Source organism: Ensifer sp. Root31, assembly GCF_001424825.1.
Lineage (GTDB): Bacteria > Pseudomonadota > Alphaproteobacteria > Rhizobiales > Rhizobiaceae > Ensifer > Ensifer canadensis.
This window is the reverse complement of the sequence record NZ_LMCO01000034.1, coordinates 1-230686: the sequence shown is the minus strand read 5'-3', so window position 1 is coordinate 230686 and position 230686 is coordinate 1. Positions and strand designations below refer to the sequence as shown.

190 protein-coding genes, 8 pseudogenes and 3 riboswitches (1 of these 201 cut by a window edge) are annotated in these 230686 nt (G+C 62.4%); of the genes and pseudogenes, 109 read left to right on the top strand and 89 right to left on the bottom strand.

Annotation, left to right across the window (positions count from 1 at the left end; all coding sequences use genetic code 11):
* The 8 genes from ASD00_RS25620 to ASD00_RS25585 all read left to right on the top strand — a co-directional run.
* Window positions 1–240 carry the final stretch of a spermidine/putrescine ABC transporter substrate-binding protein gene (locus ASD00_RS25620; RefSeq protein ID WP_082523732.1) on the top strand. Its footprint begins 840 nt before the window's first position, so only the last 240 of its 1080 coding nucleotides appear in the window; the start codon falls outside the window, past its left edge; the stop codon is at window positions 238–240.
* Window positions 241–362: 122 nt separating this feature from the next.
* On the top strand, window positions 363–1217 hold the full coding sequence (locus ASD00_RS25615; RefSeq protein WP_057209938.1) for a MurR/RpiR family transcriptional regulator: 855 nt from the start codon (window positions 363–365) through the stop codon (window positions 1215–1217).
* Between the two features lie 455 nt (window positions 1218–1672).
* A complete protein-coding gene (locus ASD00_RS25610; protein ID WP_082523731.1) occupies window positions 1673–2509 on the top strand; it encodes a MurR/RpiR family transcriptional regulator in 837 nt (278 codons plus the stop codon).
* Between the two features lie 24 nt (window positions 2510–2533).
* Window positions 2534–3655 carry an ABC transporter substrate-binding protein gene (locus ASD00_RS25605; RefSeq protein WP_082523730.1) on the top strand — a complete coding sequence of 374 codons (1122 nt, stop codon included), beginning with the start codon at window positions 2534–2536 and terminating at the stop codon, window positions 3653–3655.
* A 117-nt stretch (window positions 3656–3772) separates the two neighbouring features.
* The gene (locus tag ASD00_RS25600) at window positions 3773–5458 is read left to right on the top strand and encodes an iron ABC transporter permease (RefSeq protein WP_128090415.1); all 1686 of its coding nucleotides are present in this window, start codon (window positions 3773–3775) and stop codon (window positions 5456–5458) included.
* The gene (locus tag ASD00_RS25595; RefSeq protein ID WP_057209935.1) at window positions 5455–6555 is read left to right on the top strand and encodes an ABC transporter ATP-binding protein; all 1101 of its coding nucleotides are present in this window, start codon (window positions 5455–5457) and stop codon (window positions 6553–6555) included. Before ASD00_RS25600 ends, ASD00_RS25595 begins: the two co-directional genes overlap by 4 nt.
* Window positions 6552–7157 carry a histidine phosphatase family protein gene (locus ASD00_RS25590; protein WP_025429367.1) on the top strand — a complete coding sequence of 202 codons (606 nt, stop codon included), beginning with the start codon at window positions 6552–6554 and terminating at the stop codon, window positions 7155–7157. Before ASD00_RS25595 ends, ASD00_RS25590 begins: the two co-directional genes overlap by 4 nt.
* A gap of 29 nt (window positions 7158–7186) precedes the next feature.
* Window positions 7187–8872: a Na/Pi cotransporter family protein gene (locus ASD00_RS25585; protein WP_057209933.1), complete on the top strand. Its 1686-nt coding sequence runs from the start codon at window positions 7187–7189 to the stop codon at window positions 8870–8872.
* Window positions 8873–8981: 109 nt separating this feature from the next.
* On the opposite strand, the gene ASD00_RS25580 is transcribed toward ASD00_RS25585, so the two are convergent.
* Window positions 8982–9233, bottom strand: a complete 252-nt coding sequence (locus ASD00_RS25580; protein WP_025429365.1) for a hypothetical protein — start codon at window positions 9231–9233, stop codon at window positions 8982–8984.
* A gap of 369 nt (window positions 9234–9602) precedes the next feature.
* Between ASD00_RS25580 and ASD00_RS25575 the strand changes: the two genes are divergently transcribed.
* Window positions 9603–10025, top strand: coding sequence for a RidA family protein (locus tag ASD00_RS25575; protein ID WP_025429364.1), 423 nt, complete (start codon window positions 9603–9605; stop codon window positions 10023–10025).
* Window positions 10026–10221: 196 nt separating this feature from the next.
* Complete coding sequence (locus ASD00_RS25570; RefSeq protein WP_057209932.1) at window positions 10222–11193, top strand: 3'-5' exonuclease; 972 nt, start codon at window positions 10222–10224, stop codon at window positions 11191–11193.
* A 256-nt stretch (window positions 11194–11449) separates the two neighbouring features.
* Here the strand turns inward: ASD00_RS25570 and dinB are convergent, their stop codons facing one another.
* Together dinB and ASD00_RS25560 are read right to left on the bottom strand one after the other, a co-directional pair.
* Entirely contained in the window at window positions 11450–12490 is a 1041-nt protein-coding gene (gene dinB, locus ASD00_RS25565; RefSeq protein WP_225906267.1) for a DNA polymerase IV, read from the bottom strand.
* A 100-nt stretch (window positions 12491–12590) separates the two neighbouring features.
* Window positions 12591–14657, bottom strand: a complete 2067-nt coding sequence (locus ASD00_RS25560) for an ATP-dependent helicase (protein ID WP_057209930.1) — start codon at window positions 14655–14657, stop codon at window positions 12591–12593.
* A gap of 406 nt (window positions 14658–15063) precedes the next feature.
* Here ASD00_RS25560 and recX point away from each other — a divergent pair, with 406 nt between their 5' ends.
* Both recX and ASD00_RS25550 read left to right on the top strand, forming a co-directional pair.
* A complete protein-coding gene (gene recX / locus ASD00_RS25555) occupies window positions 15064–15576 on the top strand; it encodes a recombination regulator RecX (protein WP_057210112.1) in 513 nt (170 codons plus the stop codon).
* Between the two features lie 373 nt (window positions 15577–15949).
* Window positions 15950–16630: a L,D-transpeptidase gene (locus ASD00_RS25550; RefSeq protein ID WP_244496127.1), complete on the top strand. Its 681-nt coding sequence runs from the start codon at window positions 15950–15952 to the stop codon at window positions 16628–16630.
* Window positions 16631–16685: 55 nt separating this feature from the next.
* On the opposite strand, the gene ASD00_RS25545 is transcribed toward ASD00_RS25550, so the two are convergent.
* The 10 genes from ASD00_RS25545 to ASD00_RS25495 all read right to left on the bottom strand — a co-directional run bounded on the left by ASD00_RS25545 (window position 16686) and on the right by ASD00_RS25495 (window position 28047).
* Complete coding sequence (locus ASD00_RS25545) at window positions 16686–17480, bottom strand: L,D-transpeptidase (protein WP_025429358.1); 795 nt, start codon at window positions 17478–17480, stop codon at window positions 16686–16688.
* A gap of 79 nt (window positions 17481–17559) precedes the next feature.
* Window positions 17560–18531: a murein L,D-transpeptidase family protein gene (locus ASD00_RS25540; protein WP_057210110.1), complete on the bottom strand. Its 972-nt coding sequence runs from the start codon at window positions 18529–18531 to the stop codon at window positions 17560–17562.
* Between the two features lie 312 nt (window positions 18532–18843).
* Window positions 18844–19491, bottom strand: coding sequence for a dihydroxyacetone kinase subunit DhaL (gene dhaL / locus ASD00_RS25535; RefSeq protein ID WP_057209926.1), 648 nt, complete (start codon window positions 19489–19491; stop codon window positions 18844–18846).
* A gap of 57 nt (window positions 19492–19548) precedes the next feature.
* Window positions 19549–21636: a bifunctional sugar-binding transcriptional regulator/dihydroxyacetone kinase subunit DhaK gene (locus tag ASD00_RS39240; protein ID WP_081788964.1), complete on the bottom strand. Its 2088-nt coding sequence runs from the start codon at window positions 21634–21636 to the stop codon at window positions 19549–19551.
* A 283-nt stretch (window positions 21637–21919) separates the two neighbouring features.
* The gene (dhaL, locus tag ASD00_RS25520; protein ID WP_025429355.1) at window positions 21920–22561 is read right to left on the bottom strand and encodes a dihydroxyacetone kinase subunit DhaL; all 642 of its coding nucleotides are present in this window, start codon (window positions 22559–22561) and stop codon (window positions 21920–21922) included.
* A gap of 15 nt (window positions 22562–22576) precedes the next feature.
* Window positions 22577–23569 carry a dihydroxyacetone kinase subunit DhaK gene (locus ASD00_RS25515; RefSeq protein WP_025429354.1) on the bottom strand — a complete coding sequence of 331 codons (993 nt, stop codon included), beginning with the start codon at window positions 23567–23569 and terminating at the stop codon, window positions 22577–22579.
* A 30-nt stretch (window positions 23570–23599) separates the two neighbouring features.
* Window positions 23600–24373 carry an SDR family oxidoreductase gene (locus ASD00_RS25510; protein ID WP_025429353.1) on the bottom strand — a complete coding sequence of 258 codons (774 nt, stop codon included), beginning with the start codon at window positions 24371–24373 and terminating at the stop codon, window positions 23600–23602.
* A 59-nt stretch (window positions 24374–24432) separates the two neighbouring features.
* The gene (locus tag ASD00_RS25505; RefSeq protein WP_025429352.1) at window positions 24433–25419 is read right to left on the bottom strand and encodes a substrate-binding domain-containing protein; all 987 of its coding nucleotides are present in this window, start codon (window positions 25417–25419) and stop codon (window positions 24433–24435) included.
* A gap of 86 nt (window positions 25420–25505) precedes the next feature.
* Window positions 25506–26510, bottom strand: coding sequence for a sugar ABC transporter permease (locus tag ASD00_RS25500; RefSeq protein WP_025429351.1), 1005 nt, complete (start codon window positions 26508–26510; stop codon window positions 25506–25508).
* A 58-nt stretch (window positions 26511–26568) separates the two neighbouring features.
* A complete protein-coding gene (locus tag ASD00_RS25495) occupies window positions 26569–28047 on the bottom strand; it encodes a sugar ABC transporter ATP-binding protein (protein WP_057210108.1) in 1479 nt (492 codons plus the stop codon).
* Window positions 28048–28348: 301 nt separating this feature from the next.
* Here ASD00_RS25495 and ASD00_RS25490 point away from each other — a divergent pair, with 301 nt between their 5' ends.
* The 5 genes from ASD00_RS25490 to ASD00_RS25470 all read left to right on the top strand — a co-directional run bounded on the left by ASD00_RS25490 (window position 28349) and on the right by ASD00_RS25470 (window position 34378).
* The gene (locus tag ASD00_RS25490; protein ID WP_025429349.1) at window positions 28349–29419 is read left to right on the top strand and encodes an HlyD family efflux transporter periplasmic adaptor subunit; all 1071 of its coding nucleotides are present in this window, start codon (window positions 28349–28351) and stop codon (window positions 29417–29419) included.
* Window positions 29419–32205, top strand: coding sequence for a ribosome-associated ATPase/putative transporter RbbA (gene rbbA, locus ASD00_RS25485; RefSeq protein WP_057209924.1), 2787 nt, complete (start codon window positions 29419–29421; stop codon window positions 32203–32205). Before ASD00_RS25490 ends, rbbA begins: the two co-directional genes overlap by 1 nt.
* Before the next feature lie 2 nt (window positions 32206–32207).
* On the top strand, window positions 32208–33320 hold the full coding sequence (locus ASD00_RS25480; RefSeq protein ID WP_057209922.1) for an ABC transporter permease: 1113 nt from the start codon (window positions 32208–32210) through the stop codon (window positions 33318–33320).
* A gap of 66 nt (window positions 33321–33386) precedes the next feature.
* Window positions 33387–33509, top strand: coding sequence for a hypothetical protein (locus tag ASD00_RS42360; protein WP_255569825.1), 123 nt, complete (start codon window positions 33387–33389; stop codon window positions 33507–33509).
* Between the two features lie 248 nt (window positions 33510–33757).
* The gene (locus ASD00_RS25470; protein WP_057209919.1) at window positions 33758–34378 is read left to right on the top strand and encodes a pentapeptide repeat-containing protein; all 621 of its coding nucleotides are present in this window, start codon (window positions 33758–33760) and stop codon (window positions 34376–34378) included.
* A 66-nt stretch (window positions 34379–34444) separates the two neighbouring features.
* On the opposite strand, the gene ASD00_RS41935 is transcribed toward ASD00_RS25470, so the two are convergent.
* A complete protein-coding gene (locus ASD00_RS41935; protein ID WP_025429345.1) occupies window positions 34445–34699 on the bottom strand; it encodes a hypothetical protein in 255 nt (84 codons plus the stop codon).
* Between the two features lie 116 nt (window positions 34700–34815).
* Window positions 34816–35043 (bottom strand): hypothetical protein, encoded by a 228-nt coding sequence (locus tag ASD00_RS25465; RefSeq protein WP_057209918.1) that lies wholly within the window; start codon window positions 35041–35043, stop codon window positions 34816–34818.
* Between the two features lie 475 nt (window positions 35044–35518).
* Between ASD00_RS25465 and ASD00_RS25460 the strand changes: the two genes are divergently transcribed.
* The gene (locus ASD00_RS25460) at window positions 35519–41293 is read left to right on the top strand and encodes an alkaline phosphatase D family protein (protein ID WP_057209916.1); all 5775 of its coding nucleotides are present in this window, start codon (window positions 35519–35521) and stop codon (window positions 41291–41293) included.
* A gap of 27 nt (window positions 41294–41320) precedes the next feature.
* Here ASD00_RS25460 and ASD00_RS25455 read toward each other — a convergent pair whose 3' ends face one another.
* Window positions 41321–42229, bottom strand: a complete 909-nt coding sequence (locus ASD00_RS25455) for an SDR family oxidoreductase (RefSeq protein ID WP_057209914.1) — start codon at window positions 42227–42229, stop codon at window positions 41321–41323.
* A gap of 89 nt (window positions 42230–42318) precedes the next feature.
* On the opposite strand from ASD00_RS25455, the gene ASD00_RS25450 reads away from it, so the two are divergent.
* The 3 genes from ASD00_RS25450 (at window position 42319) to ASD00_RS25440 (ending at window position 44854) form a co-directional block, all read left to right on the top strand.
* Entirely contained in the window at window positions 42319–43017 is a 699-nt protein-coding gene (locus ASD00_RS25450) for a TetR family transcriptional regulator (protein WP_156585780.1), read from the top strand.
* Window positions 43014–44036 carry a serine hydrolase gene (locus ASD00_RS25445; protein ID WP_057209912.1) on the top strand — a complete coding sequence of 341 codons (1023 nt, stop codon included), beginning with the start codon at window positions 43014–43016 and terminating at the stop codon, window positions 44034–44036. The genes ASD00_RS25450 and ASD00_RS25445 overlap by 4 nt, the downstream gene beginning before the upstream one ends.
* Window positions 44037–44452: 416 nt before the next feature.
* A complete protein-coding gene (locus ASD00_RS25440) occupies window positions 44453–44854 on the top strand; it encodes a YHS domain-containing (seleno)protein (protein ID WP_244496126.1) in 402 nt (133 codons plus the stop codon).
* Between the two features lie 12 nt (window positions 44855–44866).
* Here ASD00_RS25440 and ASD00_RS25435 read toward each other — a convergent pair whose 3' ends face one another.
* The 7 genes from ASD00_RS25435 to ASD00_RS25400 form a co-directional block, all read right to left on the bottom strand.
* Window positions 44867–45781 (bottom strand): CoA transferase, encoded by a 915-nt coding sequence (locus tag ASD00_RS25435; RefSeq protein WP_244496134.1) that lies wholly within the window; start codon window positions 45779–45781, stop codon window positions 44867–44869.
* Between the two features lie 189 nt (window positions 45782–45970).
* Window positions 45971–46987 (bottom strand): LacI family DNA-binding transcriptional regulator, encoded by a 1017-nt coding sequence (locus tag ASD00_RS25425; RefSeq protein WP_057209902.1) that lies wholly within the window; start codon window positions 46985–46987, stop codon window positions 45971–45973.
* A 123-nt stretch (window positions 46988–47110) separates the two neighbouring features.
* Window positions 47111–48391: a D-tagatose-bisphosphate aldolase, class II, non-catalytic subunit gene (locus ASD00_RS25420; protein ID WP_057209901.1), complete on the bottom strand. Its 1281-nt coding sequence runs from the start codon at window positions 48389–48391 to the stop codon at window positions 47111–47113.
* A gap of 5 nt (window positions 48392–48396) precedes the next feature.
* A complete protein-coding gene (locus tag ASD00_RS25415; protein WP_057209899.1) occupies window positions 48397–49338 on the bottom strand; it encodes a sugar kinase in 942 nt (313 codons plus the stop codon).
* A gap of 19 nt (window positions 49339–49357) precedes the next feature.
* Window positions 49358–50320, bottom strand: a complete 963-nt coding sequence (locus ASD00_RS25410) for an ABC transporter permease (protein WP_057209896.1) — start codon at window positions 50318–50320, stop codon at window positions 49358–49360.
* Complete coding sequence (locus tag ASD00_RS25405; RefSeq protein ID WP_025429327.1) at window positions 50317–51840, bottom strand: sugar ABC transporter ATP-binding protein; 1524 nt, start codon at window positions 51838–51840, stop codon at window positions 50317–50319. The genes ASD00_RS25410 and ASD00_RS25405 overlap by 4 nt, the downstream gene beginning before the upstream one ends.
* A gap of 176 nt (window positions 51841–52016) precedes the next feature.
* Window positions 52017–52907, bottom strand: a complete 891-nt coding sequence (locus ASD00_RS25400) for a substrate-binding domain-containing protein (RefSeq protein WP_025429326.1) — start codon at window positions 52905–52907, stop codon at window positions 52017–52019.
* 342 nt (window positions 52908–53249) lie between these two features.
* On the opposite strand from ASD00_RS25400, the gene ASD00_RS25395 reads away from it, so the two are divergent.
* The 4 genes from ASD00_RS25395 to ASD00_RS25380 all read left to right on the top strand — a co-directional run bounded on the left by ASD00_RS25395 (window position 53250) and on the right by ASD00_RS25380 (window position 55360).
* Window positions 53250–53945, top strand: a complete 696-nt coding sequence (locus tag ASD00_RS25395; protein WP_025429325.1) for an RNA polymerase sigma factor — start codon at window positions 53250–53252, stop codon at window positions 53943–53945.
* A 102-nt stretch (window positions 53946–54047) separates the two neighbouring features.
* Entirely contained in the window at window positions 54048–54557 is a 510-nt protein-coding gene (locus tag ASD00_RS25390; protein WP_225906270.1) for a DUF4142 domain-containing protein, read from the top strand.
* Window positions 54558–54566: 9 nt separating this feature from the next.
* Complete coding sequence (locus ASD00_RS25385) at window positions 54567–54887, top strand: cupredoxin family copper-binding protein (protein ID WP_025429323.1); 321 nt, start codon at window positions 54567–54569, stop codon at window positions 54885–54887.
* A gap of 188 nt (window positions 54888–55075) precedes the next feature.
* Window positions 55076–55360, top strand: coding sequence for an acylphosphatase (locus tag ASD00_RS25380; RefSeq protein ID WP_025429322.1), 285 nt, complete (start codon window positions 55076–55078; stop codon window positions 55358–55360).
* An 83-nt stretch (window positions 55361–55443) separates the two neighbouring features.
* On the opposite strand, the gene ASD00_RS25375 is transcribed toward ASD00_RS25380, so the two are convergent.
* A complete protein-coding gene (locus ASD00_RS25375) occupies window positions 55444–56148 on the bottom strand; it encodes a TetR/AcrR family transcriptional regulator (RefSeq protein WP_057210106.1) in 705 nt (234 codons plus the stop codon).
* A gap of 208 nt (window positions 56149–56356) precedes the next feature.
* Between ASD00_RS25375 and ASD00_RS25370 the strand changes: the two genes are divergently transcribed.
* Entirely contained in the window at window positions 56357–57553 is a 1197-nt protein-coding gene (locus tag ASD00_RS25370; protein ID WP_057209894.1) for a multidrug effflux MFS transporter, read from the top strand.
* A 103-nt stretch (window positions 57554–57656) separates the two neighbouring features.
* Here ASD00_RS25370 and nrdF read toward each other — a convergent pair whose 3' ends face one another.
* From nrdF to metE, 6 genes and pseudogenes are all read right to left on the bottom strand, one after another.
* The gene (gene nrdF / locus ASD00_RS25365; RefSeq protein WP_057209892.1) at window positions 57657–58646 is read right to left on the bottom strand and encodes a class 1b ribonucleoside-diphosphate reductase subunit beta; all 990 of its coding nucleotides are present in this window, start codon (window positions 58644–58646) and stop codon (window positions 57657–57659) included.
* A 16-nt stretch (window positions 58647–58662) separates the two neighbouring features.
* Window positions 58663–60816, bottom strand: a complete 2154-nt coding sequence (gene nrdE, locus ASD00_RS25360) for a class 1b ribonucleoside-diphosphate reductase subunit alpha (protein ID WP_057209890.1) — start codon at window positions 60814–60816, stop codon at window positions 58663–58665.
* Window positions 60786–61202 (bottom strand): class Ib ribonucleoside-diphosphate reductase assembly flavoprotein NrdI, encoded by a 417-nt coding sequence (gene nrdI / locus ASD00_RS25355; RefSeq protein WP_057209889.1) that lies wholly within the window; start codon window positions 61200–61202, stop codon window positions 60786–60788. The genes nrdE and nrdI overlap by 31 nt, the downstream gene beginning before the upstream one ends.
* 17 nt (window positions 61203–61219) lie before the next feature.
* Window positions 61220–61441, bottom strand: a complete 222-nt coding sequence (gene nrdH / locus ASD00_RS25350) for a glutaredoxin-like protein NrdH (protein WP_025429316.1) — start codon at window positions 61439–61441, stop codon at window positions 61220–61222.
* A 301-nt stretch (window positions 61442–61742) separates the two neighbouring features.
* A riboswitch (cobalamin riboswitch) is annotated at window positions 61743–61969 on the bottom strand.
* A gap of 151 nt (window positions 61970–62120) precedes the next feature.
* A complete protein-coding gene (locus ASD00_RS41930; protein ID WP_280137514.1) occupies window positions 62121–62864 on the bottom strand; it encodes a hotdog domain-containing protein in 744 nt (247 codons plus the stop codon).
* A gap of 54 nt (window positions 62865–62918) precedes the next feature.
* A pseudogene (gene metE / locus ASD00_RS25345) lies at window positions 62919–65204 on the bottom strand (5-methyltetrahydropteroyltriglutamate--homocysteine S-methyltransferase); the annotation flags it as partial.
* Between the two features lie 97 nt (window positions 65205–65301).
* Window positions 65302–65522, bottom strand: a riboswitch (cobalamin riboswitch).
* A gap of 462 nt (window positions 65523–65984) precedes the next feature.
* Here metE and ASD00_RS25335 point away from each other — a divergent pair.
* Complete coding sequence (locus ASD00_RS25335; protein WP_057209885.1) at window positions 65985–66929, top strand: LysR substrate-binding domain-containing protein; 945 nt, start codon at window positions 65985–65987, stop codon at window positions 66927–66929.
* Here ASD00_RS25335 and ASD00_RS25330 read toward each other — a convergent pair.
* The 5 genes and pseudogenes from ASD00_RS25330 to ASD00_RS25310 all read right to left on the bottom strand — a co-directional run bounded on the left by ASD00_RS25330 (window position 66887) and on the right by ASD00_RS25310 (window position 71876).
* Complete coding sequence (locus ASD00_RS25330; RefSeq protein WP_057209883.1) at window positions 66887–67624, bottom strand: aspartate/glutamate racemase family protein; 738 nt, start codon at window positions 67622–67624, stop codon at window positions 66887–66889. The genes ASD00_RS25335 and ASD00_RS25330 overlap by 43 nt on opposite strands.
* 5 nt (window positions 67625–67629) lie before the next feature.
* Window positions 67630–68451, bottom strand: a complete 822-nt coding sequence (locus tag ASD00_RS25325; RefSeq protein WP_025429311.1) for an ABC transporter permease — start codon at window positions 68449–68451, stop codon at window positions 67630–67632.
* A 1-nt stretch (window position 68452) separates the two neighbouring features.
* Window positions 68453–69283, bottom strand: a pseudogene (locus ASD00_RS25320) (ABC transporter permease); the annotation flags it as partial.
* Window positions 69284–69456: 173 nt separating this feature from the next.
* A complete protein-coding gene (locus ASD00_RS25315) occupies window positions 69457–70755 on the bottom strand; it encodes a PotD/PotF family extracellular solute-binding protein (protein ID WP_057209879.1) in 1299 nt (432 codons plus the stop codon).
* Between the two features lie 32 nt (window positions 70756–70787).
* Window positions 70788–71876, bottom strand: a complete 1089-nt coding sequence (locus ASD00_RS25310; protein WP_057209876.1) for an ABC transporter ATP-binding protein — start codon at window positions 71874–71876, stop codon at window positions 70788–70790.
* Between the two features lie 530 nt (window positions 71877–72406).
* Between ASD00_RS25310 and ASD00_RS25305 the strand changes: the two genes are divergently transcribed.
* From ASD00_RS25305 to ASD00_RS25270, 8 genes are all read left to right on the top strand, one after another.
* On the top strand, window positions 72407–73435 hold the full coding sequence (locus tag ASD00_RS25305) for a substrate-binding domain-containing protein (protein ID WP_025429301.1): 1029 nt from the start codon (window positions 72407–72409) through the stop codon (window positions 73433–73435).
* Between the two features lie 66 nt (window positions 73436–73501).
* Window positions 73502–75049: a sugar ABC transporter ATP-binding protein gene (locus ASD00_RS25300; RefSeq protein WP_057209874.1), complete on the top strand. Its 1548-nt coding sequence runs from the start codon at window positions 73502–73504 to the stop codon at window positions 75047–75049.
* Between the two features lie 28 nt (window positions 75050–75077).
* Window positions 75078–76067, top strand: a complete 990-nt coding sequence (locus tag ASD00_RS25295; protein WP_025429299.1) for an ABC transporter permease — start codon at window positions 75078–75080, stop codon at window positions 76065–76067.
* A gap of 2 nt (window positions 76068–76069) precedes the next feature.
* Window positions 76070–77080, top strand: coding sequence for a sugar-binding transcriptional regulator (locus ASD00_RS25290; protein ID WP_057209872.1), 1011 nt, complete (start codon window positions 76070–76072; stop codon window positions 77078–77080).
* A complete protein-coding gene (locus ASD00_RS25285; protein ID WP_057209871.1) occupies window positions 77077–78072 on the top strand; it encodes an aldo/keto reductase in 996 nt (331 codons plus the stop codon). The genes ASD00_RS25290 and ASD00_RS25285 overlap by 4 nt, the downstream gene beginning before the upstream one ends.
* An 11-nt stretch (window positions 78073–78083) precedes the next feature.
* Window positions 78084–79832 (top strand): glycerol-3-phosphate dehydrogenase/oxidase, encoded by a 1749-nt coding sequence (locus ASD00_RS25280; RefSeq protein WP_057209869.1) that lies wholly within the window; start codon window positions 78084–78086, stop codon window positions 79830–79832.
* On the top strand, window positions 79805–80647 hold the full coding sequence (locus tag ASD00_RS25275; RefSeq protein ID WP_057209867.1) for a class I fructose-bisphosphate aldolase: 843 nt from the start codon (window positions 79805–79807) through the stop codon (window positions 80645–80647). Before ASD00_RS25280 ends, ASD00_RS25275 begins: the two co-directional genes overlap by 28 nt.
* A 34-nt stretch (window positions 80648–80681) precedes the next feature.
* A complete protein-coding gene (locus tag ASD00_RS25270; RefSeq protein ID WP_025429294.1) occupies window positions 80682–82214 on the top strand; it encodes an FGGY-family carbohydrate kinase in 1533 nt (510 codons plus the stop codon).
* A 225-nt stretch (window positions 82215–82439) separates the two neighbouring features.
* Here ASD00_RS25270 and ASD00_RS25265 read toward each other — a convergent pair whose 3' ends face one another.
* From ASD00_RS25265 to ASD00_RS25225, 9 genes and pseudogenes are all read right to left on the bottom strand, one after another.
* Window positions 82440–83078, bottom strand: coding sequence for an outer membrane protein (locus tag ASD00_RS25265; protein WP_025429293.1), 639 nt, complete (start codon window positions 83076–83078; stop codon window positions 82440–82442).
* Window positions 83079–83299: 221 nt separating this feature from the next.
* Entirely contained in the window at window positions 83300–84637 is a 1338-nt protein-coding gene (locus tag ASD00_RS25260) for a HAMP domain-containing sensor histidine kinase (RefSeq protein ID WP_057209865.1), read from the bottom strand.
* Window positions 84634–85307 (bottom strand): annotated as a pseudogene (locus ASD00_RS25255) (response regulator transcription factor). Before ASD00_RS25255 ends, ASD00_RS25260 begins: the two are co-directional and overlap by 4 nt.
* Window positions 85308–85734: 427 nt before the next feature.
* The gene (locus ASD00_RS25250) at window positions 85735–87474 is read right to left on the bottom strand and encodes a M14 family metallopeptidase (RefSeq protein ID WP_057209863.1); all 1740 of its coding nucleotides are present in this window, start codon (window positions 87472–87474) and stop codon (window positions 85735–85737) included.
* Window positions 87471–88325, bottom strand: coding sequence for an ABC transporter permease (locus ASD00_RS25245; protein ID WP_057209862.1), 855 nt, complete (start codon window positions 88323–88325; stop codon window positions 87471–87473). The genes ASD00_RS25250 and ASD00_RS25245 overlap by 4 nt, the downstream gene beginning before the upstream one ends.
* Window positions 88326–88329: 4 nt before the next feature.
* The gene (locus ASD00_RS25240; RefSeq protein ID WP_025429288.1) at window positions 88330–89253 is read right to left on the bottom strand and encodes an ABC transporter permease; all 924 of its coding nucleotides are present in this window, start codon (window positions 89251–89253) and stop codon (window positions 88330–88332) included.
* 61 nt (window positions 89254–89314) lie between these two features.
* Entirely contained in the window at window positions 89315–90847 is a 1533-nt protein-coding gene (locus tag ASD00_RS25235) for an ABC transporter substrate-binding protein (protein ID WP_057209860.1), read from the bottom strand.
* A 51-nt stretch (window positions 90848–90898) separates the two neighbouring features.
* Window positions 90899–92731 carry an ABC transporter ATP-binding protein gene (locus ASD00_RS25230; protein WP_025429286.1) on the bottom strand — a complete coding sequence of 611 codons (1833 nt, stop codon included), beginning with the start codon at window positions 92729–92731 and terminating at the stop codon, window positions 90899–90901.
* A gap of 13 nt (window positions 92732–92744) precedes the next feature.
* Window positions 92745–93329 (bottom strand): winged helix DNA-binding protein, encoded by a 585-nt coding sequence (locus ASD00_RS25225; protein WP_025429285.1) that lies wholly within the window; start codon window positions 93327–93329, stop codon window positions 92745–92747.
* 121 nt (window positions 93330–93450) lie between these two features.
* Here ASD00_RS25225 and ASD00_RS25220 point away from each other — a divergent pair, with 121 nt between their 5' ends.
* Together ASD00_RS25220 and ASD00_RS25215 are read left to right on the top strand one after the other, a co-directional pair.
* Window positions 93451–97071, top strand: coding sequence for a hydantoinase B/oxoprolinase family protein (locus tag ASD00_RS25220; RefSeq protein WP_057209858.1), 3621 nt, complete (start codon window positions 93451–93453; stop codon window positions 97069–97071).
* A 283-nt stretch (window positions 97072–97354) separates the two neighbouring features.
* On the top strand, window positions 97355–99256 hold the full coding sequence (locus ASD00_RS25215; protein ID WP_057209855.1) for a methyl-accepting chemotaxis protein: 1902 nt from the start codon (window positions 97355–97357) through the stop codon (window positions 99254–99256).
* A gap of 71 nt (window positions 99257–99327) precedes the next feature.
* Here the strand turns inward: ASD00_RS25215 and ASD00_RS25210 are convergent, their stop codons facing one another.
* The 3 genes from ASD00_RS25210 to ASD00_RS25200 form a co-directional block, all read right to left on the bottom strand.
* A complete protein-coding gene (locus ASD00_RS25210; RefSeq protein WP_057209853.1) occupies window positions 99328–100872 on the bottom strand; it encodes an aldehyde dehydrogenase family protein in 1545 nt (514 codons plus the stop codon).
* Window positions 100873–100890: 18 nt separating this feature from the next.
* Window positions 100891–101775, bottom strand: a complete 885-nt coding sequence (locus tag ASD00_RS25205) for an NAD(P)-dependent oxidoreductase (protein WP_057209852.1) — start codon at window positions 101773–101775, stop codon at window positions 100891–100893.
* Window positions 101776–102018: 243 nt separating this feature from the next.
* On the bottom strand, window positions 102019–103008 hold the full coding sequence (locus ASD00_RS25200) for a zinc-dependent alcohol dehydrogenase family protein (RefSeq protein ID WP_025429281.1): 990 nt from the start codon (window positions 103006–103008) through the stop codon (window positions 102019–102021).
* Between the two features lie 104 nt (window positions 103009–103112).
* On the opposite strand from ASD00_RS25200, the gene ASD00_RS25195 reads away from it, so the two are divergent.
* Window positions 103113–104012 carry a LysR family transcriptional regulator gene (locus ASD00_RS25195; protein ID WP_025429280.1) on the top strand — a complete coding sequence of 300 codons (900 nt, stop codon included), beginning with the start codon at window positions 103113–103115 and terminating at the stop codon, window positions 104010–104012.
* A gap of 158 nt (window positions 104013–104170) precedes the next feature.
* Here the strand turns inward: ASD00_RS25195 and ASD00_RS25190 are convergent, their stop codons facing one another.
* From ASD00_RS25190 to ASD00_RS25170, 5 genes are all read right to left on the bottom strand, one after another.
* Complete coding sequence (locus ASD00_RS25190) at window positions 104171–104536, bottom strand: VOC family protein (RefSeq protein WP_057209850.1); 366 nt, start codon at window positions 104534–104536, stop codon at window positions 104171–104173.
* A gap of 107 nt (window positions 104537–104643) precedes the next feature.
* The gene (locus ASD00_RS25185) at window positions 104644–105561 is read right to left on the bottom strand and encodes a LysR family transcriptional regulator (protein WP_225906260.1); all 918 of its coding nucleotides are present in this window, start codon (window positions 105559–105561) and stop codon (window positions 104644–104646) included.
* 22 nt (window positions 105562–105583) lie between these two features.
* Entirely contained in the window at window positions 105584–106741 is a 1158-nt protein-coding gene (locus ASD00_RS25180; protein ID WP_057210104.1) for a M20 aminoacylase family protein, read from the bottom strand.
* A gap of 64 nt (window positions 106742–106805) precedes the next feature.
* Window positions 106806–107321: a hypothetical protein gene (locus tag ASD00_RS25175; RefSeq protein ID WP_057209847.1), complete on the bottom strand. Its 516-nt coding sequence runs from the start codon at window positions 107319–107321 to the stop codon at window positions 106806–106808.
* Window positions 107322–107338: 17 nt separating this feature from the next.
* Window positions 107339–108154 carry a DUF3100 domain-containing protein gene (locus tag ASD00_RS25170; protein ID WP_025429275.1) on the bottom strand — a complete coding sequence of 272 codons (816 nt, stop codon included), beginning with the start codon at window positions 108152–108154 and terminating at the stop codon, window positions 107339–107341.
* 463 nt (window positions 108155–108617) lie between these two features.
* Here ASD00_RS25170 and ASD00_RS25165 point away from each other — a divergent pair, with 463 nt between their 5' ends.
* The 6 genes from ASD00_RS25165 (at window position 108618) to ASD00_RS25140 (ending at window position 115502) form a co-directional block, all read left to right on the top strand.
* Window positions 108618–109643, top strand: coding sequence for an ABC transporter substrate-binding protein (locus tag ASD00_RS25165; RefSeq protein WP_025429274.1), 1026 nt, complete (start codon window positions 108618–108620; stop codon window positions 109641–109643).
* Window positions 109644–109710: 67 nt separating this feature from the next.
* Window positions 109711–111216 (top strand): sugar ABC transporter ATP-binding protein, encoded by a 1506-nt coding sequence (locus ASD00_RS25160; protein WP_025429273.1) that lies wholly within the window; start codon window positions 109711–109713, stop codon window positions 111214–111216.
* Window positions 111216–112208: an ABC transporter permease gene (locus ASD00_RS25155; RefSeq protein WP_025429272.1), complete on the top strand. Its 993-nt coding sequence runs from the start codon at window positions 111216–111218 to the stop codon at window positions 112206–112208. The genes ASD00_RS25160 and ASD00_RS25155 overlap by 1 nt, the downstream gene beginning before the upstream one ends.
* Window positions 112205–113161, top strand: a complete 957-nt coding sequence (locus ASD00_RS25150) for an ABC transporter permease (RefSeq protein WP_025429271.1) — start codon at window positions 112205–112207, stop codon at window positions 113159–113161. Before ASD00_RS25155 ends, ASD00_RS25150 begins: the two co-directional genes overlap by 4 nt.
* Window positions 113158–114183: a LacI family DNA-binding transcriptional regulator gene (locus ASD00_RS25145; RefSeq protein WP_025429270.1), complete on the top strand. Its 1026-nt coding sequence runs from the start codon at window positions 113158–113160 to the stop codon at window positions 114181–114183. The genes ASD00_RS25150 and ASD00_RS25145 overlap by 4 nt, the downstream gene beginning before the upstream one ends.
* A gap of 74 nt (window positions 114184–114257) precedes the next feature.
* Entirely contained in the window at window positions 114258–115502 is a 1245-nt protein-coding gene (locus ASD00_RS25140; RefSeq protein ID WP_057209846.1) for a Gfo/Idh/MocA family oxidoreductase, read from the top strand.
* 82 nt (window positions 115503–115584) lie between these two features.
* On the opposite strand, the gene ASD00_RS25135 is transcribed toward ASD00_RS25140, so the two are convergent.
* Complete coding sequence (locus ASD00_RS25135; RefSeq protein WP_057209844.1) at window positions 115585–116055, bottom strand: pyridoxamine 5'-phosphate oxidase family protein; 471 nt, start codon at window positions 116053–116055, stop codon at window positions 115585–115587.
* Window positions 116056–116307: 252 nt separating this feature from the next.
* On the opposite strand from ASD00_RS25135, the pseudogene ASD00_RS25130 reads away from it, so the two are divergent.
* Window positions 116308–117354 (top strand): annotated as a pseudogene (locus tag ASD00_RS25130) (SLC13 family permease).
* Window positions 117351–117563, top strand: coding sequence for a hypothetical protein (locus ASD00_RS25120; protein ID WP_057209838.1), 213 nt, complete (start codon window positions 117351–117353; stop codon window positions 117561–117563). The pseudogene ASD00_RS25130 and the gene ASD00_RS25120 overlap by 4 nt, the downstream one beginning before the upstream one ends.
* Before the next feature lie 3 nt (window positions 117564–117566).
* Here the strand turns inward: ASD00_RS25120 and ASD00_RS25115 are convergent, their stop codons facing one another.
* Window positions 117567–118061, bottom strand: a complete 495-nt coding sequence (locus tag ASD00_RS25115; protein WP_057210102.1) for an Lrp/AsnC family transcriptional regulator — start codon at window positions 118059–118061, stop codon at window positions 117567–117569.
* Between the two features lie 104 nt (window positions 118062–118165).
* Between ASD00_RS25115 and ASD00_RS25110 the strand changes: the two genes are divergently transcribed.
* From ASD00_RS25110 to ASD00_RS25100, 3 genes are read left to right on the top strand one after another with little or no spacing between them, the layout of a single operon-like run.
* Entirely contained in the window at window positions 118166–119374 is a 1209-nt protein-coding gene (locus ASD00_RS25110) for a diaminopropionate ammonia-lyase (RefSeq protein WP_057209835.1), read from the top strand.
* Between the two features lie 5 nt (window positions 119375–119379).
* On the top strand, window positions 119380–120555 hold the full coding sequence (locus tag ASD00_RS25105; RefSeq protein ID WP_057210100.1) for a M20 aminoacylase family protein: 1176 nt from the start codon (window positions 119380–119382) through the stop codon (window positions 120553–120555).
* 44 nt (window positions 120556–120599) lie between these two features.
* Entirely contained in the window at window positions 120600–121838 is a 1239-nt protein-coding gene (locus tag ASD00_RS25100; protein WP_057210099.1) for a Zn-dependent hydrolase, read from the top strand.
* Between the two features lie 266 nt (window positions 121839–122104).
* Here ASD00_RS25100 and thiC read toward each other — a convergent pair whose 3' ends face one another.
* The 3 genes from thiC to ASD00_RS25085 all read right to left on the bottom strand — a co-directional run bounded on the left by thiC (window position 122105) and on the right by ASD00_RS25085 (window position 127565).
* Window positions 122105–123928 carry a phosphomethylpyrimidine synthase ThiC gene (gene thiC, locus ASD00_RS25095; protein WP_057209833.1) on the bottom strand — a complete coding sequence of 608 codons (1824 nt, stop codon included), beginning with the start codon at window positions 123926–123928 and terminating at the stop codon, window positions 122105–122107.
* Window positions 123929–124022: 94 nt separating this feature from the next.
* A riboswitch (TPP riboswitch) is annotated at window positions 124023–124154 on the bottom strand.
* Window positions 124155–124331: 177 nt separating this feature from the next.
* Window positions 124332–125693, bottom strand: a complete 1362-nt coding sequence (locus ASD00_RS25090; protein ID WP_057209831.1) for a sigma-54 dependent transcriptional regulator — start codon at window positions 125691–125693, stop codon at window positions 124332–124334.
* A gap of 3 nt (window positions 125694–125696) precedes the next feature.
* Window positions 125697–127565 (bottom strand): sensor histidine kinase, encoded by a 1869-nt coding sequence (locus ASD00_RS25085; RefSeq protein ID WP_057209829.1) that lies wholly within the window; start codon window positions 127563–127565, stop codon window positions 125697–125699.
* A 230-nt stretch (window positions 127566–127795) separates the two neighbouring features.
* On the opposite strand from ASD00_RS25085, the gene ASD00_RS25080 reads away from it, so the two are divergent.
* From ASD00_RS25080 to ASD00_RS25030, 11 genes are all read left to right on the top strand, one after another.
* The gene (locus ASD00_RS25080) at window positions 127796–129121 is read left to right on the top strand and encodes a dicarboxylate/amino acid:cation symporter (protein ID WP_057209827.1); all 1326 of its coding nucleotides are present in this window, start codon (window positions 127796–127798) and stop codon (window positions 129119–129121) included.
* 251 nt (window positions 129122–129372) lie between these two features.
* Window positions 129373–130641 (top strand): ABC transporter substrate-binding protein, encoded by a 1269-nt coding sequence (locus ASD00_RS25075; RefSeq protein ID WP_057209825.1) that lies wholly within the window; start codon window positions 129373–129375, stop codon window positions 130639–130641.
* A gap of 37 nt (window positions 130642–130678) precedes the next feature.
* Window positions 130679–131554: a sugar phosphate isomerase/epimerase gene (locus ASD00_RS25070; protein ID WP_057209824.1), complete on the top strand. Its 876-nt coding sequence runs from the start codon at window positions 130679–130681 to the stop codon at window positions 131552–131554.
* The gene (locus tag ASD00_RS25065; RefSeq protein WP_057209822.1) at window positions 131551–132351 is read left to right on the top strand and encodes a 6-phosphogluconolactonase; all 801 of its coding nucleotides are present in this window, start codon (window positions 131551–131553) and stop codon (window positions 132349–132351) included. The genes ASD00_RS25070 and ASD00_RS25065 overlap by 4 nt, the downstream gene beginning before the upstream one ends.
* Entirely contained in the window at window positions 132348–133274 is a 927-nt protein-coding gene (locus ASD00_RS25060) for an ROK family protein (RefSeq protein ID WP_025429251.1), read from the top strand. Before ASD00_RS25065 ends, ASD00_RS25060 begins: the two co-directional genes overlap by 4 nt.
* On the top strand, window positions 133271–134344 hold the full coding sequence (gene ugpC, locus ASD00_RS25055) for a sn-glycerol-3-phosphate ABC transporter ATP-binding protein UgpC (RefSeq protein ID WP_057209820.1): 1074 nt from the start codon (window positions 133271–133273) through the stop codon (window positions 134342–134344). The genes ASD00_RS25060 and ugpC (ASD00_RS25055) overlap by 4 nt, the downstream gene beginning before the upstream one ends.
* Before the next feature lie 4 nt (window positions 134345–134348).
* Complete coding sequence (locus ASD00_RS25050) at window positions 134349–135263, top strand: sugar ABC transporter permease (protein WP_051509250.1); 915 nt, start codon at window positions 134349–134351, stop codon at window positions 135261–135263.
* Window position 135264: 1 nt separating this feature from the next.
* Window positions 135265–136104 carry a carbohydrate ABC transporter permease gene (locus ASD00_RS25045; RefSeq protein WP_057209818.1) on the top strand — a complete coding sequence of 280 codons (840 nt, stop codon included), beginning with the start codon at window positions 135265–135267 and terminating at the stop codon, window positions 136102–136104.
* A 37-nt stretch (window positions 136105–136141) separates the two neighbouring features.
* Window positions 136142–137227, top strand: a complete 1086-nt coding sequence (locus tag ASD00_RS25040) for a Gfo/Idh/MocA family oxidoreductase (protein WP_057209817.1) — start codon at window positions 136142–136144, stop codon at window positions 137225–137227.
* A gap of 35 nt (window positions 137228–137262) precedes the next feature.
* Complete coding sequence (locus ASD00_RS25035) at window positions 137263–137823, top strand: TetR/AcrR family transcriptional regulator (protein WP_063963348.1); 561 nt, start codon at window positions 137263–137265, stop codon at window positions 137821–137823.
* 41 nt (window positions 137824–137864) lie between these two features.
* Window positions 137865–138716, top strand: coding sequence for a cupin domain-containing protein (locus ASD00_RS25030; protein ID WP_057209813.1), 852 nt, complete (start codon window positions 137865–137867; stop codon window positions 138714–138716).
* Window positions 138717–138760: 44 nt separating this feature from the next.
* Here ASD00_RS25030 and ASD00_RS25025 read toward each other — a convergent pair whose 3' ends face one another.
* Entirely contained in the window at window positions 138761–139477 is a 717-nt protein-coding gene (locus ASD00_RS25025; protein ID WP_057209811.1) for a YafY family protein, read from the bottom strand.
* 76 nt (window positions 139478–139553) lie between these two features.
* On the opposite strand from ASD00_RS25025, the gene ASD00_RS25020 reads away from it, so the two are divergent.
* The gene (locus tag ASD00_RS25020; protein ID WP_057209809.1) at window positions 139554–140165 is read left to right on the top strand and encodes a glutathione S-transferase family protein; all 612 of its coding nucleotides are present in this window, start codon (window positions 139554–139556) and stop codon (window positions 140163–140165) included.
* A gap of 86 nt (window positions 140166–140251) precedes the next feature.
* On the opposite strand, the gene ASD00_RS25015 is transcribed toward ASD00_RS25020, so the two are convergent.
* The 4 genes from ASD00_RS25015 to ASD00_RS25000 form a co-directional block, all read right to left on the bottom strand.
* Window positions 140252–141145, bottom strand: coding sequence for an aldose 1-epimerase (locus tag ASD00_RS25015; RefSeq protein WP_063963347.1), 894 nt, complete (start codon window positions 141143–141145; stop codon window positions 140252–140254).
* A gap of 7 nt (window positions 141146–141152) precedes the next feature.
* The gene (gene araH / locus ASD00_RS25010) at window positions 141153–142103 is read right to left on the bottom strand and encodes an L-arabinose ABC transporter permease AraH (protein ID WP_025429241.1); all 951 of its coding nucleotides are present in this window, start codon (window positions 142101–142103) and stop codon (window positions 141153–141155) included.
* 2 nt (window positions 142104–142105) lie between these two features.
* The gene (gene araG, locus ASD00_RS25005; protein WP_057209804.1) at window positions 142106–143632 is read right to left on the bottom strand and encodes an L-arabinose ABC transporter ATP-binding protein AraG; all 1527 of its coding nucleotides are present in this window, start codon (window positions 143630–143632) and stop codon (window positions 142106–142108) included.
* A gap of 70 nt (window positions 143633–143702) precedes the next feature.
* On the bottom strand, window positions 143703–144686 hold the full coding sequence (locus ASD00_RS25000) for an arabinose ABC transporter substrate-binding protein (protein ID WP_025429239.1): 984 nt from the start codon (window positions 144684–144686) through the stop codon (window positions 143703–143705).
* A gap of 198 nt (window positions 144687–144884) precedes the next feature.
* On the opposite strand from ASD00_RS25000, the gene ASD00_RS24995 reads away from it, so the two are divergent.
* From ASD00_RS24995 to ASD00_RS24970, 6 genes are all read left to right on the top strand, one after another.
* Entirely contained in the window at window positions 144885–145646 is a 762-nt protein-coding gene (locus ASD00_RS24995) for a FadR/GntR family transcriptional regulator (protein ID WP_057209803.1), read from the top strand.
* A 72-nt stretch (window positions 145647–145718) separates the two neighbouring features.
* On the top strand, window positions 145719–146867 hold the full coding sequence (gene dgoD, locus ASD00_RS24990; RefSeq protein ID WP_025429237.1) for a galactonate dehydratase: 1149 nt from the start codon (window positions 145719–145721) through the stop codon (window positions 146865–146867).
* A 38-nt stretch (window positions 146868–146905) separates the two neighbouring features.
* Entirely contained in the window at window positions 146906–147682 is a 777-nt protein-coding gene (locus ASD00_RS24985; protein WP_025429236.1) for an SDR family oxidoreductase, read from the top strand.
* A gap of 292 nt (window positions 147683–147974) precedes the next feature.
* Window positions 147975–149690, top strand: a complete 1716-nt coding sequence (locus tag ASD00_RS24980; RefSeq protein ID WP_057209801.1) for an IlvD/Edd family dehydratase — start codon at window positions 147975–147977, stop codon at window positions 149688–149690.
* A gap of 12 nt (window positions 149691–149702) precedes the next feature.
* On the top strand, window positions 149703–150611 hold the full coding sequence (locus tag ASD00_RS24975; RefSeq protein ID WP_057209799.1) for a dihydrodipicolinate synthase family protein: 909 nt from the start codon (window positions 149703–149705) through the stop codon (window positions 150609–150611).
* 115 nt (window positions 150612–150726) lie between these two features.
* Window positions 150727–151437 carry a FadR/GntR family transcriptional regulator gene (locus tag ASD00_RS24970; RefSeq protein WP_057209797.1) on the top strand — a complete coding sequence of 237 codons (711 nt, stop codon included), beginning with the start codon at window positions 150727–150729 and terminating at the stop codon, window positions 151435–151437.
* A gap of 18 nt (window positions 151438–151455) precedes the next feature.
* Here the strand turns inward: ASD00_RS24970 and ASD00_RS24965 are convergent, their stop codons facing one another.
* The 4 genes from ASD00_RS24965 to ASD00_RS24950 all read right to left on the bottom strand — a co-directional run bounded on the left by ASD00_RS24965 (window position 151456) and on the right by ASD00_RS24950 (window position 157278).
* Entirely contained in the window at window positions 151456–151956 is a 501-nt protein-coding gene (locus ASD00_RS24965; RefSeq protein ID WP_057209795.1) for a hypothetical protein, read from the bottom strand.
* Window positions 151957–152433: 477 nt separating this feature from the next.
* A complete protein-coding gene (locus tag ASD00_RS24960; protein ID WP_025429231.1) occupies window positions 152434–153354 on the bottom strand; it encodes a response regulator in 921 nt (306 codons plus the stop codon).
* Entirely contained in the window at window positions 153347–156733 is a 3387-nt protein-coding gene (locus tag ASD00_RS24955) for an ATP-binding protein (protein ID WP_057209794.1), read from the bottom strand. Before ASD00_RS24955 ends, ASD00_RS24960 begins: the two co-directional genes overlap by 8 nt.
* A 113-nt stretch (window positions 156734–156846) precedes the next feature.
* Window positions 156847–157278: an OsmC family protein gene (locus ASD00_RS24950; RefSeq protein WP_025429229.1), complete on the bottom strand. Its 432-nt coding sequence runs from the start codon at window positions 157276–157278 to the stop codon at window positions 156847–156849.
* A gap of 299 nt (window positions 157279–157577) precedes the next feature.
* On the opposite strand from ASD00_RS24950, the gene urtA reads away from it, so the two are divergent.
* The 7 genes from urtA (at window position 157578) to ASD00_RS24915 (ending at window position 165463) form a co-directional block, all read left to right on the top strand.
* Complete coding sequence (gene urtA / locus ASD00_RS24945) at window positions 157578–158870, top strand: urea ABC transporter substrate-binding protein (protein ID WP_057209792.1); 1293 nt, start codon at window positions 157578–157580, stop codon at window positions 158868–158870.
* Window positions 158871–159057: 187 nt separating this feature from the next.
* Window positions 159058–160674: an urea ABC transporter permease subunit UrtB gene (gene urtB, locus ASD00_RS24940; protein ID WP_057209790.1), complete on the top strand. Its 1617-nt coding sequence runs from the start codon at window positions 159058–159060 to the stop codon at window positions 160672–160674.
* Complete coding sequence (gene urtC, locus ASD00_RS24935) at window positions 160671–161834, top strand: urea ABC transporter permease subunit UrtC (RefSeq protein WP_057209788.1); 1164 nt, start codon at window positions 160671–160673, stop codon at window positions 161832–161834. The genes urtB and urtC overlap by 4 nt, the downstream gene beginning before the upstream one ends.
* A 5-nt stretch (window positions 161835–161839) precedes the next feature.
* On the top strand, window positions 161840–162604 hold the full coding sequence (gene urtD, locus ASD00_RS24930; protein WP_057209786.1) for an urea ABC transporter ATP-binding protein UrtD: 765 nt from the start codon (window positions 161840–161842) through the stop codon (window positions 162602–162604).
* A 40-nt stretch (window positions 162605–162644) separates the two neighbouring features.
* On the top strand, window positions 162645–163340 hold the full coding sequence (urtE, locus tag ASD00_RS24925; protein ID WP_057209784.1) for an urea ABC transporter ATP-binding subunit UrtE: 696 nt from the start codon (window positions 162645–162647) through the stop codon (window positions 163338–163340).
* Between the two features lie 300 nt (window positions 163341–163640).
* The gene (locus ASD00_RS24920) at window positions 163641–164099 is read left to right on the top strand and encodes an Rrf2 family transcriptional regulator (protein ID WP_025429223.1); all 459 of its coding nucleotides are present in this window, start codon (window positions 163641–163643) and stop codon (window positions 164097–164099) included.
* Window positions 164100–164236: 137 nt separating this feature from the next.
* The gene (locus ASD00_RS24915; protein ID WP_057209782.1) at window positions 164237–165463 is read left to right on the top strand and encodes an acyl-CoA dehydrogenase family protein; all 1227 of its coding nucleotides are present in this window, start codon (window positions 164237–164239) and stop codon (window positions 165461–165463) included.
* A 366-nt stretch (window positions 165464–165829) separates the two neighbouring features.
* Here ASD00_RS24915 and ASD00_RS24910 read toward each other — a convergent pair whose 3' ends face one another.
* The gene (locus ASD00_RS24910; RefSeq protein WP_057209780.1) at window positions 165830–167227 is read right to left on the bottom strand and encodes an LLM class flavin-dependent oxidoreductase; all 1398 of its coding nucleotides are present in this window, start codon (window positions 167225–167227) and stop codon (window positions 165830–165832) included.
* A gap of 80 nt (window positions 167228–167307) precedes the next feature.
* Entirely contained in the window at window positions 167308–168525 is a 1218-nt protein-coding gene (locus tag ASD00_RS24905; protein ID WP_057209779.1) for an SfnB family sulfur acquisition oxidoreductase, read from the bottom strand.
* A gap of 392 nt (window positions 168526–168917) precedes the next feature.
* Between ASD00_RS24905 and ASD00_RS24900 the strand changes: the two genes are divergently transcribed.
* The 26 genes from ASD00_RS24900 (at window position 168918) to ASD00_RS24780 (ending at window position 203338) form a co-directional block, all read left to right on the top strand.
* Window positions 168918–169304: a hypothetical protein gene (locus ASD00_RS24900; protein ID WP_025429219.1), complete on the top strand. Its 387-nt coding sequence runs from the start codon at window positions 168918–168920 to the stop codon at window positions 169302–169304.
* Between the two features lie 218 nt (window positions 169305–169522).
* Complete coding sequence (locus ASD00_RS24895; protein ID WP_025429218.1) at window positions 169523–170425, top strand: LysR family transcriptional regulator; 903 nt, start codon at window positions 169523–169525, stop codon at window positions 170423–170425.
* Window positions 170426–170578: 153 nt separating this feature from the next.
* On the top strand, window positions 170579–171067 hold the full coding sequence (locus ASD00_RS24890) for a GAF domain-containing protein (RefSeq protein ID WP_025429217.1): 489 nt from the start codon (window positions 170579–170581) through the stop codon (window positions 171065–171067).
* Between the two features lie 61 nt (window positions 171068–171128).
* Complete coding sequence (locus ASD00_RS24885; RefSeq protein ID WP_107027552.1) at window positions 171129–172256, top strand: NAD(P)-binding domain-containing protein; 1128 nt, start codon at window positions 171129–171131, stop codon at window positions 172254–172256.
* A gap of 386 nt (window positions 172257–172642) precedes the next feature.
* Entirely contained in the window at window positions 172643–172780 is a 138-nt protein-coding gene (locus tag ASD00_RS40350) for a hypothetical protein (protein WP_156585776.1), read from the top strand.
* A gap of 264 nt (window positions 172781–173044) precedes the next feature.
* Window positions 173045–173989, top strand: coding sequence for an ABC transporter permease (locus ASD00_RS24880; RefSeq protein WP_057209777.1), 945 nt, complete (start codon window positions 173045–173047; stop codon window positions 173987–173989).
* Entirely contained in the window at window positions 173986–174804 is an 819-nt protein-coding gene (locus ASD00_RS24875; protein WP_025429213.1) for an ABC transporter permease, read from the top strand. Before ASD00_RS24880 ends, ASD00_RS24875 begins: the two co-directional genes overlap by 4 nt.
* Window positions 174801–176429 carry an ABC transporter ATP-binding protein gene (locus ASD00_RS24870; protein WP_057209775.1) on the top strand — a complete coding sequence of 543 codons (1629 nt, stop codon included), beginning with the start codon at window positions 174801–174803 and terminating at the stop codon, window positions 176427–176429. The genes ASD00_RS24875 and ASD00_RS24870 overlap by 4 nt, the downstream gene beginning before the upstream one ends.
* A gap of 1 nt (window position 176430) precedes the next feature.
* Complete coding sequence (locus ASD00_RS24865) at window positions 176431–177288, top strand: serine hydrolase (protein WP_025429211.1); 858 nt, start codon at window positions 176431–176433, stop codon at window positions 177286–177288.
* A 53-nt stretch (window positions 177289–177341) separates the two neighbouring features.
* Window positions 177342–178886, top strand: a complete 1545-nt coding sequence (locus ASD00_RS24860; RefSeq protein WP_057209773.1) for an ABC transporter substrate-binding protein — start codon at window positions 177342–177344, stop codon at window positions 178884–178886.
* A 114-nt stretch (window positions 178887–179000) separates the two neighbouring features.
* Window positions 179001–180440 (top strand): M20 family metallopeptidase, encoded by a 1440-nt coding sequence (locus tag ASD00_RS24855; RefSeq protein WP_057209771.1) that lies wholly within the window; start codon window positions 179001–179003, stop codon window positions 180438–180440.
* A gap of 277 nt (window positions 180441–180717) precedes the next feature.
* Entirely contained in the window at window positions 180718–181971 is a 1254-nt protein-coding gene (gene repA, locus ASD00_RS24850) for a plasmid partitioning protein RepA (protein ID WP_107027553.1), read from the top strand.
* A gap of 5 nt (window positions 181972–181976) precedes the next feature.
* Entirely contained in the window at window positions 181977–183032 is a 1056-nt protein-coding gene (repB, locus tag ASD00_RS24845) for a plasmid partitioning protein RepB (protein WP_057209769.1), read from the top strand.
* Window positions 183033–183382: 350 nt separating this feature from the next.
* Window positions 183383–186313, top strand: a complete 2931-nt coding sequence (locus ASD00_RS24840) for a DNA translocase FtsK (RefSeq protein ID WP_057209767.1) — start codon at window positions 183383–183385, stop codon at window positions 186311–186313.
* A gap of 435 nt (window positions 186314–186748) precedes the next feature.
* Complete coding sequence (locus ASD00_RS24835) at window positions 186749–187816, top strand: LacI family transcriptional regulator (RefSeq protein ID WP_038577936.1); 1068 nt, start codon at window positions 186749–186751, stop codon at window positions 187814–187816.
* Window positions 187817–187842: 26 nt separating this feature from the next.
* Window positions 187843–188589, top strand: a complete 747-nt coding sequence (locus ASD00_RS24830; protein WP_025429204.1) for a transporter substrate-binding domain-containing protein — start codon at window positions 187843–187845, stop codon at window positions 188587–188589.
* 80 nt (window positions 188590–188669) lie between these two features.
* Window positions 188670–190325: an amino acid ABC transporter permease gene (locus ASD00_RS24825; RefSeq protein ID WP_057209765.1), complete on the top strand. Its 1656-nt coding sequence runs from the start codon at window positions 188670–188672 to the stop codon at window positions 190323–190325.
* A 19-nt stretch (window positions 190326–190344) separates the two neighbouring features.
* A complete protein-coding gene (locus ASD00_RS24820; RefSeq protein WP_025429202.1) occupies window positions 190345–191007 on the top strand; it encodes an SDR family oxidoreductase in 663 nt (220 codons plus the stop codon).
* 17 nt (window positions 191008–191024) lie between these two features.
* Complete coding sequence (locus ASD00_RS24815) at window positions 191025–194057, top strand: aminotransferase class III-fold pyridoxal phosphate-dependent enzyme (protein WP_057209763.1); 3033 nt, start codon at window positions 191025–191027, stop codon at window positions 194055–194057.
* 202 nt (window positions 194058–194259) lie between these two features.
* Window positions 194260–195408: a sn-glycerol-3-phosphate ABC transporter ATP-binding protein UgpC gene (ugpC, locus tag ASD00_RS24810; protein ID WP_025429200.1), complete on the top strand. Its 1149-nt coding sequence runs from the start codon at window positions 194260–194262 to the stop codon at window positions 195406–195408.
* Window positions 195409–195428: 20 nt separating this feature from the next.
* Window positions 195429–196661, top strand: coding sequence for a sugar ABC transporter substrate-binding protein (locus ASD00_RS24805; RefSeq protein ID WP_057209761.1), 1233 nt, complete (start codon window positions 195429–195431; stop codon window positions 196659–196661).
* Window positions 196662–196679: 18 nt separating this feature from the next.
* Window positions 196680–197636, top strand: a complete 957-nt coding sequence (locus ASD00_RS24800; protein WP_057209759.1) for a sugar ABC transporter permease — start codon at window positions 196680–196682, stop codon at window positions 197634–197636.
* Window positions 197629–198441, top strand: coding sequence for a carbohydrate ABC transporter permease (locus tag ASD00_RS24795; RefSeq protein ID WP_025429197.1), 813 nt, complete (start codon window positions 197629–197631; stop codon window positions 198439–198441). Before ASD00_RS24800 ends, ASD00_RS24795 begins: the two co-directional genes overlap by 8 nt.
* Before the next feature lie 3 nt (window positions 198442–198444).
* Complete coding sequence (locus ASD00_RS24790; RefSeq protein WP_057209757.1) at window positions 198445–200148, top strand: trehalase family glycosidase; 1704 nt, start codon at window positions 198445–198447, stop codon at window positions 200146–200148.
* 14 nt (window positions 200149–200162) lie between these two features.
* Window positions 200163–201197 carry a LacI family DNA-binding transcriptional regulator gene (locus tag ASD00_RS24785; RefSeq protein ID WP_057209756.1) on the top strand — a complete coding sequence of 345 codons (1035 nt, stop codon included), beginning with the start codon at window positions 200163–200165 and terminating at the stop codon, window positions 201195–201197.
* A 128-nt stretch (window positions 201198–201325) separates the two neighbouring features.
* Window positions 201326–203338 carry a beta-galactosidase gene (locus ASD00_RS24780; protein ID WP_057210095.1) on the top strand — a complete coding sequence of 671 codons (2013 nt, stop codon included), beginning with the start codon at window positions 201326–201328 and terminating at the stop codon, window positions 203336–203338.
* A gap of 45 nt (window positions 203339–203383) precedes the next feature.
* Here the strand turns inward: ASD00_RS24780 and ASD00_RS24775 are convergent, their stop codons facing one another.
* Both ASD00_RS24775 and ASD00_RS24770 read right to left on the bottom strand, forming a co-directional pair.
* The gene (locus tag ASD00_RS24775; RefSeq protein WP_025429193.1) at window positions 203384–203878 is read right to left on the bottom strand and encodes an SRPBCC family protein; all 495 of its coding nucleotides are present in this window, start codon (window positions 203876–203878) and stop codon (window positions 203384–203386) included.
* 1 nt (window position 203879) lies between these two features.
* Window positions 203880–204263 carry a metalloregulator ArsR/SmtB family transcription factor gene (locus ASD00_RS24770; RefSeq protein ID WP_057209755.1) on the bottom strand — a complete coding sequence of 128 codons (384 nt, stop codon included), beginning with the start codon at window positions 204261–204263 and terminating at the stop codon, window positions 203880–203882.
* A gap of 254 nt (window positions 204264–204517) precedes the next feature.
* On the opposite strand from ASD00_RS24770, the gene ASD00_RS24765 reads away from it, so the two are divergent.
* Window positions 204518–205015 carry a DUF2165 domain-containing protein gene (locus tag ASD00_RS24765; protein ID WP_025429191.1) on the top strand — a complete coding sequence of 166 codons (498 nt, stop codon included), beginning with the start codon at window positions 204518–204520 and terminating at the stop codon, window positions 205013–205015.
* Window positions 205016–205105: 90 nt separating this feature from the next.
* Here ASD00_RS24765 and pcaF read toward each other — a convergent pair whose 3' ends face one another.
* Genes pcaF through ASD00_RS24750 form a run of 3 tightly spaced genes read right to left on the bottom strand, consistent with a single transcriptional unit; the run spans window position 205106 to window position 207965 of the window.
* Window positions 205106–206311: a 3-oxoadipyl-CoA thiolase gene (gene pcaF, locus ASD00_RS24760; RefSeq protein WP_057209754.1), complete on the bottom strand. Its 1206-nt coding sequence runs from the start codon at window positions 206309–206311 to the stop codon at window positions 205106–205108.
* Complete coding sequence (locus ASD00_RS24755) at window positions 206312–207094, bottom strand: CoA-transferase subunit beta (RefSeq protein ID WP_057209753.1); 783 nt, start codon at window positions 207092–207094, stop codon at window positions 206312–206314.
* Between the two features lie 10 nt (window positions 207095–207104).
* Complete coding sequence (locus ASD00_RS24750) at window positions 207105–207965, bottom strand: CoA transferase subunit A (RefSeq protein ID WP_057209752.1); 861 nt, start codon at window positions 207963–207965, stop codon at window positions 207105–207107.
* A gap of 240 nt (window positions 207966–208205) precedes the next feature.
* Between ASD00_RS24750 and ASD00_RS24745 the strand changes: the two genes are divergently transcribed.
* Window positions 208206–208961 (top strand): IclR family transcriptional regulator, encoded by a 756-nt coding sequence (locus ASD00_RS24745; RefSeq protein WP_025429187.1) that lies wholly within the window; start codon window positions 208206–208208, stop codon window positions 208959–208961.
* Window positions 208962–209036: 75 nt separating this feature from the next.
* Window positions 209037–209699, top strand: coding sequence for a sulfite oxidase-like oxidoreductase (locus tag ASD00_RS24740; RefSeq protein WP_057209750.1), 663 nt, complete (start codon window positions 209037–209039; stop codon window positions 209697–209699).
* Window positions 209700–209783: 84 nt separating this feature from the next.
* Here ASD00_RS24740 and ASD00_RS24735 read toward each other — a convergent pair whose 3' ends face one another.
* The 6 genes and pseudogenes from ASD00_RS24735 to ASD00_RS24715 all read right to left on the bottom strand — a co-directional run bounded on the left by ASD00_RS24735 (window position 209784) and on the right by ASD00_RS24715 (window position 214839).
* Window positions 209784–209987 carry a hypothetical protein gene (locus ASD00_RS24735; protein WP_025429185.1) on the bottom strand — a complete coding sequence of 68 codons (204 nt, stop codon included), beginning with the start codon at window positions 209985–209987 and terminating at the stop codon, window positions 209784–209786.
* A gap of 429 nt (window positions 209988–210416) precedes the next feature.
* Window positions 210417–210878, bottom strand: a complete 462-nt coding sequence (locus ASD00_RS24730; protein ID WP_038578389.1) for an acyl-CoA thioesterase — start codon at window positions 210876–210878, stop codon at window positions 210417–210419.
* 301 nt (window positions 210879–211179) lie between these two features.
* Window positions 211180–211805, bottom strand: a pseudogene (locus ASD00_RS42355) (GSU2403 family nucleotidyltransferase fold protein).
* Window positions 211735–212259 (bottom strand): GSU2403 family nucleotidyltransferase fold protein, encoded by a 525-nt coding sequence (locus tag ASD00_RS42350; protein ID WP_280137513.1) that lies wholly within the window; start codon window positions 212257–212259, stop codon window positions 211735–211737. Before ASD00_RS42350 ends, ASD00_RS42355 begins: the two are co-directional and overlap by 71 nt.
* A gap of 211 nt (window positions 212260–212470) precedes the next feature.
* Complete coding sequence (locus tag ASD00_RS24720; protein WP_057209748.1) at window positions 212471–213787, bottom strand: aspartate aminotransferase family protein; 1317 nt, start codon at window positions 213785–213787, stop codon at window positions 212471–212473.
* A gap of 2 nt (window positions 213788–213789) precedes the next feature.
* Window positions 213790–214839, bottom strand: coding sequence for a phosphotransferase enzyme family protein (locus ASD00_RS24715; RefSeq protein ID WP_057209746.1), 1050 nt, complete (start codon window positions 214837–214839; stop codon window positions 213790–213792).
* Between the two features lie 183 nt (window positions 214840–215022).
* Between ASD00_RS24715 and ASD00_RS24710 the strand changes: the two genes are divergently transcribed.
* From ASD00_RS24710 to ASD00_RS24685, 6 genes are all read left to right on the top strand, one after another.
* A complete protein-coding gene (locus tag ASD00_RS24710) occupies window positions 215023–215703 on the top strand; it encodes a GntR family transcriptional regulator (protein WP_025429179.1) in 681 nt (226 codons plus the stop codon).
* A gap of 76 nt (window positions 215704–215779) precedes the next feature.
* Window positions 215780–216520, top strand: a complete 741-nt coding sequence (locus tag ASD00_RS24705; RefSeq protein ID WP_025429178.1) for an SDR family oxidoreductase — start codon at window positions 215780–215782, stop codon at window positions 216518–216520.
* A gap of 212 nt (window positions 216521–216732) precedes the next feature.
* The gene (locus ASD00_RS24700) at window positions 216733–217785 is read left to right on the top strand and encodes an ABC transporter substrate-binding protein (protein ID WP_025429177.1); all 1053 of its coding nucleotides are present in this window, start codon (window positions 216733–216735) and stop codon (window positions 217783–217785) included.
* A 110-nt stretch (window positions 217786–217895) separates the two neighbouring features.
* The gene (locus ASD00_RS24695) at window positions 217896–218963 is read left to right on the top strand and encodes an ABC transporter ATP-binding protein (RefSeq protein WP_171520168.1); all 1068 of its coding nucleotides are present in this window, start codon (window positions 217896–217898) and stop codon (window positions 218961–218963) included.
* Complete coding sequence (locus ASD00_RS24690; RefSeq protein ID WP_057209741.1) at window positions 218960–220138, top strand: ABC transporter permease; 1179 nt, start codon at window positions 218960–218962, stop codon at window positions 220136–220138. Before ASD00_RS24695 ends, ASD00_RS24690 begins: the two co-directional genes overlap by 4 nt.
* Window positions 220139–220141: 3 nt before the next feature.
* Window positions 220142–220924 (top strand): ABC transporter permease, encoded by a 783-nt coding sequence (locus tag ASD00_RS24685; RefSeq protein WP_025429174.1) that lies wholly within the window; start codon window positions 220142–220144, stop codon window positions 220922–220924.
* 82 nt (window positions 220925–221006) lie between these two features.
* On the opposite strand, the pseudogene ASD00_RS41925 reads toward ASD00_RS24685, so the two are convergent.
* The 10 genes and pseudogenes from ASD00_RS41925 to ASD00_RS24645 form a co-directional block, all read right to left on the bottom strand.
* A pseudogene (locus ASD00_RS41925) lies at window positions 221007–221129 on the bottom strand (NAD(P)H-dependent oxidoreductase); the annotation flags it as partial.
* A 34-nt stretch (window positions 221130–221163) separates the two neighbouring features.
* Entirely contained in the window at window positions 221164–222456 is a 1293-nt protein-coding gene (locus ASD00_RS24680; protein WP_057209739.1) for an amidohydrolase family protein, read from the bottom strand.
* Entirely contained in the window at window positions 222453–223394 is a 942-nt protein-coding gene (locus ASD00_RS24675; RefSeq protein ID WP_057209737.1) for an ABC transporter permease, read from the bottom strand. Before ASD00_RS24675 ends, ASD00_RS24680 begins: the two co-directional genes overlap by 4 nt.
* A 1-nt stretch (window position 223395) precedes the next feature.
* Window positions 223396–224445 (bottom strand): ABC transporter permease, encoded by a 1050-nt coding sequence (locus ASD00_RS24670; protein WP_057209735.1) that lies wholly within the window; start codon window positions 224443–224445, stop codon window positions 223396–223398.
* Window positions 224435–225964 carry an ABC transporter ATP-binding protein gene (locus tag ASD00_RS24665; RefSeq protein WP_057209733.1) on the bottom strand — a complete coding sequence of 510 codons (1530 nt, stop codon included), beginning with the start codon at window positions 225962–225964 and terminating at the stop codon, window positions 224435–224437. Before ASD00_RS24665 ends, ASD00_RS24670 begins: the two co-directional genes overlap by 11 nt.
* A gap of 131 nt (window positions 225965–226095) precedes the next feature.
* A complete protein-coding gene (locus ASD00_RS24660; RefSeq protein WP_057209731.1) occupies window positions 226096–227121 on the bottom strand; it encodes a BMP family protein in 1026 nt (341 codons plus the stop codon).
* Between the two features lie 283 nt (window positions 227122–227404).
* A complete protein-coding gene (locus tag ASD00_RS24655; RefSeq protein ID WP_057209729.1) occupies window positions 227405–228841 on the bottom strand; it encodes an FAD-binding oxidoreductase in 1437 nt (478 codons plus the stop codon).
* Between the two features lie 56 nt (window positions 228842–228897).
* Window positions 228898–229479, bottom strand: coding sequence for an S-(hydroxymethyl)glutathione synthase (gene gfa, locus ASD00_RS24650; RefSeq protein ID WP_057209727.1), 582 nt, complete (start codon window positions 229477–229479; stop codon window positions 228898–228900).
* 117 nt (window positions 229480–229596) lie between these two features.
* A pseudogene (locus tag ASD00_RS39225) lies at window positions 229597–229917 on the bottom strand (S-(hydroxymethyl)glutathione dehydrogenase); the annotation flags it as partial.
* Window positions 229918–229930: 13 nt separating this feature from the next.
* Window positions 229931–230686 (bottom strand): annotated as a pseudogene (locus ASD00_RS24645) (zinc-binding dehydrogenase); the annotation flags it as partial.

Below are 230686 nucleotides of genomic sequence, written 5' to 3'. Positions count from 1 at the left end.
AGCGCCATTAAGTTCCTGCAGTTCTACACCCGTCCGGAAGTCGCCGCGCTCAACGTCTCCCAGCAGACCAACGGCACCGCCAACGTACCGGCACGGCAATTGACCCCCGACCAGATCAAGAATAGCAAGGAAATCAATCCGACGCCCGAAACGATGCAACGGCTCCAGATCTTCGAGGACCTGGGCTCCGGCGTGCGCCAGCTCGATCGTGTCTGGACGAAGGTGAAGACGGCGCAGTAGCGGCGACAAAGATCGGCAATTCCGCCCGCCTGCCGCAAGTTAAAAGGCCTTGCAGCGTCGTTTGCGCGTCATATCCGACGCGCGGCGCTGTCAGCGGGCGGAAGTATCTCCGGGGAGGGGACGTGGCACAACGAATCCTGAAGCTCGTGCAGAGCGAGGAACTCAGGCGGTCGAAATCCGACAAGCTGATTGCCCATTACATCGAGCGCAATCTGGCGGAGATCCCGTTCGAAACGGCAAAGTCGATCGCAAGCCGTCTCGAGCTGTCGCCGATGACCGTCGGGCGCTACCTCCGGCGCATGGGCTTCGACGGCCTCGACCAGCTGAAGCACGAGCTGCGGCGCGGCAGCTCCAACCCGGCCTGGCAGGTGAAGGGTCCGGTCGACAGGCTGCGCGAAGACATTCGCGAGGGCAAGCTGCTTGCAGGCTTGATTCAGGAGCAGATCAACAATCTCGGCATGGTCTACGAGTTGACGACCTCGCCGGAATGGCAGCAGGCGATCGACGCGCTGATCGGTGCCAGCGAAGTCTATGTCGCCGCCTATCAGAACGTGCGCGGTATCGCTCAGTATTTTGCCAGCCAGCTCTCCTATACCCGCTCGCGGGTGCAATTCGTCGATGGCCTGAACGGAACCTATTCGGAACTGCTCGATGGTTCGGTGGAGGGCCGCGTGCTCTTTCTGCACGACGTGCGCCGCTTTGCCGCCAAGGCGAAGCCGCTCGCGATGGAGGCGCGCCGGGCCGGCGTCAAGGTCATCCTCTACACGGACGAATATTGCCCCTGGGCAGCAGAGGTGTCGGATATCTGCCTTGTGGTCCCGGGCTCGCATGGCCCCCTGTGGGATGGTGCTGCCACGACTATTGCCGTCATGGACCTGATGCTCAGCAACATCATCGTCGTCCTGGGTGACGAGGTCAGCGAACGGGTCGGCATGCTGACGCGGCTGCAGGATGTGTTCGGCGATTTCGAGGCCTGAACGGTGCGAAGGGCGCTTCGCTTGCGCTCCTTCCCTCGTCGTCGCGGGAGCTCTGTTGCCTCGCTTCCCGGAAAGCTTCCCCACCGGTCGCCGTTGAACGTCGAGGCCGCCAGTGAATGTCATGCTGCCCGGGCCGATGCGTCGCTGCCGACAACCTTGCAGCCGCCCGCGCCTTCGACCGCCGTTCTGCAATGAGCGGCAGCACGGCGTCCATTCCTTTGCGGGTCTTTGCAAAGATTTTTGTCGGCGACGTTCCACACTGTCGCAAGCGCCAGTTTTCTGCCCACTTTGGCGTGGATTTCGTCCGATAGCCGCGGGAAACCCTAGAGATTAGACTGATTTTCGAGTGCTGGGCCAAGCCTTGCAGAGCCTTGCAAGGATTCTTGCGGGTGTCGCCTTGACTGCAAGGTCGTTTGCTTGAACGATGTGTCATGCAAAGAAACTTGTAGAGCGCCATGACACTCATCGATCGCATAAAGGCACAATCGAAAAGGCTGACCGAGGCCGACCAAAAGCTGATCGCGACGATGCTCGAGAACCGGGCGGAGGCTGCGTTTCTGTCCGGCCCGCAGCTGTCGCAGCGGGCCAGCGTTCATGAGGCGACGGTCACCCGTTTGGCGCAGAAGCTGGGTTACCGCGGCTTTCCGGATCTGCGCGCACAGCTGCAGCGCGAGGTGCTTGATGATCAGGATGCCGCGACCCGCATGCGCCGCTCGGTCGCCAAGGTCGAGCACGGCGATTATCTGACCGATCTGATTGCCGCGGAGATTTCGGCCCTGGAAACGCTCGCGCGCTCGGTGCCGCAAAGTGATGTGGATCTCGCTGCCGACATCATCTTCGAAGGGCGCCGGGTGTTCGTGTTTGGCCAGGGGCACGCACAGTCCGTCGCCGGCTTCCTGCAGCGTCGCCTCGACCGGTTCGGCATGACGACGATCGCGCTCACCGGCCGCGGCCGGGACATCGCCGAGCGCATGGTCAGCATGGACAAGAGCGACGTCGTCATTGCGCTCGCCTTTCGCAAGCAGCCGCAAAGCTATGCGCCGCTGGTGCAGCATGCCCGGCGCGTCGGCGCGCGAACGATTTTGATTTCGGACCTTGCCGGACCGCTGATGGAGCCGATTGCGGACTTGATGCTGGCCGCGCCGCGGGGGCGTTCGGGAAGCGAGTTTCAGACACCGACCATCCCCTTTGCCATCGTCAACGGCATCGTCCTGACGATTGCCGGCAGGCATGAACGCGAGGTGATCGGCAGGCTGGAGAAACTGTCGGAGCTGTTCAACGACTTTGATTGAGTGGGGAAAATGGAGGAGGAAACCATGTTGAAGCGACTGATGAAGTCCGCACTTGCGGCCTGTGTCGTGCTGCCCACGGCAGCAATGGCGGCAGATCTGGATAGCATGACGCCCGAACAACTGCTGCCGCTTGCGCAGAAGGAGGGCAGCGTCACCGTCTTTTCGTTGTCGAGCCGGATCGCCAAGATCGAGAAAGCCTTCGAGGAGGCCTATCCGGGCGTCGACCTGATCGGCCTCGACATGAGCTCGACAAAGCAGATCGCGCGTCTGGAGGCAGAGCAGCAGGCAGGCGTTCATGCCGTCGACGTGCTCTATATCGCCGACACGCCCGTCGTCTTCAGCAAGCTTCTCGAAGCCAAGCGCATCGTCAACTATGTGCCGCCGCGCGTCGCCGCCCAGATCGACGATCGCTACAAGGGGCCGCTGCTCACCCAGCGTCTTTCGACCAAGGTGCTGATGTACAACGAGAAAGCCTTTCCCGGGGGTTCACCGGTTACCAACCTGTGGCAGCTGACCCAGCCGGAGTGGCAGGGCAAGGTGCTGATGGTCGATCCGAGCCAGCGCGGCGAACTGCTCGACCTCCTGACGGAGATTGCGCTCCATCCGGATGAGATGGCCGCGGCCTACAAGGCGCAGTTCGGCAAGGACATTGCCGTTGATGCCGATCTTCAGGGCGCCGGCGAGCAGTTCATCAAGGACCTCTTTGCCAACGACCTGATCCTCGTCCCCAATAGCGACGTGCTCAACAAGTCCGTCGGCGATGCCACTGCCAAGAACCCTCCCGTCGGCTTCGGCACCTATTCGGACCGGCGTGACAATGAGAAGGAAGGCTGGGCACTGCAAGTCGCCAACAATGTCGAGCCCGCCAACGGCATCCTGTTTCCGGCCGTTCTGACGATTGCTGAAAAGGCGCCGCATCCGGCCGCCGCCCGGTTGCTGATCGACTTCATGTTCGGCGACGACACGCCGACGGGAGGTGCCGGCTTCGAGCCGTTCAACGTTCCCGGCGACTATGCCACGCGCACGACCATCGCCCACCATCCGGACTCCGTCAAACTCGGCGAGCTGAAGGCCTGGACCATCGACCCGGCAAAGACCGCCGCTGCCCGCGGGCGCGTCTCCGATCTCATCATCACGCTTCAATAACGGGCTTATTGCCGGCGCAACTTAGGCTGCGCCGGCAAATGCCGAGGTTCGCAAATGACATTCATATCGACCTTTGCGCCATCGGGCGGTCGCCGGCTGCTCCGATCAGGCTTCGTCATGCCGGCAATCCTCGTTGCCATCGTCGCCATCCTGGTGGTGGCGCCGCTTGTGCGCATCCTTCTGTCGACGCTCACCCCTGCAGGCATCGGGGCCTGGCAGGCGGTGCTCTTCAGCCCGCTGTCCTTCAATCTTTGGTGGCGCCCCCTGTTCAACACCATGGTCCTCGGCTTCGGGGTCGCCAGCGGCTGTCTTATCCTCGGCGGGTTTCTGGCCTGGCTGGTGGTCCTGACCGACGTGCCGGGACGTCGCCTGCTCGGACTGATGGGGACCTTGCCCTACATGATCCCGAGCTTCGCCGCGGCGCTTGCCTGGGGGACGCTGTTTCGAAACTCACGGCTCGGCGGCTCCGCCGGCTTCTTCGAAACCAATGGCCTTGCCATTCCCGACTGGCTCGCCTGGGGGCTGGTGCCGACCGCGATCGTGCTGATCGCCCACTATTATTCGCTGGCCTATGCGATTATCGCAGCGGCCCTGAGTTCGGTCGGCGCCGATCTCGTTGAAGCCGGTCAGATGGCTGGTGCGAAGCGTCCGCGTATCTTCTTCGGCATCATCCTGCCCGTCGTCACGCCGGCGCTGATCGCTGCCGCTTCGCTTACCTTCGCCGGCGCCGTTGCCAATTTCGCCGCACCTGCGCTCCTGGGATTGCCGGTGCGCATGCAGACGCTTTCGACCCGCCTCTTCGGCATGATCGAAACCGGCCAGAACGAGCGCGGCTTCGTGCTTGCGCTGTTGCTGATCGCCGTTTCCGCACTGTTCCTGTGGATATCGGACCGCATCGTCTCCGGCCGCAAGGCTTTCATCACGGTCACCGGCAAGGGCGGACGCACGAAACGGTTTCCCCTTGGCGCCTGGCGCTGGCCGCTCTTTGCCGTCGCCGTGCTCGTCGGTCTTCTGACCACGGTGACGCCGGTCCTGGTGCTTGCGGCCTCAAGCCTTGCGCCTCAAAGCGGGGCCCTGTTTTCGAACTGGACGCTGCATTTCTGGATCGGCGAAGGCGGCGGCGAAATTGCCCAGGGGCAGGCGGGCATCTTCCGCAATCCCGTGCTGATCGACGCGATCTGGAATACCATCCGCCTCGGCCTTGTCGTCGCGCTGACGACGATGCTGCTTGGCCTCGCGCTCGCCTATACCATCGTCCAGCGCCGCGGCAGTCTGCTCGCCACGATCCTCAGCCAGCTTGCCTTCGTTCCGCTTCTGGTGCCGAGCATTGCCTTTGCAGCCGCCTATATCGCGCTCTTCGGTGCGCCGATTGGTCCGCTGCCTTCGCTTTACGGCACCTTCGCGTTGCTGGTGATTGCAGCCTCTGCCCACAATCTCCCCTTTGCCGTGCAGTCCGGCCGCTCGGTTCTCGGTCAGATCTCCGCCGACATCGAGGAAAGCGCGCGGCTGACCGGGGCCGGCCTGCTCCGGCGGCTGTTTGCGATCATCTTCCCGCTGGCGATCCGCGGCCTTTTTGCCGGTGCGATCCTCGTCTTCGTCAAGATGGTGCGCGATCTCTCGCTGGTCGTGCTGCTGTTCACCGCGACGTCGCCCGTACTCAGCATGGTCGCCTATCGTTATGCCGCCGAGGGCTTCATGCAGTTTGCCAACGCCATAACCCTCGTCATCCTTATCGTCTGCCTTGCGGCCTCGTTTCTGGCCCACGGCCTCCAGAACCGCGTCCAGAAATGGAAAGAGTCATGAACGCCCTAGCAACCGGCGCTGCGGACGCCATAGAGATCCGCAACCTCGTCAAACGATTTGGCGCCTTCACGGCGGTCAAGGATGTCAACATTTCGGTCCCGGCCGGCTCGTTCCTGGTACTCGTCGGCCCGTCCGGCTGCGGCAAGTCGACATTGCTGCGCATGTTGGCAGGCCTGGAAAGCCCGAGCGAAGGCGAGATCGCCTTTGTCGGCCAGACGGTCTCCAGTGGTGCGGGAGGCGTCATCGCCGACGCGGGGCGGCGCAACGCCGGCCTCGTCTTCCAGAGCTACGCCCTTTGGCCGCACATGACCGTCGCCGGCAACATTGCCTGGCCGTTGAAGGTCGCGCGATGGCCGCGCGAAAGACGCGACCGCCGCGTCAAGGAGGTGCTTGCCCTACTTGGCATTGGTGCCCTTGCCGAACGTTATCCAGCGGAAATCTCCGGCGGCCAGCAGCAGCGCGTGGCAATCGCCCGCACGATCGCGCCCGAACCCAGCATCCTGCTGTTCGACGAGCCGCTGTCGAACCTCGATGCCAAGCTGCGCATCGAGATGCGCAGCGAATTGATGCGGATACACCGGGCAACGGGCGCCACGTCGGTTTATGTCACCCACGACCAGGTGGAAGCGATGACCATGGCGACGCACGTCGCAGTGCTCAACAATGGTCGTGTCGAGCAGTTCGGCAAGCCGATCGAGCTGCTGCGCAACCCGGCAACGACCTTCGTCGCCACCTTTCTTGGCACGCCGCCGGCCAACCTCCTACCGGCGCGCCGGGTTGGAGAGACTTTCGTGTTCAATGATACGCCATTGGTGTCCGGCTCGATCGCCGCTGGCCATCCAGAGGTGCAGCTTCTCTATCGGGCCGAGGACGTCTGCGTCGGCGCGGTGCCGGACAAACCGTCGGTCACCGCGCGGTTTGCCGAGGCAGCACCGATCGCCGGACGCACGATGGTCACCGCCATGCTCGGCGATCTGCGCATCACCGGCATGGCGGAGGGTTACTTCAGCGCAATGCCCGGGGACGCCGTCACACTGTCATTCATCAGGACCCCTGACGCTGTCTTTGCCGTCAGCGGAGAAAGGATAAATCAATGAGGCTGATCCTCATGCGCCATGGCGAAACCGAGTGGAACGCCGAACAACGGCTGCAGGGCCAGGACAACTCGCTGCTGTCTGAACGCGGCGTTGCCCAGGTCCGGCGTTTCCGCCCCTATGCCAAGGCGCTGCAGCCCGCCCGTATCATCGCATCGGATCTCGGCCGGACGCGGCAGACCGTTGCGCTGATCGGACATCCGGACGCGCCGTCCGACGAGCGGTTTCGCGAGCTCGACATGGGCGAATGGACGGGGCGTCGCAAGCCGGAGCTGATCGCCGAACGTCCGGAGGACTACACCGCCTGGCGCGCCGGCACCTTCACGCCCGCCAATGCCGAAACCTGGATCGCCTTTCGCAATCGCGTTGCTGACGGGGTTCGTGACTGGATGTCGCGCACGGATGGCGACCTGCTGGTGGTCGCCCATGGCGGGGTCATTCGCGCAGCCTGCCACGAGTTTCTGGACCTGCCGCCCTCGCGCGTCGTTCCCGTGACGCCGGGCACGGCAACCATCCTGAATTTTCCCGTGCCGGACCGATCTGCAGCCCAGCTCGAAGGCTACAACATCGGATCTGTCGCTCCCGACATTTCCGTCGCCGATTGATCGCTTCGAGCGGAAGGGCCTCGCTGGACATGAATTCCGGAACGTTTGTCATTGTGGAGCTGCTCGGCGGCGTCGCGCTCCTGCTCTGGGGTGTGCGGATGGTTCGAACCGGCGTCATGCGGGGATGGGGCGATCGGCTGCAGCGGTTCGTCGAGCAGCGCCTGTCCAACCGGCTGACAGCATTCGGTGGCGGCATCGCCGCCACCGCCGTTCTCGGCAGCGCCACGGCCATGGCGTTGATAATAGCGGGTCTGGCAGGCGCCGGTGCGATCGGGGCGACGACAGGCCTTGCGGTTCTGCTCGGTGCCGATATCGGCTCGGCGCTCGTCTCCGGCCTTTTCGCATCGGGCTCGTCGCTGGCAACGACGATGGCGCCGCTTTTTCTGTTTGCCGGCTATCTCACCTTCGGAGCGTCGAGCGAGTTTCGCCCGCGAAACGCCGGCCGCATCATGATGGGGCTCGGCCTCATGTTGCTGGCACTGAAGGTCATCGTTTCGGCGACCGCTCCGCTGCGCGAGGCGACGCTGTTTCACGACGTTCTCGCCGCGATCGCCAATGAGCCGGTGCTCGGTTTCCTCGTCGGCGCCGGTCTCGCCTGGTTCTGCCATTCGACGCTCGCGGTCATCTTGTTAATCGCTTCGCTGCTGACCAATGGCAGTCTGGAAGTGGCCGGCGCCGTGCCCCTGATCCTCGGCGTCAATTTCGGCGGCGGCCTGCCGGCCGTCAGCGCGACCCTCGACCAGCCATCTGTCGCCCGAAGGCTCCCAGTCGCCAATCTGCTTTGCCGCGGCCTTCTGGCAATCGCGCTGCTGCCGTTGGCGCGACAGATCGTCGATGCTGCCGCCGGTGTGCCGCTGGACCCCTTGCATGTCGCGGTCGGACTCCATGCGGCGTTCAACTTGACGGTCGCCGCCGTGTTCCTGCCGATCTCCCCTGTCGTCGTGCGCTTCGTCGACCGGTTGATCCCCAATGCTTCGGCCGCCGATGATCCCTTGGCCACACCGCGCTATCTCGACAGCGCTTCGTTGACGACGCCGGCCGTCGCGCTTTCCAATGCCACGATCGAGACGATCCGGATGAGCGAACTGCTGGAGCGCATGTTCAAGATGTCGCTCACGGCGTTGTCGTCCAGTCGGTTGGAGACATTGAAGGAGGTCAACGCCATCGATTTCAAGCTCGGCACCTACATGGGGTCGGTCCATGCCTATCTCGGCCGGCTGGCCCAGGGCGAACTGTCGGGTGGCGATACGCGCCGCGCTTTTGAGATCATGCTTTTTGCCAGCAATCTCGAACATGCGGGTGATGTGATCAAGCTCAACCTCGCCGACCGCATCCGGGCAAAGATCAAGCAGGACATCCAGTTGGCGCCGAGCCAGCGCGAGGCCCTCGATATGCTCTGCGACGAGGTCGCGGTGTCATTACGCCTTGTGCCGGTGGCTCTTTCGTCGCGCGACGTCGGCGCTGCCGCCCGCCTGGCATCCCAGAAAGATCGCTTCCGCGCGCTCGAGGAGCGCGCGATCAATGAGCATCTCGGCCGGGAAGGCATGGAAAAGGGCGTCAGTCTTAGAAGCAATGCTCTGTTCATCGATCTTATTGGTGACCTGCACCGGATCAATTCGCACATAGCGGCCGCGGCTTACCCGCTGATCCAGGCGGCCGGCCTGTTGAACACCACCCGTCTTCGCACGTCTGCCCTCAGCGAGCGGCTGGCGTGAAAGTCGCCCCGGGCGCTTTCAATGGCGGGAGGTTCGACCCGGGAGCGGCGCCGGTCACTTTATCGGTCGTGGCGCCGTTCGGCCCGGAGCCGGAAAATATGGTAGCTCGTCAGTGCAGCGCCGAAGGCATCACGAACACGGACATGCCATCCTGCTCGACGGCGCTGAGAAATTCGGCGAGCGCTGCGGCATCCGTTGCGAAGAGATCCTCCCAGCGTGTCGACATGCCCTGGGTATCGATGACTTCCAGCGCCCACTCGTTGCCGTCCTCGATCCGGGAGATTTCGACGGTCACAGTGATGCCGTCGCGGGAGAACTCCTGCGAGAGCGGGGACAGGACGATTTTCGGTTCTTCGTTCATGGGGCACCTTTCGCTGTGATGCGGAGACGGTTGGACCGATTTGTCGAACCGACTGCCTAGCTACGCCATTGCTGTTAAAGCAATCAAGGCCGTCGTCGGGTTGGGCAAGAAGCTACCCGATCTGCCCTGTTCGAACGCAAGCAGTTCAATCATCGCGTCGCGCGGGATCCGGCACCCGTGACCGCCTGTGTCTAAATGCGAACGCTCGCAGCCAAAAAGAAATCCACTCGCCCGCGTCACGGGAAGCATTGCTGGATCGTCAAAACGATATGGAGCCTGAACGCGCTGTCCGGCACGCCGACCCACAACGTCGGCGATCCTCCATACGGCGTTTCCACGGCTTCGTCGTGCAACAACGGAAAGCAAAAAATGTCGTCTACAACTACAAAATCGCCTATTCGCCTTTTCAATCCTCCTGGGCTTTATGATGCATCGGTCAATGGTTACTCCCATGTCGGCCTGGTCCCGGCGGGCGTGCGGCTGGTCTTTGTCGCCGGCCAGGGAGGCGAGGACGTGCAAGGGGCTCTCGATCCGGATTTCCGACTGCAGGTCCGCCAGGCGCTCGCCAATCTGCGCACCGCGCTTGGTGCCGCGGGCGCTGATACAAGCGACATCGTCAAGCTGACGGTGCTGATCGTCGACCACTCCGAAGAACGGTTGCATATCTTCGGTGCTGAAATGGAAGCGGCGCTGGGTGAGGGCGCAAAACCCACATGCACACTGATCCCGGTGCCGCGGTTGGCGCTTGACGGGATGCTGTTCGAGATCGAGGCTGTTGCCGCGCTCGGCTAACCGGAACCATCGCGGGCGCCGTGAGTGGCGCCCGTTCGACCCTTCCGGGCCGAGATCTTGCCGCTTGGCGGTCCGCTCACAGGTTTTCCCGGGTTAAATCCGGCCCGCTCGCCACAGGTTGTTGACAGTGGGAGAAAGTGATGGCGCGATAGGCGCTCGGTCTTCCCTTTCGCCAAAAGTTCCGGGAGAAGGGCTGATGGCATTGCAATACGACATGTTTGTTTCGTCCGATCCGGACGAGAAGGGCGCACGCTCCAAGCGCGCGTCCTCACGCGCGGCTGCCGGCATGAGCGCCGGCGCCATGGTCGATCATCTGGAGGCGACGGGTCGCTACCGCGTTCTGCAAAAGCTGGAGCCGCGCCCCGTCGTGGCCGCGCCGCGCGCCGAGTTTCCGCTCGTCGGCGTCATCCTCGACACCGAGACCACCGGCCTCAACCATCGCAAGGACGAGATCATCGAGATCGGCGTCATTGCGTTCACCTTTGACGCTCACGGGGCCATCGGCGACGTGATCGACGTCTATGGCGGTCTGCGGCAGCCGAGCGGCTCCATTCCAGCCGAGATCACGCGCATCACCGGCATTACCGACGAAATGGTCGCCGGCGAAACCATCGATGTTGCCCGGCTTCAGGCGATCATTGAGCGCGCCGATCTGATCATCGCCCACAATGCCGGGTTCGACCGGCCGTTTTGCGAAGCTTTTTCGCCGATCTTCGAGAAGAAGGCCTGGGCCTGCTCGGTCTCCGAGATCGGCTGGAGCGACCGCGGCTTCGAGGGCACGAAGCTCGGCTACCTCATCGGCCAGGCGGGATATTTCCACGACGGCCACCGCGCCGTCGACGATTGTTTTGCCCTGCTCGAGGTGATTGCGGGCCCAGCCGATGATACGCAAGAGACACCTTTTGCCGAGCTCTACGCGGCAAGCCAGCGATCACGCGTTCGCCTCTATGCGGAAAACAGCCCCTTCGAAATGAAGGACCACCTGAAGGGCCGCGGCTATCGCTGGTCCGACGGCAGCGATGGGCGCCCAAAATCCTGGTGGATCGAGATCGGCGAAGAGGGGCTGGACGAGGAGCTGCGCTACCTCAGAACCGAAATCTATCGCTGGAACGAGGCCGATCCGCCGATGGTGCGGCTGACAGCCTTCGACCGCTTCAAGGTGCGCTGAGCCGCCTGACCGGCGCTCCACGCATGGCTGGTCTGCGAAGTCAGATCTACGAAATCGGTAGGTTTCTTGTATAGTCAACTCATCGAAGCGATGCATCTCCTCCCGCAGGACTTCGAGTGTGCAAGTGCTTTCTCCTCCTCCCAACGAGCGCTTGCCGGAATGGCGACACTCCTCCTCCCGGTTGCCATTCAATTCTTTTGAAAGCCTGCCGCACCTCCTCCCGCGGCAGGCTTTTTCTTTTGGCATGGGATAATCTTCAGAAAGAAAGTTCCAGCTGCGAGCGGGCTTCTTCCTCGTTGCCATTGAGCGACGATAGCGTGACCCCCAGCAGGCGTACGCCGCGCTTGAACGGATGGACCGATACCAGCAGCGAAACCGCAACCTCAAGGATCTCGGACGCTCCTGCGACCGGTGTGCCGAGCGTCCTGCTGCGTGTCGCCTGGGTAAAGTCTGAGTACTTCACCTTGACGGTCACCGTCTTTCCGCTGATCCCCTGCGCCTCGCAGTATCGCCAGACTTTGTCGGCCAATGGCAGCAACTCGGCACATGCCGGTTCGAACTCGAAAATATCCTCGACGAATGTGTCTTCCGCACCAACCGATTTGCGCACCCGGTCGGGCTGCACCCGTCGCTCGTCAATGCCGCGGGCGATGCCGTAGAAGTACGGGCCGGATTTGCCGAAATGCTCCTGCAGGAACGCCAGGGTCTGTTGTCGCAGGTCGAAGCCGGTTTCGATGCCCAGCCGCTTCATCCGCTCGGCCGTTGCCGGCCCGACGCCATGGAACTTTTTCACTGGAAGCGCTTCGACGAAAGCCGGCCCGTTCTTGGGCGTGATGACGAACAGCCCGTCCGGCTTTCGCTGGTCGCTCGCCATCTTGGCGAGGAACTTGTTGTAGCTGACGCCGGCCGAGGCCGTCAGGTTCGTCGTTGCCTTGATCTTCGCGCGGATCTCCTCGGCGATCTCGGTCGCGATCTCCATGCCCTTCAGATTGTCGGTCACGTCGAGATAGGCCTCATCGAGCGACAGGGGTTCGATGACAGGCGTATATTCGGCAAAAATCTCGCGGATCTGCTGCGACACGGCGCGATAGACGTCGAAGCGCGGCTTGACGAAGATGAGATCGGGGCATTTTCGCTTCGCAGTGACGGATGGCATGGCGGAATGGACGCCGAACTTGCGTGCCTCGTAACTTGCGGCGGCAACGACACCTCGCGCAGCCGCGCCGCCGACAGCCACCGGCTTGCCGCGCAGCTCCGGATTGTCGCGCTGTTCGACCGAAGCATAGAAGGCGTCCATATCGATATGGATGATCTTGCGCTGCCGCTCCGTTCCCGACGCATCGGCTGTAGTCTGTCTTCCGATCACGGTGTCGCTAGGCTCGGCCACGTGCCGCTCCTTACTTCCACATGGTCCGCATGCGCGCGCCCACATCGATGCGGATCTGCCTGGCGCTGCGCTCGGACGCTGAGGCGCTGACCACCGGCCAGGATGCCGTCTCGAAGAACTGCAGGAGCGTTGCCGGAATGAACCGCGTGCGCGAGGCGTAGACGTGGCGATCGCCCTGCGCATGCTGGCCGCTCGTGAAGAACCGCTGTGGGGTGATCAGCGTCAGGCTGTCCTTTGCCCGTGTCATGCCGACGTAGAGCAGCCGGCGCTCCTCTTCGATCTCATGCGTGGTGCCGACGCCAAGATCGGAGGGGATGCAGCCGTCGACGACATTGAGCATGAAGACCGAGCGCCATTCCTGCCCCTTGGCCGAATGGATCGTCGAAAGGATCAGATAGTCCTCGTCAAGCAGCGGCACGCCGGCCTGGTCGCTGGTCGCATCAGGCGGATCGAGCGTCAGTTCGGTCAGGAAGCGTTCCCGGCTCGGATAGCCGCCGGCGATCTGCTCCAGTTGCAGGAGGTCGGCCTTTCTGGTGTCCGCGTCCTCGTGGATGCGGTCGAGATGCGGCTCGTACCATTCGCGTGCCTGGGCAATTTCACCCGGCCAGCCGCCTGCCTGTTTGCGTAGCCCCTCGATCAGGGTGACGAAATCCCGCCAGTTGTCGCCGGACCGCGGCGGGGCGGGGATCTCCCCGAGGGCTGCCAGCGGTTCCGGGTCGGCGGCGATCGCGTCAAGGATCTTGCCGGCCGTCTGCGGGCCGACACCGGGGATCATGTGCAGCAGGCGAAAGCCGGCGACCCGATCCCGCGGGTTCTGCGCAAACCTGAGCACCGCCAGCATGTCCTTGACATGGGCGCTGTCGAGAAACTTCAGCCCGCCAAATTTCACGAAAGGGATATTGCGCCGGGTCAGCTCCACCTCGAGCGGCCCGCTGTGGTTCGACGAGCGAAACAGCACCGCCTGCTGCTTCAGCGTCATGCCGATCTCTCGGTTCTCCAGAACCTTCTCGACGATATAGCGCGCCTGGTCGGCTTCATCCGCGACCGCCAGCAGCTTGGGCCTTTCCGCCGACTGCCGCTCGGTCCAGAGGTTCTTGGTGAAGCGTTCCCGGGCGAGATCGATGACGCCGTTGGCAGCGGCAAGGATCGTCTGGGTGGAACGATAGTTTCGATCAAGCGTGATGACGTCGGCCGGAGGGGTGAACTCGCCCGGAAAATCCAGGATGTTGCGCACTGTCGCTGCCCGGAACGAATAGATCGACTGGGCATCGTCGCCCACGACCGTCAGGCCCCTGCCGCCTGGCTTCAACGCCATCAGCACGGATGATTGAAGCCGGTTGGTATCCTGATATTCGTCGACCAGCACATGGTCGAAACGGTTGCCGATGTCCTCGGCCAGTTCCGGCACGCTGACGGTCTGCGCCCAGTAGAGCAGCAGGTCGTCGTAATCGAGCACGTTCTGCGTCTGCTTTGCCTCGACATAACAGGAAAACAGCTGCTTCAACTGCTCCTCCCAACCGGAAACCCAGGGATAGTGCGCGCGCAAGACCTCGCTCAGCGGCGTCTCGGAGTTGACCGCCCGCGAGTAGATCGACAGGCAGGTGCCCTTGGTCGGGAAGCGGCTCTCGGTCTTCGAGAGGCCGAGCTCATGCCGGACAAGGTTCATCAGGTCGGCACTGTCTTCCCGGTCATGGATCGTGAAATCGACATTCAAGCCGATTTGCTCGGCATAGATGCGCAGCAGGCGCGCGCCGATGCCGTGGAATGTTCCGGCCCAGGTGAGCGCATCGGTGGCAACAGTGGCGTTTGCCCCAAGCACCTGGGCGCAGATGCGCTCGACCCGTCGCGCCATTTCGGAGGCCGCACGGCGCGAAAACGTCATCAGCAGGATGCGGCGGGGGTCGGCGCCATTGACGATGAGGTGGGCAACACGATGGGCGAGCGTATTCGTTTTGCCCGACCCGGCGCCGGCGATGATCAGGAGTGGCCCTGCAAGCGTTTCGCCGGGTGCGGTTACGCCAAATTCGACGGCATCGCGCTGTCGATCATTCAATTTTTCCAGATAGGCCGCCGCCACGCCGAAGTCCCCGGTAAGTCTCTGCCGATTCTACCTCTCGCGCTGAACGCTGGCACCGATTGCTCGGCCCTGCGGGCGACGCCGAGGCATCCCCGCGCTCGATATGAGAGATTCACGACGGGGAACGAATTAGGAACATATCAGCCGCAGATCACATTGCAAAGGCCCGGTTGGCAATGGCTGAAATGCCCATCGGTTTCCGGTCGCAAAATGCCGGGCTAGCGTTACCGCAATCAATCCCGCCCGTGGCGACTACCGAAGCGCCACGTTTGCGGCTATCTCTGTGGGCGAAATATCGCCCATCAAGCGCATCCCAAAAGAGCCCGCCCACCCTGTGACATCAAACGATCTACAAGCCGACGATCCGCCTTCTGACACGCCGCCCTCCGACGCGCCGACCGCGCGCATGCTGTCCTGGGCGCGCAATTCGGCGGTCTATCGCCTCGAACGACAGATGATGACGGAGAAACAGTTGTTCGACGCCATCACCCGGAAGGCGCGACAGAAGTTCGAGGATATCAGCCAGCAGCAGCTCAAGGCCGTTGCCGAGTTCGCGGTCAAGTTCGCCTATGATCTGAATGCCCTGAACGACGCGGATTATGCGCAGCTCAGCACGCAGTCGGCGGTGCGCAGCGGGAAGTCGAAACGGGCGATTGCGCAGAGGCTTTCGGCGAAGGGCATCGACAGGGAAACCGCCGCCGTGGCGCTGGAGGAGACCGACGATCTGTTTGCTGCCGTGGTCTTTGCTCGCAAGCGCGCTTTCGGCCCCTTCCGCCGCGGCGAGCTCGACGACAAGCGCAAGGCCAAGGAGCTGTCCGCATTCGCTCGCAACGGTTTCGGGTTCGAGATAGGCAGAAAAGTGTTCGAGATGAGCTCGGAGCAGGCCGAGAGTGTGCTGCGGAAGGACGCTTTCACCTAAAGCGCGTCGCGATTTCCAGGATTCGCTTGCGCGCTTTAAGCTCTTGTTTTTGTGCATGTCGTCATCGCAAAACCGCTGCGCACTTTTGCGCGATATGCTTTAGACCAACTGCTAGGCTGAACGCGACTTGCCGCTTCCGTCTGCCGTCAAGTTGACTCCCCGCTCGCGCCCGACCGGGTGAATTTTGCAACACTCAGTTGGCGGCGAGCGACTGGCGAGGATCATCCACCAAAGAGATCGGCTTTGACCACATTTCGGTCACGAATGGGACCAACAGCCACAACTCTCTCCTCGCATACATCCAACCCGGAATAAAAAAGTGTCTTTTCAATTGTCCCGCCGATCACTGCTTGCAGTGGTCGCAAGCTCTATTTTGAGCGCCTGCACACAGGTCCCCAAGCCCGGTCTCGAGCCAAATGCCGCCGATAAGACCAGCAAGGACGTCATCACCCCGCCAGAGAAGGCCCCGATCGAGCTTGAGCGCAAGGATGAGCCGCCGCCAAAGCTCGATTACGCCCAGATCTACGGTCCGGTCAAGGACGAGGGCTATGATGTTCCGGGGGTGCAGTTCGATGCGATAAAGCCGGAATTCCTGCGGCAGGAGGTCGCCTATGCGACCAACGAGCCGGCCTATTCGATCGTCGTCGATACGCAGAAGATGTTCCTCTACTGGGTGCTGCCCGGCGGCAAGGCGATCCGCTATGGCGTCGGTCTTGGCGCACAGGGACGCGCCTGGAAGGGCAGGGCGGTCGTGCACTGGAAGCGCAAGTGGCCGCGTTGGACGGTGCCGGACGACATGGTCGCGCGCCAGCCGCACCTGAAGAAATATGGCATCGAGGCGGGCGGCATGGATCCGGGCCTCAGCAATCCGCTCGGCGCGCGGGCGATGTATATCTTCCAGGATGGCCAGGATACGCTCTACCGCATCCATGGGTCGCCGCAGTGGCGCTCGATCGGCAAGAACGCTTCGGCCGGTTGCGTGCGGATGCTGCAGCAGGACGCAATCGACCTCTATAATCGCGTCCGGGGAAAGACGCCGCTGCTCGTCATCTGAGGCCAGCTGTCGACCGTGGGAGCGTTGAATGCTCCCACGGTCGACATCGCCGGTCCTAATAAATCGGCGGGGGTGCGCCGGGGATGCCGCCTTCGCCAGGCAGGAGATTGTCCTGCGGCTGGGCCGGTGTTTGCGCCGCCATTCCGCCGCCCGAAAGGTCCGTCACCACGACCGGCGTGCCGTTCGGCACGCGGTCATAGAGATCGACGACGTCCTGGTTGATCATGCGCACGCACCCCGACGACACCGACTGGCCGATGGTCCACCATTCCGGGGAGCCATGGATGCGGTAAAGCGTATCTTCCCCGTTCTGGAAGATATACATCGCGCGGGCGCCAAGCGGGTTCTTCAACCCCGGCTCCATGCCGCCGGCCTCGATGCTGTACTGCTGCAGTTCCGGCTGGCGTGCGACCATTTCGTTCGGCGGTTTCCAGCGCGGCCAAGGCCGCTTGTACTGGATGACGCCGCGACCGGCCCAGGCGAAGCCGGCCCGGCCGAGGCCGACGCCGTAGCGCATCGCCTGGCCGTTCTCATAGACGCGATAGAGGAAATGGTTGCCGACATCGACAACCAAAGTGCCGGGCCGCTCGCCCGTCGGATCGGGCACCATCTGCCTGTAATATCGCGGGTCGATCTTTTCGTAAGGGATCGCCGGCAGAGGATAGGTTTCTCCCGGCCGTTCGCCATACATCTCGGAGAGCACGGTGTTGGCGGCGGGCACCGGTTCCGGCGCCGGGGCGTATTGCTGTGCAACCCGCTCGCGCGTCGAGCCGCACCCCGCCAAACCGAGCACCGCCATGCCGGCGGAAAGCTTGAGGAAGGATCGGCGGCAGACGTCACGTTGCGGCATGGGGAACCTCAATTACCTGTGTTCGGTGACTACCGGGGGAATGGCGCATCTAGCGCTGCTCATCTCCCGCCGCCACCGATCACAGGCCGGCATAGGGATCTGCCAGCGCCGCGTCCGGTCGGCTAATGGGGTATTTAGTTCCCGAGATCTTGGCGGCCAGCTTTTCAGCGCCGTTTTTCTCAAGCAGCGTCCGGAAGCTTGGATGCATGCCGCCATCGACATAGGAATTCACCGGAGCGGGCGTCTGATTGGCGACTATGCCCGCGACCTTGGCGTCTTCCGTTTGCAGCCTTGCCATCAGCCCGGCGTCCGATGTTGCCGTGGTCGCAGGGCAGGCGCCAAGCGGGTCGGTCGGCTCGCCGTTGGCAAAGTCGGTGTTGAAGACGTAACGACCGCCACAGACCGAAACCTTCGGCTGGCGCTTCGTCGCTTCAAAGATGTCGTAGCCTTGTTTGATGTTCTTCCAGAAATTGAAGTTCGGGTCACCGCTGTTCCGCGCCATATTCGTTGCCGTCATGCGGAACGGATAGGCCTGCACCTGGAATTGCCCCTGACCGCCCGCGAGCGCGCGCTGGACGACGGGATAGATTTCTCCGACCCCCTGGTCCGTCAGCGCGTAGCAACCGGATGACGAACAGGCACCATGCACCATCAGCGCCTCACCGGTGTAGCCGAGAGCCTGCTCGAGCCGGTTGGGGTAGCCGAGATTGAACGACAGATAGAATTGCGACTTCGGATTCAGCATGCGGGCGGACACGTGGTAAAACCCTTCCGGCGCCTGGCGGTCGCCCGCCTTGGTCTTCGGCCCAAGCTTTCCAGACCAACGGCACATCGGATAGGTTTTGAGGAGCGCATACTGCCCGGATTTGTTCTGTTTCCAGATCTCGAGTTCGCTTTCCTGCTTGAAGATGCGAACGAGCACCGGGCTTTCCGGCTTGGAGCCGTTCTTGGCCATGGCGCCGATCAGTTTCGCCGGGATCGGCGGCGGCGCACGAACTTCGTCAAAGGCTGACATGCAGCCGGAAAGGGCGATGGCGATCGTCGCGGCCATCGCGGCGCGCCGGGCGGGCTTCGTCTTGCCCAGGAATTCGCCGGCGTTTGCGGGCGAAAGGGAAAGAAGGTGTCTCGTTATGCGCCGCATGCGGGCTCCTTGAAATGGCGACCGGACCATAAAACCTCTAGCGGCTTTAGCTGCAAGCGCTTGCCGCTGGCTTTCGTCTGTCGGCAGTTCAATAAAACTTGAACGCCGGACATCCCCACTGCTCACCAGCCTTGGCATGTGATGGTAAATTTTGTCCAAACAGCGGCATCACGTGCGCGTTACTCGCGAACCTCGGTTGCGGCTGTTGGTCGGCGCCGCGCGCTAGGCCGCCCTGTTGAGCGAAGATGCCATGGCGCGCAGGATCACGACGGACGAGGCGGCTCCGGGATCGACATGACCAAGCGAGCGCTCGCGCACCCTTGCGGCGCGTCCCTTTGTAGCGATCATCGAGCGCGTCGCGTTGGCGCCGGCCTCGGCCGAAGCGACAACGTCGCGCCAGAAACCGTCAGCTCCCTTGTTGTCTGCAAGGGCTGCTGCGGCGGCATCGGCTGCCGGCAGCCAGGCGTCGAGCATCGTCTTGTCGCCGCGTTGTCCCTTGCCGCGCTCGCGCATCCCCGAACCCATGGCATCGATGATGGCGGCGCAGGTGGCGAGATCGAGATCCGTCTTGCCGGCGACGGCTTGTGCGGCGCGGCGAAAGGCCGTGGCATAGAGCGGTCCGGTCGAGGCGCCGACGGCATTGAGGAAAGCGCCCGCCGCCGTCGCCATGACGTCGGAGATCTGGGCATGGTCGAGGTCGAGCTTGGCCAGTCCGGCCTTCACCGCCAGGAAGCCGAGCGACATCGTCGTGCCGTGATCGGCATCGCCAATGGCGCCGTCAAGCTCCGACAGATGATCCTTTTCGGCTTCCACGGCCTCGGAGATCGCCTGAAACATGCTGACCAAGCGGCGCGCCGCATTTTCCGACATCACTGTCCTCCCAGAACGCCCGGTACCCATGCTTGACCATGGGTCCCTGACGGAATGCTAATTGATACGCAGAAAAGCCGTTTCGCAAGGGTGATGCAGCAGATCGGTCAGTTCCTGGTCGAGATGGAGGATCGAGATCGATGCACCGACCATATCGAGAGACGTGCAATAATGGCCGATCCAGTTGGCTTCAATCTCTATGTTCTTGGCGGCAAGGCGCTGCGCAACCCGCCGGTAAAGGATGTAGAGTTCCATCAGCGGCGTCGCGCCGAACGAATTGATGAGCACGGCGACACGATCTCCGGCCGAAGCTTTCATCTCCTTGAAGATGTTGTCCATGATCGCATCGGTGATGTCGTCGGCCGGCTTGATGTGCTCGCGGGTCACGCCGGGCTCGCCGTGGATGCCCATGCCGATTTCCATGTCGTCGGGGCCGATCTCGAAATTGTGGCGTCGGGTCTGCGGCATCGAGCAGGGCTCGAGCGCAACGCCGACCGTATACGTGCGAAGGTTCGCCTTCCTGGTCACGGCCTCGCAGGCGTCGAGCGAAAGTCCCCGATCGCAGGCCGCACCGGCGATCTTGAAGATGAAGAAATTGCCGGCAACGCCGCGCCGACCCTCGCGATCCTCGATCGGCGAGGAGGCGATATCGTCCGTGGTCAGGACGGTACGGACCTTGATGCCCTTTTCCTCGGCGATCTCGGCTGCCATCTCGAAGTTCATCACGTCACCGGCGTAGTTGCCATAGACGAAAAGCACGCCCTCGCCGCCCGATGCGGCAACCGCACATTGGACGATCGGATCAGGCGGCGGCGAGGAGAAGATGTTGCCGACCGCCACGGCGTCGGCGAGGCCCTTGCCGACATAACCGAGGAAACAGGGTTCATGGCCGGTGCCGCCGCCGATGACGAGGCCGACCTTGCCCGGCCGCGGTCCGGTCTTGGCAACGAGCGCGCGATGCGAACCGTTGATCGGCTCGATATAGTCCCGGTGTGCCCTGACGACGCCGTCGAGCATCTCCTCGACAACCTCATTGGGGTTGTTGAGGAACTTCTTGACGTGGGTGCGGTAGGAGCTGGGCGTCTGGGCAAGCTTCGGCCGCTGCGAGATCCTCGTGTCGAGGCCGGTGACGCCGTCTGCCCTGAGGATGCCGTGACCGGTCGCCGCGTCGGTAATCAGCACGTTGGCGTAACCACCGCGCAGCGCCGCAAGCAGCGCCGGAACCTTGTCGAAGCCGCCGGCAACGGCAATGCGCGTGCCGATCCGGCGTAGCATGTCGAGCGAAATCCCAACTGTCCTGTCGTCGAGTGGTCCCGCGACGGGCCGTCCGCGCTCGTCGATGAACCGTCCGGCGACGACGCCGACGGCGCCGGCTGCGAGATAGTGTTGCAGCGAGACCGATTCGAAGAAACCGCTGGTATGGATGGTCGAGTTAGGGCGCAGCGACGAGATGCCGAAGAGGATGCGGTTCGCCTGTGCCAGCGTGGCGAATTGTTCCTGCAGCAGCGGCTCGTCGAGCAGCATCTGCCGCAATTCCGGCGACTTGACGATCGCCGGCGCGGTTATGCCGACGCAGCGCGCAGAGATCGCACGGGCGATCGAAGCGGCGCAGAGCTCCGGCGTATAGGAGAACGCCGCCGTCGTGCCGCCGGTCGCCTGCACCACGGTCGCGTCCTGGAGCGCATGCACATCGGCATGCTCACCCACCGACATCACCGTGCGTCCCCAGGAGACCGCCAGCGTGTCGCCGGATTTCACCAGCTTCTGCAACGCCATTGCGCCGGCCACGCCGAGCCGGTCGATCAGCGGCCGGGCGTTGTCGTCGCTTGGAACGACGAGACAGTCGGCGAGGCCGAAATGGCGCTTGAGTTCCTGGGCGATCGTGAGCGACGCAAGACGCGCCGGCTCGAGCGAGATGTTGACGATGCCCTTTTCCCGGGCTTCGGCGAGGTAGCTGTTGACGGTCGCACGCGAGACGCCCATCGCATCGGCGATCTCGCCCTGGGTCATTCCGTCTTCGTAGTAGAGCCAGCAGGCCCAGACATAGGGATCGTCACCATAGCGCAGGGGGATGGCGTCCGACGTATCGGTCGCGCCGCTCCTGCTCGCACCGCCCTTGCGTGGTGAGGATGTCTTCGATGTCATCTGGTTGCGTTCGTTCCCTGTTTTGGTTGGTGAACATGGAAGCAACGTCGTGCTTTTGCAACCTTACTGCACCGTTCCTTAGGTCGGGTCTGATCGAAGTGCAGGTTTATACAGCAGATTTGGAATGTCGCGCATTCAGCCATCTGTGCCGGCCGGCACCAGCAGCTGGTATGACTGTCGTCGCGGTGTGCGATCCCGCTGTTTTTGAGCGGGATCGCACCGGCCTTGGGAGGCGAAGGTGTCTGGCGAAGGCACGGAACCGTGCCGTCGCCTTCGGCAGGGGTTACGTCAGGCGTGCGCGTGCGCCCAGCGAAAGTTCCTTCAGGATGATCGCGCAGGAGGTCGCACCGGCGTCGAGCACGCCGAGCGAGCGCTCGCCGAGCCGGCTGGCGCGGCCGATCTTGGCGACGAGGTCGCGGGTCGAATCGCGGCCAGCTTCGGCTGCGGAAACAAGCGCATCGAGCGCCTCGTCGAACGGTTTGCCGCTCGCGGTCGCACCGTCAAAGGCTTCCACGGCCGGAACGAGCGTGTCGATCAGCGTCTTGTCTCCGACCTTGGCCGAGCCGATCGACTGGATGCCCTCGAGGCCGGCATGCAGCATGAGGCTATAGGTTGCCGCATCGATGGCAGGCACACCGTCGAGCTTTTCGGCGAACTCGGTGAACATCACCCCGTAGAGCGGGCCCATGGATCCGCCGATCTCGGTCATCAGCACGGTTCCGAGCGTATCCAGCGCCTCGGACAAGGTTGCCTCCTTGCCCTTCAGCCGATCGGCGGCCATGCCGAAGCCCTTGGCCATGTTGACGCCGTGGTCGCCGTCGCCAATCTTGCCGTCGATCTCGCTCAGATAGGCGCGGTTCTCGATGATGCGCTCTGCGAGCGACAGCACGATCGCGCCTGAGTTGGCGTTGCTAAACGTCTGCATGATGCGCCTCTTTCGTCACAGGATGGTGGTGCAGCGAACCTCGACGTCGAGGAGCGCCTTGAGTTCGTCGTCGAGCGCCAGCACGGTCAGCGTGGCGCCGACCATTTCCAGCGAGGTGAAGTAGTTGCCGATATAGGTCCGGTAGATGCGAAGACCGCGACCGGTGATTTCCTTCTCGATCGTGTCATTCAGGATATAGAGTTCGTTGAGCGGCGTTGCGCCGAGACCAGAGACCAGCACCGCGACCTCGGTACCTGACGCCAGGTTGTGATCGTCGAGCACGATCTGGCACATGTCCTTGGCGACGTCGTCGGCGGTCTTCAGCGCTTCGACGCGTACGCCCGGTTCGCCGTGATGACCGATACCGACTTCCATCGTGCCGGGCTCGATCTGAAAGTTCGGATGGCCGACCGCCGGAAGCGTGCATGGCCCGAGACCGACGCCGATCGAACGGCAATTGTCGATGGCCTTCTGCGCGGTTGCACGCACCTCCTCGAGGCTTGCGCCTTCAGCCGCCTTGGCACCGCCGATCTTCCACATGAAGATTTCGCCGGCCACGCCGCGGCGCTTCTCGCGCTCCTCCGGCGGTGCCGAGCAGACGTCGTCATTGGCAACGACGGTCAGGACGTCGATGCCGTCCTTGGCGGCGAGCTTCATCGCCATCTTCACGTTCATGTTGTCGCCGGCGTAGTTGCCATAGAGGCAGACGACGCCCTTGCCGCCATTCGCTTCACGGATGGCATCATGGAAGCTCTTGGCGGTCGGCGACGAAAAGAGTTCGCCGACGGCGACCGCGTCCAGCATGTTGCGGCCGGTGTAGCCGATGAAGGCAGGTTCGTGGCCGGAACCGCCGCCGGTGACGACGCCGACCTTGCCGGCAACCGGTGCGCCCTTGGCGACGACCACGCGCGGGTTGTCAGCCAGGCGCACGATGTCGGAGTGCGCCTTGACGAAGCCCTTGACGGTGTCCTCGACCACCTCGTCGGGATTGTTGATGAACCTTTGCATGGTGTCTCCTGTAGATGGGGTCGTGCGTCGTCAGAGAATGGTGTAGCCGCCGTCGATCAAGAGATCGGCGCCGTTGATCATGTCGGCTCCCGCCGACGACAGGAACACGGCAGCGGCCGCGATTTCCTCGGGATAGGCGAAACGGCCGGCCGGAATGCGCTTCTTGGCGGCTTCGCCCTTTTCGCCGCTCCAGGCCTTCTTGCCGAGTTCGGTCAGGACGATGGTCGGCGAGATGGTGTTGACGGAGATGCCGTGTTTGCCCCATTCGGCCGCAAAGGTCTTCGACATGCCGATGACGCCGAACTTCGAGGCGCAATAGGCGACATGGTCTTCGATCGCGACGGTACCGGCCTGCGAGGCGAGGTTGATGATCTTGCCGCCCTTGCCGGCGGCGATCATCGCCCGGCCGACGGCCTGGGTGACGAGGAAGCTGCCCTTGAGGTTGATGGCGATGGTCTTGTCCCAGTAGTCGAGCGACAGCTCTTCGGCAGGCGCCAGAAGCGCTACGCCGGCGCTGTTGACGGCGATGTCGATGCCGCCGAAAGCGGCGACCACGCCCGACACGGCCGCATTGACCGAGGCTGGGTCCGAGACGTCGCAGACGAAGGGTCTTGCATCAGCCCCGAGAGCCTCGGCTTTTGTGCGCGCGACATCCTCGTTGATGTCGAGCACCGCCACTTTCGCGCCCTTGGCGGCAAAGGCGCTGGCAATCGCCGCGCCGATGCCGGAGGCACCGCCGGTGACGAGGGCAACCTTGCCCGTCAGCGGGAAATTGAGGTCGATCTGCGGTGTGGTCTCGGTCATGTCGTTTTCCCTCGGCGGTTGGAAAGCGGGGCGGGCAGGCCGCCCCGCTTGAGTTGGCGTTACTTGCGGGCTTCGAGCAGCTTGTCGACGTTTTCGGTCGTGACCGGCGTCCACGGAACGTTGTATTCCTTGTCCTTGCCGTCGTTGAACGGCATGTCCGGATACTGCGCCCAGATGTCCGACTGTGGCTTGTAGTCACCCTTTTTCGCCTGGAAGATCGCGAGGTCGAGCGCGCCCTGTGCCTGCGCGCGGGCATCCTGCAGGATCGAGGTCATCGTGCCTTCCTTGACGGCCGTCAGGGCATCGGTCACGCCGTCGATGCCGGCAATGGCGAAGTCGTCGACCTTGAGGCCGGCCGACTTGATCGCTTCGATCGCGCCGAGCGCCATCTCGTCGTTCTGGCCGATGACGCCGTTGATCTGGCCTGAATGGGCCGTCAGCCAGTTTTCCATCAGGGTCTGGGCTTCGGCGCGCGACCAGTTGGCCGTCTGCTGCTCGAGAACTTTGACGTCAGGGCACTCGGCAAGCGCCTTCTTGTTGCCCTCGAGGCGGGAGATCTGCGCCGACTGGCCGATCGGGCCTTCGATAATGACGACGTTGCCCTTGCAGCCGATCTTGTCGAGCACGGTCTTGGCTTCCATGTAGCCGGAGACGGTGTCGTCGGAGCCGACATAGGCGGTCAAGAGGTCGGAGTTGACGCGGGTGTTGGATCCGACGACCGGGATCCCGGCATCATGCGCCGCCTGAACGGCGGTTGCGCCGGCCTCGATGTCGATCGGCACGAAGATGATCGCGTTGAACTTCTGCGTGATCATCGTGTTGAACTGTTCCTGCTGGACCAGCGCGTCGTAGCGACCGTCAAACACGGTCAGTTCGACTTCGCCACTCTTGACGGCGGGGTGCTCTTCAAGCGCCGCCGACCAGATCTGCATGAATTCGGCATTGAGTCCGTAGGGCGCTGCACCGATCTTGAGCTTTTCCTGCGCGACGGCTGATGACGCGAAGAGGGCCGTGGCGGAAGCCAGGGCGATCACGAGTTTCTTCATGCTACTCCTCCATATTGTGGTTTCCGCGACCTTCATGGCGCACGGATTGGTTCATGGCAGCCGCTCGGCGGCCAATCTCTTAGGGGTCAAAGACCCTGATTGCGTTTCTGGTCGAGCATCACGGCGCCGACGATCAGCGCGCCCTTGAGGACCTGCTGGTAGTAGGATTGGATGCCCATCAGATCGAGGCCGTTGTTCATTACGCCGATGATCAGCGCGCCGATCAGCGTTCCCGTCACCCGGCCGACGCCGCCCGAAAGGCTGGTGCCGCCGATCACGACCGCGGCGATTGCGTCGAGTTCATAGGCGATGCCGGCCTGCGGCAGGGCCGAGCCCGTCCTGGCAGAGAGCATCATGCCTGCAAGGCCCGAAAGACCGCCGGAAATGACGTAGACGAGGAAGCGAATGCGAGTGACATTGATGCCCGAGGTTTTGGCCGCATGCGGGTTGCCGCCGACGGCGTAGATGTAGCGGCCGAAGCGCGTGCGGGTCAGGATCCACCAGGAGGCCAGGAAGACGATCGCCAGCAGGATGACCGGCATCGGGATGCCGAGGATGTTGCCCGTTCCGATCCAACGGAATTCCGGCGTCAGCGCCGGCACCGGCTTGCCGCCGCCATAGATCAGCGTCATGCCGCGCGCCGCAGACAGCATGCCGAGCGTGGCGACGAAGGCCGGAACAGAGAAGCGCGAGACGATGAAGCCGACGATGATACCGCAGGCGACGCCGACGAGAATGCCGATCGCCAATGCGATGAAGAAAGGGTAGGGCGCGCCGGCGATGCCTGCCGTCGCCGAGGTCGTCGCGAAGCTGGCGCTCACCATGCCGGCAAGGGCCACGACCGAGCCGACGGAAAGATCGATGCCGCGCGTCAGGATGACGAAGGTCATGCCGATGGCGAGCACGCCGTTGATCGACGTCTGCAGCAGCACGTTCGAAATGTTGCCCGGCGTCAGGAAATATTCGTTGGAGAGCGAAAGGATGAACGCCAACAGCAGGAAGGCGAGAAAGATGCCGTATTCCTGGATCATCGTGCCGCGGTTTTCGGCATTGAACCAGCTGCTGGACGATTTGTTTTCGATATTGGACACGGTTCTCAGGCCCCTTTGATGTCGGACAAGCGCTTCTGGCGTCGATCTCGCGGGTGGTTCAGGTCGACAGGTGGACGAGCGAACGGGCGTCGGTCGCCCGGCGGTCATAGATGCCGGCGGATTTTCCCTGGCGCATGACCAGGATGCGATCGGACATGCCGAGCACCTCGTCGATCTCCGAGGAAATCATGACAACGGTGCCACCGGCCGCGGTGAAGTCGCAGATGATGCGGTAGATTTCGCGCTTGGCACCGACGTCGACGCCGCGGGTCGGCTCATCGAGCAAGAGCAATCTCGGCTGGCGCAGGAACCATTTGCCGAGCACCACCTTCTGCTGGTTTCCGCCCGAAAGGCCCGAGACCGGCATCGTGTCGCGGGCGGCCTTGATGCCGAACCGGGCGATCATCTGGGCGCTTGCCGCGGCCTCGTCCCGGCGCTTCATGACGAAGCTCGGGCTCATCTCCGGGAGGCTTGCAAGGCAGATGTTGCCGCGAACGCTGTCTGCAAGGTTGAGGCCGCTCACTTTCCTGTCTTCGGTGACGAAGGCGATGCCGCTGGCCATCGCGTCGGCTGGCTTGGTGACGTTGACCGGTTCACCTTCGAGCCTGACGTCGCCTTGCGACGGGCGATCGAGGCCGAACAGGCAGTTGAAGATTTCCGTGCGGCCGGAGCCCATCAGCCCGTAGATGCCGAAGATTTCGCCCCTGCGCACCGAAAACGAGATGTCCTCGATTTTGCCCGGCAGCGTCAGGCCCGAAACCTCCAGGCCGATCTCGTCGGTCGGGTCGTTGGTCTTGATATATTCTTCGCCAAGTTCGCGCCCGACAATCATCTTGATCAGGCCCGGGCGGTCGATATCGGCGAGCAGGCCGCTGCCGACATAGCCGCCATCGCGAAAGACAGTGTAGCTGTCGGCAATCTGGAAGATCTCCGACAGCCGGTGCGAGACGTAGACGACGCCCTTGCCTTCGGCCTTGAGGCGGGCAACCGCAGCGAAGAGGTGCTGAGCTTCCTTCTCGCCGATCGCCGATGTCGGCTCGTCCATGAAGATGACTTCGGCTTCATGGCTGAAAGCCTTGGCGATCTCGACCAGCTGCATCTGCGCAACCGAAAGGGTCATCATCGTCTGGGTTGCACGGATGCCGAATTCGAGCCGATCCAGCAGTTGCTGGGCATCCCGGTTCATCTTCTTGAAGTCGATGCCGCCGAAGCGCCCCGAGGGCTCGCGGCCGAGATAGATGTTTTCGGCGACCGTCATATGCGGGACGGGGCTCAGTTCCTGCTCGATGATGGCGATGCCGGAGGCGAGCGCTTCGGCGGGGTTGCCGTAGTGCACTTCCTTGCCGCGGCGCCAGATTGTGCCACCGTCGCGCTGCTGGATGCCCATCAGGATCGACAGAAACGTCGACTTTCCGGCGCCATTGCCGCCGCAAAGCGCATGAACGGAGCCGGCTTGAAGCTCCAGGCGGCCGTCGCGCAATGCAGCAACGCCCCCGAATGATTTCTTCAGTCCTTCAACCTTCAAAAGCGGTTGCATGGTGTCCTCCCACGCTGCGATGGCGATTTTGCCACCATCGATTTCGACAAAAATCACACGATGATCGACATCTGTCAATATCAGCTTTTTACTTTTGATTTTTTCAATCGTCTTTTGTCAAATGGCAATGCCTGTCTTGAGCCCAATTGACATGAGTCAATGCGATGACCTGCTCCTTCGCGTCTGCTTTAGCGATCCGTTTACGCCGCGGTGACGGTTCCCCGCGCCAGGCCTATTCCCGGTTGTGTTTGGGTGACCGCGGTCTATTGTCGTGGGATGCATTTGAAGGTGGGACGCTGATATGGAAAAAGCCCGGAAGAATTGGCTCGTGATCGGTCTGGTCGTTCTTGCGCTGGCGGGCGGCTACTACGCCTGGCAGAATCTGGATCGCAATGCGCTACCCGCCGGGATCGCCAGCGGCAACGGACGCATCGAAGCGGTCGAGATCGATATCTCGACGAAAACGCCGGGCAGAATCAAAGAGATCATGGTGGACGAGGGGGACTTCGTCACTGCCGGTCAGGTGCTTGCCCAGATGGATACGGTCCAACTGGAGGCCCATAAACGGCAGGCGGAAGCACAGGAGAGGCGCGCCGTCATCGGCGTCGAAGCGGCAAAGAACCTTGTGACCCAGCGCGAGGCGGAAAAGGCGGCAGCCGACGCCGTTCTGGCACAACGCCGGGCACAACTGGACGCTGCCGAGCGGCGGCTCGCCCGTTCCGAGCAGCTCGTCAAGACGAGCACGGTTTCACAGCAGGTGCTCGACGACGACCGGGCGACGGCAGAGGGGGCAAGAGCTGCCGCCAGTGCCGCGGAAGCCTCGCTCGCCGCGTCGAATGCGGCGATCAATTCGGCGAAATCCCAGGTCGTCGATGCCGAAGCCTCGGTCGAGGCAGCCAAGGCATCGGTCGAAAGCATCGTCGCAGACATCAACGACAGCACTCTGGTCTCGCCGCGTGATGGCCGCATCCAATATCGTGTCGTCCAGCCCGGCGAAGTGTTGGCGGCGGGCGGCCGTGTGCTCAATCTCGTCGATCTCGGCGATGTCTACATGACATTCTTCCTGCCGACGGATCAGGCAGGGCTTCTGTCGATCGGCAGCGAGGTCCGTCTCGTGCTGGATGCAGCGCCGCAGTACATCATTCCCGCCAAGGTTTCCTATGTCGCCGATGTCGCGCAGTTCACGCCGAAGACGGTCGAGACGGCCGAGGAGCGGCAGAAGCTGACGTTCCGCATCAAGGCGCAGATCCCCAAGGAACTCCTGAAGAAGTATATCCGCATGGTGAAAACCGGTCTTCCGGGCGTTGCCTATGTGAAGGTCGACCCCAATGCTGAGTGGCCGGCGAGCCAGACCGGCACGCTGGTGCAGTGATGGCGGATCCCGACCGGGCCGGCCTGCCGCCGGCGGAGCCCGTGGTTCGCCTGAGCGCCGTCACGCTTTCCTATGGGAAGACGAAGGCGCTGGACGACGTGACGCTCGATATACCCTCGGGCTGCATGGCCGGCCTGATCGGGCCGGACGGGGTGGGAAAATCGAGCCTGCTCTCTCTCGTCGCCGGTGCACGCGCCGTGCAGGGCGGACGCGTCGACGTGCTCGGCGGCGACATCGCCGATGCCGGCCACCGGCGCCGCACCTGCCCGCGCATCGCCTATATGCCGCAGGGCCTCGGAAAAAACCTTTATCCGACGCTTTCTGTTTTCGAGAACGTCGATTTCTTCGGCCGTCTGTTCGGCCACGATCGCGAGGAGCGTAAAAAGCGGATCGCAAGCCTGCTCGAAAGCACGGGTCTGGCTCCCTTTGCGGAGCGTCCTGCGGGCAAGCTTTCCGGCGGCATGAAGCAGAAGCTTGGGCTCTGCTGCGCGCTGATCCACGATCCCGATCTCCTGATCCTCGACGAGCCGACCACCGGCGTCGACCCCTTGTCGCGCCGCCAGTTCTGGGAACTGATCGACGACATCCGCACTGAGCGGCCGGGTATGAGCGTCATCGTCGCAACCGCCTATATGGAAGAGGCGGCGCGCTTCGACTGGCTGGTGGCAATGGATGCCGGCCGGGTGCTGGCAACGGGCACGCCCGGTGAACTGCTTGAAAAGACTGGCGTCGACACGCTCGACGCCGCCTTCATCGCCCTGCTTCCCGAGGAGTTGCGGCGCGAGCATCATGACGTCGTCATTCCGCCGCGCCCGGAAGGTGTTGGCGAGGATATCGCCATCGAGGCGAACAACCTCACCATGCGCTTTGGCGATTTCGTCGCGGTCGACAATGTCAGCTTCCGCATCGGCCGCGGTGAGATCTTCGGCTTTCTCGGCTCCAACGGCTGCGGCAAGACGACGACGATGAAGATGCTGACGGGCTTGCTTGCCGCCAGCGAAGGCACGGCAAAGCTGTTCGGCCGCGAGGTTGACCCGCGCGACATGGAGGTCCGCCACCGTGTCGGCTACATGTCGCAGGCCTTCTCGCTCTATACCGAGCTTACGGTTCTGCAGAACCTCGAACTGCACGCCAAGCTTTTCGGCATGGCGGCCGATACCATTCCTGACCGAATCGAGGAACTTGCGGCACGCTTCGACCTCTCAGGCGTGATGGAGGCTTTGCCGGACGCGTTGCCGCTCGGCGTGCGCCAGCGGCTCTCGCTCGCGGTCGCCCTGATCCATTCGCCCGACATCCTCATCCTCGATGAACCGACATCGGGCGTCGATCCCGTGGCGCGTGACAGTTTCTGGCAGATCCTCGTCGACCTCTCCCGCAACGAGCAGGTGACGATCTTTATCTCCACCCAATTCATGAACGAGGCGATGCGCTGCGATCGCATGTCGCTGATGCATGCGGGCAAAGTGCTGGTGAGCGATACGCCCGCCGACATCATGAAGAGCCGCTTGGCAGCGACATTGGAGGAGGCCTTCATCACCTATCTGGAAGAGGCGATCGCCGGGGCGAAGCAGGCGGCTCCCGCGGTAGTTCGGGCAAAGGCCCCCTCGGAGCCGGTCGTCAAGCCTGAGGCCCCAAAGCGGCCCGCCTCGAAATCGGGGTTTTTCGATGTCGGGCGCATGTTCAGCTATACCCGCCGTGAGGCGCTGGAGCTGGTTCGCGATCCGATCCGGGCGACGCTTGCCACCATCGGCACCGTGATCCTGATGTTCGTCATCGGCTACGGCATCAACATGGATGTCGAGGACCTGACCTTCGCGGTGCTTGATCATGACCAGACGACCACCAGCCGCGAATACATTCTCGAGATCGCCGGTTCGCGTTACTTCATCGAGAAGGACCCGATCACCGACTACGCCGACCTCGACCGGCGCATGCGCAACGGCGAACTCAGCCTGGCGATCGAGATCCCGCCGGGTTTTGCCCGCGATGCGGCCCGTGGCGATAAGGTCGAAATCGCCGCCTGGATCGATGGCGCCATGGCCAGCCGGGCCGAAACGGTCAAGGGCTATGTCCAGGGGCTGCATGCCCATTGGCTGACCGGCAAGATCCGCGAACGCTACGGCAATGCGGCAACCACCGGCACCTTCAAGATCGAGACGCGCTTCCGTTACAATCCTGACGTCAAGAGCATCGTCGCCATGGTTCCCGCAGTCATTCCGCTTTTGCTGATGTTGATACCGGCCATGCTGTCGGCGCTCAGTGTCGTGCGCGAGAAGGAACTGGGGTCGATCGTCAATCTCTATGTCTCGCCGGTGACGCGGCTGGAATTCCTGGTCGGCAAACAGATCCCCTATATCGCGCTCGCAATGCTCAACTTCGTTCTGTTGACGGCGTTCGCGATCTTCGTCTTCCGGGTGCCGTTTACCGGCAGCCTCGTGACCTGGACGGTCGCGGGACTGATCTATGTCTCGGCGGCGACGGCGATGGGGCTTGTCATCTCCACCTTCATGGCGAGCCAGATCGCGGCGATCTTCGGCACGGCGATCCTGACGCTCATTCCGGCGATCCAGTATTCCGGCATGATCGATCCGGTCTCGTCGCTTGAAGGGGCAGGCGCATTCATCGGCCAGATCTACCCGACCACGCATTTCATGACGATCGCCCGCGGCACCTTCTCCAAGGCGCTCGGCTTCAGCGATCTTGCCGGCGCCTTCGTGCCGATGCTGATCGCGGTGCCGGTGCTGCTCGCCATCGGCACCCTGTCCCTCAAGAAGCAGGCGAGGTGACGATGCGCCTGTCCCACATCTATCAACTCGGCATCAAGGAACTCTGGGGCCTCTGGCGCGATCCGATCCTGTTGATCCTGATCGTCTATTCCTTCACGCTGTCGGTCTATACCGGCTCGACAGCGATGCCGGAAACGCTCAATCGGGCGGCCGTCGCCATCGTCGACGAAGATCGCTCGCCGGTTTCGACGCGGATCGCCACAGCTTTCTATCCGCCCTATTTCGTGCCCCCACAGATGATCACGCCGGCGGAAATGGACCGGCGTATGGACCAGGGCCTCGACACCTTCGCCCTCGACATTCCGCCGAATTTCCAGACGGATCTCTTGGCCGGGCGTTCGCCGACGATCCAGCTCAATGTTGATGCGACGCGCATGAGCCAGGCCTTTTCCGGCAATGGTTACATCCAGCAGATCGTCACCGGCGAGGTCTCAGGCTTCCTCGATCGCCATCGCAGCGAACAGTCACTACCGGTCGATCTTGTTCTTCGTGCGAGGTTCAATGCCGAGCTGAACAAGGGCTGGTTCGGCGCGGTGATGAACGTCATCACCAACATCACCATCCTGTCGATCGTCTTGACAGGTGCTGCCCTCATCCGCGAGCGCGAGCATGGGACGGTGGAGCACCTGCTGGTCATGCCCGTGACCCCTTTCGAAATCATGGTCAGCAAGGTGTGGTCGATGGGACTTGTGGTGCTGTTGGCCTCGGCGGTTTCGCTGGTCTTCATCGTCAAAGGGGTGCTCGCCGTTCCTGTGCAGGGCTCATTCATCCTGTTCCTGCTGGCAACCGCCCTACAACTCTTCGCGACCACGTCGATGGGCATCCTGCTTGCGACCATCGCCGGCTCCATGCCGCAGTTCGGCTTGCTGCTGATGCTGGTGCTTCTGCCGCTGCAGGCTCTCTCCGGCGGCATGACGCCTCGCGAGAGCATGCCCGAAATCATCCAGACCATCATGCTTGCGGCGCCGAACACCCATTTCGTCATTCTGGCCCAGGCAGTTCTTTTCCGCGATGCGGGGCTGGACGTGGTCTGGCCGCAGCTCCTTGCCTTGCTGGTGATCGGCGCCATTCTCTTTGCCTTCGCCATGCGACGCTTTCGGGCGTTCCTGAAATAACCCGTGCGCCGCGGCGGCGACCGCCTGTGGCGCATGGTGCGATCTGTGATTGGACGGAGATCGACCGTGACGGCACCGGGACTGCTCATCACTGTCGAGCTTCAAGGCAAGCCCGACGAGCGCCACCGCTATGTCCGCGCATACGGCGAGTGCATGCCGGAAATCCAGGGCTGGCGCTGGCCGAGCTGATCTCTTGCCAGTGCCGTTTGCGACTGCAGTTGAAGGCTGGAAGTGGCTCGGCGAGCCGCTCCCAACTCTATCGCCGCCGCCGGCTTTACCAGTGAAAAATGACCCTGGCATCGGCAGGTTTTTGGCCAGCGAACGGTGCATGACTGTGCCAGCGACGCGGCGGACGCGGCCCGTTGGCTTGCGCGCCGTGCATTTCCACGCCAGACAGGCGGTTCTGACCCGACGAAGCAAGAGGAGGATCGCCCGACATGACCGACCGTAAAGCCGAAACCGCAGCCTCCAAGTTCGATGCAACGGTGACCAGCGCCGACTGGTATGGACAGACGATCTCTGACCGCAACCACAGCCGGACGCTTTTTGCCGATCTCGATATGACCGAGGCCACGAGCGCCGGCGCCGTCTTCAAGGAATGCACGTTCCGCCGCGCCAAGTTCAATTGCTCGCGTCACGAGGCAAGCGCCTTCATCAACTGCACCTTCGTCGGGTGCAATTTCTATGATGTCGCTTTCAACGCGTGCAAGTTTGTCGGCAGCGTGTTCGAGGCCTGCAAGTTCGACGCGACGAGCATCAAGGGCGGAAACTGGTCTTTTGTCGGACTGCAGGGGGCCGATCTTCGCAGTGCTGATATCGCCGACGTCGTGATGCGCGAGGCGGATCTGACCGGTGTGCGTTGCGACGGTGGATCGATGACTGGCGTTGATCTGTCCGGTGCGGCACTCGATCGCGGCAATTTCATCGGCTGCGATCTGCGCGGCAGCGACATCAGCACGATCGAGCCCGACACGGTGGCCTTGAAGCGCGCCGTCATCACCATCGATCAGGCGGTCATGATCTGCGAGGCCATGGGGCTGGTGGTTCGGGCTTCATGATCCCTGGTTAGGCATGGGAGGCGGCGCATCGGACCTTGAGGAAGCGTGGTTCGAACCCTTTATGCCTCAAGTCCGTGGCTCGCCGCTCGGCGCATAGACCGTCTTCTGCTTGAAGGCGAAGATATGGCCGCAGCGGCACCGCATCATGTGTTTAGCAGGATCGCTCGACGGGCGCTCCGTCGAAAAGCCCGTTGGCATCTGGTCGATGAGAAAACCACGGGTCCTGCTTTTCGGATCGTCGTTCTCCGAGGCTTCTGCAAAGCCGGACGCCCCACATTTTGAGCATTCCAGTTTTCTCGAATAACGATCTCTCGACACGATTGTCCCAATCCAAAATCAACTCGGCACCCGGACTATAGGAGGCGAGATGCGTGTTCAAGGCCGCCGAGGGAAAACCGCGCCAGGCTGAGGCCGGGTTGACGGCGGCCTGTTGCCGATCAGGCAGTATCCTGTCGGCGTCGCATCTCCGCTGCGATGGTCGCCTCGTCCTGCCGGAGCGACAGGCGCCTGGCTGCGCCAAGACCCTGAGTCCACGTCGACAGCGCGCGCTCCTTGCTGTCGTCCAGCCAATGCGCCAGCCCGCACCACAGCCCGTATTGCGCCGTACCGACCGGGAAGACCCGGCAATAGCGCGAAAGCTCATGCAGCGGATCGTTTTTTCCCATGACTTCTTTCTCACGGCTGCAGAAAGACGGAGGAAGCGCCGGGGCGCCCAAGTCGCTCACACGACGGGGTGAGGAGCCTACTACTTCTGGATTAGTGGTTCCCCTCTCACGTATCTGCGGACTTTCGCATATAATTCACCCGGCGCTAAGAGGGGGGCGTCAACCTCAGTCGAAATCAGGACATGGGTCGGAAGGGCCAATGCGGCGCTTTGTGTTCATGTACAACCCAAGGTTAAGTCGATATCTTCTGGCTTCGACGCATGGAATGGATGCGAGCATATTTTGCAGGCGTGGAAAGACCGGAAGAAAGGCGGCTGCGACCGAGGGTGGCGGCACATCTGGTGGAGAACTCTGTGCAGAGAAGCGACATTGGCAAAGGCAGATCGCAGACCGACAAAAGATCGGGGGCCGTCATCGACGAGGCGTTGCGATACCGCATCGCCGGGCGTCGCGGCAGCTTGCCGGAGAGGTCGGCATGAGCGACCTCGACACAGAATCGAAAACGGCCTGGATATCGCAGGGATTCGAACGGTTGGTCGATCGTGTTCGCAAGGCGCCCGCCAATGTGCACTTCGATATCCTGATCATCGGCAGCGGGTACGGTGGCGCCGTTGCCGCATCGAGCTTCGCCGGTCGCATGCATGAGGGCAGACCGATCTCCGTTGGCGTGCTCGAGCGCGGGCGTGAATATCTGCCAGGCTCGTTTCCGACAGGGCTTGGTGAATTGCCGCGCCATATTCGCAGCGACAACAACAAGGAGGGCCTGATCGACATAAGGATCGGTGCGGAGGTCGTTACCGTCGTCGCCAATGGCGTGGGCGGCGGCTCGCTGATCAATGCCGGGGTCATGGAAACGCCGCTGCCAAGCATATTCCATAGGGGATGGCCAGCGGCCCTCAAGGACCTCTCGGTCTGGAAATCCTATTTCGATCGCGCCCGTGATCTGCTCGGCAGCACCATCATGGGCACCCCAAACACCATTGCAAACCATGTTGATGGCGTGCCGCAAAAGTTTCGCTCCGTTCGCTCCATCGCCCCGGACGGCAATTTCCGCCCCGCCTCGATCACGGTCGCGATGAGCGACACCGTCAGTTCGGGCAATGTACGCCTTAACAAATGCGTGCGCTGCGGCGATTGCGCCACCGGCTGCAATGGGGGTGCGAAGAACTCGCTCGACGTCAATTTGCTGGCGCGGGCACACGAGTACGGTGCGGAAATTTTCAGCGGTGCGACCGTGCTGACCATCGCCAGGGATGGCGAGGCGGGCTGGATCGTCAACAGCGTCTACACCGACGCAAAATTGCGAAAGCGCGACGGCGGGACGGTGCCGATCAGGGCGCGCAAGGTCGTGCTTGCCGCCGGTACTCTCGGCTCCAGCGAAATCCTGATGCGGTCACGCGGATTGGGCCTGCAACTGCCCGACAAGAACCTCGGAACACGGTGCTCGACCAATGGTGACATGCTGGTTGCCGACTATGCCACAACAGCCACTGTCAACACTGTCGCGGATGAAACGGTCAAACCCTCGGCCCGGGCGATCGGGCCGATGATTACCGGCGTGATCGACCTGCGTGCCTCCGCCGGTGTCATGATCGAGGAAATGTCGGTGCCGGCCGCCCTGCGCATCGCCTTTGCCGAGGTTTTTGCCACGCTCAATACGCTGCACGGCCTCGCCAGGCATGACGGCAGCCGTCACCGGCCGGGGTTTCCGGATGACGATATCTACGCAGTGCCGCCGGCACGCATCGGCCACTCGGCCCTCTACGCCGTCATGGCCGATGATGGCGCGGCGGGTCGGATCGAGCTCGACGGTGATCCAATCGCGACCGATCGCGACGGCATCGCGCGGATCCGCTGGGACAAACTGCAAGGCCTGCCGATCTTCGACAAGGAGATCGAGGCGCTCGCTGCACTGACCAAGAATTCAGGTGGCCGCCTCATCCCCAATCCGGTTTGGAAACTGTTGCCGGCCGATCTGACCTGGCTGCTCAAAGACCAGCGTGGACCGTTGGCAACCGTCCACCCGCTTGGCGGATGCGTGATGGCCGATACCGGCGCGGACGGTGTGGTCGACCATCTGGGGCGCGTCTTCACGTCGGCGGATTCCGATGCTGTGTATGACGATCTCGTCGTGCTCGACGGATCGATCATTCCAACGGCCCTTGCAACGAACCCTGCCTTGACGATTGCCGCGATCGCGCTGCGCGCGGCCGAAATGTTGGCGGACGAGTGGGGCTATGCGGCGGCCGAAGCCCGGCCCACGGGTCCACCACTGGTTCGTCCGGTCTTTCGCAGCACCGACGTTGCCGCACGGGCGCAGTCGAGCGAAGTGGAAATCACCGAACGGCTTGTCGGCCCCATTCGCCTGACGCCTACTGATGGGGTCGAGGAAACCCGGATCGTCGAGCTGACCATGCGGTTTACACCGACGAGACTTGGACAGTTGACGCCGAACAATGGCGGACATCCGATCCTTCGTGTAGCGACCGAAGTGCCGGATCGCGCCATCAGAAGCCAGATCCGGATCTTCCCCCGGGAGGTCTGGGAAACGCTCGAGACAACTTGGTTGCCTCTGCATGTGAAGGAGCAGCGACTCGACGCCGCCGTCGAGTTCAGCGCGCCGATTTCCGGCAGCCTCAGGATATTCGAGCGGCAGGAAAGCACGTTGCTTGGGCGGGTGTGGCGTGCCGGCAAGGCGTGGACGCTGAACCGGGGCCTTCGCGACGGCTACCAGGCTCTTGTCGATGGGGATGACGGCCCCGGTATCTGGTCGCGGCTTAAATCGGCTTTTGCGATCGCCAGCCGCTCCGGCGAGATCAGGGCGCTCAGCTATGATCTGACCATTGGGCCACGGGACGTCGGCGGCAAGATCACGCTTGCTGGCAACCGTATCGTCGGCACCAAGACCTTCACCTATGAGAGGCGCTGCAACCCCTGGCGCCAACTCATGGAGGTGAGGCTCGACAGGTTTCCAGGCCTCAGCGCTGACAGCGGCGAGCGCGTGCTGAAACTCGATGTCGGCTATCTCGCGCGGATCGGCCTGCCGTTATTCCGGATCGTCAATCAACGCGATGGCGCCAACACCATCGGCGAATTGCTGACATTCTTCGGCTTCGTCACGCGGCTTCTGCTTGGTCTGCACATCTGGAGCTGTCGTTCTCCCGACCAGGACAAGCGGTCAAGCGAGGCGATCGTCAACCGCCTGCCGCCGACCACCCTGAAGCTGCCTGGCGGCGCATCGATCACCGCCGAACTGCACCGCATCGCGCTTGCGCCCGAACGGCCGGATGGCGGAGGCAACGACATCCCCGGCGAAGTGCGGCTGACGCGCTATCGTCATCCCAACACCAAGAAGCGGCCGCTGGTGATGTTCCACGGCTATAGCGCCAGCGGCACGACGTTTGCGCATCATGCGGTCAACCCCAATTTCGCCAGCCATTTCTGGTGCACCGGCCGTGACATCTGGATCGCCGATCTGAGAACCAGCGCTGGTCAGCCGACCGCGACGCAGGCCTGGAGTTTTGACCAGATCGGCAATGTCGACGTGCCGGCAGCCCTGAAGACGGTGGCGGCGACGTCGCCGGACGGAACGGTCGACGTGATCGCCCATTGCATGGGAACCGTCGTTTTCAGCATCGCGGTTTTGAACGGCCATGCGACCGGGCTCGTCAATCGCGCGGCGTTCACGCAGGTCGGCCCGCTCGTGGTCTTCGCACCGGCCAACATCTTTCGCGCCTATGTCGTGCGCTATCTCATCGATTTCCTGCCGGACTGCTACAGCTTCAACCCGAAGGAGCCGACACTGGCCGACGATCTTCTCGATCGGCTGCTGTCGACACTGCCCTATCCCGTCGAGGAATTCGACGTCGAAAATCCGCGATGGCCGACGAAACGAACGCCCTGGACGCGGACGCGGCACCGCATGGACGCGCTTTACGGTCGCGATTTCAACGTGCGCAACATGGAGCCCGAGATGCTGCGCTATATCGACGAGCATTTCGGTCCGCTGAGCCTGTCGACGGTGTCGTCGACACTGCATTTCGTGCGCTATTCGACGATGACGGACTTTCATGGGCGCAATCGCCTGGTCTCGCGCCAGAATCTGGAAAAGCACTGGTCGTTCCCGACCTTCAGCGTGCATGGGGCGGAAAACGGCCTGTCGCACGTCTCGACCGTTGATCGCATGCGGCAGATTTTTGGCGATGCTGGTCGGGTCTATAGGCCTCCCTTCGTCAACCCGGGTGCGGGCCATCAGGATGCTCTGGTCGGAACGACGCGTCATGCGACCTTGCAGCAGATCCAGCAGTTTCTCGACGCCGACATACCGACGGGTGTAATCAAGGCCGACAGCGAAAAAGTGGTCTATCCGCCCTGGATCGGTCCGATCCTCACTGAAGAGCGCCCGAAGACGCCGGCGCTGGTGATCCGCCTTGGTTCGGCGCCCTCGCACCGGGCGACGGAAGCCGCATTGTTGCTGCGCATCCGGCTGGTCAACGAACGTATCTGTCGACCGGATGATGCGGCGAAGCCCTGGGATATCCAATATCTCATCGAACACCTTGTGGCCTATACCTCCAAGGCGCTTGAAGACGATGGCTGGGACGCATTCGAAGCCCCGCTGCCGGCCCGCATGCCGGGCAACGCTGGTGCGGGTCGCGGCAATGCGCTTCTGGTCCTGTTGGTCTACGACGAGGATGCGGCGTTGGCGGCACCGGACCTCGATCATGAGGAGCCACCGCCGCCGCTTGAACCCATTGCGGCACCACCGCCGGTGATCGTGCTGCGCGAGACCGCCGCTCCGCGTGATCCGATTGCTGGTCCTGGCGGCGGGCTGTCGTTGCCGACCTTCGATTTCGACAGGCATCTGGCACAGCCCGGCCGTGCCGGGCAGGGGCCAGCCTACGGCTATTTCGTTGCCGATATCGCGAAGAAGCAGATGCGCCGGCTGGATCCGACAGGTGCGGGCAATGCCGCGAGCAAGCAGGCGATCGCCTTTGCCTTCAGTCGATTTGAAGAAATGGCCGTCGCTGTGGAGCGTGCGCTCGCCTTTCCCACTCCGAATACAAAGCGGCAGGGTTTCATGCAGGCAGCGCCTCTTCCCGTTGTCGAACAGGATTTCGACTTGAGGGACGGCGTCATTCCCTACGATCCGCCGGTGCAGCCGCCCCTGGAACCGACGCCGAACGGCACCAGTTTTACGCTGTCGTCGTGCCAGTATCCGGCCGGATTTCTCGACGAGGCCGTCGCCTACCATTCCTATCGCCGCATCGGCGAGCGGCTCGACGCCAATGTCGGCATCAAGCCGCGCTTCGCGCTTTTCGTCGGCGACCAGGTCTATGTCGACCCGACAGCGGGCCTTTATGACCCGACCCGGCGGGACGATCGATATCGTCTGCCCTATGAAGCCTGGCTCAACCAGCAAAGCGTGCGCAACGTGCTGCGGAAGATCCCGTCCTTCATGCTGCTTGATGATCATGAGATCGACGACAATTGGGAGCCGATTTCCGATCCCGACGACGATGACAACGCCGAAAAGGTGACGCGGGGCATCGAAGCCTACAGGAAGTATCAGCGCGGCATGCATGCCAAGCTCGAGATGTTCGATTTCGACGGCTTTCATTTCTTCATGCTCGACACACGGACGCAGCGCACACACCGCAAGGTCGGCGACGGTCTTAGGACGGCGGCGATGATTGCGCCGGCGACGATGGACAGTTTGAAGCAATGGCTGTTGCTGGCGCCCGCACCGAAGTTCGTGGTGTCGCCGGTGATGTTCCTGCCGCGGCATCGGCGCGCCATCCAACGCGACCGCAGCCTGTCGTGGACGAACCTGAGTGCGCTGCATTCCGACGGCTGGGACGGTTATCCCAACACGCTTCGCGAGGTGCTTGCCTATATCGCCGAGAACCGGGTCGAGCATGTGGTGTTTCTCTCGGGCGATGAACATCGAGGCTGCATCGCCACCGTCGATCTATGCGATGAGGATGGCTCTCTCATCACTCGTCTACACTCGATCCACACGGCGGCGATGTTTGCGCCCTATCCCTTCGCCAACGGCATCGACGAGGAGATCGTCGACAGCGAGGCGATCGAGATCCGAAATGGTGCGAAGACCTACCGCTGCGTCGTCAATGCAACGCGCCCGGCGGCTGGAGACGGGGCGACATTTCTGCGTGTGCGTGCCGCTGCCGCCGGTTGGGAACTCGATTGCGAGTTCGGTGACGGTGCGATCCAGACACTGACGATCTGATCGCTGGACGCCTTCGCGTGAGATGTTTCAGCGATAGCCCGTCGCGTCGGCGGGCTTGTTCTGCTCCATCACCTCGCGCATGTAACGCCAGCAATCGGGGCGCGAGCCGTCGAGGTCGGTGAAGCCGTATTCCTGGGCAAGGCTGCCGCTCGACAGCGATTGCCCGTTCCACCGGGCCTTCTGCGGATCCGCGGCCAGCGCCGCGATGGCGCGGCCGACGAAGCGTGGACTTTCGGAAATGACGAAATGCGGCTGGATCTTCGTTGCCTCTCGCCAGGTTTCTTCCGTCACTTGGAAATGCTCCAGCATCATTTCAGAGCGCATCCAGCCCGGGGTAATCGAGATGGCCGTGGCGCCGTACGGTTCCAGATCCTTGGCATGTGCCCAGGCCATGCGGTTGGCCGCGACCTTGGCGAGGTCGTAGAAGGGCGAGAGCCGATAATGCTCGGCATTGTACTCGGCCGTTCCGTCCGTCACCTCGACAAGCAGCCCGCCGCGATTTTCGATCATCAGCGGCAGGGCATGGTGGGCGGTGATCAGATGCGTGTCGATCGCCAGGCGCAACAGCTTCAAGCCGTTGTCGAGATCATGTTCCCATACCGCCTTGTTCCATTCGAACAGGTTTTCTCCACCCCAGACGTCGTTGACGAGAATGTCGAGCCGACCGTGCTCGCGCCGGATGCGTTCGATGAGAGCCTTCACCTGCGTGGATTGCAGGTGGTCGACCTGCACCGCGACGCCTTCGCCGCCGAGTTCGCTGACGAGTTCCGCCGTCTCCTCGATGGTTTCGGGGCGCTTGTATTCCGACTGCTGGCTTCTCGTGGTGCGGCCGGTGACATAGACGGTTGCGCCCGCCGCACCGAGTTCGGCGGCAATGCCGCGTCCGCCGCCGCGAGTGGCGCCTGCGACCAATGCAATTTTTCCCTTGAGCGTCATATTTTCCTCCATCGGTGATCGAGGCCATCTGGTCGTGGCTATGAGAATAGGATATATAAACGATTATTCGGTTATTAATGAGAGTCAAGATGCCACGCCCCAAAACAATGCCTGATGAAGATGTGTTGGCAGCCGCGTTGGCGATCATGCATGCGAGCGGCCCGGAGGGCCTGACCTTCGCCGCTCTTTCCACGGGCACCGGGCTCTCCGCCTCCACCCTGGTCCAGCGGTTTGAGAACAAGCAGCACCTCGTTCGGCGCACGCTTTTGCAAGCCTGGGACGGGCTCGACCGATTGACTTCAGAGCTTTCCGCGACCTTGCCGAAGACACCGGAAGGCGCCGTCGATCTGCTCGTCGGACTGTCCGGCGACTATGGCGGCATCGAAACCTATGCCGACGGGCTTCGGATCCTGCGCGAGGATTTGCGCGATCCGGCGCTTCGCGCCCGCGGCGCGCGATGGCGCGATGCGCTCTCACAGGCGCTGGATGAACGCCTCTCCGGTCCATCGGGGCCGGTACCCGGCATTGGCCTCCTGATGGCGTCCCACTGGCAGGGGGCCCTGCTTTGGTGGAGTTTCGATCCGCAGATCCCGGTTGCGGATTTCGTCCGGCAGAGCCTGCGCCGTTTCGTGTCGGTCCTCGCCACAGGCGCATCCGCTCCACCGCTGCTTGAAGTGCTGCGCGACTGGGCCACGACAGGACCGGCCGGTCACCCGGCTTCAAATCCGCGTGACATTGCGCGCGGCCCCATGACGCGGCCGCGCATTCATCCTAGATCGAATGCATGATCAGGTTTGCTGCCGCATTTTTTTCTCTACTGCTGATGTGCTTCCTGGCGGTCGCACAGGATCGGCCACCGCTTGCGGCGCTGTTGGACGGCCTTGCTGCGCGCGACGACCTCAAGCCATTGAAAACCGTGATCGTCTCACAAGCTGGCTCTGTCCTTGCCGAGCGCGGCTACCGGGGCACCCGCCCTACGGACACCAACAACATCAAATCGGCTTCCAAATCGATCGTATCGGCTCTGGTCGGCATTGCGATCGACAAGGGCTTGCTTGAGGGCCCGGACCAGAAGATCGCTCCGATCCTCAAGCCGGACCTGCCGGCTTCGCCCGATCCGCGGCTTGAGGACATCACCATCGGCAATCTGCTTTCGATGCAGGCCGGTCTCGGAAGGATGTCCGGTCCGAATTACGGCCGCTGGGTGTCCAGCCGGAACTGGGTCCGCTCCGCACTCGCGCAGCCGTTCGACGACGAACCGGGCGGGCAGATGCTTTATTCGACCGCGTCCACCCATTTGCTCTCGGCAATCCTGACCAAGGTCAGCGGCAAGTCGACGCTTGCTCTCGCCCGCGAATGGCTTGGTCCGATCAAGGGTTTTCGCATCGATGCCTGGGACCGCGATCCCCAGGGCATCTATCTCGGCGGCAACCAGATGGCCATGAGTGCGCGATCTCTGCTTGCTTTCGGCGAGATTTACCGCAACGGCGGCAAAACGGCAGATGGAAGACAGGTGGTGCCGGCGCAATGGATCGCACTTTCCTGGCAACCGCGCACCAATTCTCGGTTCTCCGGCGACATCTACGGCTACGGCTGGTTTCAGCGTCAGATCGCTGGCGAGACCGTGCATTTCGCCTGGGGCTATGGCGGCCAGATGCTCTATATCGTTCCGGCGTTGGATCTGACCGTGGTGATGACGTCTGAGGAGAGCGGCCCGTCGGCACGCACCGGTTACCGCGATGCGCTGCATCTGCTGCTCGGCGATATCATCGACACGGTCAGGGCGTCGCCGCGTCTCGGCGAATAGCTGCGTTTTCCACTCCATCACCGGCGAAACCTGCGGTGCTGGGTGCAGCCGCCGTGTCGCGTGCGTGGCTTCGTGCGGAGCGAACCTGCTGTGGATGAACGGCGTCTCCTTTTCCTGATGGGCTCGTGGGCCGCCGGCCGGCAAACGCAGGCTTGCACGGCAATTCAACCGGCGCCGGCACCGGAGATATCGTGCGCGCCGAGCGCGGGACGGGCCGTCATTTTGTCGGACGCTGTAACGCTTCCCCCTGATCGTAGTCTAACGATCAAGAGAAATAGAGATCGCAGGAGAAACACCGGTTTCGCGCAGCCGATTCATTGGATGCGCCGTATGTCTGCAACCAGGAAGACGCAGCAATCTGTCAACGTGGAGAAGCACCATGACAATTCCCAGACCCCTCCTTGGAGCCCTTATCGTTGCTCAGCTGGCAACTGTCGCCGGCCGGAGAGATCAACGAGAAGAGCGGTGTGGCGATTTCGGGCTATGATCCGGTCGCATATTTCGTCCAGAGCAAGCCGGTTGAGGGCAAAGCGGACCTTGCCGTGACCTACCGTGATGCCCGCTTCCTGTTCGCCTCGGAGGAAAACCGCAAAGCCTTCGAAGCAAACCCGGGAAAATATGCGCCGCAGTATGGCGGCTTTTGCGCCTACGGCATGTCCCGCGGCTACAAGGCCCCGATCGATCCGGCGGCGTTCACGATCGTCGATGACAAGCTCTACCTGAACTACGATCAATCGGTGCTGGAAACCTGGCGCAAGGATATCAAGGCTTATGTGACCAAGGCCGATCAGAACTGGCCGGCGGTGAAACTGCAGTAAGCCGGTGGACGCTCAGCTATCCTGTGTCTCATCAATGAGGCGCAGGATAGCCTCGCGATCTTCATCGAGATGCGGCGGGCGCTTGCGGTACTGCACCGGTGTTGCCGACATCTTCAGCGGATTGCCCAGAACGCGGATCGGGGTCTCACCTCCTTGGTCCTCCATGCTGACCACCATTCCGCGCGCGAGCGTATGCGGATCACGCAGGGCCTGATCGACACTAGCAACCCGACCGGCGGGAACACCCTCGGCGTTCAGCCGTATCTCCCAATTGCGAGCGGTGTCCTTGACGATTTCGCCGGCGATGATGGCCTGCAGGTCTGCCAGATTGGCAAGTCGATCGCGATTGCGGCGAAAGCGAACGTCTTCGGCCAGTTCCGGTTTGCCGATGACGGCAGCAAAGCGGGCGAACTGAGCATCGTTGCCGACGGCGACAGCCAGATGTTCGTCGGCCGCCTCGAAGGTCTGGTACGGCGCGATATTGGGATGGGCGTTGCCGATGCGGCCCGGCACACGCCCGGATACCAGATGATTGGTTGCCGCATTGATCAGCCAGGCGATCTGGCTGTCGTAGAGGGCGAGATCGATCTGCTGGCCTTGCCCTGTGCGGTCGCGATGGCGCAACGCCGCCAGAATGCCTACGGTCGCGTACATGCCGCACATCACGTCTGCTATCCCGACGCCGGTCTTGACCGGAGAACCACCGGCCGTGTCCGGCTCGCCTGTAATGCTCATGATGCCGCCCATGGCCCGGATCAGGAAATCGTACCCGGTGCGGTGGCTGTAGGGGCCGGTCTGGCCAAATCCCGAGATCGAGCACCAGATCAGATCGGGCTTGATGGCTGCCAGATCCTCATAGGCAAGGCCGCGGCGCGCCAGATCGCCCGGCTTGTAATTTTCGACGACGATATCGGAAATCCGCGCCAGGCGACGCTCGAGGTCGACGCCTTCCGGCGTGGCGATGTCGATTGCGATCGACTTCGTTAGTCATGGGGACTGAGTGTTAGACCGGAGCCGAGCGTCAAGTATTGACGTTTGTCTCGATTGTTCTCGGAGAGTTCAAAGATGGCTTCCGGCGTTGTTCTATCCAGACGAACACGTCTTGAAAGGGCACCGCTAGGCCGAGCCGCGCAGCATGATCTCGGCGCTGAGCAGAATGCGCTCGTCCGCGGGGAAGGCCTGGTCGTCGTTCTCAGTTTCGCCGAGCTTGAACAGTAGCAGCTCGATCGCCAGCCGGCCGATCTCGTTGTAGTTCTGCGCCACAGTCGTCAGCGGTGGACAGGTGTAGCGCGACAGCGGATGGTCGTCGTGGCCTGCCACCCGCAGGTCACTGTCCGGTTCGCGGCCGACCTTGACGCCGGACTGGAAGGCCGCCGCAATCACGCCGAAGGCAACGCGGTCGTTGGCGCACAGCACCGTCTTCGTCGGAAAACCGCCTTCTCCCAGAATGCGCAGCGTTTCGTCGTAGCCGAACTTTTCGAAATCCCACGAGGCGTTCGGCGCCGTCGGCACGATGACGGGATCCATCTTCAGCTGCTGCATCGCCTCCTCATAGGCGTGTTGGCGGGCGAGCGCGTTGTTGTTGACCGGCGGCATGCCGAAGTAGCAGGGCGGTGCGCCGGACCGGCAGAGATAATCGACCATCAGCTTGAAGCTCTGGCGGTTGTCCGTGCCGACGAAGGAGGAACTGCCGTCGAGCGGCGAGTCGACATAAACAAGCGGGATGCTCTCGCCGAGCGAGGTGAGTTTTTGGTGATGGGACTGGACGCCGAGCGGGGCGATGATCGCGCCGGCGACATTCATCGACTTGAAGGTTGCGATGGCGCGCTCTTCCATCTCCGGCTTGCCGTCGGAGGAGAGAACGAAGGCGAGAAAGCCCGCCTGGTTGGCGATATGTTCGATCCGCCGCGTCAGCGCCATGTAGAACGGGTCGGTCGAATTGGGAACGATGACGCCAAGAATATTGGTTCGCCGCCGGTTGAGATTGACGGCGAAGATGTTGGGCCGGAAGCCGGATTGCTTGATCGCGGCCTCGATGGCGTCGCGGGTCTTCTTGCGAACCGAAGTCGGATCGTTGAAGTATTTGGAGACAGTGGGGCGTGACAAACCAACGAACTCCGAAAAATCCTCCATCGTCTTGATTTGTCTGTCCACGGTCGAAGCGCCCCCATTCTTCTTTTGGGTTTCGTTTATAGATTTATTTCCGAGGGATAGGCAGTGTCGACTACGAAATATTCACGGAATGAACGGTCGGATCTATCCTTTGCAGGCGGTGAAGTAATCCTCCAGAACCGCATCGACGGCGGCAATCGCCAGGGCCTTTGCTTGCGGCGGCACCTGACCGTCTCGCACGCGCTCGTAACTGCCCGAAAGATACTGGCTGATCAGCGTCTCGGGGATGGTGACGCCATCGAGCAGGCGAAGAAGCTCTTCCACTGCAGTCGCGACCTTCGGGTGCGGCCAGTAATAGCGGATGCGGTCGCTGTAGGAGAAATGGCGCTGAAGACGCAGCGCGTCGGGCGAGCCGTGATAATACTTGCCCCAGTTGCCCGGCTCCTCGCGCATGACCTCTTCGGTGACCTCGGCCAGCGTTTTGGATCGCGCATCGGGAAACAGGAACGCGGCGATCTGGTCGAGCCCGTAAAGCGCTTCACGCAATGCAAACGTGAGGCCGGGGCCGACCTTGAGGATGGCAAAACCATCCGTCACCAGATCACGAAGTGCTTCTTGCGTCTGGTAGTCGGTGGAATGCGCCTCGAAGACGAGGCCGTTTAGCTCGGCCAGGCTTGCGCTCAACTGAGCGGCCCTCGGCCGGTCATAGGCGATCACGTTCTCGTTGCCGAATTCGACGCCCGGCTGGACGACGGCGCCGACAACCCGGGAGAAGGCCTCGCCGGCACCTGCATCGCTGAACGCCTGCCGATGAATATCGACGGTCTCGACGGCTGCTTCGGGTGCGGTAACTTCGAGCGTATCCAGTTCCTCGAGCGCGCCGCCGGGAACAGGCACCTCGGTGCCGATGATGTAGACCGGGGCGATGCCGTTACGTCCGCGGATGGCATCTTCGGCGGCGGCGGCAAGCCGCGCGGCACGCAACGCCGTCGTCGCATCGGGAAGGGCGACGGGTTCGCCGGCGCAGCCCATGCTGGTATCGAGATGCAGCTTGGTGAAGCCGGCCGCGGCATAGGCGCGGATCATCGCTTCCGCCTTGTCCATCGCCTCATCGGCCGGCAGATGTTTCCACGGGTTGGGGCCGAGATGGTCTCCGCCGAGGATGATGTTTTCGATCGGGAAGCCGGTCTTTGCGGCGATCTCCCCGACGAAACGGGTGAAATCGGCGGGCGTCATGCCGGTATATCCGCCGTCTTGATTGACCTGGTTGCAGGTCGCCTCGATCAAGAGATGGGTGTCTTCCCTAAGGGCACGCAGCATTGCGGCCTCGATGACCAGCGGATGCGCCGAGCAGATCGAAGGAATACCGCGCAGGCCCGGACGGTCGCGCCACTGGGCAATGTCGATCAGATAATTGGGTTTCATGGTCTTCAATCCTTTCGCGCGCTGATGAAGGCTTCGAGTTCTGCTCTCGTCGATGCGCCCTCCATCGGGCCGGAGATCATCACGGCGCGAGCGCCCGACGCGTTGGCGAGTTCAAGCGCTTCGCGGGGGCTGGCGTCATTCAGCCAACAGGTGACGAAGGTGGCGCCGAAGCAGTCGCCCGCGCCGGTCGGATCGATCTCTTCGACGGCAAAGCCGGGCAGGGAGAGCGTCGTTTCCGCATCGAAGTAGCTGGCGCCTTCGGCGCCGCGCTTGACCACGATGACCCTGATGCCGGAGGCGAGAAGTTCGGCGATGGCGTCCGCCTCGGTTTTCGCTTCAGTGAACAGGAAGAGTTCGGCGCCGCTCGGCAGGAACACGTCGGTCTTGGCAAGGACTGTCCTCAGCGCTTCCCGCATCCCCGGGCTTTCGAGGATTTCTGCGCGAAGGTTCGGATCGAAGGAGACCGTGCCACCGGCTGCCTTGATGATGTCGATTGCGGCGAGAATGCTCTCGACCACGCTCGGAGCGTAGAGCGACGACCCCATCACATGCAGGTGGCTGCAGCTTTGAACCAGCGCGATTGCGTTGTCATCGAGGGAAATGGTGCCGCAGGCGCTGTCGCGGATGTTGAAGACGAAGGCACGGCTGCCGTCATGACGGTAGCGAACGAAGGCGCTGCCGGTTGTGGCGAGCGGATCGACCGCGATGCCGGAGGTATCGACGCCGTCCGCCTCAAGGCGGGCGAGGTTGACGTGACCGAAGTCGTCGCCGCCAACGCGGGAAATGATCGCGCTCGCCTGGCCGAGCTTGCCGACCTGGTCGATGAAGATGGCGGGCGCGCCGGAAGGGAAAGGCCCGACCAGTGGTGTCGCCTGCCGGAAGCCGTCGCCCTTTTCGGTGGCGATGATCTCGACGAGGATCTCGCCGATCGTCAGTATCTTGTGCATGGGTTTCACTCGTGCCGGGTCAGCGCTTTGCCTGTTTGGCGCGAACGTCGAGCCAAACGGCGACAAGGATCACGAGGCCCTTGACGATGAGCTGGTAGAAATAGGGGATGGAAAGCATGTTCATGCCGTTGTTCATCACGCCGATGATGAGCGCGCCGATGAGCGTGCCGACCATGGTGCCGACACCGCCAGCAAGCGAGGTGCCGCCGAGAACGGCCGCGGCGATGGCATCGAGCTCGTAGCTCATGCCGGCATTGGTCTGGGCGGAAAAGAGGCGCGAGGAGAGCAGCACGCCGCTGATCGCCGCCATCACGCCCGAGATCATGAAGATGATGATCTTGAGGCGATCGACCTTGATGCCGGAATAAACAGCCGCTTCGCGGTTGCCGCCGGTAAGATAGGCGCGACGACCGAAGCTCGTCTTGCTGAGCACGATCTGGTTGATGACGAAGAGCACGGCAACGACCCAGATGATGGTGGGCAGGCGGAGGAAGCTCTCGGTGCCGATGGCGGTCCATGTCGCGTTGTCGATCATCGCCGGCGCGCCGTTGGTCGGCAGGCTGACGAGGCCGCGATAGATGCCCATCGTGGCGACGGTGACGATGAACGACGGCAGTAGCAGTTTTGCCGTCAACACGCCGTTGAGCATCCCCATCAGCGCGCCCGCCACGATAGTTACCGCGAGTGCCGGGCCGAAGCCGAGCCCGAAGGCGAAACATTGCGCCCCGACCATGCCGGCGACTGCGATGATCGAGCCGACCGACAGGTCGATCTCACCGAGCAGGATCACCCAGGTCATGCCGAAGGCGGCAATAGCGATCACGGCCACCTGCTGCAGGATGTTCATGAAGTTGACGACCGACATGAACCGGGGATTGAGGAACGAGAAGATGACGCAGAGCATCACCAGCGAGAGGAAGATGCCGCCATATTGCTTCAATGCCCTGACGAGGGCGGCCTGGGCTGCAGTTTGCTGGGTCATGATTGGAAACCTGTCGCGTGCGCCATGATCGTTTCGGGGGTAAGGTCGGTGCCGGCGAGGGTCGCGCCGAGCACGCCTTCATGCATGACGACCACGCGGTCGCTCATTCCAAGCACCTCCGGCAGCTCGGAGGAGATCAGCAGGATCGCCGTTCCTTCGGCCGCCAGCTGGCGGATGATCTTGTAGATTTCGAATTTCGCGCCGACGTCGACGCCGCGGGTCGGCTCGTCGAGGATCAGCACCTTCGGCCGGGTCAGGAGCCATTTGGCGAGCACGATCTTCTGCTGGTTGCCGCCGCTGAGAGAGCCTGCCGGCGTGTCGAGCGAGCGCGTCTTGATGGCAAGCCTGCCGACCTCGGCTGCCGCTGCCTTGCGCTCGGCGCTGCCGCGGGTAAAGCCAAACGGGCCGGTGAAGTCAGGCAATGCCGCCATGGAAATGTTCCACTCGACGCTGTGCCCGAGCACGAGGCCTTCTTCCTTGCGGTTTTCGGTGACGAAGCCGATGCCGCGGGCAATCGCTTCGGCCGGCGAGCGGAAGCGAACCTCCTTGCCGTCGAGGCGAACCGTGCCGCTCGCGTTCTTCATGCCGAACAGTGCGTTCATCACTTCGGAGCGACCTGAGCCGACGAGGCCGAAGAAGCCGAGGATCTCGCCGGCGCCGACCGTGAAGGAAATATCGGCGAATTCCTCGTCGCGCGTCAGACGCTCGACCGCCAGGACCGGAGGCTGATCCGAAGTAATCTCCGTCGAGCGAACGTGGATTGGGGGCGGATAGATCTCCTCCATCCGACGGCCGACCATCAGCGCAATCAGCGCCTCGATCGTGACGTCGTTGCGATCGTGAGTGGAGACATACTCACCATCGCGGATGACGGTGATGTCGTCGCTGAGCCGCATGATCTCTTCCATGCGGTGGGAAATATAGATGACCGCGACGCCGCGGCTTTTCAGCCGGCCGATTATGTCGAACAGGATCTCGGCCTCGCTGTCGCTGAGCGACGAGGTCGGCTCGTCGAGAATGACGACCTTTGCCTCATGGCTGAGGCCCTTGGCGATCTCGACCAGCTGCCGCTGGGCGATCGAGAGATTGCCGACCTTCTCGGTGACGTCGATCGGCAGCCCGAGTTCAGCGACGATCGACCTTGCCCTGGCAACGAGCGCCTTATCGTTGATGAAGCCGAACTTGCGCGGCTCGCGCGTCGCCAGAATATTCTCCGCCACCGTCAGGTTGTTGCAGAGGCTCAATTCCTGGAACACGATCGCAAGCCCGAGCGCTGCTGCCTGCTGCGGGTTGGTGGGGCGATAGGGTTGATTGTCGAGGGTAATGTCGCCTGACGTCGCGCTGTGAACGCCGGCAAGAATCTTCATCAATGTCGATTTGCCGGCACCGTTTTCGCCGAGCAGTGTATGCACGCGGCCGCGGCGGACATCGAGCCGCATGCTCTTCAACGCGGCAACCTGCCCGAATGACTTCGTGACATTGCTGATCTTGAGAACGGTGTCCGTGGTCGAACCATGCATGGCGGCCTCCTTGGATCGCGCCGAGAAGCGCCTCCGGGCTGCAGCGCAACGTGTCTCATCAGACGCGCAAAGGTCGCTGTAGCACTTCGAATTGCTGCCCGTTTTTGTCGGCAGCAGGCGGAGGCGTTCGTCGTGTTGGTGCCGCCGCCCTCGGGCGGCGGCTGTCCTGGGAGGACTTACTTTGCGGTGTAGACGCCGGGCACGATCGGCTGTTCGGCCGGAACCTGTTCGCCGGCGGCAACCTTGACGGCAGTGTCGACGGCCTGCTTGCCCATCTGGTCGGGGAACTGCTGGATCACGCCGACCATCACCGGGTTGGTGTCGACAGCGTCGCGGGCTTCCTTCATGCCATCGAAGCCGATGACCTTGACCTGGGATTCGAGGCCCGCCGCCTTGACGGCAACCGCTGCAGCAAGCGCTGCGTCATCACCGAAGCCGAAAATGCCGGTGATGTCAGGGTTGGCCTGCAGCATGTTCTGTGCCGCTGCGAGTGCTTCGGCGCGGGTGATGCCGGTCTGGATGGCGACGATTTCCATCTCCGGATGCTTGGCGATCGCTTCCTTGAAGCCGTTGACGCGGTTCACGACCGACTGGACGGTTGGGTAGTCGATAACGGCGACCTTGCCCTTGTTCTCGAGAACCTTTGCCATCAGTTCGCCAGCCTTGACGCCGCCGGTGAAATTATCGGTGCCGATATGCGAGGTGACGGTCGCGCCGTTGGCAGGCACGTCGACGGTGATCACCTTGATGCCGGCCTTCTCGGCCTTTTCGATCGCGGCGCGCACGCCCTGGCTGTCGACCGGCGAAATGACGATCACGTCAACGCCCTTGACGATGAAATCCTCGACGTCGGCGAGTTGCTTGTTGAGATCCTGGTTGGCAATCGCAACTTCGAGCGCGACGTTCTTCTCTTTCGCCTCGGCTTTCATCGCGTCGGCAAGCTCGATGTAGAACGGATGCTGCTGGGTCAAGAGCGAGGCGCCGATGCCTTCGGCCGATGCGGCGGAAGCAATCAGGGTCAGTGCCGTGCCGGCGACAAGCGCCTTGAGAATACGGGGCATGTTCATGGGTTTCCTCCCTTGGAAACGATGTGGGCCTTTGGTCTTGGCGGCCAAGCAGGAGGGGCCTCCCATCACCGTCTTGGCGATGATGTAAAAACCATAAAACTTTGCGCGCGTCAATTTTTAAAAGTACGCGATGAAAAGATTAACAGGGTAACGCGAGAAATTTAGACGCCTCTCGCTTGAGTGGTCGGCAGGCCATTCGACGTCAGGCGGCCAAGCAGGACCACAATGGCGCAACCGCATTCTCTGAAGAGGTTCCAAAAAGAACGGCACGGTGTCTGCAATTGGAAAAATGACGGGAACCTTTGGCGGAACCGTGCATCTAATGCTGCGGGAGGCTCGGCCATGGCAGACATTCGAACAGGCGCGCTGGCGATCACGGACCCGACCGCGGATGTGGCACTGGCGCAAAGGGCGATCGCCGGTGACGGGCAAGCCTTCCTAGCGATCATGCAGGTTCACAACCAGCGCCTCTACCGCATTGCCCGAGGCGTCGTTCGAAACGACAGTGAAGCCGAAGACATCGTGCAGGAAGCCTATGTGCTGGCCTTTGCGCATCTCGCAAGCTTTCGTGGCGAATCGTCGCTTGGAACCTGGCTGTCACGCATCGTCATCAACGAGGCGCTCGGCCGGTTGCGCCGGGGACGCCGCAAAGCCGACGCCCTGGGCTCGATCGGCGATGGCCGCGATGCGACGATCATCCAGTTCCCGCTGCCGGCAAGTGCCGATGATCCCGAACGCACGATGGCGCAGCGGCAGATCCTGCAACTCGTCGAACGGGCGACCGACAATCTGCCCGATATCTACAGAACGGTTTTCGTCGCGCGGGTGATAGAGGGGCTGAGCGTGGAGGAAACGGCTGATCTGCTTGGGTTACGCCCCGAGACGGTCAAGACACGGTTGCATCGGGCGCGGCAGCTGGTGCGCAAACAGTTGCATGAGCAGATCGGCCCGGTTTTGCTCGATGCTTTCCCCTTTGCCGGGCGGCGCTGTGCGCGGCTGACCGCGGCGGTCATGAAGCGGCTTGGCCTTTCCAGCTGACCGGCGGGAACCTTTGCGGGCAGGCGGCATCCAATGGATGTCAACTGCAAACAGGGTCCGCGCCCTGCGCGGAACAAGGAGGTTTCCATGAACATTCGGCCAATGACCGCGCTCGTCACGCTTTGCCTGCTCGGGCTTGTGATCCCGGCACAGGCAGCGGATAAGCCGACCGACCCACAGATCGCTCACATCGCCTATACGGCCGGAGTGATCGATGTGGAAAATGCCAAGCTTGCGATCTCGAAGTCCGGCAACAAGGACGTCGTTTCGTTTGCCGAAGATATGATGCGCGACCATGAGGCGGTGAATACGCAGGCGCTCGATCTCGTCAAGAAACTCAAGGTGACGCCGGAGGACAACGATACCAGCAAGGCGCTCTCGAAAGCAGCTGACGACGAACGTGCCAAGCTTGCCACGCTCGACGGCGCGAGCTTCGATAAAGCCTATGTCGACAATGAAGTCGCCTACCACAAGCAGGTGAACGGAGCCCTGGAGACCCTGCTCATTCCATCGGCCAGCAATGCCGAACTTAAGGCACTGCTTGAGACCGGCTTGAAGATCTTTCAAGGCCACCAGCAGCATGCAGAACATGTTGCCGCATCGCTGAAGTAGGGCGCAGCCATGCGATCCGGGTTTTATCTCGTTGCCATTGCCGGGCTCCTGCTCGGCAATGGCGCAGTGGATGCTCAAGCAGAGACAATCCGCGTGACGATCGAAAAAATGGCGTTTGTTCCCGCAGAGATCGAGGCACGCATCGGCGACACGATCGAGTGGGTCAACAGGGACATCCTCGTCCATACAGCGACCGTGAAGGGTGGTTGGGAGGTGTTGATCCCGGCGAAGAAGACCGCAAGTCTCGTCGTGCGGGAGGCGGGGCTGATCGATTATTATTGCCGCTTTCATCCCAACATGAAGGGACGCATTTTGGCGGCGGCGCCATAGGAAATTTCCAGGAGAACTGCGAAGCGGTCTTCCGTCCGGAAATGCGTCAAAACAAGGCGACGGAGCCATTCCGCAACTTCGCCCGATGTGGAAACGGCCCGGCGTCGCAGGCGCCCGCAACGTCAGGTGGCTTGTCTTTGTTCGCCTTCGCTCCAGTTTCTCTTCTATAACAAAAAACAGGTGCGATCATGATCAGAGAGCGCAAGGCGATGCTGGTTCGTGTCAGCGGAAGGGTACAGGGTGTCAGCTTCCGTATCTGGACCCGCCGCGAGGCCGAGCGCCTCGGCGTGACCGGCTGGGTGCGCAACGAGCGCGACGGATCGGTGGCGGCGATGATCGTCGGCTCCGATGCTGCGCTCGCAAACATGGTCGAGCGGCTCTGGATGGGGCCGGCGGATGCCTCTGTCGTCAGCGTCGAAACCGAACCGGTCGCCCTGCCCGATCCGGTGCAGGGGTTCCAGATCACTGGTTAGGTGATCGGAGATGCGGAGGGGCGTTGGTCTTAGGTGCGTCGCGAAGACGTCAGGGTGACTGAATTGGTCAGAGCGACTGGCGGTCAAGCCGATTGGTCGAGGCGACCGGCTTTTTTCTGGGCTCGTTCGGTCTCGACCCTGCCATAGGCGCGCAGGAAGGTCCTGACGGCGTTGCGGGCAGAGGTCTGCAATTGCTCCTCCGTTGGAGCTTCGCCAAAAGGACCGGCTATCTGCATGTCCGCCTTGATCAAGGCCAGGAATTGCCGAGCGGCCAAGTCGAGGTCGTCGATCTCAAGCGGGGCCGCGTGGGCAAGCCGGGCAAACAGCGCCGAGAGTGCCGCGCCGATCTTGCCCGGTCCCTGTTCGCGCCAGATCCTGATCAGCTCGGGATATCGCTCTCCCTCGGTCTCGACCAGCTTCTGGATGAACTTGCCGTCCTGATTGCAGATGCAGTTCCTGTTGAGGCGCACTGCAAAGGCAGTGAGGTCGTCCTCGAGATTGTCTGCCCGTTGCGGGAAGGTCGCGAGGATCGAGAACAGCGCGGCGTTGGTTCGGTCGAGGATATCCTGCACCACCGCCATGAACAGCGTCTCTTTTTCGCGGTAGTGATTGTAGATGGTCTGCCTGGAAACACAGGCTTCCGCGGCGATTTCGTCTATGCTGGCGCCGGAAAAGCCTTCGCGGCAGAAGACCTCTGCGGCGGCGTCGAGGATCGAGATGCGTTTGGCGCATTGACCCTTCTGGGTGGGGCCACCGGCGGTCGGCAAGGCGGCTTGTCGTTTTTTCATGATCCGACGATAGGACATGTTGACGGTTTGGACAATAGTGTCTAATTTGACATGTGTGTCCAAAATTATGGACCACATAGGTCAGCGCAGGATGCGTCTCCCGGACGTTCGATCCTGGCACGACCGGCTCATTCCAGTTTCAATCCAGGCGGCAACGAATGCAGGCGCGCGTCCTCGTTCGTTTCGCGACCTCTGAAAGATCATCACCATGACGGCGTCCTTTCTACGCACTGCCATAGTCCTCGGTCTGATTTCAGCGATCGGGCCTTTCGCAATCGACATGTATCTCCCCGCGCTGCCGTCGATCGGCAAGGATCTCGCCGCAGAGACCGGTGTCGTGCAGCTTAGCCTGCTCGCCTTCTTCATTTCCTTTGCAATTTTCCAGCTCGTCTATGGCCCACTCTCGGATATGTGGGGCCGCAAGGCGCCGCTCTATCTCGGCATCGGCCTGTTCGCGCTGGCCAGCATCGGCTGCGCGCTCGCGACCGATATCGAAACGCTCATCGCCTTCCGCTTCCTGCAAGGTATTGGCGGTGCCGCCGGCATGGTCATTCCGCGCGCCATCGTTCGTGACATGCACACCGGCGTTCAGGCGGCACGCCTGATGTCGCTGCTGATGCTGGTGTTCAGCATCTCGCCGATCCTGGCGCCTCTGACTGGCAGCGCCGTCATCGAGTTCTACGGCTGGCGCGGCGTTTTCTATGCCGTCATGATCGCAGCCTTCATCGGCCTGATCCTGCTGTCGACCCAATTGGCTGAGACCCGTCCGAAGAAGGACAGGGCCGACAGCAATTTCGGCAGCGCGATTGCCGCCTACCGGCTGCTTCTGAGCGACCGGAACTTCCTGACGCTCACCTTCATCGGTGGCCTCGGCATTTCGAGCTTCCTCGTCTACCTCGCAAATTCGCCCTTCGTGCTGATCGATCATTATGGCCTGACGCCGACGCAATACAGCTTCGCCTTCTCGATCAACGCGGTATCGTTCTTCGCGGTCTCGCAGGCAACGGGTTGGCTTGGCGATCGTTTCGGTCTCGTCCGGGTCATGCAGCTTGCCGTCGCCGGCTTTGCCTTGACCATGGCCAGCATGTTCATCGTCATGAGCCTCGGCTTCAACCAGTTGCCGGTCATGGCCGTATTCCTGTTCGTCGGCTACGGTGCGCTCGGTCTGGTCATCCCGACCTCCGCGGTGCTGGCGCTTGAGGATCACGGCGAGATTGCCGGCACGGCATCGGCGCTGATGGGGACGCTGCATTTTGTCACGGCGGCTGTCGCCATGATCGTTGCTGCCGTCTTCTTCAACGGAACGGCGCTTCCGATGGCCGCGGGCATTGCGATTTGCGCGGTCAGCGCGTTCCTGCTGACACAGGCAACCATCGGCCGCAGCCGTGTCGTGCCGGCGGAGTAACACCACCTCGCTTCGCGCAGTTGAAACAGGACGGCCGGTGAAGACCTTCTCGTCTTCACCGGCCGCTTTGCTATTGGCTCAGCAACGGAGTGCGGCGCGCTTGTCAGAAATCCCAGTCTTCGTCTTCGGTCGCAACCGCCTTGCCGATGACATAGGAGGAGCCTGACCCCGAAAAGAAGTCGTGGTTCTCGTCGGCATTCGGCGACAGCGCCGACAGGATTGCCGGATTGACCTTGCAGGCGTCGGCCGGAAACAGCGCCTCATAGCCGAGGTTCATCAGTGCCTTGTTGGCGTTGTAATGCAGGAACTTCTTCACGTCCTCGGTCAGGCCGACGCTGTCGTAAAGCGACTCGGTATATTTCGCCTCGTTGTCGTAGAGTTCGAGCAGCAGGTCGAAGGCGAAATCCTTCATCTCCTGCCGACGCTCGTCGCTTAACCGCTCCAGGCCCTTCTGGAACTTGTAGCCGATGTAATAGCCGTGCACCGCCTCGTCGCGAATGATGAGGCGGATCATGTCGGCGGTGTTGGTCAGCTTGGCGCGGCTCGACCAGTACATCGGCAGATAGAAGCCGGAGTAGAACAGGAAGCTCTCGAGGAAGACGCTGGCAATCTTGCGCTTCAACGGATCCGCTGTGCGATAGTGCTCGAGAATGAGCGCCGACTTCTTCTGGAGGTGTTCGTTCTCCTCCGACCAGCGATAGGCGTCGTCGACGTCAGGCGTCGAGCAAAGCGTCGAGAAGATCGAGGAATAGGAGCGGGCATGCACCGCCTCCATGAAGGAGATGTTGGAATAAACAGCTTCCTCATGCGGCGTGATCGAGTCCGCCATCAGCGTCGGCGCGCCGATGCTCGTCTGAATCGTGTCGAGCAGGGTCAGGCCGGTGAAAACGCGGATCGTCAGCTGCTGCTCTTCCGGCCGAAGTGCTGCCCAGGAGGGAATGTCGTTGGAGAGCGGCACCTTTTCCGGCAGCCAGAAATTGCCGGTGAGCCGGTTCCAGACCTCGAGGTCCTTGTCGTCCTCGATACGGTTCCAGTTGATGGCGCGCACGGCCCGCGGGCTCTTGGGCGCCTTGGTCTTCACTTGGATGTTCATCGTGTTCCCCGGAGTATCACAGTGCGCAGGAGACGCAGCCCTGCACTTCCGTGCCGGACAGTGCCATCTGACGAAGGCGGATGTAGTAGATCGTCTTGATGCCCTTCTTCCAGGCATGGATCTGCGCGCGGTTGATGTCGCGGGTCGTCGCCGTATCCTTGAAGAACAGCGTCAATGACAGGCCCTGGTCGACATGCTGGGTCGCCGCCGCATAGGTGTCGATGATCTTCTCCGGGCCGATCTCATAGGCATCTTGATAGTAGTCGAGATTGTCGTTGGTCATGAAGGCGGCCGGATAGTAGACACGGCCGATCTTGCCTTCCTTGCGGATCTCGATCTTCGAAACGATCGGGTGGATAGAGGAGGTCGAATGGTTGATGTAGGAGATTGAGCCGGTCGGCGGCACCGCCTGCAGGTTCTGGTTGTAGAGGCCGGAGGTGATCACCGCCCTCTTGAGTTCCAGCCAGTCTTCCTGCGTCGGGATCTGCACACCAGCGGTTTCAAACAGTTCGCGCACCCTCTCGGTTGCCGGCTTCCATTCCTGCTCGGTGTATTTGTCGAAATACTCGCCGGAGGCGTATTTCGAGTTCTCGAAGCCCTTGAAGCTCGACCCGCGTTCGACCGCGATGCGGTTCGAGGCGCGGATGGCGTGGTAGGTCACCGTGTAGAAATAGATATTGGTGAAGTCGATGCCTTCTTGCGAACCGTAATAGACGCGTTCGCGGGCGAGATAGCCGTGCAGGTTCATCTGGCCGAGGCCGATCGCATGGCTGTCGTCATTGCCCTTCTCGACGGAGGGAACCGAGGCGATATGGCTCATGTCGGAGACCGCGGTCAGCGCCCGGATCGATGTCTCGATCGTCTTGCCGAAATCGGACGAATCCATCGCGGCGGCGATATTCAGCGAGCCGAGATTGCAGGAGATGTCCTTGCCCAGGTGCTTGTAGGACAGGTCGTCATTGTACTCGCTGGCTTCGCTGACCTGGAGGATTTCTGAGCAGAGGTTGCTCATGGTGATGCGGCCGGCGATCGGGTTGGCGCGGTTCACCGTGTCTTCGAACATGATGTAGGGATAGCCCGACTCGAACTGGATTTCGGCCAGCACCTGGAAGAACTCGCGCGCCTTGATCTTCTTCTTGCGGATCCGGCTGTCGGCGACCATTTCCCGATATTTTTCCGTGACCGAGATGTCGGTGAAGGCAACGCCGTAGACGCGCTCCACGTCATAGGGCGAGAACAGGTACATGTCCTCGTTGTTCTTGGCGAGTTCGAAGGTGATGTCGGGAACGACGACGCCCAGCGACAGCGTCTTGATACGGATCTTCTCGTCGGCGTTCTCCCGCTTGGTGTCGAGGAAACGCATGATGTCGGGGTGGTGGGCGTTGAGATAGACGGCGCCGGCACCCTGGCGGGCGCCAAGCTGGTTGGCGTAGGAGAACGAATCCTCCAGCAGCTTCATCACGGGAATGATGCCGGACGACTGGTTTTCGATCTGCTTGATCGGGGCGCCGGCCTCGCGGATGTTGGTGAGCGACAGCGCCACGCCGCCGCCGCGCTTCGACAATTGTAGCGCCGAATTAATGCCGCGCGCGATCGATTCCATGTTGTCCTCGACCCTCAGCAGAAAGCAGGAGACGAGCTCGCCGCGCTGCTTTTTGCCGGCGTTGAGGAAGGTCGGGGTCGCCGGCTGGAAGCGACCGGAGATGATCTCGTCGACCATGTCGCGCGCCAGCGCCTCGTCGCCGCGCGCCAGCGTCAGCGCCACCATGCAGACCCGGTCCTCGTAGCGCTCGAGGTAGCGCTTCCCGTCGAAGGTCTTCAGCGTGTAGCTGGTGTAATATTTGAAGGCGCCGAGGAAGGTCGGGAAACGGAACTTCTTGTCATAGGCGTGATCGAACAGGTCGCGCACGAAGTTGAACGAATACTGGTCGAGAACCTCCTGCTCGTAGTAGCCCTCGGTGACGAGGTAATCGAGTTTTTCGCGCAGGTTATGGAAGAACACGGTGTTCTGGTTGACGTGCTGCAGGAAGTACTGCTTTGCCGCCAACCGGTCCTTGTCGAGCTGGATCCGGCCGTCCTCGTCATAGAGGTTCAGCATGGCGTTCAGCGCGTGGTAATCGAGCGCCGATTCCGTCGCCTTCAAGGGGCGTTCGAGTGTTGAGACGTCCAAAATCGTTCCATCCCGTTTTTGACATTGGCGACGTCCTCATCGGTTCCCAACAGTTCGAACCGGTAGAGATAGGGCACCTGGCACTTGGCCGAGATCACGTCGCCGGCGATCCCGTAGGTCGCGCCGAAATTGCTGTTGCCCGCGGCAATCACGCCGCGGATGTGGGAGCGGTTGTCCGCATCGTTGAGAAAGCGGATCACCTGTTTGGGCACGGCGCCCCGGCCGTCGTCGCCGCAATAGGTCGGGACGACGAGCACATAGGGTTCGTGCACGTCGAGCGGCGCGTCGGCCGCGCTGACGGGAATGCGTCTGGCGCGCAGGCCGAGCTTGCCGACGAAGCGATGGGTGTTTTCCGAGCGGGTGGAAAAATAGACGATCAGCCCCATCGCGCCGTACCTCGGCTTCAGGACAGTGCGCTGATCTTGTCGGGGCGGAAGCCTGCCCAGTGCTCCGGGCCGGCGATGACGACGGGAACCTGCATGTAGCCAAGGCCCTTGACCGTCTCGAACGCGTCCTGGTCGACCGAAATGTCGATCACCTCGTAATTGACGCCCTGGCGGTCGAGCGCGCGATAGGTTGCGGTGCACTGGACGCAGGCGGGCTTGCTGTAGACGGTGACGTTCATTTCTTCCTCGTTTGGTCGGCTGGATCTGGGCATGAAAAGGCATGCGGATACGCACAAGCGATCCGGCGAAATGCAGGACTGGCAGGATGACCGCTTGCTCGGGTCGAGAAGACCCGGGCGCGGTTGTTCGTCAGATTCGCGGCTTCCCGCGCCTCTTCATTGGCGAATGATAGGAATTCGATGACGCGGACATGACTTCACCCCGAAGTTGAAGACGGCGCTTCCGGGGAGACGTCGAGACGATCAGGCAGGTTTCATCCTGCCCCATGCACACCTCTGACCTCTCCGGACACCCCGCCCGTGGACGTTTATCGATCGAGGCAGGTCTCCTGGCTCACGGGTCGGTGCTTCTGTCCGGACCTTCCCGAAGCATCATGCTTCAGTGGCCGAATGCTGGACAGTTGCTCGCCGTTTACAGTTGCGGGGGCAGCCACGGCTTAGCCAAGCGAAATCGCTACGACGGCACCGTATTCCCATCTTCGCTCCCAATCCTTGCGAATCGGGAGAACCTCGAACACTAGATATAGTATATGTCGGGAAAATTGCGTCAATAGGTTCCATGTCGAAGCTACCTGGGAGGCGGACAATATTTTTTCGGGTGTGGATAGCGGGGAGTAAACGACAAGTGTCGGCGAAGCCTGTGGATGGAGAGCCGTCATTGACAGCTCTGCTGAAATCCTCAAGCCGCGAAGGCGGGAACAGGACGATTGTCCCCGTCGACTGCCACCATGATGAAGGCGCCATGGGCAGTCAGGGTCTGTTTCGCTCCCGTCAAATCCTCTGACCACAATTCGACATCGACCGTCGTCGAGCTCCGTCCGGTGCGCACAATCCTGGCGACAAGCTCGATGATCGAGCCAACGGTGATCCGGTGCTTGAAATCGATGCGCTGGCAGGAGGCGAGCACTGTCGTCTTGCGGCTCGCCCGTGTCGCCGCGCCGAAGGCGGCCTTGGTCATCTGCGCCAGCGCGTCGCCGCCAAACATGGCGCCGAAGCTGCTGGCCTGATCCGGAAAGACGATATCGACCATGCGCACGGCATCGTCTTTTGGCGCTCCGATCGCATCGGTGTCGAGAGAAGGCAACGACCAGCCGGCGCCCTTGCCCTCCGGCATCGCGACCATGGTGAACTGGCCGCGGGCGCACAGATCGCGGGTGCCGGCCGTCAGATCTTCCGCGATCATATCGACTTCGACGACCATCGAACGCCGCCCGACCCGGATCGGGCGGCCGCTGCAGCTGACGATATGGCCGATGTGGGCAGGGGCGTGGAAGTCGACGCGATCGCAGGAGGCGATGACGAAGGGAACGCGGCCGTGGCGCGTGGCGACGATGAAGGCGGTCCGGTCCATGAGTGCGAGGCCCGCACCGCCGAAGAGCGTGCCGTGGTGATTGGTGTCGCCGGGAAAGACGATGTCGATCAAGGTGGCGGGCGCCGGGGTTTCCCCCGGCGCCTTCTCGATATTGCTATCGTCCGTGTTGACGAGCGCCGGGCGAACTTCCTCCCACCGCCTTGTTTTCAGCCCACAATCCGGATTGACCCAGATCTGCGCCGGCGTCAGACCGTCGGTCGCCTGTTCGATCAGATGCACCATCTCGTCGACAGTGGGTACCCGCGGCGAGTGGATGTCGTAGACGCCGGGGCCGATCTCGTTCGGATAGGCCTGATCGATAAAGGCGCCGAGCAGCTCCATCTTCGAGCGCGAGGTTTCGATGGAGATGACATCGGCATCCATTGCCGCAATCGCCGCCATGATGTCGTTGAACTCCGAGTAGCACATGTGGGTGTGGATCTGGGTTTCGTCACCGACGCCGGAGGCGCTGATGCGGAAGCACTCGACCGCCCAGTCGAGATAGGCCTTTCGATCGGCCTGTCTCAGTGGCAGTCCCTCGCGCAGCGCCGGTTCGTCGATCTGGATCACGGCGATACCGGCCGTTTCCAGGTCGGTGACTTCGTCGCGCAGCGCCAGTGCGATCTGCCGGCATACGATCGACCGGGGCAGGTCGTCGCGCACGAACGACCATTGCAGCATCGTCACCGGGCCGGTGAGCATGCCCTTCATCGGCTTGTCCGTCAGCGACTGCGCATAGGTTGCCCAATCGACCGTCATCGGGTTCGGGCGCGAGACATCGCCGAAGATGATCGGCGGGCGTACGTAGCGCGAGCCGTAGCTCTGCACCCAACCGCTCTGAGTGAACCCATAGCCGGAGAGCTGCTCGCCGAAATACTGCACCATGTCGTTGCGCTCGAATTCGCCGTGCACCAGCACCTCGATGCCGATTTCCTCCTGCCAGCGCACGGCCTTCTCCGTCTCCTGGCGCAGGTAGGCGAGGTAGTCGACATAGCTGAGCTCGCCCTTGGCATGCAGCGATCGTGCCTGGCGCACCTCTGACGTCTGCGGGAAGGAGCCGATCGTCGTCGTCGAGAAGAGCGGCAGTGCCAGCCTGTCTTCCTGCCGCCGCCGGCGCGTTGCAAAACTCGATTGACGGCGGCTGTCTGCTGCCGTCAGGTTCTTCAAGCGTCCGGCAACGAGTGGATCGTGGACCTTGAGCGAGGTCAGCCGTGCCTCGACCGCAGCAATCGATTTTGCAAAGACCTGCTCGGGATTGGCCAGGCCCGGCTCGAATGCGCGGGCAAGCAGGCTGAGTTCGTCCAGCTTCTGCAGGGCGAAGGCAAGCCAGGAGACGAGCTCCGGATCGAGCGCTCGTTCGAGATCGAGGTCGATTGGCACATGCAGCAGCGAGCACGATGGTGCAAGCTCGATACGATCGCGGCCATGCGCCTCGATCAACGGCTGCAGCCGGCGGAAGAGGCCGGCAAGATCGGTACGCCACACATTGCGGCCATCGACGACGCCGAGCGACAGCACAAGCTGTGCCGGTACCGTCTGAAGTAGCAAGTCGAGCTGTTGCGGCGCCCGCACGAGGTCGACATGCAGCCCGGCAACCGGCAGCGAAAGGGCTGTCGGCATGTTGTCACTGACCGCGCCGAAATAGGTCGCGAGCATGATTTTCAACTGCGGAAGTTCCGAGGCGAACGTCTGGTAGGTCAGCGCCAGCGCCTGGCGTTCCCGCTCAGTGAGATCGAGCACCAGGCATGGCTCGTCGATCTGCACCCATTCGACGCCGGCTTCCCCAAGCTCGGTGAGAAGCTTCGTATAAACAGGCAGCAGCCGCTCGATCAGATTGATGGTGTCGAATCCGCCGGCAAGCGCCTTGCCCAGTTTCAGGAAGGTGACGGGGCCGAGGACGACAGGGCGGGTGACATGCCCGAGCGCCTTGGCTTCGAGGAAGGCGTCAAGCGGCGCATTGCTCGTCAGCTCGAAGCGCTGATCCTCCGCGAATTCCGGAACCATGTAGTGGTAGTTCGTGTCGAACCACTTGGTCATCTCCAGCGCCTGGTTGCCCCCGTCGGGCCCGCCATGCGTGCAACCGGACGCGCAGGCGGCAGTCGTCGAACCGCGCGCCATGGCGAAATAGGCGTCGAGGTCGACCGGGCCGCCCTTCCAGCCATAGGCCGGTGGCACCGCACCAACCAGCACTGATGTGTCGAGAACCTGGTCGTAAAGCGAGAAGTCGTTCGATGGAATGATCTGGATCCCACGCGCCTTTTGCGCGGCCCAGTTTTCGGCCCGCAGCCTGGCGGCGACGTCGAGCAGGTCCTGTCTCTCGATCTTGCCGGCCCAATAACGCTCCAGCGCGAACTTCAGTTCACGGTGGCTGCCGATACGTGGAAAGCCGAGATTGGCTGTCTTGATGGTCATTTCCTTACCCCGAAGGTTGTGGGCAAGGCTTTGAATGCGACGCATCCACGACCGAGACTGGCTCGCTCGTCAAGGCGACACATCGGACACCCCGCCCGTGGACGTTATCTATCGCGGCAGGTCTCCTGGCTTGCGGGTCAACACGAACCGTCCCGTCTTCCCGAGGCGTCTCCCTCAGTGACATCATTGGACGACCGCTCGCCGCTTACAGTTGCGGGGGCAGCTCCGGCATGAGCGCCTTGCAGCGCCGCACCGAATTCCCTCTTAGCTCCGGCCTGTCGTCAGACGAGCCGCAGAACCACGATTGTTCGACAATGCCCCGCAAAGTCGACGGCGTCAATCGTATAAAGAAATGTTTATGTCTTTATTTTCTCCATTCGGCCGAGGTCGAAAGCTTGTCGCGAGGGCGGCGACGCGACTTCATCATTTGGCGTCTGCGGCGAAAGGGCACCGCCCGGATCAGAGCCCGCTACGTGCTGCCACGGATCAGCAACATCGCCCGCGCGCGCCCGGATGCTGTCATTGTCTCGCGTCAGGCCGATGTCCCTCAGTTGGAACTCGCTGAATGTATCGATGGTCGTCGTGGCGTCGGCAGCTCTCTTGGCCGAAGTCCAGACGTGGAGGATGATCGATCGCAGTGCGCTAAGCATTGCTAACCCCTTCAGTTCTGTGGTGATGTGTTCGCGAGAAAATTGAGGATTTTGGTGGTTTCGCGCAAAGCGATTTCTCGCATGCTGCCATAAAGAATGCTTATCTCACTTCATGAGCAAGATTCCCCCCATGAGTGCGGTGCGCGCGTTCGAGGCCGCAGCCAGGCACTTGAGTTTCACCCGCGCGGCGCAGGAGCTCGGCATGACGCAAGCCGCTGTCAGCTATCAAATCCGACTGCTGGAGGACCGCACCGGCACGCCGCTGTTTGTCCGTCTGCCGCGGGAAGTGCGCTTGACGGCTGCCGGACGGCAGCTTGCGCCGAAGGTGACCGAGGCGCTCGATCTACTGGGTACGGCGTTCTCCGAGATTGCCGACAAGACCGAGCATCACCTGCACATCTCGGTACTGCCAACCGTCGTCTCAAGTTGGCTTGGTTCCAGGCTCGCCTCGTTTCAGACAGCCCATCCAAACATCAGCATTCGCGTGCACATGTCCACGGAGCTGATCGACTTCAAGCGCGATGCGATTGATCTCGTGGTGCGCAGCGGCAACGGCGACTGGTCGGGCAATGAAGTGTTTCCTCTTTTCCCGATCGAATACATGCCCGTCTGTACGCCGACGTTCCTGGAAAAACATCAGCTGAAGGATCCGGCCGACGTTCTCACGGTGAGGCGCTTCGGCAACGCCAGCTGGTGGCGGCGCTGGATGACCGAAGCGGGCGTGGAACCGCCGGCCAGCAATGGCACTGAGCTGATCTTCGACGTCCAGGCAATGGATGTGGCCACCACATTGCTCGATCATGGCATTGCCATGGTCGTCTCCACCTTTGTGATTGAGGAGCTTCGCAGCGGAAAACTCGTCCGGCCGTTCAACCATGTGGTCAGGGATGGCCGTGCCTATTGGCTGGTCTATCCGCAAAGCCACCGGCGGCAGAACAAGATCCAGGTGTTTCGCGAGTGGATCATTGCCGAAGCCGCCACATCGAACGCGCAGCTGGCCGCCGTGGCCGGAGAGCTTCCCTCGGTACGGTCTCAAGCCGAGATCGGTGCGAGCGCGCTCATAAGACCTGAATAGGATTTGCTGAGCGGCGGAGCATAGGAGCCGCGCTTGCTGGTCGTCAGTCCTTGCGACACCAACGCCTCGGCCTGCTTGACGGCTGCCGATACGCCATCAATGACCGGAACGCCGTATTCGGCTTGAAGTGCGCGCGCAAGATCGGCCATCCCGGCGCAGCCAAGCACGATCCCCTCGGCGCCGTCCTCAACGAGCGCCAGCTCGATTTCGCATCGCAGCTTCGCCAACGCGGGCGAAGCCTTGTCCTCAAGCTGCAGCACCGGGATGTCCGCAGCGCGAACCTTCGTCCGGGCACTCATCCCATAGCGTATGACCAGGTTCTCGATAAGCACACGCGACCGCTCGAGTGTGGTCACGACGGTGAAACGCTGAGCAAGCATGGCGGCCGTCGCCACAGCGGATTCGCAAAGCCCGACCACGGGGATGCGGGCAAGCGCGCGGGCTGCTTCCAGACCAGTATCGTCGAAGCATGCGATGACGGCGGCGTCGGCGCCTGCCGCTTCGCCGTCCCGGATTTCGGTGAGCACGCCCGGAAGCGCGATCGCGCCATCATAGTGGCCTTCGATCGAAGCCGGTCCGGACTTGGACGTCCTCGCGATGATCTCCGTGTTCGGGCCCGCGACGGCGCGGGCTGCGGCCGCCGCCTTCTCGGTCATGGATAGGGTGGTGTTCGGATTGACGATCAGAATGCGCATCGAACCTAGCTCATTTTTACCTGCCGCCGACGAAGCGTCAGAATGACGGCAAGCGCGACGAGGATGGTGGTGAAGGAGAAGAGCGTCGTGACCGTGCCCAGCGCGTAAAGCACCGGCGTCGTCACATTGGTGGTCATTCCGTAGATTTCCAATGGCAGGGTGTTGTAGCTGCCCGAGGTCATCAGTGTACGGGCGAACTCGTCGTAGGAAAGGGTGAAGCCGAAGAGGCCGACCCCGATCAGGCTCGGCGCTATCATCGGCAGCACCACATGCCGAAACGTCTGCCACGGGGTGGCGCCGAGATCGCGGGCCGCCTCTTCATAGGCCGGCGAAAAGCGGTTGAAGACGGCAAACATGATCAAGACGCCAAAGGGTAGGGTCCAGGTAAGATGTGCGCCGAAGCCGGAGGAATACCAGGCGGGCTTCAGGCCAAACTGCTGGAAGACGACACCGATCCCGAGCGAGATGATGATCGAGGGCACGACCAGGCTGGCAACGGTCAGGTAGAAGAGGGCCGTCGCCCCCTTGAAGCGGTGGCGAAAGGCAAGGCCGGCGAGGAGCGCCACGACGACGTTGACCACCATCACCATCAGTCCCAGCGTGAATGAGCGGCGGAAGGACGCGCCGAAGTCGCCGACCGCCTGTTTCTCGAAGAGATTGTAGAACCAGTGCAGCGAAAGTCCGTTCAACGGAAATGTGAGACCGCCATTCGGCCCCTGAAAGGACAGGATCAGCACCGCCGACAACGGCCCGTAGAGAAACAGCACGAACAGGGCGAAGAAGCCCGCGAGCAGGTAGAATTCAAGGGTGCGCCGCTCATGGTTCATCTCAGAGTTCCTTTCGGATATCAACGACCCGAAGGATCGCGGCGACCATCAGGAGCACGACGATCAGCAGCACTACCGCATTGGCGGCCGCAGCCGGATATTGCAGCAGTGACATCTGGTTCTTCATCATCAGCGCGACCGAAGCGCTCTGTCCGCCCGACATAACTTGAACCGTCGAGAAGTCGGCCATGACGAGGGTGACGACGAAGATCGAGCCGATGGCGATGCCGGGCTTGGCGAGTGGCAGGATGACGTTCCAGAGCACTTGCCGGCCGCTGGCGCCGCAGTCGCGCGCCGCTTCGATCAGCGAACGGTCAATGCGCATCAGCGTGTTGAAGATCGGCGTCACCATGAAGAGCGTATTGAGGTGAACCATGGCAAGCACGACAGCAAAATCGGAATAGAGCAGCCACTCGATCGGTTGCGTAATGATGCCGAGGTCGATCAGCGTCGAATTGACGAGGCCATTGCGTCCAAGCACCGGGATCCAGGAGATCATGCGGATGATGTTCGAGGTTAGAAACGGCACGGTGCAGATGAGGAAGAGCACCATCTGCATGGTCGTCGTGCGCACGTGGAATGCGAGGAAATAGGCGACCCAGAAGCCGATCAAGAGTGTGAGGCACCAGACGAGGGCGGTGAATTTCAACGTGTTGAGATAGGTCTTCCACGTCACCCACGAACCGAGCGTGTCGACATAGTTCATGGTCAGGAAGTCCGGATAAAGCCCGGCAAAGTCGTAGTCCCAGAAGCTGACGACAAGAACCGTCAGGATCGGCAGCACGAAGAAGAACCCGAGAATGAGGATGAGCGGCAGCGCCTGCAGATAGGCGCCCAGCCTTTGCAGCCAAGCACGGACACTGCTGGGTCTACCGGCCAAGGCCTCCGATGGCTGCGAAATTGCCACTACCGCCATTGTTCATCCTCTCGCGTTGCTCGTCAGGTTCCGCTCGCTGCGGGCGGCCCCATTCGAGGGCGCGCCGCAGCGAGGGCGTTTCGTCTGCCTCAAGCCGCGATGAACTCGTTCCAGCGCTTGATCATGTAGCGATCCTCATCCATGACCGAGTTCCAGCAGGCGACCTTGCCCATGCGGTCTTCGAAGGAGCCGCCATCGCGCACGGCACCGGCCTTCTCCATGACCTTGCCCTCCGGCGAGAGGATATCGCCCTTTGCCGGCTTGCCCTCGACCCAGTAACCCCACTCGTCCTCGGACATGAAGCCCTTGGCCGTGTCCATGGCGGCCGAATAGTAGCCCTGACGGTTGAGATAGGCGCCGACCCAGCCCGACAGGTACCAGTTGATGTATTCATAGGCCGCGTCGAGCTGGGCGCCCTGGAGATGAGCGGCAAGGCCGAGGCCGCCACCCCAGGCGCGATAGCCTTCCTTGAGCGGCTGGTATTTGCACGCGATCCCCTTCGAGCGGACGGCGGCGACGGCCGGTGACCACATGGACTGGATCACCACTTCACCGGAGGCCATCAGGTTGACGCTCTCGTCGAAGGATTTCCAGAAAGCGCGGAACTGACCGTCCTGCTTGGCCTTAATGAGGAAGTCGATCGTCTGGTCGATCTCATCCGTCGTCATGTTGCCCTTGTCGGCATATTTGACGTTGCCCAAGGCTTCCATGATCATGGCGGCATCCATGATGCCGATTGACGGGATGTTGAGGATCGCGGCCTTGCCCTTGAAGGCCGGATCCATGATGTCGGCCCAGCTCGTGATGTCGCGGCCGACGAGATCCGGGCGGATGCCGAGGGTATCGGCATTGTAGATCGTCGGAATGAGCGTCATCCACTGGGTCGGCGACTTCGCGAAGGTCCTGGAAGCCTGCGCCTCGACAAAGCCGACGGTGTGCGGGGCGGTGCCTTGGGCGATAATGCTTTCGGGCTTCAGCTTGCCGTCGATGAACAGCGGGACGATCTTGTCGTAGTACTTGATTTTCGAGACATCCATCGGCTGCATCACTCCGGCCGGGAAGACCTTCTTGGCGATCCAGTATTCGATGTCGGCGATGTCGTAGGAATCGGGCTGCGTCACTGCCCGCTGGGCCGCGGCGTCCGAATCCGTCGCAGTCATTTCCAGTGTGATGCCGAGATCCTGTTTGCACTTCTCGGCAATGGCATTGATGTTGGAAACGCCGGTGCCGAACTGGCGCAGCGTGATCGGGTTTTGCGCCCAGATCGTCGGAAAGCCGGTGATCGCCCCGGACCCGGCAATCGCGCCGATTGCCGCCGCACCGGTCTTGAGCAGCGTGCGTCGGGACAGGCCCTCCTTCGAGGTCTTCGGTGTAGTTTCATTCGTCATGCGCAGTTCCCCTTTTTTTGATGGTTGGTCACTCATGCTGAAAGGCGACCGAGGGGGACGACATCCTCCAGGGCCCAGCTCAGGGACACCGCGTCGCCGACCGACACGGTTTTGTTGAAATAGTCGGCATCGCTGACGATCACTGTGAAGTCGTCGCTGCCGGCGCCACTGACGGTCAACTTCACCGAAGCGCCGCGATATTCGATGTTGGAGACCACCGCCTGAAAACCGAGGGTCTTTTCCGAGGCAGGCTCGAGGCGAACGCGGTCGGTGCGGATGCCGATGTCGATTGGCGCACCGATTTCCTGTGCGATGTCGCGAACGGCAAACCTCGGGCCACCGGCCGCCTCCATCTCGACGATCCCGTCACGGATGGCGCTCACTCGGCCCGAAAGCACATTGTGGTCGCCCATGAACCGGGCGACGAAGGCGGTTGCCGGCTGCTCGAAGACGATACGTGGCGTTGCCGCCTGCTCGATGCGGCCATCGTTCATCACCACGATCAGGTCGGCCAAAGCCATGGCCTCTTCCTGGCTGTGCGTGACATGGACGAAGGTGATGCCCAGCGTTTTCTGCAGCTTCTTCAGCTCTGCCCGCATGCGGATCTTGAGGAATGGATCGAGCGCCGACAATGGCTCATCGAGCAGCAGAGCTTCCGGTTCGGTGATCAAGGCGCGTGCGAGTGCCACCCGCTGCTGCTGTCCGCCCGAAAGCTGCGCCGGCCGACGGCCGGCATAGGCCTCCATCTGCATCAGCCTCAACATGGCCAGCGCCTTGGCCCGGCGTGTTTCCTTGTCGACGCCCTTCATCTTCAAGCTGAAGGCGACATTGTCGACGAGGTCGAGATGAGGAAACAGGGCGTAGGACTGGAACATCATCGCCGTATTGCGGCGGGCCGGCGGGAAATCGGTCACGACGACATGGCCGAGACGAAGGTCGCCGGACGAAATGCTCTCGTGGCCGGCAATCATGCGCAACGTGGATGTCTTCCCGCAGCCCGACGGCCCCAGAAAACAGCAGTAGCTGCCTGCGGGGATCTTGAGGCTGATGGCGTGCACGGCGGTTGTCGCGCCGTAGATCTTGGAAACAGATACGATATCGATTTCGGCGGCTTTCGGCATGATGGCTTCTCCTGATGACAGGGAAGAAGCATCAAACGTGCCAATCTCGTGCGGCGACGATAACTCTATATTTTCGTTTAGGAATCTAGTGTCACCGCCGAATCCGCAGTATCCGGCGCAACAACCTTCTGCTCACGAAATGAGCTTTTGTCGTCAATATTCGCCAATTATTGTATACGATCATGTGAATTTTTGAGCACAGGCACCACGCGCCTTTTGGCGAGAAGCCAGTCAGGACACGTGACACGGTTGCCAACGAGCAGCCGGCCTGAAAGGCGATTTGCTGAAGGGTTGCCATTTGCCGGTTCTAGCGAACATCCGTGACAGGAAATTGAACCGATTGCGCCACCCACTGCAGAACTGGCGTGAATTATTATTCATGCCATGAATTATATTGACAGAAGCCTTGGTCGTCGTTTTAATCACCACAGTCGGAAGTCGAGGAGGAGTTCCGGCAAACTCACACATCAGCGGTCATTTCTGACTGCACGATTGGTTTTTGGGAGGGGCTTTGGCCTCGAGGAGGACGCTTGCGCACTTTTTTGAGCTCGACCGCACTGGCGGTCATTGCAACGACGTTTCTGGCTGGCCCTGCCAGCGCGGAGACGGCCAACCCGTTTCGCTGCGAACCCGGCGAAAAATACGTCATGAACGTCATGGTTTCGGGCGTCGAATACTGGTTCCCGGTCTATGAAATGTTCAAGCAGGCCGGCCAGCAGTTCGGCTGCGAGACCGAATATACCGGCACCCCGGAATATGACGTCAACAAGCAGATCGCCACTTTCGATCAGGCGCTGGCGCAGAACCCGGCCGGTATCCTTGTTCATCCGATGAACTCGGATCCGTTCATCGAGCCGATCAACCGGGCGATCGACCAGGGCACCGCGGTCGTCACCTTCGCCGCCGACTCGCCGCTCTCCAAGCGCATTTCGTTCATCACCTCGGACAATACCCGCGAAGGCGTTTATGCCGCCGATGCGATCGCCGAGAAGATGGGCGGCAAGGGCGAATATGCCGTTCTGGAAAACCCCGGCCAGGACAACCACGACAAGCGCATCGCCGCTTTCGTCGGCCGCATGGCTGAAAAGTGGCCCGACATGAAACTCGTCGGCCGCGCCGCTTCGAACCAGGATCCGAACAAGGCCTATCAGGGCCTGATGAGCCTGATCCAGGCCAACCCGAACCTTGGCGCGGTCTTCATGCCCGAAGCCAACTCGGCGATCGGTGCCGCACAGGCCAGCAAGGAAAGCGGCGGCAAGGTTCTCGTCATGTGCGCCGACGTCAACGCCAACATCCTCGACATGATCAAGGCCGGCGAAGTGTTCGGCTCGATCAACCCGAACCAGGGCATGCAGGGCTATATGGGTTTCATGTTGCTGTGGCTGGCCAAGCACCCAGACCTCATCGACCCGATGAACGACGCCAAGCGTTCCGGCTTCAACCCGATGAGCATTCCCTTCGTCGACAACGGTCTCTCCATCGTCACCGCCGCCAATGCGGATGACTTTTACTGGGACAAGTACCTGAAGCGCCGCGGCACCAAGGGCATTGACGAGTAAGGGGCTTTTGACATGGCTATCCGGATGTCCGGATAGCCGGTCAAACGATTGAGAGTGGAGAAGGCGATGATATCGCAGCCGGTCCTTCAGGTCCGCAACGTCACCAAGCACTTCGGGGCTGTGAAGGCGCTGACCAATGTGGATTTCAACCTCGAAAAGGGCGAGATCCATGCACTTTGCGGCGAGAACGGCGCCGGCAAATCCACGCTCATGAACATCATCGCCGGCGTGCTGCAGCCGAATGAGGGCGAAATCCTCGTCGACGGCACGCCGACGAAGATCTTATCGCCGGCCGCAGCTCAGTCGCTCGGTATCGGTCTTGTCCACCAGGAGATCGCGCTCTGCCCGGACGCGACGGTGGCGGAAAACATGTTCATGGCCGCGACAAACCGGCGGCGCTCGCCGCTGATGCACTACGCGTCGCTTGCCCGCGATGCGCAGACGGTGATGAACCGGCTGGCGCCGATCGACGTGCGCCGCAAGGTCGCCGACCTTACCATTTCCAGCCAGCAGCTGGTCGAGATCGCCAAGGCGCTGACGCTCGATTGCCGGGTGCTGATCCTCGACGAGCCGACGGCGGCGCTGACGGAGGCCGAAGCGCAAGCGCTTTTCGGCATCATCCGCGACCTGAAGGCTGCGGGCATTTCCATCATCTATATCAGCCATCGCATGGCCGAAATCTTCAGCCTGTGCGACCGGGTTACCGTCTTTCGCGACGGTCGCCACGTCTCGACGGAACGCGTTGTCGATGTGACGCCCGATGATGTCGTTCGCCGCATGGTCGGCCGCGAGATCACCCAGCTCTATCCGCCGAAGCAGGCGCGCGCCGAACAGTCCGGCGACGTCATCCTGTCGGTTCGCGGTCTTGGCGACGGCGAACGCATCGATGATGTCGGCTTCGACCTGCGCAAAGGAGAAATTCTGGGGATAGGCGGGCTGATCGGCTCCGGCCGCACAGAGATCGCCGAGGCGATCTGCGGGTTGCGCCGGAAGGTTCGCGGCGACGTGCTGCTGCACGGCAAGAAGCAGACGATCGGCAACTACAGAAACGCGGTCGACGCCGGCATCGTCTACCTCTCGGAGGATCGCAAGGGCTCCGGCGTGTTCGTCGACATGTCGATCGCTCAGAACATTTCGGTGCTGGATCTGAAGACGCTGACCGGGCCGCTCGGCTTGATGAACGCGAAGGCGGAAGCGGACCTCGCCCGCGATTTCACCCGGAGGCTCGGCGTGCGCATGGGCGGTATCGCCATGCCGGTATCGTCGCTCTCGGGCGGCAACCAGCAGAAGGTGGCTATCGCCAAGCAGCTCGCGGTGCGGCCGAAGGTCATTCTCATGGACGAACCGACGCGCGGCATCGACGTCGGCGCCAAATCGGAAATTCACCGCCTGTTGCGCGATCTCGCGTGCTCGGGCATCGGCATCGTCGTCATCTCGTCGGAACTGCCCGAACTTCTGGGGCTGTGCGACCGGGTGCTGGTTGTGCGCGAGGGCGGCATTGCCGGCGAACTCGGCGAGGCCGAGATGACGGAGGAGGCGGTGATCCGCCTTGCCTCCGGGGTCGGGCAGCACGGCGAACCACAGAAAATCAAGGCGGCCGAGCATGTTGCCTGAAACAAGCAGACGGAATGGGGAGGCGGAAATGGCAGTCGATACGGTGGTTGCAACGCAGGTTCAGGTTCCGGCCTGGCGACGGATCGGCACAATGCGCGAGGCTGGGCTGATCGCCATCATTCTTGCGCTCGGCATCGTCATGAGCTTTGCCTCGCCACACTTTCTCACCTTCGGCAACATGCGCGCGATGCTGATGAGCTTCTCAGTCGAAGGCATCGTCGTTGTCGGCATGACGATCCTCTTGATCGTCGGCGGCATCGACCTTGCGGTCGGCTCGGTCGTCTGCTTCGCCATGGTGCTCGCGGGGTCGCTGTTCCTCGCCGGGGTCGATCCATGGACGGCCTCGCTCTTCGGGATACTCGCTAGCAGCCTCATCGGCGCCATCATGGGCTTCTTCGTCACCGTGGTCGGGCTCAACCATTTCATCACGTCGCTTGCGGCAATGGTGATCGTGCGCGGACTTTGCCTCGTCATCACCAAGGGCACACCGCTGTCGCTGTTCACCATGCCGGCATCGTTCAAAGCCGTCGGCCAAGGCACCTTCCATGGCGTGCCTTATGTCATCCTGATCTTCGTCGCCGTCGTGATCCTGTTCGACTTCCTGCTGCGCCGTGCGACCGCATTTCGCAAGGTGTTCTACACCGGCAGCAACGAGAAGGCGGCGCTCTATTCCGGCATCAAGACCAAGCAGGTGAAGTTCTGGGTAACCGTGCTCTGCTCGACGCTCGCCGGTGTCGCCGGCGTCATCTACATGTCGCGCTTCGGCGCCGCCACGCCCACCTTCGGCGTCGGCATGGAGCTCAACATCATCGCGGCTGCTGTTATCGGCGGGGCCTCGCTCAACGGCGGATCGGGGACGATCCTCGGCGCCATCCTCGGCATCGCGCTACTGTCTGTCGTCACCAGTTCGCTGATCCTGCTCGACGTCTCGGTCTATTGGCAGGATATGATCAAGGGCTGCATTCTCCTTGCCGCCGTCTCCATCGACCATTTCCTGCATAAGCGGAAGGCCATCTGAACATGCCGATCGCCAAGCCCAATCAGAACCTCATTTCCAGTGCACGCGAGGAACTCGTCGTTGCCCGGCAGATGCATCAGGCACTGGTGCTGCACTTCCTCGAGGGCCTGACGCAGTCGCAGATTGCCGACCGGCTCGGCATCTCGCAGCCGACGGTCAACCGTCTGATCAAGCGCGGACGCCAGCTCGGCCTGGTTGAAATCAAGATCAAGTCGCCCGTCGAACCGCTGGTCGACATGGAGGAGCAATTGCTTGCGCTTGGCGGCATCAGCCGCGCCGTCGTTGTTCCCACCGTCTCCGACAACCAGCAGACGGCGCTGCAGGCGGTGGGCGAGGCTGCGGCCCGGCTGCTGATGGAAGAGATCGCCGACGGCGACACCATCTGCATCACCGGCGGCAAGGGCGTCAGCGCCGTCGTTGCCGGTCTGCACCCGTCACGGCGCCTGGATGTCGAGGTGATCCCGGCGACCGGCTGCGTGCAGGGCAAGCACTATACCGACGTCAACCACGTCTCGACCCTCCTGGCGGATCGGCTCGGCGGCAGGTCCTATCAGATCCATGCGCCGCTCTTTGCCGACAGTGCCGCGGAGCGCGCCATGCTGATCAACATGCGCTCGGTGGCCGACGTGTTCAAGCGCGCCAGGGAAGCCAAGGTCGCGATCGTCGGCATCGGCTCGATCCTTTCCGACGATTCCAGCTACTACGACCTGCACCCATCTTCGAGCACCGATCGTGACGCGATCAAACGCTCCGGCGCAAGCTGCGAACTGCTTGCGCACCTGCTCGACGACCAGGGACGGGTCTGCGACTACAGCCTCAACCGCTCGCTCGTCTCGCTGACGCTCGACGAGTTCGCGTCGATCCCGACCAAGATCGGGGTGGCGAGCGGACCGAACAAGGCCGGCCCCATTCTCAGCGTCCTGCGCGGCAGGCATCTCGATACACTCGTGACCGACGAGGCGACCGGCGAGCGCATCCTTGCCATGGCAAGCGAAAAGGGACTTTCGGCATGAGCAATGAACAGTTGACGCGCGAGATCGGCCGCACCGGTGTCAAGGCATCCGCCGTCGGGCTCGGCACCTGGGCGATCGGCGGCTGGATGTGGGGCGGAACGGACGAAGGCGAATCGATCGCCGCGATCCAGGCCTCGCTCGATGCCGGCGTGACCCTGATCGATACGGCTCCCGCCTATGGTCTCGGGCGTTCGGAGGAAATCGTCGGCAAGGCGTTGGCCGGCCGCCGCGACAAGGCGGTGATCGCAACCAAATGCGGCCTCGTCTGGCATACGACGAAGGGGCGTCATTTCTTCGACCAGGACGGAAAGCCTGTTCATCGCTACCTCGGTCGCGACGCCATCGTTCACGAGGTCGAAGAGAGCCTGAAACGGCTCGGGACGGACTATATCGACCTCTACATCACCCATTGGCAGGACCCAACCACGCCGATCGAGGAGACGGTGCGGGCGCTGGAAGACCTGAAGAATGCCGGCAAGATCCGCGCGATAGGCGCCAGCAACGTCGACCGGTCCGAGCTGGAAGCCTATATCGCCACCGGCCGCCTCGACGCGATCCAGGAGCGTTTCAGCATGATCGATCGCGAGATCGAGGCGGAACTGTTGCCGCTGACGACTGCCAACGGTGTCGCCACGCTCAGCTATTCCTCGCTGGCCCTGGGCCTCTTGTCCGGTACCGTCGGCCCGGACCGGGTGTTTGCCGGAGACGATCAGCGCCGCGACAACCCGCGCTTCTCCGTCGGTAACCGTGAGAAGGCGACGGCCTTTGCCGAGGCGATACGGCCCATCGCCGAAAAGCATGCGGCCAGCATCGCCCAGACGGTCATTGCATGGACGCTTGCCCAGCCCGGCGTGACCTTTGCGTTGTGCGGCGCGCGCAATCCGGCGCAGGCGCTCGACAACGCCCGTGCGGGAACAATCCGGCTCGACGGCCAGGACCTCGCGGCGATCGATGAAGCGATAGCGGCGAAGCTCGCTCACATGGATAGGTAACGGACGCCATCATGAACCGAGAAGAGATTTTTGACGGGCTCCGCCAGAGCCCGAAGGTGGACGTCTGCGTCCTCGGCGGCGGCATCAACGGCCTCAGCGTGTTTCGCGAGCTGGCGCTGCAGGGCGTCAATGTCGTGCTCGTCGAGAAACACGATTTCTGTTCCGGCGCCAGCGCCGCGCTGTCGCGCATGGTTCATGGCGGATTGCGCTATCTCGAAAACGGCGAATTCAGCCTGGTGCGGGAATCGCTTGTCGAGCGCGACCGGCTCCTTCGCAACGCGCCGCACTATGTCGGTCCACTACCGACGACGGTTCCCGTGTTCGACGTGTTCTCCGGCATCGCCAACGGCGCGGTCCGGTTCCTTGGCTTGAGCCGGCGGCCGAGCCGCCGTGGCGCCGTCGTCATCAAGGCAGGGCTTGCGATCTACGATTTCCTGACGCGCAAGCGCGCCATTATGCCCCGCCACGAGTTTCGCGGTCGGCGCGCGACGCTTGGCCGATGGCCGGCGCTCAATCCCGCGATCAAGAATTCCGCGACCTATTATGACGCCTGGGTCAGTCAGCCCGAACGTCTCGGCATCGAACTGCTTGAGGACGGGCTGTCGTCTGGTACCCATGCGCGCGCTGTCAACTATGCCGAGCTGAAGCTGGTAGCTCCGGGGTGCTATGCCGTCAGAGACAATATCGCCGGCACGGAGGTCTTGATCGAGCCGACCGTGATCATCAACGCCACCGGCGGCTGGATCGACATCGCCAATCAGAGCCTGTTTTCCGAACCGGCCCGGCCGGCACCGTTGATGGGCGGCACCAAAGGGTCGCATCTGATCATCGACAACGACGATCTGACCCGCGCGCTCGATGGACACATGATCTACTACGAGAATGAGGACGGGCGCATCTGCATCCTGTTTCCCTATCTCGGCAAGGTTCTGGTCGGCTCCACCGACATTCGCGTCGACGATCCGGAAACCGTGCGCTGCGAGACGGCGGAACGGGACTACATCCTGCAGTCGCTCGCTTTCGTCCTGCCGACGATCAAGGTTCGTCCCGATGAGATCGCCTTCCAGTTTTCCGGGGTCCGGCCGCTGCCGGCGAGCAAGGACAGTTTTACCGGCCGCATCCCGCGCGATCACTATTGTACCTTCGTCGAGACCGCCGATGCCGGGCCGCCGGTCTTATGCATGATCGGTGGCAAATGGACGACCTTCCGCTCCTTCGGAGAGCTGGCTGCCGATCTTGTGCTCGAACGACTGGATCAGCCTCGCCGCGTGGCCACGGCCGATCGGGCGATTGGTGGCGGCCGGGATTTTCCCGCCGACCGGGAAGCCTGGATTGCGCGGGTCGCCTCGGCAGCGGCCCTTGCGCCGACGCGCGTCGCCACGCTCTTTGAGCGCTATGGCACGGATGCCGAGCGCATCGCCGCCTTCGTCGCTGCCGCGCCCGACGCTCCGCTTCCGCATCCTGATTATTCGACCCGCGAAATCCAGTTCCTGATCCGCAGCGAGAAGGTCGAACAACTCGACGACCTCTTGCTTCGGCGCACGACCCTGGCGATCACCGGCGAGCTTTCGCTCGAAATGACGGACGCCGTGCTCGCATTGCTCGCGGCCGAAAAGCACTGGCCAGTGGCCCGCCAGGCGCTTGAACGCGCCCGTTTTCTCACCCTTCTCCTCGAACGCCACGGCGTCGATGAAGACATGCTTTCCGCACGGAACGAACAAAGGAGTGCATTATGCGAAACAACCGCAAGGTCCGGATGAACCGTCTTTTTGGCGCAGGACGCTGCCTGGACGTGGCCATCGACCATGGCGTCTGCAACGAACCGTCGTTCCTCGACGGTCTTGAGAACATGGAATCCGTGGTGAGGGCCCTGGTCGACGCTAGGCCCGATGCGATCCAGATGAACTATGGCCAGGCCGATCTGCTCCAGGATCTTCCGGGCAAGGACAAGCCGGCTCTGGTCATGCGTATCGACATGGGCAACCCGTATAATCGCATCCGCCACCGCGACATGTGGGCTGTGCTGCAGAACGAGGCCGAACCGCTGGTCGGCGCTTTGGAGATGGATGCCGCCTGCGTGGTCGTCAATCTGTTCATGCTGCCCGACGAACCGGACCTCTTTCGCCAGTGCGTAGCCAACATTTCCCGCGTCCGTGCCGATTGCGAAAAATACGGCATGCCGCTGATGATCGAGCCACTGGTCATGCAGCCGGTCACCGAGCGCGGCGGCTACATGGTCGATGGCGATGCGGAAAAAATCGTCACGTTGACGCGGCTCGCCCGTGAGATGGGCGCCGATATCGTCAAGGCCGACCCGACGACAAATGCCGAGGATTTCCACCGCGTGGTCGAGGCAGCCCGCTGCCCGGTTCTGGTGCGCGGCGGCGGCAAGGAGGACCTGCGTGCCGTGTTCGACAAGTCTGCGGCCTTGATGCGGCAGGGCGCTGTGGGCATGGTCTATGGGCGCAATATCTACCAGCATGCAAACCCGAGCGCCGTCGTTCGCGGTTTGATGGCCATCGTGCACGATGACGCCGATGGCGCAGCCGCCTTCGCCCTGTATCAGCAAGGCTGAGAAAGACGATCCGAACCTTGGGAGGGGTTCTTCAATGGCAGACTATCTTTTAGGACTCGACGCCGGAAACACCGTCATCAAGGCGGTGATTTTCGACCTTGAGGGCAACGAGATCGCGGCGGCTGCGCAGGAGGGGCACAGCCGGGTTCCGCGGCCCGGGCATGTCGAGCGGGGGCTCGAAGAGCTGTGGACCCATGCCCGGGCAGTCATCCGCCAATGCGTCGAACGTGCCGGCATCCGTGCCGAAGAGATCGTGGCGATCGGTTGCGCCGGTCACGGCAACGGCCTTTATGCTCTCGACCAGGGCGGTGAGCCGCTTCTCGGCATCCAGTCGCTCGACACGCGTGCCGCCGGGCTAGTGGAAGAATGGAAGGCGCAGGGTGTCGGCGACCGCACCTATGCCATCGGCCGGCAACGGCCCTGGCCGTCGCAGACGCCGACCTTGCTTGCCTGGCTCAAGCGTTTCCAGCCCGAGACCTATGCCAGGATCGGCACGGTGTTTCTGTGCAAGGATTTCATCGTCAACCGACTGACCGGCAAGCGGGTCAGCGACGTCTCGGATATGACCGGCTGCGGCCTCCTTAATGTCGTCAACCGCCGCTACGACCGCGATCTGATGGCGGCCTTCGATCTCGGCGAGGCAACCGGCCTCTTGCCTGACCTTGCCGAAAGTGCGGATGTGGTCGGCACGGTCACGCCGGAGGCGGCAGCACAAACCGGTCTTGCTGCGGGCACGCCGGTGGTCGGCGGTCTCTTCGATGTCGTCGCCTCGGCAATCGGCTCGGGCGTCACGCGCACCGGCGCTGCCTCGATCATCGCCGGAACCTGGAGCATCAACCAGGTGATTATCGATGGCCCTGACCTTTCGGGCCCGGTGTTCATGTCCTCCACCTTTGATCGCGGCCGCTACATGGCAATCGAATCGAGCGCGACGTCGGCGGCCAATCTCGAATGGCTGGTGCGCGAGTTCTTTGCTGACAGCGGCATCGACGACGGCCGATCGCCGTTTGACGTCTGCTGCTCGTTTGCATCCGATATCGAACCGGCCGCGAATGACCCGATCTATCATCCCTTCCTCTATGGCGCGCAGCAGGACGGTAACGCCCGCGCCGGGTTCTATGGCGTCGCCGGCTGGCACACGAAGGGTCACCTGGTTCGCGCGGTTCTCGAAGGTGTCGCCTTCGGCCACCGCCAGCACATCGCCACGATGCGGGCGGCGGGCGCGACCTTCGACGAGGCGGTGCTTTCAGGCGGCGGATCGCGCAGCCTGATCTGGCCGCAGATCTTTGCCGACGTGCTCGGGGTTCCGGTGTCGGTCGCCCGTTCGCGCGAAACCGGCGCGCTCGGCGCTGCGATTGCCGCGGGCACGGGGGCAGGGATCTTTGCCGATTTCTCGGAAGGTGCGGCAGCCATGGTGAGGACGGAACGCCACTACCGCCCGAACGCGGCGATAGCGCGCCACTACACGCGACGGTACGAGCTTTATCGGGACATCGCCGACGCAATGGCGCCGATCTGGCGGCGGCTTTCGAATGCCGAAGCCGAGGTTTCGGAGGCGGCGGCTTAGAGCATTTCCAGGAAAAGTGCGACGCGGTTTTCCGTCAGGAAATGCGTAAAAACAAGGAGATAGAGCGTTTCTGACTCCACTTAGACCGGAAACGCTCTAGACGCGGGCCAGCGAAAGAGTGAAGCCGAGGGCCGGGACCGGCCTTCGGCTTGTCGTTCCACGTCGAACCGAGCGCCGCTGACCCAGGGAGGATCGGGTGACGGCGCTGCGATCGCGTGGGAACAATCAGAACCGCATGTTCACGCCGGCCTTGATGACGTGGCTGTTGATGTCCTTCTCGCTCGACCCGAAGGCCGTGTTGGTGCGGACGTCGGGCGTGGTGATGTAGTTGTATTCGATCTTCGCCGAGAGACCGCCGGCGAAAGCCTGCTCGACGCCGGCGCCCACCAGATAACCGCCCTTGAAGCCGACATCGTTCTGGACGCCGCCGCCCTTCTTGTAGTTGGTCATGGCATAACCGGCCGTGCCGTAGACGAGTGTCTGGTCGAACGAGAGGCCGGCCTTCGCCTTGATCGCGCCGCGCCATTTTTCCTTGAGTTTGCCGCCGCTGACCTTGTGTTCGGTGTCGCCGAGATAGGAGCCTTCGATTTCGGCACCGACGATGCCGGGACCGACCTGCATGTTGTAGCCGGCCTGTGCGCCGAAGACGACGCCGTTGCGGTCGGAAAACGGATTGGGACTACCGGTAAAGCCGAGACCGCCATGGGCGCCGACATAGGCACCGCTCCAATTGAAGGCAGGCGGGTCCTGGTAGGACGAAGCCGGTTCCGGCGAATAGGGGTCGGCGGCCAGTGCCTGTTGCACACCGGCTGTGGCCAAAAAGGTGATGCCGAGCCAGAGGGGAAGTTTGTGACGTTGCCGCATGGCGTTGCTCCGTGGATTGGACTAGGCGCCGGTCGCGGCGCATTTATCTTCTCTCTTCGCTTCGCGCCGGCTGGCACGATTATCGACGCTGGAAGATGTGCGCATTTGTGCGCCGCACGGATTGCATCAACATTGCAAATATCGACTAAATCGCTGATTTTGTTATTAATAACCTGTTAGACTCTATGGCGAAGATGCGGCAGTCAATCGCCCAAAGTCTCTCACGCGACCGGCAGGGTCATGCGGAAACAGGCGCCACCGGTCGGCGCACAGACCACCGATATGTGGCCCTTGTGACGGTTGACGATCTCGCTGACGAGATGCAGCCCAAGGCCAGCACCGTGGTCACGCGGTTGCAACCGGTGAAACGGCTCGAAAATCCGCTCCCGTTCGCTTTCGGGAATGCCGGGCCCCTCGTCGCTGACCTCGATGATACCACCACGCTCGACGTGAATGGAGATCAGGCCGCCAGCATGCTCGATTGCGTTGCGGACCAGATTGGTGACGGCACGCTCCAGCGCGCCAGCGTCTCCCCGCGCGCTAACCTGAGCGGGCCCATGGGTAAAAGAGATGTCGCAATCGGCCGACAGTGCGAGAGGGGCGAGGTCGGCGGCGACGTCGCGGCAGAGCGAAACCAGGTCGAGGGGTGCGAAATGCGCGCCGTCGCGGTCGATGCGCTCGAGGTCGAGCAGCTGTTCGGCAAGGCCGGCAATACGGGCGGCATCAACAAGAAGACGGGCGCGCAACGGCCCGATGTCCATGCCCTCCAGCCGGGTCTGCAGGATCGCGACCGGGGTCCTCAACTCGTGGGCTGCATCCAATATGAAGCGCTGGCGGCGCTCGTAACCTTCGTCCAAGCGCTGCAGCGCACCGTTGACGGCTTCGACCAGCGGGCGCACCTCGCCCGGCACGCGGCCATCGGGCAGACGGGCGCCCCGGCGGTCGACGTCGATGCTTTTGGCGTGGTCGGCGACCTCGGCGAGGCTGGAAAAGGCACGGCGCACAATGATCGGAATGGCGAAGGCGGGAATGAGCACGAGGATGAGCACGATCGGCAGCAGCAGCAGGTTCGTCAGGAAAAACACCGCGAACGAGGCGCTCCACAGGCGTCCGCCGCCGGTCAGAACCGTGTAAGTGCCGTTCTCGGTCTCGATCGCGCGAACGATCGCCGAGAGCAGGTAGGGTTCCAGTCCGTCGCGGATGTCGGCGAAGGCGACGCGGTCGAGATGCTCGCCGATGCCGCGATAGGCATCGGGGACCGGCCCGCTTTGGATCGTGTCGCCGCGCTCGTTGCGCACGACGAACCAGAAGCCCGGCGTTTCGGCGAGCAGGGCCTGAAGCTGCGGCGTGTTTTTCAGCCTCAGTTTCTGGTCGGGGGTCACCTCGACGGCACTGGCGGCAATCGACGCCGAACTGGCATCAAGGATCATGCCGCCGAGATCGGCCCGGATCAAAAGCGCCATGAAGCCTGCAATGACGGCGACGAGCAGCAGCACCTGAAATGTGAGGATGTGCCAGATGAGCCGCTTCTTCAGCGAGTGGTTGGGGTTGTCGCTCATGACATCGGTCTCAGCAGGTAGCCGACCCCACGAATGCCGTGGATCTCCACGCCGGAGCCGGACTCCAGCAATTTCCTGCGCAGTCTCGAAACATGGGCGTCGAGCGAGTTGGACTGGATTTCGTCGTCGTACCCGTAGACGGATTCCTCCAGCGTCGAGCGTTGCACGGTGCGCCCCTGCCGTCGCGCCAGCGCTTCGAGCACAAGCAGTTCCCGGCGGGGAAGTTCGAGCACGCGGCCGTCGATCCGCGCTTCCCGAGCGCCGAAATCGAAGACAAGATTGCCGATGCGCGCGGTCATCGGTGCGATATCGGGTGCCCGCCGCATCAATGCGCGAAGCCGTGCCAGCAGTTCCTCGACCGCGAAGGGTTTGGCGGATAATCGTCGGCCCCCATGTCCAGCCCCTTGATCCGCTCGTCGACGGCGCCACGCGCCGTCAGCACGATCACCGGGATGCCCGACTTCAGCGCGCGAACACGGGGAATGAGCGTCAACCCGTCTCCGTCAGGCAATTGCCGGTCGAGAATGATCGCGTCATGGACCTGATTGGCCATCGCGGCGATGGCGTGATCGAGCGACGGCGCATGGTCGAGGATCATGTCGTAGCGGCCAAGGGCAACGCCGAGCGCGGCAGCCATCTCAGGCTCGTCCTCAACAAGGAGTAGGCGCATGTCTCGATTCTCCAACGTGTCTGTGCGGTAGGCGCACATTTGCTTGAGGACCATTGCCGCAAAGTTGCGGTTGGTTCGCGCTCTGACTGCATCATTTACAGGCTGGCGCGCAATGCGGCCGCAACGCTGCGGCGGCTCCAAGCGATATGAGAGGCAGGTATATGCGCGTCTTGGCGAAAGGGCGTTCGTGCAGGGATTATCACGGAGGCGATCGTCATCGGCGCATCGAGGAAGCAGAGAATGCGCGAGAGCCTGCCGTATGGCCGCACCGAACAGCACGCGCGCTGCGCAGTTCGCTACCGCACGTATGAACCGCGCAGTAGCTCATTCACCGGGCATGGCGGCGGCGATACGCATGCCGGTGAAACGGGCAGATGTGACGGCCCCGAAAGCCCATCACATCCTTGAAAGATTTGCCGGGCGAAGCCTAGGCGACTGCCATCATCGACTGGAACGCCTCGTAGGCGGCCAGAACCGTCTCCCGTTGCGCGTCATGGCCGGAAACGAAGGCGTCGCCATAGATGGTTTCGTCGGGATATTCCGTGATCAGCGTCAGCGGCGCCTTGTGGCGATCGTCGACGGAGATCATGCAGGGGAAGCCGTTGATGATGCGGAAGCCGGTCTCGCCCGCATGGGTTTCGTAAAGCGCGATCTGCTGATCATTGTAGGCGAGAAGACCGGGCACAGTGGCGAGTCGAGCCGTCACCGCTTCGATCAACTGTTCGGCACGCGCTTCCCAATCGGCGTGGTGGCGCATGATCAGGAAGAAGCCCTTCGGCAGCGTCCACATGGCAAAGCCGCGCGGCACATAGCCGGACAGCGGCCGTGTCCATTCGTGCGAGGGGTAGCCGTGCAGGTTGACATGAAGCTCGGCGCCCGACAGGGCTTCGGCCTCGTTGCGGATCGCCCGCTCGTTGAGGGCGGCGCCGGCGCGATATTCAAGATCGTCGCCAAGCGCAGTGTAGCGGGCGGCGTGATGCATGTGCAGCGGGTTATCGGCACGCAACCGCTGGTGAACGGCATAACCGTCGGGGTTTTCGAGCGGAGATATCGTGAAGTGCGTGCTGGGGAGAGTGGCCAGCGTCTGAGCCGCGCGCAATGCGCCGACGATGCCGGTGGTCTCGTTGGGGTGCTGGCCGCCGCTGATCATCACGGCAGCATCGGTGCCTTTGTGATAGCGCGCCTTGACCGGGCGACCGGCCCGCGAATGTGCTTCAAAGGGCTGGCCTTCGATCTTTTCCAGTTCGGCATGGATCTGCGCAACCGCGAGCGGTGCCTGAGCCGTGTCGAGAGGTTGGATTTCGCCGTCGGCGTCCGTCGTCGCGAGCGGTCGGGTTTCGACGCGAACCGTGGGTTTGCCATCGGCAAAGACGATTTCGGGGACGATCTGGCCGGGTTTCAGGCCACGGTCGCCCAACGGACGGCCCGACTTCTTCTGGAAGACTTCGAGCAGCGAGAAATAGAAGTCCTCATGCATCGCTTCGCGCAGGCTGACGACCTCTTCGCCGACCGGCAGCTGCAGATCGTTGATCGGCAACGTCGCACGGATGTTGAGTTCGTCGAAATAGGGTTCGCTGTCGCCCCAGCCGTGCTCGGCGATTGCACGCATGGCGCCTGCAAACAGCCGCTCATAGTCAGTTTCGAGGTGGCATTCCCTCCGCTTGCTGCTGCTGTCGTCGAGACGGACCCAGCCGGTCGGAGACAGGAGTGTTTCGCCGATGAAATCGGTGTGCTGGCGGTTGGGCGCAAACACCGTATGGGCTTCCGTGCATCCGTCGGCAAAGGTCAGCGCGACGTCGTAGGTTAGCGCCGTATCGCTGCCGCCGACAAAAACGATCTCGGCGTCGCCGACGAGCGCTGCCAGCGGATAGGCTTCGAGCAGGAAGCGGTTCGCCGGGCAGTTTTCGGGCTGCGGATAGCGGATATCGACGCGCTTCAGTGCCTTGCGGTCGACCTCCTCGAGAAAGAAGTGCAAGAGCGGCTTGTAGGCGCTCCTGAGCTTTGCCTCGATGCCGAAGGCACCAAGCTTCTGCTCGGCCGCCTTGCGGCTTTCGCGATCATCGAAGAGCCATGCCTCCAGCCGGGTGCCGCGTGCAGCCTCCTTGCCATAGGTAGCGAGCATGATGTCGAGCGTGCGCTCGAACGTCCCTTCGAAAATTGTGGTCATCGTGAAGTTCTGCCTGTTGGGTCGAGACTGTCGCGCAGCCAGTCGCCGAGAAGGTTGAGGCCAAGGACGGTAAGAAGGATTGCAAGCCCCGGGAAGACGCTGACCCACCAGGCGTTCTGCAGGTAGGTGCGGCCGTCGGCGAGCATGCCGCCCCAGCTCGGGATCAGCGGGTCGACGCCGAGGCCGAGGAAGGTCAGGCTGCTTTCGAGCAGGATGTTGTTGGCAACGTTGAGCGTCATCAACACGATGACCGGCCCGGTCAGGTTCGGCAGCAGATGCTGGAACAGGATCTTCACATCGCGAACGCCGATGGCGCGGGCCGACTGGATGAACTCCCGTTCGCGCAGCGACAGCACCGAGCCGCGCACGAGACGGGCATATTGCACCCATTGCGAGATGATCAGTAGCACGATCGTGTTGGTCAGCCCGCCGCCGACGATGGCGATGAAGGTGATGGCGAGCAGGATGAAGGGCAGCGCCAGCTGCACGTCGGCAAATCGCATGACGACCATGTCCCAGAAGCCGCGATAGTAGCCGGAGACGAGGCCCATCACCACGCCGATTACGACGGCACCGGCTACCGAGGTGAAGCCGACGAGCAGGGAAATCTTGCCGCCGGCAACGACGCGCGCAAGCACGTCACGGCCGAGCGGGTCGGTACCGAGCGGGTGCGCCCAGTTGACGAAGGCCGGTGTCAGTCGCGCCATCAGGTCGATCTTGTCGGCGCCGCCCGGAAAGAGCACGCCTGACAAGAGAACAGCGAGGCACATGCCGCCGGCAAGCAGCGCGCCGAGGATGAATTCGAGGTTGCGGAAACGGGCAAAGCGGGTGTTTGCGGCCTTGGTGGTCATCGGCTCACTCCGTCCGGATGCGCGGGTCGACGAGGCCATAGGCGATGTCGACGATGAGGTTGACGCCGACGATCATCAGCGAGAGTACGGTGATGACGGCCTGCAGCACGGGATAGTCGCGGGCGCCGACGGCGTCGAAGGCAAGGGTGCCCATGCCTGGCCAGTTGAACACCCGCTCCACGACGACGATGCCGCCGAGAAGACCGCCGAACTGGAGGCCGAAATAGGTGATGAGCGGGATGGCACAGTTACGCAGCGCATGCTTGTAGAGCACCTTGCTTTCGCTGAGGCCCTTGGCGCGGGCCACCATGATGTATTGCGACTGCAGGGTTTCGAGCATCGCCGTGCGCACCAGGCGGACATTGGTTGCCGTCAGGATGATGCCCATGGTGACAGCCGGCATGATGAAGCTCGCAAACCCGTCCATGCCGCTCGGCGGCAACCATTTGAGGGTGATCGAAAACAACAGCACCAGCATGATCGCCAGCCAGAAGTTCGGGAAGGACAGGCCAACGAGCGAGAGGATGCGGATCGCCTGATCAGCCCATTTGCCGCGGGCGACAGCCGCCTTGATGCCGAGCGGGATCGAAATGATGATCGAAACGATGAGTGACGCGAAGGCCAGCATCATCGTTGCCGGCAGGGCGGCGGCAATCAGCTGCGAGACCGGTGTGCCGCCCATGAACGAGCGGCCGAAATCCAATGTGAACAGGCCTTTGATGAAGGCAAAATACTGCGTCATGAAGGGTTGGTTGAGGCCGAGCGCCTCGCGGATGCGCGAGAGGTCTTCCTCGGTGACGCTACCCGCACCTTGGGCGAGCATCAGTGCCGGGTCGCCCGTCAGGCGGATGGCAAAGGAGACGATGAGCGTTACGACGAAAACAACGAACACCGCCTGCAGAACACGTTTGATCAAAAATCCGGCCAACTTACCCGCCCTTCATGAAGACGACCCGCCGCTCGCTGTTGGGAAGCGGCGGATCTGATTGTTACTCGACCGTGACGTCCGTCAGCCGCAGGCGGCTGTCGGGAACAGGCGTGAAGTTCTTGACGCGCTTGCTCACGCCGAAGATGGCGTTGAGGTTGTAGAGCGGCATTTCCAGCGCACGGTCGGCGGCGTAGTTGGCGATCTGCTTGAGGATTTCCTCGCGCTTGGGCTGATCGGTGATCGAGCGCTGGGATTCGAGCAGCTTGTCGAGTTCGGCGTCGCTGTCGTACGGGTTCCACTTTTCACCCGAGTGGTACATCGAGTAGGCCGTGTTGTCGTAATCGAGCGTCCAGCCGCCCCAGGCCTGCTGGAACATCGCGCCCGTCTTGCCGGCCGGGATGATGTCGTTCAACAGAACGTTGGTTTCGTAAGGCTTGATCGTCGCGTTGATGCCGACGAGCTGCAGGTAGCTGGCGACGGCCTGAACAACTTCGTTGAAGGTTGCGTCGTTGCCGCGCACGTCGATCTGGACGGAAGCACCCGGCGCGACGCCCGCTTCCTTCAACAGCGCCTTCGCCTGCTCCGGATCGTATGGCAACGGCTTCATGCTTGGGTCGAAGCCGAACGACAGTTCGCCCTGGAAGCTGGCGATCGGAGCGGCCTGGCCGCCGAGGATCGACTGGATGATGGTGTCGCGGTCGACGCCGAGGATCAGCGCCTTGCGGACCTTCGGATCCTTGGTGATGCCGTCGCGGGTGTTGAAACGCAGCGCATAGACGGTCGGGCCGGGGGTCGAGACGAGTTCGAGCTTGTCGTCACCCTCGATCGTCGGGATCATGCCGATCGGGATGGTCGGCGGGATGACGAGATCGACGCGGCCGGCCTGCAATTCGGCAACGGCGGTTGCCGGCTCGGCGATGAAGCGGAAGTCGAGGTTGGAAAGCTTCGGTGCGCCGCCCCAATGATCGGCGAAGGCTTCGAGCTTGATCGCCACCTTCGGCTCATAGGAGACGAATTTGAATGGGCCGGTACCGACAGGATGGGTGTTGAAATAGTCCTCACCCTTTTCCTGGATGTATTTCGGCGGCACGATCATCGCGCCGTAGCCGGCGAGCTTGGTCAGTAGAACAGGATCCGGTGACTTCAGGTGGAGATCGACGGTCTTCTCGTCGACGATCTCGACACGCTCGATGACCGCATAGTTGGATTTCTGTGGCCCCTTGGAGCCTTCTTCGCCGAGCAGGCGATCGAAGGTGTATTTCACGGCTTCGGCGTTGAAAGGCTCGCCATTGTGGAACTTGACGCCTTCGCGCAGCGTGAAGCGCAGGCGCTTGCCGCCGTCGAGCTCTTCCCAGGCGGTTGCAAGGCCTGGAACCAGCTTGCGGTCAGGGCCGCGATAGGTCAGGCCGTCGAAAATGTTGGTGGAGACAGATGCCCAGTTGACGAGGAAGGTGTCGACCGGATCCCAGCTGCCCGGATCCTGTGGCGACGAAACCGTCAATGTGCCGGCGGCAAAGGCCGGCGCGGCCGTCAGAAAGCTGCCAGTCAGCGCAAGCGCGATGAAGGCGGCGTGGATCCCCTTTTTGTTGATCATTTTTTACTCACTCCTGTTTCGACTGCCTTCCCCTGAAAAGAGAAAGCGGCTTTACGCGTCCAGGGCCACGAAATGGCCCGGCGCGATCTCCTTGCGCGGAAGCACCGCGGGTTCTTCTCCGACACGCCGGATCGGGCTCGGGATCTCGCCTTCGATCATCCCCCGGTCGCGCCCCTTGCCGGGATCGGCGACCGGAACGGCCGATAGCAGCCGGCGGGTATAGGGATGGGTCGGGGTTTCGAACACCTGGCGGCGGCTACCGAATTCCATCACCTGGCCGAGATAGAGCACGGCGACGCGGTGGCTCATGCGCTCGACCACGGCCATGTCATGGCTGATGAAAAGATAGGCGAGGCCTTCCTGTTCCTGCAGCTCCATGAACAGATTGATGATCTGGGCCTGGATCGACACGTCGAGCGCCGATAGCGCCTCGTCGGCGATGATGAGCTTGGGCCGGGATGCGAGCGCCCGGGCGATACAGACGCGCTGGCGTTGACCGCCGGAGAACTCATGCGGGTAACGCTCGGCATGGGCGGAGGTCAGCCCCACCCGCTCGAGCAGTTCGTGAACGCGCTTTTCGATTTCCTTGTTGCCAAGGATCAGCCCATGGGTGCGGATCGGTTCGGCAATCGAGAAACCGACGGTCTTGCGCGGGTCGAGTGAGGCGAAGGGATCCTGGAAGATGTACTGGATTTCCTGTTTCAGCCGCTGGCGCTCGGCAAAGCTCATGGCGGAGACCGGGCGTCCGCCGAAGAGGATTTCACCTGAGGTGGCGCTCTGGAGCTGCTGGATTGTACGGCCGATCGTCGACTTGCCGGAACCGGATTCGCCGACAAGTGCCAGGGTCTCGCCCGGGAAAATGTCGAAGCTGACATTTTCAATTGCGTGAACGCGGTGCGTGGCCCTGCCGAAAAGGTTCTTCTTGACGTCAAAGCGTGTAACGAGATCGCGCACGGAGAGGATCGGTGCTGCGTCGTAGCGGGCGGTGCGCTGGATATGCTCTTCGCCGACAAGCTTCGGCGCGCCGTCGATCATCATCGTCAGCGGCATGCGCTTGGGGAAGTCTTCGCCGGTCATGCTGCCGAGCTTCGGCACGGCGGAAAGAAGCGTCTGGGTATAGGGATGTTGTGGATTGGCGAAGATCTCGGCGACCGGACCTTCCTCGACCTTGCGGCCCTTCCACATGACGACGACATCGTCGGCCATTTCGGCGACGACGCCCATGTCATGGGTGATGAAGATCACCGCCATGCCGAGCTCCTTCTGGAGGTCGCGGATGATGGTGAGGATCTGGGCCTGGATGGTCACGTCGAGCGCCGTCGTCGGCTCGTCGGCGATCAAAAGCTTCGGGCGACAGGCAAGCGCCATGGCGATCATGACGCGTTGGCGCATGCCGCCGGAGAGCTGGTGCGGATAACGGCCGACGAGCTCGGCGGAATCGGGCAGCCGCACCATGTCGAGCAGCCGGCATGTCTCGGTGAGAGCTTCGGCTTTCGTCATCTTCTCGTGCAGCATCAGCACTTCGGCGATCTGGTCACCGATCGTGAACACCGGATTGAGCGACGTCATCGGCTCTTGGAAGATCATGGCGATCTCCTTGCCGCGAATGCTGCGCATCGCTTTCTGCGGTTCGGCCGTCAGGTTCACCGCGCCGTTCTTGCCCTGGAACAGGATGCGACCGGAGGGGAACCGACCTCCCATCATGTCGGCAAGCCGCATGATCGAAAGCGAGGTCACCGATTTGCCGGAGCCCGATTCGCCGACGATTGCCAGCGTCCGTCCCGCGGTGACCGAAAAGCTCAGGTCTTCGACGACGGCATTGCCATTGAAGGCGACGGACAGGTTTTCTACGGCCAGCAGCGGGGGTGTCGTATCAGCGGTCACGCGATCTTCCTTGTCACAATGTGGTCGCGGCACGCGCGGACTGTTCATAGGCCCCCGACATGAAGCGCAGCACAGCGGCGATTTCCGAGAGTGTCTCCTCGGAAGGGCGGGCATTGGCCGTCGAGGTCACGAGCAGGCGCTCGCGGATTTGCGCATAACGGGTGCAGGCTTCCGCGCCCTTGTCGGTGATCTGGATGGTCTTTTCCTTGCCCGCCTTGCCTGTGGTGACAAGGCCGGCCGCCTCGAGCTTGCGGATGGCATAGGTCGCCACATGCGTGTCTTCGATGTCGAGCACGAGGCAGATATCGGCGAGCTTCTTGCCGCGGTCGCGGTGGCGGATCGTATGCAGGATGAGAATTTCTGTGGAGGAAAGGCCGGGCACACCGGCGGCAGCCATGCAGCGCACCATCCAGCGATGAAACGCGTGAGAAGCGAGAATCAGACCGTACTCGACTTCCGAGAGCCCTGGGGACCCGCCTTCGGCCAGATGTGCGGAGGAGACGATCGGTCCGATCGCGGACACGGGCTTCATGTGGTCGGGCAAAGCGTCTTGCGCCCATTCCCTCCCTTCAAAGCTCTCCTCAGACTTCTTCGTCATTCAGCACTTCCTCATCTTGACGATTTTATGTCATCATTTTATCGACATTTTGTCAACGAACTGCTTTGATGAATTTCGGAGCCGACCCGAGCTGGCGGCAGACGAGTGAGAGGGATGGACGATGAGCGCACGCGAAACCGGCAGCTGGGACTTCTGGATCGACCGTGGCGGCACCTTCACCGACGTGATCGGCAGGGACCCGCAAGGCGTTCTGCATGCGCGCAAGGTGCTGTCGGAGAATCCGGAAGCCTATCGTGATGCCGCCGTGCACGGCATCCGCCTGCATCTTGGCCTGCCGACCGGCACGCCGATCCCGACCGGGCTCATCAGCGAAGTGCGTATGGGCACGACGGTCGCGACCAATGCGCTGCTTGAGCGCAAGGGCGAACCGCTCGCACTGGTGACGACGCGCGGTTTCCGTGACGCGCTCAGGATCGGTTACCAGGAGCGCAAGAACATCTTCGCCACCGAAATCATCAAGCCGGAAGCGCTCTACAAGGATATTGTGGAGCTCGGCGAACGGGTGCTGGCCGACGGCACGGTCGAGCAGGCACTGGATGAGGCCGAGGCGCGCCAGGCGCTGACGGCGCTTCGCGACCAGGGTTACAACACCGTCGCGATCGTCTTCATGCACGCCTATAAATATCCGGAGCACGAGGCGCTGGTCGCCCGGCTTGCCCGCGAAATGGGCTTCGAGCAGGTGTCGGTCAGCCACGAAGTCTCGCCGCTGATCAAATATGTCGGTCGCGGCGATACCACCGTCATCGACGCCTATCTCTCGCCGGTGCTGCGCCGCTATGTGGCGCAGGTGTCGAGCGAACTCGACGTCGAGCGCTCCGGCGCGCGGGTCATGTTCATGATGTCGTCGGGTGGCCTGACGGCCGCCGACATGTTCCAGGGCAAGGATGCGATCCTCTCTGGTCCGGCTGGCGGTGTCGTCGGCTTGGCCAAAACCGGTGAAGCGGCCGGTTTCGACCGCGTCATCGGCTTCGACATGGGCGGCACCTCTACCGACGTTGCCCATTTCGACGGCGAATACGAGCGCGCCTTCGAAACCGAAGTCGCCGGCGTGCGCGTGCGCGCGCCGATGATGCTGATCCACACGGTTGCCGCCGGCGGCGGTTCGATCCTGCATTTCGACGGCGAGCGCTTCCGCGTCGGACCGGATTCCGCCGGCGCCAATCCGGGCCCTGCCTGCTATCGCAACGGCGGCCCGCTTGCGGTCACCGATGCCAATGTGATGCTCGGCAAGCTGATGCCGGAATTCTTCCCGGCGCTGTTCGGGCCGGAGCAGAACGAGCGGCTCGATGTCGAGACGGTGCGTCAGCGTTTCGCGGCGATGGCAGCCGAAATCGGCGATGGCCGGGCGCCTGAGGATGTTGCCGACGGTTTCATCCGCATTGCGGTCGCCAACATGGTCGAGGCGATCAAGAAGATCTCGGTCCAGCGCGGCTATGACGTGACGCGTTACGCGCTCAGCTGCTTCGGCGGCGCCGGTGGCCAGCATGCCTGCCTTGTCGCCGATCAGCTGGGGATGAAGAGCATTCTGGTGCATCCTATGTCCGGCCTGCTGTCGGCCTATGGCATGGGGCTCGCCGATATCCGCGCCACCCGTCAGAAGGCGCTCGGCGTTGCGCTCGACGACAAGGCGCCTTCGGCGCTTGCCGAGCTTGGGTCCGACCTGCAGGTCGAATGCCTCGGCGAACTCGAAGCACAGGGCATCGGCCGCAACGAGATCCGCACCCATCTTCGCGCCCATATCCGCTATGCCGGCACCGACACGGTCCTGGCTGTCGATGCGACCTTCCCCGGGCATGACGATATCGCCCGCCTACGCGCCGAATTCGAGACCTTGCACAAGCGCCGCTTCGGCTTCGTCGCCGACAACAAGGCGCTGGTGATCGACGCTGTCGAGGTCGAAACCGTCGGCGGCGGCGCTGCCCAGATGGAAGGTGAAGGCCTGGCGACGACGGCAGGCGCGCCCGCGCTTAGCCGCAGCACCCGCTTCTATTCCCAGGGCCAGTTCCACGATGCGCCGGTGGCGCTTCGCTCCGAGATCAAGCCGGGCCAACGCCTTGACGGTCCGGCGATCATCATCGAGCCGAACCAGACCGTTATCGTCGAGGACGGCTGGCAAGGGGAACTGACTGCCAAGGACCATATCGTGCTTCGCCGCGTCAAGGCGCTGCCGGCGCGCAGCGCGATCGGCACCAAGGCCGATCCGGTCATGCTCGAGATTTTCAACAATCTCTTCATGTCGATCGCCGAGCAGATGGGCGTGACTCTGCAGAACACCGCCTACTCCGTGAACATCAAGGAGCGTCTCGATTTCTCCTGCGCGGTCTTCGACAACAGGGGCAATCTCGTTGCCAATGCGCCGCACATGCCGGTGCATCTGGGCTCGATGGATGCCTCGGTCGCAACTGCGATCCGCGAGAACCCGGTTATTCACCCCGGCGACGTCTTCCTGATCAATGCGCCCTACAACGGTGGCACGCATCTGCCCGACCTGACCGTCTGCACGCCCGTGTTCGATGACCAGGGTAGGGAGATCCGTTTCTGGGTTGCAAGCCGCGGCCATCATGCCGATATCGGCGGTATCTCGCCCGGCTCGATGTCGCCGCTGGCGACCAACATCGAGGAGGAAGGCGTCTATATCGACAACTTCAAGCTCATCGATGCCGGCCGCTTCTGCGAGGCCGAACTTGAGGCGTTGCTCAATGGCGCGCGCTATCCGGTTCGCAACATCGTGCAGAACGTCAACGACCTGAAGGCGCAGGTTGCCGCCAACGAAAAGGGCGTGGCGGAACTCAAGAAGATGATCGCGCAGTTCGGCGAGGATGTCGTTGAGGCCTATATGGGCCACGTCCAGGACAATGCCGCCGAAAGCGTGCGCCGCGTCCTCGACCAACTGCCTAACGGCGAATTCTCCTACGAGATGGATCAGGGCTGCAAGATCGTGGTGAAGATCACCGTCGATCGTGACAAGCGCGAGGCCACGGTCGACTTCACCGGCACGTCGGAACAGCGTTCGGACAATTTCAATGCGCCCGCTCCGGTCACTCGGGCGGCGGTGCTTTATGTCTTCCGCGTTCTCGTCGAGGCCGATATCCCGATGAACGCCGGTTGCCTCAGGCCGATCCACATCGTCATCCCGGAAGGCACGATGCTGACCCCGCGTTATCCCGCAGCGGTCGTTGCCGGCAATGTCGAAGTCAGCCAGGCTGTCACCAACTGCCTCTTCGGTGCCGTCGAAAGCCAGGCAGGCGCTCAAGGCACGATGAACAATCTGACCTTCGGCAACGCGCACTACCAGTATTACGAGACGATCTGCTCGGGCGCGTCGGCGGGGCCGGGTTACAATGGCGCCGATGCGGTCCACACCCATATGACCAATTCGCGACTGACCGATCCGGAAATTCTTGAGACCCGCTTCCCGGTGGTGCTGGAGGACTTCCACATCCGCCGCGGCTCCGGCGGCAAGGGTAAGTGGTCGGCCGGCGACGGCACGAAGCGCACCATTCGTGCCCGGGAAAAGCTCGATTTCGCGATCCTTTCCGGTCACCGCCGTGTTGCGCCCTTCGGTATCAAGGGCGGTGAGCCCGGCAATCTCGGCCAGAACCTCGTCCGTCGCAACGACGGGCGAACCGAGGAACTGTCGGGCTGCGCCCATACGGTTCTGGAAGCCGGCGAGGCCTTTACCGTCGTCACGCCGACGGGCGGCGGCTACGGCAAGAATTGATCTCCCAAGACTGCTGCGGTGGTCTGCGGGCGGGCGAGAAATCGCCCGCCCGCTTTGCGTTTGTGAGGCTGCCCGACGCAGGCGCCACCTGGCCGGACTGGCCCTAGTGTTGCTGTTTTAACGTTAATTTAAATTCGCAATTACTAAGTATCTCTCGGTCGGTGCGCTTGAGATCTCCGCCTCCTCCCTCGGAGCGCGCGCAACATTCCGGGTCTCCTCCCACCGGTTTGGCCGACCATGTCCTGCAAACCAGCGCGATCGCGACATCACAGGAGTCACGGCAGTGGCGTTCAAGAATTTATCGATATTGACCAAGGTCGGCCTCGTGGTCGTGGTCATGGGCATTTCGTCAACCCTGATCGCCCTTGCCGGTGCGCGCGGGCTCTCTTCACTCGGCACGACGATCGTCGAAGTCGGCGCCCGCGAAGAAGCCGCGCGCGAGGCGATGGACCTCAGGGTCGATATCATCGCCATCAGCCGCATGACCTATCAATTGGCCGCTACGCCCGGTAAGGCTTCGGAGTTCGGTGCGGAAACGGAAACCCGCGCCACCGAAATGCTCGGTCGCCTCACCAAGATCGAGGCGGTCGCCGACGATGCCGAGGACAAGCTTCTCAACGACATCCGCACGACGCTGAACAGCTATTTCGACGAGATCCGGGCGATGATTGCCGTTGCCGGATCGAATGGCGCTGACGCCGCTGCCGTCAAGGCCGCCCTCGACAAGGCGCTCGACGCCCAGAAGACGGTGACCTCCACCGTCAAGGCCTACAGCACCTATTCCGGCGACGCTCTTGCTGCTGCTCGCGCCGAGGCGCTCGAATCTTCCGCCGTCGCGATGACGATCCTCTTGGCTGCAGCCGGCGCCTGCATCGTCTTCGGCGTGGCCGTCAGCCTGCTCGTCGCGCGCCGCGGCATCGTGGTTCCGGTGCAAACGCTGACGTCGATCATGAGCGAACTTGCCGACGGCAAGCTTGATGGCGATGGAGCCGACCCTTCACGCCGCGACGAGATCGGCGAGATGGGCCGTGCCGTCGAAGTCTTCCGCAAGAACGCCATCAGCATGCGCGACATGAAGGCCCAGGAGGCGGCGCTGCATGCACGCAGCAGCGATCTCCAGTCCAACATCAGCATCGTGGTTGCCGCGGCCGTTGCCGGCGATTTCACCGGTCGCATCACCAAGGACTACGATAACGAGGACCTCAACCGCTTTGCCGCCAGCGTCAACGAGCTGGTATCGAGCGTCGATTTGACGGTCAACGAGGTCCGCCGCGTCGTGGCAGCACTCGCAGACGCCGACCTGACGCAATCCATGCGCGGTGAATTCCACGGCGCGTTCGCCGAGCTTCAGACCAACGTCAACGCCACGATGGTGACCCTGCGCTCGACGATGCAGAACGTCCGTACTGCGGCGGGCACGATCAACGACAATTCGGTGGAGTTGAGCTCGGCGGCTAACGATTTGTCGAAGCGTACCGAGCAACAGGCGGCAGCACTCGAAGAGACAGCGGCGGCCCTCGACGAAATCACCTCGACGGTCCGGACCGCGTCTGCGCGGGCCAATGAGGCGCACGAGATGGTGCGCGCCACCAAGGACAGTGCCGGACGATCGGGTGCGATCGTGCGCAGCGCAATCGACGCCATGGGCCGCATCGAGGATTCGTCGAACCGGATCAACCAGATCATCTCGGTGATCGACGAGATCGCCTTCCAGACCAATCTACTGGCGCTCAACGCTGGCGTCGAGGCCGCCCGTGCCGGCGAGGCCGGACGCGGCTTTGCCGTCGTCGCCCAGGAAGTCCGCGAGTTGGCGCAGCGTTCGGCGAACGCCGCCAAGGAGATCAAGACGCTGATCCACAGCTCCGCAAGCGAGGTCGAAAACGGCGTGTCGCTGGTGCGCTCGACCGGCGAGGCGCTGTTGGAGATCGAGACCCTGGTCAACAATGTCAGCGGCCACGTCAATACGATCGCGACCGCCGCACGCGAACAGGCAACCGCACTGCAGGAGATCAATACCTCGGTCAACCACATGGACCAGATGACCCAGCAGAATGCGGCAATGGTTGAAGAAACGACGGCTGCGAGCGGAACGCTCGCCGAAGAAAGCCGCCAGCTCCGCACGATGCTGGCGAAGTTCAAGCTGGAAGGTGTTGCAACGCGCGAAAGCTGGAGCCGCGCCGCCTGACGAAACGGCCCCGAGCAAGAGAGAAGGGTCGGCGTCGCCGGCCTTTCTGTCATTTCATTCGCTCGACTGCCCTACGCCTCCGGGGCATAGCCGAAGACGACGGCAGGATTTTCCGCGGTTTCGACCCAGACGCTCTTTGTCTGGGTGTAGGCGAGCAGCGCGTCGCGGCCGCTGGAGCGGCCGTATCCGGAGCGGCCGAAGCCGCCGAAGGGCGACATCACGCTGATCGTCTTGTAGCCATTGATCCAGAACGTGCCGGCGCGCACGCGCGCAGCCATGCGGTGGGCTCGCCCGACGTCCCGTGTCCACACAGCGCCCGCGAGACCGTAAGGGTTGTTGTTGGCAAGCGCCACCGCTTCTTCCTCGTCGTCAAAGACCGTGACGCCGACGACCGGGCCGAAGACTTCCTCGCGCGCGATGGTCATGTCGGGCTTGACGTTGTCGAGGATGGTCGGGGCAAAGAAGAAGCCGCCGGAGGACGAAAGCGCTGCGGGCTTGGCGCCGCCGGTTGCAAGCGTTGCGCCTTCGGCAACACCCTGGCGCACCATCTCGTCGATCTTTGCCCATTGGCGGGCATTGTTGATCGGGCCAATCTGGGTGGCGTCGAGATAGGGATCTCCGACCGGGATGCGTTCGGCGGCGCGGGCATAACGCTCGACGAATTGCTGATGCACCGAGCGGTGGATCAACAGACGGGAACCGGCAACGCAGCTCTGGCCGGCGCCCGAGAAGATGGCCGACTGCGCGCCGACGATCGCCCGGCCGACATCCGCATCGGCAAAGACGATGTTGCCGGACTTGCCGCCGAGTTCGAGAATGCAGGGCACGACGTTCTTCGCAGCTGCTGCCGCAATCGCAGATCCGGCCTGGGCCGAGCCGACGAAGACGACGAGCGCTGTCTGCTGATGGGCAACCATCGCGGCGCCTGCGGTCACGCCCTGGCCGGCGATGACGTTGACGAGTCCGCGCGGTGCGCCGCCCGCCTCGCAAAGTGCTCCGAGGACAAGCGTGCTGAGCGGCGTCAGCTCCGACGGTTTGATCACGACGCCGTTGCCGGCGCAGATCGCCGGTGCGATCTGCCAGCCGCCGGTAAAGAGCGGCGCGTTCCAGGGCGTGATCTGGGCAACGACGCCGACCGGTTCGTGCCTGATGTAGTTCAGGTGTGAGGTCGGGACCGGAATGACCTCGCCGTGCAGCTTGTCGCACCAGCCGGCATAATATTCGAACATCTCGGCGACCCGCAGCGCTTCGCCGCGGATATCGCGGATCGGCCGGCCAGCGGAACGGCTTTCGAGCTCGGCCAGTTCCGGTGCGCGCTCACGGATCTTGCGGGCGATCTCGTTCATCACCCGGCCGCGGGCGGATGCCGTCATGGCCATCCACTCGCGCTGCGCCCGCGTCGCCGCTTCCATGCCCGCATCGATGACGTCGTTGCCGGCGTCCTTGAACGTGGCGAAAACCTCGCCGGTCGCCGGGTCGGTCAGGTTCTGCTCAGGCCCGGAGCCTGCCACCAGCACGCCGTCGACATAGCTTCCGATCTCGCTGCCGGGCAGGAAGCCATGAAACAGCGCGCGGATGCGCTCGGCCTTGGCGGCCGGCATGGTCATGTCGTTCATTGTCTTCCCCTTGTCGTCTCAGTTGTCGTTGGCCGTGGCGCGAAAGGCGCCCATGCGGGTGAAGTCGTCGGCATTGTCGAGCGGGCTTTCGGCCCAGAGCCGAGCGACTGCCGCCGAAAGCGGCAGTGCGGCGCCGGTGCGGGCGGCAAGCTCACTTGCAAGCCGCACGTCCTTGCGCATCAGGCCCATGGTGAAGCCGCTGTCGAAGCGGTCGTTCATCACCCAGGTCGGGAAATGCACTTCGCTGATCATCGATTTGCCCGAGGCGGCGTTCAGCACCTTGAGCGCCTGTTCGGGCTCTAGCCCTGCCGAAAGCGCCAGCTTCAGGCCCTCGCCCGTCGTCACCATATGGGCGGCTGCAAGCAAGTTGTTGACGAGCTTGGCGACATTGCCGGCACCGCTTGGGCCCACATGCAGGGCCTTGGCCGCCATCGCATCGATCACCATTTTCGCGCGGGTAACATCGGCGTCACTGCCGCCGATCATCATCGTCAGCATGCCGCTTGCAGCACCCGCCGGCCCGCCCGAGACGGGCGCATCGAGGAAACCGTGGCCAAGTGCGTTGAGACCGGCGGCGAGATCGCGCGAAACGTCGGGTTCCGACGTGGACGTGTCGATGATGACGACACGGTCGTCGGCAGCCTTCAGGGCGTCAAGATTGGCCTCGACGACGGCTGCGACGTCCTTGGCGGTCGGCAGCGAGAAAACGATGAAATCGGTATCGACGAAGACGTCGGCAAGCGTTTCGCAAGGCGCCACACCGCCTTCGTCCGCCAGCTTGCGTCTGCCGTCGGAAAGGTCGAAGCCCTTCACCGCAAAGCCGTTGCTGGCGAGCGTGGTCGCCATGCCGAGCCCCATGGCTCCAAGCCCGACCACGCCTATCGCTCTCTCTTTCGTCGTCATATCCGGTGTCACCCTCAGCGTTTGTTTTGGTGCTGAGAAGGTGGCACGGGGTATCCGGGGCGGGTAGACGGCGGGGCCGGTACACTGCGTTGCTGGCGCCGCAACGTCGGTGGTTCAGCGGATGCCGGCCCGAGGCATCGAGCGTTTCCGGTTTTGGCGGAGTGGCAGAAACGCCCGATCCCTTTGCTTTAGGCATTCCCGACGGAAAACCGCTTGGCTCTTTTCCTGGAAATGCTCCAATCGTCAGATTGTCACGACGATCTTGCCGAACTGTTCGTTCGTCTCGAGATAGCGATGCGCCTCGACGATCTGCTCGAACGGAAAGGTCCTGGCGATGACCGGTTGCAACGAACCTGAGGTCAGCCCGTCGAGGATGAAGGCCTTGGCCGCCTCCAGCCGCTGGGGATTACCGATGATCTCGTGGACGAGGTAACCACGCAACGTCAGCGTCTTGCTGAGGACGGCAAACAGCGGAAAAGGCGTGGGCTCAGGGCTGAGGCCGCCATATTCGATCAGGATGCCGCCATGTGACATCGCCGCCGTCAGCGGTTCGAATATCGGCCCGCCGATCGGGTCGAATACCACGTGGATGCCCTGCGGACCGGCAATCTCCTTCAGTCGGGCTTCCAGGTCTTCCTCCGCTGAGGCGATCACATGGGCTGCGCCGAAATCGAACAAGGCCTGCTTCTTGGCAGAGGTTCGCGTGACGGCAATTGCGGTTGCGCCGACCAGGTTGGCGATCTGGATGGCCGCCAATCCGACACTGCTCGAGGCGGCGGTGATCACGACCAAATCTTGCCTGCCGAGCTTGGCGATGTCGATCAGGGCGCCATAGGCCGTGAGATATTGCATCCAGACGGCTGCTGCCGCTTCCCAGTTGAGCGACGGCGGATGCTTGACCACCTGCGCGGCAGGGACGGTGACCAGCTCACCATAGGCGGGCCAGCGGACCATCGATATCGGCGGAATGATGCTGACGGCGTCGCCTGGCGCGAAACCGTCGACCCCGCCGCCAATCGTTTCGATCACCCCCGCAGCCTCGAGGCCAAGACCGGACGGCAATGTCGGCGTCTCGATGTACCGGCCCGAGCGCAGCAGCGCCTCGGCGCGATTGAGGCCAAGGGCCTTGACGCGAATCTGGACCTCGCCGGTACCGGGTCCGGCAACATCGTGATCCTCAATGCGCAGAACCTCCGGACCACCATGCTCATGAAAACGAACGACGCGTGCCATCAGCCATAAACTCCGTAATGATTGAACTGAATAAGCTATGCGCGTCGGCTGGAATTCGATAAATGTCGGATTTGGCAGAGCAGTAGAAACCAGGAGTTTCGAATATGGATCGCCTTACGAGCATGGCGGTGTTCGTCAAAGCCGTGGATCTCGGCTCGTTTGCGGCCGCCTCGGAAGCGCTCGACCTTTCCGGGCCGATGGTCGGCAAGCATGTTCGGTTTCTCGAAGAGCGGCTCGGCGTGCGTCTGATCAACCGCACGACGCGTCGACAGAGCCTGACCGAATTCGGTCGCGCCTATTATGACCGCTGCCGTGTCATCCTTGCGGAGGCCGAAGCGGCAGACGCACTTGCGGCCGATCAGCTTTCCGAGCCGCGCGGTCGGTTGCGCGTCACCATGCCGGCGCTGCTCGGCCGGCGGTGCGTCGCGCCCATTCTGATGGAGTTTGCCCGGAAATACCCAAGGCTCGAGCTTGAGCTCTCCTTCGGCGATCGCATCGTCGATCTCGCCGAGGATGGTTACGACCTTGCCATCCGCACCGGCACTCTGGAGGACAGGTCCGGGCTGATCGCCCGTCGGCTTGCCAGCCACAGCATGGTTGTGTGCGCATCGCCGTCCTATGTCGAGCGCCATGGCACCCCGAGACAGATCGACGATCTGGGCGGCCATCATGCGGTGACATATAATAGACCTGGATGGGTGCATCCCTGGCTTTTCCCGCGCGACGGGCAGCAGGTTTTGGAAGTGACGCCCGCCAATCGCTTGCGGCTGGACGATCTCGAGGCCATCGCCGATGCTGCGGCTGCCGGAATGGGGCTGGCCTGGTTGCCGTCGTGGCTCGTTCGCCACCGCATCAAGTCCGGCGTCCTTGTCGAAGTGTTGCAAGGCGAGCCGGGATATGTGTTCGACAACTATGCCCTTTGGTTGCGCACGCCGCACTTGCCGCTGAAAGTCCGTCTTGCGGTCGATGCGCTGGTGGCCGCTTTGCCCACGGCGATGATCTAAGCCGTGAACCCATAAACCGGACGACTGAGATGGGCGTGGATCCCGCCCGTCCGTTTGGTCAAAGACGGGAACCTGACGTCGGTGGCGGAACGCGCCATGACCATGAGCAGACGACGTATCGAAGGCAACCGCCCGCCGCCATCAGCTTTACGTCAGGTTCAGTCCTTCTTGAACTCGAATAGCTCGATGACGTTGCCCGACGGATCTTCGAGTAGGATGGCGCGGCCGGCACCGCCGTCGCTGATTTCACCGCGGAATCTTGCATCAGTGCGGCGCAACCGCTCAATGAGGACATCGACCTCGTTTGTAATGATCATAAATCGGTTCCACCCGCCCGGCTTCGGATCACCGCCGGCCTGACCACCGCTCCCGGCACCTGGGGCGCTGAGATACAGCGTCAGGTCGTCGCGCAGCAGCGCGGCGAACTTGCCCGGGTTGTGCTTGTCGATCTTGAATTCGAGATTGTCTCGATAAAACGCGACCGCCTCGTCGACGTCCGCGACGATGTATCGGACGGATGCCATTCAACCTTCTCCTCTGTCCTGGAGCTACAACGGTCAACTCGCGTAAAGGTTTCCTGTCGGTGGAACTGAGTGCAGAACGGGCCGTCCGGATGCCGGTTCGGTAAGCCTCAGGCTTTGAAGGACTGCATTTCCTGCGCGAGATGCTGGCCGAGTTTTTCTACCGAGAGCGGCAGGCGGCGATGCGCACGCACCATCAGGTGAGCGCTCGCCTCGCGCAGCAGCGGATCTTCAAGGTCGACCGCCTGCATGACGCCGCGGTCGATTTCGCCGGAGACGGCGGTCCTCGGCAGGAAGGTGACGCCGAGACCGGAGGCGACGAAACGGCGCAACACTTCGATCGAATGGGTTTCGAGCAACGGCGCCAGTGCCATGCCGGCGTCGGCGGCGACGCGGGCAACGATCTGGGTGACGCCGTTGCCTTTGCCGAGCATGGCGCAGGGCGAGGTCAGACAGTCCGCCAGTTTCAGACCGGTGCGGCTGGCGAGGGCATGCCCGATCGGAGCAATGACGCAAAGCGGCTGGCGGGCGATTGCCAGCGCCCGGATGCGCGGGTCCGTCAGCGGTGTGTAGGCGATGCCGATATCCGCGTCGCTGTTGGCGATGGCATCGACCACGTCCTCGGTGCTGCCGAGTTCGACGATATAGCGGACGTATGAATGCGCCCTCGAGAATGACGACAGCCCGTGTTCGACAAGGTCCGCCATAAAACCTTCGCCGCAGCGAATGCGGATGCGCGTCTGCTGGACGCCGCGGATCTGGTCGAGCTGTTCGGCGAGCAGGCCGTTGTCTTCAAGAACACGCTTGCCGTGTTCGAGAACGAGTTCGCCGGCATCCGTCAGCACTGTGCCGCGTGCTGTTCGTTCGAACAGCGCAAGGCCGATCTCGCGTTCGGTGTCGGCGATCTGGCGGCTGACGACCGACGGCGCCAGCCCCATGTGTTCGGCCGCACCCCGGATCGATCCGATGCGGGCAACGGCCATAAAAATCTTGAGCGCTTTCGCGTCGAGCACGTCCATGGTGGTCATGTGCGACGGAAACGGTTTGAGGTCAACGACCAAGAGATGTGGCGATCAGCCTTGTCCAGAGGTCGACGCCCTGCGGAACGATCGCATCGTTGAAATCGTAGTGCGGTGAATGCAGGCCGGGGTTGGCGCCTTCGCGGCGTGCGCCGAGCCAGAGGTAACAGCCGGGGCGTTGCTCCAGCATGAAGGCGAAATCTTCCGCAGCCATGCTGGGGGCGGCATCGACGACCGAAAGGGCACTGTCCTTTGCTGCGACCGAGCGCACGAAGGCGGCCGATGCAGCATCGTTGATCGTGGCGGGATAGCGGTACTGATAGTCGAGATCGGCGCTGCAGCCGAGGCCCTCGGCGATGGCCGCCGTCAGCGTCCGCATGCGCTTTTCGAGGATTTCTCCGACTTCTTTCGCAAACCAGCGTGTCGTGCCGCGGATGACAGCTTCCTGCGGGATGACATTCCAGGCATCGCCGCCGTGGATCTGGGTCACGGAGACGACGGCTGCGTCGAGCGGCGAGACGTTGCGGCTGGCAATCGTCTGCAGCGCGGAGACGATCTGGGCTGCGGCAACCAGCGGGTCGGCGCCCTCATGCGGCATCGCCCCGTGGGCGCCTCTGCCGGTGATGCGGATTTCGAACACGCCGAAGGCGGCCATCATCGCGTCGTCGCGGGCAACGCAGGTGCCGACGTTAAGCGCCGGCCAATTGTGCAGGGCATAGACTGCGTCAGCCGGAAAATCACGGAAGAGGCCGTCGGCGACCATGGCGCGGGCGCCACCTTCCGCTTCTTCCGCCGGCTGGAAAATGAAGTGTACGGTACCGTCGAAATCCATCTCGGAGGCTTGTCGCGCCGCGGCGAGCAGCATCGAGACGTGACCGTCATGGCCGCAGGCATGCATCTTGCCGGATGTTTTCGACGCGTAGGCAACGCCGCTGGCCTCGACGATCGGCAGCGCGTCCATGTCGGCGCGGATGGCGATGGCGCGGGTCGAAGTGCCGCGTGACAGCGTGCCGACAAGGCCGGTGCCGGCATAGCCGGTTTTGGTCGCGATGCCCCATTCGGCAAGCTTGCCGGCAATGAAGGCGGAGGTTTCCCGTTCCTCGAAGGCGAGTTCCGGGTGGGCGTGCAGGTGATGGCGCCAGGCGATCGTTTCCGCGATACGGTCGGGGCTGATGTCGTGGCGGCTCATCTCGTTCATCCTGTCTCTGCACATTGGAAACCGGCCGCAAACGCGGCCGGCCTGCTGTTCTATCCTACTGGCCCAATCTCAGGAACAGGTCGGCAACGACGACGGAGCCCATATAGGTTCCGATCATCACGCAGATCGCCACGATGACGATCTTCCAGCCCGAACGACGGGCGATGGCGAATTCGCTCGCTGTCAGCGCCAGGCCGCCATAGGCAAGCGCCGGCGTGGCGAGCGCCAGGAAGTTCAGGTGCTCGACCTGTTCGCTGACCCAGGCAGCCCCCGGGACGCCGGGAATGGTGATCAGGATCGCGATCAGCGATACCCAGGCGACACCAGGCAGGTAAAAGGGTACGAAGCGGGCAAACCCGAGGCCGATGATGCAGGCGACATAGAGCACCGCCATGCCCGGCAGGGCGATGAGCGGCGACGTGCCCGTTCCGACCCAGTTGGCGATCAGGCCGATGGCGCAGGCGATCAGCAGCAGCCCGGAGTGTTTGACGACATCGATCTTGCGCTCATCTTCCGCATTCAGCGGCAGGTCATCAGAAAGATTGGTGGTGGTGTTGGTTTGATTGGCCATTGTTCCTGTCTCCCCGATCAGGCTGTTTTGCGGTCGGACGGGCGGGCTTTGTTGTAAAGCCATTCCGTCAGCGGCAGGGCGACGAACATGCCGACATAAAGGCCGGTCGCGTAGGTCAGGATGTTGCTGGCCGCTGCCAGCGCCAGGATGATGTCCTTCTGGTCCGGAACGACGGCGACGAGACCGCCGGTGCAGGCCGCAAGCATCGAGCCGGAGCCGACGCCGCAGGACATGGCAAGAGCGCGCACGTCGAAGATGCCGAGGCCGTGGACGAGCGGCGGCATGATCGCGAAGACGAATGTGCCGATGAGTGTGCCGGTGGCATAGACTCCCATGGCGCCGGCGCCTTCCGGCGAGTTGAGGCCGTATTTGTCGGCGATCAGCGCGATGTTGGGCTCGCGATCGATCGAATAGGTGGCGCCGACGGCTTCGCGGCCCATCTTCAATAGGAACACGGCGACCGGGAAGGCGATGAGGATCGTGCCGAGATTGCCGAGTTCCTGGAGCACGAGTGCCGGTCCGGCCTCGATGATCTTGGAGATCTGTGGTCCGACTGTTGTGCCGAACTTGGCAATGAAAGGCATGATCGCAACGGTGATCATGGCGCCGGACAGCTTGACCGCATCCTTGGAAATGAACTTGGCGCTCGCCTTGAAAATGGCGGGATTGAGCATGATGCCGAGTGCGAAGGCATAAAGGATCGGCAGGAAGATCACGGTGCCGAGGCCGATCGACAGGCGTTGAATGCCGATCAGCTCGGAGACGATGACGATTGCGAGCACAAGGATGTGCAGATAGAGCCCGCCTGCGGCGGCTCCGGGTTTTCCGGTCATGATGTTCTCCTCTGGTTGGGGACCAGTTGTTGTTCTTTGCCCAAACTTAACACTATTGGCTGAGGGCAAATGCCGGCTAGCCGGTCGGCGAGCAACGAAGTGTTGCAGTTCCAGCAACAGGTCGCTGGGTTGAAGGCGGCTTCTGCAAAACCGCTCATCGCTTCTGTCATTTCATGGTCGCGGTCCTGCTTTGGCCGAGTGCGGATGCGAATCGAGCTTTCGCCTTGCCTTGCTTTTGCATGTGCCGCCTCGATGGCCAAGGACACATACGGCCAAGTGGGGACGAGCGGCACGGAAAGCGCCAACTTTCCCCAGCAATCCGGGCGATTGGCCCGGCCAGATCACACCTTGCGCAGGTTCACGACAGAAATTCGAAAAACCCATCAAAAATCGCTGAAAACCCCCATTGAAATCGATTACATTTTCTGGCTTCATGGTTCTCGCAAGATTTTGGGAGGATCTTATGAAGAAGCTTATCGCCGTAGCACTCGGCACCGTCGCATCCATTGCCATCTCCGCCTCGCTCGCCAATGCCGAGACCTTCAAGATTGGTCTGTCCAATGGTTGGGTCGGCAGCGAGTGGCGCACGCAGATGATCGACGAGGCCAAGGCGGCCGCGGAAAAATGGAAGGAAAAGGGCGTCGACGTCGAAGTCAGCGTCCAGAGCGCCAATGTCGACGTGCCCGGGCAGATCGCCCATGTGCGCAATTTCATTGCCGAGGGCGTCAACGCCATCATCATCAACCCCAACAGCCCGACGGCCTTCGACCCGATCTTCGCGCAGGCGAAGGAAGCGGGCATTCTGGTGATCGCCACTGATGCCGAAGTCTCTTCGCCGGATGCCACCTATGTCGGCATCGACCAGACGGCATGGGGTGCGGCCGGTGCCAAGTGGCTTGCCGAAACGCTCGGTGGTAAGGGCAAGGTCGTGGCGATCAACGGCGTCGCAGGCCACCCGGCAAACGAGATGCGGGTCGCCGGCTATAAGAGCGTCTTCAAGGACTATCCGGATATCCAAGTCGTCAACGAGGTCAACGCCAACTGGGATCAGGCGCAGGGCCAACAGGCCATGCAGAACATCCTGGCGACCTATCCTGACGTCAACGGCGTCGTCGTGCAGGACGGCATGGCTGCCGGCGCCTGGAAGTCGATCATGGATGCCGGCAAGGCCAGCCAGATCGCAGCAACCGGCGAGATCCGCAAGGACTTCATCGATCTCTGGAGCAAGGATAAGCTGAACTCCGGCGCGACCGTCAATCCGCCCGGCGTCATGGCAAGCGCGCTCAATGTCGCCGTCCTCATGCTGCAGGGCAAGGAACTGAAGGAACCGGCAACGGCTGGCCAGTACAAGAACGCCATGTACCTGCCGATCCCGTTCATCGACTCCAAGAACCTGGCGGATGCCGCCAAGCAGGTCGACGGCAAGCCGGGCTACTACTCCTACACCAGCGCCCTTTCAATCGAAGACGCTGAAGCGCTCTTCAAGTAAGCGCTCAAGACCGGGCGGATCTCGTGGTCCGCCCGGCGCTTCTGACCCGATCATACGGACGATCCTCATGTCGAAACTTAAGATGAACGGCGTAAGCAAGGCTTACGGCGCCACCCTGGCTTTGCGCCGCGGCGACCTTGAGATCGCCGCCGGCGAAGTCCATGTGCTCATGGGCTCGAACGGCTCGGGCAAGAGCACATTGTGCAAGATCATTGCCGGCAGCGTGCGCCCCGATGGCGGAGAGATCCTCATCGACGGTCGGCCGGTCACGATATCAGGGCCGCAATCGGCCAGGGCGCAGGGCATCGGCATCTTCTACCAGGAGCTCAGCCTTGCCGGAAACCGCTCGGTCGAGGAGAATATCTGCCTTGCCATGCTGCCGGTCAAAGCCGGAATCTTTATCGACCGTGCCGCCCTGAAGGCGCGCGCGGCGCGCTACATCGATCTTTTCTCCGGCGTTTCCGGTGATGGTTTTGCGGCCGAGACGCTCGTCGGCAATCTGCGCGCCGATCAGCGACAGCTTGTCGAGATCATGAAGGCACTGGCAAGTGAAGCCCCGATCCTGATCTTCGACGAGCCAACCTCGGCACTCGACAGGGCACAGGTCGACCGCTTCTTCGATATCCTGCGCGGGCTAAAGCGCGACGGCCGCGGCATCATCTTCATTTCGCACCGCATGGACGAGATCACCGCGATCGGTGATCGGGTGACGATCATTCGCGACGGTGAGACGATCAAGACGCTCAATCTGAACGAGACCGATCCTGCCGCGGTCATCCGGCTGATGGTCGGCGGCGCCGGCGACATGCCGGCCTCGCAGTCCTCAGTGCCTGCCGTGGCAAGCTTTTCGGCCGGCGACGCCATGACCGTCGACAAGCTGTCGGGTGCCGGTTTCCGCAATGTCAGCTTCGAGGTCGCCAAGGGTGAGATCCTCGGTCTCGGCGGGCTTCACGGCCAGGGGCAATCGGCGGTGTTGCGGGCGATTTTCGGCGCCGGCTCCACAACTGCGGGCGAAATCCGCATCGGCGGCGATCGTCTCGATGCGAGAAGCCCGCGCGACGCCATCCGGCGCGGTTGCGCCTATGTCTCGGGTGACCGCGGTCGCGACGGCGTCATTGCCGGCAGACCGATCATCGAGAATGTGACGCCCATCCATTACCTGCGTGATCGGCTGATGATTGCACGTCCGTCAACGCTCAAGGAAAAGGCGATGCCGGCGCTTGAGGCGATGCATACGAAGTTCGCGAGTCTCCTGCATCCGATCAACTCGCTTTCCGGCGGCAACCAGCAAAAGGTGATCATCGCCCGCTGGCTGATCGATCGGCCGGATGTGCTGCTGCTGGACGACCCCACCAAGGGCATCGACCTCTCGGCCAAGGCCGATCTCTTTGCCCTCATTCGCCAACTGGCAGGCGAGGGGCTCGGCATCCTGCTCTATTCCTCGGAGGACGCCGAATTGCTCGGGAATGCCAACCGCATCCTCGTCTTCAACGGCGGGTCGGTCACGCGCGAGCTCACCGGCGAGGATCGCACCCGCTACAATCTTTACCAGGCTGCATACGAGGCCGCGTGATGACACCGACCACGACAGAAATTCGACCTTCCCGCGCGGGTGGGCTAAAACTCTGGCTCGAGCGCTATCCGTTCCTGCCGGCGCTGGTCATTGTCGTCGCGCTTCTGGCGTTGAACGGCGTGTTCTCGCCCAACAGCTTGAGCTACCGCTCGCTGACGGGGCTGCTCAGCACCTATATGGCGCTGATCATGCTGGCGATCGCCCAGACCTATGTCGTTTCCGCAGGGGATATTGACCTGTCGGCCGGTGCGACGCTGTCACTCGTCAATGTCGCCATTGTCGTTTTGATGGAAAAATGGGGTGGTGGCGCCGGCGCCGTCATCGGTGCCTTGATCTGTGGCATTCTGCTCGGGCTCGTCTGTGGGGTTATCAACGGCATCGTCGTTGCAGCGCTCAGGCTGCAGGCGATCGTCGCTACCTTTGCGACCAGTATCTTCTTCACCGGCGTTGCGCTCTATGTCATGCCAGTGGCCGGCACGCCGGCGCCGGCGCTGTTCTGGCGGACCTATGGCGGGCGGTTGCTCGGTCTTCCCTTCGTCTTCTATGTGCTTGCAGCACTCGCTGTTCTGCTCTTCCTTTTGTCGCGCACCCGCCTCGTCACCCAGCTTCTGGCCGTCGGTGACGACCAGCAGGCGGCCTACCAGACCGGTCTTCCCGTGGTCCTAGTCCGCATCAAGGGTTATGCGCTCTGCGGCCTGTTTTCGGCGCTCGCAGCGTTCTGCCTGACCGGCGACACCGCCAGCGGCGATCCGCTCGTCGGTGGCAAGATGACGCTCTATAGCGTCGCGGCCGTCGTGCTCGGGGGCAGCGCGCTTGCCGGCGGCTGGACGACCGTGGTCGGTTCTCTGCTCGGCGCGCTGACGATCGGTCTCGTCAACTCGCTCGTCTTCTTCATGGGCACGCCGTCGGAGTGGCAGAACTTCGTTCAAGGTCTCGCCATCCTCCTCGTCTTGATGGCAGGCGTGCTTGCCGGCCGGAGGGCACGCGCATGAACGCCGTTATTTCCTTCCTCAAGAAGCCGCTGGTCATCGCGCTGCTTTTGATCGTGGCACTTCTCTATCTTGGCGAAAGCCTGTCACCGGGCTTTGCCTCGGCCGACCAGATCCTGCGCCTGCTGATTGTCGCCTCGCTGCTCGGCATTGTTGCGGCCGGCCAGAACGTCGTCATTCTCGGCGGCCGCGAAGGCATCGATCTCTCGGTCGGCGGCGTCGTTTCGCTTTCGGCGATCATTGCCGGCAATGTCATGAACGGCGCCGACGGCGGCATCCTGCCGGCGATCCTTGCCTGCGTGGCGACCGGGGCTTTCTTCGGCCTCCTGAACGGGCTGGGTGTCACGCTGCTGCGTATCCCGCCGCTGGTCATGACGCTCGGCATGCTCGGCGTGCTCCAGGGCCTGCTGGTCGTCATCCGCAACGGCATTCCCTCCGGCCGCGCGGCACCCGGTCTTTCCGCCTTCGTCACCCAGCCGCTGGTGTTCGGCATTCCCGGCATCATCTGGCTCTGGATCGCCGTCGGCCTGTTTATGGCCTTCATGCTCAACCGCACCGTCTTCGGGCATCGCATTTATGCGATCGGTTCCAACGAACATGCGGCCTATATGGCCGGCGTGCCGGTCCGCCGCATGCGCATCGGCCTGTTCATGATCTCCGGCATGTTCGCGGCGATCGCAGGCCTCTGCCTGCTTGGCTATTCCGGCTCGTCCTTCGCCAATGTCGGCGAGCAATACATGCTGTCCTCGATCATCGCGGTCGTCTTTGGCGGTACGTCGCTTGCCGGCGGCAAGGGCGGATACACCGGCACCATGGCAGGCGCGCTGTTGCTGGTGATCCTCCAGGGCATCCTGACTACCGTCAACATCGATGAATCCGGCCGTCAGATGGTGTTCGGCGCGACATTGCTGCTCTTGATGCTGTTTTACGGCCGCGGAAAGGCGATGCGGACATGAGCGATCACAGGCCGAAGATCAAGGATATTGCCGAGCGTGCCGGCGTTTCCGTTGCCACCGTGTCGCGGGCGCTCAGCGATTCCGGCCTGGTGACGGCGGAAACGCGCCAGCGCATCCATGCGCTTGCCCGCGAACTCAACTACCGGCCGAACGTCAGCGCCCGCAACCTGCGCACCCGCAAGTCGATGTCGGTGCTCTTGGTCGTGCGCGACGTCGGCAACCCGTTCTATCTCGACATTCTGAAAGGCGTCGAGGCGACGGCGCGCGAGGCCGGCTACTCCGTGCTCATGGGCAACACCGAGAACGATCCGGATCGCGAGACGGAGTATTTCAACATGCTGCGCGATGGCCATGCCGACGGCATGATCCTGATGACCGGCAAGCTGCCGCCGGCAGGGCATGATGCTGGTCTCGACCTGGCGCATCTGCCCGTCGTCGTCGCGCTGGAAATGATCGACGACTCGGGGCTGCCGCATGTGCAGGTCGACAACCTTGCCGCCGCCAGGGCTGCGGTCGAGCATCTGATCTCGCTTGGTCACCGCAAGATCGCCCACATCGCCGGGCCGCTGCCCGAAGTGATGGCCATTCACCGCCGAGACGGTTATCGCGCCGCGATGCACGAGGCCGGCCTTGCGATCCCTGACGGCTACGAGGCTCGGGGCGATTACCTGCTTGAAACCGGCCAGCTCTGCTGCGGCCAATTGTTTGCCTTGGCCGAGCCGCCGACGGCGATATTCGCCGCCAACGACGAAATGGCCTATGGCGCCATTCACGAGTTGCGTCGCCTCGGCCGTGATGTGCCTGGTGATGTTTCCGTCGTCGGCTTCGACGACCTCTATCTGAGCAAGGCTTTCTATCCGCCGCTGACCACGGTCAACCAGCCGCGCGCCGACATCGGCAGAACGGCGATGTCGCTGCTGCTTCGTATGCTTTCCGGCGAGGAGGTGGCGCATGCGCCGCCCATAGTGCTGCCGACGACCCTGAGCATTCGGGCCAGCACCACCGCGCCACGTCACTCATAAGGCGAGCATGATGTCGACCGAAACCGCTTACACTTTCGGCATCATGCTCCGGCCGAAAAATCTGGGAGAAGAAAATGACACAGCTACCGAAGCACACGCTGCGCGTGGGTTTCGTCGGAACGGGCTTCATCGCCCATTTCCACCTGAAATCGATGATCGGCGTGCGCAATGTCGAAGTGACGGGCGTCTTCAGCCGCAAGGCGGAAAACCGCGAAAAATTTGCGAAGGAAGTCGAAACGCTCGGGCTCGGCTCCTGCCGCACGCATGAGAGCCTGGAAGCGCTGCTGTCAGCCGACGACGTCGACGCGATCTGGATCCTGTCGCCGAACTATACGCGCCTCGACGTGATGCGCGCCCTGCACGGGGCGATCAAGTCAGGCCGCAGCAAGGTCTTTGCGGTCGCCTGTGAGAAGCCCTTGGCGCGCACGGTGGCGGAAGCCCGCGAGATGCTGACGCTGGCCGAAGATGCCGGCCTCAATCATGGCTATCTCGAAAATCAGGTGTTCTGCACGCCGGTGTTGCGCGGCAAGGAAATCATCTGGCGTCGCGCCGCCTCCACCACCGGCAGACCCTATCTTGCGCGGGCGGCAGAGGAACATTCCGGTCCGCACGAGCCCTGGTTCTGGCAGGGCGACAAGCAGGGCGGCGGTGTTCTCTCCGACATGATGTGCCACAGCGTCGAGGTGGCGCGCTATCTCTTGACCGCGCCCGGTGCGCCGCGCAATTCACTGAAGATCAAGTCGGTCAACGGCACCGTCGCCAACCTGAAATGGACACGTCCCAACTATGCCGAACAGCTGCGCAAGCGCTTCGGCAACGATGTGGACTATCGCAACCGCCCTTCGGAGGATTTTGCGCGCGCGACGGTGACACTCGAGGATCAGGACGGCAACGAACTGATGATCGAAGCGACGACCTCCTGGGCCTATGTCGGCGCCGGCCTGCGCATCCAGCTCGAATTGCTCGGACCGGAATATGCGCTCGAATACAATTCGCTGAGCACGGGCTTGAAGATCTTCATGTCTCGCGAAGTCACGGGGTCGGAAGGCGAGGATCTGGTCGAAAAGCAGAATGCCGAGCAGGGGCTGATGCCGGTGCTCGAGGACGAGGCTGGCGTCTACGGGTATACCGACGAAAACCGCCACATGGTCGAATGCTTCCGCAAGGGCCAGAAGCCGCTCGAAACTTTCGAGGACGGTCTGGCCGTGGTCGAGATGCTGATGGGGCTTTATCGCTCCGCAGAGATCAACGCCACCTTGCAGTTCCCCGCGCCGGAACTCGAACATTACGTGCCCGTGGTCGCGCGCAAGGGCGCTTGATACGGATCGGCTGAGGCTGGCTGGCGGGGAGCACCCCCCGTCGTCTCGATGAGCCAGGCCTCCCAGCTTGGGCGTCTTCTCGTTAATGCGAGGAGATGTCCACCGGATCTTCGTCCATGGCGCGCCCGGTCATCTCGTCGATCTCGATGACAAAGAACAGATGTGGAGACGTTCCGACGACACCCTGCTCCGCCGGCTTCAAACCGCCCGGTTCCCACCAGTTGGTGCGCTTCTCCAGCAGCGACCATGCCTGCAGGCGCTCTTGATGCCCTTGCTCCGTATCCGGCAACTCCCGATACCTGCCGTAGATGACCGCGCTTTTCCAACTTCCCCTGTCAGAGAACTCGTCGATCTGGACACAGACACGAGGATTTGAGCGCATCCAGTCGACTTTCTGTCCGGGCATGGAGAAGCCGTATAGCCGGTTCGCGGCAGAGGCGTACTGGATGGGGACGATGTAGGGCTGGTCATCCCTGGCACAGGCCAGCCGACCGATATGGTGCGAGGAGATGAGGGCGATACATTCCTCACGCGACAATTCCCTGACGAACATAATTCGCTTCCTCCAACGGTGAACCGTAGCCCAAGACTGCCGGCATTTCGCGGTCCACTACATTGATATGGCGCACGGCGTGAACATTGACAGGCGCGCTGGCCGAAGTGCGCGCAACTACCTCGTCCGATCAACAAATTGAAACGGGCCGTGCTTCGGGCGGGAATAAACCGCGTGCAGCACCGTTAGGCCCTCATCGAGACATCATGACGGTCGGTTGTCGCGCGGGAGTTTTCACCGCGAGCCGGTCAGATGCCGCTGCGCCAAGTGCGGCTGTTGACCGGGTCGCTGCTGATCTTCGCGACGATCCTGATCTTTGTTGCCGCTGATGGGCTGACCATGCCGATGCGTCTGGCGCTGATGGTGTTTGCGACAACGCTTGTCTGCTGGACGATCTTCGACCTGCCTGAAACGCCGGTGGCGCTTGCCGGAGCGCTGGCTTTGGGCGCCACCGGTACCGTCAGCGAAGAGGCGATGTTTGCAGCGCTCGGCAACGATATCGTCTGGTTGATGATCGCCGCCTTCGTCATTGCCTCGGTGCTTCAGGCATCCGGGCTGGTGGAGCGTCTCACCTTCCGGCTGCTGGCACCGTTCCAGCGCGTCAGCAGCCTTTTTTGGGCTGTAACTCTGACGATCTTTGCGACCGCCTTCATCATCCCATCCACGTCAGCACGGGCGGTAATCTTCATGCCGGTCTTTCTGGGGCTGACGGCCGCCATTGGCCGGCCCGGCGTGACACGGGCGCTTGCCTTGCTTTTCCCGTCGGTGATCCTGCTTTCGGCCGCCGCCTCGCTGACCGGTGCCGGCGCCCATCTGGTGGCGGTCGATTTCATCCGTCGCAGCGGCGGCAAAGCGCCCGATTTCCTCGATTGGGCCTTGCTGGCTGCCCCGTTCGGATTGGTCACGAGCCTGATTGCCTGTGGCCTCATCCTGCGGTTCTTCCTCGGCGCCGAGGATCGTAACGCTGCTTTCTAGCCATGCACGCCGGCTGAAAGGCAGCCGCTCAATGCGCAGGAGCGGACGCTGCTGGCGGTGACGGCGCTCATCGTTCTGGCGCTTGCGACATCGGGCCTTCATGGCGTTGCCTTGCCCTTCGTTGCCTTGATCGGCGCCCTCGTCATGGCCTCGGAAAAGGTCTCGGGGTTGTCCTTTCGCAAGGCACTGAAAACAGTCGAGTGGAACCTGCTCCTGTTTCTCGCCGGCACGCTCGTCATCGGCGAGGCACTGATGAGCACCGGCACGGCGGCCTTGCGACGTTCCAGGTCGGCGGCGAGCAGATTTGCCGCGAATATGAGATGAAGCGGCCGGATCAGCCGGATTTCGTGTCGGTTGCCTGCCGAAACGCCGGACGCTGGCAGACGCAACTGGCGATCGTCACACCCGAAAGCGGTGAAGGATTTGCGCCGGCTTCGTCGCTCGAAACCGTCGATGCCTATCTGACCTCGATCGGTGCCGGCGCACCTCTGGAGGCGGAGGCGGAGAAGAAGGCGCTCGCCGGACGAAAGTAGCCTTCAGCGCGGCTTTTCCACCGGCACTGACAGACCGACCTTGACGCGGTCCATAGTCACGAAGGTTCGGAAGCGCCGGATGTTGGGATTGCCGAAGAACATGCGGCGGGTGAAGGCTTCGTAATCGCCCATCGTCGGCACGATCACGACAAGCATGAAATCCACGTCGCCCGTGACGTAATAGCATTGCTGGACTTCCGGAGCGGCCGAGAAGGCGGCCTTGGCCGCATCGAGCAGGTCGATCTGCTCGCTTTCCACCTCCACTTCGACAAGGATCGTCAGGGCCTGGTTGACCCGCGCCGGCTCGATCACCGCGACATTGCTGCGGATGACCCCAGTTTCTTCCATGCGCTTGATCCGCCGTTGCACGGCCGGCGCAGACAGGTTGACGGCCTCGCCGATCTGTCGCTGTGGCGTCGTGTTGTCCTTCTGCAGGATTGAGAGGATTGCCAGGTCGAAGCGGTCGAGCTCCGCCGATGTGCTCTTTGAAACGGCCATCATTTCCTCATTGTCATTTACAAACTTGCGTAAGGGCTCTCCATTTAGAGCGCATTTCTCTCGTTCGGTGAAATATAACTTCATCGAACGAGGAGATTGCCCACATGCTCATTCGCAACCACCATGCCGATTTCGGATCGCCGCTGCTGCCTGACGATGCCGAAATGCTCTCGATTGCTGCGGCTGCAGAGGTTGAGCGGCAGCTATCGCGCCGTGACGATCATCGGCCGACGCCGCTTCATTCCTTGCCGGCGCTTGCGGCCGAACTCGGGGTCGGAGCAATCTTCGTCAAGGACGAGGGCCATCGGCTCGGGCTCGGCAGTTTCAAGGCGCTTGGCGGATCCTACGCGGTGATCCGGCTGGTGCTTGACGAGGTCCGGAAGCAGACAGGCCTGGACGTCGACATAGACGATCTCACGCGCCCTGACGTTCGCGCGGTCGCGCGCCAAATGACGTTCGGCTGCGCCACGGATGGCAACCATGGTCGCTCAGTGGCGATGGGCGCTGAGCTTGTCGGTGCGAAATCGGTGATCTTCGTGCATTCCGGTGTCAGCCAGAAACGCATAGAGGCGATTGCGCATTACGGCGCCGAGATCGTCCGGGTCGAAGGAACCTATGACGACTCGGTGGAGTTTGCGGCGAAGGTCTGCAACGAGCGTGGCTGGACCGTCGTATCGGACACCTCCTGGCCGGGATACGAATATATTCCCGGTCTGGTCATGCAGGGATATACGGCGCTTTTGTGCGAAGCCTTGCGGACGATCGACGCACCACCGACGCATGTCTTCGTGCAAGCCGGCGTCGGCGGAATCGCTGCTGCAACGGCCGGGCAACTGGCGCTGCGTTACGGTCATGACCGGCCGCGCTTCGTCGTAGTCGAGCCGGCCCGAGCTGCCTGCCTGCTGGAAACGGCAAGGGCCGGCCATCCGGTGAAAGTGCCACATGGCGAGCCAACTGTCATGGCGATGCTCGAATGTTACGAGCCTTCTCTTGTCGCCTGGCGCATTCTTTCGCGTGTTGCCGACGCCTTCATGATGATCGACGAGGAGGATGCCGTTTCGATCATGAACCGCCTCGCTCGCCCGAAAGGGGGCGATCCGGCAATCGTTGCTGGTGAAAGCGGCGGTGTCGGGCTGGCTGGCCTCATCACGGTCGCCGGAGACCCGAACATGCGCGCCGCCCTCGGCCTTGATGCCAATTCGCGGATCCTGGTGATCAATACCGAAGGTGCCACGGATCCTGAACGCTACGAAGAGCTGGTTGGCCTCGCGCCGGCTGATGTCGCCGGGGCTGAGAAATTGGAAAGGGTATGACGCGGATGGCAAACACGGATATCGACAAGCTTGTGGCGGAGATGACGGCGTGGCGTCATGACCTGCACGCCCATCCGGAATTCGGTTTCGAGGAAAAGCGGACAGCGGCCTTCGTTGCCGCCAAGCTGCGGGAGTTCGGCCTGGACGAGGTCGCCGAAGGTATCGGTGGCACCGGGGTGATCGGCACGCTGCGGCATGGAACGGGAAATCGCGCCATAGCGCTGCGTGCCGATATGGATGCGCTGCGTATCGCGGAACAGGGGACAATTGCCTATTGCTCTACCCGGCCCGGCACGATGCACGCCTGCGGCCACGACGGCCATACGGCGATGCTGCTCGGCGCAGCGAAGCTGCTGACCGAGGAGGGCGGCTTTGACGGGACCGTGCGCTTCGTTTTCCAGCCAGCTGAAGAATGGGGGAAGGGTGCACTTGCCATGCTCGCCGATGGCATGCTGGAACGCTTTCCCTTCGACGAGATCTATGGGCTGCACAACATGCCGGGCCTGCCGGTCGGAAAGTTCGAGACCCGTGCCGGCGCCATCATGTCGGCCGAAGACAATTTCGAGATCACGCTCAAGGGCGTCGGCGGCCATGCCGCGCGACCTCACGCGGGCAACGAGACGCTGGTCGCTGCCTGCGCGACAGTGGTCAATCTCCAGACCATCGTTTCGCGAAGGCTCTCTCCGGCCGATATCGCCGTCGTCTCCGTGACCGAATTGATCACCGACGGCACGCGCAATGCCTTGCCAGGCCTGGCCCGCATTCTCGGTGATGCGCGCAGCTTCCGACCTGAGGTGAGCGCCAGGATCGAACAGCAGATGCGCACGATCGCCAAGGGGACGGCGGATGCCTATGGCTGCGAGGTCGAGGTGACCTATACGCGTGAGTTCGTGCCGCTGCTCAACGATCCGGCTCTCGTCGATCATGCCTTCGCAGCGGCCGGTGCGGTGTTCGGGACGGACAATGTCGCCGTCGCCGCCGAGCCGATGACCGGATCGGAGGATTTTGCCCGGTTCCTCGCGCATGTGCCGGGTTGCTTCGTCTTTATCGGCAACGGCCAGGAATCCGCGCCGCTGCACAATCCGCATTACGACTTCAATGACGATGCCTTGATCTTCGGTGCCCGGTTCCACGCCGAAATCGTCCGGCAACGGCTGGCCGCACCGGATGTGGGGCAGTGACAGTCGCGATGCTCAATACAAACACGATTGAAGGCGGCGCCGTCATGTCTCATCAGTCCATTAATGCCGAACGTCTGCTTACCCGCATCCGCGAACTCGGCGCGATCGGGCGCAACGATCAGGGGCAACTGACACGGCTTGCTGCGTCTGACACCGACAAGCTCGGGCGGGACCGCCTAGTCGCTTGGCTGCGGGCCGCGGGGCTGGAGATCGCCGTCGACCGTATCGGCAATATCTTCGGCGTCTGGCAAAGCCAGGATAACGCCGGGCAATCGCCGTTAATGCTCGGCTCCCATATCGACACGGTCATCAATGCCGGCATCTACGATGGCAGCTACGGCGTGCTGGCCGCCCTCGAAGTCATCGAGACACTGAAGGAGCAGGGATTCGCGCCTGTCCGCCCGATCGTCGTCGCGGCCTTTACCAACGAGGAGGGGGTGCGCTACGCGCCCGATATGCTGGGGTCGCTTGTTCATGGGGGCCGCCTTGCGGTCGAAGCCGCGCTTGCGACGGTAGGAACCGATGGCACGACGCTCGGATCGGAACTCAAACGCATCGGCTACGCCGGAAGCGTCGAGCCCGGCTCGTTGAAACCTCATGCCTATGTTGAATTGCACATCGAGCAGGGGCCGGTACTTGAGCGCGAAGCGACCACGATCGGCGCCGTCGAAAATCTGCAAGGGATTTCCTGGCAGCGCGTGACCATCGACGGCGTTGCCAATCATGCCGGCACGACGCCGATGGCGATGCGCTGCGATGCGGGCCTTGCTGCCGCGCGCGTCGGCCTGTTCCTGCGCGAGCACATCGCGCGATCAAACGCGCCGAGCGTTGCGACGATCGGAACCATGCGCTTCGAGCCGGACGCGATCAACGTCATCCCCTCGCGCGCGGTCTTTACCATCGACCTGCGCGACCCGGACGAGGATCGCCTGAGGGCGCTTGAAAGCGCGCTTTCCGGCTTTCTCGACCGGCTTGAGCAGGAAGAGCATGTGACCGTCTCTGTCGAGCGTCTCGCCCGGTTCGAGCCCGTCAGTTTCGACGGTGCGGTCGTCGCGGCGATTGAAGTTTCCGCGAAGGCCCGTGGGCTGAAGAGCCGGCGGATGACCTCCGGCGCCGGCCACGACGCCCAGATGATCGCGCGCATCGCGCCGGCGGCGATGATCTTCGTGCCGAGCCGCGACGGGATCAGCCACAATCCGCGCGAACACACGGATCCGGCAGATCTCGTCGCCGGTGCCAATGTCCTGCTCGACGTCGCCGTCCGGCTTGCAGGTAGCCCTTAGGGCGCCGGAAGGGGCCGGGTGCGACCTCCTTGGAGCGATCAAGATGCTGATGCGGCAGCAATTCCTCTCACACCGTCATGCTCGGGCTTGACCCGAGCATCCAGTCGGCACCTCTGTGTCAGCCTCGTATCGACAAGCCGGCTGCCTCCAATGTGGATGCTCGGGTCGAGCCCGAGCATGACGAAGAGATGGGCCATTGCGTAAAGAGTGCCGGAGCCCGCCGGGCGCCAGAAGGGGCGGGGTCGCCGCCCCTTCTGGCGTGGTCGTTATCCCCGAACGTCTGCCTCGCTGTCGACCGGCATATAGAGGTCGCCACCCTCACGATACTTGGCCGCCATCGCTTGAAAACCTTCCTTCTGCGCCTCGGCGCGGATGTCGTGCGAGATCCGCATCGAGCAGAATTTCGGCCCGCACATGGAGCAAAAATGCGCGACCTTGTGCGCCTCCTTCGGCAAGGTTTCGTCGTGGAAGGAGCGGGCGGTTTCCGGATCGAGCGACAGGTTGAACTGGTCCTCCCAGCGGAACTCGAAGCGGGCGCGCGACAGGGCGTCGTCGCGGGTGCGGGCCGCCGGGTGCCCCTTGGCGAGATCGGCGGCATGGGCCGCGATCTTGTAGGTGATGACGCCCACCTTGACGTCGTTGCGGTCGGGAAGCCCCAGATGTTCCTTCGGTGTCACATAGCAGAGCATGGCCGTGCCGAACCAGCCGATCATCGCGGCACCGATGCCCGAGGTGATGTGGTCGTAGCCCGGGGCGATGTCGGTCGTCAGGGGCCCAAGCGTATAGAACGGCGCCTCGCCACAGACAGCGAGCTGCTTGTCCATGTTTTCCTTGATCTTGTGCATCGGCACGTGGCCAGGCCCCTCGATCATCACCTGGCAGTCTTTCGCCCAGGCGATCTCCGTCAGCTCGCCCAGCGTTTCCAGTTCGGCAAATTGCGCCGCGTCATTGGCATCGGCGATCGACCCCGGACGCAGGCCGTCGCCGAGCGAAAACGAGACGTCATAGGCGCGGCAGATGTCGCAGATCTCTTCGAAGTGCTCGTAGAGAAAGCTCTCTTTGTGGTGGTGCAGGCACCATTTCGCCATGATCGAGCCGCCGCGCGAGACGATGCCGGTGACCCGGTCGACCGTCAGCGGGATATAGTGCAGCCGGACACCTGCATGGATGGTGAAGTAGTCGACCCCCTGTTCCGCCTGCTCGATCAGCGTATCGCGATAGACCTCCCAGCGCAGATCCTCGGCGATGCCGTTGACCTTTTCCAGCGCCTGGTAGAGCGGCACGGTGCCGATCGGCACGGGGGAGTTGCGGATGATCCATTCGCGGATGTTGTGAATGTTGCGGCCGGTCGACAGGTCCATGACCGTGTCTGCGCCCCAGCGGGTGGCCCAGACCATCTTCTCCACTTCCTCGGCCATCGACGAAGTGACGGCGGAGTTGCCGATATTGGCATTGATCTTCACCAGGAAATTCCGGCCGATGATCATCGGTTCGGATTCTGGGTGGTTGATGTTGGCCGGCAGCACGGCGCGGCCGCTGGCAATCTCCTGGCGGACGAATTCGGGCGTGACGTGATCGGGGATATGGGCGCCAAAGCTTTCGCCGTCGCGTAGCGCGGCGCGTGCAGCGTCGCGGCCAAGGTTCTCGCGGATGGCGACGAACTCCATCTCGGGCGTGATGATGCCGGCCCGCGCATAGGCAAGCTGCGTCACCGCGCGCCGGCCGGTTGCGCGCAGCGGCGCGTGACGGAGGGGAAAGGTCGGCGTCAGCCGGTCGCCGGAGGCAAAGCCGTTGTCTTCCGGCCGCACGTCGCGCCCGTCATAGGCTTCGACATCGCCGCGAGCGATGATCCAGTCGCGGCGCGGTCTTGGCAATCCATCCTCGATGCGGATGTTGGCATCTTCTACGGTGTAGGGACCGGAGGCGTCGTAGACGGTGACCGGCGGCTCGCCCGACGTCGGGTGCAGGGTGATTTCGCGCATGGGAACGCGGATGTCGGGATGGATCGTGCCTGGCTTGTAGACCTTTTTCGAGGCGGGAAGCGGGCCTTTTGTGACCGAGAGTTCTGCGGGTTTGGTGGCAATATTCATGATGAGGCTCCAAGTTTGCGGTTGGAGACCCAGTTCTGAAGCCGGAAGGAAAAGACATGTTTGCCTGAAATGCCGCGCGAATGACGGAATCGTGGCGTCAATGTCTGCACCGTCCCTACGCCAGTATGAACTGGATCAGGTTCAACGGGTCACTGCGCCTCGGTCGGCAAAGCCGATCCGCCCAGCAGTATCTCAGCCCCTTGACGGGACCCCCCTGGTGAATGCCTAGAGATAGCCATCGATCCGGATGCGCCGTCAAGCGTTAATCCGAAGGTTGCGTGTCAGGCCTGTTGATTGCCCGGTAGAGCGTTTCCGGATGAGACGAAGCCGCGGGCACGCTCGTTCTTTTCGTTTTTACGCATTTCCTGACGGAAAACCGCTCCGCACTTTTCCTGGAAATGCGCTAGCGGCCGGACTTCTCTGATCCCCGGCGATCGGCATAATCCGCACGGTTGATGCCGTGCCGCTGCAGCTTGTCATAGAAGGTCTTGCGCGGAATGCCGAGCGCTTCGATCGTCGCCTTGACGTCGCCGTGCTGCGCCCGCAGCGCTTCTTTCAGAATTTCCGCCTCGTAGCGCTCGATCCGCTCGGGCAGGCCGGCACTGGTCGGCGCCGCGGCAATCGGTTGGCCGAGCGAACCTTCGACGCCAAGGGCGACGCGCTCGGCGAAGTGCGAGAGCTCGCGCACATTGCCCGGCCAGGAATGAGACCTCAGATAGTGGCTGACGGCCGGCGAAAGCGTCGGCACGTCGCGCTTGAAACGCTCGGCTGCCCGCGTCAGGAAATGCGAGAAGAGAAGGGGGATATCGTCCCGGCGTTCGCGCAGCGGCGGGATCGACAGGGTGACGACGTTCAGCCGGAAATAGAGATCCTCGCGAAAATCGCCCCGCTGGGCCGGGTCGCCGAGGTCGATCTTGGCCGCGGCGATGACCCGAATATCGACGGGGCGCACGATATTGGTGCCAAGCGGCGTGATCTCACGGGCTTCAAGCACTCGCAGCATCTTGACCTGCGTTGCCGGCGGCATCGCCTCGATCTCATCGAGGAAAAGCGTGCCGCCGCTCGCATGCTCGATACGGCCGACGCGCTTCTTCAGGGCACCGGTGAAGGCGCCGGGCTCGTGGCCGAAAAGCTCGCTCTCGATTACCGTTTCCGGCAGTGCGCCGCAGTTCAGCGCCACGAAGTTGCCGTTGCGGCGCCGGCTCCAATTGTGCAGCAGCGTCGCCACCACCTCCTTGCCGCTGCCGGTTTCGCCGGCAACAAGCACATCCACGTCGGTGTCGGCGATATGCCGCAAGGTCTGGCGCAGCCGTTCCATGACCGGTGTCTGGCCAATCAGCGGCAGGCTCTCACCGGCGACTTCGGCTGCGCGTTTCAGCGCGCGGTTTTCCATCACCAGCCGGCGTTTTTCCAAGGCGCGGCGTGCGCTCTGCACCAGACGGTCGGCGGCAAAGGGTTTCGGGATGAAATCATAGACGCCGTCCTTAATGGCCTGAACGGCCATCGGGATATCGCCGTGGCCGGTGACCAGAATGACGGGCAGGTCGGGGTCGAAATCGGCGATCCGGCGAAACAGCGTGAGGCCGTCGATCCCGGGCATGCGGATATCGCTGATGACGATCCCGCTAAAATCCGGGTTGAGGATTGCGAGCGCTTCCGCCGCGCCGGGAAAGGCGGAGACCGCGAGGCCGGCAAGCTCCAGCGTCTGCTTCATCGCCCGCCTGAGTTCGCTGTCGTCGTCGACGAGGCATACGGATTGCTGCATCGCTCAGGCCCTCTTCAAACGCACGGTGAAGACGGTGCCCTCAGGGCTGGTCTTGACCTCGATGTCGCCGCCATAGTCGGCGACAATCTCCTTGGAGATGGCAAGGCCGAGACCGAGACCTTCATCCTTGGAGGTGTTGAACGGCGTGAAAAGGTCTTCGAGGATATCGGGCCGAATGCCCGGACCATTGTCGGCGACAACAAGCGAAACTGTTTCGGAGGGGCCTAACTCGCACCGCACACGGATCTCAGCGTCTGCCCGATCACCGAGGGCTTCCAGGGCATTCTGCAACAGGTTGATCAGCACCTGTTCCAAGCGGATGCGATTGCCGAGCACGCTGAGGCCGTTATCAGGCAGGTCGATGACGATCGCGTCCATGCGGCCGGCAAAGCGGCTGCGCAGCAGCATTCGAGCGCCTTCGATCACCTCCCGCATCGCCGTCGGTTCGGCGACGAAACGGCCCTTGCGCGCAAAGCTGCGCAGTTCGTCGGTGATGGTGCCGACCCGCTCGGTCAGCGCAGCGATGCTTTCGAGATTTTCGACGGCGGTTTCTTTTTGGCCGCGGTCGAGGAAGGTGCGCGCATTGTCGGCATAGGCGCGGATGGTTGCGACCGGCTGATTGATCTCGTGGGCAACGCCCGCCGCCACCTGTCCGAGGATTGCCAGGCGGTTGGCCTGGACCAGTTCCTGCTGCACCGCCTGCAGCCTCTCGCCCGTGCGCCTGTGGTCGGCGATCTCGGTTTCGAGGTGATCGCGGGCGAGGCTTAGGTCCTGTGTGCGCTCGGCCACTCGGCGTTCCAACTCATCGCGCGCGGCGCGTTCGTTGGCCGCGACCTGCGTCAAAGCCTGGCGCCGGCGAAGAAGGAATGCGGCAAGCGCCAGCAGCGGCACGATAACGGCAAGGGCCAGCAGCCTTGCCTCGCGGCTCGCGGCGCCAAGGGCTGCGTCTAGCGGTGCCAATTGCTCCAGCCGCCAGCTGGTCGAGGGCACCATGGTCTCGACCCTGAGGTATTGCCGCTCGCTGCTGCCGGGCAGAAGCGCTGTCAGCACGCTCGATCCATTGCTCGTTGGCTCGATCCGGCGGAACGGTAGCGGCAGCAGGGAGGCATCGCCGAACTGCAGGCTGTCGCGGATGGCGGCGAGGCGATCCCCGGGGATGGTACGGGTCGTCATGAAGCGCCAGGACGGGAAGCTGGTGATCAGCACGATGCCGCGCCGGTCGGTGACATAGACCGGCTTGCCGGAGGCGAGCCAATCGGCCTCGACCCCGCCGAATTCGAGCTTGGCGACCACGACGCCAATCGGGCCGTCAGGCCCGTCGACACGTCTTGATATGTAGAGGCCTGGCCGCTTGCTGACGGTGCCCATGGCGAAATGCTCGGCCTTGCCATCGCGCATCGCCAGCCGGAAATATTCGCGGAAAGCGTAGTCATTGCCGACGAAGCTGGTTGGCTCGCGCCAGTTGCTGGCAGCCACCGCCACGCCGTCGAGGCCAATCGCGTAGATCACCGCCGCATCCGTATTGGCGGCCAGCGCCTCGAGCTTTTGATTGAGCCGCTGCAACGGCTGGTCGCCACCCTTCTCAAGCGCCGTCTTCACCTCGACGTCGTCTGCCAGTACCAGAGGCAGCGCGCGCTGCCGCTCCAGCACTGCCCTCAGCAGCGAGGCCTTGAGATTGGCATCGATGCGGCTCTGGATGTCGACGGTTTCAAGCGCCTTGTTTCGCCCATATTCGCCGGCGAAAAAAAGCCCCGCTGCCAACAACACCAACGCTAGCGCGGCAAAAATCAGCCAGGCGCGGCGCATGTGCCGGTCGAGATCCTCTGGATTGATAGGGCTGGGCGCGGGCATGGACATGGCGGAATTGTGCATTATTCCGCGCAAGTTTCCAGATGATCTGTGCGGATATCCGCTCAAATATTCGTGTGCGTGATCCAAGATTCTCGAAAAAGTGGCGATATTTCAATGGCCTGATCAGCTGTGCTGCGATCTGGCACGCCCATTGCAGATGACATCCTCATGACAGCCCGAGCTGTCGCGCTTCGGAAATAGGGCCTGGGAGGCCCGGCATGACGCCGGACTGGGCCTAAGTGGAGGATATCATGATTATCGACCAATCCGCGGAACCGCGCGGCAAGACACCTTTCTATCGTCATCTCTATGTCCAGGTTCTGGCGGCCATCGCCGCAGGCATCCTGCTCGGCCATTTCTACCCGGAGGTCGGCACGCAGCTTAAGCCGCTAGGCGATGCCTTCATCCGCCTGGTGAAGATGATTATTGCCCCGGTCATCTTCCTGACCGTCGCCACCGGCATTGCCGGCATGACCGATCTCGCCAAGGTCGGGCGGGTCGCCGGCAAGGCGATGATCTACTTCCTGACCTTCTCGACGCTCGCGCTCATCATCGGCCTGATCGTGGCCAATGTGGTGCAGCCCGGCGCCGGCATGCACATCGACCCCGCGTCGCTCGACGTCAAGGCGGTCACCTCCTACGCCGAGAAGGCGCATGAGCAGTCGATCACCGGCTTCCTGATGAACATCATTCCGACCACGCTCGTCGGCGCATTTGCCGAGGGCGATATCCTGCAGGTGCTGTTCATCTCCGTTCTGTTCGGCCTGGCGCTCGCCATGGTCGGCAAGAAGGCGGAGCCTGTCGTCGATTTCCTGCACGCGCTGACGCTGCCGATCTTCAAGCTGGTCGCGATCCTGATGAAGGCGGCGCCGATCGGTGCGTTCGGCGCCATGGCCTTCACCATCGGCAAATATGGCGTCGGTTCGATCGCCAATCTCGCCATGCTGATCGGCACATTCTATTTGACCTCGCTGCTCTTCGTCTTCGTCGTGCTCGGCGCGGTTGCCCGCTACAACGGCTTCTCGATCGTCGCCCTCATCCGCTACATCAAGGAAGAACTGCTGCTCGTTCTCGGTACATCCTCTTCGGAAGCGGCGCTGCCGGGACTGATGAGCAAGATGGAAAAGGCCGGTTGCAAGCGCTCGGTTGTCGGGCTGGTCATTCCGACCGGCTATTCCTTCAACCTCGACGGCACCAACATCTACATGACGCTCGCCGCACTCTTTATTGCCCAGGCGACCGACATTCCGCTGTCGCTCGGCGACCAGGTGCTGCTGCTGCTCGTGGCGATGCTGAGCTCCAAGGGTGCAGCCGGCATTACCGGCGCCGGCTTCATCACGCTTGCCGCCACGCTTTCGGTCGTGCCGGCGGTGCCGGTTGCCGGCATGGCGCTGATCCTCGGCATCGACCGCTTCATGTCGGAGTGCCGGGCACTGACCAACTTTGTCGGCAACGCGGTTGCGACCATCGTGGTCGCCAAGTGGGAAGGCGAACTGGATGAGACCCAGCTTGCCGCAACCCTTGGCGGCCGGGCGCTGCCGGAAAGCCCGGTTCCGGGTCTTCAGCCAGCCGAATAAAGCTGCCTCCTAGGGCAAGACCGCATCTCGGTGCGGCAAGGCGTGGTCCACTTTCTGGTGGGCCACGCCTTTTTTCTTTTGCGGGATAGCCTCGTGGCGTTGCCGCCCTAGGTCATAGGCTGGCGGTTTGCTGCCGGGCCGCCAACGTTCCTGTGAAATTCTCGTTCTCCCCACTTTACTGTACCGTCTGGACGGTATAGTAATTTGTCATCACTGATCGAGGCAAAGCGTTTTCTGGGGAGGAGACGAGAATGCATTGGACGAAGTGTGTGAAAGCGGCCGCCTTGGCCACCGCGGCGTTTGCCGCATTTCCAGCGGCTGCGGCCGAAGTATCGATTTTCTGCAGCTCGGCCGGCGCGGAGCTCGAGCTCTGCCAGTCGGCCTCCGAGGCCTGGGCCAAGGAAACCGGCAATACTGTCAAGATCAACAAGATGCCGGCCAATTGGGGCGAGGCGCTGCCGCTCTACCAGCAGCTGCTCGCCGGAAAGTCCGGCGACGTTGATGTCTTGACCCTCGACAATATCTGGGTCGGCACGCTCGCGTCGCACCTCGTCGATCTCCGGCAGAAGGTGCCTGCCGACGAAGTTTCCAGCCATTTTGAATCGTCTCTTGCCGACGCGACCATCAATGGCCAGCTGCTGGCAATGCCGTGGTTCGTCGACGCCGGCCTGATGTTCTATCGCAAGGACCTTCTGGAGAAGTACGGCAAGGCCGAGCCGAAGACCTGGCGGGAGCTCACCGAGACGGCGAAGCTCATCCAGGACAAGGAGCGGGCATCAGGCAGTCCCGACATGTGGGGCTATGTCTGGCAGGGGCGAGCCTATGAAGGGCTGACCTGCGACGCGCTCGAATGGGTGGCATCCTACGGCGGCGGAACCTTCATTTCGCCCGAGGGCGAGATCACAGCCAACAATCCGAAGGCGGCCGAAGCGCTCGATATTGCCCGATCCTGGATCGGCGGGATCAGCCCGGAAGGCGTGTTGAACTACGACGAAGAAGGCTCGCGCGGCGTGTTCGAAGCCGGGAACTCGGTCTTCCATCGCAATTGGAGCTATGTCTGGGGCACGACGCAGGCCGACGGATCGTCGCTGCGCGGTAAGGTCGGCGTCATGGCGCTTCCGGTTGGGGCTGAGGGCGGCAAGTCGAGCGGATGTTACGGGGCGGGTCTTCTCGGTGTGTCGAAATACGCCGACGATGTAGACGCCGCCGTCAGCCTGGTGCGCTATCTCACCGGCGCCAAGGAACAGAAGCGCCGCGCGCTCCAGGCTTATAGCCCGACGCTGAAGGCGCTCTACGAAGACAAGGACGTTCTGGCGGCCAATCCTTCGCTGCAGTTTGCCGAGAAGGCATATGCCGAAAGCGCCTCGCGTCCGTCGCAGGTCACGGGCGCGTCCTACAACCGGGTGTCCCAGCGGATCTTCAATGGCGTGCACAATGTGCTGAGCGGCAAGGAAAGCGCGGACGATGCCCTGGCGAAGGTCGCGAGCGACCTGGAACGTCTAAAGGCGCGGGGCTGGTAAGCCCCCGCCTATTTCCCACCGATCGAGGACATCACCCGTGAACATTGCGATAGCACCGTGCTGCTGGGGCGTTTACTGGCCCGAAGGCAACGAAATCAACTGGACCGACTATCTCGACCGCATCAAGGCGGCCGGTTACCGGCACACCGAACTTGGACCCTACGGCTTCTTTGCGACGGATCCAGAGGTGCTTTCATCCGAGCTTGGCAGCCGCGGCCTTTCGGTCGTCGCGGCGGCCCATGTCCACACACTCGCCGATCCCGCCTCCTGGCCGGTCCTTAAGGAAAAGACGCAAGCGATCTGTCGGCTGCTGTCTACAATCGGCGCGACGCATTTCATCCTGATGGACGAGTCGGAGTTCTATCCGAAGGACAGGATGGGCGTGGTCGATGAAGCAGGCTGGCGCTCCGTCGTCGAGCAGACCACGGGCGCTGCACGCATTGCCCGCTCGCATGGGCTGGAGTTCAGCTTTCACCCGCATGTGAGCACCTGCGTCGAGCTTGAGCCGCAGATCGAGCGCCTGCTTGCCGAGACGGAGCCAGGCCTTGTCGAGCTCTGCCTCGATACCGGTCACCACGCCTATTGGAAGGCCGATCCGACTGATTTCCTTGTCCGTCACCGGGATCGGATCAACGCCATCCACCTGAAGAACGTCGATGGCGCCTATCGCGAACGGGTTCTGGCCGAAGGCATCCACAGCGACCGCGCCTTCGAAGAGGGCATCATGACCGACCTCGATCGCGGCGTCGTCGACATTGCCGCTTTCGTCGATGCGCTGCGGCAGACGGGCTACGATGGCCCGCTCGTGGTCGAGCAGGATCTTGCGCGCGGCCATCCCGACACGCCGGAAACCATCGCCGAACGGAATTTCCGCTTCGTTTCCGAGCTTTTGGCTGAGCGGGCAAAGGCATGAAGGTCGAGGTCCACGATACGCCGCTATCGATCGGAGAGCATCTGGCGGAGCGGATCGTCGATGGCATCCGGGCGCGAGGTTCCGAAGGCCGTGCTTATGTGCTCGGCTGTCCGGGTGGGCGCAGCCCCATGCCGGTCTACGAGGCGATCGGCCGGCGGCTGAAGGTTGAGCCGATCAATTGCTCGCGGCTGGTCATCGTCATGATGGACGAATACTTGCAGACCAGCGGCGGCGACCGTCTGACGCCGCCGGCTTCATCGGCGCATTTCTCCTGCCGCGGGTTCGGCGAGCGTGAGATCGTCGGGCGGATCAACGCGGGCCTCCCTGCCGAACTTCGCATTCCTCGGGCAAACTTCTGGATGCCGGACCCAAGCAATCCCGACGACTATGATGCCCGCATCGCCGCTGTCGGCGGCATCGATCTTTTTCTGCTCGCTTCCGGCGCCGGCGACGGTCACATCGCGTTCAACCCGCCAGGCTCGGCGCGCGATAGCCGGACGCGGGTGGTCGCTCTAGCCGAGCAGACGCGGCGCGACAATCTCGCGACCTTCCCCGACTTTCGCGGCATCGACGAAGTACCGTCGCATGGCGTGACCATCGGTATCGGCTCGATTGCGGAGCTGTCGAAATCCGTAGCGATGATCGCCTGGGGCGAGGGCAAACGCCACGCCTGCGAACGCATGAGCGGCGCCACGGCCTATGACGCCACTTGGCCGGCGACGATTGCCGCCGAATGCCGGGATGCCGAGTTGCACATCGATGCCGCGGCGGCCGGTCGATTGGGAGCGCGCCCGTGAGCCAGCACGCGATCGGCATCGATGTCGGCGGGACGAAGACCAAGGCTTGCCTCGTGCGTCTGGCCGACGGTGCCGTTATCACTGAGCGCACGGCCGCGACGCCCTGCCAGCAAGGCGGCCGTGCAGTCCTCGAACTGGTCGGGGTGCTCGCCGAGGCCATGGAGGCCGAAAGCAGCGCACGCAAGCTCGATACCGCAGGCCTCGGCCTTTGCCTGCCGGAACTCGTGACCGGCGCCGGCGAACCGGCATCGGCCTGGAATTTCGATTGGCGCGATCTCGACTACCGCCAGCATCTCAGCCGCTTCGGTGTTGTTCATATCGACAGCGATGTACGGGCCGCGGCCTACGCCGAAGGCTGGATCGGAGCTGGCGTCGATGCGGATCCCTTCGTTTATGTGACGATTTCGACCGGCCTATCGCATTCGCTGGTGATCGGCGGCACCCCCTATGCCGGCGCTCGCGGCTTTGCCATCCATTTTTCCGGTAGCGACCTCGTGGCGTTTGGCGGCGAAGATCAGGACCTTCAGGTACGCCACAATCTTGAGCTTTTCGCCAGCGGCAAGGCGCTCGGCGAGCGCTACGGCAAACTCATCGACCGTCCGGGGACGACCGCGCTGCAGCTCTTCGAAGCGGAAGCACACGATCCGAGGGCGGCCACGATGGTCGGCGACGCGCTTTTGTCGCTTGCCTCCTATCTCGGGCAGCTCGTCAACACACTCGACCCTGAAATCCTGATCCTTGGCGGCGGTATCGGCGGCGACCCTTCGGTCAACGAGCGCCTTGCTAGCCTGACGCGCCCATTCATCTGGGCCGATGGCGCCCGGGATCTTCCCATTATCAGAAGCGTCCTTGGCGACACGGCCTGCGCGGTCGGCGTGGCGGCGCTTGCAAACAAAGCTCGCAAACAGGCGGTGCGCATATGAGTGGAATTGGCCTAACCGATGTCGTCAAGCGCTTCGGCGCGCTGACCGTGATCGACAAAGTCAACCTGAAGGTTGGCGAAGGAGAGTTCGTGGTGTTCGTCGGCCCGTCGGGCTGCGGCAAGTCGACCTTGCTGCGGATGATTGCCGGGCTCGAGGAGATTTCCGACGGCGAACTGCAGATCGGCGGCAGGCGCATGAACGAAACGCCGCCGGCCGAGCGCGGCATCGCCATGGTGTTCCAGTCCTACGCGCTCTATCCGCACATGAGCGTCGAGCGCAACCTCGGCTTCGCGCTGGAGACAGCGCGACTGGGCGCCGGCGAAATCAAGGAGCGGGTCAGCAAGGTCGCGCGCTTTCTCAAGATCGAACATCTGCTGCACCGTCGACCCGCCCAGCTCTCCGGCGGGCAGCAGCAGCGGGTCGCCATCGGCCGTGCGCTGGTGCGTTCGCAAAAGCTCTTTCTCTTCGACGAGCCGCTCTCCAACCTAGATGCCGATCTGCGCATGGAAATGCGCGTCGAAATCGCGCGTATTCACCGCGAGCTCAAGGCCACCACCGTCTATGTCACCCACGACCAGCTCGAGGCAATGACGCTTGCCGATCGCATCGTCGTCCTGAAGGACGGCCGGATTGCCCAGGTCGGCACGCCGATGGAACTTTATGAGCGGCCGGCGAGCAAATTCGTCGCCAGCTTCATCGGCGCACCGCGGATGAATTTTCTGCCGGGCACGTTGCATCGCGAGACAAGCGCGAGCCGGCTGGAGGTCATGGGGGGCACCCATACGCTCGGCCGTATCGACTATGACGGCGAGATCAGCATCGGCCTGCGGCCCGAGGATCTGATCCTTGGCGGCGGCGAGGTGCAGATCCCGGCGCAGGTGCTGCTCGTCGAGCCGCTCGGTGGCGAGGCATTGGTGCACGCGCGTGTCGGCGATGGCCAGATGCTGGTGATGAAGGTGCAGGGCAAGCCGGATCTCCGGCCGAATGCCGACATCACCATCGGCTGGATGCAGTCGAAGGCGCATCTGTTCGGGGTCGACGAAAGTGCGCTTCGCGCTGCGGAGGCTTGAGACGATGACGTCAGGGGCAGTAATAAGATCTCTCGGATTGCGGCAGGCCCGCGCCCGCACCGCCTGGTGGTTTCTGGCGCCGAGCCTGCTGGTGCTGACCGCCGTCGCCCTCTGGCCGCTCGGGCGCACCTTTGTCTTTTCCTTCACCGACGCGCTGCTGACGGAGCCGGACTTCTACAGTTACATCGGCTTCGACAACTATCGGGCGCTGTTCGAAGATCCGCTGTGGTGGCAATCCGTCCGCAATACGCTGTATTTCACCGTCATTTCGGTGTCGATCGAGACCGTTCTCGGGCTGACGATCGCGCTCCTTCTCAACTCCCACATCGCCGGGCGCGGCGCCATGCGGGCGATCATCCTGATCCCCTGGTCGATCCCGGTCGTGGTCAGCGCCCGCATGTGGCAGTGGATGCTGCATGACCAGTTCGGCATCGTGAACCACGTGCTGAAGATGGCCGGTTTCATCGACAGCGGCATCGCCTGGACTGCCAATGCCTCCCTGGTCATGCCGGTGATCATCGCCGTCGATGTCTGGATCACCACGCCCTTCATGGTGCTTTTGATCCTGGCGGGTTTGCAGATGCTACCGCGCGGCATCTACGAGGTCGCCGCGATCGACGGCGTGCCGGCATGGAAGCAGTTCACCTCGCTGACGCTGCCGCTGCTGGCGCCGAGCATTGCAGTTGCCGTGCTCTTTCGCCTACTCGATGCGCTGCGCATGTTCGACCTGAGCTTCGTGCTTTCCTCCAACAGCGACGACACCAAGACGGTGTCGATCTATGCCCGCGAGGTCCTCGTCAATTTCCAGGACATGGGGGTGGGCTCGGCTGCTAGTACCGCCGTCTTCCTGATGATCGCCGTCGTGACAGCGATCTACGTCACCGTCTTCCGTCTCAACCGCCGTCTGCTGGGAGTTTGACATGGTCAGAAGCAACGCCCGCAAACGCCTGCACAGGATCGCGATATACAGCCTCTTCGGCGTCGTCGCGCTCTATACGCTGTTTCCGTTCTACTGGATGATCGCCTCATCGCTGAAATCAGGTCAGGCGATCTTCGACGTGACGTTCTTCCCGGACCTGAAGTTCAACAATTATACGGCGATCCTGTCGGACGGCGTTTTCCTGCGCAGCCTCTTGAATTCGCTGGTCGTCGCTTTCTCGGTCGTCGCACTCTCGCTGGTGCTGGCGATTGCGGCCGCCTATGCGCTCGGCCGGATCGACTTTCGCGGTCGTTCGCCGATCATGCTGCTGGTGCTCGCGGTCTCGATGTTCCCGCAGATCGCGCTTCTGTCCGGCCTGTTCGAGATGATCCGCTGGCTCGGGCTCTACAACACGGTCGGTTCGCTGATCTTCTCCTACATGATCTTCACGCTGCCGTTCAACATCTGGGTGCTGACCACGTTCATGCGCGATTTGCCGAAACAGATCGAGGAGGCGGCGATCATGGACGGCTGCTCGCCCTTGCGGATCGTGCGCTGCATCTTCCTGCCGATGATGGGGCCGGCACTGATCTCGACGGGACTGCTGGCCTTCATCGCCTCGTGGAACGAGTTCATGTTCGCGCTGACCTTCATCCTGACGGACGAGAACCGCACCGTGCCGGTGGCGATCGCCCTGATCTCGGGCTCCAGCCGGTACGAATTCCCCTATGGCGCGATCATGGCGGCATCGACGATCGTCACCGTGCCATTGGTCATCCTCGCTCTCATCTTCCAGAAACATATCGTCTCCGGCCTGACGGCCGGTGCGGTCAAAGGTTGAATTGTTGCCTCGTTCGTGAGGCGGAAAGGTTGCTTTCATGCGTGTCGTTCGCGTTGGTTTGATCGGGCTTGGCGAAGTCAGCCAGCTCATGCATCTGCCGATCCTTTCGGATCACCGGAACTTGTTTGAAATTGCTGGCGTCTACGACGTCTCGCCGAGCCTGACGGCCTATTGTTCGGCGCGCTACCCCGGTGCAAAGCCGTTCGAGACGGCAGAGGCGCTCGTCTCTTCCCCCGACATCGATGCCGTTTTCATTTTGACGCCGGACCAGACGCACAGCTTCTATCTCGAACTGGCGCTCAAAGCCGGCAAGCATGTCTTCCTGGAAAAGCCGGCCTGCCTCACGCTCGGTGAGATCGACGCGGTCGCGCCGCTCGCCAAGGCCACCGACAAGCTGCTGTTCGTCGCCTATATGCGCCGCTATTCGCCGAGCTTCCTTCGCGCCAAGGCAATGATGCCGAAGCCGGAAGAGCTCCGTTACGTCCGCGTGCGCGATATCATCTGCGAGGGCCCGTTCTTCATCAAACAGACCCGTAACATCTTCTACCCAACCGATCTGGACGCCGCGTTCCTCGCCGAATCCCGCGCGCAGACGTCGGCGCTCCTGAAGCAGGTCGTCGGGGAGGATGCGCCCGCCGACCTCATGCGCGCCTATCAGGTCCTGACCGGGCTGTCGTCCCACAGCCTTTCGGCGATGCGCGAACTGATCGGGCTGCCGAAGCGGGTGATCGCGGCCCATCACAAGGCCAATGGGGAATCCATCGTCGCGCTTTTCGACTATGGCCATTTCACCGCGATCTACGAGGCGATGATCGACAACGTTGCCCGCTTCGACGCGCGCATCGAGGTGCTGTCCGACCGGCGGCAACTGCGTGTCAGCTACGACACGCCCTATATCCGCAACCTGCCGACCTCGCTGGAGGTGATCGATTCGACCGACACCGAGACGGAGACAAGGGTCTTCGGTCCTGATTATACCGACCCCTTCGCGCTCGAATTGCGCGCCTTCCACGATCATCTGGTCAAGGGCACGCAGCCGAAAACCACGCTCGACGATTCACGCAACGATCTGGCGCTGATGGCCGAGATCGTCGATAGCCTGCGCGAGAGTTCAGGGATATAGCGTGCGCAGATTTTTCAACACTGGATTGTACCGACATGGCAAAACGTGAAAGCGCACGGGACCGTATATTGACTGCCGCCGAGGCGATCGTCGTGGGCAAGGGCGTTTCCTCGCTCACCTTCGACGAGGTCGCGGAGCAGACGGGCCTGAGCAAGGGCGGCATCCTCTATCATTTCGCCAGCAAGGACGCCCTTGTGCGCGCCATGGTCGAACGGTTCGTCTACCGCTTCGAGACCGGTCTTGCCGGCATCGAGCATGAGGACGAGGATCCGCACGGCCGCTACACACGAGCCTATGTCGGCGCGACGCTTGGGGAAGCCGCGAGTACCGGCGAGCAATACGACCGCCTCGGCGCCAGCATCACGGCGGCGCTCTCCAACTTTCCCGACCTGCTTGAGATCGTGCGCCAGCAGAACATTCGTTGCCAGGCGGCGGTCGAAGAAGACGGTCTGGATCCGGTCGACGCCACGATCATCCGCCTTGCCGTCGAGGGCCTGTGGATGGCGGAGGTTTTCAACGTCATGCATCTCGACCCGGAAATGAAGCGCAAGGTCACCGCCCGCCTGATCGAGCGGACGCGTGCGCCCTCAAACTGAAAATAGCGCGCATCGACGCGCTCGCAGCCAAGGAGTTACCGATGGGCTACAAGCCTTCACCGCGTCCCGTATTCGACCGCGCCAGCCATATCCCCTATGCCGGCGTCACCCGGCACCTCTGGGGCGAGGAGAATGCCGGCCTCGTCGACGACTGGATCTATGCTTCTACCGACAGCATCCATCAGATCGTCTTCGGCATGCAGCCCGGTGGCTGCTTCAAGCATACCGACGCTTTCAGGACGATCTTCGGTGCCGATGAAGTGCTTTATGTGCTGAGCGGCACGCTCGGCCTTGCCAATCCTGAAACAGGCGAATTCTGCATTGCGCAAAAGGGCGAGGCGCTGTTCTTCCGCAAGGACACCTGGCATCACGGCTTCAACCTCGGCAATGACCAGGTCCGGGTGCTGGAGTTCTTTGCGCCACCGCCGGCAAAGGGCACGTCCGGTCCCTATGCCCGCACCAAGCCCTATCTCGAGCTTGCTCAGTCGCGTTACAGCCAGAGCGAGTTTTTCGGCCGCTGGCCGATGGAGGCGCAAGCCCACCGCGACGCGCGCACCATCCATCCGATGCGCGATGCCGATCTGCTGTGGAGCCTGGACCAGGCGACGCAAGGCGCCTTTACCGGCCTTTATTGCGCCACCGATCAGCTGACTGTCGGAAAGACGACGCTGCTGGCCGGCAAGCGCACCGGCGTCGAACGCCACAAGGGCGATGAATGCCTCTACGTCGTTTCGGGAACGCTCAACATTCACGTGCCCGACGCGGAAGGCCAGGCCTGGTTCGAGCTCAATCCGCGCGACGGGTTCTATATTCCGGCCGGTACCGATCACCAATATTACAACATGTCGGGCGAGCAGGTGGAGTTCGTCTTCGGCGTAGCGCCGGACTTCTGATCCGCGCTCAAGCAGCATTGAACGGAACGGTTTGCGGCGTCGGCCTATCCCATGAGGTGGGCCGGCGCCGTGTCCGTTGCGCCGGCATTCATGCGGGCAATGAACTCGCGCAGCATTGGCACGCGCCGCGGCCGGAAACTTTCGTCCGTCGGCCTTATCTCGGCGATGCGATCGATACGAAACTTGCGGAAGTCCTCACGCAGGCAGCACCAGCCGAGCAGCACCAGCACATTTTCGAGATAGACGATGCCGAGCGGCAGCACGCGCCTTTCGCTGTGCCGGCGCTCGACGTCGATATAGTCGATGACGATTGCCCGCTCCTGCCAGCAGGCCTCGCGAAGCAGCCCGACGTTGATATCCGGCGCCTGCCTGTGCTCGAAACGGTGAACCTGCGAGACGGCATGGATCGTCTGCTGCTGCAGTCGGTCGGGCAGGGTGGCCGTTATCTTCGAAAGTACGGCTTCGGCAGCCCGCACAAGCTCGGGTTCGCCCATGTGGCGAACTTCGGCCAGACCCAGCACGAGGGCTTCGATTTCAAGGCGGGTGAACGTCTGGGGCGGGAGGGCGATATCTTCGGTGAGGCGATAACCAAAACCGCGCTCGCCGTCGATGACGGCACCGGCGGCGCGCAGGCTGTCGATATCGCGGTAGAGCGAGCGCTGCGACACGCCGGTTTCCTCGGCCAGCCGGGCGGCCGTCACCGGCGGCGGCAGGCTGCGAAGCGCCTGGAGAAGACGAAACAAACGATCGCTGCGCGCCATGAGCCTACTGACGAAAATTGGCAGTTGGGTTGTTTTATAAAGAGCCCAGACAGAAACCGCAATCCGAGGACTTTCCATGTTGACGCTCTATCACGCCCCGCGCTCCCGCTCCTCGCGCATCATCACATTGCTTCGCGAACTGGATGCGCTTGACAAGGTGAACATCGAAATCGTCGGCATCACCCGCGGCGACGGCAGCGGGGCCAAGGACCCGAAAAATCCGCACCCGGAGGGCAAGGTGCCGCTGCTGGTGCATGATGGCGTCGTCATCTGGGAAAGCATCGCCATCATTCAGTACCTGACCGATCTTTTCCCCGCCAAGAAACTGGCGCCGCTTCCCGGCGATGCCAAGCGCGGCCGTTATCTGAGCTGGCTTGCCTGGTACGCGGGCGTGGTCGAGCCGGTGCTGATCGTCGAGGCGGCGGGGCTCTCGCATCCCTATCTGCAGTTCACGTTCCGCAGTTCCGTCGAGATGGCGCGTCAACTCGAGACGGCGCTCACGGCAAGCCCCTATCTGATGGGCGAGCAGTTCTCGGCTGCCGACTTGCTGCTCTATTCGCCGTTTGCATGGTTCCCGGAAGCAACGCCGAATGTGCCCGCCGTCAAAGCCTGGATCGAGCGCTGCGCCGCGCGGCCGGCCGTGCAATGGGCCGCAGATTTCGACGCGTCGTCGCTCGCGGCGGCATAGGCTCGAAATCGGTTCGAGAGATGAAACGATGACGTGCGGTGCTTCATCGTTTGAAACTACGGTTCAGCTTTGCCCGCAACCTGTTCCTATTCAAGGTCTTTTAGGGATGAGATCGGGCGCGGGGAGAAGGTCAGCATACCGGTCAGGCTTTGCCCGTGTTCGACGATTGTCAGACCGCCGAGACCGGCAAGGTGATGGCCGTTCGGCAGGTGCGTCATCGGTTCGAAGCAAAAGAAGTCTGCGTCTGCAGGCGAATAGAGCATGAAATGACCGAAGACCGGCTGAGCGTCGATTTCAAGGTAGAGGTCGTGTTCCGGCCACTCGATCACGGCCTTGCCGTCCCATCCCTCATAGGCGTTGTTCAGCCATCGGCGTGGCAAGAGATTGCCCCGCTCGAACTCAAGAGTGTGCGGTATCGGCCCGGGCCGGTCGGGCAGGTGACCTTCTCTTTCCGTCCAGAACCGTTCGGCCTTCGCGATCAGCCGTGTGCCGGCGGTTCTCGGGAAGAAGGGATGGTGGCCGAGGCCGATGGGCAGAGCGAAGCCCGACCTGTTGGTGACGGAAAGCGTGACGGTCAGGCGGTCATCTTCAACAGTGAAACGCTGAACGGCTTCATAGGCATAGCGATTGGGGGCAACTGCCTCGTGCACATAGCGCAGGCATGCTTCGGTTTCGCCGTGCGAGACGACCTGCCATGCCGCCAGCCAACCGTCGCCATGCAGGTAACAGGGGTCGATGGCGTTGGGAGCTAGGACGAAGCGATTGCCTGAGAAGGTGAAGCTGTTCCCCTCCAACCGGTTGCCGAAGGGAACGAGCGGAAAGCTCGCCTCCTGACCGTGGTGCTGCGAGGCAAGCCCGCCGGTTGGCGTGGATCGGAAGATCGGCACGCCGCAATAGGAACCGGACAGGATCGAGCCGCCGAAGCGGCTCAATTCGATCAAAAGCTCTCCATTGCTAAGCGGCAGGACGTCCGAGGACATGCGGCTGCTAGACGCGTCGGCCAACGGCGGACGAGCGCAGGTTGTCGAGCAGAACGGCCAGCAGCAGGATGAAGCCGCGCACGACATACTGGTAGAAGGCCTGGATGTTGAGCAGGTTCATGACGTTTTCCGCAATGCCCATGATCAGCACGCCGACGATGACGCCGGTCATCGCCGCCCGTCCGCCGGCAAGCGAGACGCCGCCGAGCACGCAGGCGGAGATAACCGAAAGTTCGAGGCCGGTCGCCGCATTCGGCTGGCCCGAGGTGATGCGCGACGCCAGCAACACGCCGGCGACGGCGCAGACGAGACCCTGCAGCGCGAAGATCCAGATGCGCATGCGCGCAACGTCGACGCCGGCTAGGCGCGACGCTTCGGGATTGCCGCCGATTGCCAGCGTGTTCTTGCCGAAGACGGTGCGGTTCAGCAAAAAGCCGAAGGCGACGAAGAACAGCGCCATGACCCAGATCGGCGTCGGGATGCCAAGGAAGCGCGAAAGGGCCAGTTGGTAGAAGCTCGGATCGTTGATGCCGACGGCGCGGCCGTCCGATGCGATGAGCGCCAGGCCACGCACGATCTGCATGGTGGCAAGCGTCGTGATCAGCGCGTTGATGCGGAAACGGGCGATGACGACGCCGTTGACCGTTCCGACGAGACCGCCGCACACCAGGGCCGCGACCAGGCCGAGCAGGATCGATCCGGTCGCATTTGAGGCCATGACCGCGACCATGCCGGAGAAGGCAACGGTCGAGCCGACCGAAAGGTCGAAGTCGCGCGAGGCAAGGCAGAACATCATGGTGCAGGCGACAATGCCAATGGTGACGACCGACTGCAGCAGGCCGAGCATGTTTCGCTCGGTCAGGAAGTTGGGGACCGTCAGCGACACGACGGCGAAGGCGAGTGCGAAAATGACGACGAGGCCCTGTTCGCCAAGAAGGAGTTTTTTCAAGGAGGTCATCGTCACCGTACCTGTGCGTGAGAAGGAGTGTTTAAGTTTTGAACGTCCGGCAGGGCGGCGGCGAGAATGCGCCGCTCGTCGAACTCGGCTCTGGGAATGTCGGCGGCGACGCGGCCCTCGCACATGACCATGATGCGGTCGGCGATGCCCATGACCTCAGGCAGTTCGCTGGAGATCACCACGATCGCCATGCCCTCGGCGGCGAGCTCGTAGAGAATTTCGTAGATTTCCGACTTTGCACCGACATCGATGCCGCGTGTCGGCTCGTCGATAACAAGCACCTTGACGCCCTCTTCGGACAGCCAGCGGCCGAGGATGACCTTTTGCTGATTGCCGCCCGACAGATTGATGATGTCCTGGCGGCGCGACGGTGTACGCACGCGAAGCTTGGCGATGAACTTGTCGGCAAGCGCGCCTTCTTTCGCAGGGTTGATAAGGCCGAAGGGCGAGAAATGGCGACGTGAGGAGATCGTCATGTTCTCTTCGATCGATCGTCCCTGGACGATGCCATCGAACTTGCGGTCTTCCGGGCAGAGCACGATGCCCGACCGGATGGAATGGGGTGGGCTGTCAGCCTGGATCGTGACGCCATCAACCGACACCGAACCGCCGTTGCGGGCATCGGCGCCATAGACGAGGCGGGCCATTTCGCTGCGGCCGGCGCCGATCAGGCCGAAGAAGCCGAGGATCTCGCCTCGCCTGACGGAGAAGCTCAAGGGTTGGCGAAGTTTCGCTCCCGAAATGCTCTCGACGCGCAGCCGCTCTTCACCGAGGCTGCGCTCGCGCCAGCCCCAGATATTGGCGATCTCGCGGCCGACCATTTCCGAAATGATCTGGTCGCGCGTCACCTTCGAGATTTCGGGATGATGGGCGGCGAGTTTCCCGTCGCGCAGCACCGTCAGGCTGTCGCAGAGGCGGAAGATCTCATCGAGGCGGTGGGAAACGTAGAGAATGACCGTGCCGTTGGCGCGCAGGCGATCGATGAGGGTAAAGAGGATCTCGCTTTCTCGCGAGGACAGCGACGAGGTCGGCTCATCAAGCGCGATGACGCGCGCGTCGAGCATCACCGCCTTGGCGATTTCGACCATCTGCCGCTCGCCGATCGAAAGCGAGGCGACCTTGATGGCCGGATCGACATCGATGCCGATCTCGGCAAGCTTCTTTGAAACGACCCCGGTCAGCTGCTGGCGATCGATGACGCCGGCCTTGCTCGGAAAGCGCCCGAGCCAGAGGTTTTCGGCGACCGTCAGTTCCGGGACGAGCTGCAATTCCTGGTGGATGACGATGACGCCTGCATGAAAGGCGTCGCGCACCGAGCGGTAGTGCTGCGGCTCGCCGTCGATCAGGATTTCGCCGGTGTCGGCGGACTGGTCGCCGGAGAGAACGCGGATGAGCGTCGACTTGCCGGCGCCGTTTTCGCCCATCAGGCCGTGAACCGCGCCCTTTTTCACCGAGAAAGAGACGTTCGACAGCGCTTGAACGCCAGGGTAGCCCTTGGAGATGGATCGGAATTCGAGGAAGTCTTGCATCTGCGACGCTCCGGGAATGGGGCGCCCGGCGGTGTCGAACCGCCGGGCTCAAAGTCATCGAAGACGACGATTATTCGATGCCGAGGTCCTTGCGAACAGCTTCATAGTTATCGCGCAGCGCGATCTGGCCGGCCGTCAGCGTCAGCTTTTCCGGCTCCTTGCCGTTGGCGACCCACTCGTACATGTTGAGTGCGGTCTCATAGCCGTGGCGCTTCGGCGAGATGATCACGGTGCCGTAGAAGCCGGTTGCTGCGGGCTTCTTGAACTCGTTGATGGCCGAGTCCGCGCCGCCGATGCCGACGCCGATCATGCTATCGGGTGCAATGCCGACGGTTTCGGTGGCGCGCACGGCGCCGAGAACCGCTTCGTCATTGAGGCCGACGGCGACCCACTTCTTGATGCCGGCATTCTTGTTGAGAACGACGGTTGAGGCGTTGAGTGCGGCTTCGGTATCGGTCTTGGCCTGCGGAGCGTCGAAGATGTTTGCTTCCGGGAAGCCGTTTGCCTTCAGCACTGACAGTGCGCCTTCGACACGGTCGACGGCCGTCGGCAACTGGTCGTAGGATACGCGGATCGCGCCGACGTCCTTCATGTCCCAGCCGCGCTTCTTGATCTCGTCGACGATCGACTGGCCGACGGCTTCGCCGATCTTGGTGGCCGAGATGCCCATATGCGGCACGTCTTCGATCGGGCTGCCGTCGGCGTTGACCAGGCGGTCGTCGACCGTGATCATTTTGAGATCGTTGGCGGCCGCCTTGGCGATGATGCCCGGGCCGAGTTTGACGTCAGGCGTGCAGATGATGAAACCCTGCGCGCCTTGTGCGCCGAGATTGTCGATCGCGGACTGAACCTTTTCGCCATCTTCCGCGCCGATCTTGACCAGCGTGAAGCCCTTTTCCTTGGCAGCGACGTCGGCGAACTTCCATTCGTCCTGGAACCACGGTTCCTCGGGCTGCTTGACGATGAAGCCGATCTTGACGTCGGCGGCGAAGGCCGAGGTTGCGGCGAATACGGCGACGGTGCCGGCCAAAATGGCGGCCTTGAAGAAGCGCATGATTTCTCTCCCTGGTGAACTGCCTCCTGCAGTTGCCATTTGTGTATGATGAATCATCATATCCGTCAATTGCCTTTGTATGATGAATGAGGTAGTGATGTATAATAATTGTCGAAACGCTCCTTGGATCCCTGTCGCGAGGGAAGGTGATCTGGGATAAAAGCGTCGGCAGATACGAAGGCATGGGTGGAGATGCAGATGGAAGGTCAGGAGCCGCAGGGCGCAGCGGAGATGCAGGTGCAGCGCCGGCCGCGCGTCCAGAAGAACGTGACGCGCACCATCGCTTCCGACATCTGCGCCGATATCTTTCCTGTCGGCTCCTTTCTGCCGCGCGAAAACGATCTGTGCGAGCGTTATGGCGTCAGCCGGACCGTTATCCGGGAATCGCTGAAGATCCTCGAATCAAAGGGCATGGTGCGTGGCCGTTCGCGGGTCGGCACCGTCGTTTGCGGCAAGGACGAGTGGAACATTCTCGATGCCCAGGTGCTCGAATGGATCGGCGAACGCATCTTCGAATTCGACCTGTTGAATTGCATCCTGGAAGCGCGCCGGGCGATCGAGCCGGTTGCCGCCGAATTCGCCGCCGAGCGTGCGACGGTCCAGGAAATCGCCGATCTCGAGCGAGCCTGGCAGGCGATGCGTGACGGCGAGAGCGATATTGCCGGCTTCACCGACGCTGACGTGGCGTTCCACACCTGCCTGCTAAGGGCCAGCCATAATCAGGTCTTCCTGCAGCTTGTGGGCATCATCCAGGCGGCGCTCAAGTTTTCGCTGCATGCATCGAACGAAGCCGCCGAGCGGCGCGACGAAGCGATCGACGTCCATCGCGAACTGGTCGAAGCGCTGCGCATGCGCGACAAGTCAGCGGCCCGCGACTGCTCGATCCGCATGCTCGATCTTGCCGCGCGCGATCTGGCAACCGCGGTCAAGCAACACAGCCCTGCGAAACCCACCCTCTGAAATCCCGGTCGCGGTGAGCTCGCTTTGGGCTCGGTCGTGACAAGCCATCCCCACCGAACTGGACCTCAGCTCATGAAGATCACCAAGCTCACCACCTATATCGTTCCACCGCGCTGGCTGTTTCTCAAGGTGGAGACCGACGAAGGTATCGTCGGCTGGGGGGAGCCTGTCGTCGAGGGACGGGCGCTGACGGTCGAGGCTGCGGTGCACGAGCTTGCCGACTATCTCGTCGGCAAGGACCCGTTCCTGATCGAGGATCATTGGAACGTAATGTATCGCGGCGGCTTCTACCGCGGTGGCGCCATTCACATGAGCGCGCTTGCCGGCATCGACCAGGCGCTTTGGGACATCAAGGGCAAGGCGCTGGGCCAGCCGGTGCACTCGCTGCTCGGCGGGCAGTGCCGCGACAAGATCAAGGTGTATTCCTGGATCGGCGGCGACCGCCCGAGCGATGTCGCCCGCAACGCCAAGGATGTGGTGGCGCGCGGTTTCAAGGCGATCAAGCTTAACGGTTGCGAGGAACTGCAGATCGTCGACACCAACGAGAAGATTGACAAGGCGGTGGAGACGATCGGCATCATCCGCGATGCGATCGGCCCGAATATCGGCATCGGCGTCGACTTTCACGGCCGGGTGCACCGGCCGATGGCCAAGGTGCTCGCCAAGGAACTCGAGCAGTTCAAGCTGATGTTCATCGAGGAGCCGGTGCTTTCGGAAAACCGCGAGGCGCTGAAGGAAATCGCCAACCATTGCTCTACGCCGATCGCGCTCGGTGAGCGGCTCTATTCGCGCTGGGACTTCAAGTCGGTGCTTGCGGACGGCTATGTCGACATCATCCAGCCCGATCTCTCCCATGCCGGCGGCATCACCGAATGCCGCAAGATCGCCGCCATGGCCGAGGCCTATGACGTGGCGCTGGCGCCGCATTGCCCGCTCGGGCCGATCGCGCTTGCCGCCTGCCTGCAGATCGATGCCGTCAGCTACAACGCCTTCATCCAGGAGCAGAGCCTCGGCATTCATTACAACGAGGCCAACGATATTCTCGACTATGTCTCGAACAAGGACGTCTTCCACTATGAGGACGGTTTTGTCTCGATCCCGCAGGGTCCGGGCCTCGGCGTCGAGGTCGACGAGGCCTATGTCATCGAGCGCGCCAAGGAGGGCCATCGCTGGCGCAATCCGATCTGGCGCCATGAGGACGGCAGCGTCGCCGAGTGGTGACGGTTGCGCGGGATCATCAGTCGAGGGAGGCAGAAAATATGAGCAAGCGGCTCGCTGGAAAACGCATTGTCATTACAGGGGCAGCCCAGGGCATTGGTCTTGCCATGGCCGAAGCGTTCCTGAAGGAAGGCGCCAGCCTCTTTCTGATCGATCGCGACGGGCCGCTGCTCGAAAAGGAGACGGCCCGGCTTGCGGCGGAAGGCGGCACGCTTGCCTCGACGACGGCAGATATCACCGATGCCGATGCGATTGCCGAGGCCATCCGCCAGGCCGAAAAGACGATCGGTAGGCCGAATGCGCTGGTCAACAATGCCGGCATCAATGTCTTTTCAGAGCCGCTAGCAACGACCGATGCCGACTGGCAGCGCTGCTTTGATGTCAATCTCAAGGGCGCCTGGAACTGTAGCCGCGCCGTTCTGCCCGGTATGATCGAGGCGGGCGGTGGGGTCATTCTCAACATCGCCTCGACACATGCCTTCACGATCATACCGCATACGTTTCCCTATCCCGTGGCGAAACATGCGCTTCTCGGCATGACCAAGTCGCTCGGCATCGAATATGCCTCCAGAGGCATCCGGGTGAATGCCCTTGCGCCTGGATACGTGCTGACCCAGAAGGCGGTCGAATACTGGAACAGCTTCCCGGACCCGGTCGCCGCCGAGGCGGAAACGATGAAGCTGCACCCCGGCGGCCGCATCGCCACGGCGGATGAAATCGCTCGCGCCGCACTCTTCCTGGTGTCGGACGAGTGCACCTTCATCAACGCCACCTGCCTGACCGTCGACGGTGGACTGAGCGTTTTGCATCATCCTTAAGCCAAGTCACGCCGCCATGCCCCGATAGCTGTCCGCCGTGCATCGCCGCGGTGGTGCGGCGCCTGCCGTTCGTGCGGCCAGGGGGCGGCACGCTTTGCCCCCCGTGACCGGTTTCGCCCGCGATCTCGAGACGTCATTTCATCTTCTGCGATGTGCCCGCCCACTCCCGCATAGGCCGGTGGGCACGGGCAATTGTGCGTGGTAGATGCTTGACCGCGAATAACTCCGATTATATGAGAAATAAAAATGCCCGTCGGCCAACACATGGCAGGGTACGTAGGGAGAGCTGAACGTGTCGAGAAAACTGAGATCGCAGCATTGGTTCGGGGGGCTCGATAAGGATGCCTTCATTCATCGCAGCTGGATGAAGAACAACGGCCTGCCGGATGACGCCTTTGACGGTCGCCCGGTGATCGGCATCTGCAATACCTTTTCCGAACTCACGCCGTGCAACGCTCATTTTCGCGGCCTGATCGAACATATCAAGGCGGGCGTGCTGGAGGCGGGCGGCCTGCCGCTGGAGTTTCCGGTCTTTTCCTGCGGCGAGTCCAACCTGCGTCCGACCGCCATGCTCTTTCGCAACCTTGCGTCCATGGATGTGGAGGAGGCAATCCGCGGCAACCCGATCGACGGTGTCGTGCTGATGGCCGGCTGCGACAAGACCACGCCATCCCTCGTCATGGGAGCGGCATCCTGCGATCTGCCGGCGATCGTCGTCTCAGGCGGACCTATGCTGAACGGGCGGCTCAAGGGCAGGACCATCGGCTCGGGCACCGATGTCTGGAAATTCTCCGAGGATGTGCGCGCCGGTGTCATGACGCCGGCCGAATTCATGGCGGCGGAAAGCGCCATGTCGCGTTCGCCTGGCCATTGCATGACAATGGGCACGGCTTCGACCATGGCGTCGATGGCAGAAGCATTGGGCTTGGCTCTGCCCGGCAACGCCGCCTATCCTGCCGTCGATGCACACCGCGCGCGCCTGGCGCGGCTTTCCGGCAGGCGGATCGTCGCGATGGTGGCCGAGGACTTGCGCCCGTCGCATATCCTGACGCGTGCCGCTTTCGCCAATGCCATCCGTGTCAACGGCGCTATCGGCGGCTCGACCAATGCCGTCGTTCATCTGCTAGCGATTGCCGGACGGGTGGGAACCGAACTGACGCTCGAAGATTGGGACCGATTTGGCCGGGATGTCCCGACGATCCTCAACCTCATGCCTTCAGGCACGTTCCTGATGGAGGATTTCTGTTACGCCGGCGGTCTTCCCGCCGTCATGAAGGAAATCGCCGATCTGCTCGATCTCGACAACCCGACGGTTACCGGCCAAAGCGTCGGCGCAAACATTGCGGATGCGGAGAATTACAATCCCGATGTCATCCTGCCGCGCGACGTGGCGTTGACGCAGCAGGGCGGGATTGCCGTCTTGAAGGGCAATCTGGCGCCGCAGGGGGCGATCCTAAAGCCCTCCGCCGCGACCCCGGCCCTGATGCAGCATCGCGGCCGCGCGGTCGTCTTCGAAACGATCGATCACTACAAGCAGCGTATCGACGATCCCGACCTCGCTATCGACGAGACATCGATCATGGTTCTGAAGAATTGCGGCCCCAAGGGCTATCCCGGGATGGCCGAGGTGGGCAACATGGCGCTGCCGCAAAAGCTGCTGAAGAAGGGCGTGCGCGACATGGTGCGCATCTCCGACGCTCGCATGTCGGGCACCGCCTTCGGTACTGTCGTTCTGCACGTCGCGCCGGAGGCTGCGGTCGGTGGTGCCTTGGCGCTGGTCAAGGACGGCGACTGGATTGAACTCGACGTGGCCGGGCGCCGGCTGCTCCTCGATGTCGACGAGGCGGAGCTAGCGCGCCGGCGGGAGGAATGGACACCACCGGAAATCGCCATGCCCGGTGGCTACCAGGGCCTTTATGTCGAGCGCGTGATGCAGGCCGATCGCGGCGCCGATCTTGATTTCCTTGTCGGTTGTCGCGGGCACGCCGTGCCGCGCGAGAGCCATTGAGGAGGAGCGACGATGTCTCGGTTCGATCCTGCCGACCTGCATGGCATCCACGCCATCCTCTACGCGCTGTTTGATGACGACGAAAAGCTCGATCGCGAGGCGATGCGTCGGCAGACGGAAGTCTGTCTCGTTGCCGGCGTGCACGGCATCGCAGCGCTTGGCCTTGCGACCGAAGCCTCGAAGTTGAGCGAGGCCGAACGCATGGCCGTGATGGAATGGCTGGTCGAGGACACGGCCGGCCGCGTGCCCGTGGCGCTGACCATCTTCGGCCCGTCGGTCGAAGAGCAGGTGCGCCAGGCGCGCCATGCCGTTGGCGCCGGTGCTGACTGGTTGATCCTGCAGCCGCCGATCGTCGGCCAGTTCTCGGCCCAGGAATATATCCGTTTCTTTGGTCGCGTCGCCGATGCGATCGACGTGCCCGTCGCAATCCAGAATGCGCCAGCCTTCATGGGCAGAGGGCTGACGGCGACCGACATCGCCGAGCTGGTCCGCCAGCATCCAAACATTACCCTCATCAAGGGCGAGGGGCCGGTGGTCGATATCGCCACACTGATCGAGGTCACAGAGGGCCGCCTGCCCGTTTTCAACGGTCGCGCCGGTCTTGAACTCATCGATAACCTGCGTGCCGGATGCCGCGGCTTCATCCTTGCGCCCGATTGCATCGACCATGCGGTGAGGGCCTATGAATTCTATCGTGACGGCTGGGACGAGGAGGCGGAAGCCGCCTATCGCGATATCTTGCCGGCGGTGGTGTTCACCATGCAGGGGATCGAGAACCTGATGTGCTACGGCAAGCGTCTCTTCGGCGAACGTGCCGGCCTGCCCGTCTTCGATCGCGCGCCTGCGTTGCGCCCGACCGAGACAGGATTGGCAATGGTTCGGCGTTTTGCGGGCGAGCTTGGTCGTCTCGGCGAAGTGTAACCGCCTTCGCCCAGGCTCAACCTGGCTTGGCCGTGTTGGGGCGTGGCAACGGCTATGGTAGCAAGGGGTCGAATCGCGCCAGAATGCGCGCCGGGATTTCGGAAACGGACGGCTGATGACGACATTTACGATCGGTGACCGCGGGCTGCCCGCGCAGATCGCGGCGGAGATCGGCCGGCGCATCGCGCTTGGCGAACTTAAACCCGGCGACATCCTGCCCAAGGAATCCGAGATGCTGGGCAATCTGCGCGTTAGCCGGACGACTTTGCGCGAAGCGCTGAAGATCCTCTCGACCAAGGGGTTCATCGAGGCCAAGCCGCGCCTGGGCACCCGTGTCCGCGCACCGGAGCATTGGAACACGCTCGATCCGGTGGTGCTCTCCTGGCATGAGGGGGCGGAGGATCAGCAGCAACTGGCTGAAGAACTGTTTGAAATCCGCCTGGCGATAGAGCCGATGGCAGCGGGCCTTGCTGCCCGCCGAGGATCGGCGGACGAACTCGTGCGCATCCGCGCGGCCTATTCCCGGATGACCGAAGACCACGCGACGGTTTCCGCCGCCATCGAAGCCGACATCGAATTCCATCTGGAAATCATCCAGGCGGCGCGCAATCGCTTTCTCTTGCCTGTCTCGTCGGTGATCCGCACCGCACTGACGATCAGCATTCCCCGGACACTCAGGACGTTTGGCGGATTGCAGCACTCGTTGAAGATGCACGAAGCGATCGTCGACGCCATTGAAGCGCGCGATCCGATGGCGGCGTCCACCGCGGCGGAATCACTGTTGAGCGCTACATACCAGCGCAATTTTCAGGCCGGAAAACGATAGGCGCGCGCTGAAAAGGCGTCACTTGCGGCGCAGGTTGATCTCGCTGGTGACGACCTTGTCGCCGGATGCGGGGTCGACGTCGACGGTGGTCAGCCGCATGCCGTTGGCGCCGATCTTCTGTAGCGTCAGGTTGGCGCTGCGGTCGCCGTTGACTTCCTTTGCCCAGCGAATGGTGAGATTGATGGCGTCGCCGCGACGGCTGCCGCTCAGGCCCGCCCGTCCGCCGCGCGGACCCAGGTAGGATCCGCTGTATTTCGTGCCACTGAACTTCAGTTGGGCATCAATCGATTTTGAAATCAGGATCAATCCGCGACAGACGCCTTCCATTGAGAGTGCCAACCCTTGGGATTGGGAATCGAAGTTGCAGGAAACATTGACGGGCGACATATAGGTGCGGATTCTGACCGTCCCTCCGCCCGTCCAACTGCCCTGCAGCGACTTCAGGAATGCACCTTCATCCGCTTGCGCAACACCGGCCAGGGACGTGGTCGCGGCGGCAAGTACAAGCCATCGCAGCATGTCGCAACCCTCCGTTCAGAAACCACCATGGTACACCAGCAAAGGCCAAGGTCACCAGCGGCAACGTGTGCGGCGGCCGGATGTTCCGCACGCGACGCTCGGTCAGGCGTGGCCGGCTGCACTGTGCCAATACCTATGCCGGAGCGTTGCTTGTGCAAGAGTGGGTGGAGGCTTTAGGCCGATATTGTGTTTATAGCGGCGGAATTTGTCCTACTTCGATTGATCTATACGCCCGAAAAGCGCGCTGGCGGCAGATCGCTCTGGCGATCATAGGCGCGCTACGTGTTCGCGCGCGGCGTGCGTTTGCTGAACAGGTTCTTCAGCCTAGCTAGAGCACTCGGCGGCAACGCCGGAAGCAAGGCGATCCCCATCACTCTTTCGCTCTCCGGATTCTCGGACGCCCTTCTCGGGCCCAGGGAAATGCGAAGAAGGCTAGCAGCGATTGAGTGAGGTACGGTGCGGCCGGAACGCTGTTGCTTATATCCCGTGCAGGACCTGTGTCGCCTTGACCGCCGCCGAGGCACGGTTTTCGACGCCGAGCTTCACATAGATCTGTTCGAGATGCTTGGTGACGGTGCGTGAACTCAGTCCGAGAATCTCGCCGATATCGCGGTTCGATTTCCCCTTCGCGATCCAGAGCAGCACTTCGGATTCGCGCTGGGTCAGCGAGAAGTGCTGCCGCAGCATCTCGTCGTCGCTGCGTCGGCTCTCGGCCGTCAGGCGGAAGAGATATTCGTTGGCGCCGATCGCGCCGAGGAAAGAGATCTGCAGTCCCGCTTGACCGGGCTCTTCGAGGGTAAAGCTGTTCTCCCGCTTGCCGCCTGTCTCGGTTTTTTCCATCCAGGCGGCGATGCGCCGAGCGATCGTCGCAAGGCCCTCGTCGCTGCCGGTTGCGGCGTTGACGAGGCGGTTGGCCTGCGGTGTCGACCAGCGAACACTGCCGTCAGAGCGAACGGCAAGCAGATGGCGCCCGGCGGCGTCTAGCGCAACGCGGGCGCTTTGCGCCGAGCGGGCATTGGAGAGATGAACACGGATGCGGGCCCTGAGCTCATCGATGTTGATCGGTTTCGTCAGGTAGTCGACGCCACCGGCTTCGAGGGCGTGCACCACATGCTCGGTTTCCGTCAGCCCGGTCATGAATAGCACCGGTGTCTGGCCGACGGAGGCGTTGGCCTTCAGTCTCAGGCAGGTTTCAAACCCGTCCATACCGGGCATGACAGCGTCCAGCAGAATGACATCGGGCGTAATCCGGTCGGCAATCGAAAGTGCGGCACTGCCCGAGGTGGCGATCAGTACAGAAAAGCCCGACTGCTCCAGCGCCTCGGTCAGAAAGCCGAGGGCCTCCGGGGAATCGTCCACCAGCAGTACGATGTCGCGACGATCGTAAGTCTCAACCACGGGTGACAGCTCCATTCGCCGCTTTTTTCTTCAGGAAGGCGTCATAGCCCGTGAGGTCGAAGGCCTGGACATAGGCGCGAGCAGCATCGACGAAGAGCTGATGTTCGGGCTCCAGCGCGATCTCCGTCAGCTTGGCCTCGATGCCTCTGACGTAGCCGATCTCGCCAAGCCGGATCAACTCCTCGACATGGTGCTCGTCGGGCAACGTCATCGCATCGGCATTTGCCGCTCTCGGCTCCTCGGACGCTTCGCCCTCGTGGATCCAGGTGAGGCCAAGTTGAACGGCGAGCTTGTCTGCGAGCTGGCCGACGCCGAAGGGCTTGGCGAGTGTGTCGTTGTGGCCGACAAGGGCGCCTGTCGTCGAGCCGTCGCCGATATTGGCCGACAGCATGATGATCGGCGCCGTCTGGCCGTTGCGGCGCAATTTGTCGACGAGTTCCCAACCGTTCATACCAGGCATGGAGATATCGACGAGGAAGATGTCCGGCACCAGCGCCTCGACCATCGCGAGGCATTGCCCGCCACTTTCGGCGGCAAGCACCGTAAAGTCCATCGGCCGCAGGATTTCGCGCATCAGTTCGCGGTGATCGGCGTTGTCGTCGACAATCATGATTGTGCGCCGCGGGCCGAGATAGGAAGTGATCCGGCGCACCGCTATCAGCGGCGCCGGCCGATCGACGGCGGAGAGCATCAGCCGGACCCTGAAGGTCGTGCCACTGTTCGGTTCGCTGGTGACGGCTATCTCGCCGCCCAGCGTCTGCGTCAGCAATCGGGTTATGGTCAAGCCGAGACCGAGACCCGGCATGCTGCCGAGATGTTCCGCCTCGCCGCGCTGGAATGGGTCGAAAATGCGCGGCAGATCCTTCTCGGCAATACCACGGCCGCTGTCGGCAATCGTAAACGTCGCAACCTGACTGCGATAATCGATATCGAAGCGGATCTCGCCGCGCTCGGTGAACTTCAGGGCGTTGGAGAGCAGGTTGACGAGGATCTGGCGCAGCCGCTTTTCATCTGTCTTGACGTAGCGCGGCAAGGCGGGCGCGCGTCGATGTTCGAAGGCGATCCCCTTCGCCTGTGCTTGCGGGCGGAACATCTCGACGACCTGATCGAGGAAATCATGGATGTTGGTCTCGTTGGAATAGACCTGCAGCTTGCCGGCCTCGATCTTCGAGATGTCGAGAAGTCCGTCGATGAGGCCGGAGAGATGATCGGCGCTGCGCTTGATCACCTTGATCGCGCCCTGTCGGGCCGGTGGGATCGTTTCATCGCGCTCAAGCACCTGTGCGTAGCCGAGTACGGCGTTGAGCGGTGTGCGCAGCTCATGGCTGAGGCCGACAACGTAGCGGCTCTTGGCGCGGTTGGCCGCCTCGGCGGTCTCCTTTGCCTGCTGCAGGGCGGCATCGGTCTTCTTGTGTGCGGCGATTTCCTTCAGCAGCAGCGTGTTCTGCCGTGACGATTCTTCTTCGGCGACGACGCGGCTGTCGTGGGCGAGCACATAGAACCAGCAGACGATGCCGGCGAGCACGGCAAAGACGAAGAAGACGACGGCAATGGTGCGCTCGACCACTGTTGCCGTCTCGGGCGAAGCGTTGCCGGTCTGGTGCGCGATCATCGCCAGGATCAGGCCGATGCCTGCGATCGAGAGCACCGCCGAAATGGCGTAGCGCCCGAGCCGCGTCGTGAGCTTCGCCGTTACCTCTTCGGGTAGAAGCGCGTTCGCGACCGTTGCCACCTGCGCATTGAAGCGTGCCTTCGGCTTGCACATGTCATGGCAGCGGCTGTCGAGAGAACAGCAGAGCGAACAGATGGGCGCAGCGTAGGCCGGGCACCAAGCCATATCCTCCGGCTCGAAGGGATGTTCGCAGATCGAGCAGGTGATCTCGCTCTCGCTTGCCCAGCTTTTACGCGGCTTGCGGGCGAGGTAATATCTGCCGCCGGTCGCCCAGGCGATCAGAGGCGAGGCGATGAAGGCGATAACAAGGGCAATATAGGGCGCGAGCGATGCGGCGATGGCGCCAAAGGCGCCGAAATGTGCCGTCAGTGCGATCGTCGCCGAAAGCGCCATGGCGCCAAGGCCGACCGGGTTGATGTCGTAGAGATGCGCGCGCTTGAACTCGATGCCAGGCGGCGAGAGGCCGAGTGGCTTGTTGACGAAGAGATCGGCCGAAATGGTGCAAAGCCAGGCCATGGCGACGATCGAGAAGACGCCGAGCGTTTCCTCAAGGAGCTTGTAGATGCCGAGTTCCATCAGAAGCAGCGCGATCGCCACGTTGAACACCAGCCAGACGACGCGGCCGGGATGGCTGTGGGTGAGGCGCGAGAAGAAGTTGGACCAGGCAAGTGACCCGGCATAGGCGTTCATGACGTTGATCTTCAACTGCGAAACGACCACGAAGGCGACCATCAAGAGGAGGGCGGCGGTCTCAGACGGGATCATGTAGCCGAAGGCGGTGTAGTACATCTGCGCCGGGTCCGCCGCCCGCGTCGACGGAACGCCGGAGGAAAGCGCCAGCACGACAAGGAACGAACCGGCCAGAAGCTTCGGTGCCCCGACGAGCACCCAGCCGGAGCCGGCCAGGAAGATGGCGACGCGGTGATGCAGCTTGCGCTGGCCGTCGGGCGGCAGGAAGCGCAGGAAGTCGACTTGCTCGCCGATCTGCGCCATCAGCGCAAAGATCACCGCCGAGGCGGCGCCGAACTCGATGAGGTCGAAGGGCGCGAGCGTGCCCGGTGGACCGGATGCATGATGCATGCCGGCATAGGCAAGCCAGGTGGCGACCTTCTCCCAGTCCGCAAAGGCGATGAAGATAAAGGGCAGGATATTGAGCACGATCCAGAAAGGCTGGGTGATCAGCTGGAACTTGCTGATGAGCCGCACCCCATGGGTGACGAGCGGAATGACGACGACCGCGCTGACGATGTAGCCGACCCAAAGCGGTATGCCGAGCGCCAGCTCGAGCGCACCCGACATGATCGAGGCCTCGATCGCAAAGAGGATGAAGGTGAAGCTCGCATAAATCAGCGAGGTGAGGGTCGAGCCGATGTAGCCGAAGCTGGCGCCGCGGGTCAGAAGGTCGATGTCGACGCCGTGGCGGATCGCGTAACGGCTGATCGGCAGGCCGACCGTCAGGATCATCAGGCTGGCGATCAGGATGGCGACGATGGCGTTGGTCGTGCCGTAGGACATGGTGATCGCGCCACCGATCGCCTCCAGCGCCAGGAACGAGATCGCCCCGATCGCCGTCTGAGAGATGCGCTCGGAGGAAAAGCGCCGCGCGCTCTTGGCGGTGAAGCGCAGCGCATAGTCTTCAAGCGTCTGGTCGGCGACCCAGCGATTGTATTCGCGTCGAACGGGAATGATGCGCTGGCGTGCCGCCATGTTGCCTCGTCATCTCTCGCATTGCCGACACATATGTGCCTATTTTCACGGCACGCACATTCCGTGCGTGAAATTTATGCAATGCGGAGATGGCGAAAGCAAGTGTGAAAGGATCATCCGCTCACTGCTGATGTGTCGACGACGACAAAATCATGGGTAATCCTCGCGGACTTGGCGAGCATGGCTGACGCCGAGCAGTATTTTTCAAGCGAGAGGGCGACCGCGCGCTCGACCTTCTTTTCCGAGAGGCCACGCCCCTTCACCACGAAGTGCATATGGATGCGGGTAAAGACGCGCGGGTCTTCTTCTGCGCGGTCGGCGTCGAGCTCCACGGAGCAATCTTCGACCGGCTCGCGACCCTTTTCGAGGATATGAACGACGTCGTAGGCCGAGCAGCCACCGGCGCCGATCAACATCAGCTCCATCGGGCTTGGTCCAGGCGTCCGCCCTTCCGGACCGGATGCCGTCCCGAGGACGATCTTGTGACCGCTTCCGGACTCGCCGACGAATGTCCGCTCTTCAACCCACTTGATACGTGCTTTCATGATCTCTCACCTGTGTTGAGCTGCTGTTGATGGCCAGTCGGCCTTCGATGTTTCAATAGCCGGAAAAGCCATCCTGCGGCCAGACTGGCACGTTGATTTCAACGTCATGGCCTTTGCACAATTACTGCACGGCGGTGTGAACTCCGGATCGCCCATATCCGGCAGCTTCCTCTTTGCCCCCTCGACCTACGTAGAATGACGTATGTGCAGTGCAGCACGACTGGCGGATGATCCCTCAAGCAACGGTCAAAAGGTACGAAGCCTCGTTGCGGCGATCAGAACGAGAGGGGTTCAATCAGATGAATATCAAGGCACGCGTCACCGGCGCTTTCCTGGCAACGATCTTGTCGACGACGGCATTCAACGGCGCCTTTGCGGCCGACGACACGATCAAGGTCGGCATTCTGCATTCGCTGTCGGGAACGATGGCGATCTCCGAGACGACGCTGAAGGACGCCATGCTCATGCTCATCGACGAGCAGAACAAGAAGGGCGGCCTGCTCGGCAAGAAGTTGGAAGCGGTTGTCGTCGATCCCGCGTCCGACTGGCCGCTCTTTGCCGAAAAGGCGCGCGAGCTCGTTTCCGTCGACAAGGTTTCGGCGGTCTTCGGCTGCTGGACGTCAGTCTCGCGCAAATCCGTCCTGCCGGTTTTCGAGGAGCTTAATTCGATCCTCTTCTACCCGGTGCAGTACGAGGGTGAGGAAAGCCAGCGCAACGTCTTTTACACCGGCGCCGCGCCGAACCAGCAGGCCGTTCCGGCGGTCGACTATCTGATGGAAAACGAAAGCGTCGAGCGCTGGGTTCTAGCGGGCACCGACTACGTCTATCCGCGCACGACCAACAAGATCCTCGAGGCCTATCTCATCTCCAAGGGCGTGAAGCCCGAGGACATCATGATCAACTACACGCCGTTCGGTCATTCCGACTGGCAGACGATCGTGTCCGATATCAAGAAATTCGGTTCTGCCGGCAAGAAGGCGGCGGTCGTCTCGACGATCAACGGCGACGCAAACGTGCCGTTCTACAAGGAACTGGCGAACCAGGGCGTCAAGGCCGAGGATATCCCGGTTGTCGCCTTCTCCGTTGGCGAAGAGGAACTCGCCGGTCTCGATACGGCCCCGCTCGTCGGCCATCTCGCCGCCTGGAACTACTTCCAGTCGGTCGATACGCCTGCCAATGCCGAGTTCATCAAGACCTGGAAGGGCTACACCAAGAACGACAAGCGCGTCACCAACGACCCGATGGAAGCCCACTACATCGGCTTCAACATGTGGCTCAAGGCGGTCGAAAAGGCCGGAACGACCGACACCGACGCAGTGCTTGACGCCATGATCGGCGTATCCGTGCCCAATCTCTCCGGCGGCTATTCGACGATGATGCCGAACCACCACATCACCAAGCCGGTGCTGATCGGTGAGATCCAGAGCGACGGCCAGTTCGAGACGGTCTGGGAAACGCCCGGTCTCGTGGTTGGTGACGAATGGTCCGATTACCTGCCTGACTCCAAGGACCTGATCGCCGATTGGCGCGCGCCGATGTCCTGCGGCAACTTCAACGTTGCCACGGGCAAATGCGGCGGCAAGGGCTCCTGATTTCATCACCAAACGATAGTTTCCGGGTCGTGGCCAACGCCTCAATCCCCTTTGAATGACGAAATCATAGGCAGGCATACCCTTCGCCCAATGCTCCCGTTGGGCGAAGGGATCTCGAAATTCCATGCCGCGGTGGCCGCGCCTGCCTGGCGCTGCCACAGACGAGCGAGACCCAAGCGAGAGGGCGATGTATCGCATTCTGCAAACCCTGTTGATCACCCTTTGCCTGCTGGTTTCAGCCCATGTCACGGGCTCGCGCGCCGCGGACGATCTCGGCGCGCTCGTCAGTGCGCTCGGAACGGCCAAGCTGGCCGAGCTCGATGATCGCATTGCCGCGCTTGCCAAGAGCGGCGATCCACGTGTCATCCCGGTTCTCGAGGCGCTTGGGGAGGGCAATCTCTATGCGCGAAAGACCGACGGCGGGGTCTTCCTCACGACGGAGAAGGGCGCGAGTCTTGTTCTAGTCAATCCGCTTGATGGCTCTGATGTCGGCGAAGTGCCGAAGGGCGAGCTGCAGAAAATCAAGGTCAACAACGCCGTCCGGCGCGCCGTTCGAGGCGCGCTCGGTGGACTGACGCTTTTCAGCGCCGATACGGGCGCAAGGTTGAAGGCGGCGCAATCCATGCGGCAGACGCCGAATGCCGACGCGCTCGAGGCGATCGAGACGGCACTCGCCGCGGAAAAGGACGCAACGGTGCGCAAGGCGCTCGACGAGGCGCGCGCGGTGACGCTTCTGGTTTCCGACCGTTCCGACGACGACAAGCGTGCGGCGATCAAGACGCTGGCAGAAGGCGGTGGCCGCGAGGCGCTTGGCGCGCTGACCTCAGCGCGCTCATCGGCGGATGCCAGCCTGAAACCGGATATCGAGGCCGCGCTGCAGCGCATCGAACAGGCGCAAGCATTCTGGAACGCCGGCCAGAACGTCTGGTACGGGTTGTCGCTCGGTTCGGTGCTGCTGCTCGCGGCAATCGGTCTTGCCATTACCTTCGGCGTGATGGGCATCATCAACATGGCGCATGGCGAGATGGTCATGCTCGGCGCCTATACGACATTCCTGGTCCAGGACGTCATTCGCACCTCCTATCCCGCTCTCTTCGACTGGTCGCTGGCGATCGCCCTGCCGCTCGCCTTTCTCGTCACCGGGATCATCGGCCTTGCCATCGAGCGCAGCGTCATCCGCTTTCTCTATGGTCGGCCGCTAGAAACGCTGCTGGCCACCTGGGGCATCTCGCTGATCCTGCAGCAAGCGGTTCGCTCGATCTTCGGGCCGACCAACCGCGAAGTCGGCAATCCCTCCTGGATGGCCGGCGCCTTTGATCTCGGCGGCTTGACGATCACCTGGAACCGGCTCTGGATCATCGTCTTTGCGCTCGCCGTCTTTGCAGCCCTTCTGTTCCTGCTGAAGCGAACGTCGATGGGGCTGAGGATGCGGGCCGCGACGCAGAACCGCCGCATGGCGTCGTCCATGGGCATCCGCACGCCCCTGGTCGACGCTCTGACCTTTGCTCTCGGGTCCGGCATCGCCGGCATGGCCGGCGTGGCGCTGTCGCAGATCGACAATGTCTCGCCCAATCTCGGCCAGGGCTACATCATCGACAGCTTCATGGTCGTCGTCTTCGGCGGTGTCGGCAATCTCTGGGGAACGCTCGTCGGCGCCTTCTCGCTCGGCATCCTCAACAAGTTCCTCGAGCCCTATGCGGGCGCCGTTCTCGGTAAGATCCTCGTTCTGGTGCTCATCATCCTCTTCATCCAGAAGAAGCCGCGCGGCCTCTTCGCACTCAAGGGAAGGGCGGTGGAGGCATGATCACCTCCTTTCTGCTCAAGTCGCTCGATCGCAGCATCGTCACGGTTGTGGCGCTACTGCTGGCTTTTGCCATCGCCATTCCCGCCCTCAACCTGCTGACGGCGCCGGATCACCCGCTGCACGTGCCGACCTATCTGGTCTCGCTGTTCGGCAAATATCTGACCTACGCGCTTCTGGCGCTGGCGCTCGATCTCGTATGGGGTTTCTGCGGCATCCTCTCGCTCGGTCACGCCGCGTTCTTCGCGCTCGGCGGCTATGCCATGGGCATGTACCTGATGCGCCAGATCGGCGCGCGCGGCTCCTATGGCAATCCTTTGCTGCCGGATTTCATGGTGTTTCTCAACTGGAAGGAGCTGCCCTGGTTCTGGCAGGGCTTCGACATGTTCTGGTTCGCGGCACTGATGGTGGTGGTGGTGCCCGGACTGCTTGCCTTCGTCTTCGGCTGGTTCGCCTTCCGCTCGCGGGTCAACGGCGTCTATCTGTCGATCATCACCCAGGCGATGACCTATGCGCTGCTGCTTGCCTTCTTCCGCAACGACATGGGTTTCGGCGGCAACAACGGCCTCACCGACTTCAAGGATATCCTCGGCTTCAACATCCAGGCTGACGGTACACGCGCCGCACTTTTTGCCGCATCCGCCCTGATGCTTGCCCTATGCCTGGTGCTGACGGCGGCGATCGTCCGCTCGAAATACGGCAAGGTGCTGGTCGCCGTGCGGGATGCGGAAAGCCGCACGCGCTTTCTCGGTTATCGCGTCGAACACATCAAGCTCTTCGCCTTCACCGTCTCGGCGATGATGGCGGGCATTGCCGGCGCCCTTTACGTGCCGCAGGTCGGCATCATCAATCCCGGCGAGTTCGAGCCCGGTAACTCCATCGAGGTGGTCATCTGGACCGCGGTCGGCGGACGCGGGACGCTGATCGGCCCGATCGTCGGCGCGATCCTGGTCAATGGCGGCAAGAGCATCTTCACCGCAGCCTTTCCGGAGTTCTGGCTGTTTGCGCTTGGCGGGCTGTTCGTTCTGGTCACGCTGTTCCTGCCCAAAGGCGTGGTCGGGACCGCGAGCGCCTATCTTGCCCGCCGCAAGGCCCACCGCCGGTCGGTCGACGCAGAGCGGGCGCGCGACAATCTCGTCGCTGAACCAATGGCAGCGGAGTAATTGGCATGAACCAGACGATCAGCCAGACCAAACCGAAAAGCCTGCTCTATCTAGACGGCGTCTCGGTCTCCTTCGACGGGTTCAAGGCGCTCAATTCGCTCTCCTTCGTCATCGAGCCGGGCGAGCTTCGCGCCATCATCGGCCCGAACGGCGCCGGCAAGACGACGATGATGGACATCATCACCGGCAAGACCCGCCCGGACGAGGGGCAGGTGTTCTTCAAGGGCGATATCGACCTGACCAAACGCGATGAAGCCGAAATCGCCAGCCTTGGTATCGGCCGCAAATTCCAGAAACCGACAGTCTTTGAAAGCCACACCATCTGGGACAACCTGGAACTGGCGCTCAATCGCAGCCGCGGCGTCTTCCCGACGCTGTTCTACCGACTGACGGCGGACGACAAGGCGCGGATAGAGGAGATCCTTACGACCGTCCGGCTCAGCGCAAGGCGCGACGATCTTGCCGCCAACCTGTCGCATGGCCAGAAGCAATGGCTGGAGATCGGCATGCTGCTGGCGCAGGAGCCGGAACTGCTGCTGGTCGACGAGCCTGTGGCCGGGATGACCGACGCGGAGACGGCCGAAACGGCAATCCTGCTCAAGGAGATCGCGAGGACACGCTCGGTCGTCGTCGTCGAGCACGACATGGGCTTCATCCGCGAGCTCGGCGTCAAGGTGACGTGTCTGGCCGAAGGCTCGGTGCTGGCCGAAGGCTCGATCGATTTCGTCAGCAGCGATCCGAAGGTGATCGAAAACTATCTCGGCCGCTGACACCGGTCGCTTGCCAACCGCCCAAGGAAAGGACGCCTTCATGCTGAGCGTCGAAAACGTCAATCTCCACTATGGCGCCGCACAGGCGCTGCGCAACGTCTCGATCGGTGCCGAGATGGGCAAGATCACTTGCGTGCTTGGCCGCAACGGCGTCGGCAAGTCGAGCCTGCTTCGCGCCATCACCGGGCAGCATCCGGTCAGTGCCGGGGCGATCGCCTTCAATGGCGTGGCGCTCGGCGGCATGGCGCCCTATCGCCGCGCCAAGGAGGGCATCGGCTATGTGCCGCAGGGGCGCGAGATCTTTTCGCTGCTGACCGTCAAGGAAAACCTCGAAACCGGTTATGCGCCGGTCAGGCGCGGCGATCGTTCGATACCGGAAGATGTCTTCAACCTGTTTCCCGTGCTTCGCTCGATGCTCGGGCGGCGAGGCGGGGATCTCTCCGGCGGCCAGCAGCAGCAACTGGCGATCGGCCGGGCGCTCGTCACCCGTCCGCGCATTCTGGTGCTCGACGAGCCGACCGAGGGGATACAGCCCTCGATCATCAAGGATATCGGCCGGGCGATCCGCTATCTCCGCGATTCGACCGGCATGGCGATCCTGTTGGTCGAGCAATATCTCGATTTCTGCCGCGAGCTCGCGGACCACGTCTACATCATGGATCGCGGTGCCGTGGTGCATGAGGGGCCGCCGGAGACGCTGGACACAGTCGAGGCTCGTCGTCATCTCACGGTCTGAAGCGGAACGGTCTCGTCACCATAATCGATGACGGCGGGCCCGGAATTTTGCCGGCGGCAATCACCAGCGAAGAGGCGTCGGGCCAGATGAGCAAATCATTGCTGCTCTGCCTTAGATTCGACACTAAAATTCACAAAATCTATGCAGAAACTTACGTAATTTCTTGAGAGTGACGCGGTTTCGGTGTATGGCATCTTAAGCGAAAACAGTGCGGCCGTCACAACCCGTTGCCTCCGGTGATACCAACGTCGGTGCGGAACGGACTTGTGGCGGCCTTTGTGTTCAGGAAAGCGAAGTGCAATGTTGACCAAGAAGGGTAAATACGGGCTGAAGGCCCTTGTCGACCTGGCTCAACTGGAGCCGGGCGAAACCGCCTTCATCACTGAAATCGCCACCCGCAACAATATCCCGAAGAAGTTCCTCGATGCGATCCTGCTCGAACTTCGCAATGCCGGGATACTGCGCTCGAAAAAGGGGCCCGGCGGCGGCTATTCGCTTTCCAGACCGGCCTCCGACATTCGCATCGGCCAGGTCATCCGCACGCTGGACGGGCCGTTGGCGCCGATCCGCTGTGCGAGCCGCACGGCGTTCGAAGCCTGTGACGACTGTTCCGATCCAGTCAACTGTCATGTGCGCAAATCGATGAGCGACGTGCGTGATGCCGTTGCGTCGATCCTCGACAATATGACGCTCGAACAGTTTGCAGCCAACGACAACGCCACCGAGATCGTGGCGCTCAGAGATGTTGAAGTGGGCTGACCTCGTGAGGTCAACGGCCGTCTTCTCGGCAACGGCGGGTAGGACTTTCCCGCTGGCGCCTGCGAGTTGAAATCTAGTTTCTGTTATTATCTATAGAATAAATGCACTATTTCGCCTCCACCAATGGAGAGAGGCGAATGAGCAACGTGCATTTCCTCCGGGAACCCGAACCGGCCAATACCGAACAGGAAGAAAAGCGCCAGCTTCTGTTTGCGCAGGCGAGCGAACTGTCGGGCAAGCTCGCCCGACGCGGCGCTGAACTCGATCGCCTGGGCCTGCCGCCCCGCGACGAAATCGAAGCGCTGCGTCAGGCGGGGCTGCTGACGGCATTGCATACGCCTGAAGTTGGCGGCGCGGGCTTGAGCTGGGTGGATGGCTTGCGTCTCGTCCGGATCATCTCGCGCGGCGAAAGCTCGATCGGCCAATTGCTCGGCTACCACTATGTCAACAGCCAGTATGTCTACTGGGCGGCCGCCGATCCGAACCAGGCCTGGGTGCTCGGTGCCGAAACAGTCGAGCGGCAGCTCTATTGGGGCGCAGCCGTCAATCCGCGCGATCCCGGGCTGGTACTTGAGCGGCGCGGCGGCCACTATGTCCTCAACGGTCGCAAGACGTTTTCGACCGGCGCGCACGTTTCCGACCGCATCAACGTCAATGCGGAGTTCGAGGGCAAGATCGCCAATTTCGTCGTGCCGACGGACCGGCCGGGTTATGTCGCCCATGACGATTGGGACAATATCGGCCAGCGCCTGTCCGACAGCGGGAGCGTCGAGTTTTGCGACTTTCCCGTCTACGAGCGTGATTTCATCCGGCCGCTTGCCGACCCGTCCGATCCGCCTGCGGTGCAGGCGACGTTCAACACGCCGCTGATACAGCTGGTGTTTGTCAATTTCTATCTCGGAACCGCGGAAGGCGCGCTCGCCGCCGCACTCGACTATGTCAGAACCACCACGCGACCCTGGATCACCTCAGGCGTGGCTCGTGCCAGCGACGACCCCTATATCCTCGAACGCGTCGGCGAGTTGCAGGCTACCTTGAAAGCATCCGTCGCTTTGGCCGATGTTGCGGCGGGCGTTGTCGAGGCCGCGTTGTCGAAAGGGCGGTCGGTGACGGGGCGCGAGCGCGGGGAAGCAGCGCTTGAAGCCTATGCCGCCAAGGTTAACGCCACCCATGTGGCGCTCGATGTGACGACGAAGGTGTTTGAATTGATGGGAGCACGTGCCACGGCAGCACATTATGGCTTCGATCGCTACTGGCGCAACGTTCGCACCCACACGCTGCACGACCCTGTTTTCTACAAGGCCCGCGAGGTCGGCGACTTTGCTTTGAATGGCCGAATCCCGCCTGTGAGCCTATACAGCTGACCTCGAGAGGTCAGGGGCCCGGTGGACGGACCATCGGGCACTGGCACCGATGGAACGCGCTCGGATCCTTCCGGGCGCTTGGGCTGCTGACAGGGTCCGGCCGGCTGACGAGCGAGGCGCTGGCTTTGATCGGCGTCTGTTCTGATCTTTCCGTCATGCTCGGGCTTGACCCGAGCATCCATCTGCCTCGAGCCGTGGCGGTCAGATCGCGTTTCTCGCGATGGACGCATCGGGCCTGGATCCTCCGGTGAAGCCCGAGGATGACGACGTGAGACGTACGACTGCCACGTATGCATAGTTATACTCTTGCGCGCCCCGAGGATCCGAGCGCCCCCAGCCATCGAGCAATTTCTGCCGAGGATGCTCCTATGCGGAAGCCGCGATCGCCTGCGCGTTTCCGGCGAGTTCCCGATAGCCTGCGCCGGGATGGGGTGCTGCGAGCCGTGGGCCGGCGCCGAACAGCTTTTCCCGCAGCGTGCCTTCGCGATAGCTGGTCTTGTAGACGCCGCGCTTCTGCAACTCCGGGACCAGCAGATCGACCGCATCCTCGAAGGTTTCGGGCGTGACGGCATAGGCAAGGTTGAAGCCATCGACATCCGTGTCCTCGACCCACTCCTGCAGGAGATCCGCGACCGTTTGCGGCGAGCCGACGAAGATGGGGCCAAAGCCGCCGATGCCGACCCAATCGGCCATTTCGCGTACGGTCCAGACCTTATCGGGATCGATCGTCGTAAGGGTCTCGACCGCCGACTGAACCGCATTGGTATATCGGTGGCGGAGCGGTTCGTCCGGCGCGAACTGGCCGAAATCGATGCCGGTCCATCCGGAGATCAGTGCCAGCGCACCTTCATAGGAGACGTGGCTGCGATACTCGTCGAACTTCTTCTTCGCGTCCGCATCGGTTTCGCCGAGGATCACGGTCTGCAGATTGAAGGTGAGGAGGTCGCGCGGATTGCGCCCTGCTCGCTCTGCCGCTTCGCGGACATTGGCTACATATCGCTTCAGGACGGTTTTTGAGGGGGCGGCGACGAAGACGCACTCGGCATGGGCGCCGGCAAAATCCTTGCCGCGGCTGGAGGCGCCTGCCTGGTAGAGAACGGGCGTGCGCTGCGGCGACGGTTCGCTGAGATGGATGCCCGGCACGGTGAAATGCCGCCCTTGGTGGTTGATCGCATGCACCTTGTCCGGATCGGTGAAGATGCCCCCTATCCGGTCGCGCACGACCGCGTCGTCTTCCCAACTGCCTTCCCAGAGCTTGTAGCAGACCTCGAGATATTCCTCCGCGATGTCGTAGCGATCGTCGTGCCGAGTCTGCTGCGCCTGGCCGATATTCAGCGCACCGCTGTTGAGATAGGAGGTGACGATGTTCCAGCCGACGCGGCCCTTCGTCAGATGATCGAGCGTCGAGATCCGCCGTGCAAAGGTGTAGGGATGTTCGAACGACAGCGAGGCCGTCAGCCCGAAGCCCAGATGTTGCGTCGCGTGCGCCATGGTCGGCACCAGCTGCAGCGGGTCGTTGACGGGAACCTGGGCGGAATGCCGGAGCGCCGCCTCTACATTGCCGTTCAGCACGTCATAGACGCCGAGCACATCGGCAATGAACAACCCGTCGAACTTGCCGCGTTCAAGCGTCTTTGCCAGATGCACCCAGTAGTCGAGATCCTTGTAACGCGACGACTGGTCGCGCGGATGCGTCCAAAGCCCTGGCGATTGATGGCCGACACAGTTCATGTCGAAGGCATTCAGCCGGATTTCGCGGCTCATATCCGTCACCTCGTGGAAAGCTGCAATCGCTCGGGAGATCGGTGCCGACCTTCCGGGGAAGGGCGGCATCAGGGCAGGGGTCAGAGTGCCCCGTTCTTCGGTGGGGCGACGCCGTTCAGATGATAGTTGCCGACGACGTGATACTTCCAGCGCACGGGATCATGCAGCGTGTGGGTGCGGGCGTTGCGCCAGTGGCGGTCGAGATTGAGTCCGATGCGGGTGGACGACGTGCCGGCGAGTTCGAAGAGCGTGTTGGTGGCTTCGAGCGCGATTTCTGTTGTCAGCACCTTGGCGGCGGCGACCGCCAGCGTCGCCTCGATGATGCCCTCCTCGGTGCCGTTGATCTGGGCGATGTCGACCTTCTTGCCGGCACGCTCGACGATGGCGGTCGCCGCCTCAAGGCGGATTGCGAGTTGTCCGATGCGGGCGATTGTCAGTGGATCGTCCGCTGCCCTCTCGACGCCGCTATCCATCCAGGGCCGTGCCCGGTTGCGCACGAAGTCGAGCGTCTCGGCGAAGGCGGCGCGCGCGATGCCGAGATCGATGCCGGCGTGGATGATCTGGCCGACTGAGCCGATCGTCGTCGGACGTTCGAAGCCGCGGTGATGGCGAACGATCGCGTCGGCCGTGACGTAGACATTCTGCAGCACCGTCGTGCCGCTGCCGGTGGTGCGCTGCCCGAAGCCGTCCCAGTCGTCGATGACCTGAAGGCCGTCGGCACCGCGCGGCAGGAAAGACATGGTGAGTTTCTCGTCCTGGTCGAGTGCGAACACGACGATCCATTCGGCAAAGAGCACGCCGGTCGAATAGAACTTGCGGCCGTTGAGGCGGTAGCCGAGACCATCAGGCGTCAGGCGCGTCGCATAATCGCCGACGGTCTTGGTGTCCTTCTCGGAGAGCGCATTGCCGAAGCGGTCGCCAGCGAGCGCGCGTGCGAAGAAGAATTTCTTCTGTTCCTCCGTGCCGTCGGTGCGCAGCGCTTCGAGAATATAGAAATGGTTCTGGGGGATCTGGCCGATCGAACTGTCGGCTTCGGACAGGATGGCGGTGATTTCCGCCAGCACCGCGTTGGAAACGTCGATGCCGTCATAGTCGGAGGGCACGGTGATTGCGAGCAGCCCGGACTGGGCAAGGGTGTCGAGTTCGTCGAAAGGCAGGATCCGGTCGGTATCCCGCTCGTTTGATCGATTGGCAAAATCGCCCGCGAGTTCGCGCGCGATTTCCAGCGCCTCCTCCTCGCTTCCGATCCGGTGTGCCGGGAGCTTCGTCTTCTCGGACAGCTGCGAGATCGTTCCCATATGATCGCTCCATTTCGATAGTGGCGCATATCTGTGAATTATCTGGCGTCTTCAGGTAAGATCTTATATTCTATGGAATATATGGATATTAGTTTTTCGTTCCTGATGTTCTGACGAATGGTCGGCCCTTTCAAGCCGATACAGCGATATGGAGCACGAATTGGCTGTCGACCGGGCGTGGCGGGTGCAGTTCCAAAACCGCCGTCCTCAAAAAATTTCAAAAAAAGTTGCCGGTCGCTTGGAACCATTGTCGCGCTTCTGCATTTCGCCATGGCCTGCAGTCTACCGATTGTGTGGTCGTCAAAGTACCGGCCACACGGCACGATGACAAATACATGCTGACAGTATTGGCCATTCGCGTTTCCCGGCCTTAACCACTGAAGGAGACACAAATGACGAATTTGCTGCCCGCTCTTCATGAAGGGCATGCCTCCATCATCCTGCAAAATCTCTTTCGAGATGCCCTTGAGGCCTATGATGATTGGGGCGAGGGGATGCCTGAACCCGTGGTTTCGTTTGAAGGCAAATTGCTGCCGATCAGGGTCGTCTTCGACTGGATGAAACCTTGCACGGATATCATGCCTGCAAACATGATCGGCATCGTCACCGATCGATTAAGCAAACCCTGGATTGGCGACGGTCCGCTCGATAAAATGACGTTTTCGACGGCGGCGCGCGTCATGTCCGTTCTGACCAAACGTCAGTTGCGTCGTTATGGCAGCGGCTCGATCGAGGTCTTTGCCGAGCGCTTCAAACCATCGCTACGCGTCGACGTCTGATCGACGACGAGACAGCCTGAACAAGCCGGAGAGCGCACGCGTGCTCTTCGGCACCCACCATCTCCATATCCTAACGGTCCATCCTGGCCTTGCGCATCAGTTGTTCTGCCCACGCGGAGTAATCGCACGCCTGACGCTGCCGTCGAATACGGCTTCCTAGATTGTCCGCCTTTTCGTAAACACGGAGAAGATGGCAATGGGATGGATGCGGAGCCGGCATGAATTTTCGACAATTGGAAGTGCTGCGCACCCTGCTTGCCACCGGCTCGACGATCGCGGCGGCGAAAACCATGGGGCTTAGCCAGTCCGGTGTCAGCCGTCTGCTGCAGCAACTGGAAGAGGACCTGTCGCTGACGCTGTTTGCGCGCGACAAGGGCCGGCTGATCCCGACGCCCGAGGCGCTGAAGCTGTCCGAGGATGCCGAGCATATTCTGCTCGGGATCGATCGCTTCACGAATCTCGCCCAGGATCTTCGCAGCGGCGCCGTCGGCCCGGAAGTCGTGCGCATCGGCCTGCCGAACAGCATGTCCGAAAGCTTCGCCCCGGCGATGCTGGCGGATTATGCCAAGGATTTCCCCGGTGTGCGGGTCGAAACCTTCTTCGATACGACCGTGGCGATTGCCCGCCTTGTCGAACAGCGCATCATCGATTTCGGCTTCCTGCGCTACGAGGGGCAACTGAGCGCCAGCCTCGAAATGCAGCCGGTGGCGGGCGGCGTCAGCGTCTGCGTCATGGCGAAGAGCCATCCGCTGACGGCGCTCGACCACGTCACCCCGAAGGAACTCAGGGGCATACCGCTGATCCTGATCGGTCGCCGGCGGCCGACCCGGGTCATGCTCGACGAGATCTTTCGAAAGGCGGGCGTGCCGCAAAAGGTCAAGATCGAGACGCACAGCAACAGCTCGGCCTGCGCCTATGCCGCCCATGATCTTGGCGTTGCAATCATCAGCAGTTTTTTCGCCAACCTGCATCGGCATCTCCCGATTGAAATCAGGAGCTTTACGCCGCACCTGACGCAGGATTTCGGCGTCGCAACCGCCGCCGGCGTGCCGCTGTCGATTGCGGCTCAGGCGATGATCGATTGCCTGAAGCGACAGGTCGCCACTTCACAAGAGCCGTGAGGGTCTGAATCCGGACATCGGCGTCGGGTCGCGTTTGTCGAACCGTTTTCCGCCAGCGCTCCGTTTCGCTGCCGGCGCGGACGCGCTGCAATTGGCAAATGTCGGGCGCGGCACTACATTGCCAGTCCGTATGATGAGAGAGTGAAAGAGATCATGTTCCAGGCGGCGGTAATCGACACAGGCGACAAGACCGAATTCTATCGGGAGTTGGCGCAGCAACTCGAAGCGCTGCTGCATGGCGAGCCCAATATGATCGCGAACGCCGCAAACACCTCGGCGCTGATGTACCAGACGATGCCCGACCTGAATTGGGCTGGCTTCTACTTTCTCGATTCTGATGACGAATTGGTGCTCGGGCCATTTCAGGGCAAGCCCGCCTGCGTGCGCATTCCTGTCGGCCGTGGCGTCTGCGGCACGGCCGTAAAGGAAGGGCAGTCGATCCTGGTCGAAGACGTGCACGCCTTTCCTGGCCATATCGCCTGCGATGCGGCGTCCCGCTCCGAACTCGTGGTTCCCGTCCGACGCCAAGGCCGGGTGATCGGTGTCATCGACCTCGATAGTCCTAAACCGGCACGTTTCGACCGGGACGATCAGGCCGGCATCGAAAAACTGGCCGCGATCTTTGCCGCGGCGATTGGCTGAAAGTCGCCGCCGTGGATGATCTGATGAGCAGTGATCAGCCTTCGGTCTTGGCTGCGTGATGATGGACATCCAGAACGCCTTTGCCCCCGCCAGCGAGGCCGAGACGCATGCGCGCGTCGCCCGCAAGATCGACATCGTCGTCATCGGTGCCGGACAGGCGGGTCTGTCTTCGGCTTATCATCTGAGCCGGTTCGGGCTATCGCCTCAGATGCAATATGTCGTTGTCGACCGATCGCCACAGCCGGGCGGCGCCTGGCAGTTTCGCTGGCCGTCGCTGACGCTGAGCACCGTCAATGGCATTCACGATCTTCCCGGCATGAAATTCGCCGACGCCGTCGATACCAGCATGGGCGAAGTCCACGCTTCCGTCGCCGTCCCGCAGTATTACGGCGCCTATGAGAAGGCATTCGACCTTCCCGTGCACCGACCGGTTGCCGTCAAGGTCGTTTGCGAGCGGGGCGAGCGTTTCAGGGTCGAGACCGACGCCGGCGTCTATGCCGCCCGCGGCATCATCAACGCCACCGGCACCTGGGAGTCTCCCTACATTCCACCCTATCCGGGATCGGATCTCTTCAGGGGGCGTCAGCTGCACACCAAGGACTACCAGACCGCCGGGCAGTTTGCCGGGCAGCACGTGCTGGTCGTCGGCGGCGGCATCTCCGCGATCCAGCTGCTCGATGAAATATCCAAGGTGACATCGACCACATGGGTCACGCGCGAGGAGCCGGCCTTCCGTGAAGAGCCGTTTACCCCCGAGGTCGGACGCGCTGCCGTTGCCATGGTCGAGGAACGCGTACGCCGCGGTCTGCCGCCGGGCTCGGTCGTCTCCGTGACCGGTATTCCGGTGACGCCGGCGATCCTTGCCGCACGCGCACGCGGCGCACTCGAGCGCCAGCCAATGTTTGCCGAAATCACCGAGCATGGCGTGCGCTGGCCGGATGGTCGCGAGCAGCAAGTCGACGTCATTCTCTGGAGTACCGGCTTTCGAAGCGCGCTCGATCACCTGGCGCCGCTGCAACTGCGCAATGCCGATGGCGGCATCCTGATGACCGGCCGGCTTGCGACACAGGTGGCAAAAGACCCGAGGATCCATCTCGTCGGTTACGGCCCGTCGGCTTCCACCATCGGTGCGAACCGGGCAGGCGGTGCCGCGGCCCGCGAGCTCGCCGATCACCTTCAGCTGCTCTAATCGCCGGCCGACGCGATCTCTTCGGCGTTGACGTCGGTGTCCCGCAGAGATTGTGCCCGGCACATCCATCGGCCCGTCACGGCACCGACCCTCGGGCAATGCGTCCAAAGGATGCGACCCTCGATATCAGCCCAAAACTCCGCTTGAGCCGGACGTTGCGTCATACCTTAAACGTGATTCCCGAAGGCGCTTTGAAGAGCCAAGCGTCGAGCCAAAGCGACCCCAGCTTGCGGGAATTACTCCCGTAAATGCCGGCCGATGCGCGTGGCGTTTCACGTCATCGGGCAATGACACCAGTGATTTCGTCTGGTCGTGCTCGAAAGTGATGCAAGGATACGGTCGCGGATGATGTTGCAGGCAACGCAGAAGAACGCCAACCGGCCGCCATGACAGTTCGGTTTGTGTTTGCCGGCATCGTCTTCGGCGTGCTCATGGTCGGCATCGCCTCAGCCATCAGCGCCACGGGCAAGCGCGGCGGCCACCTGTTTCCCGATCTCAAGATCGGTTTCAACATCCGTTGGTGATTTAAAGTCCATCGCTGACTGTCTTTTTGCGTCGGCATCGCAGGGCAATGCTCCCCGACTGCAAGCGCGACTTCCGCCCAGCGCATGATGCCGCACGTTATCGGCCCCTTTGGCAGCTCCCATGTCATCCCTTCGTCATAGAGCTATGACGATTCCTCATAATATTGCGCGGTTTTTTCCATTCGATCATAGTCGTGTCAAGAAAAGCCGGCAGGAGGGCCGAATCGCGATGTCGCGCCAGGCTGTTCTCAGTACGGGGAACCCATGATCAAGTTCATACTCAATCGTCTCGTGATGGCGATACCGACGATCGTCATTGTCTCGGTTGCCGTCTTCACGCTCATCCGTCTCATTCCCGGCGATCCGGCCGCGCTGATGCTCGGCGATATGGCCGAGCCGCAGCAGATTGCCGAAATGCGCAGCGTGCTCGGCCTTGACCGAAGCATTCCCGAGCAGTTCGTCATCTGGGCCGGCAACATCCTGTCCGGCGACTTCGGCCGCTCGATCGTCACCGACGAGCCGGTGCTTCATCTGGTGCTGAGCCGCTTCATGGTGAGCGCCGAGATCGTCGTCATCGCCGTGTTCCTCGCGAGCCTGATCGCCGTTCCCGCCGGCGTCATCGCCGCCTGGCGGCAGAACAGCCTGACGGACCTGGCGCTGGTCGGCACGGCCACCGTGCTTCTGTCCATCCCGACCTTCTGGCTCGGCCTGCTATTGCTGCTTGCCTTCGGCCTGAAGCTCGGCTGGCTGCCGGTGCTCGGTTACGTGCCGATCTCGGAAAACTGGACGGCGGGCCTTCTCTACCTCGTCCTGCCCGTCATGACGCTGGTCATCCACGAAATGGGCGTGATCATCCGCATGGCGCGCGCCTCGACGCTCGAGGTTCTCCGGCTTGATTACATCACCCATGCACGGGCCAAGGGACTGTCGGAAAGCGCCGTCCTCTGGAAGCATGCGTTCAAGAATGCGTTCGGCCCAACCTGGACGATGATCGGCCTGATCCTCGGCAATCTGCTCGGCGGTATCGCGGTCATCGAGACGGTCTTTACCATCCCCGGCCTCGGCCGTCTGATGGTCGATAGCATCTTCCAGCGCGACTACCCGGTGATCCAGGGCTGCCTGCTGCTCGTCGCCTTCTCCTATGTCGTCGTCAACCTCGTGGTCGACCTCCTCTATCCTCTCTTCGATCCGCGGGTGGTGGCAGAATGAGAAAGCTCACTTTCAACGGCGTCATCGGCGGCGGACTGATCGCCGCTCTGGTCATCACCGCGCTGATCGGCGTGTTCTGGACGCCCTACGATCCCAGCGCGCTGGGCTTCACTTCGCGTCTGGCCGCCCCCGGTGCCGCCCATTGGCTCGGCACCGACGAGTTCGGACGCGACGTTGCCAGCCGGTTGATGATCGGTGCCCGCGCCAGCGTCTGGATCGGATGTCTGACGGTCGCCTTCGCGGTCGTCTGCGGCACCCTGATCGGCCTCATCAGCGGCTATGCCCGCGGCTGGGTCGATGGCGTCATCATGGCCGTCAACAACGCACTGCTCGCCTTTCCGGGCATCCTGCTGGCGCTCGGGCTGCTCGCGGTCTTCGGGGCTAACCAGTACGGCATCATTTTCGCGCTTGGCATCGCCTACACGCCGTCGATGGCGCGTGTGGTGCGCGGCGCCGTCTTGTCGCTGCGCGAACGCGAATTCATCGAAGCCTCGCGTGTCATGGGCAATGGCGAAATCTACACCATGCTGCGCCACATCCTGCCGAACTGCCTGGCACCGATTACCGTGCTGGCGACCTCGATGTTCGGCTGGGCAATCCTGTCGGAAAGCGCGTTGTCGTTTCTCGGCCTTGGCGTGCCGCCACCGGCGCCGACCTGGGGCAACATGCTGGCTGCGGGCCGCCCGTTCATCGAACAGGCCGTCTGGCTCGGTTTCTTCCCCGGCCTTTGCATCGCGCTGACGCTACTCGGCATCAACCTTCTCGGCGACGCGCTCCGCGACAAGCTCGACCCCCGCATGCGAGGCCTGAAATGATCGGCAGTTCCCTACTCAGCGTTCGCGACCTGTCGCTGGCCGTTACCCATAATGGCAACCAGGTGGTCAAGGATGTCAGCTTCGACGTCGGCCCTGGCGAAATCGTCGGCATCGTCGGCGAATCCGGTTCCGGCAAGACGCTCGCGACCCGCGCCATCATCGGGTTGATCCCGCCTGCCGTGCGCCATGCCGGCGGCACGATCAGTTACCGCGGACGGGATGTCCTGTCGATGAAAGATCGCGACCTCCGGCAGTTGCGCGGCGGCGAGATCGGCGTCGTGTTCCAGGAGCCGATGACCTCGCTCAACCCGTCGATGACCATCGGCAGGCAGCTTGAAGAAGGCCTGATCCTGCATACGAAGAAGAGTGCCGACGAGCGTCGGGCTGCGATACTCGACATGCTGAAGCGCGTCGGTCTGCGCGAGCCGGAGCGGGCGCTTGCCGCCTATCCGCACGAGTTTTCCGGCGGCATGCGCCAGCGCATCATGCTTGCCTCGGTGATGCTGCTGAAGCCGGCCCTGCTGATTGCCGACGAGCCGACGACCGCGCTCGACGCCGTGGTGCAACGTGACGTCATGGAGCTGATGGTCGAACTGACCAAGGCGGAAGGCACGGCCGTTCTCCTGATCAGCCACGACCTGCCGATGGTGGCGCGCTACACCAATCGCTTCGTCGTCATGGAAAAAGGCGTGATCGTCGAACAGGGCACGACCGAGGACATTCTGAGCGCACCGGAGCATCCCTATACCCGCAAGCTCCTGTCTTCGCTGCCGTTTCGGGCGGCACCGCGCGAGCTCGACATGTCCCGCACGCCGATGGTGTCGGCCCGCAACATCGTGGTGGAATATCCTGGCCGCAAAGGGCTCTTCCGCAAGCAGGCGCCGAAGCGCGCGCTTCACGGCGTCAGCGTCGACATCCATGTCGGCGAAGTCGTCGCCCTTGTCGGCGGCTCCGGCTCGGGCAAGACGACGCTTGGCCGCACGATCGCCGGTCTCGTCCAGGAGACCGAAGGCGAGATCCTCTTCCAGGGGCGCGAGCGCAGCGCTGACTGGCGTGATTATCGGCTGAACTGCCAGATGGTCTTCCAGGATCCCTACTCTTCGCTCGACCCGCGCATGACCATCCAGGCGCTGGTCGAAGAAGCGCTCCGGCTGGTGCCCGATCTCGACGGTGCGGCCAAGCGCAAGCGCGCGCTCGAAACGCTCGAAGAAGTTGGTCTTAGCGGCGATTTCGCCAGCCGCTATCCGCATGAGCTTTCCGGTGGTCAGCGCCAGCGCGTCGCCATTGCCCGGGCGATTGCCCGGCGGCCGAAGTTCCTCATCGCCGACGAACCGGTCTCGGCGCTCGACGTGACGGTGCGTGCGCAGGTGCTCGAACTCTTCTCCGATCTGCAGAAGCGCTACGGGTTTTCCTGCCTGTTCATCAGCCATGACCTCGGCGTCGTCGAGCAGGTCGCCGACCGGGTGATCGTCATGCAGGACGGCCGCATCGTCGAGCAGGGCGATCGCGACCGGATCTTCGACCAGCCACAGGAAGCCTATACGCGCAAACTGCTTTCGGCGATCCCCGCGCTCGATCTCAATCACACGGGTGGCGTCACCCTCAAATGGCGCCTGGAGGCCTGACATGACCGTAGCGATCAAAACCGCCACGACAGCCGAACGGCTTAATGCCATCGCCGACGCCCAGCCATTCATCACCCGCTTCCTCGTTCGCAACCTTCAGACCGGCGAGACGATCGGACGGGGCGAAAACGAGGAGACGCCTTCGGCCAGCACCCGCAAGACGTCGATCATGATGGCGGCGCTGAAGGCAGCGCACGAGGGCCGGCTCGATCTCGACACGCCCATCACCTACGAGGAGCGGCTGAAGCATGAGGTTGCGAGCGGCATGTTCCGCTACATGACGCCTGGCATCGTCATCCCGCTGCGCGACGCCATCGTCGGGATGATGGTCTTGAGCGACAATGTCTGCACCAAGATGGTGCTGGAGCGGCTGACGCTGGAAGAGGTCGACAGCTACTGCAAGGCGATCGGCATGGCCGGCACTCACCACCGTTTTCTGATCCCGCCGCTTGGCCTGAAGCCGGACCATTCGCTCGGCGAGGTGACGACGACGACGGCTGGTGACCAGATATTGCTGCTCGAACTGATCCTGGCGGCACAGGACGATGGGGCCGCGGCTGCGCGTCTCGGCACATCGGTCGAGCTCTGCCGCTTTGCGCTGCAGACGCTGAAGAACCAGGTGCTGCGCTACGGCATCCGCTCGCGCCTGCCTTTCGAGACCGTCGTCGCCAGCAAATCCGGGCGCGGTAAGCGCGGTCGCATGGACGCAGGTCTCGTCTATCGCAACAGTCGGCCGCTCTACGGCATCGCCGTCTTCACCGACGCCGTGCCGCAAGTGATGGCCGATGGCACGCCTGGCTACACAATTGCGCTCGAAACCATCGGCCAGCTGTCGCAGGCCTGCTGGGACGCGTTTTGAGCCGAAATCAACCGCAACAAACCAACAAGAAACAACTGGAGAAGAGTGGAACCATGAAAAAAATCTTCCTTGCCGGCACCATCCTGATGAGCGCCGTCGGCTTTGCCGAAGCGCGTGACCTTGTGGTCGCGCAGAGCTCCGATATCCGCAGCAACGTCCCGGGCGTCAACCGCGACGGCAACACCGATTCCGTAATCTTTCACATCGTCGAAGGTCTCGTCGGGTACGCCGAGAACGGCGAGGTAAAGCCGCTCGTCGCCAAGAGCTTCGAAGTGTCTCCCGATGGCCTGACCTATACGTTCAAGCTGCGCGACGACGTGAAATTCCACAATGGCAACGCGGTCACGGCCGACGACGTCGTGTGGAACTGGAACCGCTACATGGCCGCGGACACCAAGTGGACCTGCGCCGGCGATTTCGACGGCAGCAAAACGATCAAGGTGTCGGCCGTCACGGCTGTCGATCCGACCACGGTAACGATGACGATCGAAAAGCCTTCGGCGGTCTTTCTCGGCCTGATGGCGCGTCCAGAATGCGGCTATACCGGCATCATCGCCAAGGAGTCTGTCGGCGCCGACGGCGCCTTCGTTGCTCCCATCGGTACCGGGCCGTTCAAGTGGGCCGAGTGGAAGAAGGGCGAGTATGTCCGTCTCGAAAAGAACGAAGCCTACGTCTCGCCTGCCAATGACGGCAAGCCGGATGGTATGGTCGGCTCCAAACGGCCGCTGGTCGACGGCATCAAGTTCATGGTCATCCCCGATGCATCGACGGTGAAAACCGGTCTGCTGTCGGGCGCACTGGATACGGCCGAAGTCTCCGCCGACCTGATTTCGGAGTTCAAGGACAGCGAGACGATGCAGCTGATCGTCAAGCGCAACAACGGCAAGAACCTGCTTTACTTCCAGACCCGCGACAAGGTTCTGAGCAACGTTGCCGTGCGTCGCGCCATGGCCGAAGCGCTCGATCTCGACCAACTGGTTGCTGCGGTCTCGAACGGTACGGGCGAAACCAATGCCTCGATGGTGTCGGCAGACTCGATCTTCTATTCGGACGCGCAGAAGACGAAGTTTCCGATGGACCTGGAAAAGGCCAAGAAGGACCTGGCGGACGCCGGCTACAACGGCGAGCCGATCACCATCATCGCCAACAAGCGCGGCAATGTGCCGAGCTTCCCGGCCGCCGTCGTCGCCCAGGCGATGATGCAACAGGTCGGTCTCAATGTGCAGATCGAAGTGCTCGACTATGCGACCCAGGTCGATCGCCGCCGCTCGGGCAACTACCAGGTGATCTCGCAGTCGGTGGCACCGCGCCTCGATCCGGCACTGATGTACAGCTTCTACGTCGGCAACAAGGACAAGAACGCCTCGCTGATGTGGGATAATCCCAAAGCGATCGAGTTGATGAAGTCCGCCTATGTCGAGGCCGACCAGGCAAAGCGTCAGGCGATCTTCGACGAATTCCACAAGCTGATGCTTGAGGAAGTTCCCGGCATCTTCATGTACGACATGGTCGACATCTGGGGTGCGACGAAGAAGCTGCACGGCGAGCCCGTCTGGCAGTCGAACACCCGGCTCTGGGAAGTCACGCTCGACGACTAAGTCGCGGCCCGACCGCGTATCGTATCCGGTGGCGGCATCCGTGCCGCCACCTTCCATCTGAAGACAGAAATGCCAATGCGGCCGGCCCACATGTCGCCCGCAAGAGGAATACCCATGCCCCAGCCATCCGTCGTCGCCGCTCTTGCAGATATAGTCGAAGAGTTGAAGCCTGAATTCGCAGCGATGAGCGACGCGATCTGGGACTATGCCGAACTGAGCTTTCGCGAGCACCAGTCGGCGGCGACGCAAATAGCGATGCTGGAAAAGCACGGGTTTCGCATCACGCGGGGAACGGCCGATATCGAAACCGCCTTTACCGGTGAAGCCGGCGCGGGTGGCCCGGTCATTGCCCTTCTCGGTGAATTCGACGCGCTTGCGGGCTTGAGCCAGATCGCCGGCGTCGTCGAGGCAAAGGCGCTTGAAGAGGGCGGCACCGGACACGGCTGCGGGCATAATCTGCTCGGCACCGGCTCGCTGCTGGCTGCAGTCGCCCTTGCCCGTTATCTCCGCGAGAACGATCTGCCAGGCACCGTTCGTTACTATGGTTGCCCCGGCGAAGAGGGCGGCTCGGGCAAGACTTTCATGGCGCGCGCCTGCGCCTTTGCCGATGTCGATACCGCACTCACCTGGCACCCAGCACCCTTCAATGGCGTGCGCTCGACCAACAATCTCGCCGTCCTCGAAATCTACTATCGTTTCAAGGGGGTCGCCGCCCATGCCTCGAACGGCGCCCATCTTGGACGGAGCGCCCTCGATGCGCTGGAGCTGATGAATATCGGTGTCAACTTCCTGCGCGAGCACATGCCGCAGGATTGCCGCGTGCACTATGCGATCACCGACGCCGGCGGCAAGGCGGCCAACGTCGTCCAGGCCCGCGCCGAAGCGCTCTACCTTGTGCGTGCACCGCAAATGCCTGAGGCGCTTGCGCTGGCTGCCCGCATCGACAAGGTCGCCAGGGGCGCTGCGATGATGACCGAGACGGAGGTCGAGATCGTCTTCGATCGCGCCGCCACCAATCTTTTGCCGAACATCACGCTCGAGACGGCGATCCACCAGAACATGGTCGCGCTCGGACCGGTTCCCTTCGACGAGGCAGACCTCGAATTTGCCCGTGAGATCCAGAAGACGATGACGCCGGAGGCGATCGCCAGCAGCATCCGGCTTTACCAGATCAAGGGCGACGTCTTCTCCAACAGCCGCATGGACGGATCGAGTGGTCTCCACCTCGGCCTTCGCGATTTCGAGGGCCAATCGCATTTCCGCGCCGGCTCGACCGATGTCGGCGATGTCAGCTGGGTGACGCCGACGGCGCAATGCTGGGCGCCCGCCTGGGCGATAGGCACCGCGCCGCACACCTGGCAGGTGGTAGCGCAAGGCAAGAGCCCCGCGGCACACAAGGCTTTCGCCCACGCGGCCAAGTCGTTGGCGACGACCGGTCTCGATCTCATCCTCGATCCGGAACTGCTGGCGCAGGCAAAGGCCGAGTGGCGGGAAAAGACCGAAGGCAAGCCCTACCAGTGCCCGATCCCCGATCATATCGGTCCCAAGCTCTGATCCTTCGACGGCAATCGCGTTCACGCGACGTCACGACGAGCCGCCGCCCTTGGGCCGGCGGCCTTTTTGTCTCTTCCGTCTCGCAAGCGTGCAGGATCTTGCCGGCCGGGATGTTCGAATTCGGCTCGATGCCTTGACGCGAATCATTGTCTGCGGCATCTCTGTTACGGAATTTTGTGAATATGTGCCGTTTAGGCGTATCTGAATTAAATCTCTGTTAGTGCATCCCGGTGTCAATGGTGCGGGAAAGCGCGCAAGGAGCATGGCGGGAATGGACATGACGGTAACACAGACGCGATCCGGGACGGACCCTTCCCACGCCCGCCAGCCAGCCGACGAAGCGATCGCGGCCGATGCGCGCGCCCTTTCCGAACAGCTGAAGGCGATGCGCGAGCGGCTGTTTCCGCCAACGGCGATGAAGACGCTTCGCAGCTTCACCTCAGGCGAGGCGGCCAAGCTGATCGGCGTTTCCGACGGTTACCTGCGCCAGCTGTCGCTTGCGGGCGAGGGGCCTCAACCCGATACCGGCACCGGCGGTCGCCGCTCCTATTCGCTGTCCGACATCAACGCGCTTCGCCGCCACCTTGCCGAGCAGGCACTTGCCAAGGGCAATGCCGCCAAGGCGCGCAGCTACCTGAAGTGGCGCGACCGCGAGCGCGGCGAGCACCTGCAGGTCATTTCCGTCACCAACTTCAAGGGCGGTTCCGGCAAGACCACATCGTCGGTCCATATCGCGCAATATCTCGCCATGACCGGCCACCGGGTTCTCGCCGTCGACCTTGACCCGCAGGCGTCGCTTTCGGCGCTCTTCGGCTACCAGCCAGAGCTGGACCTCACCGGCAACGACACGCTCTACGGCGCCATCCGCTACGACGCCGAAGCGCGGCCGCTGAAAGACATCATCCGTCCGACATATTTTGACGGGCTCGACCTGGTGCCCGGCAATCTGGAACTGCAGGAATTCGAGCATACGACGCCGCAGGCACTCAGCGCCCGCCACAGCGGCTCCGATGCCGGCCCGCTGTTCTTCGCACGGGTGCAGTCGGCACTGGCAAGCGTTGCCGACGATTACGATGTCGTCGTCATCGACTGCCCGCCGCAGCTCGGTTATCTCACGCTGTCGGCGCTTTGCGCCTCGACGTCGGTTCTCGTCACCGTGCATCCGCAGATGCTCGACGTCGCGTCGATGAACCAGTTTCTCTACATGACCTCGGACCTCCTGAGCGTCGTGCGCGAGGCGGGCGGCGAACTCAACTTCGACTTCCTGCGCTATCTCGTCACCCGCTTCGAGCCGAACGACGGGCCGCAGGCGCAGATCGTCGGTTTCATGCGCTCGCTGTTCGGAGACCGTGTCCTGACCTCTGCGATGGTCAAGTCGACCGCCGTTTCCGATGCCGGTCTGACGAAGCAGACGCTCTACGAAGTGGGTCGCGAGAATTTCACCCGCGCGACCTACGACCGCGCGATCGAATCCTTGAATTCCGTCAACGGCGAGATCGAAGCTCTCATTCATGCGGCCTGGGGGCGCTAAAATACATGGCTGGCAACCGCAAGAACGAACTGCGCGCACTCTTTTCCGGAAACGTAGCGCCTGCGCCTGGCGCCGAACCCAATGCGACGAGCTCCGCTGAGATAACGACGCTGACGCCTGCCGCACCTGCTGCCGATACGCCGCGTGCGGCCTCGGGCGCCATCAAGGCCATGGGCCTTTCGCTTGGCAGCATCACCCGCGAGGCAGAAGAGGCGCGATCGCTGCGCGAGGCGCTGCATCAGGGCGAGCGCGTTGTCGAACTTGATCCGGATCTGGTCGACGCCTCGTTCGTCGGCGACCGCCTGACCGATGGTGAGCTCGACGATCCGGACTTCCTGGCGCTTGGCGACAGCATCCGCGAAAACGGCCAGCAGTCGCCGATCCTCGTGCGCCCGCACCCGGAAAAGCAGGGCCGCTATCAAACTGCCTATGGCCACCGCCGGCTGAACGCCGTCCGCAGCCTCGGCATCAAGGTCAAGGCCATCGTCCGGTCCCTGACCGACGACGAACTTGTATTGGCGCAGGGCAAGGAAAACGCCGAACGCCGCAACCTGTCTTTTATCGAGCGGGCGCTGTTTGCCTCGGTCCTGGCCGAGCGCGGCTTTGATCGAAAGGTGATCGGCGATGCGCTCGCCGTCCAGAAGAGCGAGTTGTCGCGGCTGATCCAGGTCGCCGAAAGCGTTCCAATGGCAATCGCACGGGCAATCGGTCCGGCGCCCAAGGTCGGTCGCGAACGCTGGATGGCGATCGGCGGCCTGCTTGAGGGCGAGCAGGCGCTGCAGAAGGCGCAGGAAGAGATTGGTCTGAGGCGTTTCCTCGAGGCTGACAGCGACCAGCGCTTCCAGTTCGTCTTTGCGCGTCTGTCGCGTACCGAAAGGCAGGATCCGGCCAAACCCGAGGTTCTCACCGACGAGAACGGCCAGGCCTTTGCCAAGCTGAGACGAGACGGAAAGAGTGCACGGATCGAGTTTTCGGCCAATGTCAGCCCGGCGTTTGTCGATGAAGCGATCGAGCTTCTGGCCAGGCATCACGCGGCTTTCGTCGCTGCGCGCCGGAGCTGATCGCTCGGGAATTTGCCGAGCCTATGGCGGTCATTATCGGGCCGGCGTGACAAGGTCACGCCGGCCCGATTCGTTATGGTCCGTATCTCCGACCGAAGCGGTTGCCCCTGCTGCGCCGCGACGTGCCAAAATGACAATCCGGAAGAAATATTTTCGGCCAGGTTCTGCCAGCGACAGAATGGCGCGATGCCCTTGAGCGGGATGGGGATTGCGGCCGTTTCACCGACTGTTTTGCTGGATTGAACGGCGCGCCTTTTGTCTTTCAAGCGGCCTTTGGAAGGGACTTGTTAACCTTCATTTTCTATCGCTTAGCAGGCCCCTCGGCGATGTCTCTAGCTCTTCCAGGACCCATGCGTATTCCCAGGACAAACTTCTCTCAGGCAGCTTTGCATGATGCAAACCAGGCGGATTACTATGACGATCCGCAGGACGGTGCGTTGAGCGATATGCCCACCCATGACGTGGATCCAGTCGATCCCTACCAGTTGTACGAGGCGCCTGCCGCGCCTCGCAAACCAGCCAACCAGCAATCGGACGCGACGGCGCATGTCGGCCGCGCTGCCCGGCTCTATGGCCAGGGCACGGCCTATGCGCCGGCCCAGGTGACGACGTCGACCGACGAGCCGCTGCCGACCCTGTCGGAGATCGCTGGCCACTACGGCGATTCAACGTGGGAGAGCCACTTCTTCCTGGCGCCGAACGTGCGGTTCACCCGCACGCCGGAACGGGAGTTTACCAAGCGCCGCGCGCCTTCGGACAGCGACAGCGATGTCGCATCTGAGGAACAGATTGCCTCAAGCGAAAATGTCGTCGCCGCGGCAGAGCCCGTGGAAGCAGCGTCTGCGGCCATCGAAGCCGTCGCCCCCGTCAAATCGCCGGACATGGTCGATGTCGTTCCCGTGCGTATGCCCGCACCCGTGCCTGAGCAGGCCCTGCCTTCCTACAGCCCCTCCGAGCTGCTGCGCGTTCTCACGAGCCAGCTGCCGCATTGGTCGTCGGCGCCAAAGGCAGGCGCGGCCAACCTGGCGCCCAACGCTACCGTTGCTGGCTCTGCAATCGGCCCGAGCCTGCCGGCACAGTCCGCGAACGAGGCGCCTGTGGCGATCGCAATGCTGGCTGCACCCGTTGAACCGACGCAGATAGTCGAGCCAGCGGCGGCAGTAGAAGCCCCGGCCGACACGCGTCTGTCGTTTCTGTCGGACTTCGCCTTCTTCGAGTTTGGCCCCTCCACCCTGGATGACGGCCCGGCAGAGGCAGCCATTGTGCAGCCGAAGCCATTCGTCGACACAGCGGTGCCCGCTTCCTTCACGCCCGCCGCTGTCGTGTCGATGCCGGCACCGGCCCCGGCCCCGGCCCCAATTCCCGTCAAGGCAGTCGAAATCAAGCGCATGCCGCCGACGGCGATCACGTCGCTGTTCCGCGTTGTCGAATGCCGCCCGGCAGCTGAGGTGCCATCGGTGCCTGCCGCCGTTGTGCCCGCACTAGCAGAACCCGTATCGATGGAACCCACGCGCGATGCGGCGGAGCCGATGATCGTGCCGTCCGAAATCGCGTCCGTGCCACCTGTTGCGGTCGAACCGGCCGAGATCACATCACTTATGGCCGAGGAAGAGCCTGTTCGCACCGTTGCGACAGTCTCAAAGGCGGCTATCACCATGCCCGCCCAGGTCTCGCGCGCACCTTCGCTTCTGCCGCCGATCGGCGCGACCGAGCGTTTCGCGCACGCCGACGGCTATGAATTTCCGGCCGAAGACCTGTTGCAGGAACCGCCGGAAGGCCGCGGCTTCTTCATGTCGCAGGAGCAGCTCGAACAGAATGCCGGGCTGCTCGAAAGCGTGCTCGAAGATTTCGGCGTGCGTGGCGAGATCATCCATGTCCGGCCAGGGCCGGTTGTTACGCTTTACGAATTTGAACCGGCGCCCGGCGTCAAATCCTCGCGGGTGATCAACCTGGCCGACGACATCGCCCGCTCGATGTCGGCACTATCAGCCCGTGTCGCTGTTGTGCCCGGCCGCAACGTCATCGGCATCGAACTGCCGAATGCGACGCGCGAGACGGTCTACTTCCGCGAGCTGATCGAATCCGTCGATTTCCGCAAGACGAACTGCAAGCTGGCGCTTTGCCTCGGCAAGACGATCGGTGGCGAGCCCGTCATTGCAGAACTCGCCAAGATGCCGCATCTGCTCGTTGCCGGCACCACCGGTTCGGGCAAGTCGGTGGCGATCAATACCATGATCCTGTCGCTGCTCTATCGGTTGAAGCCGGAAGAGTGCCGCCTGATCATGGTCGATCCGAAGATGCTCGAACTCTCCGTCTATGACGGCATCCCGCATCTGCTGACCCCCGTCGTCACCGATCCGAAGAAGGCCGTCATGGCGCTGAAATGGGCGGTGCGCGAGATGGAGGACCGCTATCGCAAGATGTCGCGCCTCGGCGTTCGCAATATCGACGGCTATAACCAGCGTGCTGCCGCTGCCCGCGAAAAGGGCGAGCCGGTGATGTGCACGGTCCAGGCCGGCTTCGAGAAGGGCACCGGCGAGGCGCTGTTCGAGCAGCAGGAAATGGATCTGGCGCCGATGCCCTATATCGTCGTCATCGTCGACGAGATGGCCGACCTGATGATGGTCGCCGGCAAGGAGATCGAAGGTGCTATCCAGCGGCTGGCGCAGATGGCGCGTGCTGCCGGTATCCACCTGATCATGGCGACGCAGCGCCCCTCGGTCGACGTCATCACCGGCACGATCAAGGCCAACTTCCCGACCCGTATCTCCTTCCAGGTGACGTCGAAGATCGACAGCCGCACCATCCTTGGCGAACAGGGGGCCGAACAGCTGCTCGGCCAGGGCGACATGCTGCACATGCAGGGCGGCGGGCGGATCGCCCGTGTCCACGGACCGTTCGTTTCGGACCAGGAAGTGGAGCACGTCGTCGCCCACCTGAAGACGCAAGGCAGGCCCGAATACCTCGAGACCGTTACCGCGGACGAAGAGGAAGAGGAGCCCGCGGAAGAGCAGGGCGCTGTCTTCGACAAGACGGCGATGGCCTCGGAGGACGGCAACGAACTCTACGACCAGGCCGTCAAGGTGGTGCTGCGCGACAAGAAGTGCTCGACCTCCTACATCCAGCGCCGGCTGGGTATCGGCTATAATCGTGCGGCTTCGCTCGTCGAGCGCATGGAGAAGGAGGGCCTTGTCGGCGCTGCCAACCATGTCGGCAAGCGTGAGATCATCCATGGCAATCGTGACCATGCGATTGCGCCTGATAACGACGACATGGATTGAGAAGGCGCACGGCGCAGTGTGATGTGTCGTGCGTCTCTACTCTGAATATCGATGAACAAGGCCGCGAAGGGAATGCTTCGCGGCCATTTTTCATTCGTGGGATTTTACCTGGCTGCAAAGGTCTACTGCCGGTTCCCTTAAATCCTATTCGATTTAAGGACAAAACATGCAGCCATTCAAAGTGCTACAGCGACCTTTGCGCGTCCAATGAGACGCGCGGCGCTGTAGTCTTCGGCGGGTGTTGATCCGCAAGTCCTTTGGGTTCCGCTCCGGCGCAAAGCACACCTTCGTGGCCCATTAGGCAGCCTTGGTAGTAATTTCTTTGACGTCGAACTTCTCCCCATATGAGAATAAAAACGTTTTTATTTTTCTTGAAAACGTTTTTATTGACTGTTACGCATATGTTCAGAGTGAGCCAACGGCCTGGGAGGGTGCATGGCGGCGCATATGCACAGAACCCGGCGTACACCGGTGCCGACGATCAAGACACTGGCCGAGATCACCGGCTATTCCATCGCGACGATCTCGAAAGCGCTCAGGGATTCGCCTGTCGTTGCGCCTGTTACCCGCGATCTCATCTTCAAGGCGGCGCGCGAAGTCGGCTATCAGGCCAATGCGCGCGGCATGGCGCTTCGCACCGGAAAGAGCTTTCAGGCGGCAGTGCTGATGCCGGTTACCGCGGCACGCGATTACGAGTGGGACGGAGTCGAATATACCCAGATTTTGAGCGGCGTCAGCCAGGCGCTGGATGGTACGGACTACCGCATGTCCGTGCATGTCATCCGCGATGCTGCCGACGGCGCGGAAACGGCGCGCCGCATCGTCGATCAGGGTCTGGCCGACGGCTTGATCTTTTCCGGCATTCTTGCCGACGACCCGCGCATCGATCTGCTGGTCGACCACCATTTCCCATTTGTCTCGATGGGGCGTTGCCGCAAGGATCTGGATTACGCCCATGTCGATATCGACAACGAGTGGGCAGCCCACGCTGCCACCGCCCGCTTGCTTGCCGGCGGCCATCGCCGCATCGCGCTCGTCAACCCGGAGCGTCGGCTCTCCTATGCGTTGGACAGGCTGGACGGGTTTGCCCGCGCCTTCCGCGAAGCCGGCGTTACCGCCTCTGCCGATCTCGTTGTCGAAGGCGATCTTTCGACCCATTTTGGCCGGCAGAGCGTGATCGACCTTTTGCAGGTGGCGGAGCCGCCGACTGCCTTCGTCTGCATCAACGAATCGACGACGCTCGGCGTCCTTTCCGGTCTCGGCAGTCTCGGGCGGCAGGTTGGCGTCGATGTCGACGTGATCGCCTATGACGACATCAACGTCAGCGCCTATTTCACGCCGCCGATCACCACCTTCTATCAACCGATCGAGGTCCTGGGACGGACGCTCGGGCAGTTCCTGCTGAAGCGCATGGAGGGTGAGGACCCGAAGGCGCTCCGGCAGGTCTTCAGGCCAACCCTGATCGAAAGGCAGCCGGACAATCTCGGCGGCAGGCTGGCATGAACATTCATCATCCAAGGAGGAGAACCATGAAAAAACTGATTATTGCCCTGACATTTGCGGCTCTTTCCGCAAGTGTGTCCCACGCTGCCGATCTCGGCGGAAAATTGCTCAAGGTTGGATCCGACACCACCTCGCCGCCGATGGAAAGCGTCGATCCGGCCAGCGGCCAGATCGTTGGCTTCGACGTCGATGTGGTCAATGCGGTCTGTGCCAAGATCAACTGCCAGGCCGAGTTCATCACCACCGGTTGGGACGGCATCTTTGCCGCACTCGATCAGGGCAATTTCGATCTCGTCGCCTCCGGCGTCTCGATCACCGATGAACGCAAGAAGGCGATGGACTTCTCCGACCCCTATATCGTCAACAGCCAGGCGGTGCTGATGCGCGTTGAAGACCAGGACATCACGCTCGATCGCTTCAAGGAGGCCGGCAGAAAGCTCTCCGCCCAGGCCAATACCACCGACGCTCAGGTTGCCGAAGGTGTGGTCGGTAAGGAGAACGTTGCCGCCTATGACACCTTCAGCGCCGCCATCATCGCGCTCAAGAACAAGGACGTCGACGGCGTCGTCATCAATGGCGCGAATGCGGCGGCTTACGAGCGCGAATTTGCCGGCGAACTGGTGGTGGCGATCAAGGATCTGGAATCCGATCCGCTCGGCCTCGTCTTCCGCAAGGGCGACGAGAATGTCGCGGCCTTCAACGAGGGCCTGAAGATGATCAAGGACGATGGCACGCTCGACCAGCTGGTCAACAAATACTGGGGCCTGAAATAAGCCTTCCGCAATTTCCCCGGAGCGCCGAGGCGGCCGCTCCGGGGGCTAGCCTTTTCAACAGCAATACCCCGGAGGAATGAATGTCGTTCCTGAGAAGCGTGCGTCCGAGCAATCTCATCATCCTGACCGCGCTGCCCTTCATCATCTATCTTTTCGTATCCTCCGGAGACTACCAGCGGTCGCTTCGCGCCATTCTCGGCGTCGAGAACGGCTCGTCTGCCTTCGTGCCCGGCTTTCTCGCGCTGGCGATCGCTTTTTCGGCGGGCCTTTGCGTGCTCCTGTTCTCGCGGGCCAAGGCGAGCCGTCCGAAGTGGGCGGTGGCCGCGGCCGTACTGAACCTCGGCGCCGCCGTCGTCCTGCTGCTCGGGCATAACATTCACCCCTTCATCGCCTCGGTCGTGGCAAACGGCGTCGATGCGTTCAAATCGGACCTGATCGTCAAGGGCGTGACGCCGCGCCAATTGACTGAGGCCGCCGATCTCTGGCTTCGTGGTGTCGAGTCCTGGCTGTTCCCGGGATATCTGGTGTCGAGCACCCTCGGTCTCGGGCTGTTTTTTGCAGGCGCACGTGGCGGCGAGCCTCTGGACAGTCCGTTCAGACGTGTCGGGCGCTGGATCCTCGGCGTCGTCAACGGTGCCGGGCTGGTTTTCGTTCTCTTCTTCGCGCACATCGCCTTTGCGGCGGGGGTGGCGACCACCATTCGCGCCGCGATTGCCGCCTACATCCTGGCGGCAGTGCTTGGTCTCGTCTGGGTCGGCCTCCTGCAATTGCGCTCGACGGTGCGCACCAGCCTCTATTTTGCGGTCGCGACCCTGGTTCTGGCGCTCGTCGCCGCCTGGTTCCTGCTGCAGCCGCGTGACACCTACGTGCTTGCCGGTTCGCTCGAGGGCAAGGTCGGCATCGTCACCAACACGCCGGCGGGTCTGATCGGTGCGGTGCGGTTCGGCCAGTATGACGGCGCGCCGCAGACGGAAACGCCGGTTCGCACCTTTGTCGGCCCGACCGAAGCACTCGCTTCCATGGCCAAGAACGAAGGGGTCAGCGCCGCCCTGCTGCCGGCCGCCTCGGCGCCTGCCGATCTGCCGGTGCTCTGGAAGACCGAAGCGCTCAACGACCGCGATCGCGCAACCGGCATTACGGTTGCGGTGCTGGCGATTATCCTCGGGCTTCTGACCTTCGGCGGCTACCTGCACCAGCGCCACCCGCTGGCGGTCGGCTCCGAATTCATCGTCGATACCATTCGCGGCATTCCGATGCTGGTCATCGTGCTCTATGTCGGGTTGCCGCTCAGCGGCGCGTTGAAGGACGCGACGCAAGGCGTGCTCGACCCACCCAATCTGGTGCGCGGCATCGTCGCCATGGCGCTTGCCTATTCGGCCTACCTCGCGGAAATCTTCCGTTCCGGCATCAACGCCATACCGGTCGGCCAGGTCGAGGCGGCGCGCAGCATCGGCCTCAATCGCTGGCAGACAGCGCGCCTCGTCATCCTGCCGCAGGCCTTCAGGATCATCATTCCGCCGCTCGGCAACGAACTGATCGCGATCCTCAAAGACACCTCGCTGCTGTCGATCCTGTCGATCCGCGACATCACCCAGCGCATGCGCGAGTTCCAGTCGGCAAGCTTCCTGCCTTTCGCGCCCTATAACTCCGCCGCGATCTTCTACATCTTCCTGACGCTTGCTGCAGCCAGCCTCGTGAACATGGTCGAGAGAAAATATGACATCAAGCATCGATAAAACGGAGGTACGACGCACCGTGCTGATCACCGGTGCCTCGCGAGGTCTCGGGCGCGAGCTCGCGGCACTCTATGCGGCCGACGGCTGGCGGGTCATTGCCTGCGTCCGAGGGGAAGCGTCTTTCGAAGGTGCCATTGAAGCGCAATCGCTTGATGTCTCCGACCCCGCTTCGATCATGGCCCTTGGCAGAGCGCTCGAAGGTGTGGCCATCGACGTTCTGATCAACAATGCCGGCATCCGCGGCGACACGGGTGGGCTTGCGACGCTGGACAGCGATGATTTCCTCGAGGTGATGCGCGTCAACGCGCTCGCACCTTTGCTCCTGGCACGTGCGCTGCATGCGAACCTTCTGGCCGGTGAACGCTGTGTTATCGCCAACATCAGCAGTCGTGCCGGCTCGCTTGCCGAAGGCACGCTGGACGATGATGACGGCGACTATGCCTATCGCTGCTCGAAGGCGGCGTTGAACATGGCGACGGTGAAGCTGGCACAGGATTTTCGCAAGGACGGCATCACCGTCCTGTCGCTGCATCCCGGCTGGGTCAGGACCGACATGGGTGGCGGCGAGGCAAATGTTCCGGTGGCAACAAGTGCCGCTGGGCTGAAAGCGATTATCGACGAAGCGGACATGGCCGACAGCGGCAGCTTCTGCAGCTACGACGGACGACGGATTTCATGGTGACGGGACAAGCAGCAGGCATGGCACAGGAAGACTTGAAGGCTGAGCAGGAACTGGCGGCAATCCGGGCGCTGCTCATCGAGACCTATGGCATCGAAGGGGATATCTCGCCGCTGCCGGGCGAGCACGACCTCAACTATCGCGTTCGCGCGCAAGACGGCGAGCAATATCTCCTGAAGCTGCACGCGCCAGGCGATGCCGATGAACTCGACATGCAAGTCGCGGTGCTCGACCACCTCGCAAAAACGGCAGTCGATCTGCCGGTCTCGCGGCCAGTGCCCGGTCGCGCCGGCGCGTCAACCGTGAAAGCGATGGTGCGCGGCGAGCGCACCGCGCGGCTCCTGACCTGGCTACCCGGCGATATCTGGGTGAAATCCGCGTCCCGCGGTCTGACGAGCGCGGAAACGCTCGGGCACCTGCTCGGCCAGCTCGACCAAAGCCTCAAGGGCTTTGCCCATGCCGGCACGAAACGCGTCTATGCCTGGGATATCGGCCGTGCCGATATGCATCTGAACCACGTGGGTCTGATCGACGGCGACGACAAGCGGGAAGCGGTTCGCGCCATCCTCGAACGGTTCGCGTCGTCCGTCCGGCCAAGCCTCGAAAGCTGCCTGCGACAGGTCATCCATAACGACGCCAACGACTACAATGTGCTTTTGGACCACGAGGGACGCGTCAGCGGATTGCTGGATTTCGGCGATATGGTCGAAACGTGGCGCGTCGTCGAGATCGCTGTCGCTGCCGCCTATGCGCTGATCGGCACGGCGGATGCGGTCGGCACCATCGCAGCGCTCGCGGGCGCCTATCACCGAGCGAACCCGATCAGCGAGGCCGAGACGGCTTTGATCTTCGATCTCGTTCGCACCCGCTATGCCGTCAGCATGTGCATGGCGGCCAAGCAGATCCGCGACAACCCTGAAAACACCTACCTGCTTGTCAGCCAGGAAGACGTCTGGCGTGAGCTTCAACGGCTCGAACGCGAGAACCGCGCGATTGCGATCGCCCGCATCCGCGACGCCTGCGGCTTTGCGCCGATCGCGCATGCGGCGTCCGTCGTGCGCTGGCTGGAGCAGAACGCCCATGACTTTTCCGCCATCGTCAAGCCGTCCGTCGCCAAGCCCAAGGTCGCCGTCTTCGATTTCTCCGCCTCCAGTCCCGAAGCGGCACAGTGGGCGGCACTGGATGCCACGGCGGCAGAGGCGCTGATCGCCGCGCGTATTCGCGAGCAGAATGCCGACTATGGCATCGGCCTTTACGGCGAGGATCGCGCGATCTATCAGGGCGACGCCTACGAAACGGCAACCGCCGGTGAGCGCCGTTCAGTCCATCTTGGCGTCGATATCTTCGCGCCGGCATTGGAACCGGTGCATGCACCGTTCGCTGGCAAGGTCGCTTTCCTTCATGACGATGCCGTCGCCTTCGGCTTCGGCCCGACCGTCCTGCTGGAACATGTCACCGATGCCGGGGATATCTTCTGGACGCTTTACGGCCATCTGTCGCGCGAGACGATGGCGAAGTTGACGGTCGGCCAACCGATCGCCACGGGCGAAAGCTTTGCGAGCCTTGGTGCCACCCAAGAAAACGGCAACTGGGCGCCGCATCTGCATTTCCAGCTGGTGACCGACCATCTGGGGCTGGTGGGCCGCATGTTCGGCGTCGGCGTGCGTGATCAATGGCAGGTCTGGCGCGAGGTCAGCCCCGATCCGAGCGTTGTGCTTGGGCTGCCTGTGCCGGCTTCGGTGATCGTCGCCCGCGACAAGGATTTTCTGGTGCGTGAGCGTCACCGGCGCATCGGGCGTTCGCTCAGTATCGCCTATAGCACAGCGCCGCTGAAGATCGTCGGCGGCGAGGGCGCTCATCTGATCGACGAGGACGGCACGCGCTGGCTCGATATGGTAAACAATGTCTGCCACGTCGGCCATTGCCATCCGCGCGTCGTCAAGGCGGCGCAGATGCAGATGGAGAAGCTCAACACCAATTCGCGCTATCTGCACGATTCGCTGGTCGAATATTCGCGGCGGCTGGCCGCGCAGTTCCCCGACCCACTCAACGTCTGCTTCTTCGTCAATTCCGGCAGCGAGGCCAACGACCTGGCGCTCAGGCTGGCGCGTGCCTACACCGGAAACCGCGACGTCATCACCGTCGATCATGCCTATCACGGCCATCTGTCGAGCATGATCGACGTCAGCCCCTACAAGTTTGCCGGCAAGGGCGGAGAGGGCCGCCCCGCCCATGTCCAGGTCGCGGAAATGCCCGATCTCTATCGCGGCCGCTATCGCTATGGCGACGTCGATGCAGGCCGCAAATATGCCGAGGATGTGCGCAACCAGGTGCTGGCGCTTGCCGCAAACGGCCGCCGCCCGGCGCTGTTCTTCAGCGAGGGTATTCTCGGAACGGGCGGGCAGCTGACATTGCCGGAAGGCTATCTGCATGAGGCCTATGCCCATGTGCGTGCCGCCGGCGGCCTGTGCCTGGCCGACGAAGTGCAGGTCGGCTTCGGCCGCGTTGGCAGCCATATGTGGGCGCACCAGACGCAAGGTGTGACCCCGGATATCGCCACGATGGGCAAGCCGATCGGCAACGGACACCCGATGGCCGCCGTCGTCACCACCGAGGCGATCGCCGCCTCCTTTGCCAACGGCATGGAGTACTTCAACACCTTCGGCGGCAATCCGGTTTCGGCCGAGATCGGCCTTGCGGTGCTGGACGTCATTCGCGACGAACGGTTGATGCACCACTGCCGTGTTGTCGGCGACCGGTTGATGGACGGCGCCCGTGCGCTGGCCAAGCGCCATGCCATCATCGGTGACGTGCGCGGCTACGGTCTCTTCAACGGCATCGAATTGGTGCGCAGCCGCGAGACCCAGGAACCGGCCGCAAGCGAGCTCGACTTCGTCATCGCTGAAATGAAACGCAAGCATCGGATATTGCTCAGCAGCGAGGGGCCGCACCACAACGTGCTGAAGGTGAAGCCGCCGGCGCCGTTCAGCGCCGAGGATTGCGACCATTTCCTCAATGCGCTCGACGAGACGCTCGGACGCCTAAACCATTGATCAAGAAACGATACGGCCGGTCATGAACCGGCCGTATCGGTTTTGTGCCCTTTATCGCCCACAGCAATTTCTCAAGCACCGATTTTTTCGCTTTACAACAAAGTTAAACGTTTTTATCGTGCATATAAACGTTTAACACGAACATGTGGTAAGGTAAGCGTTAAGCCGGCTGCCACAATGTTCGCCATCAGGGGAGGGCCCGTTGGCAGCTATCCGTATTGAAAATCTGCGCAAAGGCTTTGGTTCGCTCGAAGTCTTGAAGGGCATCAATCTCGATATCGCCGATGGCGAGTTCGTGTGCTTTCTCGGGCCGTCCGGTTGCGGTAAGAGCACGCTCCTGCGTTCGATCGCCGGTCTTGAGGAGCTCGATTCCGGTTCGATCCGCCTCGGCGATCGCGATATCACCGATCTGCGCTCGGCCAAGCGCGATATCGCCATGGTCTTCCAGAATTACGCGCTCTATCCACACATGAACGTGCGCAAGAACCTGTCCTTCGGCCTGGCGCTGAACGGCATGAAGCGCGACGAGATCGATCGCCGCGTCAACAACGCTGCCGACATCCTGCGCATCTCCGAACTGTTGCACCGCAAGCCCCGCCAACTCTCCGGCGGCCAGCGCCAGCGTGTTGCCATCGGCCGCGCGATTGTTCGCGAGCCGAAGCTGTTCCTGCTCGATGAGCCGCTGTCGAACCTTGATGCCGGCCTGCGTGTGACCATGCGCGTCGAGCTTGCAGCACTCCACGAGCGCCTTGGCGTCACGATGATCTATGTCACCCATGATCAGGTCGAGGCGATGACGCTTTCCGATCGCGTCGTCGTGCTCGACAAAGGCAAGGTCAGCCAGTTCGGCACGCCGCTCGAACTCTTCTATCAGCCGGCGAACCTCTTCGTTGCCGGCTTTATCGGCTCGCCGCGGATGAATTTCGTCACCGCGAACCTGGTCCGCCAGGACCGTTCCGAATTGACGCTTTCCGGCGGTGGTCTGGTTCGGGACCTGACGCTCGGAACGTTGTCATCCACCGTCGTCGCCAAGGACAAGCCGGTGACGATCGGCATCCGCCCGGACAAGCTTGAGCTGGTTTCGCCTGAGGAAGCGCACCTGATCGGCGACGTCCGCCTGGTCGAGCGGCTCGGCACCGAAAGCCATGTTCACATCGGCCTTGAGAATGGCTCCGACATGACCGCCGTCGTGCGCGGCACGCATCCGGTTGCCAACCGCGAGCGCATCCATCTGCGCATCCCCGCTGAGCATTGCCATCTGTTCGATGCCGACGGCAAGGCGATCGCGCGGGCGCTCGATCCCGAGACGCAGATGCTGATCAATCAGGAAAAAAGCAAAAGGGTCGCGTGACCCGAATGAGGAGGAGAAGCATGCAGAACAGGACGAAATCGCTCATCGGCTCGCTCATGGTCTTGGCCATGGCTGGAGTTGCCACGGCCCGCGCGGAAGAAACCTTGCGCTTTGCCACCTGGGACACGGATGAGAGCCTGGCGATCCAGCAGGCGATCGCCAAGAAGTTCGAGGAAAAGCACCCGGGCGTGAAGGTGCAAGTCGAGCCCTATGCCGATGGTTACGACCAGAAGCTGATCGCCGCCTTCGGCGCCGGCAGCCCACCCGACGTCATGTATATGTGGAATTTCCCGCAGTACTACACCTCGCTGATGCCGCTCGACGATCTGATCGCGCGCGACGCAGCCGAAGTGAAGCCGGACGATTTCCCTAAGGGCCTGATGAACACCACGCGCGTCGAAGGCAAGACCTACGGCATGCCGTCGGGCTTCACGACCCAGGTCGTCTTCTACAACAAGGACATGTTCGCCAAGGCCGGCGTCGAAGAGCCGAAGGATGGCTGGACCTGGGACGATCTGCGCGCCAAGGCCGCCAAGTTCCGTGACGAGAAGAACAAGGTCTACGGCTTTGCCGTCGACGCCAAGCCCGACCCTTACGACTTCGAGCAGTTCCTCTGGTCGAACGGCACCAAGTACATCTCCGACGATGGCAAGCAGATCGACGGCTACATGAACAGCGATGCGGCGGCCCAGGTGCTCGACATGTTCGGCGATATGGCCAAGACGCAGGAAGCGATCACGCTCAACCTCGGCGACGACACCTCGGGCAGCACGCTGTTCAAGGGGGGCAAGATCGCCATGTTCCAGAGCGCAATGTGGTCGAAGGCAGGCATCGACTCCTCGGGCATCAAGTATGGCGTGGCGCCGTTGCCGAAGTTCGGCGACAAGACCGCCCATTCGGCGCTCGGCGTCTCGGCGATCTCGATCGCCAAGGACGCAGCACACGCTGACCTCGCCTGGGAGTTCGTCAAGTTCTTCTCCTCGCCGGAAGCCGTTGCCATGCGGATCAACGACCTGCCGGTCCGCACCAGCGTTGCCGAAGAAAAGGGCATGACCACCGATCCGATCTACAAGCCGTTCTTCGACATTCTCGCGACCTCGAACACCGAAACCCACGCGTTCCTGAAGAACGCCAACTGGGGCAAGGTGCAGGACAATCTCGCGCGCGCCATCGAAGCAACCATGATCGACCAGGGCAACGCCAAGCAGCATCTGGACGATGCCGTCAGCCGTTCCAAGCGGTTGATCAAGTAAGCAAAGGGAGTACGGGGGATGGATATGACCTATGCCGGGGCAGAGCCCAAGGTGGCAAGGCGCAAGCGCTCAGCCATCGCGCGCTACGCAGCGCCCTATCTGTTCATCTCCCCGTGGATCCTCGGGTTCCTGTTCTTCACGCTCGGGCCGCTCGTCTTCTCCCTGACGATGAGCTTCTATGACTGGCCGGTGGTCGGTGAGCGGGCCTTTGTCGGTCTCGACAACTATAAATCGATGCTGTTCGACGATCCGCAGTTCTGGGAGAGCCTCTGGATCACGGTGAAGTTCGCGGCGATCTACGTGCCGTTCAACATCGTCATGTCGTTCCTCTTGGCGATGATGCTGCACAACATCACCTTTGCCAGCGGCTTCTTCCGCACCGCCTTCTATCTGCCGAGCGTCATTTCCGGCGTCGCGCTGGTGACGATCTGGAGCTGGATCTACAGCAAGGAATACGGCCTTTTGAACTTCATGCTGTCGCTCGTCGGCATCCACGGGCCGAACTGGCTCGGCGATCCGAATCTCGCGATCGTCGCGATTATCATCGCCAGCCTCTGGGGTCTCGGCGGCACCATGCTGATCCTTCTGACCGGCCTCAAAGCCATTCCGAAGGAGCTTTACGAGGCGGCCACCGTCTCGGGCGTTCCCGGCTGGGCACAGATGCTGTTCATCACCCTGCCGATGCTCGGGCCGATGCTGCTTTTTACCTTCATCACCTCGATCATCTCGGCCTTCCAACAGTTGACCATCGCGCTCCTCCTGACCAAGGGCGGCCCGCTCGGCTCCACCTATTTCTTTGCTATGTATATCTACGACAACGCCTTCAAATATTTCGACATGGGTTATGCCGCCGCCGGCTCCTGGGTGATGTTCATCATCGTTCTGGCGCTCAGCCTCGGCGTGATGCGCTGGTCGGCCGCCTGGGTCTACTACGAAGGCGAAGTCCGCCAGAACGATGGAGAAGGCCATGCGTAAGACGCTGCTCTATTCCGCGCTGATCCTGCTCTCGGCCCTGTTTATCGCGCCGTTCTACTGGACCTTCATGACGGCGATCAAAAGCACCGCCGATCTCTACCAGTTCCCGCCGGTCTTCTGGCCGTCGGAATGGCACTGGGAGAATTTTGCCGCCGCCTGGAACAAGCAGCCCTTCGGCACCTACCTGACCAACTCGGTCATCGTCGTCGTGTTTTCGACCATCGGGCAGCTGATCTCGAGCTCGCTGGTTGCCTATGGCTTTGCCCGCTTCCGCTTCCCTGGCCGCGACCCGCTGTTCATCGTGCTGCTCGCCACCATGATGATCCCGTGGGACGTGAAGATGATTCCGCTCTACATGGAATTCAACATGCTGGGCTGGATCAACACGCTGAAGCCGCTGATCGTGCCGGCCTATTTCGCCGACGCCTTCTTCGTCTTCCTGCTTCGCCAGTACATCATGACCGTGCCGATGGAGATCGACGAAGCGGCGCGCATGGATGGCGCCAACGCCTTCGACATCTATTGGCGCATCCATCTGCCGCTGATGATGCCAGCGCTGGTGCTGGTCGGTACCTTCCACTTCATGAACGCGTGGAACGACTATCTTGGTCCGCTGATTTTCTTGAACGACCAGTCGAAATACACGCTGACGCTCGGCCTTTCGATGTTCAAGGGCCTGCATGAAGTCGACGTGACCTCGATTGCCGCGATCACGGTGATCCTCTGCCTGCCGCCGCTGGCACTGTTCTTCGTCGCCCAGCGCTACATCATGGATGGTGCGGTCGGCTCGTCGGTGAAGGGGTAAACGATGCTGTTCGATATCGATCATATCCCCTTCAGCCGAAAAGGACGGTTTCTGACGCTGTCGATGATGAAGGTGCCGGGTGGCGACGGCGCGCGTGCTCTCTATCTGCGCTTTGTTGCCGGCGGTGACGAACGGCCCTCGCTCGGTCGCCTTTGCCGGGTCGAGTTCCTCGATGCAATGGGCAAGCCGGCGCAGGCAACCTTTGAGTTGACGCCGGAGCGGCTGGTTGCCCGCATCAATGCCGGATCGCTGACTTTTGTTATCGGCGAGGGCGAGCGGCTACATGTCCGCGGCGAGAATGCCGGCGTGCGCTTTCACCTGGAAGGATCGCGCTACGATTACGTCTATCGCACGCCCACCGGCGTCGATTGCCTCGTGGCAGCCGTCGAGAACGTGAAATTCATCCCGCGGGCTGTGTCTGGCACCCTTGACGTGTCGGGCGCCTGGCAGCGCGACCACTCGGCCGACGTTTCCTTCGCATTCACGGGCACAGGCATTTTCGAGGGCAATGTCGACTTCTTCCGCACCGTGCCGCCGACAGCGCCGCTTGATTGCTTCGCGGACGCCCTTTCCGACGTCACTGTCGAGTTCGAAAAGTGGTACGGCAAGGTGCCGAGGGGCGCGCACGGTCAGGACGCGGCGCATCGGCTGGCAAGCTATCTGCTGTGGGCAAACGGCGTGCCGGTTGGCGGGCAGCTGACACGGCCGGCGATCTACATGTCCAAGAACCACATGATCAACATCTGGAGTTGGGACAACGCCTTTTCGGCACTGGGTGTGGCGGCCGTCGATGCGGACCTCGCCTTTGACCAGCTCGCAGCGATCTTCGACCATCAGGACGGCTCCGGTCTCCTGCCCGATTACATCAATGATCGTGACGTGCTCTTCGCCTTCACCAAGCCGCCGGTCCATGGCTGGGCGGTGTCGCTTATCGCGGCTAGGCACCCGGATTTCCTGACGGCGGAGCGCAAGAGCTATCTGCGCGACGCAATCGGCCGGCAGGTCGACTACTGGCTGACCTATGCGCGCACGGACGCAACGTCGCTGCCGAGCTATTTCCATGGCAACGATAGTGGCTGGGACAATGCGACCTTCTTTGCCGAAGGTGGCCCGGTCATCTCGCCTGATCTGCCGGTATTCCTCATTCTCGCTTGCGAGACGCTTGCGACTTTGCTCGAGAGCGATCCTGCGCGTGCTGCGGAATGGAACGCCAAGGCGGATGCCTTGCAGGCGTTGCTGTTCGCGCGCCTCTGGACCGGCGCAACGTTTGGCGCCCGGCTTGCGGGCGTACCGGACCGCATCTTGCCGGGCGAAAACCTGATCCAGTTCATGCCGCTGTTGCTCGGCACGCGTCTGCCCGCGGAAATGCGCGAAAAGCTTGTTGCGCATCTGGTCTCCGGCGGCTTCATCACCGCCTGGGGGCCGGCGACCGAGAGCCCGAAAAGCTCGTTCTACGAGGACGATGGCTATTGGCGTGGCCCGATCTGGGCGCCGACGACGCTTCTTCTCTGGGATGGCCTTCGTCGGCAAGGGGAGATTGAGCTAACGCGCGAAATCGCGGAAAAGTTCTGTTCACTTGCCAGCAAAAGCGGTATGGCCGAAAACTTCGATGCGCGGTCGGGGAGGGGCCTTCGCGATCGGGCATTCGCCTGGACATCCGCAGTCTATCTCCTGCTGGCGGCATCGCTCAGCGACGACAATCCATGACGAGCCGAGACGCCATGCAAAGACCAACGATCAAGACCATTGCGCAGGAAACGGGGCTGTCGATTGCCACCGTTTCGAAGGCCCTGAAGCATTCGCCTCAGGTTCGCCCGGAGACGCGCGCGATCGTGATCGAAGCGGCCGAGCGCGTCGGTTACGAACTGAACATGCACGGCGTGCAGTTGCGCACTGGCAAGACCTATCAGGTCGCGGCGATCATGACGGCGCCGGGTCCGAAGCAGAACGAGTGGGAAGGCGTGGAATACGCCCAGCTCTTGAGCGGCATTTCCTGGGCGCTGGAAGACAGCCCGTACCGGGTCTCGCTCTATGCGGTCAGGAATTTCGAGGAAAGCCAGGCCGTCATCCAGCAGATCGTGTCGCTGAAGAAGGCCGACGGCATCATCATCTCGGGCACGCGCGCCGACGATCCGCGCATCCGCACGATGCAGGCGGCCGACTTTCCCTTCGTCACCTATGGCACCAGCGTGCACAACGCGCCGCATGCCTATGTCGATGCCGACAACGAGCAGATGATCCGGGTTTCGATGGCGAGACTGGTCGACCGCGGCCATCGCCGTATCGCGCTGCTCAACCCGTTGTCGGATCTGAGCTACGGCATAACCCGGTTTGAAAGCTACAGGCGCGCGCTCGAGGTTGCCGGCCTGCCGTTCGACCCGGCTCTGGTCGCACATGGGCGGTTGACGCCGGCCTTCGGGCGGGAAAACGTGCTGACGATGGCGGATCTCTCCAATCCGCCGACCGCCTATATCTGTGCCAACGAAGCCTCCGCGCTCGGCGCCTTCTCCGGTTTCCACGAGCGCGGCCTCGTGCATGGCCGCGACGCCGTCATCAACGCCACCGACGACCTGAACGTCAGCCAGTATTTCGCACCACCGATCACCACCTATTACCTGCCGATCAGCGAGCCGAGCAGCCTGCTCGGGACCTACATCCTTCGCCGGATGGAAGGCGTGCCGCCGGAGGCGCTTCAGACGCTTTTGATGCCGAAGCTGATCGAGCGCTGCGACGACCGTTTGACCCCAAACCGCTGAAGACGAACAACGACCCGACGACCACACGACTGCGCCTGATGATATAAACGTTTATATCCCGGAGAGCGCTCGCATCGAAGACAAAGTGCCGGGTGAAGCCGGCCGAGAGCATGACGAAGGACCCGATCTTGCATATGCCCCTGACGAGACCGAACCGTTTCAACGCCGACCAGCAGGAGACCGACATGCTCGAACTCGGCGTCTGCTACTATCCGGAGCAATGGCCGCGCGAGAAATGGGAAGAGGACGCCCGCCGCATGGTCGAACTCGGGCTTGCCTGGGTGCGCATCGGCGAATTCGCCTGGGCCAAGATCGAACCCAGATCGGGTGAATTTCATTGGGAGTGGCTTGATGACGCGATCGACGTGCTCGGCCGCGCCGGTCTCAAGGTCATCTTGGGCACGCCGACCGCCGCACCGCCGAAGTGGCTGATCGATCGTCACCCGGATATCCTGCCGGTCGACGTGAACGGCGTGGTGCGCAAGTTCGGTGCCCGGCGCCACTATTGCTTCTCCAGTCGCAGCTACCGCATCGAGGCCGCACGCATCTCGGAGGCCATGGCCGAACGTTACGGCAAGAACGCCTTCGTCCATGCCTGGCAGACGGACAACGAATATGGCGACCATGACACGATCTACAGCTATTCCGGCGAGGCCGAGCGGGCGTTTCGGCTTTGGCTCGCCGAGCGCTACGGCACGACCGACGAACTGAACCGCGCCTGGGGCACGGCGTTCTGGGCGATGAACTATAACAGCTTCGACGAAGTCGAACTGCCGAACAACCTCGTCGAAGAGCCGAGCCCGACCCATATCGTCGACTTCATCCGCTTCTCGTCCGACCAGGTGAAGAGCTTCAACAAGGCGCAAGTCGACATCATCCGCAAGCACTCGCCGGGTCGTCCGGTGACGCACAATTTCATGTCGCAGAACACCGACTTCGACCACTACAAGGTCGGCGAAGACATCGATATCGCGTCCTGGGACGTTTACCCAATGGGTGGGCTGTTGAACGGTCGTCTTTCACCGGAGTACAAGGGACGCTACCTGCGTGTCGGCGATCCGGACCAGCCTGCCTTCAACCACGATCTCTACCGGGCCGTCGGCCGTGGACGCGTCTGGGTGATGGAACAGCAGCCCGGTCCGGTCAATTGGGCGGCGCACAACCAGTCGCCGGCCGATGGCATGGTTCGGCTCTGGACCTGGCTTGCCTATGCGCATGGCGTCGACATGGTTTCTTATTTCCGCTGGCGGCAGGTGCCGTTTGCGCAGGAGCAGTTCCATGCCGGCCTCTTGCTTCCCAACAGCGAGCCCGACCAAGGCTATCTCGAGGTGGCTCAGGTCGCAGAAGAGATGAAGCGGCTGCCGAAAGGCGAGGCACGCGGCAAGGCCAAGGTCGCGATCCTGCTCGACTACAATTCGCGCTGGGCGACGCGCGCCCTGCCGCAGAGCCGGACCTATTCAGCCTCGGCGACGGCGCTCGACTGGTATTCGACCGTTTCCCGCCTTGGCGTCGACCTCGATTTCATCGGCCAGCATTCCGATCTCGACGGCTACCAGCTGGTGCTGGCGCCAGACCTTGTCATCGCCAATCAGGCCTTTGTCGAGAAGCTGGTCGCGTCGCAAGCCAGGGTCTTGTTCGGACCGCGCAGCGGCAGCAAGACTGAGGACATGCACATTCCCGAGGGATTGCCGCCGGGACCGCTCGCAGCACTTGTCGACGTCAGTGTCGCTCGCGTTGAATCCCTGCCGGAATTTCATAGCGAGACCGTGCTTTACGGCAACGAGACCTATCCGGCCGGCATCTGGCGCGAGACCGTGCGCACCAGCGAGGCGGTGCTGGCGACCTTCGAAGGGGAATACCGCAATGGCGCGCCGGCACTCGTCGGCAACGACAAGGCGCGTTACATGGCGGCGGCCGCCCGTGGCGACCTGCTGAAAAAGGTGATCAATGACGCCCTTGGCTGGGCTTCGGTCGAAGCGCTCGCCGATCTCGGCGATTTGCGCATCACCCGTCGCGGCAAGCTCAACTTCGCCTTCAACTACGGCAAGGAAGCGGCGGACGTGCCGGCTGGCGCTGGCGCTACCTTCCATGTCGGTGCCCGCAAGCTCGGTCCCGTCGACGTCGCCATCTGGACGGAATGAGAATTGGACCGTGGGCGGATCGCTCCGCCCACGGTCATTCCATGACTATTTGGCCGGTTCGGAGGCCAGGATTCCTTCGAGGCGGTCATAGCCGATGGCAATGCCGCTCTCCATCGGCGACTTGAGGACGGCATCGCGGGTCTCCGTCGAGGAGTAGATAACAGCCGTCGTCACCGTGGTGCGCCCACCCTCCTCGACGAAGTGGGTCGTCACTTGGGTTTGGCCGCCGGTCCAGTCCTCGTCAAAGAGTTCCTCGTGCACGATCCGGTCCGGCGCTTGGATCTCGCGATAGGTTCCGCCCATGCCCATCTCGACACCTTCGGCGCTTTTCCAGACGTAACGGAAGGTCCCGCCAGGTCTCAAATCAATCTCGCAAACGGGCAGCGACCAGCCGTCCGGGCCGGTCAGCCAGCGCTTGACGAGCGCCGGTTTGGTGAAGGCGTCGAAGACCAGCCGGCGCGGCGCGTCAAAGCTGCGGACGATGCGGATTTCCCGGTCGCCATGCGCCGTGACAACAAGTTTGTTGGATGCAGCATTCATGTCATTCCTCCTTCGTGGTGAAATTGGTGGGGAGTGCGGCCGACGCCTGTGATGCAGCCTCGGCTTTCAGCTCCTCAAGCAGGGTGTCGAGGCGGGCAAAATTCGCTTGCCAAAGCTTGCGATATTCCTCCAGCCAGTCGGCTGCCTCAGTGAGCGGATCGATCTCGATGCGGCAGGGACGGCGCTGTGCATCGCGGCTGCGCGAAACCAGCCCGGCGCGCTCCAGCACCTTCAGGTGCTTCGACACGGCCGGCTGGCTCATGGCGAAGGGCTCTGCAAGTTCGAGGACGGATGCTTCGCCCAGGGCCAGACGGGCAAGGATCGCCCGCCGTGTCGGGTCAGCAAGGGCGGAAAAGGTAGCGTCGAGGCGTTCGGATGGGGTCATTTGTATAACCAAATAGTTTTAGAACGAGTTGGTTATGTAGCAACCCGGCACGAGAGTCAAGACTGCCCATGGGCAGGGAGCGCGCGACGCGTTTGCCGGCACCTTTTGCGAAGTGCATATTCGTCACACTGCAAGTTGTGGAAGAGACGCCTCGCGGCCTCGATCAACTTTGCTGGTGGGCTATGGCTGGACTGATGCCGGTAAGATTCGGCCCGGATCTTGGGCGTGCCGGCAGTGGACAGGAGTACCAGACCATGAAGATCATTCGGATTGCCAAAACCGCAGCCGTTGCTGCAATCGCCTTGTTTTCAACGCTCGTCGCCTTCGGCAACATCACCGACTACGCAACGAACTTCGCCTTCGTTCAGCATGTGATGATGATGGATACGATCTTTCCCGACGCGGCGATCAAATATCGCGCCATCACCAGTCCGGTGCTTCACAACCTGTTTTATGTCGTGATCATCGCGGCGGAAACGTTGACGGCGCTGCTTTGCTGGCTCGGTGCCTACAGGCTCGCCACTAACCTCAACGGTGGCGCCCGCGAATTCAACCGGGCGAAGACGGTGGCGATCGCCGGCCTGACGCTCGGCTTCCTCGTCTGGCAGGTCGGCTTCATGTCGGTCGGCGGTGAATGGTTCGGCATGTGGATGTCGAAACAATGGAACGGCGTTCCCGACGCCTTCCGCTTCTTCATCACCATCCTGCTGGTGCTGATCTTCGTGGCCCAGCGCGACGAAGAAACCGTGTGAATAAAAAAGGGGAGCCGTCAATGAACGGCTCCCTATCTGGCTTTCAGATGCGCTTACCGAGCATGCGTTACCGCAAAACCGCGGAGTGCTTTAGACGCGCTCGAGCGCCACGGCGATGCCCTGGCCGACGCCGATGCACATGGTTGACAGTGCATAACGTCCGCCGGTTTCCGCGAGCTCAAGCGCGGCCGTCCCTGTAATGCGGGCGCCGGACATGCCGAGCGGATGGCCAAGGGCAATGGCGCCGCCATTGCGGTTGACGCGGCCGTCGTCGTCGGCAATGCCGAGATCGCGCAGCGTCGCTAGTCCCTGCGAGGCAAAGGCTTCGTTGAGCTCGATGACATCGAACTGTTCCTGCGCCAGGCGAAGACGCGCCATCAATTTCTTCGAGGCCGGGGCCGGGCCGAAACCCATGATGCGCGGTTCAACGCCGGCGGTGGCCCCGCCGAGGATACGGGCGATAGGTTTGAGGCCGTATCTCCTGACCGCCGCCTCGGAGGCAATGATCAACGCCGCCGCGCCATCATTAACGCCCGACGCATTGCCGGCGGTGACCGTGCCCCCCTCCTTCTTGAAGGGCGTGCCGAGCTTGGCAAGTGCCTCCATCGTCGTGGCGCGGGGATGTTCGTCTCTTTCGACGACAGTCGGGTCGCCCTTGCGCTGCGGAATGGTGACGGCGACGATTTCCTTCGCCAGGCGACCGTTGGCTTGCGCGGCTGCCGCCTTCGCCTGGCTGCGCAGCGCAAAGGCGTCCTGGTCTTCTCGACTTACCTTGAAATCTTCGGCGACGTTTTCGCCGGTCTCCGGCATGGAATCGACGCCATATTGCTTCTTCATCAGCGGGTTGACGAACCGCCAGCCGATGGTGGTGTCATAGATCTCGGCATTGCGCGAAAATGCGCTCTCCGCTTTCGGCATCACGAAGGGAGCCCGCGACATGCTCTCGACGCCGCCGGCAATCATCAATTCGGCTTCGCCCGCTTTGATGGCACGTGCGGCAGCGATGACGGCATCCATGCCCGAACCGCAGAGGCGGTTGATCGTGGTGCCGGTCACGCTCGCCGGCAACCCGGCCAGAAGCAGCGACATGCGCGCGACGTTGCGGTTGTCTTCGCCTGCCTGATTGGCGCAGCCGAAGATGACGTCATCGACCGCTTCCCAATCGAGCGAAGGGTTGCGTTCGATCAGCGCCTTCAGCGGTATGGCGCCGAGGTCGTCTGTCCTGACTGACGAGAGCGCGCCGCCGAAGCGGCCGATCGGCGTGCGGATATAATCGCAGATATAAGCATCGGCCATTTACGCGACCTCCTTGTTGCCCTGGTGGGCCTTCTTCGTGCGCGCGTTGATGTCGCGAAGCGTCGCCAGTTCGATCTCAGTCGGCACCGGCGTCTCGATGACCTCTCCGGCGAATTTGATCGGCCAGCCGCAATTGTCGACGATCTGGTCACGTGTGACGCCGTGATGGATCGAAACAACAGTTAGTTCCTTGGTCACCGGATCGGGCTCCAGAATGCAGAGATCGGTGATGATGCGAGTGGGTCCCTTGGTATTCATGCCGAGCCGTTCGCGATGATCGCCGCCTTCGCCATGACCCATCGAGGTGATGAAGGGCAGCTTTTCGACGAAGCCGCGCTTGGAGAGCGCCATGGTGATGAAGATGCGGCCGCAATTCGACGCGATCTCCGGAGCGCCGCCGCCGCCCGGCAGCCGGACCTTCGGATGGTCATAGGGACCGACGACCGTGGTGTTAAGGTTGGCGAACTTGTCGATCTGCGCGCCGCCGAGAAACCCGGTGGTAATGCGGCCGCCCTGCAGCCAGTAGCGAAACATCTCCGGCACCGAGACGGTGAAGAGGGCGGTATCGCAAAGCTCGCCGTCTCCGATCGACAAGGGGAGAACATCCGGCTTGGTGCCGACGGTTCCGCTTTCGTAGATGAGCGTAATGTCGGGGGCGTGGGTCAACCGCGCCACGTTGCAGGCGGCCGATGGCGCACCGATGCCGACGAAGCAGACGTCGTCGTTGGAAAGTTCGCGCGAGGCTGCGATGGTCATCATCTCGTTTGGGGTGAAATCCGTCATCGTCGCCTCCTCAAGCGGCCTTCGCCGGCTTCCTGCCGGCGTGTCGTGCAAAATCTTCAGGCCCTGCGTCGAGCACGTTCTCCTTGATCCATGCGGTAAAACTCTCGCGGTCGCGGGCGATCTCGTCCCAGCCGATGTAGAAAGCGTTCGAGCGCGGATAGTAGCCGTGGGCGTAGGACGGGAAGGCGCCGCCCGGCACATGGCTGACCGCCGTTACTGCCCAGGTGGGGAGCACGACGGAGTTGGGCGACGGTGGTGCAAGCTCGTCGACGATTTCCTCAACCGTGACGATCGAGCGCTTGGCTGCAAGCACCGCCTCTTTCTGCACGCCGACGATGCCTTCGATGAGCACGTTGCCCTTCCTATCGGCCCGCTGGGCGTGGATGATCGTCACATCCGGCCGGATCGCCGGAACGGCGGCCAGCACTTCGGACGTGAAGGGGCAGGTGATCTGCTTGATGTTCGCGTTCACCTTCGGAAGGTCGGCGCCGATGTAGCCACGCAGCATCGCAAACGGCAGGTTCGCCGCACCCGCCTCATAAGCGTTGGCCATGGCCGCATGAGAGTGTTCTTCGATTTCGAGCGGCCGCGGCCACTGGTTTTCGACTGCGTCGCGGAAGCGGTGAAGCGAGCCGACACCGGGATTGCCGCCCCAGGAGAATTTCATGCCGCGGGCAGCACCCACGCCGATCAGCTGATCATAGAGGATGTCCGGCGTCATGCGCACGAGAAACAGGTTCTTTCGACCCTGGCGGATCACTTCATGTCCGGCAGCATAGGGGATCAGATGGGTGAAACCCTCCATGGCAACGGTGTCGCCATCCCTGACATTGTCGCCGATGGCCTCGGCGAGCGAAACGATCTTCGCCATGTTTCCTCTCTTCTGATTTGAGCGTTGCCGCCAATCGGCGGGCGCATGGTTGTCTGCAGGCGGTGGGAAGAGCTGACGCGTCGTCTTTCGCGGTCCATGGAGTGCGGGCCGACAAGCTCCCCTTGCCTGTATTGGCCCGAAATAGGCTCTCAAAAACAGTGAGCGTCAAACATTTTGTGCGATATTTGACATTTGTTCGTATATCGCACAGATTAATTGCCGGTAGAACGAGGATGAGCCATGAGAGAAACCGATTTTGTCAGCGGTTTTGCCCGCGGGCTGACCGTCATCGAGGCTTTTGGTGAGACACAGCAGAAGCTGACGATCACCGAGGCGGCGAAGATTACTGGTCTGGACCGGGCGACCGTGCGCCGCTCGCTGCTGACGCTCTCGGAGCTCGGCTACGCCGACTATGACGGGAAGTTCTTTTCTCTGACCCCGAAAATCCTGCGGCTCGGCCACGCCTACCTCTCGGCGACACCTCTGCCGACGATCGTCCAGCCCTATCTCGACCAGCTCTCGGAGCGGGCAGGTCAAAGCGCTTCCGCCTCGGTTCTCGACGGCACTGAGATTGTCTATATCGCGCGCGCCTCGCAAAGGCGGGTGATGTCGATCAGCCTGATGCCGGGCTCCAGGCTTCCTGCCTATTGCGCATCAATGGGGCGCGTGTGGCTCGCCGCCTTGCCGGAACAGCAGGCGAGGGACGTGCTCGCCCGCTCGGATCTCAAGGCAAACACACCTCATACGAGAACCGACACGGAAGAACTGATGGCCGAAATCGGCCGCGTGCGTCACCAAGGCTATGCGATCATCGACCAGGAGCTGGAAATCGGTCTTTGCTCCATCGCCGTTCCGCTTCAAAACGATCGCAACCAGATCGTCGCGGCACTCAACATCGGCGCGCCGGCCGCACATGTGCCGGCTGCTGAAATGGTCGAACGCTATCTGCCGCTCCTGAGGGAGACGCAGGCTGCCTTGCGGATCGTGCTGCGCTAGAGACAGCTCCCGTCTCTGATGCTTGACGGAAACCGCGACGGGTCTTCTAATCCGCGCGGACCGGAGGAGCACCCGATGACCGACGAAGAACCCCCAACGGGAACCAAGCTGACGACGACGAAGCGGCGTTGGGCGGCGGCCGGCAAGTTCCTCACCGGGCGCGCAGCCCGGCCTGAGGACGAACGATTGCCGCCGGGCCAGCACCTTGTTCGGGATTGGCCGGTGCTGGACCTCGGGCAGCAGCCCGCGATCGGCGTGGAGCGCTGGCGGCTGGATGTGACCGGCCTCGTCGAACAGCGCCTGTCGCTGGATTGGATAGCGTTCAAGGCATTGCCGCAGAGCGACAGCCTCTCCGACATCCATTGCGTCACCACCTGGTCGCGCTACGACAATCGCTGGCAAGGGGTCTTGACGCACGACCTGCTCGACCTGGTCATGCCGAAGCCTGAAGCGTCTCATGTGATGCTGACGAGCTACGATGGTTATACGACCAATCTGCCGCTCGCCGATTTTGCCTCGGAACACGCGATCCTTGCGACCGATTGGGAGGGCAAGCCGATCAGCCGCACCCATGGCGGGCCGATGCGGCTTGTCGTGCCGCATCTCTATTTCTGGAAGAGCGCAAAGTGGCTGACGCGCATCGATTTTCGAGCCGGCGACGAGGCCGGTTTCTGGGAGCGCAATGGCTACCACATGCGTGGCGACCCTTGGCTTGAGCAGCGTTATTCCGCTGACTGACGGCCGGGCGTGGCTTTGGATATTGCCGGGAAAATGTATTCTGCGTTGCCCGCCGCGATCTGCCGGCGGGCAACGCAGCTGATGCTATTTCATCAGGTCCATATGCTGTTCGGCCCGCGCCTTGATCAAAGGGTCGAGGTCCGACTTGTAAGGCCCGTATTTCGTAAACATTTCGTGGGCTTCGAGCGGCGGAATGCCGGATGCGCGGATGAAATCCTCCAGATCATACCGGACCTCGCCGTTGGCGACGCCCTCTGTAAACTGAAGTCCCGTCTCGGATGTGGACATTTGAATCTCCGTTATCCCGAGCCCGCAACGACGGTGTTGGTTCCCGTGGCAGCAGGCGTTGATAGGTGGCTTCGCTTGTTCACGAAAATGGCGCCAGATGCAGAACGCGGCGCGATGGTTTTGAACGCGTCATTGTGGCTTTTCAGAACGCGGGGGCATGCTCACAGCACATTTGCGCGGGATTCACGCCGCAGAGGCGCCGAATGCATGTATGGGCTTCAACAGGCTTAAGGGCCAACAACGCCGCCCTCCATGCGCCGGGCAAGTGGCGAACCGCTCCCCTTGGCCATTTAGCTCCGGCCGGTGAAAGATACACTATCAAGCCGCCGGGCCAAACACAGGAATGGTCCTTGCGAGGCCTTGTTGCAAAAAGTGACCTTGGCTCCGGCGCCGGGCGAAGCCACCATGCGAGCAAACGGATTGCGGCGATCAGGCTTCGGTGGGCGAGCCAGCAGCTTGAAAGCGGGCCTCGAACTCCCGCCGCAGGTTTTTCCGCACCTCCGCCGCGCGCTGGCGTCGCTTTCGGATGCTGGTCACGGGATTGTAAGTCGGAACCGCGGTCGGACGCCCCTCGGCATCGACGGCCACCATAGTGAAATAGCAGGAGTTCGTGTGCCTGCGCTCGCCGGTGCGGATGTTTTCGGCTTCGACGCGGATCCCGACTTCCATCGAGGTCCGCCCGGCCTGATTGATCGAGGCGCGAAAGGTCACGAGTTCGCCGACATGGATCGGCTGCCGGAAGACGACCTGGTCCACTGACAAGGTCACCGCATATTCCTGCGAATAGCGCGAGGCGCAGGAAAACGCGACGCGGTCGAGAAGATTGAGCAGGGCGCCGCCATGGACCTTGCCGCTGAAGTTGGCCATGTCGGGCGTCATCAAGACGACCATTTCAAGCTCGCTGGTGTCATGTCCGGCTTCCACGGCCACTCCCTCTAAGATGATCGCAGCTCTTCTGGACCGATACGCGGCCGACGATGCCAGTATTCCAAGCCATGGTCCAGCGGTCAGTGAGACGTCCGGCTCGGTGGGCGACCGTGGGACTGGCCAGGGTGCGGGTCGCCGGGAGAAGAGCCAAACCGCGACTGCAGAGGTAAATGGTCGCACCTGGACCGGAATCTCTGGCGGCCCTGACATCACCGGGTGCCGACTTCACGATCGTCGATAATACTCTTGATGATGTTTCGGAGTGCTACTCCGCTTCGTAATCGACACCCAGTTCATGGAACAAGGCGGCCGTGGCAGCTCTATCCCCTCGGGACATGTACCCCATTCCGGCCCGGATCGCATGGCGCCAGGCCTCTCCCCTTTCCCAGGCTTCCTTGAGAGCGTCCGACAGCTCGCCGAGACGGTTGGAAGCATCGAGCGCATCGAAGAGCAATACCGCTTGCCTCAAGTCTTTGTCGCGCTTTGCAGCCCCAATCGTATCGACTACGCGGCGGGAGGCCACAATCAGCTTGTGAACAGCATAGCGCTCCGGAGCCGGGACGATCACGCAGATACCGCTTTTGTGTAGCAGGACGGCTCGCACGGGCTCATAAATGAGGAAATCCAAAAACCGCAGCGGATCGGCGCTTGCCCCACCCAGGGCGGGCATGTCGGCCGGTTGATCTTGATAGTCATCACTACCCCTATTCCGGTCAAGAATTCCACATTGTAGCTCGCCCGGTTCTTGAATGCCGTTGATCGGGTTGACCCTGAGCGGTGCGGGATCGGCCGGAAGGTCGGATCGACGCCTTGTAGGATTTCAAGAATAGGCGGAAACGAATCCCCCAACTTCGGAGCTGATCGCGTAGTCCTGGGCGAAATCAGCAACACCTGTCATCATCGAGGCGGCAGGAAGACGGACGCCAAGATGGCCCGCATAGGTCGAGAACGCTACCGTTCCTACCAAGCAGGCCCGCAAGCGGAAAATGCCAGCCTGGGCCAGCGCCTCGACGACATCGCCGGAAAACGGTTCGGGAGCTGGTAATCCAGCCTCGCGAACGAGGGTGGTGACCAGCTTACGGCGGGCCTTGACGTCATCCTTGATCGCGCGGAAGTCCTTTACCCGCCTGTTGATTTCGGGATCATCGGTCGGTCCAACATACCGGCGTTTCTGCCGGTGGCCCTCGCCTTCGCCTGGCTGGTCGAAATACCAGTATTTGCGGGCTTTGACCGTGACCGGCACGAAGCGGCCTTCGACCGGGAAATCGGCCGAGAAGCTGGCGTCGAGCAAACGTTGACCGAGTTCAGCGGCCATCGTGCGATACATCAGGTCGATCTGCCGCATATTTGCCCCGTTATACTGAATCGCGAAAGTTAGTATAACAGTCGGAGACTCCGATGGGAGTGGTGTTATACTGATATTGCGAATTTAGTATAACGCCACCAGCTCGCAATCTGACCCCAGCCGGTGCGGATGCGGGCCATCAGCATCTCGGTCACTCGCGTCAGGCCACGCCGCTCCGGCCACCCGGCCTTGCAGGACAGCTTCGATTCTTTCAGAGCGTCCTCAGCACGTCGCCGAGTGCGTCAACCAGCATGTCGGCGTTCTCGCGGGAGAAGACGAGGGGAGGGCGGATCTTCAGAACGTTAGCATTGGGACCTGAGGCGCTGATCAGGATGCGGCGCTCGCGCAGGCCGTTGACGATGCGTGTCGACAGGGCCGCGTCAGGACGCTTTGTCGCCGAGTCCGCGATGATCTCGACACCGATGAAGAGCCCAGACCCGCGCACGTCGCCGATCGCCGGATGGGTAGCTGAGAGGCTCTTCAACCTATCCATCAGGTGGCGACCAACCACCAGCGCATTCTGCTGCAGGCCTTCAATGCGGATCGTGTCCAGCACGGCTTTGCCGGCGGCGGCCGCGACTGGATTGCCGCCGAACGTGTTGAAATAGCGCGCCCGAGGACCGAACTCGGCAATGACCTCCGGGCGCAGAACGATGCCGGCCATCGGGTAGCCGTTGCCCATCGGCTTGCCGATCGTCACCATATCGGGCGCGACGCCGTGGCGTTCGAAGCCCCACATGGCCTCGCCGGTGCGGCCGAAGCCGGGCTGTACTTCATCCGCCACGAAGAGACCGCCGGCCTCATGGATGGCGTCGACCGCCGGCTTCAGAAAACCTTTCGGTCCCTCGAAAATACCGTCGCTGGAAAAGATCGTGTCGGTGATCAGCATGGCCGGCTTGATGCCGTGGCGCTTCAGGTCGGCAATCGCCGCGCGCACGTCGCGGCCGAACTTTTCCACCATCTCTTCGGCGGAATGACGGTAGCCGTCCGGGGCGGGCACGGTGCGCACATGCGGCCCCAGCGTCACGGCTTCGCCGAGGGATGGCGAGAATTCCGCGACGGCGCTCGTGAGACCGTGATAGGCAAGCTCCGTTGCGATGATGCCTGTGCCGCCGGTGACGAAGCGGGCGATGCGCACCGCAAGGTCATTCGCCTCGCTGCCGGTACAGGTGAACATGACCTGGCTGAGCGCCTCGGGGAAGGTGGCCGTCAGCGCCTCTGCATAGTCGACGATGCCTTCGTGCAGGTAGCGCGTATGGGTGTTCAGCACGGCGGTTTGCCTGGTGATCGCCTCCACCACGCGCGGGTGGCAATGGCCGAGCGAGGCGACGTTGTTGTAGGCATCGAGATATCGTTCGCCGGCCGCGTCATAGAGAAAGACGCCTTCGCCGCGCACGAGATGCAGCGGTTTTTCATAGAAGAGGCGGTAGGCGGGACCGAGCACCTTTTCCCGGCGCGCGATCAGCGCCCGTTCGGCTTCGTTGAGCCGTTCGAAATCTTCGCGCGAGAAGGCATTTACCATCGACATGATCAGGCCTCGGAAAGGTTGGGCACGAGCCTTTTCAGCCCGGCCGACGTCAGATCGGATATGTTTTGAAGCCCCCGCCAGGCGGTGGCGTGGTTGCGCAAAATGTAGTCGCGGTTTTCCGGGAAGCGTGCGGAGCGCCATTCGGCGATGATGAGAGACATCGCCAGCCGCGACCGGGTCAACACTGGTAGAAGTTCAATTTCGGCAGGATCCAACGCACGTGCCGAAAGGAACCCCTCCAGGAAGGAACTGGTGCGCGCCGCCCAGTTTTCCGTCGCCAGATGATAGGAAAGCGCGACGGCAAGATCGTTGATGACTGGCGCATGGACCATGTCGCCGAAATCGATGATGCCGACGACTGCGGTGGGTGCGGCCGGATCGAGCAAGACATTGTGCGGGTTGAAGTCGTTGTGGATGATCTGCCGCCGCTTGAGATTGGTGATGGCGGGAAGCGCCCGCTCGAACTCCGCCAGCACGGCCTTCGCCTGCGCCCGGCGTTCGGGCGCGACATGGTCGAGGACGGCAGTGAGATCGAGCGTGTGGGAAATGTCCCACATCAGCTTTCCCGCCGGCGGGCGTCCGTCATAGTTCTCAAGGCCGAGCCCGAGTTCCGCAAGCGCCCGGCCGACGTTGCGGCTCTGCGCCTCGGAGGCGGGTGTGCGGTACTGCAATTCTCCCCGCAGGAAAGTGAGCAGGCGCATGATGCGCGGGCCATCGGCGGTGGAAAGCGTGTGGCTAGGCTCTCCGCTTTTCGTGAGTATGAGCCGCGGCACCGGTACGGCGGGGGCGGCAGCCTCCAGATGCAGGAGCGCACCGTCCTGGAATTCCAGCGCGGCCGGGTCCTCGGCGGGATTGGCAATCTTGAGGATGAAGTCCGTTTCGTCAGAGCGGGTGAAAAGAAAGGTCTCGTCCCTTTCGCTGGAGAACCGCCTGATCGTGCCGCCCATGCCATAGACCTGCTTCACCGCGGCCTCGGCATCGGCAAGCGATGTCGCACTCCACGTCGCCGACATGGAATCGGCCTTCTTGGCGGTGGGCGATGGCTCCGTCATGCTTGCTCCGTTGGTGGGGTTGCCCGCATTTCCTTCGATTGTCCCTGCCGTCCGCTGACCACGGTGCCGACTAAATTGCCGCCGCAAGCCGTTTGGCGGAAGATGTCCGCGACATGTCATACTTGAAACACGCCGAAAAAGATGCATCAAGTATCTTGTTATTCGATTTTGCGGACCAGTTCCATGCCTCAATTTACGTCACTGGATCATGAGAACCTCAACAGCGCGGTTTATGGTGCGTTGTGCGATGCCCTGATCCAGGGACGGTTCCAGCCCGGCGACCGGCTGAAGATCCGTGATCTGGCGGAACAATTCGGCACGAGCGTCACACCGATCCGCGACGCCATCCTTCGGCTTGCCAATGACGAGGCGATCACCTTCCGCTCGCCGCGCGACATCCGCATCCCGGGTTTGAGCGAAAACCGCTACCGCGAGATCCGCGCAATCCGTGTCCGGCTGGAGGGATTGGCGGCGGAAACCGCCGCCCAGGTGGCGACGAGCACGGATATCGAGGCATTGGAACGCATCTTGCGCGAAAATGAACAGGCAATCGAGGCCGGCGACCGGCTGAAGGGCACGCAACTCAACCAAGCCTTCCACTTCCTGTTGCCGCAGATCGCTGGGCTGCCGGTGCTGAACGGCATCCTGCGGCGGCTCTGGCTGCAGATGGGGCCGCACATTTCCGATGCCTATATAGAGGGTGGACGTGCGATGATCGACCATCACTACCCGGTCGTCGAAGCCCTGAAACGGCACGATTCCGCCGCCGCCTCGATGGCGATCGTCGACGATATCCTGCTCGGCGGCAAGCCGATCCTCGAGCGCATCGAACGGGGAACGGAGCGGGAGGCGCGCCGGGCCTGACATCACTTGGAAGAGGAGGCTTGCAATTCATGAGCGGCCTATTACGATGTATCAAGCATCAACAGAGAACGCTCCCATGACCGAAGAATGCCGCTACATGTTGCTGACGGGTGCGAGCCGCGGGATCGGTCATGCGACGGTCAAGCTCTTCCAGTCGAAGGGCTGGCGCATTCTCACCGTTTCCCGTCAATCCTTTTCAGAGGAATGCGCCTGGCCCTCCGCCCGCGAAAGCCATATCCAGGCCGACCTCGCGGATCTCACGCAGATCGACCGCCTGGCAGCGACGGTGCGCGAGCGCCTGCCGAACGGCCGGCTGCACGCGCTCGTCAATAATGCCGGCATTTCGCCGAAGGGGCCGGGCAAGAGCCGCCTCGGTGTGCTGGATACGGATGCCGATGTCTGGACGCAGGTGCTCAACGTCAATCTTATCTCGACCGCTTTGATCGCCCGCGCACTCATGCCGGAACTGGAAGCGGCGAAGGGCTCGATCGTCAATGTTACGTCGATCGCCGGCTCGCGCGTCCACCCCTTCGCAGGCGTTGCCTATGCGGCGTCCAAGGCGGCGCTTGCCTCGCTGACCCGTGAAATGGCGCACGAATTCGGCCAACGCGGGGTCAGGGCGAATGCCATCGCCCCGGGCGAGATCGAAACGTCGATCCTGTCGCCCGGAACGGATGAACTGGTGGCGGCGGAAGTGCCGATGCGAAGACTGGGCGAACCGCGCGAGGTCGCGGAGACCATCTATTTCCTCTGCACCGAGCCATCGTCCTACATCAACGGCGCGGAAATTCACATCAACGGAGGTCAACACGTCTGACGATGGTCGACTGGGGAAAATCCCCGCTGACCGACAAGGACCGGAGTGCATCATACGGTCGGACAAACGCCCGGGGAGAAAGGGCGCGACGAGCGGAAAGGCTGTAATCATCGCAATACGCCAAAGGGACGGGTCAGCAGTCCGCATGAGATCATCAACGGGGGCCGGAGGCTGACGGCGGTTCCTTCACAAACGAAGAAAAGGGGAGTGCAATGAAGACTATCTTTCAAGCGGGTGTTCTGGCGTCCGCCGTCGTCGTGCTGTCCGCAAGCCTTGCCGCACCGGCATTCGCACGGGACCTGACCGTCGTCTCCTGGGGCGGCAACTATCAGGACGCGCAGCGCAACATCTATTTCAAGCCCTTCGCCGAAAAGACCGGCAAGCCGGTGCTCGACGAAGCCTGGGACGGCGGCATCGGCGTCATCCAGTCGAAGGTCAAGGCCGGCGCGCCGAACTGGGATGCCGTGCAGGTGGAAGCCGAAGAGTTGGCGCTCGGCTGTGCCGACGGACTCTATGAAAAGATCGACTGGGACAAGATGGGCGGCAAGGACAAGTTCCTCGATTCTGCGGTCGATGACTGTGGTGTCGGCGCCATCGTCTGGTCGACGGCGATCGCCTATGACGGTGATAAGCTGAAGGAAGGCCCGGCCTCCTGGGCGGACTTCTGGAATGTCGAAAAATTCCCCGGCAAGCGCTCGCTGCGAAAAGGCCCGAAATATACGCTCGAATTCGCGCTGCTCGCCGATGGCGTCTCTAAGGACGAGCTGTACGACGTGCTTGGGACCGACGAAGGGGTCGAGCGCGCATTTAAGAAGCTCGACGAGCTGAAGCCGCACATCGTTTGGTGGGAATCGGGCGCCCAGCCGCTGCAGTTCCTCGCCTCTGGCGAAGTGGCGATGACGTCGGCCTATAACGGCCGCATCACTGGCATCAACCGCACGGAAGGCAAGAACTTCAAGGTCGTCTGGCCGGGCAGCATCTACGCCGTCGATAGCTGGGTGGTGCTGAAGGATGCGGAAAACAAGGACGCTGCACAGGACTTCATTGCCTTCGCAAGCCTGCCCGAACATCAGGCGAAGCTGCCGGAATTCGTCGCCTACGGCCTGCCGAACAAGGAAGCTGCAGCCAAGGTTCCGGCGGAATTCGCCAAGGACCTGCCGACCGATCCGGCGAACATGACGGAGTCGATCTCGCTGAATGTGGACTTCTGGATCGACAATGCCGAAACGCTGACGCAGCGCTTCAACGCCTGGCTGGCCCAGTAAGAACATTCGCCGCGAAGGGCGCTCCGACGGGCGCCCTTCCTGCCTGGCCGGATGCGTTCTCACGGGTTTTCCGGATGGCGCATCCTTCGCCTCTAGCGATGGAGTCTTCCGTGGCCGAATTCATTCGATTTGACCGCATCACCAAATTCTATGGCCCGCTCTGCGTGGTTGAAAACCTGGCTCTCGGCATTGGCAAGGGCGAGTTCGTAAGCCTGCTCGGCCCCTCCGGCTCCGGCAAGACGACGCTCCTGATGATGCTGGCTGGTTTCGAGCAGCCGACCTCCGGCAATATCCTGCTGGACGGGACGGCGATCAACGACGTGCCGACCCACAAGCGGGACATGGGGGTCGTCTTCCAGAGTTATGCTTTGTTCCCGCATATGTCGGTCGGCGAGAACGTGGCCTTCCCGTTGCAGATGCGTAGGCTGGGCAAGGCGGAGATCGCCGAGCGCGTGGCGCGAGCGCTGGACATGGTGCAGCTGTCGGCCTTCGCCGACCGCCGGCCTTCGCAACTCTCCGGGGGGCAGCAACAGCGTGTGGCGCTTTCCCGCGCGCTGGTCTTCGAGCCGCGCGTCGTGCTGATGGACGAGCCGCTCGGCGCGCTCGACAAGCAGTTGCGCGAGCAAATGCAGCTCGACATTCGCGACCTGCACCGCCGCCTTGGCGTAACGATTGTCTTCGTCACACATGACCAGTCGGAGGCGCTGACCATGTCGGACCGCGTCGCCGTCTTCAACAAGGGTAAGATTGAGCAGATTGGCACGCCGCGGCAGGTCTATGACGAACCGGCGACGCGCTTCGTCGCGGAATTTATCGGCGAGACCAATCTGGTCGAGGGTGTCGTCGAGGCGGTGCAGGGGCAGGAAGCGACCGTGCGCCTGCGGTCCGGCGCGCATATCGTTTCGGCCGTTTCCGGCAGCGTCGCCTCCGGCCAACCCGTCTTTCTCTCTATCCGGCCGGAGCGGGTCGATCTCAGCGAAACGCGCGGCGAAGCGCGCAATTGCCTGGAAACGGAAGTGACCGATTCCGTCTATCAGGGCGATCATCTGCGTGTGCAGTTACAGAACGCAGCGCAACCGCTGATCGCCAAGCTCGGTCGCCGGTCACGCGAATTCCCGCCGGGCACCAAGGTCTATGCGGCCTTTTCAGCCGGCGATTGCCGGGTCATCGCGCCATGAGTGCAGTCTCGTCCCGGACCGGGCGGTCGCTCGTTCTTCTTGCGCCGCTGCTTCTCTTCCTCATCGGCTTCTTCGTCTGGCCGCTGTTCAGCATGATGTCGCAGGCGGTGTCGGATCCAGCCGTGCTGCGCCTGCTTCCGCGCAGCGCCGAAGTGCTGACGGATTGGGATCGAAAGTCGCCGCCGACCATGCCCATGCAGACGGCGCTGATGGAGGACCTGAAGGCCGTCGATGACGACCAGGCGCTCGGCGATATGGTCCGCCGCCTCAACAGCGCACGTTCCGGCTTCCGCACGCTCATGTCCAAGACGACCAGCGCGCTCGACGACACGGCGAACCCGCCCGCCGACCTCGTCTCCATCGACAAGCGTTGGGAGAAACCGGAATTCTGGCTGGCCATCGCCGATGCGCTCTCGCCGCTCACCGATCGCAACCTGCTCGCCGCAGTCGATCTCGGCCGCAATGCCGCCGGCGATATCGAGCAACTCCCAGCCGACCGGTCCGTCAACCGGGTTATCCTCGTGCGCACCTTCTGGATCGCCGCACTTGTCACCTTCGCCTGCGCCGGTATCGGCTTCCCCTATGCGATGATCGCGGCTTCGCTGACCGGCTGGAAGCGCGACCTGATGCTGGCTGCTGTGCTGCTACCGCTCTGGACCTCGCTTCTGGTACGCACCGCCGCCTGGTTCATCCTGTTGCAGGAAAAAGGGTTGATCAACGACCTTCTGCAAACGCTCGGCCTGATCGATGCGCCGCTGCCGTTGATCTTCAATCGCACCGGCGTCATCATCGCCATGACCCATGTGCTGCTGCCTTTCATGGTGCTGCCAATCTATTCGGTGCTTATTACCATCCCGAAGAACCTGATGCCGGCGGCCGCCTCGCTCGGAGCGCCGCCCTGGCGCGCGTTCCTGCGCGTGCTGCTGCCGCTGAGCCTGCGCGGCGTCGCCTCCGGCAGTCTGCTCGTCTTCATTTCTGCAATCGGCTACTACATCACCCCGGCTCTGATTGGCGGGCCGGGCGACCAGATGATCAGCTCGATCATCGCCTTCTACGCCACAGGTTCTGCGAACTGGGGCATGGCCGGGGCGCTTGGCGTCGTGCTGCTTGTCGCGACGCTGCTGCTCTATAGTGTCTATGCGCGGCTCTCCACTGACGAGCCGGGGAGGCGCTAGGTCATGCCGATGAAGCTCACCAAGTTCGCTTTCGCCTCGCTGACGATCCTCTTCCTCGTCGCGCCGCTCATCGCCATCCTGCCGCTCGCCTTCACCTCGAGCGTCATCCTCACCTACCCGATCCCGTCCTGGTCGCTGCGCTGGTTCGAGGAATTGTTCACGGCAGATGCCTGGCGGCGGGCGATCTTTAACAGCCTGATCATCGGGACGGGCACGACGCTGCTCGCCACCGTGCTTGGCACCGCCGCCTCGCTCGGCCTGCGCAACCGCCTCCTCTTCTTCCGCGGGTCAATACGCACGCTTTTTCTACTGCCCATGGTGGTGCCCGCTGTCGTGCTCGGTGTCGGCATGCAGGTGCTGCTCGCGGGTTTCGGCCTGACGAACAGCTATGCCGGCGTGATCATCGCCCACACTGTCGTCGCCGTGCCCTTCGTCGTGGTCAGCGTCATCGGCGCGCTTGCCGGCATCGACGAACGCGTGGAACTCGCCGCACAAAGCCTCGGCGCTTCGCCCGCAACGGTCTTCCGCCGCGTGACCCTGCCGCTCGCCATGCCCGGCGTGCTCTCCGGCGCGGTGCTGGCCTTCGCCACCTCGCTGGACGAGGTTGTGCTGACGCTCTTTGTCGCCGGTCCCAACCAGCGTACGCTGGCCCGGCAGATGTTTTCGAGTATCCGTGAGAACATCAGCCCGGCGATTGCGGCAGCGGCCTTCCTCTTCATCGTCGCGACAATTCTGATCGGCCTCGCGGTTGTGCTGTCTCGATCTGTGCTGGCGAAGCGGCGTTAGACAAATTTGCGCGTCCGGGATGAAAAGATCGTTGAAGGCTTTGGATACGTAAAGGGATAGATAAGCGCGCTGATGCCGGCCCGAGCAGCCAATCGATCGGGTTTTTGAGGCTGCAGGGAATGCTGCGGACATATTCAGGGCTCGAAATGATCAGCCCGTCACTCGCGGAAATTTTCTCGATGAACCGGATGACGCTCTGGGGTATTCGGGCCCTCCCGTTCTGTTCTCGTCCAGTCCGTTCAGCGTGGCTGCGGTGGCACGATGTGGCGGCGGTTGATGGTCGCCGGACGGCCCTTGATGGACAGGGCCGTATCGCGCTTCTCGCGTTCAGCCACGACCTTGCCCTTCGCCACGACACAGAGCCGCTCGGCGCGCAGGCGCACCGCCTCGATGGGGTTACCCGCATTGAGCACAACGAGGCTTGCCGATTTGCCGACGGCTAGACCGAGATGATCGAGTCCCATGATCTCGGCATTGACCTTGGTGACCATGTCGAAACAGGTGCGCATGTCCGCGGGCGAGGACATCTGGGCGACGTGCAATCCCATGAAGGCGACATCGAGCATGTCGGCTGTGCCGAGGGAGTACCAGGGATCGAGCACGCAATCCTGACCCCAGCCGGTGCGGATGCCGGCCTTCAGCATTTCGGGCACTCGCGTCAGGCCACGCCGCTTGGGATAGGTATCGTGCCGCCCCTGCAGCATGATGTTGATCAGTGGATTGGGGATCGCCGAGACACCGGCTTCCGCAATCAGCGGCAGCAGTTTCGAGACGTAGTAGTTGTCCATCGAATGCATCGAGGTAAGGTGCGAGCCAGCCACCCGGCCTTGCAGGCCGAGCCTCCGGGTCTCATAGGCAAGCTGCTCGATATGGCGCGACAGAGGATCGTCGGTCTCGTCGCAATGCAGGTCGACCATCAGGCCGCGCTCGGCCGCGATCTCGCAAAGTTCGGTAACGGAACGCGTGCCGTCGGACATGGTCCGCTCGAAATGCGGGATGCCGCCGACGATGTCGACGCCCATGTCGAGGGCGCGGATGGTGTTCTCGCGCGCATTCGCCGAGCGGTAGAGCCCGTCCTGCGGGAAGGCGACGAGCTGGAGATCGATATAGGGCGCGATCTCCTTCTTGACCTCGAGCAGCGCTTCGACCGCAAGAAGGCGGTCGTCGCAGGTATCGACATGGGTGCGGATGGCGAGGAGGCCCATCGAGACCGCCCAGTCGCAATAGGCCAGCGCGCGTTCCTTGACGGCCTCGTGGGTCAGGAGCGGCTTGAGTTCGCCCCACAGCGCGATGCCTTCGAGCAGCGTGCCTGAGGCATTGATACGCGGCAGGCCGTAGGACAGCGTTGCGTCCATATGGAAATGCGGATCCACAAAGGGCTGGCTGACGAGGTTGCCCGAGGCATCGACGACACGACCGGCCCCGGCATCGATACGGGGCTCGATCGCGGCGATCCTGTCGCCCTTGATGCCGATATCGGCGACGGTTCCATCGGGCAGCGTGCCGCCCTTTACGATCAGGTCGAAACTCATCTTTCGCCTTTCTGGTACGGGATCATCAAAGCTTTGGGATAGGTGGCGCGGCGTGCGACCAGGATCAGCGCCAGGATCGACAGCGCATAGGGCATCATCAGGAAAACCTGATAGGGCACGATACCGCCCGATATCTGCTGCAGGCGAACCTGATAGGCATCGAATGCGGCAAACAGGATGGCGCCGATCAGCGCCTTTCCTGGTCGCCAGGAGCCGAAGACGACCAGCGCGATGCAAATCCAGCCGCGCCCATTGATCATCTGGAAGAAGAAGGAATTGAAGGCCGAGATGGTGAGAAAGGCGCCGCCGACCGCCATCAGCGCGCTGCCGACGGCGACGGCGCCCATGCGTATGCCGGTGACCGAAATGCCTTGCGCCTCGACCGCCGACGGGTTTTCACCCGCAGCGCGAACGGCAAGGCCAATGGGGGTGCGATAGAGGATCCAGGCGACGGCTGCGACCGACACGAATGCGAGATAGGTCAGCGGCGTCTGGGTAAACAGCGCCTCACCAACGACAGGAATGCTGGACAGGCCCGGGATCGGCAAGGGCTGGAACGGCTCGATCTTGGGCGGCGACGTCACCTCGGGCAGCGCAAGACGATAGGTGAAATAGGTAAGGCTTGTAGCAAGCAGCGTAACGCCGATGCCGACGACGTGTTGCGACAGGCCGAGCGGTACCGTGAGCGTGGCGTGCAGCAAGCCGAACATGGCACCGACCAGGGCAGCGACCAGCACGCCGGCCAAAAGATCGCCGCCAGAATAGACGGTGAACCAGCCGGCGAAGGCGCCTGCCGTCATGATCCCCTCGATGCCGAGGTTGAGGACGCCCGCGCGCTCGCAGATCAACTCGCCCATGGTTGCGAAGATCAGCGGCGATGCTATGCGGATGGCGGCGACCCAGAAGGAGGCGGTGAAGAGGATCTCAAGCGCGTCCATGTCACCTCCACCTTATCCGGAATCGCGTCAGAAGGATCGCGACAACCATCGTCAGCAGCGAGGTGGCGACCATGACGTGGGCTATGTAACTCGGCACCTTGGCCGCACGGCTCATGGCATCGGCGCCGACGAAAATGCCGGCGACGAAGATGGCCGATGCGATGACGCCGAGCGGGTTGAGCATGGCCAGCATCGCGACGACGATGCCGGAGTAGCCGTAGCCCGGCGACAGGTCGAGCGTCAGGTTGCCCTTGAGCCCCGAGACTTCTGAAAAGCCGGCAAGTGCGGCCAACCCGCCCGAAAGCAGCGCCGTCTTCATGAGCGTGCGGTTGACCAGAATGCCGACAAAGCGTGCGCCCTCGGCATTGAGGCCGACGGCGCGCATTTCGTAGCCGAGAACCGTCTTTTTCATGACGACCCAGACGAGAACGGCCGAAGCAAGGGCAATGACGAAACCATAGTGCAGGCGCTTGCCCTGGATGAGGCGTGGCAATTGCGCTTCGGCGATCACCTTCTGCGATTGCGGCCAGCCGAGCCCCATCGGATCCTTGAGCACACCTTCAAGCAGCATCGACACGAACAACAGGACGATGAAGTTGAGCAGCAGCGTGGTCACCACCTCATCGACGCCGAAGCGGGTCTTCAGCACGGCCGGGCCAAGCAGAAGCATTGCGCCTGCGGCCATGACGGCGGCCATGATCACCGGGATCAGAATGACCGAAGGTAGCGGCAGCGCGCCGGTTCCCAGCACCACGGTGACGACGCCCCCGATGTAGAGTTGCGCTTCTGCGCCGATGTTCCAGAGCTTGGCCCGGAAGGCGACGGCGATCGCCAAGCCCGTGAAGATCAGCGGCGTCGCGCGGGTCAAGGTTTCCATGAGCGCGAACTGCGAGCCGGCCGCACCCTTGGCCACAAGATAGAAGACGGACAGTGGCGAAGCGCCAGCGGCAAGAACCAGCATCGACGTCAGCAGCAGCGTGGTGGCGATGGCTGCCAGCGGAAACAGCAAGGTGACCGTCAATGACGGTGCGGGCTTCGGCTCAAGCCGCATGATCGCTAGGCTCCCCGCTGTGGCCTGCCATCAGCTCCCCCAGTTCCCGAATGCTGCGTTCACCGCGCGAAGACGGCGTCGATAAGCGCCCCTTGGACATGACGATGATGCGGTCGGACAATGCCAGGATTTCCTCAAGGTCCTCCGAAATCAGCAATATCGCCGCGCCCCTTTCCCGCGCTTCAAGCAACATGCGGTGAACATAGGCGACGGCGCCGACATCGAGGCCGCGGGTCGGCTGGCTTGCAAGGATGACCGCCGGGTCGGGATCAAGGGCTCGGCCGAGGATGAGCTTCTGCATATTGCCGCCCGAGAGCAGGCGTATGCGGGCCTCGGGCGAGGGGCATTTGACGTCGTAGTCGGCAATGAGTTTCTCGGCGAAGCGGCCGGCGGCTTTCCAGTTCAGGAAGCCCATGCGGTTGAACCGCGGGCTCCGGTAGCGTTCGGCGATGACGTTCTCCGCCACACTCATGTCGCCGATGCTGCCGATAGCGTGGCGGTCTTCCGGAATGCGGGCCACGCCATGGGCGAGCGCAGCGCGCGGCGACCAGTCAGCGACTTCCTGCCCGGCGATGGAAATGCTGCCGCCGGTTGGACGCCGGATGCCGGCGATGAGGCCGGCAAGGACAGCCTGACCATTGCCGGCAACGCCGGCAAGGCCGGTGATTTCACCAGCTGTCAGCGTGAGCGACACCTTATCGAGGCCGGCTCCGTTATACGGCGCTGTTGAGACGCCCTCGAGCGCCAGCAGCGGTGCGCCCAGTTTCACCGGGCTGACCTCCGCCGGCTTGACCTCCTGGCCAACCATGAGGGAGGCCAGTTCTTTGCGATCGGTCGAGCCTGTCTCGCGCTCGCCGACGAGCTGGCCGGAGCGCAGAACCAGTACACGATCGCTGACAGCCATCACTTCGTGCAACTTGTGGGAGATGAAGATGATCGACAGGCCTTTGGCGACGAGCAGTTTCAGCGTCCGGAACAATGCGTCGGTCTCGTCGGGGGTCAGAACAGCCGTCGGCTCGTCCAGGATGAGAATGCGGGCTTCGCGATAAAGGGCCTTCAGGATCTCGACGCGCTGGCGTTCGCCGACCGAAAGGGTGGAGACGGTGGCCGCGGGATCGACGGCGAGGCCGAAATCGGTAGACAGTTGCGCGATGCGCCGCCGCGCTGCGGCCCGGTCGAGCCGCATGCGCCAGAGGCCCTGCGTGCCAAGCGCGATGTTTTCCTGCACCGTCATGTTGTCGGCGAGAGTGAAGTGCTGGTGGACCATGCCGATGCCGGCATCGAGGGCTGCGCGCGGATCTCCCGGCGGAAGCGGCTTGCCAAAGGCCTCTACGGTTCCTTCGTCTGCGATGTAGTGGCCGAAGAGAATGTTCATCAGCGTCGTCTTGCCGGCGCCGTTCTCCCCGAGAAGCGCGATGACTTCGCCCCGCTTCAGGTCGAAGGAAATGGCCTCGTTGGCTCGGAGCGGGCCGAAACGCTTGCTGATGCGTGAAAGACGAAGGGCGGGATTGCTTGACACATCGGTGACCGGAAGTGGCGTTGCGGGGGGCTTCCTTTCTCGTCCAGGGAGGGAATGGTCGCTGCCGGCGAAGGGTAATCCCTCGTCCGGCATTGCCAACCACCTCTCCCATGAACGGAAGGAGAAGAGGGCTAGCTCGATTTTGGCTCGGCGTCGTTGATCTCGACGGCGAACGAGCCATCCTCGATCATCTTTTCCTTCTCCGCGACCTTGGCCTTGATGTCGTCCGGAACCTTGCTGTCGAAGGTGCCGAGAGGCGCGAGCGAACAGCCGCCGTTCTTCATGAAGGAATAGACGCCGTAGTCGTCGGCCTTGAAAGTGCCGGCCTTCACTTCGGCGATAGCCTTGTCGAGTGTCGGTTCGAAATGCCACAGCGCGGAGACGACAACGGTGTCCGGATAGTCCGCCTGGGTATCGATGACATTGCCAATGGCCAGGACTTTCTTCTCCTTGGCGGCGTCGGACACGCCGAAACGCTCGGCATATAGAAGGTCCGCACCGCCATCGATCTGGGCGAATGCGGTCTCCTTGGCCTTGGGCGGATCGAACCACGAGCCGATGAAGGCGACCTGGAACTTGGTGTCCGGGGCCACTTCATTCACGCCAGCCATGAACGCGTTCATCAGCCGGTTGACCTCCGGGATCGGATAGCCTCCCACCATGCCGATGTTCTTGGACTTGGTCATTGCGCCGGCGACCAGGCCGGACAGATAGGATGCGTCCTGGATATAGTTGTCGAAAACCGAAAAGTTCGGCACGGCGGCATCGGGCTTGAAGCTCGAGCCCATCAGGAAGGCGACGTCAGGATAGTCTTTGGCGACGGCGCGGGCGGCATCCTCGACGCCGAAGACCTCGCCCAGGATCAGCTTGTGGCCGGCCTCGCAATATTCGCGCATGACGCGCTCGTAATCGTTGTTCGCGGTGTTTTCAGAATAGACATATTCGATGTCGCCGCGCTCCTTGGCGGCATTAGCTGCCTTGTGGATACGGCTGACCCACTGCTGCTCGACCGGGACGGTATAGATGGCCGCCACCTTTATCGGGTCCGCAGCAAACAGACGGCTCGGCAGACCCGCCGCGGCCACCACGGCGGATGCGCCAGCAACTTTCATCAGGGTTCTTCTGGAAATGGCGGAATTGAAGGAATTGCTATGCATTAAATTCCCCTCTGGTTGATTGCGCGTTTTGGAACACGTCTTTTTTACCACTTGGTCAATGTAGGTGAAGTTGGAGGTTGCAGCAATTGGGTGCCGCGGAAAGTTCGCCGCAGGCAATGGAAGCAAAACGCGGGATCACGAAGGCCGCTCGATCGTGAATTGCGGGCGTGAGCCCATCGCGGCGCTGAGCAAAGGCCTGCCGCTATTCTCCGAAATCGCCGCGCCGACGCTTCTCAAGCTGATGAGCTCGAAGGCTTTTCCGGGGGTGGGGGGTGGCGCAGATCTATCGGGTGGCGTGAACCCGTCGCCGAAGGGTCGGTTGCCGGGGCAACACCTTTCCCGGATTGAGGATCGCGGACGCATCGAGCGTGTCCTTGACCCGATGCATCAGCGCCAGCTTGACCGGGTTCGATGTGGCTGACAGTGACCCCACTCTCTTGGTGCCGATCCCATGCTCGGCAGAGAATGACCCGCCGATCGTAACTATGTCCCTGTAGAGCACCTTCTCAATGGCTTTCGCCTTTTCGCCTGCAATGTCACTGCCAGCCGCGTTGAGGACGATATGGAGATTTCCGTCAGCAAGATGGCCGAACACGTAGGGATCGAACGTGGCATCCAGTCCCCTGAGATCTGCAAGACAGCGATTAAGATAAGACCCGACTTGCGATAGAGGAACCGAGACATCGTAGGATGGTGCGCTCGGATGCTTTCGGTAGATGAGGTCCGTGTCTTCGCGCAGTCGCCAAAGATCCATCTCCTGCGCACCTGAGGATGCAATGACGGCTGAGGCGTCGGGGTGATCCTCGATGACGTCTTCATAGATACGTCCCAGTTCCGATTGCAACGCTCCCTCCTCGGCCCCGCTTAGTGAAACCAGCAGGTTGACCGGATGCTCGGCATTGTAGTCCGAGACAGACCAACGATGATGGCCGGATGTCAGACGGAAATAGGTGTTCCAGATCGCTTCCGCAGCGCGTAGTTGACCGTACTCGGCGTCGAGACCTCGACGAACTGTCTCGAGCGCTGCATCAACTGACGGTAAACCGAAGAGGACAGTGGCCGTGGCAAAGGGCTGGGGCTCAAGCTTGACGGCAATACGCGTTATGATGCCGAGTGTTCCTTCGGCTCCCACAAAGAGATGTTTCAGATCATAGCCGGCCGCGTTTTTCACGACCCGTGTAAGATCGGAATAGATCGAGCCATCCGCGAGCACGGCCTCCAGGCCAAGAATGCGATGCCGCATGACCCCAAACCGAAAGGCTGCAATACCCCCGGCATTCGTCGAGGCCATACCTCCGATCGTTGCCGAACCGCGCGATGGCAAATCGATCCCTGTTTCAAGTCGATGCTCCGCGGCCGCCACTTGCAGCGCTTGCAGTGTCACGCCGGCCTCCACGACCGCAACCCGCTCGATTGGTGAAATATCCAGGATTCGATTGAGGCGGGCGGTTGAAAGCACCAGTTCGCCCGGCCGAGACATCGCCCCGCCTACGAGCCCGGTTCGTCCTCCATGGGTGACGAGCGAGATCCCGTTGGCGAGGCAACATTTGACGACGGCGGCAACCTCATCGGTCGTTCTCGGGTAGACCACGGCGCCTGCCCCGAGATTTTCAGGTGCAACTCCGTGGTCGACCGTGGCAATGGCCTCCCCGTCCTTGAGATTTTCGTCACCAACAATTCTACGAATTTCGTCTTTGAATTCGGGCTGTAGGCGATCCATTCGATGTTACCTGTTGGTGGATGTCGAGAACGGTGAGATGTCTGCGGCAGACTTGTTCAGGCAGTTTCGGTTTTGAGCGCGCCACTCTTCTTTGCCGTCCAGGTGGCGATGAAGTCCATGAGCCCAGGGTTGAGGCAGTCATAGGGCTCAATACCAAGCTCTCGCAGGCGGGCACGTACGCCATCCATCTTTGCCGGATCGTATCCGCTTTCGATGATCGAAGACACGAAAGCCGCAAACCCCGGCTTCGCCCAGCCCGTTTCCTGGAACCGCTCAGGATGCAAGAAGGAAAGCCCCTTGAACGGATGGTCGCGTTCGACAGGGCCGTACATGTGCACGCCGCAGTCCTTGCAGGCGTGGCGCAGAATAAGAGCGGTCGGGTCCACGACAGCGAGCTTGTCGCCGTTTTCGAGTATCTCGACATTGTCCGTCGGCGCGACGGCGACGACCGAGAAGACAGCACCATCGGGCTTCCAGCACTTGGTACAGCCGCATGCATGGTTATGGGCAATGTCGCCCCTGATCCGGATCTTCACAGGGTTGCTCGCGCAGTTGCACACAAGTGTGCCGCCCGAGAAGGCTGCATCGGTGGCCTGGAAACCGGAATCGAGGGATGGATGTATCGCAACGCTTGGCATGGGCTTCTCCTCCTTCATGGCCGGCGCGGTATGCCCGGCAGATCATTGGCATCGCCGGGCGGACGCTTGGCGATGTGATGAACGGATTGCATTCGTGATGCGGTCTTGAACCCGCGCTCAGTATACCACGACGCTGCGGATGCTTTCGCCGGAATGCATCAGTTCGAAGCCCTTGTTGATGTCTTCGAGCGGCATCGTGTGGGTGATCATCGGATCGATCTCGATCTTGCCTTCCATGTACCAGTCGACAATCTTCGGCACGTCGGTGCGGCCGCGGGCGCCGCCAAAGGCGGTGCCCATCCAGCTGCGRCCGGTGACGAGCTGGAACGGACGGGTGGAGATTTCCTGGCCGGCACCGGCAACGCCGATGACCACCGACTTGCCCCAGCCGCGATGCGAGGCTTCGAGCGCCTGGCGCATCACCTTGGTGTTGCCGGTGCAATCGAAGGTATGTGTGGGTGATCATCGGATCGATCTCGATCTTGCCTTCCATGTACCAGTCGACAATCTTCGGCACGTCGGTGCGGCCGCGGGCGCCGCCAAAGGCGGTGCCCATCCAGCTGCGACCGGTGACGAGCTGGAACGGACGGGTGGAGATTTCCTGGCCSGCACCGGCAACGCCGATGACCACCGACTTGCCCCAGCCGCGATGCGAGGCTTCGAGCGCCTGGCGCATCACCTTGGTGTTGCCGGTGCAATCGAAGGTATAATCGGCGCCGCCGATCTGGTCGGCCCCGCGCTTCGTCATGTTGACGAGGTAAGGCACGATGTCGTCGCCAACCTCCTTCGGRTTGACGAAGTGGGTCATGCCRAAGCGTTCGCCCCAGGCCTKCTTGTCGTTGTTGAGATCGACGCCGATGATCATGTCGGCGCCGGCAAGCCKSAGGCCCTGGATGACATTGAGGCCGATGCCGCCGAGGCCGAAGACGATCGCGGTCGCGCCGATCTCGACCTTGGCCGTGTTGATCACCGCGCCGATGCCGGTGGTGACGCCGCAGCCGATATAGCAGATCTTGTCGAACGGCGCGTCGGGGTTGACCTTGGCCAGCGCGATCTCCGGCAGCACGGTGTAATTGGCAAAGGTGGAGCAGCCCATATAGTGATGGATCTTGTCCTTGCCGATCGAAAAGCGCGAGGTGCCATCCGGCATCAGGCCCTGGCCCTGGGTCGAGCGGATCGCCGTGCACAGGTTGGTCTTGCGCGACAG

Excerpts from the sequence above, each read along its gene's own strand:
- ASD00_RS25610 (WP_082523731.1), top strand. The coding sequence starts at position 1,673 with ATGACACTCATCGATCGCATAAAGGCACAATCGAAAAGGCTGACCGAG.
- ASD00_RS25605 (WP_082523730.1), top strand. The coding sequence starts at position 2,534 with ATGTTGAAGCGACTGATGAAGTCCGCACTTGCGGCCTGTGTCGTGCTG.
- ASD00_RS25600 (WP_128090415.1), top strand. The coding sequence starts at position 3,773 with ATGCCGGCAATCCTCGTTGCCATCGTCGCCATCCTGGTGGTGGCGCCG.
- ASD00_RS25595 (WP_057209935.1), top strand. The coding sequence starts at position 5,455 with ATGAACGCCCTAGCAACCGGCGCTGCGGACGCCATAGAGATCCGCAAC.
- ASD00_RS25590 (WP_025429367.1), top strand. The coding sequence starts at position 6,552 with ATGAGGCTGATCCTCATGCGCCATGGCGAAACCGAGTGGAACGCCGAA.
- ASD00_RS25585 (WP_057209933.1), top strand. The coding sequence starts at position 7,187 with ATGAATTCCGGAACGTTTGTCATTGTGGAGCTGCTCGGCGGCGTCGCG.
- ASD00_RS25580 (WP_025429365.1), bottom strand. The coding sequence starts at position 9,233 with ATGAACGAAGAACCGAAAATCGTCCTGTCCCCGCTCTCGCAGGAGTTC.
- ASD00_RS25575 (WP_025429364.1), top strand. The coding sequence starts at position 9,603 with ATGTCGTCTACAACTACAAAATCGCCTATTCGCCTTTTCAATCCTCCT.
- ASD00_RS25570 (WP_057209932.1), top strand. The coding sequence starts at position 10,222 with ATGGCATTGCAATACGACATGTTTGTTTCGTCCGATCCGGACGAGAAG.
- dinB (WP_225906267.1), bottom strand. The coding sequence starts at position 12,490 with ATGGACGCCTTCTATGCTTCGGTCGAACAGCGCGACAATCCGGAGCTG.
- recX (WP_057210112.1), top strand. The coding sequence starts at position 15,064 with ATGCTGTCCTGGGCGCGCAATTCGGCGGTCTATCGCCTCGAACGACAG.
- ASD00_RS25545 (WP_025429358.1), bottom strand. The coding sequence starts at position 17,480 with ATGCCGCAACGTGACGTCTGCCGCCGATCCTTCCTCAAGCTTTCCGCC.
- ASD00_RS25540 (WP_057210110.1), bottom strand. The coding sequence starts at position 18,531 with ATGGCCGCGACGATCGCCATCGCCCTTTCCGGCTGCATGTCAGCCTTT.
- dhaL (WP_057209926.1), bottom strand. The coding sequence starts at position 19,491 with ATGTCGGAAAATGCGGCGCGCCGCTTGGTCAGCATGTTTCAGGCGATC.
- ASD00_RS39240 (WP_081788964.1), bottom strand. The coding sequence starts at position 21,636 with ATGACATCGAAGACATCCTCACCACGCAAGGGCGGTGCGAGCAGGAGC.
- dhaL (WP_025429355.1), bottom strand. The coding sequence starts at position 22,561 with ATGCAGACGTTTAGCAACGCCAACTCAGGCGCGATCGTGCTGTCGCTC.
- ASD00_RS25515 (WP_025429354.1), bottom strand. The coding sequence starts at position 23,569 with ATGCAAAGGTTCATCAACAATCCCGACGAGGTGGTCGAGGACACCGTC.
- ASD00_RS25510 (WP_025429353.1), bottom strand. The coding sequence starts at position 24,373 with ATGACCGAGACCACACCGCAGATCGACCTCAATTTCCCGCTGACGGGC.
- ASD00_RS25505 (WP_025429352.1), bottom strand. The coding sequence starts at position 25,419 with ATGAAGAAACTCGTGATCGCCCTGGCTTCCGCCACGGCCCTCTTCGCG.
- ASD00_RS25495 (WP_057210108.1), bottom strand. The coding sequence starts at position 28,047 with ATGCAACCGCTTTTGAAGGTTGAAGGACTGAAGAAATCATTCGGGGGC.
- ASD00_RS25490 (WP_025429349.1), top strand. The coding sequence starts at position 28,349 with ATGGAAAAAGCCCGGAAGAATTGGCTCGTGATCGGTCTGGTCGTTCTT.
- rbbA (WP_057209924.1), top strand. The coding sequence starts at position 29,419 with ATGGCGGATCCCGACCGGGCCGGCCTGCCGCCGGCGGAGCCCGTGGTT.
- ASD00_RS25480 (WP_057209922.1), top strand. The coding sequence starts at position 32,208 with ATGCGCCTGTCCCACATCTATCAACTCGGCATCAAGGAACTCTGGGGC.
- ASD00_RS25470 (WP_057209919.1), top strand. The coding sequence starts at position 33,758 with ATGACCGACCGTAAAGCCGAAACCGCAGCCTCCAAGTTCGATGCAACG.
- ASD00_RS25465 (WP_057209918.1), bottom strand. The coding sequence starts at position 35,043 with ATGGGAAAAAACGATCCGCTGCATGAGCTTTCGCGCTATTGCCGGGTC.
- ASD00_RS25460 (WP_057209916.1), top strand. The coding sequence starts at position 35,519 with ATGAGCGACCTCGACACAGAATCGAAAACGGCCTGGATATCGCAGGGA.
- ASD00_RS25455 (WP_057209914.1), bottom strand. The coding sequence starts at position 42,229 with ATGACGCTCAAGGGAAAAATTGCATTGGTCGCAGGCGCCACTCGCGGC.
- ASD00_RS25450 (WP_156585780.1), top strand. The coding sequence starts at position 42,319 with ATGCCACGCCCCAAAACAATGCCTGATGAAGATGTGTTGGCAGCCGCG.
- ASD00_RS25445 (WP_057209912.1), top strand. The coding sequence starts at position 43,014 with ATGATCAGGTTTGCTGCCGCATTTTTTTCTCTACTGCTGATGTGCTTC.
- ASD00_RS25425 (WP_057209902.1), bottom strand. The coding sequence starts at position 46,987 with ATGGAGGATTTTTCGGAGTTCGTTGGTTTGTCACGCCCCACTGTCTCC.
- ASD00_RS25420 (WP_057209901.1), bottom strand. The coding sequence starts at position 48,391 with ATGAAACCCAATTATCTGATCGACATTGCCCAGTGGCGCGACCGTCCG.
- ASD00_RS25415 (WP_057209899.1), bottom strand. The coding sequence starts at position 49,338 with ATGCACAAGATACTGACGATCGGCGAGATCCTCGTCGAGATCATCGCC.
- ASD00_RS25410 (WP_057209896.1), bottom strand. The coding sequence starts at position 50,320 with ATGACCCAGCAAACTGCAGCCCAGGCCGCCCTCGTCAGGGCATTGAAG.
- ASD00_RS25405 (WP_025429327.1), bottom strand. The coding sequence starts at position 51,840 with ATGCATGGTTCGACCACGGACACCGTTCTCAAGATCAGCAATGTCACG.
- ASD00_RS25400 (WP_025429326.1), bottom strand. The coding sequence starts at position 52,907 with ATGAACATGCCCCGTATTCTCAAGGCGCTTGTCGCCGGCACGGCACTG.
- ASD00_RS25395 (WP_025429325.1), top strand. The coding sequence starts at position 53,250 with ATGGCAGACATTCGAACAGGCGCGCTGGCGATCACGGACCCGACCGCG.
- ASD00_RS25390 (WP_225906270.1), top strand. The coding sequence starts at position 54,048 with ATGACCGCGCTCGTCACGCTTTGCCTGCTCGGGCTTGTGATCCCGGCA.
- ASD00_RS25385 (WP_025429323.1), top strand. The coding sequence starts at position 54,567 with ATGCGATCCGGGTTTTATCTCGTTGCCATTGCCGGGCTCCTGCTCGGC.
- ASD00_RS25380 (WP_025429322.1), top strand. The coding sequence starts at position 55,076 with ATGATCAGAGAGCGCAAGGCGATGCTGGTTCGTGTCAGCGGAAGGGTA.
- ASD00_RS25375 (WP_057210106.1), bottom strand. The coding sequence starts at position 56,148 with ATGAAAAAACGACAAGCCGCCTTGCCGACCGCCGGTGGCCCCACCCAG.
- ASD00_RS25370 (WP_057209894.1), top strand. The coding sequence starts at position 56,357 with ATGACGGCGTCCTTTCTACGCACTGCCATAGTCCTCGGTCTGATTTCA.
- nrdF (WP_057209892.1), bottom strand. The coding sequence starts at position 58,646 with ATGAACATCCAAGTGAAGACCAAGGCGCCCAAGAGCCCGCGGGCCGTG.
- nrdI (WP_057209889.1), bottom strand. The coding sequence starts at position 61,202 with ATGGGGCTGATCGTCTATTTTTCCACCCGCTCGGAAAACACCCATCGC.
- nrdH (WP_025429316.1), bottom strand. The coding sequence starts at position 61,441 with ATGAACGTCACCGTCTACAGCAAGCCCGCCTGCGTCCAGTGCACCGCA.
- ASD00_RS25335 (WP_057209885.1), top strand. The coding sequence starts at position 65,985 with ATGAGTGCGGTGCGCGCGTTCGAGGCCGCAGCCAGGCACTTGAGTTTC.
- ASD00_RS25330 (WP_057209883.1), bottom strand. The coding sequence starts at position 67,624 with ATGCGCATTCTGATCGTCAATCCGAACACCACCCTATCCATGACCGAG.
- ASD00_RS25325 (WP_025429311.1), bottom strand. The coding sequence starts at position 68,451 with ATGAACCATGAGCGGCGCACCCTTGAATTCTACCTGCTCGCGGGCTTC.
- ASD00_RS25315 (WP_057209879.1), bottom strand. The coding sequence starts at position 70,755 with ATGACGAATGAAACTACACCGAAGACCTCGAAGGAGGGCCTGTCCCGA.
- ASD00_RS25310 (WP_057209876.1), bottom strand. The coding sequence starts at position 71,876 with ATGCCGAAAGCCGCCGAAATCGATATCGTATCTGTTTCCAAGATCTAC.
- ASD00_RS25300 (WP_057209874.1), top strand. The coding sequence starts at position 73,502 with ATGATATCGCAGCCGGTCCTTCAGGTCCGCAACGTCACCAAGCACTTC.
- ASD00_RS25295 (WP_025429299.1), top strand. The coding sequence starts at position 75,078 with ATGGCAGTCGATACGGTGGTTGCAACGCAGGTTCAGGTTCCGGCCTGG.
- ASD00_RS25290 (WP_057209872.1), top strand. The coding sequence starts at position 76,070 with ATGCCGATCGCCAAGCCCAATCAGAACCTCATTTCCAGTGCACGCGAG.
- ASD00_RS25285 (WP_057209871.1), top strand. The coding sequence starts at position 77,077 with ATGAGCAATGAACAGTTGACGCGCGAGATCGGCCGCACCGGTGTCAAG.
- ASD00_RS25280 (WP_057209869.1), top strand. The coding sequence starts at position 78,084 with ATGAACCGAGAAGAGATTTTTGACGGGCTCCGCCAGAGCCCGAAGGTG.
- ASD00_RS25275 (WP_057209867.1), top strand. The coding sequence starts at position 79,805 with ATGCGAAACAACCGCAAGGTCCGGATGAACCGTCTTTTTGGCGCAGGA.
- ASD00_RS25270 (WP_025429294.1), top strand. The coding sequence starts at position 80,682 with ATGGCAGACTATCTTTTAGGACTCGACGCCGGAAACACCGTCATCAAG.
- ASD00_RS25265 (WP_025429293.1), bottom strand. The coding sequence starts at position 83,078 with ATGCGGCAACGTCACAAACTTCCCCTCTGGCTCGGCATCACCTTTTTG.
- ASD00_RS25260 (WP_057209865.1), bottom strand. The coding sequence starts at position 84,637 with ATGAGCGACAACCCCAACCACTCGCTGAAGAAGCGGCTCATCTGGCAC.
- ASD00_RS25250 (WP_057209863.1), bottom strand. The coding sequence starts at position 87,474 with ATGACCACAATTTTCGAAGGGACGTTCGAGCGCACGCTCGACATCATG.
- ASD00_RS25245 (WP_057209862.1), bottom strand. The coding sequence starts at position 88,325 with ATGACCACCAAGGCCGCAAACACCCGCTTTGCCCGTTTCCGCAACCTC.
- ASD00_RS25235 (WP_057209860.1), bottom strand. The coding sequence starts at position 90,847 with ATGATCAACAAAAAGGGGATCCACGCCGCCTTCATCGCGCTTGCGCTG.
- ASD00_RS25225 (WP_025429285.1), bottom strand. The coding sequence starts at position 93,329 with ATGACGAAGAAGTCTGAGGAGAGCTTTGAAGGGAGGGAATGGGCGCAA.
- ASD00_RS25220 (WP_057209858.1), top strand. The coding sequence starts at position 93,451 with ATGAGCGCACGCGAAACCGGCAGCTGGGACTTCTGGATCGACCGTGGC.
- ASD00_RS25210 (WP_057209853.1), bottom strand. The coding sequence starts at position 100,872 with ATGAACGACATGACCATGCCGGCCGCCAAGGCCGAGCGCATCCGCGCG.
- ASD00_RS25205 (WP_057209852.1), bottom strand. The coding sequence starts at position 101,775 with ATGACGACGAAAGAGAGAGCGATAGGCGTGGTCGGGCTTGGAGCCATG.
- ASD00_RS25200 (WP_025429281.1), bottom strand. The coding sequence starts at position 103,008 with ATGGCACGCGTCGTTCGTTTTCATGAGCATGGTGGTCCGGAGGTTCTG.
- ASD00_RS25195 (WP_025429280.1), top strand. The coding sequence starts at position 103,113 with ATGGATCGCCTTACGAGCATGGCGGTGTTCGTCAAAGCCGTGGATCTC.
- ASD00_RS25190 (WP_057209850.1), bottom strand. The coding sequence starts at position 104,536 with ATGGCATCCGTCCGATACATCGTCGCGGACGTCGACGAGGCGGTCGCG.
- ASD00_RS25185 (WP_225906260.1), bottom strand. The coding sequence starts at position 105,561 with ATGACCACCATGGACGTGCTCGACGCGAAAGCGCTCAAGATTTTTATG.
- ASD00_RS25180 (WP_057210104.1), bottom strand. The coding sequence starts at position 106,741 with ATGAGCCGCCACGACATCAGCCCCGACCGTATCGCGGAAACGATCGCC.
- ASD00_RS25175 (WP_057209847.1), bottom strand. The coding sequence starts at position 107,321 with ATGGCCAATCAAACCAACACCACCACCAATCTTTCTGATGACCTGCCG.
- ASD00_RS25170 (WP_025429275.1), bottom strand. The coding sequence starts at position 108,154 with ATGACCGGAAAACCCGGAGCCGCCGCAGGCGGGCTCTATCTGCACATC.
- ASD00_RS25165 (WP_025429274.1), top strand. The coding sequence starts at position 108,618 with ATGAAGAAGCTTATCGCCGTAGCACTCGGCACCGTCGCATCCATTGCC.
- ASD00_RS25160 (WP_025429273.1), top strand. The coding sequence starts at position 109,711 with ATGTCGAAACTTAAGATGAACGGCGTAAGCAAGGCTTACGGCGCCACC.
- ASD00_RS25155 (WP_025429272.1), top strand. The coding sequence starts at position 111,216 with ATGACACCGACCACGACAGAAATTCGACCTTCCCGCGCGGGTGGGCTA.
- ASD00_RS25150 (WP_025429271.1), top strand. The coding sequence starts at position 112,205 with ATGAACGCCGTTATTTCCTTCCTCAAGAAGCCGCTGGTCATCGCGCTG.
- ASD00_RS25145 (WP_025429270.1), top strand. The coding sequence starts at position 113,158 with ATGAGCGATCACAGGCCGAAGATCAAGGATATTGCCGAGCGTGCCGGC.
- ASD00_RS25140 (WP_057209846.1), top strand. The coding sequence starts at position 114,258 with ATGACACAGCTACCGAAGCACACGCTGCGCGTGGGTTTCGTCGGAACG.
- ASD00_RS25135 (WP_057209844.1), bottom strand. The coding sequence starts at position 116,055 with ATGTTCGTCAGGGAATTGTCGCGTGAGGAATGTATCGCCCTCATCTCC.
- ASD00_RS25120 (WP_057209838.1), top strand. The coding sequence starts at position 117,351 with ATGAAGCGGCCGGATCAGCCGGATTTCGTGTCGGTTGCCTGCCGAAAC.
- ASD00_RS25115 (WP_057210102.1), bottom strand. The coding sequence starts at position 118,061 with ATGGCCGTTTCAAAGAGCACATCGGCGGAGCTCGACCGCTTCGACCTG.
- ASD00_RS25110 (WP_057209835.1), top strand. The coding sequence starts at position 118,166 with ATGCTCATTCGCAACCACCATGCCGATTTCGGATCGCCGCTGCTGCCT.
- ASD00_RS25105 (WP_057210100.1), top strand. The coding sequence starts at position 119,380 with ATGGCAAACACGGATATCGACAAGCTTGTGGCGGAGATGACGGCGTGG.
- ASD00_RS25100 (WP_057210099.1), top strand. The coding sequence starts at position 120,600 with ATGTCTCATCAGTCCATTAATGCCGAACGTCTGCTTACCCGCATCCGC.
- thiC (WP_057209833.1), bottom strand. The coding sequence starts at position 123,928 with ATGAATATTGCCACCAAACCCGCAGAACTCTCGGTCACAAAAGGCCCG.
- ASD00_RS25090 (WP_057209831.1), bottom strand. The coding sequence starts at position 125,693 with ATGCAGCAATCCGTATGCCTCGTCGACGACGACAGCGAACTCAGGCGG.
- ASD00_RS25085 (WP_057209829.1), bottom strand. The coding sequence starts at position 127,565 with ATGCACAATTCCGCCATGTCCATGCCCGCGCCCAGCCCTATCAATCCA.
- ASD00_RS25080 (WP_057209827.1), top strand. The coding sequence starts at position 127,796 with ATGATTATCGACCAATCCGCGGAACCGCGCGGCAAGACACCTTTCTAT.
- ASD00_RS25075 (WP_057209825.1), top strand. The coding sequence starts at position 129,373 with ATGCATTGGACGAAGTGTGTGAAAGCGGCCGCCTTGGCCACCGCGGCG.
- ASD00_RS25065 (WP_057209822.1), top strand. The coding sequence starts at position 131,551 with ATGAAGGTCGAGGTCCACGATACGCCGCTATCGATCGGAGAGCATCTG.
- ugpC (WP_057209820.1), top strand. The coding sequence starts at position 133,271 with ATGAGTGGAATTGGCCTAACCGATGTCGTCAAGCGCTTCGGCGCGCTG.
- ASD00_RS25050 (WP_051509250.1), top strand. The coding sequence starts at position 134,349 with ATGACGTCAGGGGCAGTAATAAGATCTCTCGGATTGCGGCAGGCCCGC.
- ASD00_RS25045 (WP_057209818.1), top strand. The coding sequence starts at position 135,265 with ATGGTCAGAAGCAACGCCCGCAAACGCCTGCACAGGATCGCGATATAC.
- ASD00_RS25040 (WP_057209817.1), top strand. The coding sequence starts at position 136,142 with ATGCGTGTCGTTCGCGTTGGTTTGATCGGGCTTGGCGAAGTCAGCCAG.
- ASD00_RS25035 (WP_063963348.1), top strand. The coding sequence starts at position 137,263 with ATGGCAAAACGTGAAAGCGCACGGGACCGTATATTGACTGCCGCCGAG.
- ASD00_RS25030 (WP_057209813.1), top strand. The coding sequence starts at position 137,865 with ATGGGCTACAAGCCTTCACCGCGTCCCGTATTCGACCGCGCCAGCCAT.
- ASD00_RS25025 (WP_057209811.1), bottom strand. The coding sequence starts at position 139,477 with ATGGCGCGCAGCGATCGTTTGTTTCGTCTTCTCCAGGCGCTTCGCAGC.
- ASD00_RS25020 (WP_057209809.1), top strand. The coding sequence starts at position 139,554 with ATGTTGACGCTCTATCACGCCCCGCGCTCCCGCTCCTCGCGCATCATC.
- ASD00_RS25015 (WP_063963347.1), bottom strand. The coding sequence starts at position 141,145 with ATGTCCTCGGACGTCCTGCCGCTTAGCAATGGAGAGCTTTTGATCGAA.
- araH (WP_025429241.1), bottom strand. The coding sequence starts at position 142,103 with ATGACCTCCTTGAAAAAACTCCTTCTTGGCGAACAGGGCCTCGTCGTC.
- araG (WP_057209804.1), bottom strand. The coding sequence starts at position 143,632 with ATGCAAGACTTCCTCGAATTCCGATCCATCTCCAAGGGCTACCCTGGC.
- ASD00_RS25000 (WP_025429239.1), bottom strand. The coding sequence starts at position 144,686 with ATGCGCTTCTTCAAGGCCGCCATTTTGGCCGGCACCGTCGCCGTATTC.
- ASD00_RS24995 (WP_057209803.1), top strand. The coding sequence starts at position 144,885 with ATGGAAGGTCAGGAGCCGCAGGGCGCAGCGGAGATGCAGGTGCAGCGC.
- dgoD (WP_025429237.1), top strand. The coding sequence starts at position 145,719 with ATGAAGATCACCAAGCTCACCACCTATATCGTTCCACCGCGCTGGCTG.
- ASD00_RS24985 (WP_025429236.1), top strand. The coding sequence starts at position 146,906 with ATGAGCAAGCGGCTCGCTGGAAAACGCATTGTCATTACAGGGGCAGCC.
- ASD00_RS24975 (WP_057209799.1), top strand. The coding sequence starts at position 149,703 with ATGTCTCGGTTCGATCCTGCCGACCTGCATGGCATCCACGCCATCCTC.
- ASD00_RS24970 (WP_057209797.1), top strand. The coding sequence starts at position 150,727 with ATGACGACATTTACGATCGGTGACCGCGGGCTGCCCGCGCAGATCGCG.
- ASD00_RS24965 (WP_057209795.1), bottom strand. The coding sequence starts at position 151,956 with ATGCTGCGATGGCTTGTACTTGCCGCCGCGACCACGTCCCTGGCCGGT.
- ASD00_RS24955 (WP_057209794.1), bottom strand. The coding sequence starts at position 156,733 with ATGGCGGCACGCCAGCGCATCATTCCCGTTCGACGCGAATACAATCGC.
- ASD00_RS24950 (WP_025429229.1), bottom strand. The coding sequence starts at position 157,278 with ATGAAAGCACGTATCAAGTGGGTTGAAGAGCGGACATTCGTCGGCGAG.
- urtA (WP_057209792.1), top strand. The coding sequence starts at position 157,578 with ATGAATATCAAGGCACGCGTCACCGGCGCTTTCCTGGCAACGATCTTG.
- urtB (WP_057209790.1), top strand. The coding sequence starts at position 159,058 with ATGTATCGCATTCTGCAAACCCTGTTGATCACCCTTTGCCTGCTGGTT.
- urtC (WP_057209788.1), top strand. The coding sequence starts at position 160,671 with ATGATCACCTCCTTTCTGCTCAAGTCGCTCGATCGCAGCATCGTCACG.
- urtD (WP_057209786.1), top strand. The coding sequence starts at position 161,840 with ATGAACCAGACGATCAGCCAGACCAAACCGAAAAGCCTGCTCTATCTA.
- urtE (WP_057209784.1), top strand. The coding sequence starts at position 162,645 with ATGCTGAGCGTCGAAAACGTCAATCTCCACTATGGCGCCGCACAGGCG.
- ASD00_RS24920 (WP_025429223.1), top strand. The coding sequence starts at position 163,641 with ATGTTGACCAAGAAGGGTAAATACGGGCTGAAGGCCCTTGTCGACCTG.
- ASD00_RS24915 (WP_057209782.1), top strand. The coding sequence starts at position 164,237 with ATGAGCAACGTGCATTTCCTCCGGGAACCCGAACCGGCCAATACCGAA.
- ASD00_RS24910 (WP_057209780.1), bottom strand. The coding sequence starts at position 167,227 with ATGAGCCGCGAAATCCGGCTGAATGCCTTCGACATGAACTGTGTCGGC.
- ASD00_RS24905 (WP_057209779.1), bottom strand. The coding sequence starts at position 168,525 with ATGGGAACGATCTCGCAGCTGTCCGAGAAGACGAAGCTCCCGGCACAC.
- ASD00_RS24900 (WP_025429219.1), top strand. The coding sequence starts at position 168,918 with ATGACGAATTTGCTGCCCGCTCTTCATGAAGGGCATGCCTCCATCATC.
- ASD00_RS24895 (WP_025429218.1), top strand. The coding sequence starts at position 169,523 with ATGAATTTTCGACAATTGGAAGTGCTGCGCACCCTGCTTGCCACCGGC.
- ASD00_RS24890 (WP_025429217.1), top strand. The coding sequence starts at position 170,579 with ATGTTCCAGGCGGCGGTAATCGACACAGGCGACAAGACCGAATTCTAT.
- ASD00_RS24885 (WP_107027552.1), top strand. The coding sequence starts at position 171,129 with ATGGACATCCAGAACGCCTTTGCCCCCGCCAGCGAGGCCGAGACGCAT.
- ASD00_RS40350 (WP_156585776.1), top strand. The coding sequence starts at position 172,643 with ATGACAGTTCGGTTTGTGTTTGCCGGCATCGTCTTCGGCGTGCTCATG.
- ASD00_RS24880 (WP_057209777.1), top strand. The coding sequence starts at position 173,045 with ATGATCAAGTTCATACTCAATCGTCTCGTGATGGCGATACCGACGATC.
- ASD00_RS24875 (WP_025429213.1), top strand. The coding sequence starts at position 173,986 with ATGAGAAAGCTCACTTTCAACGGCGTCATCGGCGGCGGACTGATCGCC.
- ASD00_RS24870 (WP_057209775.1), top strand. The coding sequence starts at position 174,801 with ATGATCGGCAGTTCCCTACTCAGCGTTCGCGACCTGTCGCTGGCCGTT.
- ASD00_RS24865 (WP_025429211.1), top strand. The coding sequence starts at position 176,431 with ATGACCGTAGCGATCAAAACCGCCACGACAGCCGAACGGCTTAATGCC.
- ASD00_RS24860 (WP_057209773.1), top strand. The coding sequence starts at position 177,342 with ATGAAAAAAATCTTCCTTGCCGGCACCATCCTGATGAGCGCCGTCGGC.
- ASD00_RS24855 (WP_057209771.1), top strand. The coding sequence starts at position 179,001 with ATGCCCCAGCCATCCGTCGTCGCCGCTCTTGCAGATATAGTCGAAGAG.
- repA (WP_107027553.1), top strand. The coding sequence starts at position 180,718 with ATGACGGTAACACAGACGCGATCCGGGACGGACCCTTCCCACGCCCGC.
- repB (WP_057209769.1), top strand. The coding sequence starts at position 181,977 with ATGGCTGGCAACCGCAAGAACGAACTGCGCGCACTCTTTTCCGGAAAC.
- ASD00_RS24840 (WP_057209767.1), top strand. The coding sequence starts at position 183,383 with ATGCGTATTCCCAGGACAAACTTCTCTCAGGCAGCTTTGCATGATGCA.
- ASD00_RS24835 (WP_038577936.1), top strand. The coding sequence starts at position 186,749 with ATGGCGGCGCATATGCACAGAACCCGGCGTACACCGGTGCCGACGATC.
- ASD00_RS24830 (WP_025429204.1), top strand. The coding sequence starts at position 187,843 with ATGAAAAAACTGATTATTGCCCTGACATTTGCGGCTCTTTCCGCAAGT.
- ASD00_RS24825 (WP_057209765.1), top strand. The coding sequence starts at position 188,670 with ATGTCGTTCCTGAGAAGCGTGCGTCCGAGCAATCTCATCATCCTGACC.
- ASD00_RS24815 (WP_057209763.1), top strand. The coding sequence starts at position 191,025 with ATGGCACAGGAAGACTTGAAGGCTGAGCAGGAACTGGCGGCAATCCGG.
- ASD00_RS24805 (WP_057209761.1), top strand. The coding sequence starts at position 195,429 with ATGCAGAACAGGACGAAATCGCTCATCGGCTCGCTCATGGTCTTGGCC.
- ASD00_RS24800 (WP_057209759.1), top strand. The coding sequence starts at position 196,680 with ATGGATATGACCTATGCCGGGGCAGAGCCCAAGGTGGCAAGGCGCAAG.
- ASD00_RS24795 (WP_025429197.1), top strand. The coding sequence starts at position 197,629 with ATGCGTAAGACGCTGCTCTATTCCGCGCTGATCCTGCTCTCGGCCCTG.
- ASD00_RS24790 (WP_057209757.1), top strand. The coding sequence starts at position 198,445 with ATGCTGTTCGATATCGATCATATCCCCTTCAGCCGAAAAGGACGGTTT.
- ASD00_RS24785 (WP_057209756.1), top strand. The coding sequence starts at position 200,163 with ATGCAAAGACCAACGATCAAGACCATTGCGCAGGAAACGGGGCTGTCG.
- ASD00_RS24775 (WP_025429193.1), bottom strand. The coding sequence starts at position 203,878 with ATGAATGCTGCATCCAACAAACTTGTTGTCACGGCGCATGGCGACCGG.
- ASD00_RS24770 (WP_057209755.1), bottom strand. The coding sequence starts at position 204,263 with ATGACCCCATCCGAACGCCTCGACGCTACCTTTTCCGCCCTTGCTGAC.
- ASD00_RS24765 (WP_025429191.1), top strand. The coding sequence starts at position 204,518 with ATGAAGATCATTCGGATTGCCAAAACCGCAGCCGTTGCTGCAATCGCC.
- pcaF (WP_057209754.1), bottom strand. The coding sequence starts at position 206,311 with ATGGCCGATGCTTATATCTGCGATTATATCCGCACGCCGATCGGCCGC.
- ASD00_RS24755 (WP_057209753.1), bottom strand. The coding sequence starts at position 207,094 with ATGACGGATTTCACCCCAAACGAGATGATGACCATCGCAGCCTCGCGC.
- ASD00_RS24750 (WP_057209752.1), bottom strand. The coding sequence starts at position 207,965 with ATGGCGAAGATCGTTTCGCTCGCCGAGGCCATCGGCGACAATGTCAGG.
- ASD00_RS24745 (WP_025429187.1), top strand. The coding sequence starts at position 208,206 with ATGAGAGAAACCGATTTTGTCAGCGGTTTTGCCCGCGGGCTGACCGTC.
- ASD00_RS24740 (WP_057209750.1), top strand. The coding sequence starts at position 209,037 with ATGACCGACGAAGAACCCCCAACGGGAACCAAGCTGACGACGACGAAG.
- ASD00_RS24735 (WP_025429185.1), bottom strand. The coding sequence starts at position 209,987 with ATGTCCACATCCGAGACGGGACTTCAGTTTACAGAGGGCGTCGCCAAC.
- ASD00_RS24730 (WP_038578389.1), bottom strand. The coding sequence starts at position 210,878 with ATGGTCGTCTTGATGACGCCCGACATGGCCAACTTCAGCGGCAAGGTC.
- ASD00_RS42350 (WP_280137513.1), bottom strand. The coding sequence starts at position 212,259 with ATGCGGCAGATCGACCTGATGTATCGCACGATGGCCGCTGAACTCGGT.
- ASD00_RS24720 (WP_057209748.1), bottom strand. The coding sequence starts at position 213,787 with ATGTCGATGGTAAATGCCTTCTCGCGCGAAGATTTCGAACGGCTCAAC.
- ASD00_RS24715 (WP_057209746.1), bottom strand. The coding sequence starts at position 214,839 with ATGACGGAGCCATCGCCCACCGCCAAGAAGGCCGATTCCATGTCGGCG.
- ASD00_RS24710 (WP_025429179.1), top strand. The coding sequence starts at position 215,023 with ATGCCTCAATTTACGTCACTGGATCATGAGAACCTCAACAGCGCGGTT.
- ASD00_RS24705 (WP_025429178.1), top strand. The coding sequence starts at position 215,780 with ATGACCGAAGAATGCCGCTACATGTTGCTGACGGGTGCGAGCCGCGGG.
- ASD00_RS24700 (WP_025429177.1), top strand. The coding sequence starts at position 216,733 with ATGAAGACTATCTTTCAAGCGGGTGTTCTGGCGTCCGCCGTCGTCGTG.
- ASD00_RS24690 (WP_057209741.1), top strand. The coding sequence starts at position 218,960 with ATGAGTGCAGTCTCGTCCCGGACCGGGCGGTCGCTCGTTCTTCTTGCG.
- ASD00_RS24685 (WP_025429174.1), top strand. The coding sequence starts at position 220,142 with ATGCCGATGAAGCTCACCAAGTTCGCTTTCGCCTCGCTGACGATCCTC.
- ASD00_RS24680 (WP_057209739.1), bottom strand. The coding sequence starts at position 222,456 with ATGAGTTTCGACCTGATCGTAAAGGGCGGCACGCTGCCCGATGGAACC.
- ASD00_RS24675 (WP_057209737.1), bottom strand. The coding sequence starts at position 223,394 with ATGGACGCGCTTGAGATCCTCTTCACCGCCTCCTTCTGGGTCGCCGCC.
- ASD00_RS24670 (WP_057209735.1), bottom strand. The coding sequence starts at position 224,445 with ATGCGGCTTGAGCCGAAGCCCGCACCGTCATTGACGGTCACCTTGCTG.
- ASD00_RS24660 (WP_057209731.1), bottom strand. The coding sequence starts at position 227,121 with ATGCATAGCAATTCCTTCAATTCCGCCATTTCCAGAAGAACCCTGATG.
- ASD00_RS24655 (WP_057209729.1), bottom strand. The coding sequence starts at position 228,841 with ATGGATCGCCTACAGCCCGAATTCAAAGACGAAATTCGTAGAATTGTT.
- gfa (WP_057209727.1), bottom strand. The coding sequence starts at position 229,479 with ATGCCAAGCGTTGCGATACATCCATCCCTCGATTCCGGTTTCCAGGCC.